General features: G+C 69.5%; 201 protein-coding genes, 3 tRNA genes and 2 pseudogenes (1 of these 206 running past the window's edge). 86 read left to right on the top strand and 120 right to left on the bottom strand.

The window, feature by feature from the left end:
• Window positions 1-472: the 5' end (the start) of a class I SAM-dependent RNA methyltransferase gene (locus ASG51_RS00980; protein ID WP_056378501.1), read on the bottom strand. It extends 797 nt beyond the left edge of the window; only the first 472 of its 1269 coding nucleotides appear in the window; its start codon is at window positions 470-472; its stop codon lies off the left edge, out of view.
• A complete protein-coding gene (locus ASG51_RS00975) occupies window positions 469-1215 on the bottom strand; it encodes a TlyA family RNA methyltransferase (protein ID WP_056378915.1) in 747 nt (248 codons plus the stop codon). Before ASG51_RS00975 ends, ASG51_RS00980 begins: the two co-directional genes overlap by 4 nt.
• 248 nt (window positions 1216-1463) lie before the next feature.
• Here ASG51_RS00975 and ASG51_RS00970 point away from each other — a divergent pair, with 248 nt between their 5' ends.
• Window positions 1464-3041: a CHAD domain-containing protein gene (locus ASG51_RS00970; RefSeq protein WP_056378500.1), complete on the top strand. Its 1578-nt coding sequence runs from the start codon at window positions 1464-1466 to the stop codon at window positions 3039-3041.
• 36 nt (window positions 3042-3077) lie between these two features.
• Here ASG51_RS00970 and rlmB read toward each other — a convergent pair whose 3' ends face one another.
• Window positions 3078-3905 (bottom strand): 23S rRNA (guanosine(2251)-2'-O)-methyltransferase RlmB, encoded by an 828-nt coding sequence (gene rlmB / locus ASG51_RS00965; RefSeq protein WP_082513815.1) that lies wholly within the window; start codon window positions 3903-3905, stop codon window positions 3078-3080.
• Window positions 3906-4057: 152 nt separating this feature from the next.
• Here rlmB and ASG51_RS00960 point away from each other — a divergent pair.
• A tRNA-Glu gene (locus tag ASG51_RS00960) sits at window positions 4058-4133 on the top strand.
• Window positions 4134-4363: 230 nt separating this feature from the next.
• Window positions 4364-5161 carry a TIGR04255 family protein gene (locus ASG51_RS23045; protein ID WP_162245222.1) on the top strand — a complete coding sequence of 266 codons (798 nt, stop codon included), beginning with the start codon at window positions 4364-4366 and terminating at the stop codon, window positions 5159-5161.
• A gap of 1156 nt (window positions 5162-6317) precedes the next feature.
• On the opposite strand, the gene ASG51_RS00955 is transcribed toward ASG51_RS23045, so the two are convergent.
• The 4 genes from ASG51_RS00955 to ASG51_RS00940 are packed head-to-tail and all read right to left on the bottom strand — an operon-like array spanning window position 6318 to window position 10727.
• Window positions 6318-8384 carry a hypothetical protein gene (locus tag ASG51_RS00955; protein ID WP_056378498.1) on the bottom strand — a complete coding sequence of 689 codons (2067 nt, stop codon included), beginning with the start codon at window positions 8382-8384 and terminating at the stop codon, window positions 6318-6320.
• The gene (locus ASG51_RS00950; RefSeq protein ID WP_056378495.1) at window positions 8377-9672 is read right to left on the bottom strand and encodes a hypothetical protein; all 1296 of its coding nucleotides are present in this window, start codon (window positions 9670-9672) and stop codon (window positions 8377-8379) included. Before ASG51_RS00950 ends, ASG51_RS00955 begins: the two co-directional genes overlap by 8 nt.
• Before the next feature lie 12 nt (window positions 9673-9684).
• Window positions 9685-10155 (bottom strand): hypothetical protein, encoded by a 471-nt coding sequence (locus ASG51_RS00945; RefSeq protein ID WP_210168753.1) that lies wholly within the window; start codon window positions 10153-10155, stop codon window positions 9685-9687.
• Window positions 10152-10727 (bottom strand): hypothetical protein, encoded by a 576-nt coding sequence (locus ASG51_RS00940; RefSeq protein ID WP_156389517.1) that lies wholly within the window; start codon window positions 10725-10727, stop codon window positions 10152-10154. Before ASG51_RS00940 ends, ASG51_RS00945 begins: the two co-directional genes overlap by 4 nt.
• Window positions 10728-11072: 345 nt before the next feature.
• Between ASG51_RS00940 and ASG51_RS00935 the strand changes: the two genes are divergently transcribed.
• Entirely contained in the window at window positions 11073-11342 is a 270-nt protein-coding gene (locus ASG51_RS00935; protein WP_056378490.1) for a hypothetical protein, read from the top strand.
• Window positions 11343-11348: 6 nt separating this feature from the next.
• On the opposite strand, the gene ASG51_RS00930 is transcribed toward ASG51_RS00935, so the two are convergent.
• The 11 genes from ASG51_RS00930 to queA form a co-directional block, all read right to left on the bottom strand.
• Entirely contained in the window at window positions 11349-12047 is a 699-nt protein-coding gene (locus ASG51_RS00930) for a recombinase family protein (RefSeq protein ID WP_056378488.1), read from the bottom strand.
• A 169-nt stretch (window positions 12048-12216) separates the two neighbouring features.
• On the bottom strand, window positions 12217-12591 hold the full coding sequence (locus ASG51_RS00925) for a hypothetical protein (RefSeq protein WP_056378486.1): 375 nt from the start codon (window positions 12589-12591) through the stop codon (window positions 12217-12219).
• Window positions 12592-12757: 166 nt separating this feature from the next.
• Window positions 12758-13069, bottom strand: coding sequence for a hypothetical protein (locus ASG51_RS00920; RefSeq protein WP_056378484.1), 312 nt, complete (start codon window positions 13067-13069; stop codon window positions 12758-12760).
• Entirely contained in the window at window positions 13066-13722 is a 657-nt protein-coding gene (locus ASG51_RS00915; RefSeq protein ID WP_056378482.1) for an HGGxSTG domain-containing protein, read from the bottom strand. Before ASG51_RS00915 ends, ASG51_RS00920 begins: the two co-directional genes overlap by 4 nt.
• 236 nt (window positions 13723-13958) lie before the next feature.
• Window positions 13959-16151 carry an AAA family ATPase gene (locus ASG51_RS00910; RefSeq protein ID WP_056378480.1) on the bottom strand — a complete coding sequence of 731 codons (2193 nt, stop codon included), beginning with the start codon at window positions 16149-16151 and terminating at the stop codon, window positions 13959-13961.
• Between the two features lie 261 nt (window positions 16152-16412).
• Entirely contained in the window at window positions 16413-16664 is a 252-nt protein-coding gene (locus ASG51_RS00905; protein ID WP_056378478.1) for a hypothetical protein, read from the bottom strand.
• A 239-nt stretch (window positions 16665-16903) separates the two neighbouring features.
• Window positions 16904-17230, bottom strand: coding sequence for a hypothetical protein (locus ASG51_RS23790; RefSeq protein WP_156389516.1), 327 nt, complete (start codon window positions 17228-17230; stop codon window positions 16904-16906).
• A 104-nt stretch (window positions 17231-17334) separates the two neighbouring features.
• Window positions 17335-18648: a site-specific integrase gene (locus ASG51_RS00900; RefSeq protein WP_056378477.1), complete on the bottom strand. Its 1314-nt coding sequence runs from the start codon at window positions 18646-18648 to the stop codon at window positions 17335-17337.
• A 426-nt stretch (window positions 18649-19074) separates the two neighbouring features.
• Window positions 19075-19150, bottom strand: a tRNA-Lys gene (locus ASG51_RS00895).
• A gap of 118 nt (window positions 19151-19268) precedes the next feature.
• Window positions 19269-20441: a tRNA guanosine(34) transglycosylase Tgt gene (gene tgt / locus ASG51_RS00890; RefSeq protein ID WP_056378474.1), complete on the bottom strand. Its 1173-nt coding sequence runs from the start codon at window positions 20439-20441 to the stop codon at window positions 19269-19271.
• A gap of 57 nt (window positions 20442-20498) precedes the next feature.
• Window positions 20499-21584, bottom strand: a complete 1086-nt coding sequence (gene queA / locus ASG51_RS00885) for a tRNA preQ1(34) S-adenosylmethionine ribosyltransferase-isomerase QueA (protein ID WP_056378472.1) — start codon at window positions 21582-21584, stop codon at window positions 20499-20501.
• A gap of 181 nt (window positions 21585-21765) precedes the next feature.
• On the opposite strand from queA, the gene ASG51_RS00880 reads away from it, so the two are divergent.
• Entirely contained in the window at window positions 21766-22014 is a 249-nt protein-coding gene (locus ASG51_RS00880) for a hypothetical protein (RefSeq protein ID WP_056353827.1), read from the top strand.
• 119 nt (window positions 22015-22133) lie between these two features.
• Window positions 22134-23021, top strand: coding sequence for a cation diffusion facilitator family transporter (locus ASG51_RS00875; RefSeq protein ID WP_056378470.1), 888 nt, complete (start codon window positions 22134-22136; stop codon window positions 23019-23021).
• Between the two features lie 60 nt (window positions 23022-23081).
• Here the strand turns inward: ASG51_RS00875 and lipB are convergent, their stop codons facing one another.
• Complete coding sequence (gene lipB, locus ASG51_RS00870) at window positions 23082-23747, bottom strand: lipoyl(octanoyl) transferase LipB (RefSeq protein ID WP_056378468.1); 666 nt, start codon at window positions 23745-23747, stop codon at window positions 23082-23084.
• A gap of 140 nt (window positions 23748-23887) precedes the next feature.
• On the opposite strand from lipB, the gene ASG51_RS00865 reads away from it, so the two are divergent.
• Together ASG51_RS00865 and ASG51_RS00860 are read left to right on the top strand one after the other, a co-directional pair.
• Window positions 23888-24193, top strand: a complete 306-nt coding sequence (locus tag ASG51_RS00865) for a FliM/FliN family flagellar motor switch protein (protein ID WP_056211093.1) — start codon at window positions 23888-23890, stop codon at window positions 24191-24193.
• Between the two features lie 135 nt (window positions 24194-24328).
• Window positions 24329-24413 (top strand) — tRNA-Leu (locus ASG51_RS00860).
• 80 nt (window positions 24414-24493) lie between these two features.
• Here the strand turns inward: ASG51_RS00860 and ASG51_RS00855 are convergent.
• A complete protein-coding gene (locus ASG51_RS00855; protein WP_056378466.1) occupies window positions 24494-25672 on the bottom strand; it encodes an FAD-dependent monooxygenase in 1179 nt (392 codons plus the stop codon).
• 371 nt (window positions 25673-26043) lie between these two features.
• Here ASG51_RS00855 and ASG51_RS00850 point away from each other — a divergent pair, with 371 nt between their 5' ends.
• The gene (locus tag ASG51_RS00850) at window positions 26044-26253 is read left to right on the top strand and encodes a hypothetical protein (RefSeq protein ID WP_056211089.1); all 210 of its coding nucleotides are present in this window, start codon (window positions 26044-26046) and stop codon (window positions 26251-26253) included.
• A gap of 66 nt (window positions 26254-26319) precedes the next feature.
• Here ASG51_RS00850 and ribB read toward each other — a convergent pair whose 3' ends face one another.
• The 3 genes from ribB to ASG51_RS00835 form a co-directional block, all read right to left on the bottom strand.
• Window positions 26320-27396, bottom strand: a complete 1077-nt coding sequence (gene ribB, locus ASG51_RS00845) for a 3,4-dihydroxy-2-butanone-4-phosphate synthase (protein ID WP_056211087.1) — start codon at window positions 27394-27396, stop codon at window positions 26320-26322.
• A gap of 51 nt (window positions 27397-27447) precedes the next feature.
• On the bottom strand, window positions 27448-28551 hold the full coding sequence (gene aroC / locus ASG51_RS00840) for a chorismate synthase (protein ID WP_056211085.1): 1104 nt from the start codon (window positions 28549-28551) through the stop codon (window positions 27448-27450).
• 94 nt (window positions 28552-28645) lie between these two features.
• Window positions 28646-29785 (bottom strand): anhydro-N-acetylmuramic acid kinase, encoded by a 1140-nt coding sequence (locus tag ASG51_RS00835; protein ID WP_200927200.1) that lies wholly within the window; start codon window positions 29783-29785, stop codon window positions 28646-28648.
• A 134-nt stretch (window positions 29786-29919) separates the two neighbouring features.
• Between ASG51_RS00835 and tyrS the strand changes: the two genes are divergently transcribed.
• Together tyrS and ASG51_RS00825 are read left to right on the top strand one after the other, a co-directional pair.
• A complete protein-coding gene (gene tyrS / locus ASG51_RS00830) occupies window positions 29920-31218 on the top strand; it encodes a tyrosine--tRNA ligase (protein ID WP_056378465.1) in 1299 nt (432 codons plus the stop codon).
• Between the two features lie 100 nt (window positions 31219-31318).
• A complete protein-coding gene (locus ASG51_RS00825) occupies window positions 31319-31543 on the top strand; it encodes a hypothetical protein (protein ID WP_156389515.1) in 225 nt (74 codons plus the stop codon).
• A gap of 566 nt (window positions 31544-32109) precedes the next feature.
• Here the strand turns inward: ASG51_RS00825 and ASG51_RS00820 are convergent.
• The 3 genes from ASG51_RS00820 to ASG51_RS00805 all read right to left on the bottom strand — a co-directional run bounded on the left by ASG51_RS00820 (window position 32110) and on the right by ASG51_RS00805 (window position 33978).
• Window positions 32110-32310, bottom strand: a complete 201-nt coding sequence (locus ASG51_RS00820; RefSeq protein WP_056378461.1) for a hypothetical protein — start codon at window positions 32308-32310, stop codon at window positions 32110-32112.
• A 10-nt stretch (window positions 32311-32320) separates the two neighbouring features.
• On the bottom strand, window positions 32321-32638 hold the full coding sequence (locus tag ASG51_RS00815) for a hypothetical protein (protein WP_210168752.1): 318 nt from the start codon (window positions 32636-32638) through the stop codon (window positions 32321-32323).
• A 371-nt stretch (window positions 32639-33009) separates the two neighbouring features.
• Window positions 33010-33978 (bottom strand): LysR family transcriptional regulator, encoded by a 969-nt coding sequence (locus ASG51_RS00805; RefSeq protein WP_082513812.1) that lies wholly within the window; start codon window positions 33976-33978, stop codon window positions 33010-33012.
• A gap of 92 nt (window positions 33979-34070) precedes the next feature.
• Between ASG51_RS00805 and ASG51_RS00800 the strand changes: the two genes are divergently transcribed.
• Complete coding sequence (locus tag ASG51_RS00800) at window positions 34071-34961, top strand: aldo/keto reductase family oxidoreductase (protein ID WP_056378457.1); 891 nt, start codon at window positions 34071-34073, stop codon at window positions 34959-34961.
• A 45-nt stretch (window positions 34962-35006) separates the two neighbouring features.
• On the opposite strand, the gene ASG51_RS00795 is transcribed toward ASG51_RS00800, so the two are convergent.
• Window positions 35007-38456, bottom strand: a complete 3450-nt coding sequence (locus tag ASG51_RS00795; RefSeq protein WP_056378455.1) for a DUF3971 domain-containing protein — start codon at window positions 38454-38456, stop codon at window positions 35007-35009.
• 173 nt (window positions 38457-38629) lie between these two features.
• Between ASG51_RS00795 and ASG51_RS00790 the strand changes: the two genes are divergently transcribed.
• Window positions 38630-39097: a peroxiredoxin gene (locus ASG51_RS00790; protein ID WP_056211439.1), complete on the top strand. Its 468-nt coding sequence runs from the start codon at window positions 38630-38632 to the stop codon at window positions 39095-39097.
• A 98-nt stretch (window positions 39098-39195) separates the two neighbouring features.
• Window positions 39196-40416, top strand: coding sequence for a peptidoglycan DD-metalloendopeptidase family protein (locus ASG51_RS00785; RefSeq protein WP_056378453.1), 1221 nt, complete (start codon window positions 39196-39198; stop codon window positions 40414-40416).
• Between the two features lie 112 nt (window positions 40417-40528).
• Here the strand turns inward: ASG51_RS00785 and prfB are convergent.
• The 5 genes from prfB to ASG51_RS00760 all read right to left on the bottom strand — a co-directional run bounded on the left by prfB (window position 40529) and on the right by ASG51_RS00760 (window position 44658).
• A protein-coding gene (gene prfB, locus ASG51_RS00780) for a peptide chain release factor 2 (RefSeq protein ID WP_156375915.1) occupies window positions 40529-41657 on the bottom strand; the annotation gives its coding sequence in 2 pieces (ribosomal slippage) (window positions 40529-41587 and window positions 41589-41657; 1128 coding nt in all).
• Window positions 41658-41895: 238 nt separating this feature from the next.
• Window positions 41896-42216, bottom strand: coding sequence for a hypothetical protein (locus tag ASG51_RS00775; protein ID WP_082487798.1), 321 nt, complete (start codon window positions 42214-42216; stop codon window positions 41896-41898).
• A 211-nt stretch (window positions 42217-42427) separates the two neighbouring features.
• A complete protein-coding gene (locus ASG51_RS00770) occupies window positions 42428-42655 on the bottom strand; it encodes a hypothetical protein (protein ID WP_056272751.1) in 228 nt (75 codons plus the stop codon).
• 202 nt (window positions 42656-42857) lie between these two features.
• Window positions 42858-44090: an LL-diaminopimelate aminotransferase gene (locus tag ASG51_RS00765; protein ID WP_056211437.1), complete on the bottom strand. Its 1233-nt coding sequence runs from the start codon at window positions 44088-44090 to the stop codon at window positions 42858-42860.
• A 241-nt stretch (window positions 44091-44331) separates the two neighbouring features.
• On the bottom strand, window positions 44332-44658 hold the full coding sequence (locus tag ASG51_RS00760) for a hypothetical protein (RefSeq protein ID WP_056211063.1): 327 nt from the start codon (window positions 44656-44658) through the stop codon (window positions 44332-44334).
• 143 nt (window positions 44659-44801) lie between these two features.
• On the opposite strand from ASG51_RS00760, the gene phaC reads away from it, so the two are divergent.
• On the top strand, window positions 44802-46607 hold the full coding sequence (phaC, locus tag ASG51_RS00755; protein ID WP_056378451.1) for a class I poly(R)-hydroxyalkanoic acid synthase: 1806 nt from the start codon (window positions 44802-44804) through the stop codon (window positions 46605-46607).
• Window positions 46604-47074, top strand: coding sequence for a GNAT family N-acetyltransferase (locus tag ASG51_RS00750; protein ID WP_244480033.1), 471 nt, complete (start codon window positions 46604-46606; stop codon window positions 47072-47074). The genes phaC and ASG51_RS00750 overlap by 4 nt, the downstream gene beginning before the upstream one ends.
• A 12-nt stretch (window positions 47075-47086) precedes the next feature.
• On the opposite strand, the gene ASG51_RS00745 is transcribed toward ASG51_RS00750, so the two are convergent.
• Window positions 47087-48421 (bottom strand): outer membrane protein transport protein, encoded by a 1335-nt coding sequence (locus tag ASG51_RS00745; RefSeq protein ID WP_056378909.1) that lies wholly within the window; start codon window positions 48419-48421, stop codon window positions 47087-47089.
• A gap of 438 nt (window positions 48422-48859) precedes the next feature.
• Between ASG51_RS00745 and ASG51_RS00740 the strand changes: the two genes are divergently transcribed.
• Both ASG51_RS00740 and bioB read left to right on the top strand, forming a co-directional pair.
• Window positions 48860-49744, top strand: coding sequence for a fumarylacetoacetate hydrolase family protein (locus ASG51_RS00740; RefSeq protein ID WP_056211059.1), 885 nt, complete (start codon window positions 48860-48862; stop codon window positions 49742-49744).
• A 50-nt stretch (window positions 49745-49794) separates the two neighbouring features.
• The gene (gene bioB / locus ASG51_RS00735) at window positions 49795-50817 is read left to right on the top strand and encodes a biotin synthase BioB (protein WP_056378449.1); all 1023 of its coding nucleotides are present in this window, start codon (window positions 49795-49797) and stop codon (window positions 50815-50817) included.
• A 37-nt stretch (window positions 50818-50854) separates the two neighbouring features.
• On the opposite strand, the gene ASG51_RS00730 is transcribed toward bioB, so the two are convergent.
• The 4 genes from ASG51_RS00730 to mnmA all read right to left on the bottom strand — a co-directional run bounded on the left by ASG51_RS00730 (window position 50855) and on the right by mnmA (window position 55195).
• Window positions 50855-52339: a HAMP domain-containing sensor histidine kinase gene (locus ASG51_RS00730; RefSeq protein ID WP_244480032.1), complete on the bottom strand. Its 1485-nt coding sequence runs from the start codon at window positions 52337-52339 to the stop codon at window positions 50855-50857.
• Window positions 52340-52531: 192 nt separating this feature from the next.
• Complete coding sequence (locus ASG51_RS00725) at window positions 52532-53341, bottom strand: VTT domain-containing protein (RefSeq protein ID WP_056378445.1); 810 nt, start codon at window positions 53339-53341, stop codon at window positions 52532-52534.
• A complete protein-coding gene (locus ASG51_RS00720; RefSeq protein WP_056378442.1) occupies window positions 53338-53991 on the bottom strand; it encodes a class I SAM-dependent methyltransferase in 654 nt (217 codons plus the stop codon). Before ASG51_RS00720 ends, ASG51_RS00725 begins: the two co-directional genes overlap by 4 nt.
• A gap of 52 nt (window positions 53992-54043) precedes the next feature.
• Window positions 54044-55195 carry a tRNA 2-thiouridine(34) synthase MnmA gene (gene mnmA, locus ASG51_RS00715; RefSeq protein WP_056378439.1) on the bottom strand — a complete coding sequence of 384 codons (1152 nt, stop codon included), beginning with the start codon at window positions 55193-55195 and terminating at the stop codon, window positions 54044-54046.
• Window positions 55196-55470: 275 nt separating this feature from the next.
• On the opposite strand from mnmA, the gene ASG51_RS00710 reads away from it, so the two are divergent.
• The 8 genes from ASG51_RS00710 to ASG51_RS00675 all read left to right on the top strand — a co-directional run bounded on the left by ASG51_RS00710 (window position 55471) and on the right by ASG51_RS00675 (window position 63301).
• A complete protein-coding gene (locus tag ASG51_RS00710; RefSeq protein WP_056378437.1) occupies window positions 55471-56889 on the top strand; it encodes a flagellar hook-length control protein FliK in 1419 nt (472 codons plus the stop codon).
• Between the two features lie 11 nt (window positions 56890-56900).
• Window positions 56901-57575 (top strand): flagellar hook capping FlgD N-terminal domain-containing protein, encoded by a 675-nt coding sequence (locus ASG51_RS00705; RefSeq protein WP_056211045.1) that lies wholly within the window; start codon window positions 56901-56903, stop codon window positions 57573-57575.
• 101 nt (window positions 57576-57676) lie between these two features.
• Window positions 57677-57952: a DUF1153 domain-containing protein gene (locus tag ASG51_RS00700; protein WP_018044452.1), complete on the top strand. Its 276-nt coding sequence runs from the start codon at window positions 57677-57679 to the stop codon at window positions 57950-57952.
• A 226-nt stretch (window positions 57953-58178) separates the two neighbouring features.
• Window positions 58179-59792 (top strand): flagellar basal-body MS-ring/collar protein FliF, encoded by a 1614-nt coding sequence (gene fliF / locus ASG51_RS00695; RefSeq protein WP_056378905.1) that lies wholly within the window; start codon window positions 58179-58181, stop codon window positions 59790-59792.
• Window positions 59793-59834: 42 nt separating this feature from the next.
• Window positions 59835-60887 carry a flagellar motor switch protein FliG gene (fliG, locus tag ASG51_RS00690; protein ID WP_056211044.1) on the top strand — a complete coding sequence of 351 codons (1053 nt, stop codon included), beginning with the start codon at window positions 59835-59837 and terminating at the stop codon, window positions 60885-60887.
• Window positions 60884-61483: a FliH/SctL family protein gene (locus ASG51_RS00685; RefSeq protein ID WP_056272775.1), complete on the top strand. Its 600-nt coding sequence runs from the start codon at window positions 60884-60886 to the stop codon at window positions 61481-61483. The genes fliG and ASG51_RS00685 overlap by 4 nt, the downstream gene beginning before the upstream one ends.
• A 40-nt stretch (window positions 61484-61523) precedes the next feature.
• A complete protein-coding gene (gene fliN, locus ASG51_RS00680; RefSeq protein ID WP_056211040.1) occupies window positions 61524-61868 on the top strand; it encodes a flagellar motor switch protein FliN in 345 nt (114 codons plus the stop codon).
• Between the two features lie 65 nt (window positions 61869-61933).
• Window positions 61934-63301 carry a sigma-54 dependent transcriptional regulator gene (locus tag ASG51_RS00675; RefSeq protein ID WP_056211038.1) on the top strand — a complete coding sequence of 456 codons (1368 nt, stop codon included), beginning with the start codon at window positions 61934-61936 and terminating at the stop codon, window positions 63299-63301.
• Window positions 63302-63343: 42 nt separating this feature from the next.
• Here ASG51_RS00675 and ASG51_RS00670 read toward each other — a convergent pair whose 3' ends face one another.
• Window positions 63344-63622 (bottom strand): hypothetical protein, encoded by a 279-nt coding sequence (locus tag ASG51_RS00670; protein WP_056211036.1) that lies wholly within the window; start codon window positions 63620-63622, stop codon window positions 63344-63346.
• 136 nt (window positions 63623-63758) lie between these two features.
• Entirely contained in the window at window positions 63759-65072 is a 1314-nt protein-coding gene (locus ASG51_RS00665; protein ID WP_056211034.1) for a hypothetical protein, read from the bottom strand.
• Window positions 65073-65330: 258 nt separating this feature from the next.
• Between ASG51_RS00665 and ASG51_RS00660 the strand changes: the two genes are divergently transcribed.
• The 3 genes from ASG51_RS00660 (at window position 65331) to ASG51_RS00650 (ending at window position 67840) form a co-directional block, all read left to right on the top strand.
• On the top strand, window positions 65331-65708 hold the full coding sequence (locus ASG51_RS00660) for a (2Fe-2S) ferredoxin domain-containing protein (RefSeq protein ID WP_056378435.1): 378 nt from the start codon (window positions 65331-65333) through the stop codon (window positions 65706-65708).
• Window positions 65709-65808: 100 nt separating this feature from the next.
• On the top strand, window positions 65809-66915 hold the full coding sequence (locus tag ASG51_RS00655) for a lysylphosphatidylglycerol synthase domain-containing protein (RefSeq protein WP_056378433.1): 1107 nt from the start codon (window positions 65809-65811) through the stop codon (window positions 66913-66915).
• 10 nt (window positions 66916-66925) lie between these two features.
• A complete protein-coding gene (locus ASG51_RS00650) occupies window positions 66926-67840 on the top strand; it encodes an EamA family transporter (protein WP_056378431.1) in 915 nt (304 codons plus the stop codon).
• Between the two features lie 21 nt (window positions 67841-67861).
• Here ASG51_RS00650 and ASG51_RS00645 read toward each other — a convergent pair whose 3' ends face one another.
• The 4 genes from ASG51_RS00645 to mltG all read right to left on the bottom strand — a co-directional run bounded on the left by ASG51_RS00645 (window position 67862) and on the right by mltG (window position 72653).
• Window positions 67862-69259 carry a dihydrolipoyl dehydrogenase gene (locus ASG51_RS00645; RefSeq protein ID WP_056378429.1) on the bottom strand — a complete coding sequence of 466 codons (1398 nt, stop codon included), beginning with the start codon at window positions 69257-69259 and terminating at the stop codon, window positions 67862-67864.
• A gap of 100 nt (window positions 69260-69359) precedes the next feature.
• Entirely contained in the window at window positions 69360-70022 is a 663-nt protein-coding gene (gene gmk / locus ASG51_RS00640; protein ID WP_056211024.1) for a guanylate kinase, read from the bottom strand.
• A 12-nt stretch (window positions 70023-70034) separates the two neighbouring features.
• On the bottom strand, window positions 70035-70913 hold the full coding sequence (locus tag ASG51_RS00635; protein WP_056272799.1) for a YicC/YloC family endoribonuclease: 879 nt from the start codon (window positions 70911-70913) through the stop codon (window positions 70035-70037).
• Window positions 70914-71291: 378 nt separating this feature from the next.
• Window positions 71292-72653 (bottom strand): endolytic transglycosylase MltG, encoded by a 1362-nt coding sequence (gene mltG, locus ASG51_RS00630; RefSeq protein WP_056378427.1) that lies wholly within the window; start codon window positions 72651-72653, stop codon window positions 71292-71294.
• Window positions 72654-72931: 278 nt separating this feature from the next.
• Between mltG and ASG51_RS23040 the strand changes: the two genes are divergently transcribed.
• Window positions 72932-73990, top strand: coding sequence for a GNAT family N-acetyltransferase (locus ASG51_RS23040; protein WP_082513810.1), 1059 nt, complete (start codon window positions 72932-72934; stop codon window positions 73988-73990).
• 765 nt (window positions 73991-74755) lie between these two features.
• Here the strand turns inward: ASG51_RS23040 and fabF are convergent.
• The 5 genes from fabF to ASG51_RS00600 form a co-directional block, all read right to left on the bottom strand.
• Window positions 74756-76018 carry a beta-ketoacyl-ACP synthase II gene (fabF, locus tag ASG51_RS00620; protein WP_056272804.1) on the bottom strand — a complete coding sequence of 421 codons (1263 nt, stop codon included), beginning with the start codon at window positions 76016-76018 and terminating at the stop codon, window positions 74756-74758.
• Between the two features lie 87 nt (window positions 76019-76105).
• Window positions 76106-76342, bottom strand: a complete 237-nt coding sequence (locus tag ASG51_RS00615; protein ID WP_018044468.1) for an acyl carrier protein — start codon at window positions 76340-76342, stop codon at window positions 76106-76108.
• Between the two features lie 374 nt (window positions 76343-76716).
• The gene (gene fabG / locus ASG51_RS00610; protein ID WP_056378423.1) at window positions 76717-77457 is read right to left on the bottom strand and encodes a 3-oxoacyl-[acyl-carrier-protein] reductase; all 741 of its coding nucleotides are present in this window, start codon (window positions 77455-77457) and stop codon (window positions 76717-76719) included.
• 16 nt (window positions 77458-77473) lie between these two features.
• Window positions 77474-78415, bottom strand: coding sequence for an ACP S-malonyltransferase (gene fabD / locus ASG51_RS00605; protein WP_056378903.1), 942 nt, complete (start codon window positions 78413-78415; stop codon window positions 77474-77476).
• Window positions 78416-78532: 117 nt separating this feature from the next.
• Window positions 78533-79255, bottom strand: coding sequence for a carbonic anhydrase (locus ASG51_RS00600; protein WP_056272808.1), 723 nt, complete (start codon window positions 79253-79255; stop codon window positions 78533-78535).
• Window positions 79256-79486: 231 nt separating this feature from the next.
• On the opposite strand from ASG51_RS00600, the gene rpoZ reads away from it, so the two are divergent.
• The 4 genes from rpoZ (at window position 79487) to ASG51_RS23785 (ending at window position 83849) form a co-directional block, all read left to right on the top strand.
• Window positions 79487-79897 carry a DNA-directed RNA polymerase subunit omega gene (gene rpoZ, locus ASG51_RS00595; protein WP_056211011.1) on the top strand — a complete coding sequence of 137 codons (411 nt, stop codon included), beginning with the start codon at window positions 79487-79489 and terminating at the stop codon, window positions 79895-79897.
• Window positions 79898-80081: 184 nt separating this feature from the next.
• Window positions 80082-82325 (top strand): bifunctional (p)ppGpp synthetase/guanosine-3',5'-bis(diphosphate) 3'-pyrophosphohydrolase, encoded by a 2244-nt coding sequence (locus ASG51_RS00590; RefSeq protein ID WP_056272811.1) that lies wholly within the window; start codon window positions 80082-80084, stop codon window positions 82323-82325.
• A gap of 385 nt (window positions 82326-82710) precedes the next feature.
• The gene (locus ASG51_RS00585; RefSeq protein WP_056378421.1) at window positions 82711-83385 is read left to right on the top strand and encodes an NYN domain-containing protein; all 675 of its coding nucleotides are present in this window, start codon (window positions 82711-82713) and stop codon (window positions 83383-83385) included.
• 38 nt (window positions 83386-83423) lie between these two features.
• Window positions 83424-83849, top strand: a complete 426-nt coding sequence (locus tag ASG51_RS23785) for a hypothetical protein (RefSeq protein WP_156389514.1) — start codon at window positions 83424-83426, stop codon at window positions 83847-83849.
• Window positions 83850-83939: 90 nt separating this feature from the next.
• Here ASG51_RS23785 and smpB read toward each other — a convergent pair whose 3' ends face one another.
• Window positions 83940-84413 carry an SsrA-binding protein SmpB gene (gene smpB, locus ASG51_RS00580; RefSeq protein WP_056189358.1) on the bottom strand — a complete coding sequence of 158 codons (474 nt, stop codon included), beginning with the start codon at window positions 84411-84413 and terminating at the stop codon, window positions 83940-83942.
• Between the two features lie 82 nt (window positions 84414-84495).
• Window positions 84496-85395, bottom strand: a complete 900-nt coding sequence (dapA, locus tag ASG51_RS00575) for a 4-hydroxy-tetrahydrodipicolinate synthase (protein ID WP_056211006.1) — start codon at window positions 85393-85395, stop codon at window positions 84496-84498.
• 187 nt (window positions 85396-85582) lie between these two features.
• Here dapA and ASG51_RS00570 point away from each other — a divergent pair, with 187 nt between their 5' ends.
• From ASG51_RS00570 to ASG51_RS23780, 3 genes are all read left to right on the top strand, one after another.
• Entirely contained in the window at window positions 85583-87850 is a 2268-nt protein-coding gene (locus tag ASG51_RS00570) for a transglycosylase SLT domain-containing protein (protein WP_056378419.1), read from the top strand.
• Between the two features lie 69 nt (window positions 87851-87919).
• Window positions 87920-88678 carry a molybdopterin-binding protein gene (locus ASG51_RS00565; protein ID WP_056378417.1) on the top strand — a complete coding sequence of 253 codons (759 nt, stop codon included), beginning with the start codon at window positions 87920-87922 and terminating at the stop codon, window positions 88676-88678.
• A gap of 28 nt (window positions 88679-88706) precedes the next feature.
• Window positions 88707-88877, top strand: a complete 171-nt coding sequence (locus tag ASG51_RS23780; RefSeq protein ID WP_200917636.1) for a hypothetical protein — start codon at window positions 88707-88709, stop codon at window positions 88875-88877.
• A gap of 7 nt (window positions 88878-88884) precedes the next feature.
• Here the strand turns inward: ASG51_RS23780 and ASG51_RS00560 are convergent, their stop codons facing one another.
• Both ASG51_RS00560 and ASG51_RS00555 read right to left on the bottom strand, forming a co-directional pair.
• Window positions 88885-89103, bottom strand: a complete 219-nt coding sequence (locus ASG51_RS00560; protein WP_056211000.1) for a hypothetical protein — start codon at window positions 89101-89103, stop codon at window positions 88885-88887.
• A 131-nt stretch (window positions 89104-89234) separates the two neighbouring features.
• On the bottom strand, window positions 89235-89414 hold the full coding sequence (locus tag ASG51_RS00555) for a hypothetical protein (protein ID WP_056189372.1): 180 nt from the start codon (window positions 89412-89414) through the stop codon (window positions 89235-89237).
• Window positions 89415-89645: 231 nt separating this feature from the next.
• Between ASG51_RS00555 and ASG51_RS00550 the strand changes: the two genes are divergently transcribed.
• A complete protein-coding gene (locus ASG51_RS00550; protein ID WP_056272825.1) occupies window positions 89646-90515 on the top strand; it encodes a hypothetical protein in 870 nt (289 codons plus the stop codon).
• A 109-nt stretch (window positions 90516-90624) separates the two neighbouring features.
• Here ASG51_RS00550 and ASG51_RS00545 read toward each other — a convergent pair whose 3' ends face one another.
• The 9 genes from ASG51_RS00545 to ASG51_RS00505 form a co-directional block, all read right to left on the bottom strand.
• Window positions 90625-91059 carry a heme-binding protein gene (locus tag ASG51_RS00545; RefSeq protein WP_056272827.1) on the bottom strand — a complete coding sequence of 145 codons (435 nt, stop codon included), beginning with the start codon at window positions 91057-91059 and terminating at the stop codon, window positions 90625-90627.
• 220 nt (window positions 91060-91279) lie between these two features.
• Window positions 91280-92254 carry a CoA ester lyase gene (locus ASG51_RS00540; RefSeq protein ID WP_056210994.1) on the bottom strand — a complete coding sequence of 325 codons (975 nt, stop codon included), beginning with the start codon at window positions 92252-92254 and terminating at the stop codon, window positions 91280-91282.
• 130 nt (window positions 92255-92384) lie between these two features.
• Entirely contained in the window at window positions 92385-95144 is a 2760-nt protein-coding gene (locus ASG51_RS00535) for a phosphoenolpyruvate carboxylase (protein ID WP_056210992.1), read from the bottom strand.
• A gap of 237 nt (window positions 95145-95381) precedes the next feature.
• Window positions 95382-96275 carry a succinate--CoA ligase subunit alpha gene (sucD, locus tag ASG51_RS00530; RefSeq protein WP_056353730.1) on the bottom strand — a complete coding sequence of 298 codons (894 nt, stop codon included), beginning with the start codon at window positions 96273-96275 and terminating at the stop codon, window positions 95382-95384.
• 18 nt (window positions 96276-96293) lie between these two features.
• A complete protein-coding gene (locus ASG51_RS00525) occupies window positions 96294-97472 on the bottom strand; it encodes a malate--CoA ligase subunit beta (RefSeq protein WP_056210987.1) in 1179 nt (392 codons plus the stop codon).
• 272 nt (window positions 97473-97744) lie between these two features.
• A complete protein-coding gene (gene fchA / locus ASG51_RS00520) occupies window positions 97745-98386 on the bottom strand; it encodes a methenyltetrahydrofolate cyclohydrolase (RefSeq protein ID WP_056353726.1) in 642 nt (213 codons plus the stop codon).
• Between the two features lie 5 nt (window positions 98387-98391).
• Window positions 98392-99252 carry an NADP-dependent methylenetetrahydromethanopterin/methylenetetrahydrofolate dehydrogenase gene (locus ASG51_RS00515; protein WP_056378415.1) on the bottom strand — a complete coding sequence of 287 codons (861 nt, stop codon included), beginning with the start codon at window positions 99250-99252 and terminating at the stop codon, window positions 98392-98394.
• Between the two features lie 116 nt (window positions 99253-99368).
• The gene (locus ASG51_RS00510) at window positions 99369-100307 is read right to left on the bottom strand and encodes a D-2-hydroxyacid dehydrogenase (protein ID WP_056378413.1); all 939 of its coding nucleotides are present in this window, start codon (window positions 100305-100307) and stop codon (window positions 99369-99371) included.
• Between the two features lie 130 nt (window positions 100308-100437).
• Window positions 100438-101646: an aminotransferase class V-fold PLP-dependent enzyme gene (locus ASG51_RS00505; protein WP_056210979.1), complete on the bottom strand. Its 1209-nt coding sequence runs from the start codon at window positions 101644-101646 to the stop codon at window positions 100438-100440.
• Between the two features lie 586 nt (window positions 101647-102232).
• On the opposite strand from ASG51_RS00505, the gene ASG51_RS00500 reads away from it, so the two are divergent.
• The 3 genes from ASG51_RS00500 (at window position 102233) to ASG51_RS00490 (ending at window position 104825) form a co-directional block, all read left to right on the top strand.
• Complete coding sequence (locus ASG51_RS00500) at window positions 102233-103054, top strand: UDP-2,3-diacylglucosamine diphosphatase (protein ID WP_056378411.1); 822 nt, start codon at window positions 102233-102235, stop codon at window positions 103052-103054.
• Window positions 103051-104130: a glycosyltransferase family 1 protein gene (locus ASG51_RS00495; protein ID WP_056378408.1), complete on the top strand. Its 1080-nt coding sequence runs from the start codon at window positions 103051-103053 to the stop codon at window positions 104128-104130. Before ASG51_RS00500 ends, ASG51_RS00495 begins: the two co-directional genes overlap by 4 nt.
• 65 nt (window positions 104131-104195) lie before the next feature.
• Window positions 104196-104825: a ribonuclease HII gene (locus ASG51_RS00490; RefSeq protein ID WP_156389513.1), complete on the top strand. Its 630-nt coding sequence runs from the start codon at window positions 104196-104198 to the stop codon at window positions 104823-104825.
• Here the strand turns inward: ASG51_RS00490 and ASG51_RS00485 are convergent.
• On the bottom strand, window positions 104791-105837 hold the full coding sequence (locus tag ASG51_RS00485; protein ID WP_244480042.1) for a PA0069 family radical SAM protein: 1047 nt from the start codon (window positions 105835-105837) through the stop codon (window positions 104791-104793). The two genes, ASG51_RS00490 and ASG51_RS00485, sit on opposite strands and share 35 nt — an antisense overlap.
• A 247-nt stretch (window positions 105838-106084) precedes the next feature.
• Here ASG51_RS00485 and ASG51_RS00480 point away from each other — a divergent pair, with 247 nt between their 5' ends.
• Entirely contained in the window at window positions 106085-106606 is a 522-nt protein-coding gene (locus tag ASG51_RS00480; RefSeq protein ID WP_056378401.1) for a hypothetical protein, read from the top strand.
• 30 nt (window positions 106607-106636) lie between these two features.
• Here ASG51_RS00480 and moaB read toward each other — a convergent pair whose 3' ends face one another.
• The 3 genes from moaB to ASG51_RS00465 all read right to left on the bottom strand — a co-directional run bounded on the left by moaB (window position 106637) and on the right by ASG51_RS00465 (window position 109188).
• Entirely contained in the window at window positions 106637-107194 is a 558-nt protein-coding gene (moaB, locus tag ASG51_RS00475; protein WP_056378399.1) for a molybdenum cofactor biosynthesis protein B, read from the bottom strand.
• Window positions 107195-107279: 85 nt separating this feature from the next.
• The gene (locus tag ASG51_RS00470; protein ID WP_056272852.1) at window positions 107280-108191 is read right to left on the bottom strand and encodes a neutral zinc metallopeptidase; all 912 of its coding nucleotides are present in this window, start codon (window positions 108189-108191) and stop codon (window positions 107280-107282) included.
• A 103-nt stretch (window positions 108192-108294) separates the two neighbouring features.
• Entirely contained in the window at window positions 108295-109188 is an 894-nt protein-coding gene (locus tag ASG51_RS00465; protein WP_056378397.1) for a uracil-DNA glycosylase, read from the bottom strand.
• A 238-nt stretch (window positions 109189-109426) separates the two neighbouring features.
• On the opposite strand from ASG51_RS00465, the gene ASG51_RS00460 reads away from it, so the two are divergent.
• From ASG51_RS00460 to ASG51_RS00445, 4 genes are all read left to right on the top strand, one after another.
• A complete protein-coding gene (locus ASG51_RS00460; protein WP_056210961.1) occupies window positions 109427-111088 on the top strand; it encodes an electron transfer flavoprotein-ubiquinone oxidoreductase in 1662 nt (553 codons plus the stop codon).
• A 164-nt stretch (window positions 111089-111252) separates the two neighbouring features.
• Window positions 111253-113106 carry a tetratricopeptide repeat protein gene (locus ASG51_RS00455; protein WP_056378395.1) on the top strand — a complete coding sequence of 618 codons (1854 nt, stop codon included), beginning with the start codon at window positions 111253-111255 and terminating at the stop codon, window positions 113104-113106.
• Window positions 113107-113187: 81 nt separating this feature from the next.
• The gene (locus tag ASG51_RS00450) at window positions 113188-114063 is read left to right on the top strand and encodes a 4-(cytidine 5'-diphospho)-2-C-methyl-D-erythritol kinase (RefSeq protein WP_056378901.1); all 876 of its coding nucleotides are present in this window, start codon (window positions 113188-113190) and stop codon (window positions 114061-114063) included.
• A 117-nt stretch (window positions 114064-114180) separates the two neighbouring features.
• A complete protein-coding gene (locus tag ASG51_RS00445) occupies window positions 114181-115833 on the top strand; it encodes an EAL domain-containing protein (RefSeq protein WP_082513809.1) in 1653 nt (550 codons plus the stop codon).
• 24 nt (window positions 115834-115857) lie between these two features.
• On the opposite strand, the gene ASG51_RS00440 is transcribed toward ASG51_RS00445, so the two are convergent.
• Window positions 115858-116877 carry a polyprenyl synthetase family protein gene (locus tag ASG51_RS00440; RefSeq protein ID WP_056210957.1) on the bottom strand — a complete coding sequence of 340 codons (1020 nt, stop codon included), beginning with the start codon at window positions 116875-116877 and terminating at the stop codon, window positions 115858-115860.
• A gap of 159 nt (window positions 116878-117036) precedes the next feature.
• Here ASG51_RS00440 and ASG51_RS00435 point away from each other — a divergent pair, with 159 nt between their 5' ends.
• Both ASG51_RS00435 and ASG51_RS00430 read left to right on the top strand, forming a co-directional pair.
• Window positions 117037-117261, top strand: coding sequence for a DUF2007 domain-containing protein (locus ASG51_RS00435; protein WP_056210955.1), 225 nt, complete (start codon window positions 117037-117039; stop codon window positions 117259-117261).
• Window positions 117254-118024, top strand: coding sequence for a methyltransferase (locus tag ASG51_RS00430; RefSeq protein ID WP_056378393.1), 771 nt, complete (start codon window positions 117254-117256; stop codon window positions 118022-118024). The genes ASG51_RS00435 and ASG51_RS00430 overlap by 8 nt, the downstream gene beginning before the upstream one ends.
• Before the next feature lie 9 nt (window positions 118025-118033).
• Here ASG51_RS00430 and ASG51_RS23035 read toward each other — a convergent pair whose 3' ends face one another.
• A complete protein-coding gene (locus tag ASG51_RS23035; RefSeq protein WP_200927201.1) occupies window positions 118034-118324 on the bottom strand; it encodes a twin-arginine translocation (Tat) in 291 nt (96 codons plus the stop codon).
• A gap of 191 nt (window positions 118325-118515) precedes the next feature.
• Here ASG51_RS23035 and ASG51_RS00425 point away from each other — a divergent pair, with 191 nt between their 5' ends.
• Window positions 118516-119370, top strand: coding sequence for a S49 family peptidase (locus ASG51_RS00425; protein ID WP_056378391.1), 855 nt, complete (start codon window positions 118516-118518; stop codon window positions 119368-119370).
• A 20-nt stretch (window positions 119371-119390) separates the two neighbouring features.
• On the opposite strand, the gene ASG51_RS00420 is transcribed toward ASG51_RS00425, so the two are convergent.
• On the bottom strand, window positions 119391-119630 hold the full coding sequence (locus ASG51_RS00420; protein WP_056378388.1) for a hypothetical protein: 240 nt from the start codon (window positions 119628-119630) through the stop codon (window positions 119391-119393).
• A 212-nt stretch (window positions 119631-119842) separates the two neighbouring features.
• Between ASG51_RS00420 and ASG51_RS00415 the strand changes: the two genes are divergently transcribed.
• Window positions 119843-120772: a glycine--tRNA ligase subunit alpha gene (locus ASG51_RS00415; RefSeq protein WP_056378387.1), complete on the top strand. Its 930-nt coding sequence runs from the start codon at window positions 119843-119845 to the stop codon at window positions 120770-120772.
• 60 nt (window positions 120773-120832) lie between these two features.
• Entirely contained in the window at window positions 120833-122971 is a 2139-nt protein-coding gene (gene glyS, locus ASG51_RS00410; RefSeq protein WP_056378385.1) for a glycine--tRNA ligase subunit beta, read from the top strand.
• Between the two features lie 18 nt (window positions 122972-122989).
• Here the strand turns inward: glyS and ASG51_RS00405 are convergent, their stop codons facing one another.
• Window positions 122990-123388 (bottom strand): helix-turn-helix domain-containing protein, encoded by a 399-nt coding sequence (locus tag ASG51_RS00405; protein ID WP_056210942.1) that lies wholly within the window; start codon window positions 123386-123388, stop codon window positions 122990-122992.
• 107 nt (window positions 123389-123495) lie between these two features.
• Between ASG51_RS00405 and ASG51_RS00400 the strand changes: the two genes are divergently transcribed.
• Together ASG51_RS00400 and ASG51_RS00395 are read left to right on the top strand one after the other, a co-directional pair.
• Window positions 123496-124374: an NAD(P)H-binding protein gene (locus tag ASG51_RS00400; protein ID WP_056378383.1), complete on the top strand. Its 879-nt coding sequence runs from the start codon at window positions 123496-123498 to the stop codon at window positions 124372-124374.
• 140 nt (window positions 124375-124514) lie between these two features.
• Window positions 124515-124754, top strand: a complete 240-nt coding sequence (locus ASG51_RS00395; protein WP_056211425.1) for a hypothetical protein — start codon at window positions 124515-124517, stop codon at window positions 124752-124754.
• Between the two features lie 66 nt (window positions 124755-124820).
• Here ASG51_RS00395 and ASG51_RS24825 read toward each other — a convergent pair whose 3' ends face one another.
• Both ASG51_RS24825 and ASG51_RS24820 read right to left on the bottom strand, forming a co-directional pair.
• Window positions 124821-125315, bottom strand: coding sequence for an N-acetyltransferase (locus tag ASG51_RS24825; RefSeq protein ID WP_056272881.1), 495 nt, complete (start codon window positions 125313-125315; stop codon window positions 124821-124823).
• Window positions 125312-126886, bottom strand: coding sequence for a glucan biosynthesis protein G (locus ASG51_RS24820; protein ID WP_056378380.1), 1575 nt, complete (start codon window positions 126884-126886; stop codon window positions 125312-125314). Before ASG51_RS24820 ends, ASG51_RS24825 begins: the two co-directional genes overlap by 4 nt.
• A gap of 675 nt (window positions 126887-127561) precedes the next feature.
• Here ASG51_RS24820 and ASG51_RS00380 point away from each other — a divergent pair.
• On the top strand, window positions 127562-128728 hold the full coding sequence (locus ASG51_RS00380) for a type III PLP-dependent enzyme (protein WP_056272887.1): 1167 nt from the start codon (window positions 127562-127564) through the stop codon (window positions 128726-128728).
• 155 nt (window positions 128729-128883) lie between these two features.
• Window positions 128884-129453, top strand: a complete 570-nt coding sequence (locus tag ASG51_RS00375; protein ID WP_056378379.1) for an N-acetyltransferase — start codon at window positions 128884-128886, stop codon at window positions 129451-129453.
• A 24-nt stretch (window positions 129454-129477) separates the two neighbouring features.
• Here ASG51_RS00375 and ASG51_RS24540 read toward each other — a convergent pair whose 3' ends face one another.
• Window positions 129478-129654: a hypothetical protein gene (locus ASG51_RS24540; RefSeq protein ID WP_200917634.1), complete on the bottom strand. Its 177-nt coding sequence runs from the start codon at window positions 129652-129654 to the stop codon at window positions 129478-129480.
• Between the two features lie 320 nt (window positions 129655-129974).
• On the opposite strand from ASG51_RS24540, the gene ASG51_RS00370 reads away from it, so the two are divergent.
• From ASG51_RS00370 to ASG51_RS00355, 4 genes are all read left to right on the top strand, one after another.
• Window positions 129975-131420 carry a homospermidine synthase gene (locus tag ASG51_RS00370; RefSeq protein ID WP_056378377.1) on the top strand — a complete coding sequence of 482 codons (1446 nt, stop codon included), beginning with the start codon at window positions 129975-129977 and terminating at the stop codon, window positions 131418-131420.
• Between the two features lie 152 nt (window positions 131421-131572).
• Window positions 131573-131917 (top strand): hypothetical protein, encoded by a 345-nt coding sequence (locus tag ASG51_RS00365; RefSeq protein WP_056210929.1) that lies wholly within the window; start codon window positions 131573-131575, stop codon window positions 131915-131917.
• 24 nt (window positions 131918-131941) lie between these two features.
• Window positions 131942-132784, top strand: a complete 843-nt coding sequence (locus ASG51_RS00360; protein WP_056210927.1) for a DUF1206 domain-containing protein — start codon at window positions 131942-131944, stop codon at window positions 132782-132784.
• A 110-nt stretch (window positions 132785-132894) separates the two neighbouring features.
• Entirely contained in the window at window positions 132895-133230 is a 336-nt protein-coding gene (locus ASG51_RS00355) for a hypothetical protein (protein WP_056378374.1), read from the top strand.
• A 61-nt stretch (window positions 133231-133291) separates the two neighbouring features.
• On the opposite strand, the gene ASG51_RS00350 is transcribed toward ASG51_RS00355, so the two are convergent.
• The 4 genes from ASG51_RS00350 to leuD form a co-directional block, all read right to left on the bottom strand.
• Window positions 133292-134215 carry an NAD-dependent epimerase/dehydratase family protein gene (locus ASG51_RS00350; RefSeq protein WP_056378372.1) on the bottom strand — a complete coding sequence of 308 codons (924 nt, stop codon included), beginning with the start codon at window positions 134213-134215 and terminating at the stop codon, window positions 133292-133294.
• 14 nt (window positions 134216-134229) lie between these two features.
• Window positions 134230-134616, bottom strand: a complete 387-nt coding sequence (locus tag ASG51_RS00345; protein ID WP_056378370.1) for a RidA family protein — start codon at window positions 134614-134616, stop codon at window positions 134230-134232.
• Complete coding sequence (locus tag ASG51_RS00340) at window positions 134613-135818, bottom strand: lytic murein transglycosylase (protein ID WP_082487790.1); 1206 nt, start codon at window positions 135816-135818, stop codon at window positions 134613-134615. Before ASG51_RS00340 ends, ASG51_RS00345 begins: the two co-directional genes overlap by 4 nt.
• 171 nt (window positions 135819-135989) lie before the next feature.
• Entirely contained in the window at window positions 135990-136592 is a 603-nt protein-coding gene (gene leuD, locus ASG51_RS00335; RefSeq protein ID WP_056378367.1) for a 3-isopropylmalate dehydratase small subunit, read from the bottom strand.
• Window positions 136593-136769: 177 nt separating this feature from the next.
• Between leuD and ASG51_RS24535 the strand changes: the two genes are divergently transcribed.
• Window positions 136770-136937 carry a hypothetical protein gene (locus tag ASG51_RS24535; RefSeq protein WP_200917632.1) on the top strand — a complete coding sequence of 56 codons (168 nt, stop codon included), beginning with the start codon at window positions 136770-136772 and terminating at the stop codon, window positions 136935-136937.
• Window positions 136938-136991: 54 nt separating this feature from the next.
• On the opposite strand, the gene ccrA is transcribed toward ASG51_RS24535, so the two are convergent.
• Window positions 136992-138269, bottom strand: coding sequence for a crotonyl-CoA carboxylase/reductase (gene ccrA / locus ASG51_RS00330; protein ID WP_056210916.1), 1278 nt, complete (start codon window positions 138267-138269; stop codon window positions 136992-136994).
• A 598-nt stretch (window positions 138270-138867) separates the two neighbouring features.
• Between ccrA and ASG51_RS00325 the strand changes: the two genes are divergently transcribed.
• Window positions 138868-140934 carry a protein meaA gene (locus tag ASG51_RS00325; protein ID WP_056353648.1) on the top strand — a complete coding sequence of 689 codons (2067 nt, stop codon included), beginning with the start codon at window positions 138868-138870 and terminating at the stop codon, window positions 140932-140934.
• Window positions 140935-141055: 121 nt separating this feature from the next.
• Here ASG51_RS00325 and ASG51_RS00320 read toward each other — a convergent pair whose 3' ends face one another.
• The 10 genes from ASG51_RS00320 to ASG51_RS00275 form a co-directional block, all read right to left on the bottom strand.
• Window positions 141056-142231, bottom strand: a complete 1176-nt coding sequence (locus tag ASG51_RS00320) for an MFS transporter (RefSeq protein WP_244480031.1) — start codon at window positions 142229-142231, stop codon at window positions 141056-141058.
• The gene (gene lnt, locus ASG51_RS00315; protein ID WP_056378365.1) at window positions 142228-143904 is read right to left on the bottom strand and encodes an apolipoprotein N-acyltransferase; all 1677 of its coding nucleotides are present in this window, start codon (window positions 143902-143904) and stop codon (window positions 142228-142230) included. The genes ASG51_RS00320 and lnt overlap by 4 nt, the downstream gene beginning before the upstream one ends.
• 10 nt (window positions 143905-143914) lie before the next feature.
• A complete protein-coding gene (locus ASG51_RS00310) occupies window positions 143915-145027 on the bottom strand; it encodes a hemolysin family protein (RefSeq protein WP_056353641.1) in 1113 nt (370 codons plus the stop codon).
• Window positions 145028-145063: 36 nt separating this feature from the next.
• Window positions 145064-145606 (bottom strand): rRNA maturation RNase YbeY, encoded by a 543-nt coding sequence (gene ybeY / locus ASG51_RS00305; RefSeq protein WP_056378363.1) that lies wholly within the window; start codon window positions 145604-145606, stop codon window positions 145064-145066.
• Window positions 145603-146712 (bottom strand): PhoH family protein, encoded by a 1110-nt coding sequence (locus tag ASG51_RS00300; protein ID WP_156389511.1) that lies wholly within the window; start codon window positions 146710-146712, stop codon window positions 145603-145605. The genes ybeY and ASG51_RS00300 overlap by 4 nt, the downstream gene beginning before the upstream one ends.
• A gap of 147 nt (window positions 146713-146859) precedes the next feature.
• Window positions 146860-148200: a tRNA (N6-isopentenyl adenosine(37)-C2)-methylthiotransferase MiaB gene (gene miaB / locus ASG51_RS00295; protein ID WP_056378361.1), complete on the bottom strand. Its 1341-nt coding sequence runs from the start codon at window positions 148198-148200 to the stop codon at window positions 146860-146862.
• Complete coding sequence (locus tag ASG51_RS00290; protein WP_082513808.1) at window positions 148197-149129, bottom strand: lysophospholipid acyltransferase family protein; 933 nt, start codon at window positions 149127-149129, stop codon at window positions 148197-148199. The genes miaB and ASG51_RS00290 overlap by 4 nt, the downstream gene beginning before the upstream one ends.
• Before the next feature lie 27 nt (window positions 149130-149156).
• Complete coding sequence (locus tag ASG51_RS00285) at window positions 149157-149678, bottom strand: GNAT family N-acetyltransferase (RefSeq protein ID WP_056272923.1); 522 nt, start codon at window positions 149676-149678, stop codon at window positions 149157-149159.
• The gene (tsaB, locus tag ASG51_RS00280) at window positions 149675-150352 is read right to left on the bottom strand and encodes a tRNA (adenosine(37)-N6)-threonylcarbamoyltransferase complex dimerization subunit type 1 TsaB (protein WP_056210900.1); all 678 of its coding nucleotides are present in this window, start codon (window positions 150350-150352) and stop codon (window positions 149675-149677) included. The genes ASG51_RS00285 and tsaB overlap by 4 nt, the downstream gene beginning before the upstream one ends.
• A 159-nt stretch (window positions 150353-150511) precedes the next feature.
• Complete coding sequence (locus tag ASG51_RS00275; protein WP_056353627.1) at window positions 150512-151078, bottom strand: NifU family protein; 567 nt, start codon at window positions 151076-151078, stop codon at window positions 150512-150514.
• 268 nt (window positions 151079-151346) lie between these two features.
• Here ASG51_RS00275 and rplS point away from each other — a divergent pair, with 268 nt between their 5' ends.
• Complete coding sequence (gene rplS / locus ASG51_RS00270; RefSeq protein ID WP_056210896.1) at window positions 151347-151802, top strand: 50S ribosomal protein L19; 456 nt, start codon at window positions 151347-151349, stop codon at window positions 151800-151802.
• A gap of 94 nt (window positions 151803-151896) precedes the next feature.
• Here the strand turns inward: rplS and ASG51_RS00265 are convergent, their stop codons facing one another.
• Window positions 151897-153849 (bottom strand): EAL domain-containing protein, encoded by a 1953-nt coding sequence (locus ASG51_RS00265; RefSeq protein ID WP_156389510.1) that lies wholly within the window; start codon window positions 153847-153849, stop codon window positions 151897-151899.
• 441 nt (window positions 153850-154290) lie between these two features.
• Window positions 154291-155880: a catalase gene (locus ASG51_RS00260; protein WP_056378356.1), complete on the bottom strand. Its 1590-nt coding sequence runs from the start codon at window positions 155878-155880 to the stop codon at window positions 154291-154293.
• A 150-nt stretch (window positions 155881-156030) separates the two neighbouring features.
• Between ASG51_RS00260 and ASG51_RS00255 the strand changes: the two genes are divergently transcribed.
• The 8 genes and pseudogenes from ASG51_RS00255 (at window position 156031) to ASG51_RS00220 (ending at window position 165867) form a co-directional block, all read left to right on the top strand.
• A complete protein-coding gene (locus tag ASG51_RS00255) occupies window positions 156031-157005 on the top strand; it encodes a LysR substrate-binding domain-containing protein (protein WP_056272934.1) in 975 nt (324 codons plus the stop codon).
• Between the two features lie 48 nt (window positions 157006-157053).
• Window positions 157054-158103 (top strand): AbrB family transcriptional regulator, encoded by a 1050-nt coding sequence (locus ASG51_RS00250; protein ID WP_056272936.1) that lies wholly within the window; start codon window positions 157054-157056, stop codon window positions 158101-158103.
• A 14-nt stretch (window positions 158104-158117) separates the two neighbouring features.
• Window positions 158118-158474 (top strand): diacylglycerol kinase, encoded by a 357-nt coding sequence (locus ASG51_RS00245; RefSeq protein WP_056378896.1) that lies wholly within the window; start codon window positions 158118-158120, stop codon window positions 158472-158474.
• 205 nt (window positions 158475-158679) lie between these two features.
• Window positions 158680-159678 (top strand): asparaginase, encoded by a 999-nt coding sequence (locus ASG51_RS00240; protein ID WP_056378354.1) that lies wholly within the window; start codon window positions 158680-158682, stop codon window positions 159676-159678.
• Between the two features lie 38 nt (window positions 159679-159716).
• A pseudogene (ilvA, locus tag ASG51_RS00235) lies at window positions 159717-161375 on the top strand (threonine ammonia-lyase, biosynthetic); the annotation flags it as partial.
• A 220-nt stretch (window positions 161376-161595) separates the two neighbouring features.
• Window positions 161596-163746 carry a methyl-accepting chemotaxis protein gene (locus ASG51_RS00230; RefSeq protein ID WP_056272941.1) on the top strand — a complete coding sequence of 717 codons (2151 nt, stop codon included), beginning with the start codon at window positions 161596-161598 and terminating at the stop codon, window positions 163744-163746.
• Window positions 163747-163891: 145 nt separating this feature from the next.
• Window positions 163892-164788, top strand: coding sequence for a prolipoprotein diacylglyceryl transferase (gene lgt / locus ASG51_RS00225; protein WP_056211418.1), 897 nt, complete (start codon window positions 163892-163894; stop codon window positions 164786-164788).
• On the top strand, window positions 164785-165867 hold the full coding sequence (locus ASG51_RS00220) for an SAM-dependent methyltransferase (RefSeq protein ID WP_056378351.1): 1083 nt from the start codon (window positions 164785-164787) through the stop codon (window positions 165865-165867). Before lgt ends, ASG51_RS00220 begins: the two co-directional genes overlap by 4 nt.
• 115 nt (window positions 165868-165982) lie before the next feature.
• On the opposite strand, the gene ASG51_RS23030 is transcribed toward ASG51_RS00220, so the two are convergent.
• Both ASG51_RS23030 and ASG51_RS00215 read right to left on the bottom strand, forming a co-directional pair.
• Complete coding sequence (locus tag ASG51_RS23030) at window positions 165983-166234, bottom strand: hypothetical protein (protein WP_082487694.1); 252 nt, start codon at window positions 166232-166234, stop codon at window positions 165983-165985.
• Window positions 166235-166254: 20 nt separating this feature from the next.
• Window positions 166255-166872: a GNAT family N-acetyltransferase gene (locus ASG51_RS00215; RefSeq protein ID WP_056378348.1), complete on the bottom strand. Its 618-nt coding sequence runs from the start codon at window positions 166870-166872 to the stop codon at window positions 166255-166257.
• Between the two features lie 298 nt (window positions 166873-167170).
• Between ASG51_RS00215 and ASG51_RS00210 the strand changes: the two genes are divergently transcribed.
• The 4 genes from ASG51_RS00210 (at window position 167171) to rimM (ending at window position 170160) form a co-directional block, all read left to right on the top strand.
• On the top strand, window positions 167171-167395 hold the full coding sequence (locus ASG51_RS00210; protein ID WP_056210880.1) for a hypothetical protein: 225 nt from the start codon (window positions 167171-167173) through the stop codon (window positions 167393-167395).
• Between the two features lie 38 nt (window positions 167396-167433).
• Window positions 167434-168996 (top strand): signal recognition particle protein, encoded by a 1563-nt coding sequence (gene ffh / locus ASG51_RS00205; protein WP_056378347.1) that lies wholly within the window; start codon window positions 167434-167436, stop codon window positions 168994-168996.
• A gap of 104 nt (window positions 168997-169100) precedes the next feature.
• Window positions 169101-169463 (top strand): 30S ribosomal protein S16, encoded by a 363-nt coding sequence (gene rpsP / locus ASG51_RS00200; protein WP_055957770.1) that lies wholly within the window; start codon window positions 169101-169103, stop codon window positions 169461-169463.
• Window positions 169464-169473: 10 nt separating this feature from the next.
• Window positions 169474-170160 (top strand): ribosome maturation factor RimM, encoded by a 687-nt coding sequence (gene rimM, locus ASG51_RS00195; RefSeq protein WP_056210876.1) that lies wholly within the window; start codon window positions 169474-169476, stop codon window positions 170158-170160.
• A gap of 118 nt (window positions 170161-170278) precedes the next feature.
• On the opposite strand, the gene ASG51_RS00190 is transcribed toward rimM, so the two are convergent.
• From ASG51_RS00190 to ASG51_RS00180, 3 genes are all read right to left on the bottom strand, one after another.
• Window positions 170279-171826, bottom strand: coding sequence for a sensor domain-containing diguanylate cyclase (locus ASG51_RS00190; RefSeq protein WP_056378345.1), 1548 nt, complete (start codon window positions 171824-171826; stop codon window positions 170279-170281).
• A 459-nt stretch (window positions 171827-172285) separates the two neighbouring features.
• The gene (locus ASG51_RS00185) at window positions 172286-173977 is read right to left on the bottom strand and encodes a methyl-accepting chemotaxis protein (protein ID WP_056378342.1); all 1692 of its coding nucleotides are present in this window, start codon (window positions 173975-173977) and stop codon (window positions 172286-172288) included.
• A 207-nt stretch (window positions 173978-174184) separates the two neighbouring features.
• Window positions 174185-175087, bottom strand: coding sequence for a LysR family transcriptional regulator (locus tag ASG51_RS00180; protein ID WP_056353587.1), 903 nt, complete (start codon window positions 175085-175087; stop codon window positions 174185-174187).
• Between the two features lie 125 nt (window positions 175088-175212).
• Here ASG51_RS00180 and ASG51_RS00175 point away from each other — a divergent pair, with 125 nt between their 5' ends.
• The 3 genes from ASG51_RS00175 to ASG51_RS00165 all read left to right on the top strand — a co-directional run bounded on the left by ASG51_RS00175 (window position 175213) and on the right by ASG51_RS00165 (window position 177463).
• On the top strand, window positions 175213-175614 hold the full coding sequence (locus tag ASG51_RS00175; RefSeq protein WP_056378340.1) for a DoxX family protein: 402 nt from the start codon (window positions 175213-175215) through the stop codon (window positions 175612-175614).
• Between the two features lie 67 nt (window positions 175615-175681).
• Window positions 175682-176716, top strand: coding sequence for an Atu2307/SP_0267 family LLM class monooxygenase (locus ASG51_RS00170; RefSeq protein WP_056210867.1), 1035 nt, complete (start codon window positions 175682-175684; stop codon window positions 176714-176716).
• 225 nt (window positions 176717-176941) lie between these two features.
• Complete coding sequence (locus tag ASG51_RS00165; protein ID WP_056378894.1) at window positions 176942-177463, top strand: hypothetical protein; 522 nt, start codon at window positions 176942-176944, stop codon at window positions 177461-177463.
• Between the two features lie 20 nt (window positions 177464-177483).
• Here ASG51_RS00165 and ASG51_RS00160 read toward each other — a convergent pair whose 3' ends face one another.
• The gene (locus ASG51_RS00160; RefSeq protein WP_082513804.1) at window positions 177484-178296 is read right to left on the bottom strand and encodes a methyltransferase domain-containing protein; all 813 of its coding nucleotides are present in this window, start codon (window positions 178294-178296) and stop codon (window positions 177484-177486) included.
• 71 nt (window positions 178297-178367) lie between these two features.
• Here ASG51_RS00160 and trmD point away from each other — a divergent pair, with 71 nt between their 5' ends.
• Together trmD and ASG51_RS00150 are read left to right on the top strand one after the other, a co-directional pair.
• The gene (gene trmD, locus ASG51_RS00155; RefSeq protein WP_056378339.1) at window positions 178368-179069 is read left to right on the top strand and encodes a tRNA (guanosine(37)-N1)-methyltransferase TrmD; all 702 of its coding nucleotides are present in this window, start codon (window positions 178368-178370) and stop codon (window positions 179067-179069) included.
• Between the two features lie 74 nt (window positions 179070-179143).
• Entirely contained in the window at window positions 179144-179899 is a 756-nt protein-coding gene (locus tag ASG51_RS00150) for a dienelactone hydrolase family protein (protein WP_056378337.1), read from the top strand.
• 54 nt (window positions 179900-179953) lie between these two features.
• On the opposite strand, the gene ASG51_RS00145 is transcribed toward ASG51_RS00150, so the two are convergent.
• A complete protein-coding gene (locus ASG51_RS00145) occupies window positions 179954-181117 on the bottom strand; it encodes a mandelate racemase/muconate lactonizing enzyme family protein (protein WP_056378335.1) in 1164 nt (387 codons plus the stop codon).
• 59 nt (window positions 181118-181176) lie between these two features.
• Complete coding sequence (dctA, locus tag ASG51_RS00140) at window positions 181177-182511, bottom strand: C4-dicarboxylate transporter DctA (protein WP_056353569.1); 1335 nt, start codon at window positions 182509-182511, stop codon at window positions 181177-181179.
• A 148-nt stretch (window positions 182512-182659) separates the two neighbouring features.
• Between dctA and ASG51_RS00135 the strand changes: the two genes are divergently transcribed.
• The 4 genes from ASG51_RS00135 to mtnA all read left to right on the top strand — a co-directional run bounded on the left by ASG51_RS00135 (window position 182660) and on the right by mtnA (window position 187796).
• Window positions 182660-183553: a LysR substrate-binding domain-containing protein gene (locus tag ASG51_RS00135; RefSeq protein WP_056378333.1), complete on the top strand. Its 894-nt coding sequence runs from the start codon at window positions 182660-182662 to the stop codon at window positions 183551-183553.
• A 157-nt stretch (window positions 183554-183710) separates the two neighbouring features.
• Window positions 183711-184880, top strand: a complete 1170-nt coding sequence (locus ASG51_RS00130; RefSeq protein ID WP_244472745.1) for a phosphoserine transaminase — start codon at window positions 183711-183713, stop codon at window positions 184878-184880.
• A 107-nt stretch (window positions 184881-184987) separates the two neighbouring features.
• Entirely contained in the window at window positions 184988-186580 is a 1593-nt protein-coding gene (gene serA / locus ASG51_RS00125) for a phosphoglycerate dehydrogenase (protein WP_056378331.1), read from the top strand.
• 118 nt (window positions 186581-186698) lie between these two features.
• Window positions 186699-187796, top strand: coding sequence for an S-methyl-5-thioribose-1-phosphate isomerase (mtnA, locus tag ASG51_RS00120; protein WP_056378329.1), 1098 nt, complete (start codon window positions 186699-186701; stop codon window positions 187794-187796).
• Between the two features lie 4 nt (window positions 187797-187800).
• Here the strand turns inward: mtnA and ASG51_RS00115 are convergent, their stop codons facing one another.
• The 5 genes from ASG51_RS00115 to ASG51_RS00095 form a co-directional block, all read right to left on the bottom strand.
• A complete protein-coding gene (locus ASG51_RS00115; protein WP_056378326.1) occupies window positions 187801-188796 on the bottom strand; it encodes a MaoC family dehydratase in 996 nt (331 codons plus the stop codon).
• Between the two features lie 84 nt (window positions 188797-188880).
• Window positions 188881-189978, bottom strand: coding sequence for a redox-regulated ATPase YchF (ychF, locus tag ASG51_RS00110; RefSeq protein WP_056378324.1), 1098 nt, complete (start codon window positions 189976-189978; stop codon window positions 188881-188883).
• Between the two features lie 67 nt (window positions 189979-190045).
• Window positions 190046-190654 carry an aminoacyl-tRNA hydrolase gene (pth, locus tag ASG51_RS00105; RefSeq protein WP_056378323.1) on the bottom strand — a complete coding sequence of 203 codons (609 nt, stop codon included), beginning with the start codon at window positions 190652-190654 and terminating at the stop codon, window positions 190046-190048.
• A 126-nt stretch (window positions 190655-190780) separates the two neighbouring features.
• Window positions 190781-191473, bottom strand: a complete 693-nt coding sequence (locus tag ASG51_RS00100) for a 50S ribosomal protein L25/general stress protein Ctc (RefSeq protein ID WP_056210838.1) — start codon at window positions 191471-191473, stop codon at window positions 190781-190783.
• Between the two features lie 445 nt (window positions 191474-191918).
• Window positions 191919-192146, bottom strand: coding sequence for a hypothetical protein (locus tag ASG51_RS00095; RefSeq protein WP_056378321.1), 228 nt, complete (start codon window positions 192144-192146; stop codon window positions 191919-191921).
• 714 nt (window positions 192147-192860) lie between these two features.
• Here ASG51_RS00095 and ASG51_RS00090 point away from each other — a divergent pair.
• Window positions 192861-193391: a TIGR02281 family clan AA aspartic protease gene (locus ASG51_RS00090; RefSeq protein ID WP_056211415.1), complete on the top strand. Its 531-nt coding sequence runs from the start codon at window positions 192861-192863 to the stop codon at window positions 193389-193391.
• A gap of 91 nt (window positions 193392-193482) precedes the next feature.
• On the opposite strand, the gene mutS is transcribed toward ASG51_RS00090, so the two are convergent.
• Entirely contained in the window at window positions 193483-196137 is a 2655-nt protein-coding gene (gene mutS / locus ASG51_RS00085) for a DNA mismatch repair protein MutS (RefSeq protein ID WP_244480041.1), read from the bottom strand.
• Window positions 196138-196396: 259 nt separating this feature from the next.
• Window positions 196397-196690 carry a hypothetical protein gene (locus ASG51_RS00080; RefSeq protein ID WP_056211411.1) on the bottom strand — a complete coding sequence of 98 codons (294 nt, stop codon included), beginning with the start codon at window positions 196688-196690 and terminating at the stop codon, window positions 196397-196399.
• A gap of 205 nt (window positions 196691-196895) precedes the next feature.
• Here ASG51_RS00080 and ASG51_RS25290 point away from each other — a divergent pair, with 205 nt between their 5' ends.
• Entirely contained in the window at window positions 196896-197024 is a 129-nt protein-coding gene (locus ASG51_RS25290; RefSeq protein WP_274534703.1) for a hypothetical protein, read from the top strand.
• Between the two features lie 40 nt (window positions 197025-197064).
• A complete protein-coding gene (locus tag ASG51_RS23770; protein WP_056210836.1) occupies window positions 197065-197289 on the top strand; it encodes a hypothetical protein in 225 nt (74 codons plus the stop codon).
• Between the two features lie 139 nt (window positions 197290-197428).
• On the opposite strand, the gene ASG51_RS24720 is transcribed toward ASG51_RS23770, so the two are convergent.
• The 16 genes and pseudogenes from ASG51_RS24720 to ASG51_RS24815 all read right to left on the bottom strand — a co-directional run.
• Entirely contained in the window at window positions 197429-197704 is a 276-nt protein-coding gene (locus ASG51_RS24720) for a sugar transferase (RefSeq protein ID WP_277996188.1), read from the bottom strand.
• A gap of 2 nt (window positions 197705-197706) precedes the next feature.
• Window positions 197707-198139 (bottom strand): annotated as a pseudogene (locus ASG51_RS23760) (sugar transferase); the annotation flags it as partial.
• 851 nt (window positions 198140-198990) lie between these two features.
• Window positions 198991-204936 carry a DUF3320 domain-containing protein gene (locus ASG51_RS00070; protein WP_082513802.1) on the bottom strand — a complete coding sequence of 1982 codons (5946 nt, stop codon included), beginning with the start codon at window positions 204934-204936 and terminating at the stop codon, window positions 198991-198993.
• Window positions 204937-205260: 324 nt separating this feature from the next.
• Window positions 205261-206256: a cellulose biosynthesis protein BcsN gene (gene bcsN, locus ASG51_RS00065; protein WP_056378319.1), complete on the bottom strand. Its 996-nt coding sequence runs from the start codon at window positions 206254-206256 to the stop codon at window positions 205261-205263.
• Window positions 206253-208250, bottom strand: a complete 1998-nt coding sequence (locus ASG51_RS00060; protein WP_056378317.1) for a hypothetical protein — start codon at window positions 208248-208250, stop codon at window positions 206253-206255. Before ASG51_RS00060 ends, bcsN begins: the two co-directional genes overlap by 4 nt.
• Complete coding sequence (locus ASG51_RS00055; protein WP_056378316.1) at window positions 208235-209509, bottom strand: glycosyl hydrolase family 8; 1275 nt, start codon at window positions 209507-209509, stop codon at window positions 208235-208237. Before ASG51_RS00055 ends, ASG51_RS00060 begins: the two co-directional genes overlap by 16 nt.
• Entirely contained in the window at window positions 209506-212040 is a 2535-nt protein-coding gene (locus ASG51_RS00050) for a cellulose biosynthesis cyclic di-GMP-binding regulatory protein BcsB (protein WP_082513801.1), read from the bottom strand. Before ASG51_RS00050 ends, ASG51_RS00055 begins: the two co-directional genes overlap by 4 nt.
• Before the next feature lie 11 nt (window positions 212041-212051).
• The gene (gene bcsA, locus ASG51_RS00045) at window positions 212052-214472 is read right to left on the bottom strand and encodes a UDP-forming cellulose synthase catalytic subunit (protein WP_056378314.1); all 2421 of its coding nucleotides are present in this window, start codon (window positions 214470-214472) and stop codon (window positions 212052-212054) included.
• Window positions 214473-214769: 297 nt separating this feature from the next.
• Window positions 214770-215513, bottom strand: coding sequence for a cellulose biosynthesis protein BcsS (gene bcsS / locus ASG51_RS00040; RefSeq protein ID WP_082487015.1), 744 nt, complete (start codon window positions 215511-215513; stop codon window positions 214770-214772).
• Between the two features lie 714 nt (window positions 215514-216227).
• Window positions 216228-218753 carry a response regulator gene (locus ASG51_RS00035; RefSeq protein ID WP_056378312.1) on the bottom strand — a complete coding sequence of 842 codons (2526 nt, stop codon included), beginning with the start codon at window positions 218751-218753 and terminating at the stop codon, window positions 216228-216230.
• 173 nt (window positions 218754-218926) lie between these two features.
• Complete coding sequence (locus ASG51_RS00030; protein ID WP_056378309.1) at window positions 218927-220585, bottom strand: FAD-dependent oxidoreductase; 1659 nt, start codon at window positions 220583-220585, stop codon at window positions 218927-218929.
• Between the two features lie 368 nt (window positions 220586-220953).
• Complete coding sequence (locus tag ASG51_RS00025) at window positions 220954-221790, bottom strand: alpha/beta hydrolase (protein WP_056271085.1); 837 nt, start codon at window positions 221788-221790, stop codon at window positions 220954-220956.
• A gap of 100 nt (window positions 221791-221890) precedes the next feature.
• Window positions 221891-222073, bottom strand: coding sequence for a hypothetical protein (locus ASG51_RS23755; RefSeq protein WP_056378308.1), 183 nt, complete (start codon window positions 222071-222073; stop codon window positions 221891-221893).
• Window positions 222074-222521: 448 nt separating this feature from the next.
• Window positions 222522-223142: a hypothetical protein gene (locus tag ASG51_RS00015; protein ID WP_056378306.1), complete on the bottom strand. Its 621-nt coding sequence runs from the start codon at window positions 223140-223142 to the stop codon at window positions 222522-222524.
• 225 nt (window positions 223143-223367) lie between these two features.
• Window positions 223368-223784 carry a hypothetical protein gene (locus tag ASG51_RS00010; protein WP_056217965.1) on the bottom strand — a complete coding sequence of 139 codons (417 nt, stop codon included), beginning with the start codon at window positions 223782-223784 and terminating at the stop codon, window positions 223368-223370.
• Window positions 223785-224701: 917 nt separating this feature from the next.
• Window positions 224702-225156: YidB family protein (locus ASG51_RS24815; RefSeq protein ID WP_347379725.1), on the bottom strand; the 455-nt coding region annotated here is incomplete at its 3' end.
• Window positions 225157-225179: the final 23 nt, after the last annotated feature.

The raw sequence follows: 225179 nt of genomic DNA, 5'->3' as shown, positions 1-225179 counted from the left end.
GCAGGGCCGCCACGGTGATCGGGCAATGGTCGATGGCGACGAGGTCGTGGCTGCGCGCCGCCATCAGCCCGGCCTGCGCCCGGCCCTCGATGGCCCGCACGTGCAGGGTGAGGCGCCGCCGCCCGGCCCCGCGGGCATCGACCAGCGGCTCCGGCGCGACGGCGAGCCCCGCATGGGACAGCGCCTGGACGAGGTGGTCCCGCTTCCAGGCGGCGTAGGGCCCGGGCGCGAGGTGCTGCACGGTGCAGCCGCCGCAGGTGCCGAAATACGGGCAGAACGGCGCGATGCGATCCGGCGAGGCGTGCAGAACATCGACGAGCGTCCCGCGCGTGCCCGCCCGCAGCACCGTGACGCGCTCCCCCGGCAGCGCCAGGGCGACGGCGGTGCCGTCCTCGGCCAGCCCGTCGCCGCGGGCGCCGAGGCGGCGGATCTCCAGGGTCTCGGGGGTCGGCTGGGTGTCCGGCTCGGTCATGGTCGTGGGTCCAGGCGCGCCCCGATCAGGAACTCGCGGTTGCCGTCGCCGCCGGCGACGGGTGACGGGATGAGGCCGAGGATCTGAAGCCCCAGAGCCTCGAGGGCGGCGCGGATCTCGGCGCAGACGGCGTCGTGGATGGCGGGATCGCGGACGATCCCGCCGCGCCCGACCCGGTCGCGCCCGGCCTCGAATTGCGGCTTGATCAGCGCCGCGAGGTCGGCGCCGGGGGCCAGCAGCGGCAGGAGGGCCGGCAGGATCAGCCGGAGGGAGATGAAGCTGACGTCGATGGCGCAGAGGTCCGGGGGGCGCGGGATCGCGGCGCGGTCGAGGCTGCGGGCATCGGTGCCCTCCAGGCTGGTGACGCGGGCGTCGTCCCGGAGGGAGACGTGGAGCTGGTCGCGTCCCACGTCGACGGCGTAGACGTGGGCGGCGCCCCGCGCCAGCAGCGCGTCGGTGAAGCCGCCGGTCGAGGCCCCGACATCGAGGCAGACGCGGCCCGCCGGGTCGAAGCCGAAGGCGTCGAGGGCGGCATCGAGCTTCAGCCCGCCGCGGGACACGAACGGATGGGGGGCGGACGCCACGAGGCGCGCGTCCCGGGCGAGGAGGTCGGAGGCCCGCGTCACCGGCTGGTCGTCCGCCCGGACGAGACCCGCCGCGATGGCGGCCTGGGCCCGGGCGCGGCTCTCGAAGAGGCCCCGTTCCACCAGCAGGCGGTCGGCCCTCAGCCGCTCCCGATTCATCACCACGCCCAACGAGTCTCGTTCCCGCCGGCCCCGGGCCGGTTCCTCCCGCTACACCACTCGGCGCCGGGGGCGAATGAAAATCGTCACGAATTCAGTCGCGCGTCCGGGTCGCCCTGCTCCATAACCGACGACGGTGGCTGGTGATTCCGCACGGAACGGTTGCCGCGGGCCGGGCTTGTCCCGATCGCTGGGGGCCCGCCGCCCCGTCGGGGACGACGGATCGGGGCCGAAACTTGGGACACATCATGGTCGCGCCGCGTGAGATCGAGTTGAAGCTGGAATGCGAGGGCAGCGACCTCGCGGAGCTGAGCCGCCATCCCTTCCTGCAGGCGGAAGGCTCGGAGGACTCCCGCCTCCTCACCTCCACCTACTTCGACACGGCCGCCGGCGACCTGCGTGCGGCCGGGCTGACCCTGCGGGTCCGCCGCGACGGCGAGACGTTCGTCCAGACCGTGAAGGCCGCCGCCACCGCCCCCGGCCTGTTCGACCGCTCGGAATGGGAGGCGCCCGTCGCGGGGAACGCGCCCGACCTGTCGCAGGTCTCCGAGACGCCGGTGCCGGAGGTGCTGGCGGACGCCGAGGCGCCGGAGCTGTCCCCCACCTTCGCCACCCTGGTGGAGCGGCGCAGCCGCTCGGTGCGCTACGGAGCCTCGCGGATCGAGGTCGCCTTCGACGAGGGTCGGATCGAGACCCCGAACGGCGACGCGCCCCTGTGGGAGCTCGAACTCGAACTCAAGGAGGGCCGGTCGGAGGACCTGTTCACCCTGGCCCAGGCCCTGGCCGAGACCGTGCCGCTCCGCCTCGGGGCACTGAGCAAGTCGGCCCGCGGCTTCAGCCTCCGCGACGGCACCCTGCGGCGCCCGAGCAAGGCGCGGCCGGTTTCGCTGGCGCCGGACGCCACGGCCGGCGAGGCCTTCCGCGCCATCGCCTTCGCCTGCCTGTCCCACCTGCGCCTCAACGAGGACGTCTTCCTGCACAACCGGGACGTGGAAGCGCTGCACCAGCTGCGGGTCGCCCTGCGCCGCCTGCGTTCGGCCCTCACCCTGTTCAAGCCGGTCCTGGCGCAGGACGCGACGGCCGCGACCCTGCGCGACGAGATCAAGCGCATCACCGAACCCTTCGGCCACGCCCGGAACCTCGACGTGTTCCTGGCCGAGACCCTGCCGGCCGAGATGGCCAGGCGCCCGGACGAGGCCGGTCTCGACGACCTGCGCCGGCGCCTCGAGGCGGAGCGGGACCGCGCCCATGACGGCGTCCTCGCCACCCTGGAATCGCAGGAATGGCGCGGCCTCGTCCTCGACGTCGCCGCCTGGCTGGAGACCGGCGCCTGGCGGACCGGACCGGCCGCCCCGGACCGCGATGTGCCGGACCGCGGAGTGCCGGCGCGCGACTTGCCGGCGCGCGACTTCGCCGCCGAGGTGCTCGACAAGGCCCTGCGCCGCATCCGCAAGCGTGGCCGCCACCTCGACCGCCAGGAGGCCGAGGAGCGCCACCGCGTCCGGATCGAGGCGAAGAAGCTTCGCTACGGCGCGGAGTTCTTCGCCAGCCTCTACACCGAGAAGAAGCTGCGCAAGCGCCACAAGGCCTTCGTCTCGGCCCTGTCCGACCTGCAGGACCATCTCGGCAGCCTCAACGACCAGGCCACCGCCCACACGGTGCTGGCCAGCCTCGTGGCGGTGCCCGACCCGCAGGAGATCCCCGGCGAAACGGCCTTCGCCGCGGGCCTTGCGGCCGGCGACAACGAGGCCGACGGCCGGAAGCTGCTGAAAGCGGCCGCCGAGGCCCACGGGGACCTCGTGGCGGTCAAGCCGTTCTGGCGCTGAGGCGCCAACGCTGAGGCGCCAACGCCCAGGTGTGACTCAGCCGCGGGGGCTGAGGGCGTAGAGCGTGATCGCGGCGGCGTTCGAGACGTTGATGCTGCGGATCTCGCCGCTGAAGGGGATGCGGGCCAGCACGTCGCAGTTGTCGCGGGTGCGCTGGCGCAGGCCCTTGCCCTCGGCCCCGAGCACGATCACGGCCGGGCGCTTCGGGCCGATGGTGTCCAGTACGGTCTCGGCGTCGGAATCGAGGCCGATCCGGGTGAAGCCGCGCTTGCCGAGGTCGACCAGGGCGTCCGATAGGTTGCGGACCACGATCAGGGGCACGTGCTCCAGGCCGCCCGAGGCGGATTTGGCCAGCACGCCCGTGGCGTTGGGCGAGTGCCGCGCGGTGGTGATGATGCCCGCCACCCCGAAGGCGGCGGCGGTGCGCACGATGGCGCCGACATTGTGCGGATCGGTGATCTGGTCGAGGGCGAGGAGCAGCACGTCGTCGCCCAGCTCGTCGAGATCCGGCCCCGGCAGGGGGTCGGCCTCCAGGTAGAGGCCCTGGTGCACGGCGTCGGGTCCGAGCAGCGCGTTGATCGCGCTCGGGCGCACCAGCTCGGGATCGATCCGCAGCGTCCCGATCTCCTCGGTGAGCCGGATCATGGCGTTCTCGGTGGCGAGCAGCCGGTGCAGCTTGCGCCCCTCGTTGGCCAGGGCCTGCGCCACCGGGTGCCAGCCGTAGAGGACGACGTGGTCGCCGGCAGCCGCCGCGACGCTCGCCGCGCCCCGCTGGTTCTGCTGCGGCCCGCGCCGGAAGGGACTGCGCGAAAAGCCGGGCTTGTTCGTCCTCGGCCCCGGCGGGCCGTCGCGTCGCGTGGTCATGCAGTCAGGTCCGCTCTCCGGCCGCCGGAAGGAGCGGTCCGCGTGTCCGCCCGACAAACCGGCCGGGGCCGCATTCGTCAAGCCGCAAACCCGCGGCGATTCCCCCGTTGCCCCCGCGCCCGAAGCCGCATATAGAACCGCTCACCGCAGCGGCGCCCTTCGTCTAGCGGTCCAGGACGTCGCCCTTTCACGGCGAAAACACGGGTTCGATTCCCGTAGGGCGCGCCAGCGATACCAGGCACTTAGCTCCGGCTTGCGCCCGCTTCTCACATATATGTCTCACACAGCGCTTGGGGTCGTCGGTTTCTCCGCCCTTGGCTCAGCCGTCCCGATGCTCGGCGACGGTATGGATTTAGTGAGGCCGTCAGTCTCTGAAGAGCTAGCGAGCGCATCAAAATCTAACGTCTCTTTCACGAGTCTGCGCTATCCCAGAGGCGCCGCAGGCGAGGATGCCGAAAATGGACTTCACCTACCAACAAGCGCCATTGGTCGAGGTGATCGCCGAAGCTTTTTGGCCGCTGATTCAGCTCTCAGCTATCCCTGGCGCGGCTGTAGACCCGTTTTTTCCGCGTGCGAGCGTTCAGTTCCGAGAAGAGGTCGCTGCGCTCGGTTTCAGCGTGGTCGAGTCTCTTGTGCCGCCCGGCGTCCCGATGGAGATGATGCCGAACCAGGTTGTGACCCGTTACCGGAGCCGGCCGGAAGGATGGCCGCTATTCCAGCTCGGGCCGGGCGTCTTCACCGCCAACATGGTCCCACCTTATGCTGGTTGGGGCGAGTTCCGCTCCACTCTCGCCGCAGGCTATGCCGCAGTGACCACCGCATATCAGAAGGCTGGCCGCGTAGACGCTGAGGTCGACAATCTGAGCCTCAGGTACGTGAATGCGTTCACGGCTACTCACGGGTTCGATGGAAGGCAAGCCACCTTTCTCCACGAGCATCTAGGGCTTCGTGTCGATGTTGAACGCGATCTTCCCGATGGGGTCCGAATTGATTGGGACATGCGCGAAATTCACCTGTCGCTTCATGCGCCGTCGACGGCCCCAGGGGGGTCGCGTTTCACGTTAATGGCCTCCGTAGGCTCACACGCCAATCAGCCCGCGTGCATTTTGGAGCTAGCTATCCGCGGAAAACCGGATGGAGATCCGGTCGCGTGGTTCGATCAAGCCCGGGAAGCTATCAGGAAGACGTTCGAAGCTCTCCTGAGTCCTGCGCTTCAAAAGCTTATCGGACCGAAAGTTGATCGAGCTGCGCGTTAAAGCCACTTCCTTTCGGCCCGTGAAAGCGCATATCAGAGTGTATGAGGAACGCTTGGACCGACTCGCGCGAAGCGCGTCCCCTGGGGCTGCATATCAACGTGCGACCCATGGGGAATACGAGTTCGAAGGTTAATTTAGGGCCAGACGTTCGACGCGCTGCGTCAGCGCTTGAAGGCGTTGGCCAGAAGGCGGAAGCCAAACGTATCTTGGGCCTTGTGGACGCAGTGAAATCTCTGTGGGGCACTGCGCCTTCGGACCCTGCGACCGGATCGATTTTCTGCGACGCCCTAGAGTTCGCAGGTAGCCTTCCGCCTGGCGTTCCCCTGCCGCGCGTATGGTTCGACGACGGCGAAGTTGGGTTCGAATGGATCAAGCACGGGCGACATGCTGTCGTCAGCATTGAGGGCGATGGCGTCCTAGGCTACGCTTACCGTGTAGACGGAACGTTTGTGCCGGGGGCGATCGCTGCCGCTGAGCCTCATTCGTTTCCTACCGACCTCCTTGCCTATCTTACTGTGGGTTGAGTATGCCCCGAGAGGGTTGCGGCTGCGAAGACACGCTGCAAAGCGAGCATTCGCCTGGATTAGTAAGCGATGACGAAGAAATAATTTATGCTTTAGTAGACCCTTATACCTGCATTGAGGGCAGCGTTAAGGAATTTTCGAACAGCAAGCTCAAGGCTAGAGTGCTCAGTGTTTGCAGGGCGCAATATTCTAGCGTCAAACTCATAACTGAAGCTGTGATCGAACCGCTTGCGAGAAGCGGCAACGTTTATCAGGGCGCTCTTTGGGCCTTCTCCAAAGAAATCCGAGAAATCGCGCTAGGCGACAGCGGCGTTGGTGCCTTCTGTGTCGCTGACGACGGGTTAGCGCATGATCGTGCGCACGCGGTGCTCGGTTTTTCAGAGGCTCAAATCGAACTGCGAAACCATCGCGTAGCTGCGCGGGGGAATCTCAAAGAACTGCTTCTCCGCCGGGGCAGAATGGAGCTGGAGGAGTGTCCGTTCCCGGCAGCACCTCCGAGCGTCGACGTAACTCCTCAGGCAGCAAGTTAGGCCGCAGCTGTAGGTTTTCTCGCCTATCAGCGCGGAGAAACGATCCGACGAACCCCGAATGCTTTTCGTCGAGACGTCCCACACTTAGGCAAAGCGTCGCCGTCATCGGCTGTTGATCGCCATCGGCGCCATGATGAGGGCCCGAAGCGCCGCGTCGGTGAACGGCGTCTCGGCCCCCCGCATGATGATCGCCTTCAGGCGCTCCACGCTGTCCGGGGCCGCGAAGGTCTCGGCCAGTCGTTCGTTGTTGCGCCCAAGGTAGGCCCGCCGCGTGGCGTCCCCGACGTTGGACAGGAGCGAACGCCCGCCGGTCCGCAGCGCCGTGCTTGCCTGCTGCGGCAAGGTCTCGGCCCCGATCTCGGCCCGGTACTGCGCGTTGAAGTCGGTTGGACTCCCCTGCGGCTTGCGCTGTCCGGTGGCGCGCAAGGTCTGCAGGAGATCCTCCATCGCCGCGCGGGCGCCCGGGCTGTTCGGCAGAGCGCTAAGAACGGCCTGCAGGTTGGCCGCTTGCTGGTCCGTGCCGGCGATATCCTTCGCGTAGCGGGCACCACCGCCCTGCGCCTCGCCACCGACAAGCCGCGTCATGCTGGTGTCGGCCTGGTTGGCGAGACGCTGGCGGATGAGTTGCGCCGTCAGGTCCGGATCGCGCGCGGCGAGACGGGTCACGGCGTCTGCAAGCTCCCCCTGGCCGCCGACGTTGAGGTGCGGACTGCCCGCGCCGGGGAGCACCGCCCGGCCGGCCGCGTCGGTGCTGGTCGCCTCGGCCACGCGCCCGAGTGGCCCTTGCTCCAGCGGGGCCAGGTTCTGCTGCCGCGCCTGCGCCTGCGCCGTGAGGGCGTCGTCATAGGCCTGGACGCCGCCCCGGGCCGGATCGCGGGCGATGGCGCGGGCCTCGGCTGCGCCGTTGCCGTAGAGGCCGGCGGTCTGCGAGCTGAAGCCCGGGTTCGCGGCGTTCCCGAGGGCCACGCCTCGGTCGCGCATGTCCTTCGTCACGGCGTCGATCACCCCCACCGCGTTGTCGGGCTGGTCCCGGTACGTCGGCCCGAGCACTTCGTCATTCCGCAGGCGCCGCAGCGATGCCTGGAACGCAGGATCCCGGGCAATGGGGTCGAAGTCGGCCGGGTCGAGCACATGCCGGCCGGCGGCGGCATAGGCCGGGCGCGTCGCGGCGTTGATGCCCTGGCGCACGTCATCGATCGCCGTCGTGGCCGTCTCGGCCGCGCGCGGCCCGAGCGTCGAAGGGAGGGCACTCTGCGGCGCGACGGTATCGAGGGCGTTGCCCACGGCCGCCCGCATCTGGTCCGGCCGGGCCGCCATCATCCCGGTCAGGGCGGCGCTCTGAGGCGAGCCCTCCACGAAGCGCTGAACGTCGGCCAGTTTGGTGGCCCCACCGGTGCCTTGCTGGACGGCCTCCGGCCCCGTTAGGTCGACGCCGATGCGCCGGCCGGTGTCGGCCACACCTTGCGATGCTTGCCACTCGGCTTCCGTCATGCCGCGGGGGATCGCAGCGCGGATGGTGCGGTCGTGCGCATCGGCTCGAGCACGCACGGCGGCTGTACCGGTGCCGCCCATGATGGCCCCTATCAACCGCGCCGCCGGTTCGGCGGCCGAGCCCTTGGTGGCCTGGCCGGCCGTCTCGGACGCGACGGCGGGGACCGCCGTTTCCATAATCTTGCGCACGAGACCGCCGGGGCCGATGACGGCGCTCGGCGCGAACTCGCCAACGGTCTGCGCATATGCGCCGGCCGTCGTCTGCGGCTTGTAGAACGGTCCGGTCGCGGTCTCGACGCCGCGCTGGATCGCGCCCGAAGTCGGCAGGCCGCCGCCCGAGCCTATGCCGGTATACATGCGGTCGAAGTCCGCGCGCTCGGGCGTGCCGGCCTGCGGGCCGTAGCCCGTCCAGTCCATGACCTTGTGCCCGACGCCGAGCATGATCCGATCCACGAGACTGCCGCCCATCTCCTGAACGTCGCCAGGTAGGCCGGCCAGGCCGATGGTCCCCTTCGCCACCCCGACCGGGGCGGCCTTGGCAACGTCGAGGGCCACGGACGGGGCCTCCGGCGCGGGCGCGGCGGGAGGCGAGACCACCCGGAAGCCGGCCGGCATGTCGTCGCCCGGAGGCGACTGCGGGGCCGAGACGACGCGGAATCCTTCGGGCAGGTCATCCATTGTAGGGCTCCCACTTGCCGCCGCGGCGGATCATCCGCACGCCCGCATCGTTCTCGATGACCGTGTTCTCGGCCGCGCCGGTCGAGGGCGTCGCCGCTGCAGGAGCTGCGGCGGGACGGACGCCCGCCGGACCGGCCAGGCGCTTGACGGCTTCGGCATAGGTCGCGAACTGGCGCCGCTTGGCTGCCGTGACGCCCGGCGCCTCGCCCGGAACCGGCACCAGCTCGGCCATCTTGCGTTCGTACTCGCGCTCGGTGACGCCCTGGCCCGACTGCGTCAGGAGCTGCATCGGCAGGGCCGTGCGCACGTTCTGAAAGAACACCTGGCCTTCGGGGGACATGTTCGTCGTGAGCTCGGGCGACAGGATGCTCGGAAGTGCCTCGGCCGCGCTGCGCAGCGCCGTGTCGGTGCGGGTCGGGAGCTTGCCGGTATCGAAGGCCGTCAGGATGTCCCGCGTCGCGCCTTCGACCATGTCGGATGCATAGGCGGCACGGCCCTGCGCCTCGGTCGTCTTGCCGAACTCGCCGGGAGTGCCCGTGGCCTGCCCATTGTAGACCGTCGATTGCGCCGGCACCTCGGCTCCGGTCTGCGTGTCGAACAGCTTGCCCCCCGGACCCGGCACCGCCGTGCCCTTGGCCCCGTTCGGCCCCGTGTAGTTCGTAACCTTGCCCGTAACGTCGGGCGGCGTCGGGGCTTGGCCGACCGAATCGGCCCGGAAGGCGATGCGCGGCCCCGCAGGCGTCTGCACCTGCTCCACCGGCACTTCGTGAAGCGCCGAGGCCCGTTGTTCGTTCTCGGGCAGGCGCCCGATGATCGCCGCCTTGAGCTGGTCGCTGCTCAGAACCGGAGCGTTGCCCTGCGCCGCGGCCATTGAGGGCAGGCCGATGGTGCTCGCCACCTCCTCCGGAACCATTGGCCGTACCTGTCCCGGATTCAGCGACCCATAGAGCGAAGCTATCGTGGAGCCTCGGGTCGTGTTTGCGTTGGTGGCGATGGTCCGCGCATTGTCGGCGGCGTTCGTGGCCCGCGCGGTGGCGTTGTTCATGCCGACCGCTTCGAGGCTTTGTGACCCCGTCTGGAGCCCTGCCGCCGTGGCGCGCCGGTCGAAGCTCGGGTCGTTCGGGTTGTCGAAAAGCCGCGCGATCCGTCCGGCCTTCTCCTTGATCTCCAGCGCCTTTTGCCCGGCGAGCTGATCGTCGGCGCTCGGCGGCGCCAGCGCGCCGGCGATGTTCTGAAAGCCTCGGCCGATGCCTTCGTCGTTGTAGAAGCGGCTCAGTCGAACGGGCATCGCGAATCCTCGTCAGTGCACGGAATGCGGCGCGGCCGCGGGGGCGTCGAAGTCTCGGCCGAGCCCGGCCGCAAGGCGCCGGTAGCGCGTCACCGCGTCCGCCTCGGCGACCAGGATCGCGGCCCAATCGGCCCAGATCGGCAACAGGTCCCGGTGCGTCTGCGGGAGGTCGGCCGGATCGGTGCCGAAGGTGCAAACGATGTTGCTGGCGCAGCTCAAGCCCATGTCGACGGTCTCGGGCTGCGGCCACCCGCCGAAGTGCTCGGTCGCGACCGGAGCGACGACGGCGAGCGCGATCTTCGCCCGTTCGATGGCCTCCGGGGAGGCGCGCGTCATGTCGAAATCCTTCGCCGCGGTGATGATCGTGCGCAGCGCCAGGTCGAGGTTGCCGGGAATGTCGTTGCCCTCGGCGGCCAGGCCGAGCCGGACCGTCACGGCGGCCAGTACGATTTCAGCGGGTGCAGGAGCCTCGCCCTCCATCACGCGACCTTCACGTCGACAATGTCGAGGATCTCGGTTTCCATGATCTCGCGGAAGACCGGATGGAGCCCTGCGATCGAGTCGTCCCGACGTTGGTCGGCCCGATCCTTGATCGCCCGGCGCAGGAGAACGTTGCGCAGGTCGTTCCGGAAGATCGCGGCCAAGTCCGCGAGGTCCGCGATGATATGTGGTGTGCGGGCGGCGCGCTCTTCTGGCGTCTCGGTCCAGTGGAATTTGAGACCGGTCAACGCATCCATGCCGAGCTGCATCTTGTCGTACGGATAGACCTTTTCCAGGGCCTCTCGGATCGGATTGCGGGCCTTGTTGCTGGCCGCCATCATCCGGTCGGACTGGTCGTACGAGGGCCTCGGCCCGTCGAACTTCGATCCGATGACGAGAAGGCAATCCAGCATTCGGATCAGCGCCGCAGGCGCCTCGTCGCCCCGCGCCTCGTCATAGCATCGGCACACCAGGGCGACCTGCGCCTCTGTTTCGAGCTCCTCCGGGGACGATGCTGCGGCCCCTGCATCGATGAGCGGATCGTTCTCGGGATTGTGCGGTTCTGAGGTAGCCATTCGATGCGCGGCCCCGTGCCGTAAGAGTTAGCGCAATATAGACGCCCCGCCTATTCAAAGCAAATCCCGGAACTGCGCTAGATCGTTGGCCTGTGGCCTTGCTGTCTGCTTCATAGGTGACATACAAAAACTGTCGGTAACGCGGCTTTGTATGTCTCGGATTTTTGAGGCGCGCAAAATTTACAGACAGGGGCGCCGCCGGTTTTAGCGGAGGCGTTTGGACTGCCCGGGCGGGGGTCGGCCCGGCCCCGGGGCGGCCCTTCGCCCCCTCAAGCGGCGGAGATGACGCTTGGCGCGTCGAGGTCGTCGGGCGCACAATGCCCGCCCGCCACAGGAGATCGCCCCATGTGCTTGCCCGCCGACATGCGCGCCCGCGTCCTGCGCTCCACACTCGACACGGTCGCGGACGAGATCCGCGGCGCCGATCTCACGCCCGCGCTGGCCGCGCGGCTCAATGGCATGTTGGCCGATGCTCGCCGGCACGCCGTGGACCTGGAGAAGACGCTACGGCCCGTCCCGGCCGCGATCCTGGCGCCGGTCTCGCCGAGGCCCTCACGGCGGTTCGTAGGCCACAGCGAACCCGGCTCGAACGTCATCGCCCTGCGGGCCGGCTAAGCTCTCTCACGCCGCCCGATCGAGGATGCGAGACACCTGGACGGCCGTCCACGTGCCGCCGCGCGCCGTCTTGACGTTGCGGTCGTTCAGCTCGGCCGCCACGGCCCGCATCGAGGCGCCCCGGGCCTGCATCTCCCGAATGACGGGCAGCACGTTCGCGGCGAAGTCGTCGGCCTTGGCGGCCAGGGTCTCGCGGCCCTTGGCTGATGCCTCGGCAAGGTTCGTGCGGTTGCCGAGCACACCGCGGCCGACCATCGGCGCCAGCGCGGCCCGGGTGCGGGCCGAGATCAGCGCGCGCTCCTTCTCGGCCAGGGCGGCATAGATGTGGAGCATGAAGGGGTCGGCATCGGCGCCGAGCTCGGCCACAATGAAGGGGACCCGCTGCGCCATCAGGCCGGCGATGAAGGCCACGTCGCGGGAGAGGCGGTCGAGCTTGGCGACGACGACAGGGCACTTCAACTTCTTCGCCCGGGCCAGCGCCTTGGCCAGCTGCGGCCGGCGCTCCAGCGCGTCCTCGCCCTTGCCCGAGGCGACGTCCGTGAACTCTTCCACGATCTCGAACCCGTGCGCCGCGGCGAAGGCCGTCAGGGCCGCCCGCTGCGCATCGAGCCCGAGGCCTGACTTGCCTTGCCGATCCGTCGAGACGCGGACGTAGGCGATGGCCGGCTTGGACAGGGGCAGCTCGGGGTGGTTCGTGCCGGTCATGAGGGTCTCGATCTCGTCTATAACAACCTTATACGTCCGTTTGAGAATGTTACGCAATCGGTTTCTGGCCGTTCGGCGCTGATTTTCGATCCTTCGCGCGAGTCCGATCCGGAACGCGAAAGGGGCGCCGGTCAGGGCGCCCCTCGGGTGGTTCGATGTTGGCAAGGACCTAGGCCGGGTACAGCACGCGCTTGCATCCGTGGCGCTGCGCCACCAGCATCAGCTCCAGAATGAGCGCGCGAGGGCCGACGATCTCGACAAGCCGCCAAAGGCCGCCCCCATGATCGGTGGCGACATCACACACGGGATGCGTGAGACCAGCGGTTTCCCCAATGGCGTTGGCCTCGTCCGTAAACGCCGGGGCCTGGTCCTGGTGGACGAGCACCTCAATCGAGGCGTTCGGGCTTGGATCCTCTCCGTCCACGACAGGGAAGCAGGGGACCATGTAGCCTGGGTGGAGGCCGTTCGACGTGAGAGGGTGCGTGAAAAGGTCGAGCGTGTTCGACTGCGCCGCTGAAGGCGGCACGATGCTCAAGTGCGACATGGTTGGAGACCCTGGCCGTATTCAACGGCCGGTGTTCGTCCGGAGGCTCCGGATAAACTTAAGAAAACTTCTTATCTGAAGCCTGTCAAGCGTATTAGTTGAAATATTATCTTGTCCATACTTGCATATAGTTCCGATGTACAGAATGGACAACGTTTTGAGACCTTTAGTCGAATATGTCTGTCGCTGTGTCGCTCGACTTGGCGGCGTGCTCCCGCTTCAGCTCCGCGAGCATCACTTCCGCCTCGGCGTAGGTCATCTCAGAAACGGGCTTGTCCCGGTCGGGCGCTGGCTTCCCATCGTGACCGGCGACGTAGAACAGCGCTTTGAGCGCCGACGCCTTGGCCGTCGCGGAGGCCTTAGGGTCGCGGCAAATCGAGACGGCCGTTTCGTAGGCGAGCACCGCTCCTTCGGTCTCCATGCGCTCCTGAAGATACCGACGCGCCTCGGCGGGGGTCATGCCGTGATAGTCACTCATTCGAAGATATCTCCGATGTGATGGGTTCCCGGTTGTTCGGCCGCGACGGCGTGCTGGCGCTTCAGCTCCGCGAGGATCGCGTCGATCTCGGCCAGCTCGGCGTCGTGGGCGCTCGGCGCGTCAGGCCGTGCGATGATCTCGCGGATGGCTCTGGCCTGGTCAGCCATGTACCGGGCGGCGGATCGCGCGCCGGGCGGACCCGGCCGGTGCGTGCGCTGCCAGGCATCGTAGCGGCCGCGCTGCTCCGGGGTCATCGCGGCAAGGCGCTTGGCCAGCTTCCGCGCGCGCTGGTTCACGTCGGCCAGCTTCCGTTCGAATTTGGCGGTATCAACCGGCGGGAGCTGGACGACGTGCCAGCCCTTTTTCCCGGCCGGAGTAGCGCCCCCATGAAGCCGACACCGGCCCGACCCGTTCGCCAGCGGCGGGTTCTGGCATGGCTGGCCGTCCGACCGTTTGATGGCCTCGCACTTCGGCCCGGTCCTGCGGAGGGCGTTGAAGCGCAGGCACGCGGCCCGGCCCATCGCCTTGAAGCGGGCCGAGCGCCGCCACGCGATTTGCCGCGACGACGCGGGCGCGTTCGTCCCGAACCCGCGCTTCACGTTGCGGCCCCGTGAACTATCCGCCAAGACGGCCGCACCGTTGGCCTGCCCCATGCTGTCGCTCCGGGAGCCGCCAACCCTCCGATTTCAGCTTTGTATGTCACGGCTCTCAGCTCATTCTCCTGCCTGGAAATCCGAACCACTACGGAACTCCGTAGTCCGTAGGGCCCTAAGGGTCCCTACGGGCTGCTACGGTTGGTCGCCGACGCTACGGATCGTCCTACGGTTCCCTACGGTTGGTCGTAAGTCATTGATATTGCACAGGCCGAAGAAACTACGGTTGTCCTGCACTACGCAAAAACTCCTCCGCTAGGGTCCAAAAGCGTAGTTTGCGGTCGGCTGTTTTGGGGGGCTTCCGTAGCAAGCGTTTTGCCGAGGTTTTTCGGTGTTTCCTCTGGAGGATCGATCGCTTCGAAGTAGGTCGCGGCGTGTATGTCACGTGGCAACCACAGACCTCGATCCAGCTTCACGAGGCGGTTTTTCGAGACCAGCTTGTTGAGATGGCCGCGGACCCGGTTCGCTCCATCGTCCCCCGCCTCGCCAAGCTCCGACGCGATGGCAGCGGACCGCACACCCTTGGCCGGAGCGACAGCCCGGGCCAGGACTACCGTAACGGCTCGCAGCACCTCGGCCTCTCGATCCGTTAGCTCTCCAGCCTCGACGCTGCCGCGAGCCAAGAGGCCGACCGTGCAAGAGGTGATATCCTTGCCGCGCGCGTTCTGCCCGAGCACGACCGTTTCGAGGCCGAACGCTGCCTCGGAAAACTTCTCCATGTCGCGCTGTTTCGTGACCCGGATTTTCCCCTCCGAAATCTCGATCTCGGTATCGGTGGCGGCTCGCAACAGCGAATGGCCGCGCGCGCCGCGCTCCAGCTTTTTGCCGGTGTGGTGGACTACCAAGAGGTGCGCATCGGTGGCCGCCCGGATCGCATCGAAGTGCCGGACCAACGCGCCCATATCGATGCTGCTGTTCTCGTCGCCTCCGGCGAGGACCCGAGACAGCGTATCGAGCACGATCAGGCCGAGACGGTCGACGCCCTTCAGGAGATCGATCAACGGCCCGAGATCGGCGTTCGGGTCCAACAGGTTCACGGGCGACAACAGGTACAGGAAGCCCGGGCAAGGCCCATACTTCGACCGGAGCGCCGCCGCACGCTTGCGAGCGCCAGCACCGCCCTCGGCCGCGATATAGACCACGGCGTGCTGTTCGGTGCGCATCCCGCCCCACGGGAGCCCGGACGCCACGTGGTACGCCAGATCCATCGCCACGAACGTCTTGCCCGTGTTGCTCTCGCCGTACAGCACCGTCATGGCGCGTTGGTCCAACAGATCGTCGACGAGCGGGTGGGACGAGATGGTCAGGGCAGTGGCGGCCACGTCATCGAAGGACTGGAGCTGGAGTTTCGGCCTGGCCGCTACCGACCCTCCCCCCTCTGGAAGGGAGGGGAACTCCGAAACGTCAGGATCGGCTTCGAACCACTGTTCTCCCTTCGAGAACTGGTCCGGCGCTGCGGCTGCAGCGAGATCGAACAACCACGAGGCACCGCGGCGAAACGGCGGCTTCATCCGGCGCCAGTCGCTCGCAACCACCTTCGGATCGTTCTCGCCGTCCTCCCATCGCTCGCACCAGTCCTCGAACAGGGCGAAGGCCGCCGGTTCGTCGTCCGGTAGTGCGGCCTTGATCGCGTAACCGAGGTCTCGGTAGGTGTCCCGTGTCGGGAAGCGCTCCGACGTGTTGGGAATCAGGGATACGGCCTTCCGCACGAGATCCGGATCGCCGCGCAAGCTCTCCTGGTTCACGACGGCCGACGAGCCTTCGCGCTTCACCTCGGACGCCGCCGGCAGCACGGCGCGCAGATCGTCCATGAACTGCGTCAGGCGCTGCGGCGTGACCACGGGCAGCTCGTGGAACGGCATCAGCTTGCGCGGCCAGTAGTACGGCTCTCCGGTGTCAGGGTGGATGCCACGCACCTTGCATTGCCGGCCCTCGGTCAGCACCTCGAACCGGTCCGACAGCTCGCCCTTGGCGTTGCGCTCGCCGAACTCGATGCGGCTGTAGCGGTACTCGCCCGACACCCGGATCGGGAAGGCCGCCTTGGGGGCCTGCCCGATGCGCTTCGGCAGCCCCGGGGCCATCGCCTCGACGTGCTGCTCGATGATGGCCGCCAGCTCGGGGTTCTTCGTGTCGGCATCCAGGAACAGGAACCAGGTGCCGTCCGGCATCTGGCCGCACTTGATGCCGATGTCGGCCTGCATCCGATGCCAGCGCTCCAGGTCGTCCTCATCGTTTTCGTATGTGACCCAGTCGTAGCTGAACCACAGGCCGTTGCTGCCGCGGATACCAACGGCCTTCCCGTGGGAGCCGGGCCGATTGAGCGTGGTGCGTTCGGTGACTGACACGCCCATCGGAAGAATCGGGACAAGGCGCGTGTAGCCGTAGTCATAGAGCGCACGGAAGTAATTGACGGGGGTCGAGGCGTTCATCGGCCATGCTCCTGAGGGGGAGAGGCCGGATTGCCAAAGTTAGCCGTGTCATCGGCCACGTTGTCCAACGGCACGGCGGCCGCTACATTGGTGCTGTCCAGCATCTCAATTCCTTGAACGCTTAAGCCAAACGGCCAGACGCCCTGCCACGGGGGTCCTGGCCGTTTCGGTTTTGAGGGTGCACGGGCTGCAGCGCTGGCCCGGAGCTTTGCTCGAGCGCGTCTTCGGGATCCTGTCGGAAGGTTTGCTGCGCTTGGGAGCTCACGGCCGCAACGCCGACCGCGCAACCTCAACACGGCGAGCACGAGCTGCGGCGCCGCGATCGGATGGCGTCCACGGCTGAGCACGATTCAGGAATGCGATCAGACTGCTGGTCTCGACGAGGGTTCGGCCGGCGAGCCGGACGAAAGTCAGAGCCCCTTCCTTCTCGGCTTTGTACAGCGCGGCTTCTGAGACCTGCGCGATCTCGCTCGCGGCCCCAAGCTGCTGGTATGGCCGCTCCTGCCAGGGCATCCGGACAGCGGCTTTCGAGATCCTCTTTGCCGTCGGCGGTACAGCTGCGGCCCCACCCTTTCGCGACGCGCTGTGCTGGTCGCGACCGATTCTTTTGCTCTGCATGTTCGCCACCTGTGTCCGTGATGACGGTAGGGAACCATGAGGCTTAAGCGGCCGGGAGCTACAGATAATACCTGCATCCCAAACAGCTGATGCGGCTTCGTTTTCGGTGGAAAGTCGAAAGCGCTGCGAGGGGTCTAAGGGGCTTTTTCGAGGCGCTCTCTCGCAGCTCTAATTGCAGCCCGCGTCTTGAGAAGCTTCCGTTTGACGCTTTCGACGTCGGCGGTCGGTCGGCCAGCCTCGTCGGCAATCTGTCTTGCTAGGTTCGCGGCGTAGCCCCGGCGACCGCGCCCCTCGAGGGCCCGCACGATCCAGAGCGTATCGTCGCTGGAAGTCTGGCCCCACCGCCCTGCCCCGTCTTCGCGCTCTTCGTAGATCGGGCGCGGCGGACCGTAGGCAGGCACGAAGGTGCCGTCCTTGAACACTGCGCGAATTGGCGCGAGACCGACGAGACGGCGCGTCATCGCGGGCCGCTCAACCTTCGCCTTCCCAGCCACCGCATCCCCTGGCGGCCGGCCCATGATCCGCCCGCTCTTCGTCAGCTTCGTTCGGGTCGGTGGCCTCTCCTTCACGCTGCCACCTCGGAAACAGGGCGCAGCGGCGTGGCCTCGGTCGGCGCCAACGGCGTGACGGCCCGGCGCGCGATTTCCTCGGTGGCGTCCACGATGTAGGCCGAATAGTGCGCTTCGATCATCCCGACGCTGGTGTCGTGAAGCGCGGCGACGAGGCGAACAGGCACGCCGGCGCTCAGTGCCCGCACGATCGAGCTATGCCGAAGGCACAGCATTACCGTGTCGGCTGGCGCCGCAGCGATGTCGCGCGCGGCGGCCCACTGACGAATTGCTGCCGACGCCGAGGCCCAAGGCCGCCGGTCGACGCGCTCCCATTCCGCCGGCCCGGTCTGCTTCTTGTACCAGTGAAGAAGCAGCGGTTCGTGCCCTCGCCGGCCGCATAGGACTGGCTGGAGCCGTCCCACCACGTCGGCACCGACCGGGACCGCGATCGGGGTAGGCCGTTTTCCCGCGCGACCCTTTTGCGATGGCGGCACCATGATCCGAGACCGCGCTACCTGGACGTCGGCAACAGTGATGCGCGCGACCTGCGAGAACCGGGCGCCCGTCGCGGCCATGACCAGCACAAGTCGGCCGAAGTCGCCTGACCCGTCGACGGCGAAGGAGGCATCCACAAGGCGTCTGATCTCGGCGTCGGGCAGCACCTGCTTTCGCGCGTCCGAGGCCGCAGAGATGGCCTTCGTACCCGACTTGATCTCTGCTGCGGTCGACGGTGGCAAACTGCGCCGATGTAGGTCTGTAGATGCGTTCAGAGCCGCCCGCAGGTCATTGAGGAGACGATTGACCGTCGTCGGCGCCAATTCCTTCGTCAGGCGTCGACGCCAAGCCTGGATTGCGGCCGCCGACAAGCGCGCCATCGGCGCCTCTGCGAACTCAGAATCGGACAGTACGTGCTTCGACAGACGGCTTCCGGCATCTCGACCAGCGGCTGCGGCACGGTCGGCCCGAGCGGCGATGTAGGTCTCCACGGCGGACCTGACCGTAGGAGCCCGAACCGCTGTGTCGTCTGCCTCGGCGTTCTCTATCGAAGCAAGGCGGGCCTTGGCCCATTGGATCGCTGCAGTGACGGCCGCGGGATAGGAGAGTGCGCCGGATCCAGCCCCCGGATCGTCGGCCAGCGTCAGACGCTCTTCGCTGCGCTTGCCGTCCAGAACGAGCTTCGCGACCCATGAGCCTGGTCCGCGCGCCGGTTTACGGTAGCCAAGCGAGACGCCCCCTCGCCCGCCCGAGATACCGTGCCAGTAGGGGTTCTTGTTCGGCGCCAGCTTCGCACGCTTCGCGGCGCTGTCGATCGTCGAAGGCTGAGCCATACTGCGTCTCACAGATCGTCTCACACTGAGGTGTGCACGAACTATGATGTGAATGACGGGATTTTGCCAGCGGCGCAGCGCGCTTAGCACCTCATGGTTCTCAGCTTTGGGCCCGGAACGGCCCTTTCACGGCGAAAACACGGGTTCGATTCCCGTAGGGCGCGCCAGCGATGTTTTCGCGGTCGATCTCCGATCGCCCCCGATCCGCTCGATCTTGCCAGCCCGCAATGATGCTCGAACGCCTCTTCGGGCATATCGGACCACTGGTTCCGCTTCTCTAACGACTCCCCCGGCGAGGGGTCCCGTACGGTCGCGGCCACGCAGTTTATCGGCTCGCTCATGCGCGGCGACGGGGCGTCACCATTCCTGCGGAGCCACGAGAAGCGGCGCCGCGCAGCGGATCACATTTCGAGATCTGGAAAGAGATGGTGAGCGCGCTGGGGCTCGAACCCAGGACCTACAGATTAAAAGTCCGTTGCTCTACCAACTGAGCTACGCGCTCGTGTGCGACGGGGCGTTGCGGCGCTCGGCGCCGCGCCGTGTCGAACAGCGTGGCTCGCAATAGGGGGTCGGCGGTATGGGGTCAACCGGCTTCGCGGTCGTCCCCCGGGGATGGTGCGTCAGGCCGCGGCGCGCTCGGCCTCGGCCCGGGTCCAGGCCGCGCGGGTCTCGTCGCTGAAGTCGGCGAGGCGGCCCTGCGCGATGGCGGTGCGCAGGCCCGCCATCAGGTCCTGGTAGTAGGACAGGTTGTTCCAGGTGAGCAGCATCATTCCCAGGATCTCGTCGCTGCGCACCAGGTGGTGGAGGTAGGCCCGGGAATAGTCGCGGGCCGCCGGGCAGGACGAGGCCTCGTCCAGGGGGCGGGTGTCCTCGGCGTGGCGGGCGTTGCGCAGGTTGATCCGGCCGTGTCGGGTATAGGCGAGGCCGTGGCGGCCGGCGCGGGTCGGCATCACGCAGTCGAACATGTCGATGCCCCGGGCCACCGAGCGCATCAGGTCGTCCGGAGTGCCGACGCCCATCAGGTAGCGCGGCTTGCCCGCGGGCAGGTGCGGCTCGACCGTCTCGATCATCGCCAGCATCACGGCCTGGGGCTCGCCCACCGCGAGGCCTCCGATGGCGTAGCCCTTGAGGTCGAGGTCCACGAGGGCGCGGGCGCTCTCCACCCGCAGGGCCGGCACGTCGCCGCCCTGGACGATCCCGAACATCGCCTTGCCGGGCTGGGTGCCGAAGGCCACGCGGCAGCGCTCGGCCCAGCGCAGGGACAGGTGCATCGCCTTCTCGATGGCCGCGTGCTCGGCCGGCAGGCGGACGCACTCGTCGAGCTGCATCTGGATGTCGGAGCCGAGCAGGCCCTGGATCTCGATGGAGCGCTCCGGGCTCATGTGGTGGGTCGAGCCATCCACATGGGAGCGGAAGGTCACGCCCTGCTCGTCCAGCTTGCGCAGGGCCGAGAGCGACATGACCTGGAAGCCGCCGGAATCGGTGAGGATCGGATGCGGCCAGTTCATGAAGCGATGCAGGCCCCCGAGGCGGGCCATGCGCTCGGGACCGGGGCGCAGCATCAGGTGGTAGGTGTTGCCCAGGACCACGTCGGCCCCGAGTTCGCGGACCTGGCCCGGATACATCGCCTTCACGGTGGCGGCCGTGCCCACCGGCATGAAGGCCGGCGTCCGGATGGTGCCGCGCGGCATCGTGATCGCGCCGGTGCGCGCCGCCCCGTCGGTGGCGTCGACGCGGAAGGTGAATTCGGCGGGCAGGCCGGCGGATGCGGCGGGAGAGGCGGGCTCGGACATGGGCGCCGTCTTAGAGCCTCCGGCGCTTTCGAGGCAAACCCCGCGCGGGCCGGCCCCTCAGCCGCGCGCCGGAAACAGCAGGCTGGAATCGCCGTAGGAATAGAAGCGATAGCCCCCCGCGATGGCGTGCGCGTAGGCCGCCCGCATGGTCTCCAGGCCCGAGAAGGCCGAGACCAGCATGAACAGGGTCGAGCGCGGCAGGTGGAAGTTGGTCATCAGGGCGTCCACCGCGCGGATGCGCGTGCCCGGGGTGATGAAGATCTCGGTCTGGCCGGCGAAGGGGTGGAGGCGCCCGTCCTCGTCGGCCGCGCTCTCGAGGAGGCGCAGGGCCGTGGTGCCCACGGCGACGATGCGCCCGCCCCGCGCCCGCACGCCGTTGAGGGCCTCGGCGGTGTCGGCGTCGAGGCGACCGATCTCGGCATGCATGCGATGGTCGGCGGTGTCGTCGGCCTTCACCGGCAGGAAGGTGCCGGCGCCCACGTGCAGGGTCACGGTGTGGCGGGCGATGCCGGCGGCATCGAGTTCGGCCAGCATCGCCTCGGAGAAGTGCAGGCCGGCGGTGGGGGCCGCCACCGCGCCGGGCTCGCGGGCATAGACGGTCTGGTAGTCGGTGGCGTCCTGCGCGTCGGTGGGGCGCTTGCCGGCGATGTAGGGCGGCAGCGGCAGGTCCCCGATGGCGGCGATGGCCTCGTCCAGGGCCGGTCCGGCGAGATCGAAGCGCAGGGTGATCTCGCCGCCCTCCCCCTTCGCCGCGATGGTGGCGTCGAGTCCACCGAGGGCGCAGGGCGCGCTGGCGCCGTGGCGGCCGAAGCTGACCCGCTCGCCGGCGGCGAGGCGCTTGCCCGGCCGGGCGAAGGCGCGCCAGGTGTCCGCCGCCTCGCGCAGGTGCAGCATCGCCTCCATCCGCAGGCCCGGCGAGCCCGGGCGATGGCGGACGCCGGCGAGCCGCGCCGGGATCACCCGGGTGTCGTTGAAAACCAGGGCGTCGCCCTGGCGCAGGAGCTGCGCGAGGTCGCGCACCCGCCGATCCTCCAGGCCGTCGTCGGGCCGGACCACGAGGAGGCGCCCGGCATCGCGGGGCACAGGCGGCCTGAGGGCGATGCTGTCTTCGGGCAGCTCGAAATCGAAGAGATCGACGCGCATGCCGCGCCACCTGCCCGGTTTGCCCGCGCGGATCAATGGTCCGGCGCGCGTGCCCGGAACCCGGGACGGTCCTGCCGGTTCGCTGAGGGGCCGGGCCACCGCCCGGCGCGCCTGGATTTTCGTACTTCCGGTTGCGATAGTCCGACCCCCTCACGGTGGGATCGAGTCAGGAGTTCGAGGCATGAGCGACGGGACCCCCCGGCCGGTGCGGCCGGGCCGCGTGACCCTGGACGGGCAGCTGGTGACGTACTGGGAGCGGGAGGCGCAGCGCCTCGAGACGCTGGCCGATGCCGCGCGCTGGAACTGGAGCGCCCGCAGCTTCCGGCGCAAGGCCGAGCGCGCCAGGGCTGAAGGCGCGCGCTTCGCTGCCCGCGAGCGGGCGCGCAAGCCCGTGGCGCCGGACACGCCGGAGACCTCCGAGTCGGCATAGCCCCGGCTCAATCGTTCAGCGGCGGGTTCAACCTTTGCCGTGGCCTTGGCGCCGGGACGGGCGCTATGGCCGCGCGACCGGGCGTCGCTGCTGCGCCCGGGCCGAGACCGGACGTCGCCATGGACCGTACCCAGAAAGCTGCCCTCCTGAGCGCCGGCCTCGGCGCCCTGGTGATGGGCCTCAAGTTCGCCGCCTACTGGGTCACCGGCAGCCTCGCGCTGTACTCGGATGCCCTGGAGAGCATCATCAACGTGGTGGCGGCGGTGTTCGCCCTCGTCGCCCTGCGGGTCGCCGCCCGTCCGGCCGACGACGACCACCCCTACGGCCACCACAAGGCCGAGTACTTCTCCGCCGTGATCGAGGGCGCGCTCATCGTCGTGGCGGCGATCCTGATCCTGCGCGAATCCTTCCACGGGCTTCTCGACCCGAAGCCCCTCGACGCGCCGCTGACCGGCCTCCTCGTCAACCTCATGGCCACCGCGATCAACGGCGCCTGGGCCGTGATCCTGCTGCGCCGCGGCCGGGAATGGCGCTCCCCCGCCCTGGTGGCGGATGCCCGGCACGTCATGGCCGACGTCGTCACCTCAGGCGGCGTGCTCGTCGGCGTCGCCCTGGTGGCGGTCACGGGCTACGCGATCCTCGATCCGCTCATCGCCGGGCTCGTCGCCCTCAACATCCTGTGGTCGGGCTGGGGCATGATCCGCGATTCGGTCAGCGGCCTCATGGACAAGGCGGCCCCCGGCGAGATGGTCGCGCAGATCCGCGCGCTCATCTCCCTCCACAGCACCGGCGCCCTGGAGGCGCACGACGTCCGCACCCGTCACGCAGGACAGGCCACCTTCATCGACTTCCACCTCGTGGTGCCGGGCACGATGACGGTGCAGGATTCGCACGCGATCTGCGACCGGCTGGAGGCCGCCATCGAGAACGCCATCGAGGGCTCCGTGGTGGTCATTCACGTCGAGCCGGGCGAGCACGCCAAGGGACGCGGCGTGCCGGTGATCTAGGGTCTGTCTCGCCGGTTTGCCTCCTCGGGAGAACCGGTTTCCCCCCATCCCGGGCAAACTCTAACCGAGGGACACCGTCTCGCCGAAGATCGCTTCGAAGGCGGCGCGCAGTTGCATGTCGACCTCGGGCATCGAGACGAGGTGGCCGAGATCGACGAGGCTGGTGACGCCGTGGCCGGCGATGCCGCAGGGGACGATGCCGGAGAAGTGCGACAGGTCCGGCTCCACGTTGAGGCTGATGCCGTGGAAGCTGACCCAGCGCCGGACCCGGATGCCGATGGCGGCGATCTTATCCTCGACCGCCGCCCCGCGCTCCGGTCGGCGGACCCAGACCCCGACCCGGTCCTCCCGCCGCTCGCCGCGCACGTTGAAGGCCTCCAGGGTTGTGATGATCCAGGCCTCCAGGGCGGCCACGTAGGCCCGCAGATCCCGGCGGCGCCGGTTGAGGTCGAGCATCACGTAGGCCACCCGCTGGCCGGGCCCGTGATAGGTATACTGCCCGCCCCGGCCCGTCCGGTGCACGGGGAAGCGCCTGGGGGCGACGAGGTCGGCGTCCTGCGCCGAGGTGCCGGCCGTGTAGAGCGGTGGGTGCTCCAGCAGCCAGACCAGTTCCGGCGCCTGCCCCGCCGCGATCGCCTCGGCGCGCGCCTCCATGGCGGCCACGGCCTCCCCGTAGGGCACGAGCGCGTCGCTGATCCGCCAGTCCACCGGCGCCGCGCCGGCCATGGGCCGGAAGTCCCTCGGCGGGAGCGCCAGCCGGGTGGCGTTTAGGGTTTCGTTTACCAAGACTTCACCATCGCGCGTGGAAGGTGGACGGAAGGGCGGACGCCGCATCGCGCGCCGCCCCGGAGCGGGGGACGGGGCGCGTGGCGGTTCTGGAAGACTTGAAGGTCGATCTTAAGGTGGTGCTCGGCCGCAGTCACATGCCGCTGCACATGCTGCTGCGCATGGGCCGGGGCGCCGTGATCGAACTCGAATCCACCGAGTCCGATATGGTCGAGATCCTCGCCAACGACCACCCGATCGCGCGGGGCCAGATCGTCGTGACGGGCAACCGCATCTCCGTGGAAATCACCGAGCTGATCCGCAAGGCCGAGGTGGTGCGCCTCGCCGGGGTGACCATCGGCGAGGGCGCGGTCCCGGTCCTCGAAGGCGGTGTCGATTTTCTCTGATCCCGCCCACGCGGCGCTTGTCGGACGGAAATCCCTCTGTTATTGGCTGCGCCGCGCCCCGAGAGATCGGCCGCCGCAGCCGAGTGAGACAGGATCTCCGGGCCCGGTGACCGACGCGAACGGTGTGTTGACGATGCGGCCATGGCGGAATTGGTAGACGCGCTAGCTTGAGGTGCTAGTCCTGCAAGGGGTGGAGGTTCGAGTCCTCTTGGCCGCACCAACTCAACAGAGTTGGTGTCCCCTCATGAACTGACGAGGTCGCTACCAGGCCTCCCCTTCTCCCTCCGACAATTCGTTCGATCAGGCGCCCTGCACAGACGCGCCTCTTCCATCGCCCGTCCGCTCCCACACCGAGACCGGCTCGCGGAGGGGCGCATAGGCGGCGCGGTAGCTGCGTGGGCCGATGACGGGCAGCAGCCGGTTTCGCGCCCAGTCCGGCAGCGCGGCGGTGCGCGACAGGCGATCGGTCATGGCCTGGACATGGGCCACGCGGGGGCGACGCCGCGCCTCGTAGGCGAGGCCGACCGTGTTCCAATCCGCTTCGCGCCCCAGGAGGTCCGCGAGCACCAGGGCATCCTCCAGGGCGAGGGCGGCGCCCTGTGCCCAGACCGGCGCGGTGGCATGGGCGGCATCGCCGGCCAGGAGAACCCGACCTTGGGTCCAGCGCGCGATCCGCACCTCCTCGAGCGGGGAATGATGGATCGCGTCGGGATGGACCAGGACTCGATCCAGGGTGTCCTGCACCAGGCGCGGGAAGGGGGCGAACACCCGGCGGACTTTCGCCAGATCCCGTTCGCCCGCCCCGGTCCGGCTGATCGAAACCCAGCCATAGACCGCATCGGTGTCGACCGGGATGAGCAGGAACAGGCCCCCCGCCCCCGCCCAGAGGGTCCACGCATCGATGCCGGGGTTTGGGGCCATGAAGCGCCAGCTGGCCTGTCCGAGCACGGCCGCGCGGGTCGCCTGTTCGCCGAACATGGAACGCCGGACCGTCGAGTGGACCCCATCCGCGCCGACGAGCAGGCCGCCCTGCTCCACCCCTCCTTCGCCAAGATCGACGCTCACGCCCGACGCGGTCGCCCGGACCGCGCGGATCGTGCCGCCACGCCGGATCGCCTCCGGCGGGAGGTCCTGCCCCAGGAGGCGCTGAAGGTCGGAGCGGCGCAGGCAGCGCGGGCAGGCCGCCTCCCCCCAGAACGCCGCCTCGTCCACGGCGAACAGGAGCTGGCCGCGATGGGTGCGATATTCGCGGCGCCGGACGGGCGACCCGACGCGCTCCAGGGCGTCGCCCAGCCCGAGTTGCCCGAGGGCCTGCACCGCGTTGCCCGGGAGGTTGATGGCGAGCCCGCCATCCTCCGGCGCCGTGCGCCGCTCCAGGGCGAGGACGGGCACCCCGCGCCGGTGCAGGGCCCGCGCCGCCGCCAGTCCCGCGATGCCGCCGCCGGCGACGAGGACGCGCCCGCGCGCATCATCGATCATGAAGCCTCTCCGTTCGCGTCCCGACCGGCGCTGCGCACTCTGCACGCGCGCCACTGTGGCAAGGATACGCGCGCGCGGGAACCGCCTGCCGCGTTGGACCTTCCCGGTATGGGTTCGCCCTGTGCGGCGGGTTCCCGCGCAGGTCTGCCCTGTGCCAGACCGCCTTGTCCGGGTCGGGCATGTGCGAGACCGATACGCGCGGCCCGGCGCTTGCAAGCGAATCGCAGCAAGTCGAACGCGGGTGTCGGCGACGACGCTCCTTGCTGGCGGTTCTCGCCGCCGGCCCGCGGCGATGACGGAAAATGGGTGCCATCGCGACCGAAACTACGTAGGTCTGACGGAGACGCTCGCCGAGCGCAGAGGGAAGCGGAATGCGGTTGATCGAGGACGTGGATGCGAGAGGGGGGCGACGGCTCCTGCGCGGTGCCTACATCTGGTATCGCTTCACCATCCTCGCCGTTCGCGAGATCCTGACGCGCCGCGACACCGAGCACCACCGGGGCGGGGCCCCGTCCTACCCAGGACCGCATGCGGGATCCCACCCGCGCCGGCTGTCCTGGTCGAGCGGCCCCAAGGCCTGAGAGCCGGCCGACCCGATCCTCGGTGGGGTCGAGAAGCAATTGGATGCTCTCGCCCCCCGCGTCGGCTCAGCTCTCCAGGCGCTCGTCGCCCAGGAACTCGATCCCGAATCCCGAGAGTCCGACATAGGCGCGCGACGAGGTCGCGAGGTTGCGGATCGACGAGACGCCGAGATCGCGCAGGATCTGGGCGCCGAGCCCGACTTCGCGCCACTGCGCCACGCGCTGCGCCTCCGAACCCTCCTCGACGAAGGGCTTCAGGGGCACGCCGGCCGTGCCGTCGCGGAGGTAGACGAGGATGCCGCGGCCTTCCTCGGCGAAGCGGCGCATCACCGCCTCGATCTGGCGCCCGCCCTCGATGACGTCGGCCACCACGTTCGACCGGTGCAAGCGCACCAGCACGTCCTCGCCGTCGCCGATGCGGCCGTGGACGAAGGCGAATTGCTGCACGGTCTCGAACGGCGTCGTGTAGGCGTAGCCCGTCATCTCGCCGAACTCGGTCTTCACCGGGAAGGTGCCGACCCGCTCCACCAGGGTCTCGCGGGCCTGCCGGTAGGCGATCAGATCGGCCACCGAGACGCGCTTGAGGTTGTGCAACTCGGCGAAGGCCGTGATCTGCGGACCCTTCATCACCGTGCCGTCGTCGTTGGCGAGTTCGCAGATCACGCCCACTGGGGGTAGGTTCGCGAGCTTGCACAGGTCCACCGCCGCCTCGGTGTGGCCGGAGCGCATGAGCACGCCGCCATCCTTGGCGATCAGCGGGAAGACATGGCCGGGACGGACGAAATCGTCCTCGCCCATGTTGCCGTTGGCCAGCGCCCGCACCGTGTTGCAGCGCTGCTCGGCCGAGATCCCGGTGGTCAGCCCGTGCTTGGTGTCCACCGTCACCGTGAAGGCGGTACCGAGCGGCGCGTCGTTCGAGGCCACCATCGGGTCGAGGCGCAGGCGCCGGGCCTCGGCCCGGGTCAGGGGCGCGCAGACGATGCCGCAGGTGTTGCGGATGATGAAGGCCATCTTCTCCGGCGTGCAGAGCGCGGCGGCGACGACGAGGTCGCCCTCGTTCTCGCGATCGTCGTCGTCGGTGACGACGACGATCTCGCCGCGAGCATAGGCCTCGATGGCCTCGGTGACGTGGGTGTGGGGCACGGGCTGTCTCTTGGCGTTTCGCGGATCGGACGACGGCGGGCGCGGGCAGGATCAGTCCCGCGCGCCGACCTGCCCCCGATGACGCAGATAGTGATCGGCGAGGACGCACGCCATCATGGCCTCGGCCACCGGTACGGCGCGAATGCCGACGCAGGGGTCGTGGCGCCCCTTGGTGACGAGGTCGACGTCGCGGTTGTCCCGGGAGACGCTCATGCGCGGCGTCAGGATCGAGGAGGTCGGCTTCACGGCGAAGCGGCAGACGATGGGCTGGCCGGTGGAGATGCCGCCCAGAACCCCGCCCGCATGGTTGGCGAGGAAGGTCGGGGCGCCGGCATTGCCCGAGCGCATCTCGTCGGCGTTCTCCTCGCCCCGCAGGGACGCGGCGGCGAAGCCGTCGCCGATCTCGACGCCCTTCACGGCGTTGATCGACATCATGGCGGCGGCGAGATCCGCGTCGAGCTTGCCGTAGATCGGCGCGCCGAGACCGGGGGGCACGCCCTCGGCCACCACCTCGATCACCGCGCCGACGGACGAGCCGTCCTTGCGGATGCCGTCGAGGTAATCGGCATAGAAGGTCGCGGTCTCGGGGTCCGGACAGAAGAACGGGTTGGCGTTCACCGCCTCCCAGTCCCAGCGCGACCGGTCGACGGCGTGGGGGCCCATCTGCACGAGGGCGGCCCGGATGGTGACGCCGGCGGGCAGGACCTTGCGGGCGACGGCGCCCGCCGCGACCCGCGCGGCGGTCTCGCGCGCCGAGGAGCGCCCGCCGCCGCGATAGTCGCGGATGCCGTACTTGGCCTCGTAGGCGTAGTCGGCATGGCCGGGCCGGTAGCTGTCCCGGATCTCGGAGTAATCCTTCGAGCGCTGATCGGTGTTCTCGATCTCCAGGGCGATCGGCGTGCCGGTGGTGAGCTGGACGCCGCCGGTGCGGTCGTCGGCGAAGACGCCCGAGAGGATGCGGACCTGGTCGGGCTCGCGCCGCTGGGTGGTGAAGCGCGACTGGCCGGGCTTGCGCCGGTCGAGTTCCGCCTGGATGTCCTCCGCCGACAGGGCGAGCCCGGGCGGACAGCCGTCGACCACGCAGCCGAGGGCGACCCCGTGGCTCTCGCCGAAGGTGGTGACGCGAAACAGGTGTCCGAACGTATTGTGCGACATGGCGCTCCCGCTCTAGCGCGGGTTTGGCCCGAGGGCCAGCGCGGGGCCATGCGCCGGTCCGGGGGCGACCCTGCGCCAGGACACGCGCTGCGCCTCAGGCATCCGGCCGCGCGAGCACGCCGCCGGTGGTCGGCTCGCGCACGCCGGTGGTGGACGGGAAGGTGATCGGCAGGCCCTTGAGCGAGCGCACCGCGAGATGCGCGAAGGCCTGTGCCTCGAGATAGGCCGAGGACCAGCCGATGGCGTCCGCCGTCGTGATCTCGGCGCGCAGGTGGTAGTTCAGCAGGCGCACGAGCTCGCCGTTGCGGGCGCCGCCGCCGGCCACGATCCAGCGGGCCGGGATCTCGGGGGCGTGGTCGAGGGCGCGGGCCACCGCGCGGGCGGTGAAGGCCGTAAGGGTCGCGGCGCCGTCCTCCGTCGAGAGCTGTCCCGCGAGCTTGTGCGAGAACCAGTTGCGGTCGAGGGATTTCGGCGGCCGCCGGGCGAAGAACGGGTGGATCAGCAGCCAGGCCAGCAGCGGCTCGTCGGGGCGTCCGCGGGCGGCGGTGCGACCGCCGTCGTCGAGGGGGCGGCCGGTGCGCTCCCGCATCCAGTCGTCGATCAGCGCGTTGCCGGGCCCCGTGTCGAACGCGATGACGTCGCCGTTCGCCGACAGGATGGTGGCGTTGGCGACCCCGCCGATGTTCAGGATGCCGAGGGCCCCCTCGAAGCCGGAGGCGCGGGCGAGGGCCTGGTGGAACACCGGGACCAGGGGGGCGCCCTGCCCGCCCGCCACCACGTCGGCGTGGCGCAGGTCCGACACCACGGCGATGCCCAGCCGCCGGCTCAGGGCCGCGCCGTCGCCGATCTGCACGCTCATGCGCTGGTCCGGCCGGTGCACCACGGTCTGGCCATGGAAGCCGATCACGTCGATGTCGGCCGGGGTGAGATGGTTGTCCGCCAGGAAGCTCTCCACCGCCTCGGCATGGGCGGCGGTGACGAAGGCCTCGGCCTCCGCCAGGCAGCCCGGCCGGTCCTCGCGGGCGGAGACCCCTTCCGAATCGATCAGCGCCTGGCGCAGCAGGGCCCGGTCCTCGTCCGAGTAGCCGCGATAGCCCGTCGGCCCGAGGGGCTCGAGGTAGCCGTTATGGCTCTGGACCACCCGCACGGTCTCGCCGTCGGTCTCGATCAGGGCGACGTCGACGCCGTCGAGGGACGTGCCGCTCATCAACCCGATCGCGCGCATCATCGTCATGGTGCCCTCCCCGGGCCTTGATGCCCGTGCCTTCCGTCCGCAGCCCTGCTAAGAGCCGCTCCACATCCCGTGCGGTGCTATCACGCGGCCTTCAACGCTGTCCCGCGCCGCGATTCTCGAAACCGGAACCTCGCATGTCCTCCGACGCCCCCCAGGCTGCCGCCGCAAACGCGCCCTTCCAGCCGCAATCCGATTTTCTGAAGGTCCTGACCGAGCGCGGCTACATCCACCAGGGGTCGGACCTCGCCGGCATCGATGCGGCCGCCCGCGAGGGCCGGCTGACGGCCTATGTCGGGTACGACTGCACTGCCGCCTCCCTGCATGTGGGCCACCTCCTCTCGATCATGATGCTGCACTGGCTCCAGGCCACCGGCGGCACGCCCATCACCCTGATGGGCGGCGGCACGACGCGGGTGGGCGACCCCTCGGGCCGGGACGAATCGCGAAAGATTCTCACCCTCGCGCAGATCGAGGAGAACAAGGCCGGCATCCAGAAGACCTTTTCACGGTTTCTCACGTTCGGTGACGGCGGCCAGGCTGCGACGATGGTCGACAATGCCGAGTGGCTGACCAAGCTGAACTACATCGAGATGCTGCGAGACATCGGGCGCCACTTCTCGGTCAACCGCATGATGTCGATGGACAGCGTGCGCATGCGCCTGGAGCGCGACCAGGAACTCTCGTTCCTGGAGTTCAACTACATGATCCTGCAGTCCTACGACTTCGTCGAGCTCAACCGTCGCTACGGCTGCGTGCTGCAGATGGGCGGCTCGGACCAGTGGGGCAACATCGTCAACGGCATCGATCTCGGTCGCCGCATGGGCACGCCGCAGCTCTACGGGCTCACCTGCCCGCTGCTGACCACCGCCTCGGGCGCCAAGATGGGCAAGACCGCCGCCGGGGCGGTCTGGCTCGATGCCGGGATGCTCAGCCCCTACGATTACTGGCAGTTCTGGCGCAACACCGAGGACGCCGATGTCGGCCGCTTCCTCAAGCTGTTCACCCTCCTGCCCATGGACGAGATCGCGCGCCTGGAAGCCTTGCCCGGCGCGGGCATCAACGAGGCCAAGAAGGTGCTGGCGACGGAGGCGACGGCCCTGATGCACGGCCGCGAGGCGGCGGACGCCGCCGCCGAGACGGCCCACAAGACCTTCGTCGAGGGCACGGTGGCGCAGGACCTCCCGAGCATCACCGTCTCGCCCGAGCTCCTGGACGCCGGCCTCGGCGTCCTCTCGGCCTTCGGCCCGGACTACGCCAAGCTCCTGCCCTCCACCAGCGAGGGCCGCCGCCAGATCAAGAGCGGGGGCCTGCGCGTCAACGACGTGCCGGTGACGGACGAGCGGGCGGTCCTGCGCACGGCGGACCTCACCGCGGACGGCGTCATCAAGCTCTCGTTCGGTCGCAAGAAGCACGTGCTCGTCCGCGTCGCCTGAGAGGTGATCCGCCGTATCGACCCGAGACCGTGGCCCGATCCTGGAAACCCCGGAAGTCCCCTGCCTTGGTCGGGACCGGGGGACGTGGCATGACGGGCCGATGCGCATTCCTTCGCTGCCAGACCATAGCGTGGCCGTCTCGGCCTGCCGGAGCGAGAAAGGTCGCTTTCGCTGGTCGGTCTGCACGACCGGCTATCACCCCTACCGGTCCCCGAGTTCCTACCCGTCCGCGGCCCTCGCGCTCGCGGCGGGGATCTCGCACGCGCGTGTCCTGGCTGAGCAGCATCCGATCCGCGCCCGGATCAACGACGGGAGCTGGCTCTAGGCGCACGTTCGCGCCCGGCAGTGTCCGGGCGGCGGGATCCGACCCAATCTACAATAAGTGTAGGTGATCGATCGATCGAGGCGCATACTGCCCGCTGGGTAGGAATCTCTATGACAATCAAAGAACTCGTGCGTCGGCGTCGATCTTCGGCAGGACAGGCGGCCGTCGTCGGTGTGACGCGTGCTTTGGAGATGGCGTTTCCCATCATCGAGAACGAAGCGGGGCTTAATCGCATCGGTCGGGCCCTGGCCGCCCTCGTCGCGTTGGACGCCGTCGCCGAGCGCGTGGTCGCCGTCGAGGCGGCCTGAGTGAGGGAAGTCTGATCGCGACGGACGTCGCCGGGGCGGACGCGATTGGCCACCGGGGCGGTGCGACGGCCGCTCGCCAGGCGTCTTCGCGCAACTTCAACAGATCACAGCCAAAACGCAGGCGATCCCCCGGACCGCATGCGTCCGTGCCCTGCGATCGGTCCGTTGGCGTCGTTCGCACCGAAGGTCGGCCCCGGAGCGCGCCTGTCGCTGAGCGCAGGGCCGAGGCGTGGCGGGGATTCGGATCTCAAACCGGTATCAGTGTCTGAGCGAGGTGGCGCCGATGCAGGTTTCGATGATGAAGATGAGCGCCGCGGCACAGAAGTGCAGCGCGGGAGATGGTGTCCGGGAGAGCGTTGGCTCGGAATTTCCGGCCTGAGCCCGGACCATCGTTGCGCCGATCGCCAGAGCGACCAGGGCGACCGCCACGTCGAGGGCCACTTCGAGGAATTCCTTCATCCAAGGTGCCCTAATCCCATTGCTGGCTGTCGAGGTTGCAAGCGCCGTTCGTCAGCTTGGCAATGGCCGACATGGCCTCATCGAGGCTCGGGTGCCGGAGCTTGATGGTCTGCAGGATCGTGCCCGGCTCCGGTTCGATGCTGACGGTATCCCCCGTCGCGCTTCTCCGGATCGTTCCCAGATCGCGACCCAGCCGATCCTTCAGCGACCAGACATCGACGTCCGATTTCATCGGCGTGAGGACGACATCCATCGGCGGTCCCTTAAAACAATGACCTGAGAGTAACGTCAGCCCTATCGTTGGCCGCTGACGCGCGAGATCCCTCATCAAAGATGCACTCGGGGTCGGTCTCTGGCAATCATGGAAGGCAAACTTATTTCTATTTAAACGCGTAGGAGCTTTCAGAAACTCGTGTATGTTCGCCTAAATCTTGAAAAGGGCGAAATATGTTCCGAATTATTCTCCGTCACGAGACGTCGGCGCTTGGCTCGAAGGCTTGGGCCAATGACCTGGACTCGGCGAAGTCTCATGTGAAGGCCCTGATCGACAAGCCGGGTACGGGCGTTCGACCCACATCCGCCGAGATCCGCGATGGCATCTCGCAGGCGATCGTCTACCGGTATCCCCCTCTCCCGTAGGGTCCGGTCGACCCCCGTGACGCTGGGGCACCGAGCCCACGCACCGCGATCCCCCGTCCGTCACGAAACATTCCGAAGCGGGGTGCCAGGCGACGTCGGGGGATGGTTCGCCGCGAGATCTCCCCTGCGTCCAGGGCGGGGGGCGATGAAGTCCACGAAGGCGCGCAACGGCGCCGGCAGGTAGCGGCGCCCGGGATAGTACAGGAACGGCCCGGAGAACCGCTGCCACCAGGGCTCCAGCACGGGCTCCAGGGCGCCGCTGTCGAAATGCGGCTGGAGCCAATCCTCGAACAGGTTCAACAGTCCGACGCCGACGATCGCCGCGTCGATGGCGAGTTCGGTCGCCGCCCCGACGCGCACGACCAGCGGCCCCGTCGGCTCCACCCGGACGATCTCGCCGGCGCGCTCGAACTCCCAGGCCGGCATGGCGCCGCTGGCGAAGCGGCCGCCGATGCAGGCATGGTCGAGGAGGTCGCGCGGGTGCTCCGGCCGGCCGTGCCGGTCGAGATAGGCCGGCGCCGCCGCCGTGGCGAAGCGCTGCTCCCGCGGGCCGATCGGGACCGCCACCATGTCCTGCTCCAGGCGCTCGTCGTAGCGGATGCCGGCATCGCAGCCGGCGGCCAGCACGTCGACGAAGCTGTCGTCGGCGATCACCTCCAGGCGGATGTCGGGATAGGCCGCCAGGAAGGGCGGGACGATCCGGGGCAGCACCAGCCGGGCCGCGCTCACCGGCACGTTGAGCTTCAGCGTGCCGGCCGGCCGATCGCGAAAGCCGTTGACCACGTCCACCGCCGCCGCGACCTCGCCGAGGGCCGGTTTCAGGCGCTCCAGAAGACGCAGGCCGGCCTCCGTCGGGACGACGCTGCGGGTGGTCCGGTTCAGGAGCCGGACCCCGAGGCGCGTCTCCAGGCGCCGCACCGCCTCGCTCAGTCCGGAGGCGCTGAGCCCGCTCGTGCGGGCACCGTCGCGAAAGCCGCCGGCTTCCGCCACGGCCACGAAGGCCGCGAGTTCCCCGAGATCGGTGCGCATCGTTCGTTTCCCCGCACGGCCCGTGCGCATTGTGCCGGATTATCGCGCGGGGCGGCAGGGGCTAGGTGGAGCTCAGCGCAAAGGAGTTTTCCATGAACGATCGCGACAGGGCGAAGGATCTCGACGGAGCCGGCACCTACCGGCTCGGCGACCGGACGGTGAAGCGGATGGGCTACGGTGCCATGCAGCTCGCCGGACCGCAGGTATTCGGCCCCCCGAAGGACCGGGCTCGTGCTGTGGCCGTGCTGCGGGAGGCGGTGGCCTCCGGTGTGAATCACATCGACACGAGCGATTTCTACGGCCCCCACGTCACGAACCAGATCATCCGCGAAGCGCTGCACCCCTACCCGGACGATCTCGTCCTCGTCACCAAGGTCGGGGCGCGGCGGGGACCGGACGCCTCCTGGAACCCGGCCGCCTCGGCCGAGGACCTGACGCACGCCGTCCACGACAACCTGAGAAACCTCGGCGTCGAGGCGCTGGATGTGGTGAACCTGCGGATCATGTTCGACGCGCACGGTCCCGCCGAGGGCTCCATCGCGGAGCCCCTGGGCGTCCTGGTCGACCTGCAGCGCCAGGGACTCGTGCGCCGGATCGGGCTCAGCAACGTGACGCCGCGCCAGGTGGCCGAGGGGCGCGCGATCACGCCCATCGTCTGCGTGCAGAACGCCTACAACCTCGCGCAGCGGGCGGACGACGCGCTGGTCGACGACCTTTCCGCCGCCGGCATCGCCTACGTGCCCTTCTTTCCGCTGGGCGGCTTCAGCCCGCTCCAGTCGACGACGCTGTCGGCCGTCGCCGCGCGCATCGGCGCGACCCCGATGCAGGTCGCCCTCGCCTGGCTCCTCGCCCGGGCGCCCAACATCCTGCTGATCCCCGGCACGTCGTCGCCGGAGCACCTGCGCGAGAACATGGCGGCCGCCGGTCTGTCCCTGCCGGCGGACGCGCTGGCGGAGCTCGACGGGATCGCGGGCGCGGGCTGACCATGGGGATCCCGGAGCGGGGTCGCGCGCAGGACGGCGAGCCCCTCAGCGCTCGGTCTCGCTCATCGGCGCGCCCGCAGCGAGGCCGTCATTGCCGCCGCCCGCGCTGAACAGCTTGCGCAGGATGCCGGGGGCGAGGGCCGAGAGCGGGTTCACGCTCACGTCCGGCTTGGCGAGGCGGCCGGACACCCGGAAGTTCAGGGCGAACAGGCCCTCGTTCCGGCCGCCACCGAGGAGCTGGCCGAGGATCGGCAGCTGGGAGACGACGTTGTTCAGGCCGTAGAGCGGCACGAAGGTGCCGTTGATGTCGGTGCGCTCCTTGGCGGTGTCGAGGAAGCCCGTCATGGTGAAGCCCATGGCGGGGTTCGAGATCGCCGCGTCGCTGATGTCGATCCGGCTGCCTGTGCGCGTGAAGATCGCCCGCAGGCGGTCGAACTCCACGTCGTTGCCGGCATTCTGCACGACGTATTTCCGGCCGCGGGAATCCACGACCTCGCTGGTGGCCGGCCCCTGCGCCATGATGCTGGACAGGGCCGGCTCGTTGCGCAGGATGAAGTTGCGGATCTGGACGGAGCCCGGCTGCGGCCCGTCGTTCAGGGCGCTCGTCATGATCAGCTTGCCGCCGTACATCCGCTTGTAGATGTCGGCGAAGCGCAGGGTCGAGCCGGCATCCAGCGTCTCGATGGTGACGCTCGAGGCGCCGCGATCGGTGTGGGTCACCTGCGCCGAGAAGGGCGCGCTGCTGAACTTGCCCTGGACGCGCCCGCTTCGCAGGTCGCGGCCGCGCAAGGAGAGCTTGGCGCTGGCATTGGTCAGGGATTCCCCGTTGAAGCCGCTGACGATGCCGAGGCTGAGATCGGCCTCGACATCCTTCGGGTTCGCATCCCGGGCCCCCTTGACGTCGGGCCCGCCGAGTCCGCGCAAGAACGGGCGCGCATCGGCCACGGCGCCCCGGACGGCGACCCGATAGGCATTGCCGCCGGTGCGGTCGACCTGGACGCGCATGTCGTCCCCGGGCGAGAGCTTCAGCGCCGTCAGATCCGCGCGCTCCAACCCCCCGTCGCCGTTGAGGCTGGCGCTGCCGCGCGCCATCAGCGGTCCCGCGTCGACGACGAGATCGCGCAGGTCCTGGTTGCCGTTCGCCCCCTCGCTCACGGTGAAGCTCGCGCGTCCGGCCTTGCCGACGGCCTTCGTCACGCCCGGCAGGAGCCCGTCGCTCCCCATCCGGGTGAGGTCGGCCTCCACGCGGATCGGGGGCTTGCCCAGTCCGGTCCGGCCGATCGGCAAGGTCAGGCGGACCGGGATGGTGCCGGTGATCTGGGGCGCCACCGGCAGGCCCTTGCGGGCCCGCAGGGCGTCGTCGATGGCCAGGCCGATATTCACCTCGCCGGGCGCGCCGGCCTTGGGCTGGCGCAGGTCCACCGTGATCGGCGTACCCATGACTCGGCCGTCGCCCTTGAGCGAGAAGGCGCCCCGCTCGCAGAGGACCGCGAAGCGTCCGCCCTCGAGCCGCTCCTTCCCGAACACCTTGTCGACCGCGATGTCCGACAGGGTCCCGGTGATGCTCACCGGCAGGTCGGGCAGGTCGGGGATGTGCTTCAGGTTGAGGGGGAAGTCGATGCGCAGGTCCGCGGCGCCCTTCACCGTCCCGGGATCGAGGTCGAGGCCCGTGAGGGTCTTGAACATGTTGGTCTGCAGCAGCGAGACCAGGGCGTCGGCGCCGCCGCTGAGGCGCAGCCCGATCTGCGCCGTCACCGTGTCGGGGGTGATCTTGGGGATCACGAAGGATCCATCCGAGATCGACAGGGTCCGGTTGTCCGCCATGCGGACATCGGCGGTGACGTTGCGGATCTTGGTCGTCTGTCCGGTGATCGTGCCGGTCACCCGCCCCCGCGTGAGCGGCGGCGAGTCGGGCACCACGATCAGGGTGGCGTCGGAGACCGCGAAATCGATATGGACCGCGTTGTCGGGCATCGGCTCGCCGCGGGTGGCGGCGGCGAGTTCCGAGCCGCTCATGTCCACGGTGATGTCGACCGCGTTGACCTTTCCGCCGCGCAGGTTGTCCACGAGGTAGTTGCGGGCGGGCGGCGCCACGTGCTCGGGCCAGAGGCGCAGCGCCATCCGCCCGTCGGTGTCGCCGGCGACGATGTGCAGGGTCAGCCCGTCATCGTCGGCCGAGGTCCCGATGGTCCCGGTGATCCGGCCGTTGGCGGCACCGGCCCGGACCGAGAAGTCGTCGATGACGATCCCGCCGGCCTTGCCGGTGAGATGGGCCGAGACCGTGTCGAGGCCGACGGGCTTGTCGGCCGCATTGGCCCCGCGCAGCACCGCGTCCCTGCCCGCCAGTTCCAGGGTCCAGGCGGAATCCGCGCCCGCGGGCGCCGCAGTCCAGGCGCCGGTGAGGTGCACCGCGTTGCCGGCCCCGCGATAATCGAGGGCGTCGAGCTTCATCGCCCGGCCGGCCTCGTCCCAGCTCACCGCGGCCGCGAGGCTGTCGATGGTGACCGGGTTGAAGTCCTTCTCCTCGATCAGGACGTTGCCGCCGCCGGTGCGGATCTCGGCCGTCATCGTCTCGATGCGCCCGGCATCGATCGCCACGTCGGCCTTGGCCGAGAGCTTGAGGTCGGTGTCCACCGGCAGCTTCGACTGGCCGGACAGGAGGAGGAGGTCGCTGATCGGCAGGTCGTCGAGGGTGATGATGCCGGTGCGCTTGGTGCCCCCGGCCTCGTGCAGGTCGCCGCCGAAGCGCCATTCCCCGTGCGGCCCGTCGATGCGCAGTTCGAAGACCCGGGCGTCGCGCACGGCATCGCGGCGGAACAGGCCGTTGACGTGCTCGAACACGGCGCGCTGGCGGGCATCGTCGTCGATGAGCGTGAGGCGTCCGTTGGTGATCCGCGCCCGGTCGAGGGCGCCGATCACGCCGGCGGAATCGAGCACCACCCCGAAGATCGAGGCGACGCTGGCGGAGATCGGCGAGACGTGGCCGGCCGCGGCATCGACGCTCGGCAGCGTGTGGGGCACCACCGCGCTGCCCGGGCTGCTGTCGGAGGCCGCGAAGGCGATGCTGCCGTTGCGGTGGACCAGGGCCGTCATCTGCAGGTCCCGGAACTCGATGGCCCGCGGCTGCACCGCAAGGCGCAGAAGGCTCCAGGTGTCGAGGCTGACCACGGCCAGGGGCGCCCGGACCACGAGGGCGCCCTCGGGATTGTGGATGTCGAGACCGGCGACGCGCAGGGCCAGGGACTGCTCCGCGTCGAGCTCCAGGGCGCTGTCGCTGAGAGCGACGCGCCAGCCGGGACCGATGCTGCCGGCGATGGCCGAGGCCACGCGCTCCGACATGCCGTCGATGCGCAGGGGACCCATCGACAGGCGGCCGATGACTCCGCCGACGGCGACCGTCAGGCCGACCACCAGGGCGGCCGCAATCCAAAGCAGCGGCCGCCGCCGTGCGGCGGGCCGCGCGGGCCGCGAACCTTTGGCCGTTTCCTGGTCCATCAATCCTTGTGCCGCTGGATCGGAACGTCCCCTCGGGCTATCGAGCGGCAGTCCTACGGGTTTCTGCTTGCGCGGGTCTTTGGCGTTCGTCGGTCCTGGTGCGCCGGGGCGTGGAACTCCCGTCGCGGTGCAACGCCAGAGGCACACCATCAATCGGCCGAAAGGAAGGCATGATGCCCCTCGATACCGGAGATCAGGCGCCCGACTTCACCCTGCCGGGCGCCGGCGACGAGACGATCAGCCTCGGGGACCTGTCGGGCCGCAAGGCGGTCCTGTACTTCTACCCCAAGGACGACACGAGCGGTTGTACCCTGGAGGCGCAGGGCTTCAACGCCCTCGGCCCCGACTTTGCCGCGGCTGACACCATCGTGATCGGGGTGTCGCCGGACTCGGTGAAGAGCCACGACAAGTTCCGCGCGAAGTACGCCCTCACCTTTCCGCTGGCCTCCGACGAGGGCAAGGCCATGCTCGAGGCCTATGGCGTGTGGGTCGAGAAGAGCATGTACGGCCGGAAATACATGGGCGTGGAGCGTACGACGATGCTCCTGGACCGCGCGGGTCGCATCGCCCGGATCTGGCCGAAGGTGAAGGTGCCGGGCCATGCCGAGGCGGTGCTGGCCGCCGCCCGCGACCTGGCCTGAGGACTGGATTTCGTATGATGAATCGTCGGGGCTGCGCCTTGGCGGTTCGTTAACCCTGATCCGGGCAGGGTGACGCGGTGGATCAGGTCACGCGTCCCATGCCATCGTCTTCCCGGAAATCCTCCTCGACGGCGAACCGCGTCGTCCCCGCCGGCCCGGCCTCAACGCTGCGGTCCCGCCTCCTCGCCGGAGCGCTGGCCGTCGCCGTCGCCTGGGCCGGCGGGGCGACGTACTACCTCGTCTTCCACGACGAGGTGCTGGCCCGCTTCGTCTCGCAGCAGAGCGCCCTCCAGTACGGCTACGAGGAGCGGATCGGCACCCTGCGCCTGCAGCTCGACCGGGTGACGATGGAGCAGGCGGCGTCGCGCGACGGCCTCGCCCAGCGCATGGCCGAGCTCGCGCGCCGGCAGGCCGCGCTTGAGGCCCGCCAGGCCGCCATCGCCACCCTCGCGGGCGATCCCGGCGCCGCGACGCTGGCCGCCCCCGTGAGCGAGGCGCCCGAGCCCGCGATCAAGGGCCCGTCCACTTTCCTGCCGGGCACCCTGTCAGGCGCCAAGCCGTTCCCGACCCCCGATGCGCTCCAGCTCCGGACCGCCGCCGACCCCGCCTCCGGGCGACAATCCGCCCGCGCGGTCGAGGGAAGGGTCGCGGCCCTGGAGCAGCGCCTGGACGGCCTCGCCGAGGCGCAGTCCCGCGTGCTCGCCACGATCGGGGCGCGGGCCGGCAAAGGCGCCCAGCGCCTGCGCGGCCTCGTCGCCCGCCTCGGTCTCGATCCCGCCCGCTACGAGCACGAGCGTCCGGCCGGGATCGGTGGGCCGCTGGTGCCCCTGAGCGGCGACGCGTTCGCCCTATCCCTGTCGGAGGTTCAGCGCTCCCTGGCCGAGGAGGCGCATCTGCGCCGGATCACGGCGGCCCTCCCCGTGCGCCGTCCGCTCTCCGGGGACCTCAGCCTGTCCAGCAATTTCGGCCCCCGCCTCGATCCGTTCACCCGCGGCTACGCCATGCATACCGGCATGGACATGCGGGCGGAGACCGGAGAGCCGGCCCGCGCCACGGCGGCGGGGCGCATCACGGTGGCCGAGTACAATGGCGGCTACGGCAACATGGTCGAGGTCGATCACGGCCACGGACTCGTCACCCGCTACGCGCACCTCTCGGCCTTCGACGTATCGCCGGGCCAATGGGTCGAGCCGGGCACGATCGTCGGACGCGTGGGCTCCACCGGCCGCTCCACCGGCAGCCACCTGCATTACGAGACCCGCATCGACGGCGAGCCGGTCGACCCGGTGCGCTTTCTCAGAGCCGCCGACGTGCTCTGACCGGCCCTCCGCCGGCCCCGCTTCGCGTCGAGATACCCCGACGAGGGAGCCGGCGCGGCGTTTTCCCGAAGCCGGGAAACGCCGTCCGACCACCCGGGAGCGGGCGCGCGCCCTACTCGATGTCCTCGACCACATCCGCCCCGCCATAGACGCGCTGGGCGAGGGACGCTTCCATGAACGGATCGAGGGAGCCGTCCAGCACCGCATCGGGATCGGTGGACTGGGTGCCGGTGCGCAGGTCCTTCACGAGCTGGTAGGGCTGCAGCACGTAGCTGCGGATCTGATGACCCCAGCCGATGTCGGTCTTCGCGGCGGCCTCGGCACTGGCCTTCTCCTCCCGCTTCTTCAGCTCGGCCTCGTACATGCGGGCGCGTAGCATGTTCCAGGCGGTGGCCCGGTTCTTGTGCTGCGAACGCTCCTGCTGGCACGCCACCACGATGCCCGTCGGAATGTGCGTGATGCGCACCGCCGAATCGGTGGTGTTGACGTGCTGGCCGCCCGCGCCCGACGACCGGTAGGTGTCGATGCGGCAGTCGGATTCCTTGATCTCGATCTCGATCCGGTCGTCGATGACCGGATAGACCCAGACGCTGGCGAAGCTGGTGTGGCGGCGCGCGCTCGAATCGTAGGGCGAGATCCGCACCAGCCGGTGCACGCCGGACTCGGTCTTGAGCCAGCCATAGGCGTTGTGGCCCTTGATCAGGAGCGTGGCGCCCTTGATCCCGGCCTCGTCGCCATCCGACCACTCGACGATCTCGACCTTGTACTTCCGGCGCTCGGCCCAGCGGCCATACATGCGCTGAAGCATGTTGGCCCAGTCCTGGCTCTCGGTGCCGCCGGCGCCGGAATGGACCTCTAGGTAGGTGTCGAAGCCGTCGGCCTCGCCGGAGAGCAGCGTCTCGATCTGGCGCCGCGCGGCCTCCTTCTCGACGGCGCGCACGCCCGCCTCGCCCTCCTGGATGGTGGCCTCGTCGCCCTCCATCTCGCCGAGTTCGATCAGCGTGTGGGCGTCCTCGAGGTCCTGGCTCAGCTTCTTGATCGCGTTGACCGCGTCATCGAGCTGGGTGCGCTCGCGCATGACCTTCTGGGCGGCCTCGGCGTCGTTCCAGAGCTCGGGATTCTCGGAAGCCGCGTTCAGCTCCGCGAGGCGTTTCTCGACGGTATCCCAGTCAAAGATGCCTCCTCAGCAGTCCGATCGACTGCTTGGCGGCATCCGAGAGTTGTTCGATCTCGGCGCGCATCTGGTGTTTCGGGCTCGTGTGTTCGGGGTGTGGGACCGGGTGATACCGGGCCGGCCGGATGGTGTAAACGCCGGGGAGCGAAACCGAGGACGCGTCGCGCCCCCGGTCGGCGCGCCGGCGCAAGGGGGGCGAGCCCACGCACGTGGCTGTGCCTGCCCTTCGGCACCGGTCGTGACGGAAGGCGGATCGGTCCCCGGGGACGCGATGACCCCAGGCAGTGCCGCCGGGCCGACCGGCGCTAGCGGAGGGCGGGGCGGACGTAGTCCGGCGGGCCGATGCGGGCCGGCGCCAGGACGAATTCGCGCGGGCGGTGGCGCTGGTTGAGCGGGCCCTCGCTGAGGCCGTCGCTGAAATACTCGGTTCCGGTCAGGCCGAATCCGCCGCCGTTCATCACGCTCGGCACCGGCACCGCCTCGGGAACGTCCGGGATCGGCCGGCCGGAGCTCGGGCTCGTCGGCAGCACCACGGGGCCGTTCGCGCCGAGATAGAGGGTCTGCGCGGAGGCACCAAGGGTGAACCCGAGACCGATCAGGCCAGCAGCGAGGAGGGTCCGCATCATCAGCACCACGATCAAACTCCGGCGGGCAACCTGAAGACCCGGAGGGACGCGCCCGGGGGCATCCTGCCCCAATCCCGCGTTCCTGTCCGTGTCCGTTCGGTCGCGGGAGCGCGACATTCGTCGCTGTCCTGTGGGAAAGCGGCCGCGACGCGCGGCCTCGAGACGTCGACGGCCGGACATCGGCCCGGCCCTGCGACGCGTTCCGGGGGGCTCAGCCCTTGGCGCGGACCACGACCGAACGCTCCTGGAGCGCCGGTTCGCAGGTGGAATAGAATCCGTTCAGCACGGTCGGCCGCGAGCTGCACTCGTAGCCGAGCGTCGGCTCGGGTGCCGGAACCGGGTCGCGGGCGACGATCGGCTTCGGCGCGCAGGCGCCCGCGGAGGCGCTCAGCACCAGGGCGACGGCAAGGGGCAGGCGACGAAGGGTCAGGCGACGCATACGATCCTCGGGCCTCGGCGAACGCACCGCGCGCAGACAGGAAACGCGGCGCGGTATCGCTGGGACCCTGCGGAGCGCGCCGCGCCGTGACAAGCGCATCGGTGCGTTTCGACAAGCTTTGCGGACGGCTGTCTCCCGGCCGCAACATCCGGGCTCTAGATCCCGTCCCTGGATCCGGGCCCGAGATCCAGACGAGGGAGCCTCAGCCGGCCTTCGACAGGGACGCCTCGGGCATCGGCACCACGTTGTGCAGCGTCTTGTCCGAGGTCTCGAAGAAGCGCCGGACGTTGCGCGCCGCCTGCCGGATGCGCTGCTCGTTCTCCACGAGCGCGATGCGGACGTAGTTGTCGCCGTGCTCGCCGAAGCCGATGCCGGGGGCCACCGCCACGTCGGACTTCTCGAGGAGGAGCTTCGAGAATTCGAGGCTGCCCAGCGCCTGGTACTTCTCGGGGATCGGCACCCAGGCGAACATCGAGGCCGACGGGGTCGGGATCTTCCAGCCGGTCTTGCCGAAGGACTCGACCAGCGCGTCGCGGCGCTTCTTGTAAATCCCGCGCATCTCGACGATGCAGTCCTCCGGCCCGTTCAGGGCGGCGGTGGCGGCGACCTGGATCGGCGTGAAGGCGCCGTAATCGAGGTAGGACTTCACGCGGGTGAGCGCGGCGAGCAGGCGCTCGTTGCCCACCGCGAAGCCCATGCGCCAGCCGGCCATGGAGAACGTCTTCGACAGGGACGAGAACTCCACCGTGCAGTCGATGGCGCCCGGGATCTCCAGCACGGAGGGCGGCGGATCGCCGTCGAAGTAGACCTCCGCATAGGCGAGGTCCGACAGGATGATGATCTCGTGGCGCTTCGCGAAGGCGACGAGGTCCCGATAGAAGTCGAGGCTCGCCACGTAGGCGGTGGGATTCGAGGGATAGCAGACCACGATCGCCACCGGCTTCGGGATCGAGTGCTGCATCGCCTTCTCCACCGCGGGGAAGAAGGCGGGCGTCGGCTCGGCCGGCACCGAGCGGATGACGCCGCCGGCCATGAGGAAGCCGAAGGCGTGGATCGGGTAGCTCGGGTTCGGCACCAGCACCACGTCGCCCGGCGCCGTGATCGCCTGCGCCATGTTGGCGAAGCCCTCCTTCGAACCCAGCGTCGCCACCACCTGGGTGTCGGGGTTCAGGCTCACGCCGAAGCGGCGCTTGTAATAGTTCGCCTGGGCGCGGCGCAGGCCGGCGATGCCCTTCGAGGCGGAGTAGCGGTCGGTACGCGGACGGCCGGCGGTTTCCACCAGCTTGGCGATGACGTGCTTCGGGGCGTCGAGGTCCGGGTTGCCCATGCCGAGGTCGATGATGTCGGCGCCGTTGGCGCGGGCCTGGGCCTTGATCCGGTTCACCTGCTCGAACACGTAGGGGGGCAGGCGCTTGATGCGGTGGAAGTCGGTCATGGCCTTCACGATGTCCGAGAAAACGAGCGAGAGATACGAATGGGGGCGCGGGGCGGCGAGCGTCACCCGGCGCGAAGCTGTCATCATCCCGAGATGGTGGCGTGGTCTTCTCCGGATGTCCCTCGGGTGGAATCCGGACGTCTTTTGACGGCCTCGCCTGGCGCAGGGCCGTCGCAGAATCCGCACGCTCGCTTCCCGTCTAGCAGTTTTGTGCCCCGACGCCGAACGATATCTGGGGGGCCTACGGCTTGGCGGCCTGGGCCGCGCCCTCGGCGGACCGGCCGCGCGCTTCGTTGCGCCCGCGCGCCGCGACGAGCTCCGCCTCCAGGGCCTTGGTGCCCTCGGGCGTCTTGGCCCGGATCGGCCGGGCCGGGGCGGAGACGCCCACCGGCATGAAGTCGTCGCCGCCGCGGCGGGACTGGGCCACGAAGTCCGGCGCCTTGGCGGGCGGCCCGGCCTCGCCGGTGCCGTAGGCGATCCGCATGGGATTCAGGTCGCCGGAACATCCCGCGAGCAGGAGGGCCACGGCGAGGACCGCGACAAACTGAGAGTTGTGAAGCCCGGACATGGGAGAAGTCGGCCGTTTTGGAGGCGTGCGCTCTGGCGGAACTCCGCGATGGCGCGTTAATTTGTCGGAAACGAGGCCCCCTCGACCGTGCGGCAGGCGTCGTGCGGCCAAAGGTTCGGCCACACTCGGGGAGAGATGCACGCGTGACGACCGAACGGACGACACCGCTGCCCGACATCGAGGCCCTGTCCCGCAACGCGAGCCTGCTGGTCGAGGAATTCGGCCGGGCCGCGTCGCGCTACATGAAGCCCGTGGGCACGCCGGACGCCCTGCCGGTCGAGGCGGTCGAGCCGCCCGAGGAGGTCAAGGACGTGGTCCGCACCCTCGGCAGCGTCGCCGAGACCTGGCTCGCCGACCCGAAGAAGACCGTCGAGGCACAGACGAAGCTGAGCGAGGCCTTCATCACCCTCTGGGGCTCGACCTGGCAGCGCCTGCAGGGCGAGAGCGCTCCGCCCGTGGCCGAGCCCGAGCCGAAGGACAACCGCTTCGCCCATGCGGAATGGTCCACCAACCCGATCTTCGACTTCATCAAGCAGAGCTATCTCATCACCTCCCGCTGGGCCGAGGGCCTCGTGGACGAGGCCGAGGGCATCGACGAGCACACCCGGCACAAGGCGCAGTTCTACCTGCGCCAGATCACCGGGGCGCTGTCGCCCTCGAACTTCGTGATGACCAACCCGGAGCTGATCCGGCACACCCTCCAAGAGAACGGCGCCAACCTGGTGCGCGGCATGAAGATGCTCGCCGAGGACATCGAGGCCGGCAAGGGGCAGCTCCGGGTGCGCCAGACCGATCCGGCGGCGGGTTTCGAGGTCGGCGTCAACGTCGCGGTGACGCCGGGCGAGGTCGTCTTCCGCAACGACCTGATGGAGCTGATCCAGTACGCGCCGACCACGGAGACGGTGCTCAAGCGGCCGTTCCTGATCGTGCCGCCCTGGATCAACAAGTTCTACATCCTCGACTTGAACCCCTCGAAGAGCCTGATCGCCTGGATGGTCGGCCAGGGCCTGACGGTGTTCTGCATCTCCTGGGTCAACCCGGATGCGCGCCACGCCGACAAGGATTTCGAGAGCTACATGCGGGAGGGCATCGAGACCGCGATCGATGCCATCGGGGTCGCCACCGGCGAGAACGAGGTCGCGGCGGCGGGCTACTGCGTCGGCGGCACCCTCCTGGCCGTGACCCTGGCGATGCAGGCCGCCACCGGCAACAAGCGCATCAAGAGCGCCACCTTCCTGACCACGCAGGTGGACTTCACCCATGCGGGCGACCTGAAGGTGTTCGCCGACGAGGATCAGATCCGCCTGATCGAGTCGCGGATGCAGAAGCGCGGTTACCTCGAAGGCACCGGCATGGCGACCGCCTTCAACATGCTGCGCCCCAACGACCTGATCTGGTCCTACGTGGTCAACAACTACGTCAAGGGCCAGACGCCGATGCCCTTCGACCTGCTGTACTGGAACGCCGATTCCACCCGGATGCCGGCGGCCAACCACTCGTTCTACCTGCGCAACTGCTACCTGAACAACACGCTCGCGCAGGGCAAGATGATCCTCGGCAACGTCCGGCTCGACCTGAAGAAGGTGAAGATCCCGATCTTCAACCTCGCCACCAAGGAGGACCACATCGCGCCCGCCCTGTCGGTGTTCGAGGGATCCGCGAAGTTCGGCGGACCGGTCGACTACGTGCTCGCCGGCTCGGGCCATATCGCCGGGGTGGTGAACCCGCCGGCCAAGCCGAAATACGGCTTCTGGACCGGAGGGCCGGCCAAGGGCCGGTTCGAGGACTGGATGGCGGCGGCCACCGAGACCAAGGGCTCCTGGTGGCCCTACTGGTTCGCGTGGCTGGAGCACCAGGCCCCCGCCCGCGTCCCGGCACGGGTGCCGGGCGAAGGCGGCCTCGCTTCGCTGGGCCCGGCGCCCGGCACCTATGTTCGCATGAAGGCGTGAGCGTCGCCGCGACGGGGTCCGATTGGACGATCCGCCTGGAGGCGGAGCCCGACCCGGGGATGCGGACCGCGATCCTGGCGCCCCTCGTCGCCTGTAACGAGGCGCAGGTGCCGGGCGGCGACTGGGGCCTCCTCGCCCTCACGGTGCGGGATGCGGACGGCGCCATCGTCGGCGGCCTCTGGGGCCGGCACGGCTACGGCATGCTCTTCGTGGAGTTGCTGGCCCTGGGGCCGGCGCGCGGGCAGGGCCTGGGACGGCGCCTGATGCGGCAGGCCGAGGCCGAGGCGCGCCGGCGCGGCCTGTCCGGGATCTGGCTCGACACCTGGACGTTCCAGGCCCCCGGCTTCTACGCGCGCCTCGGCTTCACCGAGTGCGGGCGGATCACCGATTATCCGCCCGGCCATGACCGGATCTTCTACGTGAAGCGCTTCGACGACGGCGGGACCGCAGCGGTTCCGCCGCCCTGAATACCCGGCGCCTCAGAACTTGCGCACCAGGGGGGCCGGCGCGGCGGCGACGGGCTCCCCGAAGACGTAGCGGAAGCCCACCGAGACGATGTCGGCGCTGCTGTCGGCCACGCCTGCGAAGACGACGTTCTGGACGTTGTAGTCGCGGCCGGGGCCGGCCAGGATCCGCCCCTTGTCCACGAAGAAGTGCGAGTAGGCGACGTTGAGGGTCAGCTTCTCGCTCCAGCGGTAGCTTCCGCCGACCGACACGTTCACCCGGTCGCCGTCGGGCAGGCGCACCGACCGGTTCGAGAAGTCGATGGGGGAGGATTCGTAGGCGACGCCGGCCCGGACCGTCAGGGCCGGGGACCAGTCGTACTCGCCGCCGATGGAGTAGGTGTAGCCGTCCTTGTAGTTCAGGGTCAGCGGCGGGGCCGCGGCGCGGGCGCCGGCCGAGACGATGTTGACCAGCCCGAGGCGGCTCCAGTTGTCCCACTCGAAGCCGAGATTGACGCGGGCCACCGGGGTGATCGCCTGGGTGAGGCCGACACTGAGCTTCTCGGGGGTGTTCAGCTTGGCCTTGATGTCGCCGCCCAGCGCCGCCAGGGCCCCGGGCAGGATGAGCTGGCCGCCGATGTCGTGATGGACCGACGAGCGGTAGCCGACGCCGATCGCGGTGCCCTCGAACGGCGTGATCAGCGCACCCGCGGTGAACCCGACGCCCCAGGAGTCGCCCTTCAGGCCGGAGCTCGGCAGGGCCGCCGGGTTGAAGACCGGGGACGGGATGAAGGCCTGGCGCAGGACGAGCTTGAAATACTCGATGTTCGGGCCGGCGGCGATGGAGAGCCACTCGTTGACCTTGAAGCCGATGACCGGGTTGAAGGCCAGGGAGAAGATGCGGCTCGACCGGCCGTAGAGCTCGCCCGACCAGGTCTGCCGCGGCTTGGTCACGAGGCCGAAGGGCGCGCCGGAGGTGATGCCGACCCAGAGGCGGTCGTTGATCTGGTAGGAGGTCGCCCCGGCCGGAACGATCGCGCCCTGGCCGAGCTCGCCGCTGTCGCCCAGGCGGCCGAAGGCCGGGTTCGTACCCACGTCGGGCGTGATCTTTGCCGACAGGTTGATGAAGGACAGGTTCTGCTCGGTGACCCAACCCGGCCGCATGGTCACGGTGGCGGGGTTCCAGAACATCGAGGAGACGCCGCCGGATCCCGAGGCGGCGCCCGCGAAGGCGAGGCCCTGGGCCTCGGTGCTCTGCTCGCGGATGCCGAAGGCGCCGGCCGAGGCGCCGGCCACGCCGGCGCAGAGGATGGCCGTGGAAACTCCCGATCGCGCGAGGCCGCGCAGAGAACGGCGCCGAATCGTGCCCATCATGACGTCAGACCCATCCCTATTGTTGGTGCTCGCTTGTCCTGTCCCGTTCGGGACGGCCTCGCACCTTGGGAGCGACAATGACGCGAGTGGCGCGACTTCGCAAATCAAAGATTTACAAATAAAACTGCTGAATAGTTCGAAAGCAATACTGAAATTTGCGCGATATTGCAGGCCTGGGCGCGCTCTGGCGAGGATGCCGGCAGAATGGTTCACATCTAAACTCTCGTCGACGTGAGTAAGCCGCGCGGGCGAAAAAATGCGCCCGGCGCATCTCCGGACGGAGGTGTGACCTTTCGGCGACAGACCGGTCATGGGCCCGGCGTCCCGGCACGATCGGCCGGTGAGACGGCAGGCCATCCGTCGCCGATTGCCCCTTGCCGCCCGTCCCGCTCCGATCGATGTCAGGCAGGGGACAGCCATGCGGAGGCACGAGCGATGAAACTGGTACGCCACGGCGCGAGCGGAGACGAGAAGCCGGGTCTCATCGATGCGCAGGGTGTCCTGCGCGACCTCTCGGCCCATGTGCGCGACATCGCCGGGCCTGCCCTGTCCCGCGAGACCCTGGAGCGCCTGCGCCGGCTCGATCCGGCGAGCCTGCCGGCCCTGCCGGCGGACACCCGCCTCGGCCCCTGCGTCGGCGGCACCCGCAACTTCGTCGCCATCGGGCTGAACTTCAGCGACCATGCCGCCGAGATCGGCGCCGACATTCCGCCGGAGCCGATCCTCTTCAACAAGGCGCCCTCGTGCCTCGCCGGGGCGAACGACCGGGTCATCCTGCCCAAGGGCTCGGCCAAGACCGACTGGGAGGTGGAACTCGCTTTGGTGATCGGCGCGCGCGCCTCCTACGTGCACGCCAACGAGGCCCTGTCCTACGTGGCGGGCGCCTGCATCTGCAACGACGTGTCCGAGCGCGCGTACCAGATGGAGCGCGGGGGCACCTGGACGAAGGGCAAGGGCTGCCCGACCTTCGGACCCCTCGGTCCCTGGCTCGTCACCCTCGACGAGATTCCCGACCTGAAGAATCTCGGCATGTGGCTCGACGTCAACGGCACCCGGATGCAGACGGGTTCGACGGCCACGATGATCTTCGACGCGGCGCAACTCGTCGCCTACGTCTCGCATTTCATGATGCTGGAGCCCGGGGACATCATCACCACGGGCACGCCCCCCGGCGTCGGAATGGCGCGCAAGCCGCCCCGCTTCCTGCGCAGCGGCGACGTGATGACCCTCGGCATCGCCGGGCTCGGCGAGCAGCGCCAGGAGATCATCGCCTTCGACGACTGGACCGCCAAGGTCGCGGCGGGCGAACCGACGCATTGAGGGCGTGCGGCCGGCTTGATTTTCCGGCCGAGATTCGCCTCATGGGGGCTATGACCGACACCCTGGCCCCCCTCGCCGCCCGCCCGGCTCCCGCCTCAGCCGCGATCCGTCACGACTGGACCGTGGCCGAGATCCAGGCGATCCACGACCTCCCGCTCCTCGACCTGGTGTTCCGGGCGGCGGAGGTCCATCGCGCCCACAACGATCCGGCCGACATCCAGCGAGCCAGCCTGCTGTCGATCAAGACCGGCGGCTGCCCCGAGGATTGCGCCTACTGCCCGCAATCCGCCCACCACAAGGGCACCGGCATGGCCCGCGAGCGCCTGATGCCGGTCGATGCCGTGCTGCGGGAGGCGGCCGAGGCCAAGGCGGCGGGCGCCCACCGCTTCTGCATGGGGGCGGCCTGGCGCCAGCCCAAGGACGGGCCGGAATTCGACGCCGTGCTGGCGATGGTGCGCGGCGTGCGCGGCCTCGGCATGGAGGCCTGCGTCACCCTCGGCATGCTCTCGCCTGCGCAGGCCGAGCGCCTCGCGGAGGCCGGGCTGACCTCCTACAACCACAACCTCGACACCGGCCCCGACTTCTACGGCGACATCATCTCGACCCGCACCTACGAGGACCGCCTCACCACGCTCCAGAACGTGCGCGATGCCGGTATCGGCGTCTGCTGCGGCGGCATCGTCGGCATGGGCGAGGGGGTGAAGGACCGGGCGAGCATGCTCCAGGTGCTGGCCAACCACGCGCCGCACCCCGAGAGCGTGCCGATCAACGCGCTCGTGGCGGTGGAGGGCACGCCCCTGGAGGACCGCCCCGCCGTCGACCCCCTCGACCTCGTGCGGATGTGCGCCACCGCCCGCATCGTGATGCCCCGCGCCCGCGTGCGCCTCAGCGCCGGCCGCAAGGGCCTTACCCGCGAGGCGCAGATCCTCTGCTTCCTCGCCGGGGCCAACTCGATCTTCTACGGCGAGCGGCTGCTGACCACGGCGAACAACGAGACCGATTCGGATGCCGAGCTCCTGCGCGACATCGGCATCACCGTGCCGGGCCTGACCCTGGCGGCGGCAGCGGAGTAGCGCCCGCCCCTTCGGTCCGCCATCCGGCGACGTCGGCTCAGGCGACGGCGGCGTCCGGGATGGTGATGCGGAAGCAGGTGCCGATCGCGGTGTCGTCGAGGCTGAGGCGTCCGCCGTTCAGCTCGATCAGCTCCGACGCGATGGCGAGGCCGAGGCCGGTGCCGCCGGAGCGCGACGAGCCCTTGAACGGGGAGAACAGGTGCTCGCGGGCCCGGGACGGCAGGCCGGGGCCGTTGTCGGCCACGAGGATCGTCGTCTCGCCGGCGCCGGGCTGGCCCTGGCGGCGGGCCCGGATGGTGATCTCGGGGTTCTCCTGGGACGGCGCCTCGTAGCCGGCCCCCTGCGGGCTCAGGGCCTGCACGGCGTTCCGGACGATGTTGGCGAGCGCGCGCGAGAATTGGTCCGGGTCGACGAAGATCCGGAGCTCGGTCGGACAGAGTTCGCGGATGACGATCTTCGAATCGCGCCCGCGCCCGGCCAGGTCCGCCTGCTCGGCGACGATCTGGGCGATGGGGACGAGGCGGCGGTTCGGGTTGCGCTCCGTCGCCCGCCCGTAGGCCAGGGTTTCCTCGCAGAACCGGATCGCCCGATCCAGCGTCGCGACGAGGCGGGGGGCCACCCGCTGGGCGACGGGATCGGCGACGCCGTCGAGGCGGTCGCTGAGGAGCTGGGCCGTCGTCAGCAGGTTGCGCAGTTCGTGGTTGATCTTGCTCACCGACAACCCGAGGCCGGCCAGCCGCCGCTTCTCGCGCAGCTCGCTCGCGAGCGCCGTCTCCATGCGGGCGAGCGCGATCTCGGCATGGCCGATCTCGTCCGTGCGCCGCGAGGGCACGATCACGCCGTCGATCGCTTCCGGATCGTCGGCGAACCCCGTGATGTTCTGGACGAGGCGCCGGACCGGCCGCACGATCACCCGCTGCAGGACGAGGAAGATCAGGCCCGCGACGGTCGCCGCGAGGGCCAGGGAGGACAAAGCCAGCCGGATCGAGAAATCCGCCACGGCCTCCCGCAGGGGGTGGGGATCCATCAGGATCTCCACGAGGTCGAAGCCGTCGCGGCCGTGCCCGATCACGCGGATCGGATCGCCCGATTCGGTCAGGAGCGTCCGGGCGACGCCGTTGATCGACCGGATCCAATGCTCCGACCGCAGGTCGATGGTGTCCGAGACCGTGTCCGGGACCGGCTCGTTGGCGAGGAGCCGGCGGGTCCCGTTGCCGCGCACCGCGATGGCCCGCGCGCCCGCACCCGCGAGCAGGCGCTGGGACAGCCCCTCCGAGACCTGCTGGTCGGGGGCCGCGTCGAGGACGAGGGCGGCCACCTGGGCGGCGGCGATCCGGTCCGACAGCCACATCCGGCGGTAATTCGCCACCGTCGGGACGTAGATCAGCACCTCGATCAGCGCCACGAACGCCACGGTGAGCAGGAAGAGCCGACCGGACAGGCCGAGATGCCGGCCGAGACCGCGGGCGGCCACGGGGTTCGTGGCGGTCGCCTCCTGCTGAATTTCGACGCGCGACGTCACACCCATCTCGGTACTTGGCGTTTCCGGTGTCCCAACGGCGCGGCGGGTGACGGCGTGAACCCGATCTGGAGCGTGATCCAGTGGCGTTTTCAGGGCGACGGCTCGGAGCGCGATTGCCCACCAACGCTCCGCACCGCATTAGGCTGCGTCCGGAGATACAACTTTTTAGATCAGGTGTCTGGCCAAATTCGATCAGGATTCTAGCCGGCGCCGCGCCTGGAGGCGACGTCGTAGGAATACCGAGATCAGGGCCAGGGCGGCCAGGGCGCCCAGGCCGAGCACCATCTTGGGGGTGATGAGCGCGCGCAAAGTCAGGGCGTTCTCGCAATCGAGGCCGTCGGCGGCGAGGCATGCCGCCTTGGCGGTCTCGTGCGCCAGCACCACGTCCTCGATCGCCGCGCCGGTGGCGGCGTACACGAAGGCCCCCGGCAGGAGGCCGATTAGGGTCGCCAGCACGAAGGTGCTGCGCCGCACCCCGAAGGCGGCCGGGGCGAGGTTGGTCATCCAGAACGGAAAGATCGGCAGCAGGCGCAGGAAGGCGATGTAGCCGAAGGCGTCCTCGCGAAAGCCCGCCGCGAGGCCCGCCAGGCGGGGACCGGCCCGCCGCAGGAGCAGGTCGGAGGCCGCCCCGCGCCCGATGGTGAAGACGATGGCGGCCCCCGTGGTGGCCGAGGCGACGGCGACGAGGGCGCCGGGCACGATCCCGAACAGGAATCCGCACAGCATCGTCAGGAAGAGCGAGGCCGGCACCGACACCACCACGGCCCCGACATAGACGAGGTAGGCGACCACCATCGCGCGGAAGCGATCCTCGGCCACCCAGGCGTTGAGCCAGGCCCGGGAGGCGAGCAGCCGGTCAAGGCTGAGGAGATGCGAGGCGCCGGAGGCCAGCACGGCCAGGGAGGCGCAGACGAGGAGCAGGAGCGGTCCCCAGCGGAGGAGGCGCTTCAGCCGGCTCGGCGCTCCGGCGGGTCCGGCGGGCGGAGGCGTCGGCGCGCTCACCCGCGCTTGCGCATCCGCAGGATCTTGAAGAACCCGCCCGGGAAGGTCGGCGCGACGCCGATGAACTCGACCCCATGGGCACGGGCCCAGGCCTCGATCCGGCTCGCCTTGAAGTCGGAGGACCAGCCGATCTTCGTGCAGAGCGGCGCCACGATCTCCTCGACTTTGGCCACGGGCCCGGTGTCCTGGCCGAAATGATTGGCCAGCACGATCTCGCCGCCCGGCCGGACCACGCGGAGGAACTCGGAGAGGGCGGCCTCGGGATCCGGCACCAGGGTGATGAGGAACTGCGCCACCACGGCGTCGAAGCTCGCATCGGCGTAGCCGAGGCGGCAGACGTCCATCACCTGGAGGCCGCGCACGTGGCGCAGGCCGCGGCGCAGAACCTTGGCGCGCGCGCGCTTCAGCATGTCCTCGGAGAGGTCGACGCCGCAGACGAAGCTCGTCGGGGGGTAGTAGCCCAGCGACAGGCCGGTGCCGACGCCGGCCTCAAGGATGCGCGGGCCGCAGGCGACGGCGGCGTTCACCGCGTCGCGGGCGGCCGGCTCCGTCAGCTTGTCGTAGACCACGTCGTAGACCGGCGCCCAGCGCGCATAGGCCTTGCGCATCAGGGCGGTGCTCGGACCGGCCTCCCGCGGCTCGCTCAGCATGTCGATCTCGTCGTCCTGTTGGGGGATGGGGTTCGTTCGGGCCGTGATCCGGTCAGGCCGCTTCGGCCGCGCCGGTCGCCAACGCGTCGATGCGCCGGATGGTGCCACCGCCGAGGACCCGGGCGCGCGGGCCGTCATCGGCGTAGAGCACGCAGGCCTGTCCGGGCGAGACGCCGTCCTCCGGGGTGGCGAGGACGATCTCGGCGCCGTCGCCCGACGCATCGCGGCTCAGGAGGGCCGGTCGCGGCTCCCGGGTCGAGCGCACGCGCACCGCCACCGGCAGGCTCTCCACCGGCCCCGCGTCGCCGAGCCAGTTCAGGTCGGTGATGCGGATGCGGCTGGTGGCGAGCGCCGCGCGCGGCCCGACCACGACCCGGGCGGTGTCGGGCTCGAGGCGGATGACGTAGAGGGGCTCGCCCACCGCGAGGCGCAGGCCCCGGCGCTGGCCGACGGTGTAGTGAATGATGCCCTCGTGCTGCCCGAGCACCCGGCCGCCGAGATCGACGATCTCACCGGCCCGGGCCGCGTCCGGCCGCAGCCGCGCGATCACGTCGGCGTAGCGCCCCTGGGGCACGAAGCAGATGTCCTGGCTGTCGGCCTTCTCGGCCACGGCGAGGCCGAGGTCGCGGGCGAGGCGCCGGGTCTCGTCCTTCGGGAGCTCGCCCAGGGGGAAGCGCAGGAAGTCGAGCTGTTCCGCCGTGGTGGCATAGAGGAAGTAGCTCTGGTCCCGGGCCGGATCGAGGGCGCGGTAGAGCCCGCGTCCGCCGGAGGCCTCGGGCCGGCTCGCCACGTAGTGCCCGGTGGCGAGGCAATCGGCCTCCAGGTCCCGGGCGGTGCGCAGCAGGTCGCGGAACTTGATCGAGCGGTTGCACTCGACGCAGGGGATCGGCGTCTCGCCGGCGAGGTAGCTCTCGGCGAAGCGGTCGATCACCGATTCCCGGAAGCGGTCCTCGTAATCGAGGACGTAATGGGGAATGCCGAGGGTCTCGGCCACCCGGCGCGCGTCGTGGATGTCCTGGCCGGCGCAGCAGGCCCCCTTGCGATGGGTGGCGGCGCGGTGATCGTAGAGCTGGAGCGTGATGCCGACGACGTCGTAGCCCTGCCGCTTCAGGAGCCCGGCCACGACGGAGGAATCGACGCCGCCCGACATGGCGACGACGACGCGCGTCTCGTGGGGAGCCTTGGGAAGATCGAGGGAATTCATCGCGCCAGACTGTGCCGGGAGGGACCGGTCCGGCCCCGCGCGTGAGTCTATAGCCATCCTCGGGCGCGAGTTCCAGGGAGGCCGGTGCGCCGGGTGTGTCCCCGCGCATGGCGGCGGCGGTCGGGCCAAAGCTGCCGGGCGCCCGGCAGGATTTGCCCCCTTGCACCGGCGCGGGACGGGGTCTCAGAGAAAAAGACTTTTCTGTACAGTGGCTTGCGTTCCGCGCGCGCTGGCCCGCACCTTGCGGAGGGATGCGGCGGAGAGGATTGTCGCCCATGGCCGTCTCATCGATCGATTGGAACGCACTATCCCGGCGCACGGCTTCGCCGGGCGCGGTTCCGTCGCGGGGATCGGCCGCCACCACCTTCCGGCTCGACGCGCCCGCGCCCGACCCTCGTCCGCGGGCCGCGGAGGCCCATGCCCGGGACGACCGTGCGGCGGCCGATGCCCGCAGCGACCGGATCGCCTCCCAACGGGCCAACGACGCGGCGGCGAACCGCGAGGCGGCGCAGGCCCGCGACACCGCGAAGGCCGCGGCCGAGGCGCGTCAGGTCGAGGCGCGCGCGCTCAAGGCGGACGGGGCCAAGGCGGAGGGGGTGAAGGCGGACGGGGCGAAGGCGGGCAGCAACAGGACGGGCGCGGCCGGCGCCGAGGCCCGCGGCGGACGCGATCCCGCCCGTCCCGGAGCATCGGACGCGGCGCGGGGCCCGCGCGACGCGACGAACGCATCACCCGGGGCGAGCGCGCGCCAGGACACGACCGCGCCGGCCGAGAGCGACGCAGCCACCGGCGCCACGACGGCTGGGGAAGCCGCCTCCGCCGACCCGTCGGAGAAGACCGAGGCCACCGCGCAGGCCGGAACCGCGACGCCGATCCTGCTTCTGCCGACTGCCCCACCGCCCACCGCCCTGGCTTCCGCCGCGCAGGGCGCCGCGGCGGCCGGCCCCGGCGGCGCGGTTCCCGCCGATGCGTCCGGGACCGCTGCGCCGGTCGTGGCCGTGGGCACGAACCACGACGGGAGCGCGGCCCGGGGGCTACCCGGCCTGCAGGTCCAGGCGCCCGCCGGCCGTGGCGACGGGTCCGAGAGCGGTGAGCCGGGCAACGGCAAGCCGCAGGGCGATCTCGCCGCCGCCCTCGCCCCGGCCTCGGACGCCGCCGCCCGCACCGACCTGACGCCCGCCGCCCCGGCGGCGCCCGCGCCGGCGCCCGCGAAGGCAGCGGAGGCGGTCGCCCCCGGCGCGCCGGGCGCGCCCGCACCGGCGCCGGTGCCCCTCGGCGCCGTGCCGATGACGATCGGCCTGCGCTCCCTCGCGGGCAGCAACCAGTTCGAGATTCGCCTCGATCCGAAGGATCTCGGCCGCATCGACGTCAACCTCGACATCGACAAGGAGACCGGCGCGGTCCAGGCGCGTCTGGTCGTCGACCGCCCCGAGACCCTGGCGCTGCTGCAGCGCGACGCCGGCAACCTGCAGCAGGCCCTGGCCCAGGCCGGCCTGAATCCCGGCGACGGCAGCATCAACCTCTCGCTCCGTGGAGACGGTCCGTCCGACGACCGACAGAGCGGCGCCGGTTCCGATGGGCAGCGGTCCGAGACGGGCCGGAGCGCCCGTGCCGACACACCCGATCCGACTTCCCTCGCCGCCGTTCCGATGCGCCGTTACGGCGCCCTCCTCGGCATCGACATCCGCATCTGAGGAACCCGATCATGGCTTCAGGCATCACCGGCGCTTCGAGTACCACCGCGTCGAGCGGAACGACCAAGACCTCGCAGCAGGAGCTCGCCGGGAATTTCACCCAGTTTCTGACGCTGCTGACCACGCAGCTGAAGAACCAGAATCCCCTCGACCCGATGGACACCAACCAGTTCACCCAGCAACTGGTGCAGTATGCCGGCGTGGAGCAGCAGCTGAAGTCCAACGACCGCCTGGACTCGATCCTGAGCAATGCGAAGTCGTCGAGCGCCGCCTCGGCCACGGGCTTCATCGGCCAGACGATCACGGCGGACGGCAAATCCACGGCCCTCAAGGACGGCGCCGCGAGCTGGACCCTGACGCCGGCGCGGGCGGCCAAGCAGGCGACGATGACGATCAGCGACGCCAAGGGCAACGTGGTGGCGACGCAGACCAAGGCCCTCACCGCGGGCGAACAGGCCTTCACCTGGGACGGCCGCTCGTCCAGCGGCTTCACCGCGCCCAACGGGACCTACGCGATCAAGGTCGATGCCGTGGACGCCACGGGGGCGAAGGTCACGGTCGACACCAAGGTGAGCGGGACCGTCGACAGCGTCGATCTCAGCGGCTCGGAGCCGGTGCTGATGGTCGGCAAATCACGGGTTCCGGTCTCCACCGTTCAGGACATCGGCGCCGGGTTGTCCACATGACGAACAGGGCGAATCCAATGCGAACGATCCGCTTCAAGATATCTTAAGTGGGCACAAGTAGCTTCCAATCTCGACAGGTCAGTCGAGTTGTAGAGCGTATCATGACCGAACCAAGCCGCCCGAGAGTTAAGTACGTCATCGGGCCTGATGGAAGTCCGTTAACCATCGCGGACCTTCCGCCGACCACGACCCGGCGATGGGTGATCCGTCGCAAGGCCGAAGTGGTCGCCGCCGTCAGAGGCGGATTGCTCAGCCTCGAAGAGGCCTGCCAGCGCTACACCCTCACCACCGAGGAGTTCCTGAGCTGGCAGTTCTCCATCGATCAGCACGGTCTGGCCGGCCTGCGCACCACGCGCATCCAGCACTACCGCCACTGAGCCGGGCGATGGCCGGGGTCTCCGTCGGACCCCGTCGCCGCCCCTCCCGAACCCGGAAGCCGCGTCCCCTCACCCGGGCGCGGCTTTCGCGTTTTGCGGTCTTCCCGGGTGGCGCCGACACCCCTTCGTTCAGGATCGTTAACTCGACGCTAACCACGACCCAGGCAAATTTTGCCGAGCGGGTGCCGGCAGTCCGGCGCCGCGTCTCGGGTGGGTGCGTCGCGTCGTGAAACCGGTCCTCGACCTCGTGACCAAGTTGGGCCCGGCGCGCCTGGCCGCAATGGCCGCCGTCACGATGACGCTGATCGGCTTCTTCGCCTTCGTGATCCTGCGTGTCTCGAAGCCCGACATGGGCGTGCTCTTCGCGGACCTGTCGATGTCGGATTCCTCGGCCGTGATCCGTGACCTCGACGCGCGCGGCATCAAGTACGAGACCAAGGGCGACGCGGGCCAGACCATCCTCGCCCCCCGGGCCGACCTGCCCCGCCTGCGCATGGACCTCGCCGGCAAGGGCCTGCCGAGCGCCGCCGGCGTCGGCTACGAGATCTTCGACAAGGGCGACGCCTTCTCGTCCACCAACTTCGTCCAGAACGTGAACCACCTGCGCGCCCTGGAGGGCGAACTGTCCCGCTCCATCCGCGCCATCGGGCGGGTCCAGGCGGCGCGCGTCCACCTCGTGATCCCCGAGCGACGGCTGTTCGAGCGCGACCGGGAGATGCCGAGCGCCGCCATCGTGCTCAAGCTGATGGGCGACCTCGACCCCTCCCAGGTGCGCGCCATCCGCCACCTCGCGGCCTCCGCCGTCGAGGGCCTGAAGCCGGAGCGGGTCTCCATCGTCGACGAGCGCGGGCGCCTGCTCGCGGATGGCGCCCGCGGGGCCGAGGCCGAGACCGGCGCCGGCATGGAGGAGAAGCAGGTCGGCATCGAGCGCCGCCTGCGCGCGCAGATCGAGGAGATCGTCGCCGGCATCGTCGGCGCCGGGCGCGCCCGCATCCAGGTCAGCGCCGAGCTCGACCTGAACCGCATCGAGAGCCGGTCCGAGAGCTTCGACCCCGAGAGCCGGGTGGTGCGCTCGACCCAGACCCGCACCGAGAATTCGCTGACGGGCGGTGCCGAGGGCGCGGTCAGCGTCGGCAACGAGCTCCCGGGCGCCAATCAGCCCGGCCAGACACCGACCCAGAAGGATTCCACGAACAAGAACGAGGAGACCACGAATTACGAGATCTCCCGGGTGACCAAGACCGAGGTCGCCGAAGGCGGCCGGATCAAGCGCCTCTCCGTGGCGGTGGTGGTGGACGGCGCCTACGTGCCCGGCCCGGACGGCAAGCCCGTCTACCAGGCCCGCCCGGTCGCCGAGGTCGACCGCATCGCCGCCCTGGTGCGCTCGGCCATCGGCTTCGACAAGGCGCGCGGCGATCAGGTCGAGGTGGTGAACCTCCGCTTCGCCGAGACGCCCGTCCCGGCCGAATTCGCCGAGCCGTCCCTGGTCCAGTCGCTGCTCTCTCCCTCCAAGGAGGAGATCATGCGGATCGTCGAACTCGGCGTGCTGACGATGCTGACCCTGATCGTCCTGATGGCGGTGGTGCGCCCGCTCCTGAAGAAGGTGCTGGCCTCGGAGCCGATCCAGATCGCCCTGGTCTCGGGCGCCGGAGCGGCCGGAGCGGTGGCGGGCGGCGAGGCGCTGATGGTGGCGCCCGACAACCCGACCGCCCGCCTCGTGGATTTCGCCCAGCTCAACGGCAAGGTCCAGGCCGAGACCGTCCAGCGCGTGGTCGACATGGTCCGCGCCAGCCCGAGCGAGACCGTGGAAGTGCTCCGCAACTGGATTCACGAGAGCTGATGCGCGTCCTGTCCCCCCTCCCCACCGTGAGGCGTTGAGACCATGTCCTCGGGATTGAACCTCCAGGCGGAACTCGCCAAGGGCGGCAACGGCGCCTTCGGCGCCATGACCGGGGCCCAGCGCGCCGCCGCGCTCCTGCTCCTCCTCGGGGAGAGCGAGGGCGCGCCGATCTGGCAGATGCTCGACGAGGACGAGGTGAAGCTCGTCTCGCACGCCATGGTGCAGCTGGGCTCCCTCGAGGCCGAGACGGTCGAGAAGCTCATCGTCGACTTCGTGTCCCGCCTGTCCTCCGGCGGCGGTATCACCTCGAACTTCGAGCGGACGGAATCCCTGCTCCTCAAGATCTTCCCGTCCGAGCAGGTCTCCTCGATCATGGCGGAGATCAAGGGCGCCTCGGGCAAGCGCGTCTGGGCGAGCCTGACCCAGATCGATCCCGAGATCCTCGCCTCCTTCCTGCGCAACGAGTACCCGCAGACCGTCGCGGTGGTGCTCTCCAAGGTGCGCTCGGATTACGCGGCCCGGGTGCTCACCATCCTCCCCGAGGACTTCGCCATCGACGTCCTGAACCGGATGCTGCGGATGGAGACGGTGCAGAAGGAGGCCCTGCGCCACATCGAGGAGACCCTGCGGGTCGAGTTCGTGTCGACCATCGCGCAGACCACGCGGCGCGACGCCCACGAGCTGATGGCCGACGTCTTCAACGCCTTCGACCGGCAGACGGAAGGCCGCTTCCTCACCGCCCTCGACCAGGCCAATCGCGGCTCGGCCAAGAAGATCCGCCAGCTGATGTTCACCTTCGAGGACCTGCTGAAGCTCGATGCCGGCAGCGTCCAGACCCTCCTGCGCAAGGTCGACAACGAGACCCTGTGCCGGGCCCTGAAGGGCGCCGACGACCGGGTGCGCAACTTCTTCCTGAAGAACATGTCCACCCGCGCGGCCAAGAACATCACCGACGAGATGGGCTCCCTCGGCCCGATCCGCCTGAAGGACGTCGACGAGGCGCAGGCCAAGATGACCGAGCTGGCCAAGGAACTCGCCGAGAAGGGCGAGATCATGATCGCCAAGTCGAGCGGCGAGGAGGAGCTGGTCTATTGAACGCGCGCCGCTTCCTCTTCGACACCGACTTCCGGCCCCGGCCCGACAATCCGGTCGCCGCCAAGGAGGCGGCCGCCCTGGCGGAGACCGTGGCGCGCGCCGAGGCCGAGGGCTACGCGCGCGGCCTGCGCGAGGGCCAGGCCCTGGCCGAGCAGCAGATCCAGGCGCGCCTGTCCGACGCCCTCACCCGGGTGGGCCTCGCGGCGGCGGGCCTGATCGGGCAATCGGACGCCCGGGACCAGGCGCGCGAGGACGAGGCCCTCGACTTCGCCATCCTGCTCGCCCGCAAGATCGCCGGCGAGGCCCTGGACGCGCAGCCCCTGGCGGCGATCGGCGACGCGGCCCGCGCCGCGCTCCAGCACCTGCGCGGCGTCCCCCACCTCGTCGTCCGGGTGCACGAGAGCCTGGTCGACGACTCCGAGGCCCTGGTGAAGCGGCTCGCCCGCGAGCGCGGCTTCGAGGGCCGCCTCGTGGTCCTCGGCGAGCCCGATCTCGCGCCGGGCGATGCCCGCATGGAATGGGCCGATGGCGGCGTCGTCCGGGACCGGGCCCAGATCGAAGCCGCGGTGCTCTCCGCCCTCGGACTTCCAGCCTGAACCGACCGCCCGACCCGAACTCAGCCCGAGAAACCTCCGCATGTCCGACGATTTCAGCCTGCCCCAGCTCAACGGCTTGGATGCCTCCTTCGACGGCCTCGGCACCGAGTCGATCCGCGAGACGCCCACCACGCCCAAGAGCGCCGCCGACCTGGAGCAGGTCTTCGACGTGCCGGTGGTGGTCTCGGCGGTGCTCGGCTCCTCGCGCATGCCGATCGGCGACCTGCTCCGGCTTCAGCCCGGCGCCGTGCTCGAGCTCGACCGCAAGGTCGGCGAGGCCATCGACATCTTCGTGAACAACCGCCTCGTGGCGCGCGGCGAGGTGGTGCTCGTCGAGGATCGCCTCGGCGTCACGATGACCGAGATCATCAAGAGCGACCACTGACCCCCCTCGCCTTCCCGGCTGCCGCGCCCCCCGCGCGAAGCCGACCCTGACGGAGACCCTGAGCCATGCGGCTTCTCATCATCGGACGGCTCAACGGCGAGCTGATCACCGCCTCCAAGATCGCCATGAACCGGGGCGCGGCCGTCACCAATGCCGAGAGCCTCGCCCAGGGCCTCGCGGTGCTGCGGGCCAAGGGCGCCGACCTCATCATGATCGACGTGGCCCTGGCGATCCGCGATCTGGTCACGGCCCTGGCCGAGGAGCGCATCCGCACCCCCGTCATCGCCTGCGGCGTCGCCACGGACGCCAAGGCGGCGGTGGCCGCGATCCAGGCCGGCGCGCGGGAATACATCCCCCTGCCCCCCGATCCCGAGCTGATCGCGGCGGTGCTGCAGGCGGTCTCCGAGGACGGGCGCGCCTTCGTCTGGCGCGACGCCTCCATGGAGAAGGTGGTCAAGCTCGCCGAGCAGGTGGCCCGCTCGGAGGCGTCCGTGCTCATCACCGGCGAGAGCGGAACGGGCAAGGAGGTCCTGGCCCGCCATCTCCACGGCAAGTCGAACCGGGCCAACCGGCCCTTCGTCTCGGTGAACTGTGCGGCGATTCCCGAAGCGCTGCTGGAATCCGAGCTGTTCGGCCACGAGAAGGGCGCCTTCACGGGCGCCGTGGCGCGCCGCATCGGCCGCTTCGAGGAGGCCCATGGCGGCACGCTCCTCCTCGACGAGATCTCCGAGATGGACGTGCGGCTGCAGTCGAAGCTCCTGCGCGCCCTGCAGGAGCGGGTGATCGACCGGGTCGGCGGGACCGCGCCGGTCAAGGTCGACATCCGCGTGCTCGCCACCTCCAACCGCAACCTGGTGGAGGAGGTCCGCAAGGGCACCTTCCGCGAGGATCTCTACTACCGGCTGAACGTCGTGCACCTGCGCCTGCCGCCCCTGCGCGAGCGCCCCGCCGACATCCTCGAACTGGCGGCGCATTTCGCCCGGAAGTACGCCGAGGTGAACGGCGTGCCGGTGCGGCCCCTCAGCGCCGAGGCCCAGGGCCTGATGCGCGCCAATCCCTGGCGCGGCAACGTCCGCGAACTCGAGAACACCCTGCACCGCGCGGTGCTCCTGGCCGCGGGACCCGAGATCGGACCCGACGCGATCCTGACCCCGGAGGGCGACAGCATCGCACCGGTCTCGGCCGGGCCGGCCGAGCGCGCCGCCCGGGTGGCGGAGGCCGCCACGCGCGGTCTCGTGGGGCAGACGGTGGCGCAGGTCGAGTGCGACCTCATCCTCGACACCCTGGACCATTGCCTCGGCAACCGGACGCATGCCGCCAGGATCCTCGGCATCTCGATCCGCACCCTGCGCAACAAGCTCAACGAGTACGTCGAGGCCGGCCTGTCGGTGGCCGAGCCCGGCAGCGTCCGGGCCGTGGCCGCCTATGGCTGATCGCGGGAGCTGAAAAGCCCGGGTCGCCCCGACGGGCCGACCTCAGCGGCCGTTGTTGGCGCGCTCGGCGGCCATCTGGGCCTCGTGGGCGCGCTCGAGCTTCTCCATCGAATGGAACCGGGCGATGTCGGCTTCGACGTCGCGGATCGTCTCCTCGACGAGATGCTGCTGCAGCGCGCTGCGCGGATCGTTCGCCTCCAGGCCGTCGCGGGCCTGCAAGCGCTCGACCGCCTGCTTGACGACGCTGTAGACCGCTTCCCGCTCCGTGCGGGACATGGCGGGATTGACCGCGCGGGCGATGAGATCGGTGAATTCGGACATGCGTGCTGGCGGGAACGACCGGGGCGTGGGACGGGCTGGAGTCCGTCGGGTTCATCCTGAACCCGGCAGACGCTCGATGTCTCTTCTGTCGTTTGTCTTCTCAGGATAGCAGGTTTCCACCGATCCCTGACAAACTCTAGAGGCGCTGATCGTTGACGCCCGCGAGGATGAGGGCGATCGAGCTCCAGACCACCAGGCACCCGAAGAAGACGACCATGATGCTGTAGCCGCGCTGCGGGAAGATCGAATCGTCGGGCAGGGCCGGTTCGACGAACGTTGCCAGGTAGATCTGCTGCTTGTTGGCAGCGATGCGGGCCCGGTCCACCATCAGGTTCGCGGATTCGTTGAGCTTGGTGGCGATGACGCGCTCGACCTGCAGGCCCTCGTATTCGAGGAGCGCGCGGGTCATGTTGTTCGCGGCGTTCGAGCCCGACAGGCCGTCGCTGGTGAGCTGGTCGGTCAGCTTCTGGATCTGCTGATCGAGGGCCGCGACGGTGGACGCCAGGTTCTGGATGCTGCGGGACTTCTCGTCGAGATTGGAGCCGCGCAGGACCGCGAGGTCGGACTCGGCCTTGAGCCGGTCCTTCCGCAGCGTGCCGATCGTCGTCAGGGTGGACTCGGCGGCCTTGGCCGGATCGATGATGCCCCAGCGATTCCGGAAGACCTGGAGCGCCATGTGGGCGTTGCGCAGGCGCTCCTGCGCCTTCGTCGCCTCGGCCTCCGCATGCTTGACCATGTCGGCCTGGGCTCGGCGGGAGATGTCGTTGATGAGCGCTTCGCTTCGCGCCACGACCCCGCGATTGATCGCCAGGGCATCCTCCGGCGTGAAGGCGCGCACGCTCAGCGTGATGATGCCGGAGAGCACCTCGATCCGCGTCCCGACATGCTTGTTCCAGTACTTGACCAGTTCCTCCATGGACTGATCGACCCGGTAGCGCGTCCAGAAATCCGCTTCCGGCCGCGAGAACATCTGCGAGATGTGGAGGCTCTCTTCCATCTTGGCGACGATGGCGCGGCTCTCGACGAAGTCCCGGATGATGAAGCTGTCCTGGCTGTTGTGCTTCATGATCAGGTCGGAGAACTGCCCGCCCGAGCTTTCTTCCATCGGCTCGACATTACCGCGCACGGCGAATTGCGACACGGCCACGTACTGATCGGCCGCGAAGGCGTAGAAATAGATCCCCGCCAGGACCGTCGGCAGCAGGACGAAGACGCCGAACTGGCGCAAAAGACTGCCGACCAGATTCTTCGGCTTGCTCGGCGGCGGCCGCAGGCCCGGGAGCTGGCGCCAGTCCAGCCGCTCCTGCGCCCGGCGCAGGAGGGCCGGGACGCGGCTCCGCGAAACGGGATCGACCGTTTCGGCGTTGCGGCGCAGATCCGGCAGGGAACGCAGGGCGATATCGATCACCCCCCGCACGCGGTCGGTCTGCTTGACCTCGTCGGCCTTCATGATTTCCGGTTCCCGAGGCTCGGCGCGATCAGGGCTGATGGCGGACGCAGCATCATGGGCGGCGAGTTTGCCCGAGCCTGATGACGTTGCATATGGTCACGCCTGGGGAGCCCTCTCGCCGTCCTCGTGTTGAACCCGACGAGTCCTTCATTTTTCGGCCCTTTTTAAGGCGCGTCGCCCTGGTGGTGGGGCCTGGGTGGAGGGGGTCGGCGCAGGGGGCTTTCGGCGCATGGGGCCGCAGGGGACATCGGGGACGGCATGGATGACACGGACAGGGAGGCGGCCCGCCCGGCGCGGATCCGCATGGCGCGGGCCGGGTTCACGGAACTCGTGCTGGTCTGCAGCAAGTGCGTCAAGCGCCAGGGCCTGAAGAAGGGCTCGGTGCGGCGGCAGCTCAAGAGCGAACTCAAGCGGCGCCTCACGGCGCGCAAGCCGCGCGTGGTCGAGGTCGGGTGCCTTGGCCCCTGTCCCAAGCGTGCTCTCGCGGTGATCACGGCGGACAGCCTCGCCAAGCAGCGCATTCACCTGCTTGACCCGCAGGCCACGCCGGCCCAATCCGTGGAGGCGCTGTTCCCCGATTTCGGCCCCAAAGGCCGCCTAGACCTGCCGGACGCTGCGGAATTGCCGCACCGCTAGGTCGGAGCCGCGCGCCGGAACGGGAAGCCGGGATCGTCGTCCCGGTGCGACGGATGCGGGAGCGGGGAATCCTTGAAACGGACGATTCGGGACGGGTCCGATGCCTGACGAGCCGCGCTTCGCGACGACCCGGGTCGCCGAACGTCCAGCGGGCGAGCGGATCGGGTCCGGTCGTCTCGGGCGCCTCGTCCTGCGCCGGCTTCCCCTGGTCGGAACCCTCCTGGGCCTCGGTCTCGCTGTCTGGCTCATCGCCACCAACGATCTGGCCGCCGTCACCGACGCCTTCGGCCGGGTCGGTGCCGGCGGCCTCGCGGCCATCGTGCTGGTGCGGCTGTCGGTGATCCTTCTGTGCGGCCTCGGCTGGGGCTGCGTCATCCAGGGGCTCGCGGGGCTGGGTCAGGCCCGCACCGGAGCCTTCGTGCTGCTGCGCCTCGTCCGCGAGGGCATCAACGTGCTGCTTCCGGTGGCCTCCGTCGGCGGCGACGTGGTGGGCGGCCGCCTGCTGACCTTCTGGGGAACCACCGGAACCCTGGCGGCCGCCTCGATCCTCGTGGACATGCTGTTCCAGGCTGGGACCCAGGCCGTCTTCGCCCTGGCGGGGGTGGGCCTCCTGCTTCAGGTCGGCGGCGAGGCGGCGCAGGCGCTGGCCACCTGGGTCCTGCGCGCCCTGGCGGTCACCGCCCTGCTGCTGGGGGCTTTCCTGGCCGTCCAGCGCAGCGCCGCGGCGCGCGCGATCGGGCGCAGGGCCGTCGATGGCGTGCGCCGCGTCTTTCGGGGTGACCCCGTCGCTCCGTCGCCGTCGGGCGGCAGCGTCTACGACGCCCTCGATGCCGTCTGGGCACCGGGTCGGCGCGGACGGCTCGCGGCGTCCGTCCTTCTGCACCTCGCCGCCTGGGGACTGGGCGCCCTGGAGATCTGGATCGCGCTCACCTGCATCGGCGTCGATTCGGTGAGCTTCACCGAGGTCGTGGTGATCGAGGCCCTGAGCCAGGCCATCAAGTCGGCGGCCTTCCCGGTGCCGAGCGGCCTCGGCGTCCAGGAGGGCGGCTTCGTCCTGCTCGGCAGCCTCTTCGGCATCGATGCGGGCACCGCCCTCGCCCTGTCGCTGATCAAGCGCGTGCCCGACGTCGTCCTCGGCCTTCCGGCCCTGCTGCTCTGGCAGGCCCTGGAAGCCCGGCGCGCGCTGATCCTGCCCCCGGCGGCCTGACGCCCGCGCCATGGCTCCCGCTTCGCACGGATCTTCGGCCCCCGGCGGCTTGGTCGCCACGCTGCTGCCCGTCGCGGCCCTCCTGGGCAGCATCGTCTCCCTCAGCGTCGGCACCTCCTACGCCAAGCAGCTGTTCCCGATCCTGGGCGCGGAGGGCACGACCGCGCTGCGGGTCGGCCTCTCGGCGCTGATGCTCGTCGCGATCTGGCGGCCCTGGCGCCTGCGTCCCGGCCGCGCCGACCGGCGGGCCCTGCTGCGCTACGGGGCCGTGCTGGGCGCCATGAATCTGCTGTTCTACCTGTCCCTGCGCACGATCCCCCTCGGCCTCGCCATCGCGATCGAATTCTCCGGGCCCCTGGCGCTCGCCCTCGCGGTCTCCCGCCGGGGGATCGATTTCGCCTGGATCGGCTGCGCGATCCTCGGCCTGTCGCTGCTGCTGCCCCTCGGCGACCTGTCCACCGGGCTCGATCCCGTCGGCGTCGCCTGCGCCCTCGGCGCCGCCCTGTGCTGGGCGCTCTACATCGTCTTCGGCCAGCGCGTCGGTCATCTGCACGGCGGACGGGCGGTGGCCATCGGCATGTCGGTGGCGGCCCTGGTGGTGCTGCCGTTCGGCATCGCGAAGGCGGGGACGCTGCTCCTGCAGCCGGCCATGCTCGGAATCGGCCTGGCGGTGGCGGCCCTGTCGAGCGCCCTGCCCTACACGCTGGAGATGGTCGCCCTGAAGCGGTTGTCGAAGCAGAGCTTCGGCGTCCTGCTCAGCCTTGAGCCGGCCGTGGGCTCGCTGGCCGGCCTCGCGATCCTGGGCGAGCACCTCACCCCCACCGAGTGGCTGGCCATCGCCTGCATCGTGGTGGCCTCGGTGGGCAACACAGTGACGAGCCATCGCGGCCGGGTGGCCGCCGCGGCCGCGCTGACGCCGGTCTGACGGTCGCGCGCCGGATCCGGCTCAGCGGTCCAGGGCGGCGACGATCGCCTCCAGGGCGGTCTTCAGCCCCTCCTCCACCGTCGGGTGATAGAACGGCCGGTCGAGAAGAGCCTCGGCGGTCAGCCCGTCCGCGATGGCAAGGGCGAGGAACTGGGCGAGGTGCTCGCAGGCCGGTCCGAGCATCTCGGCCCCCCGGAGGGTGCCGCTGCGGTCGGCGTGGAGGTGCAGCGCCCCGGCATTCTCGGCCATGATCCGGGCCCGGCCCTGGTCGCCGAAATCGACGCTGCCGCGGACGAGGGTCGCGTCCGCGGGATCGTAGGGCGCGCCGACGCTCGCCGCCTGCGGCTCGGTGAACACCATGGCGAGGTTGGTCCAGCGCCGGGGCGCTTCGACGGCGTGGCGGCCGGAGGCGACGAGACGGGCCGCGTTGGCGCCGGCGATCCGGCCCTGGCGGGCGGCCTCGTGCAGCACCGGCCGGTCGGCGTTGGCGTCGCCCGCGAGGAAGACCGGGCCGCCGGCGCAGAGCAGGCTGCGGGCGTCGAACGCCGGCATCCCGTGTTCGTCGAGGGAGAGGCCGGCGGCCTCCAACCCGAGATGCCGGACGTTGGGGGGCCGCCCGGCCGCCGCCAGGACCCGCGCGAAGGTGCCGGTCCCGGTCGCCCCGGCCGCGTCGGTCCAGGTCAGGCGCACGCCCTCGGGCGCGCGGTCGCCCTCCGTGACCCTGCAGCCGAGGCATAGCGTCATCTCGGCCCCGAAGAGTCGGCGGGCCGTCTCGGCGAGGCCGTCGTCGCGCAGGGAGGCGAGGTGCGTGCCGGGGTCGAACAGGGTCACGGCGACGCCGAGGCGGGCCATGGCCTGCGCCAGCTCGAGGCCGACGGCGCCGCCGCCGAGCACCGCCAGGGACTCGGGCAGGTCGGGGATCTCGAACACCGTGTCGCTGGTGAGGAGCCGGTCGCCGAGGTCGCGCAGGGGCTCGGGGACGGCCGGGCTGGAGCCGGTGGCGACGATCGCGGCGCGGAAGCGCAAGGCGGTGTGGTCGTCCACCGTCAGGGTGTCGGGGCCGGTGAAGCGGGCGCGGCCGGCGATGCGGATTTCGGCGGGCAGTTCGTCGACGCCCGCGCGGACGCCGGCCACGAAGCGGTCGCGCTCGCGCCGGACGCGCGCCATCACGCGGGGGCCATCCACCCGAACGGAGACGGCATCGATGCCGAACACGTCGGCGTGGCGGGCCGCATGGGCGGCATTGGCGGCGGTGATCAGCAGCTTCGAGGGCATGCAGCCCACGCGGGCGCAGGTGGTGCCGCCCGGCCCGGCCTCGATCAGGACGGCATCGGCGCCGCGATCGCGGGCGGCGCGGAGAGCGGCGAGACCGGCGGTGCCGGCGCCGATCACGGCGATGTCACAGGATCTCTCGCGCATCGCGACGGCTCTCGGGTTCGCGCCTCTCGACCCCGACCGTCGGAATCGCGGGCCAACCCCCGTCGCCCGACGAACGTTCCTGTCTGCGGCAACCCGCCCGTCAGTCGGGCTCGGCGAGCAGGCCCTCCACGAAGCTGGTCAGGCCGGTGCGGCGGGCGCGCTTCAGGCGCTCGGCGATGAGGATGCCCTCCAGGGAGCGGAAGGCGTCGTCGAGGTCGTCGTTGACGATGACGTAGTCGTACTCGGTCCAGCGCTGGATCTCCATCCGGGCGTTGGCGAGGCGCTTCTCGATGGTGTCCGGCGAATCCTCGGCCCGACGCTCCAGGCGGTGGCGCAGCTCGGCCAGCGAGGGCGGCAGGATGAATACCGTGACGACGTCGTCGGCGAGCTTGGCGCGCACCTGCCGGGTGCCCTGGTAGTCGATGTCGAAGATCATGTCCCGGCCGGCGCCCAGCACCTTCTCCACCGGGCGACGCGGGGTGCCGTAGAAATTGCCGTGCACCTCGGCCCATTCGAGCAGGTTGTCGGCGCTGCGCAGGGCGTCGAAGGCCTCGCGGTCGATGAAGGTGTAGTGCTTGCCGTCGATCTCGGACGGGCGGCGCTGCCGGGTCGTTACCGAGATCGAGAGGTCGAGGCCCCATTTCGGGTCGGCGGCGACGGCCCGGGTCAGGGTCGTCTTGCCCGCGCCCGAGGGGGAGGACAGGATGAGGATGAACCCGCGCCGCGCGATCACCCCGGCCTCCATCGTCAAAGCGTCCCGCATCGCTGAAAAAACCTACTCGACGTTCTGAACCTGCTCCCGGAATTGCTCCACCACGGCCTTCAAGTCGAGTCCGATCCGCGACAGCGCGATGTCATTCGCCTTGGCGCACAGGGTATTGGCCTCGCGCCCGAGCTCTTGGGCCAGGAAGTCGAGCTTGCGCCCGATGGCGCCCCCGGCGGCCAGGAGCTCGGCCGCGCTTGCGAGGTGGGCCTGGAGGCGGTCGAGCTCTTCGCGAACGTCGGCCTTGGCGGCGAGCAGCACGGCCTCCTGGTGCAGGCGGTCGGGATCGAGGTGGCCCGCCTCCAGCAGCGTCGCGACGGTGGCGGCGAGGCGCGCCTTCACGGCCTCGGGCGTGCGGGCCGGGCAGGCCTCGGCGGCGGCGGTGAGCCGGGCCATCGCGGCGAGCTGGCCCTCGATGACCCCGCGCAGCGCCCGCCCCTCGGCACGGCGCGCCTCCACGAGGTCGGCGACGAGGCGGACCACGCCCTCGGCGAGGTCCCGGGCCAGGGCCTCCGCGTCGGCCCCTGGCTCCTCGTCGGCCTCGACGACGCCCCGGATGCCGAGCAGCCCGTCGAGGGTGGCGGGCGCCACGCCCTCGGGCCGGGGCACCCGCGCGATGGCGGCGGCGAGCTGGCCGAGCAGCGCCTCGTTGATCCGGACGCGGGGCGCCGCCTCCGGCCGGGTGAGGGTCAGGGAGAGCTGGCACTGGCCCCGCGCCAGGCTCTTCTGCAGGGCGGTGCGGGCGACCTCGCCCACGGCGTCGTAGCCGTTGGGAACGCGCAGGCGCACGTCGAGCCCACGCCCGTTCACGCTGCGGACCTCCCAGGCCCATTGGACCGGCCCGGTGGAGCCGGCGGCGCGGGCGAAGCCCGTCATGCTGGAGAGGATCATGGCTGTCTTCGCGTTCGTCCCGGCCCCTGTGGGGAGAGGCTGGGGGTGGTCGGGGGACCCTGCCGGTTGCGGAGGCGGGTCGGTTGCAGGGCATGATACGGGTTCCGCTTGATTCAAGCGGGGTCCGTATCGCTCAGCCCGCGCGGCGCTTGAGCGAAGCCGAACTCCGCCATCCCGAAGGGATCAAACGGAGTTCGTATGACACCCCGTCATTCCGGGGCGCCGCAGGCGAGCCCGGACCCGCAGGGGCGCGCCGGAGGCGTGCAATCCAGAGCCGCCGACGGCGCAAGGCCTTGCCCCACCTGTGTGTCTGGATCCCGGGCTCCGCTGCGCGGCTCCGGGATGACGGGGTGGATCATCCGGTTGCGTGGGCGGACGCTACGGCTGCTTGAGCACCGGCACGGTCTTGGGCGAGTTCAGGTCGAAGGTCTTGTTGCGCAGGGGGTCGAGGCGCGTGCCCTCTGAGGCGTCGAAGGCCTTCGCGCGGTTGCCGGCGCCGTCGGGGCTGGCGGCCATGTTGGTGCCGTCGGGGGCGTAGGCCGAGGCGGTGCCGGGGACGGTGGGGGCGCCCGGCGGGTCGGCCTTGTCGACCACCGCGTCCGGCGTCGGCGTCTGGCGGGCGCGCTCGACCTGGCGCCAGCGGGCGACGTTGCGGGAATGGCCTTCCAGGGTCTCGGCGAAGGCGTGGCCGCCGGTGCCGTCGGCCACGAAGAACAGGTCCTTGGTGCGCGAGGGGTTGGCCACGGCCTCCAGGGCGGCGCGGCCCGGATTGGCGATGGGGCCCGGGGGCAGGCCCTCGATCACGTAGGTGTTGTAGGGAGTGGCGCGCTCGATCTCGGCGCGCTGGATGCCGCGCCCGAGGGTGCCGCGCCCGCCCACCAGCCCGTACACGATGGTGGGGTCCGATTGCAGCTTCATGCGCTTGTTCAGGCGATTGACGAACACCCCGGCGACGCGGGGCCGCTCGTCGGCCCGGCCGGTCTCCTTCTCCACGATGGAGGCCAGGGTCACCATTTCGGCCGGCGTCTTCACCGGGATCTCGGCCGAGCGGCGCAGCCAGATCTGGTTCAGCACCTCGCGCTGCTTGGCGCGCATCAGGTTGACGATCTGCTGCCGGGTGGCGCCGCGCTCGAACTTGTAGGTGTCGGGCAGGAGCGAGCCCTCGGGCGGGATCTCGTTGACGTCGCCGGTGAGCACGTCGTTGTCGTTCAGGCGCATCACGATCTGCTCGGAGGTCAGCCCCTCCGGGAAGGTGATGGCGTGCTGCACCTGGCGGCCGGAGGACAGGGTGTCGATGGCCTCCCCGATGCTCGCATGGGCCTTGAAGGTGTACTCGCCGGCCTTGAGGGCCTTGCCCGAGAAACGGGCGGCCCATTCGAACAGGGCGGTGTGGGTGATGACGCCCTCGCGGCTGAGCGCCTCGGCGATCTCGGTGGTGCCGCTGCGGGGCGGGATGACCACGACCTTGTCGGCGGGCAGCGGACCCGGCTCCTTGGTCTGGCGCTCGAACAGGGTCACGCCGATCATCACCGCGATGGCCAGCACCACGGAGGCGGTGAGCAGGCCGGAGATGCGGGCCAGCAGGCCGCCGCGCTCACGGACCGGACGGTCGGGCGGCGGCGGCGCGGCCGTGGGCTTGATCGCCTCGCTGGGGCTTCGCGGCGAGAGCCGGTTGGGCAGGGCCGGCTCGTCGGAGGGCACCGGCGTCTGCGCCGGATCTGGGCGTTTGCGGAAGAACATGGACATCCTGTTCGGGCCTCAGGTCCCCGCCCCGGCCGCCGCCGGATTTTTTAGGGGAGTCCGTACGCCCGAGTCGAGGGGGGCGCACGGGACGCGCAGTTTGGCGCGCGAACTTGGTGGGTTTTGTGGCGAAGGCGGGGGATGAGGTTGAGGGAACCCACCCAAATTTTTCAGCACTTCCTATCGCTTAGGTGGATAAATCTGGATCAACGCCACTTGCAGATGTAAAAATTTTCGCTAAGTTGATTTGAAGGTTTACCCTGAATGCCGAGGTAGAGATGCCAGGTTCTTTGCGACTGACCACCTTCGGAGATGTAAACCTAGCAGACCCTTTTTTTGATAGCTTGAAAGCGCAATACAACGAATTTTCGGATTGGTTCGCGCGTAAGGCTGCGGAACCAGTATACGTCGTAGACGACGATATGACGGGACAACTACGAGGATTTATTTATTTAAAAATTGAAGAAGACGTAATTGAAGACATTGAGCCTGCTTTGCCAGCACTCAAACGCGTTAAAGTTGGAACTCTGAAAATTCTCGCCCATGGCACAAAGCTGGGTGAGAGAGTGATCAAGAAGATATTTGATCATGCAGTAGCTTCTGAGGCCGAGGAAATTTACGTTACAGTCTTTGAGGAGCATGCTGGGCTCATTAGACTGTTCGAACGTTATGGATTTATACTACATGGATATAAAACGACAGATAATGGTAGAGAAGCAGTCTTTGTTCGATCTCTAGTCGATCACGCGCGTGATGGCTTAGATTTATATCCACTTATACGACGCAATCCAAGCCGGATTTACCTGCTGGCTATCTACCCTGATTATCATACCAATTTATTTCCAGACTCAATTTTGAGAACGGAAGTGGGTCATATTGTAGAAGATGTTTCTCATACTAATACTATTCATAAAGTATATATCGCTAAGATGGTTCTCACGCGCCTTCGACGCGGTGACATAGTTGTTATATACAGAACTACTGATATACCAGGTCGAGCGCGCTTTAGGTCTGTAGCAACTTCAATCTGCGTTGTTGAAGAGTCCCACTCCCGCGCAGATTTCGCGAATGAACAGGACTTCGTAGATTTTGCTCTTCCGCACAGCGTCTTTCCTGAAGCTGAGCTTCGCGACTGGTATCGAGATAGAGCTAAGAGGCTTTACGCCGTGAAAATGACTTATAACGCAGCCTTACCTCGGCGGCCCAATCGGGAAGTATTATTGGACGACGTAGGCATTTCCGAGTCCCCGCGGTGGGATTTCCGCAAGATCTCTGAGCACGAATTTGATCGCATCGTTGAATTAAGCGAACTCGATCCGCGGCTCATAGTGGAGTGATCAATCTCCGTCATCTTTCAGGAATTATTTCTTGGGACTTCTATGTTAATTTACTCGTACAAATGAGCGTTTTCAAAGGAGGCATGCGTTCACAAATAAAATTTTGATGAAAAGTATTCTGAAAGTGGACTTAATTCCCGGTCCGCACAGGCCCAAACTGCTTTGTTGTGGATCAGCAAAAAGCTTCAGAGAGTCATATTGAGAATCGAATGAGATTCGATCTAAGCAGGAGATGCGAACAGGAAACTATATCGTGCCTCAGGCTTGCAGATCATCGGCGTTTTTCACTGCGCGAGATGCATCGAATCCAGCTGCTCTTCGGGCTCGTCTAGTAGAGCTCTATCCAGACTTGGAGGTCCGCTCCAGAGACCGCTTCCGGCTCGCCGAAGAATTTTTGGAGGGCGTGAGGCTCGGCCAGAAAAAATCTACTGTACGGTATACCCCAAAGTGCGTTGAGTATCCCTCGTCAACTCAACTGCCAATCTACACAGCTGACAAAGATATCAATGACAGCTTAGCCTTCGCTGGCTGTGTTGGGGTGTCTGGAATGCGCTATAAGACTTTTGGTGCTTTAAATATAGACGACGCGGAATTGGATGGGTTTAGATCGGTCTCAGAGTTGAAAGAAACTCTAACTGAGTTTTACGGATATATTCACGAATTTGAAGTTTTATCTATATTTATGATAGCATGCGATCGATGACAATTTTGCGGTAGCGATCTAGAGCTTTTGATAGTTCAAGCGCGAGGCCAAATATTTGAGCTTCAATCCACCCGCCGCATCACCAAGCTCGCATTCGTCCCACCAAATCCAAAGGAATTCGACAGCACCGTATCCACCCGCTTGCGCTTGGCCTCGTGCGGCACGAGGTCGATCGCGGTCTCGACGGAGGGGGTGTCGAGGTTGAGGGTCGGGGGCAGGATGCCGTCGCGGATGGCCAGGATCGAGAAGATCGCTTCCACGGAGCCGGCGGCGCCGAGGAGGTGGCCGATGGAGGACTTGGTGGAGGACATCGAGGCCTTGGCGGCGTGGTCGCCCAGGAGGCGCTCCACGGCCTTCAGCTCCAGCTCGTCGCCCATGGGCGTCGAGGTGCCGTGGGCGTTGATGTAGTCGAGGTCGCTGGCCTGGATGCCGGCGCGCTTCACGGCGGCGCTCATGCAGCGGAAGGCGCCGTCGCCGTCCGGGGCCGGCGAGGTGATGTGGTAGGCGTCGCCCGTAAGGCCGTAGCCGATCACCTCGGCGTAGATCTTGGCGCCGCGGGCCTTGGCGTGCTCGTATTCCTCGAGCACGACGACGCCGGCGCCCTCGCCCATGACGAAGCCGTCGCGGTCGCGGTCGTAGGGGCGCGAGGCCTTGGTGGGCGCGTCGTTGAAGCCGGTGGAGAGGGCGCGGCAGGCGGCGAAGCCAGCGAGCGCGAGGCGGTTCACCGGCGATTCGGCGCCGCCCGCCACCATGACGTCGGCATCGCCGAACTGGATCAGCCGGGCCGCGTCGCCGATGGCGTGGGCGCCGGTGGAGCAGGCCGTCACCACCGCGTGGTTCGGGCCCTTCAGGCCGTGCGCGATCGAGATCTGGCCCGAAGCCAGATTGATGATGCGGCCGGGAATGAAGAAGGGGGAGATCCGGCGCGGGCCCTTGTCGTGCAGGGTCACCGAGGCGTCGTAGATGCCGCCGATGCCGCCGATGCCGGAGCCGACCATGACGCCGGTGGCGCACTGGTCTTCGTAGGAGGTCGGGTGCCAGTCGGCGTCGTTCAGGGCCTCGCCGGCGGCCGCCATCGCGTAGACGATGAACGGATCGACCTTGCGCTGCTCCTTCACCTCCATGAAGGCGTCGGGATTGAAGCTGCCGTCGCTGCCGTCGCCGAAGGGCACGGAACAGGCGATGCGGCAGGCGAGATCGTCGACGGGGAACGCCGTCACGACCTTGGCCGCCGATTCGCCGGCGATCAACCGGCTCCAGGTGGCTTCGACCCCGCTGGCCAGCGGCGTCACCATCCCCAAGCCCGTCACCACTACCCGACGCATCGCGCTATCCCGAACCGGTCCTGTCATCACAACGAATGGCGCGCGGGGTCCGTTTCAGGGGACCCCGCGGACGCACGACCCGTGGCCTTAAGCGGAGTTCTTCTCGAGGAACTTCACCGCATCGCCGACCGTCTGGATGGTCTCGGCGGCGTCGTCGGGGATCTCGACGTTGAACTCTTCCTCGAACGCCATCACGAGCTCGACGGTGTCGAGGCTGTCGGCGCCGAGATCATCGATGAAGTTCGCGCCCTCGACCACCTTCTCCGGCTCCACGCCGAGGTGCTCGACAACGATCTTCTTCACGCGCTCAGCGATATCGCTCATCGGTCTTGGTCCTTAGCTCTTCAAGGTCGTGATGGTGCAAGGATCTTGTGGGTGAAGAGACTTGCTGGTGGAAGGTCGGTGAAGGTGCCGTGGCCGCCGTCCCGTCCCGGGACGACCTGTTCGGATGGAGCGGCCGGTGTGTTCGATCGCGCGTTTCGGGCAAGTCACCGGACTTGTCCAGTCAGTGACCCACGTTTTTCAAACCTCCGCAACACGCTGAATCGGCACCCCCCTCGCACGGCAGCCGGGGTGTTAACACAGGGTTCCGACGCTGGCGAGAGGCTGTTCACAACCCGTTCATCGGTGTGGCCTTTTCGAGCCAATCGCCTGTTTTTTGGTCTGTGCGCCGCAGCGAAACCGGGGGTCAGAACCCCTCAATACATGGCCATGCCGCCATTCACGTGCAGGGTCTGGCCGGTGACGTAGGCGGCCTCGTCGGAGGCGAGGTAGATCGCGGCGGCGGCGATGTCGGTGCCGGTGCCCAGCCGCCCCATGGGAACGCGGCCGAGGATGCCCTCGCGCTGCTTCTCGTTCAGCGCGTCGGTCATCGGCGAGGTGATGAAGCCCGGCGCGATGCAGTTGACCGTGAGGTTGCGGGTGGCGACCTCGGCCGCCAGGGCCTTGGTCATGCCCACCAGGCCCGCCTTGGCGGCGGCGTAGTTGACCTGGCCCGGATTGCCGGTGGCGCCCACCACCGAGCCGATGTTCACGATGCGGCCATGGCGGCGCTTCATCATGCCCTTCACGGCCGCCCGCGACAGCCGGAACGCCGCCGAGAGGTTGACGGCGATCACCGCGTCCCACTCCTCGTCCTTCATGCGCAGCACGAGGTTGTCGCGGGTGATGCCGGCATTGTTCACCAGGATGTCGAGGCCGCCCAGCGCCGCCTCCGCCGCCGGCACGAGGGCCTCCACCGAGGCCTTGTCGGAGAGGTCGCCCGGCACGACGTGGATTCGCTCACCCCCGAGCTCGGCCGCGAAGGCCTCCAGGGCCGCCTGGCGCGTGCCCGAGATGGCGAGGGTTGCGCCCTGCGCGTGCAGCCCCCGGGCGATGGCGCCGCCGAGGCCGCCGGTGGCGCCGGTGACGAGGGCCTTGCGGCCGGTCAGGTCGAACATGGGCTTTCCTCGAGGTTCAGCCGAAGGCAGGGAACGCGGCGATGTCGTCGGGGGTGCCGACCGCGCTCGCCGACGCGCCGGCGGCGATCCGCTTGACGAGTCCGGTGAGCACCTTGCCGGTGCCGATCTCGGTGAACTGGTCGATTCCGGCGGCCGCCATGGCGGCGACGCAGTCGCGCCAGCGCACGGTTCCGGTGACCTGGGCGACCAGGGCCTCGCGAATCGCGACCGGATCGGTGAGGGGCGCGGCCAGCACGTTGGCGTAGACCGGCACCACGGGGCTGTGCATCGCGACCTCGACAAGTGCTCTCTGCATACGAGCGGCGGCCGGCGCCATCAGCGAGCAGTGAAACGGGGCCGAGACGTTGAGCAGGACCGCGCGCTTGATCCCCCGCCCCGGGGCCAGGGCCACGGCCCGCTCGACCGCCGCCTTGTCGCCGGAAAGCACCACCTGGCCGCCGCCGTTGTCGTTGGCCACCTCGCAGACCGCGCCCTCGGCGGCCTCCGCGGCGATCGCCTGCGCGGTCTCGGCATCGGCCCCGATCAAGGCCGCCATGGCGCCGGCCCCGGGCGCCACCGCGTCCTGCATGGCGGTGCCGCGGATGCGCAGCAACCGGGCGGCGTCCGCGATGGAGAAGGTGCCGGCGGCGCACAAGGCCGTATACTCGCCCAGGGAATGGCCGGCCACGCAGGCGACGTCCCGCTTCAGGTCGAGGCCGCGCTCGGCCTCCAGCACCCGCAGGGTCGCGAGGCTCGCAGCCATCAAGGCGGGCTGGGCGTTGGCGGTGAGGGTCAGCTCCTCCACCGGGCCCTCGAACATCAGGCGGGAGAGCGGCTGGCCCAGGGCCTCGTCGACCTCCGCGAACACGTCGCGGGCCTGATGGAAGTGTTCGGCCAGCGCCCGTCCCATGCCGACGGCCTGACTGCCCTGGCCGGGGAAGATGCAAGCGCGCGCCATGGTGAAGTCCTCGTCGTGCCGGGTCGCCCCGAGAGGCTCGGCCCGGGACAGGAAGGGCGGCGCAGTCGCACCGCCCGCCACCTGTGTCAACATGGCACCGCAGCGAGGCCGGGCGCCCTACCCCTCGTTGAAGAAGTCGACCGTGCCGGAATCGAGGCTGTAAGAGGCTCCGACGATCCGAAGCTTGCCGGCCTTCAGGGGATCGAGGAGCGACGGCTCCGAAGCGCTGCGCAGGCGCTCCACCACCCGGTTGACGTTGGCGCGCACGCAGTTCTCGGTGAAGTCGCCGGGCTTGTCGCGCTGCGACAGTACCGCGGGCACGATCGGCTCGATCATCCGGCCGATCGAACCCGGAAAGACGGTGTTGTTCTGGACGACGTCGATCGCCGCTTCCACCGCGCCGCAGCGGCTGTGGCCCATCACCAGCACCAGGGGCACGCCGAGCTGCGAGACGCCGTACTCGATGGAGCCCAAAGCGGCGGTGTCGACGCAATTGCCGGCGTTGCGCACAATGAACAGCTCGCCGAGGCCGCGCCCGAACAGGATCTCCGGCGACACGCGCGAATCTGAGCAGCTCACCAGCACCACGAACGGGGTCTGGCCCAGCGCGATCTCGATCCGGCGCTCGCGACCCTGGACCGCGCGGACAGGGCTGTCGGTCTGGTAGAGGCGGTTGCCTTCCTTCAGGGCCTCCAGCGCCTGGTCGGCGGTCAGGGTCGTCTTCTTGGTCGATGGCGCCGCGGCGAAGGCGAGGGTCGGCAACGCCGTGGCCGCGAAGCATCCGGCCCCGAGCCGGCATCCACAGCCGAGCAGGCTGCGACGACTGAGTATCGTGGTCATTGTGGAATATCCCCCCTCGCCCGGCCGATGCACCGCCGCGCCCGGATCTTCTAAACCGTGCCGCAGCACCGCGTCGCTGAGGCGTTATGCGGGACCGCAGAAGGGGATTGCCGGAGGATCGCCGAACGTGCGCAACGGGATAGACCCGCCGCAGCGCTTGTTGCCCGGCGTCAAGGGGTGTATGAGGCGGGCTCAGCCCAGAAATTCCGTCCGAGGAAGGAGCCGTCCGCCATGGCTCGCGTCACCGTTGAAGACTGCATCGACAAGGTCGAGAACCGCTTCGAGCTGGTTCTGCTGGCCAGCCACCGCGCTCGCCTGCTCGCCGCCGGCGCGCCGCTGACGATCGATCGCGACCGCGACAAGAACCCCGTCTGCGCCCTGCGCGAGATCGGCGACGAGACGATCACCGCGGACGACCTGAAAGAGCAGCTCATCCACTCGATGCAGAAGTACGTCGAGGTCGACGAGCCGGAGGCCGAGACCGTGCCGCTGCTGTCGAGCTCGCCGGCCGCTGCCGCCGTCGCCCCCCCCTCCTCCAGCGACGACAGCGCCGTCCAGTTCGATCGCATGAGCGAAGAAGACTTGCTACGCGGCCTCGAGAACCTGGCGCCGCCCACCGAGACGGACGACGAGGCCGAGTAGGCCATCGTCGATCCCCCAGATCCGATGAAGGACCCGGCCGCTGCGCCGGGTTTTTTCGTCTCGGGACCCCGGAATCGCGGCCGATGCGACGCCGTGGGGCTGGCGTGCCCGCGTGCGATGCGGGACACATCATGGGAACGGATCCGGCACCGGGGCCGTCGCGCGTGAAAGGGTCTTCCGGCGGATGATGCGCCAATACGAACTTGTCGAGCGGGTGAAGCGCTACAATCCCGCCGCGAACGAGGCCCTGCTGAACCGCGCCTACGTCTACGCCATGCGCGCCCACGGCACGCAGAAACGGGCCTCCGGGGACCCTTTCTTCGCCCACCCCCTCGAAGTCGCCGCGATCCTCACCGACCTCCGGCTCGACGATGCCACGATCGTGGCGGCCGTTCTGCACGACACCGTGGAGGATACGGCGGCTACCCTGGACGAGATCCGCGAGCTTTTCAGCCCGGAGATCGGTGCCCTGGTGGACGGCCTGACCAAGCTGAAGCGCCTCGACCTCGTGTCCAAGCGGGCGGCGCAGGGGGAGAATTTCCGCAAGCTGCTCCTGGCGGTGGCGGCCGATGTCCGGGTGCTGCTCGTCAAGCTCGCCGACCGCTTGCACAACATGCGCACACTCCACCACATGCGGGCGGACAAGCGCGAGCGGATCGCACAGGAGACCCTCGACATCTATGCGCCGCTCGCCGGGCGGATGGGCATGCAGGAGTTGCGCGAGGAACTCGAGGATCTCGCGCTCCGCAACCTCAAGCCGGAGATCTACGCCACCATCGCCCAGCGGCTGTCCGACCTCTCCGCCAAGTCGGAACGCCTCGTCGAGAGCATCGAGCATGACCTGACCGCCAAGCTCGCGGCCCAGGACATCAAAGCCGTCGTCACGGGGCGGCAGAAGCGGCCTTACTCCATCTCGGCCAAGATGGAGCGCAAGTCGGTCGCCTTCGAGCAGTTGTCCGACATTTTCGGCTTCCGTGTCGTGGTCGAGACCCTGGCCGATTGCTACGGCGCTCTCGGTGTCGTGCACACGAGCTGGCCGATGGTCCCAGGCCGGTACAAGGACTACATCTCGACGCCGAAGCAGAACGACTACCGTTCGATCCACACCACGGTGATCGGCCCGAAGAGCCAGCGCGTCGAGCTGCAGATCCGCACGGCGGCCATGGACGAGATCGCCGAGTACGGCATCGCGGCGCACGCCCACTACAAGGAGAGCGGCGGCAAGGACGAGATCGGCGGTGGACACCCGCGTCTCGCGACCGAGAGCGGCGCCTACCAATGGCTGCGTCGAACCATCGAACTCCTGGCCGAGGGCGACAGCCCCGAAGAATTCCTGGAGCACACCAAGCTCGAACTCTTCCAGGACCAGGTGTTCTGTTTCACACCGAAGGGTCGCCTGATCGCCCTCCCCCGCGGGGCGACCCCGATCGATTTCGCCTACGCCGTCCATACCGACGTTGGGAACTCGGCGGTGGGTGCCAAGATCAACGGCCGCATGGCACCGCTGCTGCACGAACTCGTCAATGGCGACGAGGTCGAGATCGCCCGGTCGGACGGCGCTTCGCCGCCTGCTGCGTGGGAATCCCTGGTGGTGACCGGCAAGGCGCGTTCGGCGATCCGGCGCGCGACCCGCTCGGCCGTCCGGCGCCAATATGCGGGCCTCGGGCGCCAGATCCTCGATCGTGCCTTCGAGCGGGCGGCCAAGAGCTTTTCGGAGGATAAGCTCCGCGGGGCGCTGCCCCGTCTCGCTCGTCAGAGTACCGAAGATGTCTTCGCCGCCGTCGGACGGGGCGAGATGTTCTCGGGCGATGTCGTGCGGGCGGTCTATCCGGACTACAAGGACGAGCGCCGCGGTGCCCCGGCACCCCTGCCGCAGCCGACCTCGACCGACGGAGCCGGGCGCCTCAGCCTGTCCAAGGATCAGACCATGCGGCTGACCTTCCCGGAGGGGCGAAGCGCGGAGCATGGCCGCTCGGACGGGATTCCGATCCGCGGTCTCGACAGCGACCTGCCGGTCAGCTTTGCGCCCAACGGTGGTGCTGTTCCGGGCGACCGCATCGTCGGTATCCTGACGTCGGGCGTCGGCGTCACGATCTACCCGATCCAGTCGGCTGCCCTCGCCGATTTCGACAACGAGCCCGATCGCTGGCTCGATGTGCGCTGGGACGTCGAGGCCGGGACGAGCGAGCGCTTTCCGGCACGTCTCGCCCTGCAATCGATCAACGAGCCCGGCGTCCTCGCACAGATTGCTCAGGTGATCGCCGATCATGACGGCAATATCGACAATGTTTCGATGAAGCGGAAGACGCAGGATTTCACCCAGATCGTCATCGATCTCTCGGTCTGGGACCTGAAGCACCTGAACGCCATCATCTCTGAGCTTCGCGGAAAGCGGACCGTGAACAAGGTCGAACGCGTCAACGGCTGAGGCGAAGGCGCGCTTAACAAACCCGAAGCGTCTATTTGGCCGCCTGCCGCTCCCCTTTCGTCCATCCGCTCGCGTGAGGACGAGAACGCGAAGGACCCGATGCGGCACGCAGCGGCGGTTGTATTTCTGGCGTGAACTTCTGCAGATTGCTGTCTGCCCGAATTCATATCCGACGAAATTTGACTTCTGACGTGATACGGCTTTAAACAATCAGAAGGTATTTCAGTCGACAAAGCTTCGTTGCGTGATCAATCCGTTCTTTTTTGCTTCGAGTGCATTCTGAGCATCTGCAACCAGGGCTGAGGAGCAAGCATAAAGTTCGGGGTCGCCCACCATTTTTCACAAAGATATTCGTTTTTTGTCTTCCTCTTAAGCGGGTCAACCCATGAGCGCACAACAGCGCAGCGCCATATTTATTGATGGCGCGAATCTTTACGCAGCGACAAAGGCACTCGGGTTCGACATCGATTACCGACGTCTTCTCCGAGAGTTCCAGTCAAGAGATTCGCTTCTTCGCGCCTTTTATTATACGGCAATCGTTGAAGACCAAGAATATTCGTCCATTCGTCCGCTGATCGATTGGCTCGATTACAATGGCTTTCGTGTCGTCACCAAGCCTGCGAAGGAATTCGTCGATTCGATGGGTCGGCGGAAGGTGAAGGGCAATATGGATATCGAGCTGGCGATCGACGCGCTCGAACTGGCCCCCCATATCGACCATATGGTGCTCTTCTCCGGCGATGGGGATTTTCGGTCCCTGGTCGAGGCGATGCAGCGCCGCGGTGTTCGGGTCACGGTCGTCAGCACGATCCAGACGCAACCCGCGATGATCGCGGACGATCTGCGCCGGCAGGCCGACGAGTTCGTGGATCTCGCGCAACTGATCGCACGGATCGGCCGCGATCCCGGCGAGCGAAGCCCGCGCGCCCCGGACAGCCGAAATTCCGCCGATACGGGAACCCGCTTCCGCGGCGAGACGCCGGAGCGCTCGGCGCGGCCGAGCCCCGCTCTGGAAAGCCGTTACGGCATTCGCCAGAGCGATGAGGCGGTCGAGCCCTGAAACGTCGGAAGACTGGCGCTTGCCGCAGAGACTGAAGGATGAGGCCGGGCGATCCCGTCGCCCGGTCGAACGTCATGCCGGCCGACGGGTATCGAGCCGTCCTGGCAGAAGTCATCGGCACCTCGGTCGAGGCACAAGAGCAACGTTTGGGCGACAGCCTCTCCCGTCGCATAAGCTTCGTTCCAGCGTTTGTAGCGACGCGTGCCGGCGATGCCGGAATGGCGCAACCTGCTCCGCGACGTCTCCAGCTCCAATTGGAGGCGGCGATCACGGTGCAGACCATCCTGTCCCGCGCGACCGATGCGCCGTCTAAGCCGATGTTCGGCACGAACCGTTCCTACGGCTGGCCGGCGGGGACCCGATGTCGATGCTCGGTGTGGCCCGCCGGCGGACGCGGATGGCGTTATGGGTTCTCGGCCGCCTTCGGAAAACAGGGCGAGCGCGCAACGTCTGACGACCCGTAGGCGCCTGGACAGCGGACGCGCTGCCGCATGTCGTCTGACCCCGATCTTAAGGGCCGCGGCATTGCCCGGGCCCGCGAACCACTCGTGGCCTCAGCCTTTGTCACGCATGATGCGGGCGCGGTCGCGCTGCCAATCCCGCTCCTTCGAGGCCTCGCGCTTGTCGTGCAGCTTCTTGCCCCGACCGAGGCCGAGCTCGATCTTGGCGCGTCCCTGCTCGTTGAAGTAGATCTTCAGCGGCACCACGGTGAAGCCCTCACGCTGGGTGGCGCCGATCAGCTTGTTGATCTGCTTACGATGGAGCAGGAGCCGGCGGGGCCGCTTGGTCTCGTGGTTGAAGCGGTTCGCCTCGACGTATTCCGGGATGTAGGCGTTGAACAGCATCAGGTCGGTGCCGGACGGGCCGGCATAGGCCTCCCCGATCGTCGCCTTGCCCTTGCGCAGGGATTTGACCTCGGTCCCCGTCAGGGCGAGTCCGGCCTCCAGCGTATCGGTGATCTCGTAGTGGTAGCGGGCGGCGCGGTTATCAGCGACCACGCGGCGGTTCGATTCGGGTTTGGGAGCCATCACAACGTCGGGTCAGGCCGGTCGCGCCATCGCGACCGGGCCGAGGAATATGGTTCTGCGCGGACCGCTTTGCTAGTCGGGCTCAGGCGTCGAGCAGGCCCGCGTGACGCAGGGCTGCGTCGACCAAGGTTTTCGTCTCTGCACTGACGGTGAGGAGCGGCAGCCGGACCTCGTCGGTCATCAGACCGAGCCGCGCGAGCGCGTACTTCGCCGGTGACGGGTTCGGCTCCACGAACATGCTGGCGTGCAGCGGCATCAGCCGGTCCTGGATCTGCAGCGCTTTGGCATAGTCGCCACCGAGGCTCGCCTCCTGGAGATCGGCACAGAGCCGTGGCGCGACATTCGAGACCACCGAGATGCAGCCGTGGCCGCCATGAGCGTTGAAGCCGAGCGCCGTCGCATCTTCGCCCGAAAGCTGGATGAAGTCTTCGCCCATGGCTTGGCGCTGCAGGCTGACCCGGTCGAGCTTGGCCGTTGCGTCCTTCACGCCGGCGATGTTCTTCAGTTCGTACAGGCGCGCCATCGTCTCGACGCTCATATCGACGATGGAGCGCCCGGGAATGTTGTAGAGGATGATCGGAATACCGATGGCGTCGTTCACGGCCTTGAAATGCGCGTAGAGGCCGGCCTGGGTCGGCTTGTTGTAGTACGGCGTGACCACGAGTACGGCATCCGCTCCCGCCTTCTCGGCGTGGCGGGCGCGCTCCACCGCCTCGGCAGTGGAATTGGAGCCGGCGCCAGCGATCACGGGAACGCGGCCGGCGGCCTCCTCAATGCAGATCTCCACCACCCGGTCGTGCTCGGCATGGCTCAGGGTCGGGCTCTCGCCGGTGGTACCGGTAGGAACGAGCCCGTGGATGCCCTCGGCGATCTGCCAATTCACGAATTTGCGAAAGGCCGCCTCGTCGAAGGCGCCGTCCTTGAACGGAGTCACGAGGGCGGACATCGCGCCCCTGAGGCGTCGTGTGGAGGTCTCGGTCATCCTGGCGTTCCCAGACGTCGGTCTCGTCATGCGCCGGTTGTCCGGCAGCGGCACCGCTTCGCGCGGACGGGGAGACATAGGCCGTCGCCCGCACCGGCGCAAACGCTGCTTTCATGGGGTTAATGCCTTCTTAATGCCCTTCGGGTGAGCTTGAAGGTCTGTCCACGGTGATGGGACTGGAAGAACCATGGTGTTCTCGACGCAACGCGCGGCCCTGATACTGGCCTTCAGCCTGGCTTCGGCCGGCGCTCTCGCGGCCTCGGCGGGCCCGGACGGGGAGCCGAGCCTGCGGCCGGCGAGCGACGCGGTGGCGCCCTCCGCGGCACTGCCCGAAGCCAAGATCCCCGACCCGGTCGCGGCGGACGCGCTCAAGATCGACGCGAAAGCACCGGAGGCCGCCCCGAGCCAGGTTCTTCCCGCCGCCGCCAAGGCCTATGCCTCCGCCGACCCTGAGGCCGGCATCGCGTTTCCGCTTCCCGACGCGGCGGTTTCGCCCGCAGCTCCGATTCCCGATGTGCCGGACCCGGCCCGGGCGGCACAGGTGGCGCCTGACGTGGACCTGCCGGCCCTGCGCCAAGCCATCGACGCCTATCGCAAGGGGCGCGTCTCCGAGGGCGACCGTCTGCGCGACGGGGTCAAGGACCCGGCCGCGCGCGCGCTCCTCGAATGGGTGGCGATCCGGGCCGGTGCCGGCATCGGCTTCGAACGCACCGTCGCCTTCACGCGCAGCAATCCCGACTGGCCGGCCGGCCCCCTCCTGCGCCGCCGCGCCGAGGAGGCCTTGCTGACCGAGCGCAGGAATTCTGCCACGGTGCGGGCCTTCTTCGCCGCCTCGCGGCCGGCGAGTGCGCCGGGCAAGTTCGCCCTGGCGCTGGCCTTCAAGGCCGACGGCCTCGACGGGGACGCCGCCGCTCTGGTGCGCGACCTGTGGCGCTCGGAAACCTTCGGCCGGAATCTCGAGACGAAGGTGCTGGATGCCTTTCCGACGGTTCTGACCCGGATCGATCACCGCTACCGCATGGAGCGGGCCCTTCTGAAGGAGGATTACGACACGGCCGGTCGCGCCGCGACCCTGGCCGGCGGCAGCTACGCGACCCTGGTCCGTGCCCGCCGAGCCGTGGAGGACAAGAGTTCGGCCGCGCCTGCCGCCCTCAACGCGGTCCCGCCGTCGCTGCGCAGCGATTCCTCCTACATCCTGTCCCGGGCGCAGTACCTGCGCCGCCACGACAAGGTCGTGGAGGCGGCCGCGATCCTGGCCACCGCGCCGACCAACGCGGACGTTTTGGTCGACGGCGACGAATGGTGGGTCGAGCGCCGGATCGTCGCCCGCAAGCTCATCGACGCCAACGACCCCGCCGCCGCCTATGCGGTGGCCCGCGCCCCCTGCGCCCGCACGGTGGAGAAGCGCATCGAGGCCGAGTTTCACGCCGGTTGGATCGCCCTTCGCTTCCAGGACGATGCCGCGAAGGCGGCGCAGCACTTCGACGAGGCCGCCCGGATCGCCGAGACGCCGATCTCGCTCGCCCGCACCGCGTATTGGCAGGGCCGGGCCGCCGAGGCGATGGGCCAGGCCGGGTCCGCCAAGACCTTCTACGAGCGCGCCGCTCTCCAGCCCATCGCGTATTACGGACAACTGGCGCGGACCAAACTCGGACGTTCCAGCCTGTCCCTGCGCAGCATCCCCAGCCTCGACGCGACCCAGCAGGCCGCCTTCGACCAGCGCCTCTACGTCCGTGCCCTGAAGATGCTGGAGGCTGCCGCGATCCGCGACCTCGCGCTACCGCTCTACATCGATACGGCGAACCGCCTCACGGATGCGGCCGAACTCGAAGCGCTCGGCAACGTCGCCGCCGAGCAGCGCAACTCCCGCGCCCTCGTCGCCATCGGCAAGATCGCGGTGCAGCGCGGGCTACCGCTCGACGCCCACGCCTACCCGACCATCGGCATCCCGAACTACGAGGCTTCGGCCGCCGTTCCCCTGGTGGAGAAGGCGATGGTCTTCGCCATCGCTCGGCAGGAAAGTCAATTCGACCCGCAGGCGCAATCCAGCGTGGGCGCCCGCGGCTTGATGCAGATGATGCCGGCCACCGCCCAGCGCACGGCGCGCCGGGTCAGCGCCAGCTTCGACCCGGACCGCCTGACCAGCGACCCCGCCTACAATGCCCGCCTTGGTCAGGCCCATCTCGGCGAACTGATGGAGGATTGGCGCGGCTCCTACATCCTTGCCTTCGCTTCCTACAATGCCGGCGGCGGGAACGTGAAGAAATGGATCGACGCCTACGGCGATCCCCGCAAGGGCGGTGTCGACCCCATCGACTGGGTCGAGCGCATCCCGTTCACCGAGACGCGCAACTACGTTCAGCGGGTGATGGAGAACCTGCAGGTCTACCGCAATCGCCTGGACGGCAAGAGCGCCCTCCTCATCGACGGCGACCTTCAGCGCGGGGCGCGCTGAAGGTCGCGTGGTCAGGCGGGTCCAGCCGCGCTACTTGGCAGGGTCTCCCCCGCTTGCCCCGGATCCGCCGTGCCCGAACCCGCCGAAACCGCCGCCGTCACCGCCGCCGTCCTGGTCATCGGTGACGAAATCCTGTCCGGGCGCACCAAGGACAAGAACATCGGTACGATCGCGGACTATTGCACCGCCATCGGCATCGACCTGAAGGAAGTGCGGATCGTTCCCGACGAGGCCGACCGCATCGTCCCTGCCATCAATGCCCTGCGCGTTTCCTACACCTACCTGTTCACCACCGGGGGCATCGGCCCGACCCACGACGACATCACCGCCGACTGCGTGGCTGCCGCCTTCGGCGTCGCGATTGACGTGGATCCGCGGGCGAAGGCGATGCTGCTGGAGCGCCACAAGCCCGAGGACCTCAACGAGGCCCGCCTTCGCATGGCACGCATCCCCGCCGGGGCCGATCTCATCGCCAACCCGATCTCCAAGGCGCCGGGCTTCCGCATCGACAACGTCATCGTCATGGCGGGTGTGCCGGGGATCATGCAGGCCATGCTCGACAATGTCGGGCCGACGCTGGTGACCGGCGCCAAGGTCCTGTCGGAAACGATCGAGGCCGGCAATCTACCCGAAGGCAATTATGCCGGCGGTCTCGCGGCCATCGCCAAGGCTCATCCCACGGTCTCGATCGGCTCCTATCCGTCGATGACGCCGAACGGTTTTGCCAATCGCATCGTGGTGCGCGGCCGGGAAGCCACGTCTCTGGACGCCGCCCGGGCCGAGGTGGACGCGCTCCTCGCGAGATTGCGCAGCGGCACGCCCGCCTGAAGAATCCCAGAACCGGCCCGCTCCCATCGTGATCGCCCTCTTCGTCTGGCTCGGCTCGATAAGCGACGATGCCGGGCGCCTCTTCCCGCCGGCCCTGATCGGAAACATCTTCAGTGACACCGCCCTGGTGGCGGTTCTGAACTTCGGTCGGGTCGCGCCGGAGGTCGAGGCGCAAAGAGCCTCCGACGGTGCGGTGTGAGCCCTCCCTAATCGTTCTGGTCGGGCCGACCCCGGACGTAGCCGTGCGAGATGAGGCGATCCCGGCGCAGGGTCCGGCGCTCGGCCTCGCACAGGTCCGTGAGGGCATCGGCCACCGCGCGATGGAGCGCGAGAACCGCATCGCCGCCGGCCTCTTCCAGGTAGGCGGCCACGATCGCCGCCGCAGGCGAAGTCCAGGCAGGCGTGGAGGTGGACCGTGGCTGCATAAGCGATCCTGAGTAAGAACATATCAGGAACATGCGGCCGAAGGTCAGGAATGGTCAACCGATCTGTCGAGCTTTTCCTCGCCCTCCCGACATCTCGGGAGCCGGCACACGCAAATGTGCCGGCGCCGACGTCAGGCTCGGACCAGGCCCTTGCCTTTCACGGCAGCCGCGAGGGCCTTCAGGTTACGGTTGAGATCAGCGATCTCATTCAGGGCGATCGTCTTGTGGCCGTCCTTGACCGCGCGCTCGATGTCACTGACCTGGTCGGTGGCGATGCGCTTCAGTTCGGCGGCGAGCTGGTCCCGTGTCATCGTCGCTCCTGTCACGGCTGGAGGGGTGCCGGACCGGGATAGCGCGACGTGCTTAACCGGCCGTTGTCGGCCCCCGCAGTGCATCGCGGCTCGCATGCCGACGGGGCCGTCCGCCGGAATTTCTTACGCCGTCTGACGCTTCCGAGGGGGGTGTGGCTTGCGGGGCATAGTCGGCTTGGACAACCGCGAGTAGCTTGGCGGCAACTCTCCGACCCTGGGACAGACACCCCGATGATTGCAAAGACTTTCCTGGCTGGCCTCGCTTCGCTCGCCGCCATCGGCGCAGCAAATGCCGCCGACCTTCCGCGCCGTCAGGCGCCCCCGCCGGTCTTCGTGCCGGTGCCGGTCTTCACCTGGACCGGTTTCTACGTGGGAACGCACAGCTCCTACACCTTCAGCGACAGCCAGACCATTCGCACGGTCGGCAACAACGCCAACACCGCCACGAACGTCGCTCTCGGCCGCCGCGCTCCCAGCTTCAAGGCCGAGCAGGATGGCATCGGCAACATCGGTGGCGGCATCGGCTATAACTACCAGTTCACCCCGGGCTCCGGCTTCGTCGTCGGCGCCGAGGCCGACGTCACCTGGACCGACATCGGCAAGCGCCGCGACTATTTCGGCCCGGCCATCGCCCAGAACAACTTCATCCCGGATCCGAGCAGCTACCGGAACCGTCTGAACTATCTCGGCACCGTCCAGGGTCGCCTGGGCTACGCTTTCGATCGGTTCCTCGTGTACGGGACCGGTGGTTTCGCCTACGGCGAGGTCAAGTACCAGGCCGACTTCTTCAACACCGCCAACCAGCTGGCCTATTTCGGTCGCTACAAGGGCATGGAGACGGGCTACGTCTACGGCGGCGGAATCGAGTACGCGATCCCCACCGACAGCTTCCTGAACCGCTTCAACTTCATCGGCGGCCTCCTCGGCGCCAGCGCCATCACGCTGAAGGCCGAGTATCTCCGCTACGACCTCGGCAGCCGCAACGTTCTGGTGAACAACACCGGTCTCGGCGCTCCGGCGACCGGCTCGTACACCTCGCGCTTCAACACCGAGGGCAACCTGATCAAGGCTGGCTTCAACTACAAGTTCGGCTCGATGTAAGCTTCGATCCGGCGGCCCCGCGGGGCCGTCGCGTTCGTGGCACGCAAGGAAAAGCCCCGCTCTCGCGAGCGGGGCTTTTCGCTGTTCGAAGGGGGGGGGCGCGCGCAGATCAGGTCCGCCAGGGGTGCGCGGGCAGCTCCGTCGACCCGATGCAGCTTGCGCCGGCCAGCGCCACCGCATGGTCGTTCTCGACCGTTGATCCGCTGACGCCGATGGCGCCGGACATCTCGCCGTCCTTGTCGACGATCGGGATGCCGCCCGGGAAGGTGATCAGGCCGTCGTTCGAATGCTCGATCCCGTAAAGCGGTCCGCCGGGCTGCGAGAGCTGACCGATCTGCCCGGTCATCATGCCGAAGAAGACAGAGGTCTTGGCCTTCTTCTGCGAAATGTCGATGGAGCCGACCCAGGCGCCGTCCATCCGGTAGAAGGCCTTCAGGTTTCCGCCGGAATCCACGACGGCGATGCACATCTGTGTGCCGAGCTCCACGGCCTTCGCGCGGGCGGCCTCGATGGCCTTGTGCGCGTCTTCGATGGTCACGTGCATGATGGGATCTCCCTGAATACCTGGTGAGGGTCTTATGTCATGCGCCCGTCAGTCGGCTCGCTCTTGCAGGTTTGCCGCAACGCTTGGCCATGGCGGGCGTGGATTAACGAATGACGGGCGGTCTTGGTGCCGGCCAGGCTGCGGACCGGTCACCAAACAAAAGGGCCGCCCCCAGAGGGGCGGCCGAGTTGCGGGTTTCGTCAGGCGTCGGGCCGAGCCCTCAGCTCGCCGACATCGCGTTGGCCTTCTCGATCAGCGCCTCGGCCATGCGGATGGAGGCGATGTCGATGAGGCGGCCGTCGAGGGACACGGCGCCCTTGCCGGCCTTGGCGGCATCTTCCATGGCCGCCAGGATGCGGCGAGCCTTGTCGACCTCGGCAGCGGACGGGGTGAACACCTCGTTGGCGAGGTCGATCTGCGAGGGGTGGATCGCCCACTTGCCTTCGAAGCCGAGCGCGGCGCAGCGGCGGGCGGCGGAGGTGTAGCCGTCCGGATCGGAGAAGTCGCCGAAGGGACCGTCGATCGGGCGCAGGCCATAGGCGCGGCAGGCGACCATCATGCGGGCCTGGGCGAACAGCCACGGGTCCTGCCAATGGGTCTCGCGGTTGCCGGCCTCGTCCTTGTCGGTCAGGACCGAATAGTCCTTGTTCACGCCGCCGATGACGGTGGAGCGGGCGCGGGTCGAAGCGGCGTAGTCGGCGACGCCGAAGGACATGGCCTCCAGGCGCTTCGACGAGGTGGCGATCGCCTCGACGTTGGCCATGCCGAGAGCGGTTTCGATCAGGACCTCGAAGCCGATCTTCTTCTCGCGCTTTTTGGCCTGCTCGATCTGCGTCACCATCACGTCGATGGCGTAGACGTCGGCCGGCACGCCGACCTTGGGGATCAGGATCATGTCGAGGCGCGGACACGCTTCAACGATGTCGACCACGTCGCGGTACATGTAGTGGGTGTCGAGACCGTTGATGCGGATCATCATGGTCTTGTTGCCCCAGTCGATCTCGTTGAGCGCCTGGATGATGTTCTTGCGGGCCTGCTCCTTGTCGTCGGGAGCGACCGCGTCCTCAAGATCGAGGAAGATCACGTCGGCCTTCGAGGTGGCCGACTTCTCCATGAAGGTCGGGTTGGAGCCCGGGACGGCGAGTTCCGAGCGGTGGAGGCGCGGCGTGGCCTGTTGGATCAGGGTAAAGCTCATAGGGATTCCTTCCTGTTGCGAATGATTGGGTCGTTCAGGAGACCCGACGGTCGGGCCACCATACCCGTCCGGGTGCGGCTGCGCGCAAGACCGAGGGCCGGTGGCGGTCTTCGGTCTTGGGACAAATGGACTACCCCGTCGCGCCGAAGCCGACGGCGATGCAATTGATCGAGAGCAGCAGGGCGGACTTCACCGCCTCGCGTCGATCCTCGTCCTCCTCCGAGCGGAAGCGGCGCAGGAGCTCGACCTGCTCGCGGCTGACCTGGTTGATGGTCGGCAGGCGCCCGTTGAGGCGGTCGCGGAACAGGGGGAAGCGCTCGGCGAGCTCGCGGCCGCCGCTGACCCGCAGGGCCATCTCGCGGGTCAGGGCGTACTCGGCCTCGATCATCGGGAAGATGCTGTTGCGCGCGTTCTCGTCGGGGACGAGGCTCGCGTAGTCGCGCGCGATCTCCAGATCCACCATCAGCAGCGTCTTCTCGACCTCGTCGAGGATGAGCCGGAACGGCTTCGATTCAGCGAACAGCCGCCGCAGCTGGGCCTCGCCCTGCTGACCGCGCACGTCGAGGAAGCTCTTGAGGCCCGAACCGACACCATACCAGCCCGTGATGACGTGGCGGTTCTGCGACCAGGCGAACACCCACGGGATGGCGCGCAGGTCGGAGAGCGAGCGGGCCCCGAAGCGACGGGCCGGGCGGGAGCCGATGTTGAGGAGCGCGATCTCGTCGAGGGGGCTCGCGGCGCCGAAATACGTCACCAGATCGGGGTGCTGGATCAGGTTGACGTAGGCCGCGCGCGAGGCGCCCGACAGCGCCTCCAGGCAATCGTCGAACTCGTTACGGGGGATCTTGGCGGCCTCGCGCTCCGATTTCAGGGCGTGCTCGAAGACCGAGGAGGCCAGAAGCTCCATCTGGTAGGCGGCGGTACCCCGGTTGGCATACTTGAACGAGACGACTTCGCCCTGCTCGGTGGTGCGGAAGCGTCCGTTGATCGAGCCCGGTGGCTGGGCCGCGATGGCCCGGGCGGTCGGAGCGCCGCCGCGGCTGACCGAACCGCCGCGGCCGTGGAAGAACGCGATCGGCACGCCGGAGGCCTTGCCGAGCTGGGTCAGCTTGTCCTGCGCCTTGTAGAGTTCCCAGTTCGAGGCGACGAAGCCGCCGTCCTTGTTCGAATCCGAGTACCCGATCATCACCTCCTGGACGCCCCCCTGCCAGCGGGTCGAGCGGCGCACCACCGGGATCGAGAACAGCTCCTTCATGATCGCGGGCGCGGCGCGGAGATCGTCGATGGTCTCGAACAGCGGCACGATCGGCAGGCAGCAGATTTCGGTGCCGGTGGCGTCGAGGAAGTTGCCGGCCTCCTTGGCCAGCAGGTAGGCGCCGAGGATGTCCTGCACCGAGCGGGTCATCGACAGGATGAAGGCGCCGAAGGCTTCGCGGTCGAGCTGCTCACGCATCTCGCCCACCAGCGCGAAGGTCTCCAGGGTCTCGCGGGCGTCGTCCGGCAGGTCGTCGAAGCTGCGCTCCCCGGTCCGGGGTTTGGCCAGTTCCTCGATCAGCCACTTCTTCCACTCGGGTGAATCGACGTCGGGCGGGGTGCGGTTCTGCCCATGGGACTGGATCCACAGGGCTTGCAGGGTCTTGGTGGTGCGGGTGGTGTTCTCGCGCAGGTCGAGGCGGACGGTGGAGAAGCGGAAGATCTCCACCATGCGCCGCACCGGGCGCACCAAGTCGATCGCCAGCGAGGCGCATTTCGCGTCGGCGAGCCCCTGTTCCAGGGTCCGCAGGTCGTTGATGAGGCCGTCGGCACTCGGGTAGTCGGGTCCGGTCGAGCGCTGACCCTTGTTACGCAGGATCGTCGCCTCGAGCTTGCGCAGGATGCAGGTGAGGAACTGCCGATAGGCCTCGCCCGGGTTGCGGTTGGCGATGGCGCGGCCGTCGCCGCTCTCGGCCAGCATCTGCGCCAATTCGGCCTTGAAGGTCGCCGGCACCGGCAGCGAGCGTTCGGTGAGGGAGAGCGTGCGCCCGAGGGACGTCACGCCGTCGCGGTAGCGCCGCAGGGAGGCGAGCGCGTTGCGCTGCAGGGTGGTGCGGGTGACGGACGAGGTGACGTAGGGGTTGCCGTCGCGGTCGCCGCCGATCCAGGAGCCGAACTGGAAAAACGCCGGCACCTCGAACTTTTCGTCCGGGTAGTACTGCGCCAGGCTCTCCTCCAGGGAATAGAGCACCTCGGGCAGCATCTCGAACAGCGTCTCGTCGAAGAAGTGCAGGCCCCAGGCGACCTCGCGCTCGACGGTGGCCTTCTCCAGGTGGAGTTCGCCCGTCATCCAGACGAGCTCAATCTGGTCGCGCAGCTCGTTCATCAGGCCGTTGCGCTCGCGCTCGGTCCAGCGCGGCAGTTCCAGCTCGCGCAGCACGAGGTAGATGCGGCGGAACTTCTCCAGCACGGTGACGCGCTTGCCCTCGGTGGGATGCGCGGTGATCGTCGGGCGGATTCGGAGATCCTTGAGCAGCGCGTGGATTTCCGGCGCCTTGATGCCATTCGCCGCCGCATCGGCCAGCACGGCGCTGAAGCTGCCGCTCAGCGCCTCGCGGCCCTTCGTGCGCTCGACCTGACGGCGCCGGCGCATGGCGGCGTTCTGCTCGGCGATCGAGAGGAGCTGGAACCAGATGCCCTGCACCTGCAGCGCGCGGGCCAGCAGCTCAGGCGAGAATTCCGAGATGTTGGCGCGGCCGTGCAGTACGTCCTCGAGCTCGGGCTCGTGCCGGCGGGCTACGTCCAGGAGGGCATGGAACAGGATGTCGAGCGCTTCCTTCGACGAGGTGCCCGTGATGACGGGCGGCGCGAAGGCGTGGTCGACGGCTCCGACCGGGGCGTGAAGGGTATCCGTCATCGAAGGCCACCTCGAGGGAAGTATTAGCCGATTGACCGCGACGGAGGCAGCCAATGGATTGGTCTGTTGCGCCCCGCCGGCATGGGATCGGCGCCAGCCGTCGGGTTTTCAGTCGCGTCGCCCCTCCCCACAAGCGCGATCGATTTCGGCGAGGCCGGCGATCCGCCGGGGGGGGAGCGGTCAGTCGAGGTTCGAATGTCGGCGCGTGGCCGATCCGCAGGACGGATCGGCGTCGGCTCACGCCGCCAGCTTGCGCATCACCTGCGCCACCGTCGTGCCGAACTCACCGGGGCTCGGAGCGACCGTAAGACCGTAGGAGCGCATGATCTCGGCCTTCTCGGCGGCGGAATCGCCGGTCGCCGAGATGATCGCACCGGCATGGCCCATGCGGCGGCCCTTCGGGGCGGTGAGGCCGGCCACGAAGCCGATGACCGGCTTCGTCATGTTCTCCTTGATCCAGGCGGAGGCCTCGGCCTCCTGCGGACCGCCGATTTCGCCGATCATCAGGACGGCCTTGGTCTCCGGGTCCTGCTCGAACAGGGCAAGATGATCGAGGAACGACGATCCGTTGATCGGGTCGCCGCCGATGCCCACCGAGGTGGTGATGCCGATACCCTCGTCCTTCATCTGCGCGGCGGCCTCGTACCCGAGGGTGCCGGAGCGCGAGATCACGCCGACATTGCCCTTCAGGTAGATGTGACCGGGCATGATGCCGAGCATCGACTTTCCGGGCGAGATGATGCCGGCGCAGTTCGGGCCCACCACCATGGTGCGCTTGTCCTTGGGGTAGCGGCGCAGATAGCGCTTCACCCGCATCATGTCCTGGGCCGGGATGCCGTCGGTGATCGAGCAGATCAGCGCGAGGCCGGCATCGGCCCCTTCCATGATGGCGTCGGCCGCGAAGGGAGGCGCCACGAAGGTGATGGAGGTGGTGGCGCCGGTGGCTTCCACGGCCTCCCTGACGGTGTTGAACACCGGCACGCCGAGATGAGTCTTGCCGCCCTTGCCGGGGGTGACGCCGCCCACGACGTTGGAGCCGTACTCCATCATCTCCTTGGCGTGGAAAGTGCCCTTGTCGCCCGTGATGCCCTGGATGATGATCGGGGTCTTCTCGTCGATCAGAATGCTCATGACGTATCCTCCCCGTTCTTAGTTGGCGCGCTTGGTCGCGGCGCAGGCCTCGACGGCCTTGGCGGCGGCGTCGGACAGGCTGTTGGCGGTGATGAGGTCGAGGCCGCTCTCGGCCAGGATCTTCTGGCCCGCCTCGACGTTCGTGCCGGCGAGCCGCACGATCAGCGGCACGTCGATCTTCACCTCGCGCGCCGCCTGAATGACGCCCTGCGCGACCCAGTCGCAGCGGTTGATGCCAGCGAAGATGTTGACGAGGATCGCCTTCACGTTGCGATCCGACAGGACGAGGCGGAAGGCCGTGGCGACCCGGTCCGGCGAGGCGCCGCCACCGACATCGAGGAAGTTCGCGGGCTCGCCGCCGGCATGCTTGATCATGTCCATGGTGGCCATGGCGAGGCCGGCGCCGTTCACGATGCAGCCGATCTCACCCTCGAGGCCGATATACGAGAGGTTGTGCTCAGCGGCCTGGGCCTCGCGCGGGTCGCCCTGCGAGGGGTCGTGCATGTCGGCGATGTTGCGCCGGCGGAACATGGCGTTGTCGTCGAAGGACATCTTGGCGTCGAGCGCCAGGACCCGGTCGTCCTTGGTGACGACCAGGGGGTTAATCTCCAGCATGGTGCCGTCGCAATCGCGGAACGCCCGGTAGGCGTTCATGATCGTCTTCACGGCGGCCGACACCTGCTTGATGTTGAGGCCGAGCTGGAACGCGATCTCGCGGGCCTGGAACTGCTGCAGGCCGACGGCGGGTTCGACGACCACCTGGATCAACGCCTCCGGCTCATTGGCGGCGATCTCCTCGATGTCCATGCCGCCGCGCTGGGAGGCGATGACCCGCACGCGCTCGGCCTTCCGGTCGAGGACGTAGCCGAGGTAGAGTTCGCGCTCGAACGGATCCGCGGTCTCGACGTAGACCCGCTGGACCGGCTTGCCCTCGGGCCCCGTTTGGAGGGTCACGAGGCGCTTGCCGAGGAGGTCCTTGGCGGCGTCGCGCACCTCGTTGTAGGTCCGGCACAGCTTGATCCCGCCGGCCTTGCCGCGGGCGCCGGCGTGGATCTGCGCCTTCACGGCCCAGAACGATCCGCCGAGCTCGGTCGCGGCGTAGACCGCCTGGTCGGCGCTGAAGGCCACGGCTCCCTTGGGAACGGCGACACCGAAGCCGGCAAGCAGTTCCTTGGCTTGGTACTCGTGCACGTCCATCAGCGTTCTCCTCGGCGTTTCTTTCTTGGGGCGACTGTCTCGTAAATTTCACTTCACGGAAAGTGCTTCGCCATTTATATTTTTTTAAATTACCGTTCACTCTGCCTTGAGGGACGGTGAACTGTATTCATTTTGCACAAGAGCTGCCCCGATGGCGTCGTGAGCAGCTCTTGTTACCTCTGATCGTCCGGTTTGTCTTGAGCCGATGCCTCGCGGAACCGCCCGGACGTTCCCGAGGCCGATTCACCTCGGGTCCCGGGTCGGATCGCGCCTCAGTTCACCTTGGCCTTGACGACCTCATAGATGGACTCGTTCAGCGGACCGGCCGAGCCCAGGAGGGTTTCGAGTTCGCGCAGGCGCTCGTCGGCGAAGGCGCGGTCGTCGAGGCCCTTGGCGTTGACGTAAACGTTCAGGGCCGCGCTGCGCAGGCCCGCATGCGCGGAGAGCACCGCAACACCGGCATCAGAGATCACGTTCAGGTTGCCCTTGTCGGCGACCGTCTGGGCGAGGTCGATGACCTTGCGGCAGGCGCGGCAGCAGGCGAGCGGCACGTCGGTGGCGACCTTGAGGGCGGCCTGGATCCGGTCCGCCCGCGCGGCCTTCTCCTCGTCGGTGGTCTTGGGAAGCCCGTAGGCGCCCATGACCGCGTCGAAGGCCTCGACGTCGTCGGCGATCATGCCGGTGAGTTCGGCGCGCAGGGCCTCGGACTGTCCGAGGATCTCCTTGAGCTCGCCCTCGACCTCGACGTACTTCTTCTTCCCGATGGTGAGGTTGCACACCATGCTGAGGAGGGCGGCACCCATGGCGCCCGAGATGGCGGCGGCACCGCCGCCGCCGGGCGTGGGCGCTGAACTCGCCAGACCATCCAGGAAGGTCTGGATCGTCTCGTGCGCGGGATTCTCTTTCTCCGCCATGGCGATCAGGCCATCTTCTTGGCGAGCGCGTAGATCGCCTCGGCGTCGAGCACCTGCTCGGTGTTGTCGAAGAGCTGGCCGACGCAGGCGCGGTGCAGCTTGAGCTTCAGGCCGCCGATGCCGAGCGCGCCGAACACTTTCTTGCCGTGCCGATCCTTGCCCTTGTCCATGGCCTCGATGCCGCCGAAGCCGAGGGGCGGCTGAGCGTTGTAATCGGCCATGAACTCGATGCTGGCCTCGTCCTTCCAGGCGTCCTCGGGCAGGAGCTCGAGGCCGATGGCGCCGGCCGAGAACACGAGGTTCTGGCCCTTGACGATCTGTGCGCGCGAGGCGGCGTCGGGCGTCTCGGCGGCCTTGATGTTCACCTTGAAGCGGGTGTTGATCTGGTCGGCGGCGGCCTGGGCCTTGTCGAGCGAGCGACCGCACAGGATGACGTCGGCGCCTTCCTGTGCGAGGAGCGCGGCCGAGCGCATGCCGACCGGGCCGGTGCCCGCGAGCACGACGGCCTTCTTGCCCTGCAGCGACCCGGCCGCCTTTTGCACCAGCGCGACGCCGGCGGCGGCGGTGGTGTTGGAGCCGTTGGAATCGAGCATGATCGAGACGCGGAACGGGCCGAAGAAGCGCTTCTTCACCGCCTCGAACACGGCCTCGCCGGCCGCCATGCTGCCGCCGCCGACGAAGATCGCCGTCGACTTCTTCTCGGAGCCGCCGCGGGTGTAGATCGTGCCGTCGACCAGTGCGCCGACATTGTCCGGAGTGACGTTGCCGTAGCCGGTGATGTGATCCGCGCCGCCATCGTAACCGACGACCACGTCGAACACGCTCGGGACGGCGTCGGTGTCGAATTGGAACAGCAGCTTCTTCATGTCTTCAGGATCCCTGTCGGTTCCGCGCTCGGCGCGGCTGGCGTTTGGTTTCGATTTGGTCGATCGCTTCGGCGATCACGATGCGCCCCCGCGCGAGTGCGGAGCGCGGGCCCGCGTCACACTACGTTCTGCGGCTTGCCGGCGACGAAGGCCTCAACATTGTCGACGAGCTGGTCGGCGAGAATCTGCATGGCCTCCTTGCTGGCCCAGGCCACGTGCGGCGTGACGATGAGGTTGGGCAGGTCGAGCTCGCACAGGATGTTGCCGTTCTTGGGCGGCTCGGTCATCACCACGTCGAAGCCGGCGCCGCCGATGGTGCCCGCCTTCAGGGCTTCGGCCAGAGCCTCCTCGTCGACGAGGCCGCCGCGCGCGGTGTTGATGAGGAGCGCGTGCTTCTTCATCTTCGCGAGTTGTTCGCGCCCGATCATGTTGCGGGTTTCGGGCGTCAGCGGCGCGTGCAGCGTGATGACGTCGGACTCGCGCAGGATCGTCTCGAAGTCGACGAGGCCCTCCTGGGGGAACACGTCGTAGGCGATGACCGTCATGCCGAGGGCTTCCGCCCGCTTGGCGATGGACTTGCCGAGCGCGCCGTAGCCGACGATGCCCAGCGTCGAGCCGGCGATGTCGTGGATCGGGTAATCGAAGTAGCAGAATTGGGTCGACTTCGCCCAATCGCCCCGGCGCACGGAGTTGGCGTAGGGCACGATGGCCCGGCGCAGGGCGAACATCAGGCCGATCACGTGCTCGGGCACGGTGTTGAAGGCGTAGCCGCGGATGTTGACGACGGTGATGCCCTGGGCCTTGGCGGCATCCTTGTCGACCACGTCGGTGCCGGTGGCGGCCACCGCGATCAGCTTGAGGTCGGGGAGCTGCTTCAGGGTTTCGGCCCGCATCGGGACCTTGTTGATCAGCGCGATCTCGGCACCCTTCAGGCGCTCGACGATCTCCTCCGGCGTCCAGGTCGACTCGTACTCGACGTACTCGTGGGGGAAGTTGAACTCACGGACGTTGGCGTCCAGGGACTCGCGGTCGAGGAACACGATCTTCTTCGTCATGGAATCCTCTGGCCGATCCGGCCAAGTCTCGGATAGGGCACGTCACGGGTGGGGTCGAGGTCGTGGCCGGGATGGGCGAACCCATCCCGGCCGAACGTCTGGCTTCGAAAGATCCGGAACCCGGGGAGGCTCAGGACTTCGAGAGCGGGTTCTCGCGCAGGTAGCTCGAGGCGGCGGCGACGCCGGAGCCGGGCTGGACCTTCACGCCGTGGTCGAGCATCGACATCTCGGCACCCGCGATGGCGCCCAGCAGCGACAGTTCGTTCATGTCACCGACGTGACCGATGCGGAACACCTTGCCGGCCACCTGGCTCAGACCGGCGCCGAGCGCCAGGTTGTAGCGCACGTAGGCGTGCTTGATGATCGCGGCGGCGTCGACGCCCTCCGGCACCAGGATGGCCGTGACCGTGTCGGAGTTCCACTTGGGCTCCTTGGCACAGGTCTTCAGGCCCCAGGCGGCCACGGCCTGGCGGGTCGCCTCGCCGAGGACGTGATGGCGGTGGTAGACGTTCTCAAGGCCTTCCTCGTTGAGGCAGGCCAGGGCCTCGCGAAGGCCGTAGAGCAGCGGCAGCGACGGGGTGTAGGGGAAATAGCCGGCCGGGTTCTGCTTCTGGTGGTCGGCCCAGTCGAAGTACACGTGTGCGAGGCGGTCGTTCTGGCCCGACGAGGTGTCGGCGGCCTTGAGCGCCTTCTGGCTGACGCAGATCACGCCGAGGCCGGCGGGGAGCATCAGGCCCTTCTGCGAGCCGGCGATGGCGCAATCGACCTTCCACTCGTCCATCTTGAAGGGGAGCGAGCCGATCGAGGAGACGCCGTCGACGAACAGCAGGGCCGGGTGGCCGGCGGCGTCGATCGCCTTGCGCACGGCACCGACATCGCTGGTGACGCCGGTGGCGGTCTCGTTATGGACGACCATGACGGCCTTGATCTCGTGGTTCTTGTCGGCGCGCAGGGCCTCGCCGATCCGCTCCGGGTTCGCACCCGTGCCCCACTCCTCGTCCTGGACGATGACTTCCAGGCCGAGGCGCTGGGCCATGTCGATCCAGAGGTGGCTGAACTGGCCGAAGCGGGCGGCCAGGACCTTGTCACCGCGCGACAGGGTGTTGGACAGGGCGGATTCCCAGATGCCGGTGCCGGAGGCCGGGAACAGGAAGATGGTGCCCTCGGTCGAACCGTAGACGGCCTTCGTGTCCTGGAAGAGCGGCTTGGTCAGCGTGGGGAAGTCCACCGAACGGTGATCCTCGGACTGCACCATCATCGCGCGCATCACGCGATCCGGGATGTTCGTCGGGCCCGGGACGAACAGGTGGTTCCGGCCGGGACGTCGCGTTGCCGCCATGATGTTTTCTCCGTTTCTCACGTTAGTCACCACACGCGCCCTGGCGTGCGGCGACAATGATGCGCCGAGGGTTGAAGCGGATCGCACGGGGCGTCCCGGGACGATCCCGAGTGCTCGTAGCGGCCGCTGGTTAGATGAATCGCGGGACGAACTCGTACGTGCGCGACCTGTGGACGGATACAGGACCCAGGTCCGCCCGCGTCGAAGAAAGCCCTTCGACGCCCGTCGCCGCGCGCGCCACCGAATACCACAAGCCTCTTCTCCATGGGCCGGGTCGCGCGACACGCGCTGACCGCTGGGCCGTTTCAGCGTCGTCGTCCCCGGGGACGGCACCCTTAGTTCGCCTCGATGGGCTCCGGTCATGCGTTCTCGAACGCCGCCCGGTGGGGCACCTTGAGCGGGACTATGCCCGGCTTCCCGCCGAAAGGAAAACCCGAAATACTTGGTCTCAAATCAAAATTTTTTTTGTGGAAGAAGAGCTTACGTCGCGGCGCCGAAGGCGGCCGGTCTGACAAGGCCGACGTCATCAAACTGATACGGGAATCCGGTTTGGCTCCAGGGATCGGAGGCTGTCCCGGAGGCGAACGTGGGCGAAGACACCGAGACGACCCGCGTCCGGACCCTGTTCCTGTCCGACATGCATCTGGGGACCAAGGGTTGCCAAGCCGATCTGCTGCTGGAATTCCTGCGTGATTACGATGCGGACGAGATCTACCTCGTCGGCGATATCGTGGATGGCTGGCAACTCAAGTCCGGCTGGTACTGGCCGCAGAGCCACAACGACGTCGTGCAGAAGCTCATGCGCAAGGTTCGCAAGGGCTCGACGCTAGTCTACGTCCCGGGCAACCACGACGAGTTCCTGCGCGACTATATCGGCATGACCTTCGGTGGCATCGAAATCGCCGATCAGCGGGTGCATGAGGCCGCCGACGGCAAGCGCTACCTCGTCATCCACGGCGACCAATTCGACATGGTGGTCCGCCATGCCCGGTGGCTCGCGTTCCTGGGCGACGGCGCCTACACCTTCGCCCTCTTCGTGAACACCTACGTCAACACCGTGCGCCGCCGCCTCGGCCTCGCCTACTGGTCGCTCTCCGCCTGGGCCAAGCTGAAGGTCAAGAACGCCGTCAACTTCATCGGCAAGTTCGAGGAATTGCTCAGCGCCGAGGCCAAGCGCGTCGGGGCCGACGGGGTGATCTGCGGCCACATCCACCACGCGGCCAACCGGCAGATCAATGGTCTCACCTACCTGAACACCGGCGACTGGGTGGAATCCTGCACCGCCATCGTCGAGCACTACGACGGCACCATGGAGGTGTTGCACTATCCGAGCCTGCTGAGGGCCCGCGCCGGGCTGACCGATCTCGTCGGCCGCACGCGGCCCGACGGAGCCCGGGCGGTCGCGTGAGGCTGCTCATCGCGACGGATGCTTGGCATCCGCAAGTCAACGGCGTGGTCCGCTCCCTGGAGAACATGGCCGCGGCGGGGGCTGCCTACGGCTTCGACCCGGTGTTCCTGACCCACCAGGACTTCGCCTCCCTGCCCCTGCCGGGCTATCCCGAGATTCGGGTCGCTTACGCCACCAAGCGGCACGTAGCGCGCCTCTGGGACGATCTGCAGCCCACCCACGTCCACATCTCCACGGAAGGGACCGTGGGCTATGCCACGCGGCGATACTGCCTCGCCCATGGCCGTCCGTTCACCACGAGCTATCACACCCGCTTCCCGGAATACCTCTCCGCCCGGGCCCCCGTGCCCGAAACCTGGAGCTATGCTTGGCTGCGCCGGTTCCATGGCGCCGCCAACGGCACCATGGTCTCGACCCCCTCCCTGGAGCGCGACCTCCACGCGCGCGGCTTCACCAACCTGATGCGCTGGACGCGCGGCGTCGACACCGAGCTGTTCCGGCCTCGCCCGCCGGATGCGCCGGATGCGCCGGACCTTGCCGGGCTGCCGCGGCCGATCTTCCTCTCGGTGGGACGGCTCGCGGTGGAGAAGAACCTCGAGGCGTTCCTGCGCCTCGATCTGCCCGGAACGAAGGTCGTCGTCGGCGACGGCCCGGATCGGGCGCGCCTCGCGGGGATTGCGCCGGCGGCCCGCTTTCTCGGCATCCGCACCGGCGCCGCCCTCGCCGCCCTCTACGCCGCTGCCGACGTCTTCGTGTTTCCGAGCCTGACCGACACCTTCGGAATCGTGCTTCTCGAAGCCCTCGCCTGTGGCGTCCCAGTGGCCGCCTATCCCGTCACCGGGCCCCTCGACGTCATCGGCCGGACCGGTGCCGGCGTCCTCGATCACGACTTGCGTGCGGCCGCCCTGGCCGCCTTGGCAATTCCGCGGGAGCGTTGCCGCAGCGAAGCCCTGCGGTACACCTGGGCCGAGAGCGCGCGGCAGTTCTACGACAACATCGCTCAAGCCCATGGCAGCACGTCCGTCCGGGTTCGGGCCGCGGGCACGCCATCGCGGGGCATCGTCGAACTCGGCTGACGCGTGGACCCGTCTGACCGCGCACGCTAGGGAAAGGGATCAGCCCCCTGCCCGGACCCTGCCCGATGCCGCCCTTCGACCCGCGCCTGGCGGAGACCTACCCGGCCGTGATCGGCTGCGACGAGGTTGGGCGGGGGGCCCTCTGCGGCCCGGTGATCGTCGCGGCGGTGTGGTTTGCGCCGGCTGCATTCCCGCCCAAGCTTCTGGCGCGTCTCGACGACAGCAAGCGCCTGAAGGCGGCCGAGCGCGAGGCGTTGACTCCACTCATCCGGGCGTGGGCCCGCGTCGCGGTGGCGGCCGGATCGCGCGCGCTGGTGGACCGGATCAACGTCCGCGCCGCCACCCTCGACGCCATGCGGCGCGCGGTCCTCGGCCTGCATCTCGATGCACCGGTCTGGGTCGACGGCCGCGACACGATTCCGGGACTCGCCCTCCCCGGCCGCGCCGTGGTGGGCGGCGACCGGCTGGTGCCGCAGATCGCCGCCGCCTCCATCGTGGCCAAGACCCTGCGCGACGCATTGATGCGTCGGCTGGCCGGGCGCTACCCGGACTACGGGTGGGCGAGCAACGTCGGCTACGGCACGCGCACCCATCTCGCCGGCCTTGCACACCGCGGCCGCTCGCCCCATCATCGGCTCAGCTTCACGCGCGCCTACGACCTCAGAACAGGCTCAACTGGTCGCGCGGAACCCTGAACAGGTCGACGCGGAGGCGACGACGGACTTCGGGATAGCCGAGGCGCTGCCGGGCGAGCCGCATGCGCTGGCGGATCAGGTCGGCATAGGCGCCGGTGCCGGTCATCCGCGTGCCGAAAGCGGCGTCATAGGCCTTACCGCCCCGCGCGGCGCGGACCAGCGACATGACGTGGCGCTGGCGACCTGGGTAATGCTCGGCGAACCAGTCGTTCACCAGATCATCGAGTTCGAGCGGCAGGCGCAGGAGTACGTGGCTCGCCTCCACGGCGCCGAGCCCCCGGGCCCGGGCGAGGATCGCCTCGAGCTCGTGATCGTTCAAAGAAGGGATGATCGGCGCGGCGATGACCATCACGGGAATGCCCGCGGCGCTCAGGCGGGCGATCGCGTCCAGGCGCTTTTGCGGATGCGGCGCGCGGGGCTCAAGCCGGCGTGCCAGGACGGGATCGAGGGTGGTCACCGAGATCGCGACCTTCACGAGACCGTCGCGCGCGAGGTCGGTGAGGAGGTCAAGATCGCGCACGACGAGATTCGATTTCGTCACGATGCCGACCGGGTGGCGGAACCGCGCCAGGACCTCCAGCACCGCGCGGGTGACGCGATGCTCCCGTTCGATCGGCTGGTAGGGATCGGTGACGGTGCCCAGGGCGATGGTGGCGGGACGGTAGCCCGGTGCCGACAACTCCGCTTGGAGCAGAGCGCCGGCACCCACCTTCCGGAACAGCTTGGTCTCGAAGTCGAGGCCCGGTGACAGGCCGACATAGGCGTGGTTCGGACGGGCGAAGCAGTAGACGCAGCCGTGCTCGCAGCCGCGGTAGGGATTGATCGAGCGATCGAACGAGATGTCGGGCGAGGTGTTGCGGGTGATCAGCGTGCGGGCATGCTCCGGCCGCACCTCGGTCCGGACGGGGACCGCCTCCTCGTTGCCGGACCAGCCGTCGTCGAAGGTTTCCCGTCGGGCCGCCTCGTACCGTCCGCTCGGATTGGCTGTGGCACCCCTGCCCCGCCGCCCCATCGGCTGCGGTGTGGTCTCGCCGAGGCGTCGCGCAGCTGTGGGGCCGGCGGACGATGGGCGAGTGGCGTCTGCTGGCATGGGCGAGGCTCATCCGTTGGGATCGGACGAGAACGTATCATGAACAAACGTTCGGGGCGCTGCAAAAATTTCAGGCAGAACGCGTGTCGTGTTGCGTTTCTACCCATTTGCGTCCTCTGCGTCGCCGCGAGGTGGCTTGGCGCTACGCGAAAATACGGTATGCGCGCGCATGCTTTCGGCTCTCATCTCCGTGGCGCGGCCTGCCGACCCCGATTCCGTCGATCACCTCGCCGATACGCTAGGCGCGCTGGTCGCCGGAGTTGCGGCAGGACTCGTCGGTGACGCGGTGATCGTCGTGCCGGTCGCGAATGCGATGATCGAGGCCGTGGCCGAGGCGACCGGCGCGACGGTCGTTCTGCGTGGTCGTGGGTCGTCGCCCTGGTCGGCCGGTGCGAAGATCGCGCGTCGGGACTGGGTCTTGTGTCTCGAGGCCGGCGATGTTCCCGCCGAGGGTTGGATCCGTCTTCTGGACCGCTTCATCGGGACGGCCCGCCCGGAGGTGTCTTTGGCCCGCTTGCGCCGCCCCCATACCGGCCTGCCGACACGCCTGGCCGCCGGAGGGGAGCGCGTCATCGGCGTAAACGCTCCACGCCCAGGCGATCTGGTGCGCCGCGAACGCCTGCTGGCGGGCCCGAAATTCATCCGTCGTTTGAAGGCCCGCCCGCTCGCGGCGCGCCTCGACCGGGCGTAATCGCCGCGGATCGCGGGTCGACCGTCCCGCCTACACCGAGATCGAAGCGCCGCGACGCAGGTGCTCGTCCAGGCGGGGCATGATCTCGACGAAGTTGCAGGGCCGATGGCGGTAGTCGAGCTGCGCGGCTAGGATGCCGTCCCAAGCGTCGCGGCAGGCGCCGGGCGAGCCGGGCAGAACGAAGATGTAGGTCGCGTTCGCGACGCCCGCCGTGGCGCGCGACTGCAAGGTCGAGGTTCCGATCTTGTCGTAGGAAATGCGGTGGAAGACGGCTGAGAAACCATCCATGCGCTTCTCGAACAGGGGCTCGATGGCCTCGGGCGTCACGTCGCGACCCGTGAAACCGGTGCCGCCCGTGGTGATGACCACGTCGACGGCTAGGTCACGGCTCCAGCGCTCGACCTGTCCGCGGATCGCCTCGACCTCGTCGGGAACGATGGCGCGGGCGGCCAGGGTGTGCCCCGCTGCCGTGAGGCGCTCGACAAGGGTGTCGCCGGAGCGGTCGTCCCCCTCGCTGCGGGTATCCGATACCGTGAGGACCGCGATGGCCAGCGGGATGAAGCTGCGGGTCTTGTCGGATGCGACCATCTTGGAATGCCTTCAACCGAACGCGAGCGGGACGGGACTGATCCTACGCGAAAGTCCCGCCCCCAGACAGCGCGCCGGCTGCAGCTCAGTTCCGCGCGGCCCGGAACGTGTCGCAGGATTTCGTCTGTCCGCTGCGATAGCCGGTCATGAACCAGCGCATCCGCTGCTCGGATGAGCCGTGCGTGAAGGAATCCGGCACGGCATACCCCTGCGACTGCTTCTGAAGCTTGTCGTCACCGATGGCGCTCGCCGCCTGCATCGCCTCTTCGATGTCGCCCTGCTCCAGAGCGTTATACTTGTCGTTGGAATTCTTGGCCCAGACGCCCGCGAGGCAGTCGGCCATGAGCTCGGTGCGCACGGACAGCTGGTTCGCCTCGGTCTTGCTCGACGCGTTCTGCTGGCGGCCCTGGACCTTGCCAAGAATGCCGAGTTCGTCCTGCACGTGATGGCCGACCTCGTGGGCGATGACGTAGGCGTAGGCAAAGTCGCCCTTCACGCCGAACTTCTGCTCCATCTCCTTGAAGAACGAAGTGTCGAGATAGACCTTCTTGTCGATCGGACAGTAGAACGGCCCCATGGCGGCCTGGGCCGAGCCGCAGCCGCTGCGGGTGCCGCCGGTGTAGAGCACCATCGCGGTCGGGCGGTACTGGCGGCCCGTCTGGTTCGGCAGGACCTCCTTCCACACGTCCTCGGTGTTGCCGAGGATCGCGGCGGCGAAGCGCCCGCTCTCGTCCGTCGGCTTGGTCTTGCGCTGGGCCTGGGTCTGGGGGTCGACCTGCTCCTGGCGCGGGCGTCCGCCGCCGGACATCTGCTCAGCACCGCCGATCAGGACCGCCGGGTTGATGCCCGTGACCCAGCCGATGATGCACAGGATCACGATGGTGCCGATGCCAAGGCCACCGGCTCCGCCGCCGGGAAAGCCGAACCCACCACCGCCACCACCTTCGCCGCGCCGATCCTCGACATTGTCCGACGAGCGGAAATCTTCCCAGCGCATGATCTCGTTACACCCTGTCCGGCCACGCGGCGTCACACACGACCGCGTGAAGTAAGTCGCAGCTACGGGATACGGTTCCGCTTGGGCGCCGGCCCGAGCGGGCTCAGGCCTTCCCGTCGAGGGCGGCGCGCAAGGTCCGGAAGTCCCGCCAGGCGAGGCGCTTCTGCAGCGGTTGGCGCAGGAGATAGGCCGGATGCAGCGTCGCCAGGGCACGGATCTCGCGGCTCCCGACGCGGTAGGGGTAGAAGCGACCGCGCGCCTTCAAGATGCCGTCCTTGGTGCCGGTGATCGCCTGCGTCGCCGGGCTGCCGAGGCAAACGATTAGGTCCGGATCGGCGAGTTCGATCTGCCGTTCGATGAACGGCCTGCAGATCGAGACCTCCTGCGGGGTCGGGTTGCGGTTCCCCGGCGGCCGCCACGGGACGATGTTGGTGACGTAAGCGTTCGTCCGGTCGAGGCCGATGGCCGCCATCATGCGGTCGAGAAGCTTGCCCGAACGGCCCATGAAGGGTTTGCCGACGCGGTCCTCGTCGGCCCCCGGGGCCTCGCCGATGAACATCAGCTTCGCCGCCGGATTGCCGTCGGCGAAGACGAGGTTCTTGGCGGTGAATTTCAGCGGGCAACCATCGAAGCCGGCGAGCAGCGCCTCCAGCTCGTCGAGGCTCTGCACGTCGCGGGCCCGCGCACGGGCATCGCCTGCCGCCTCCCCAGGCTTGGACGCGGCCGACTGGCCGAAGGTCCGGGCCGGCGGCGGGGCCGCGCCGCGCTGGGGCAAATCGGCCAGGACCATGCCGGCGCCGGGCAAGGGTGGGCGCGGCGGGGCCGGCGCGTCGCGCAAAGGCATGGGCCGTGCGGGGGGCGCCGTCATCGGCTCGGGCGCCTCGGCCTCCGAGAAGCGGTCGTGGGGCGCCTCGTCGAGGAAGAGGTCGAGTCCGGCCTCGACGTGAAAATCGAGGCTGGCGATGAGATCCCGCTGTCGGTCGTCGCTTTGGCTCATGATCCCGATGTGGCGCCTCACGCAGTTGTGGACAACCGGGCGTGCGGCGCTGCGCACTGCCTTTTGACCCGCGCGACATCGTCACCCGCTGCCCCCGAGACCTTGGCGCCGCTTGCGTTCTCAGGTTGGAATGGGTTGAGAGTGATCGCCGGACACGGGATCGTCGGTCCATAGACGGACGATCGGGACGAATGACGAGGGCCCCGCGGCAGAGCAGGGCCTCACAGGAGGATGACGGATGGCGCTGCCCGAACGCGAGGCGATGGAATTCGACGTGGTCATCGTGGGGGCCGGGCCGGCCGGGCTCGCGACCGCCATCCGCCTCAAGCAGTTATCCGCCGATGCCAGCATCGTCGTGGTGGAGAAGGGCTCAGAGGTCGGTGCCCACATCCTGTCGGGCGCGGTGATCGATCCCTCGGGCCTCGACGGCCTGCTGCCCGGCTGGCGCCAGGACGAGGCGCGCCCGCTCAAGACGGCGGTCGCGCGCGACGAGTTCATGTTCCTGACCAAGAACAGCGGCCTCACCATGCCAAACCTGTTCTTCCCCAAGCTGATGTCGAACCACGGCAACTTCGTCGGCTCGCTCTCGAACGTGACGAAGTATCTCGGCGCCAAGGCCGAGGAGCTCGGCGTCGAGATCTACCCGGGCTTCCCGGCATCCGAGGTGCTTTACGACGAATCCGGCGTCGTCGTGGGCGTCGCCACGGGCGACCTCGGCATCGGCAAGTCCGGTGAGCCGCGCGACGACTACACCCGCGGCATGGAGTTGCGGGCCAAGTACACGGTCTTCGGTGAGGGCGCGCGCGGATCGCTGACCAAGACGGTGATCGATCGCTTCAAGCTCAACGCTTACAGCGACCACCAGAAGTACGGCCTCGGCGTCAAGGAACTCTGGCAGCTCGCCCCTGACAAGTTCCAGGCCGGCCTCGTGCAGCACACCATGGGCTGGCCCCTGCCGAACAAGGCCGGCGGCGGCTCCTGGCTCTACCATTTCGACGACGGCCTGCTCTCGGTCGGCTTCGTCACGCACCTGAACTACGAGAATCCGACCCTTTCGCCGTTCGAGGAGTTCCAGCGCTTCAAGACCCACCCGATGATCGCCGAGACCTTCGACGGGGCCAAGCGCATCGGCTACGGCGCGCGCGCCATCATGGAGGGCGGCTGGCAGTCGGTGCCGAAGCTCGTGTTCCCGGGCGGCTGCCTCGTGGGCGACTCCGCCGGCTTCGTGAACGTGCCCCGCATCAAGGGCTCGCACAATGCGGTCCTCTCCGGCATGCAGGCGGCCGAGGCCCTGGCGCAGGCACTCGAATCCGGCCGGCAGGGCGACGAGCTCGAGACCTACGAGAACGGCTGGCGCGACAGCGCCATCGGCCAGGATCTGAAGCGCGTGCGCAACGTCAAGCCGCTCTGGTCGAAGTACGGCACGCTCGTCGGCGTCGGGCTCGGCGGGCTCGACATGTGGTCGAACACCATCCTGGACGCCTCGCCCTTCGGAACGCTGCGCCACGGGAAGCCGGACCACGCGACGCTGAAGCCGCTGAGCGAGGTGAAGCCGATCGTCTATCCCAAGCCCGACGGCAAGCTGACCTTCGACCGACTCTCCTCGGTCTACCTGTCGAACACCAACCACGAGGAGGACCAGCCGGCCCACCTCAAGGTGCGGAACATGGAGCTGCAGAAGGCCTCCGAGCACGACGTCTACGGTGGCCCGTCTGCCCGCTACTGTCCGGCCGGCGTCTACGAATGGGTGGAGGATGCCGGCGCCAGCGACGGCGTACGCTACCAGATCAACGCCCAGAACTGCGTCCACTGCAAGACCTGCGACATCAAGGATCCGAACCAGAACATCAACTGGGAGACCCCGGAAGGACCGGGCGGGCCGAACTACCCGAACATGTGAGGGGGCCGGTCCGCCGCCCGGATCACGGTCGAATGAGGGGGGATGGCGGGCGCAGGGGCCGCCATCCTTATGCCTTGCGAGGATGGCGGTAAGAGTCCAGTGTCCCGCCCCGAACGAGCCCGGCCACCGAGATGGCCGGTGCGCAGGAGCCGTGATCGGTGCCCATGAACGGAACAGCCAAAACCAGCCGGACCGGCCGCCGGGTCCTCTCGGCCCTCGCCGTCTGCCTCGCGAACTCGCCGGCGGCCTACGCGGCTCAGCCGCGGGAATCCGCTCCGATCTCCGAATACGAGCCCGCGGAGTCGCTGGAGGGCAACTTCCTCTCGGCCTACATCGCCGGTGCCTCCAAGGACACCGCAGCCGCAGCGAGCTACTACCGCGAGGCCGTGAAGGCCGATCCCCGCAACGCCGAGCTGCTGGAGCGGGCCTTCGTGTCGCTGCTCGCCGACGGCTCCCTGCCGGACGCCTTCCGGGCCGCCGAACGCCTGACCAGCCGCGACGGATCGAACGGCCTCGCCCAGCTCGCCCTCGGCGTGCGCCAGATCAAGGCGGGACAGTTCGCCCAGGCCCGCCAGAACTTCGCGCGCAGCGGCCGGGGGGCCGCCGCCGACCTGACCGGGACGCTGCTCACCGCCTGGGCCTTCGCCGGGGCCAACGACGGCAAGCGCGCGCTGGAGACCATCAACAAGCTTAAGGGCGAACGCTACTACAACACCTTCCGCGACTTCCATGCCGGGCTGATCGCCAGCCTCGTCGGCGATCAGGCGGAAGCCGAGCGCCGCCTCAAGGCCGCCTACGACGCCGACCGCAACACCCTGCGCATCGTCGACGCCTATGCGCGCTTCGAGGCCCAGGCCGGCCGCACCGACCTCGCGATCCAGGCCTATACCGAGTTCGACAAGCTGCTGCCGCGCCACCCCATCGTGCGCGATGCCCTGACCAAGCTGAAGGAGGGCAAACCCCTCAGCCGCCTCGTCAACTCAGCGCAGGAGGGCGCGGGCGAGGTGCTGTACGGTCTCGGCTCGGCCGGCTCGACCCAGGGCGACGAACTGCCGGCGGTGGTCTACCTGCGCCTCGCCCTCTACCTCGCCCCCGAGCACGCCCTCGCGCGGCTCACCCTTGCCGACATCCTCGACCGGATGAAGCAGACCGAGCGGGCCAACGAGGCCTATTCGCAGATCCCCACCACCTCGCCCCTGCGCCTCAATGCCGACGTTCAGGTCGGACTGAACCTGGAGCAGATGGGCAAGGGCGACGAGGCCATCGCCCATCTCGATGCCGCGATGAAGGCGCATCCGGACGACATCGACGTCGTCACGGCGCTCGGCAACGTCCAGCGTTCGCGCAAGAAGTACGAGGAGGCGGCGGAGACCTACAGCCGTGCCATCGCGCTGATCGGCGACAAGCCGGCCGCGAACTATTGGACGACGTTCTACTTCCGGGGGACCGCCTACGAGCGCGCCAAGCAGTGGCCGAAGGCCGAGGCCGACCTGAAGAAGGCCCTTGAGCTGGTGCCCGCGAGCCAGCCCGGTGCACGGGCCCAGGTGCTGAACTACCTGGCCTATTCCTGGGTCGACCAGAACATGAACATTGACGAGGCCTTCACAATGCTGAAGCAGGCCGTCGATGCGGCTCCGCGCGACGGCATGATCATCGACAGCCTGGGTTGGGCCTATTTCCGCCTCGGCCGCTGGGACGACGCGGTGCGCGAGCTGGAAAAGGCGATCGAGCTCAAGCCCGGCGATCCGACCATCAACGACCACCTGGGCGACGCCTACTGGCGCGCCGGGCGTCGCCTGGAGGGCAAGTTCCAATGGCAGCACGCCAAGGACCTGAACCCAGAGCCGGACGACCTTGAGAAGATCAATGCCAAGCTCAAGGACGGCTTGCCGGAACTCGAGAAGCCCGCCGCCACCGCCGAGAATCCGCCCGAGAACAAGGTGAACCCCGAGCTGCCGAAGGGCGCCCCGGCCCCGAACGAGCCCCCGGGCGCGGCCGATAAGAAGAGCGGCGGTTGATCGGCCCGAAGGCTTGACGGAACGCGCGTCGCGGGGCCAGACCAGCCCCGCGATTGCCCGACCCGTGAGCCCCGAGTGTCCGTGCCCCTCCTCGTCACCCGCGCTCCGGCGAAGATCAACCTCACCCTTCACGTCCTCGGCCGCCGGGCCGGCGACGGCTATCACGAGCTCGAAAGTCTCGTGGTCTTCACCGGCGCCGGCGACACACTCAGCCTGGAGCCGGGTCCCGACCTGGCGCTGACCGTTTCGGGGCCGACGGCCGGCCCGGCCGGCCCCCTCGACGACAACCTCGTCATCCGCGCGGTGCGTCACCTCGCCCGCCTTCGGCCCGGTCTTCGCCAGGGCACCTTCCATCTTGTGAAGCGCCTGCCCGTCGCCGCAGGCATCGGCGGCGGCTCCTCCGACGCCGCGGCGGCCCTGCGCCTTCTGGGCCGCCTGAACGACATCGCCCCCGACGATCCGGACCTGGTCGCGGCCGCCCGTGCCACCGGCGCCGATGTCCCGGTCTGTCTTGTCCCACGCGCGCGCATGATGGCGGGCGCCGGCGAAGCCGTCGGACCCGCCCTGGATATGCCCCCGCTGCCGGCGGTCCTCATCAATCCGGGCGTCCCGGTCGAGACTGCGCCGGTGTTCCGCGCGCTCGGGCTCGCGGTCGGCGATCGCCACGGCACCGGCGCGCATCCCGTCATCGCCCCCGGTCTCGGGGCGGAGGCCCTCCTGCGCGCGATCACCCCTGCCCGCAACGACCTCGAAACCCCGGCGCGGAGCCTCGCCCCGGTGATCGACGTGGCGCTCGGGGCCCTGCGGGCCGCCCCCGGATGCCGCTTGGCGCGGATGTCGGGGTCCGGCGCGACGGTGTTCGGAATTTTCGGGCATCGGTCCGAGGCGGCCCGCGCCGCACGCAGCATCGCGGCAGTTCATCCAGGCTGGTGGGTCACGGCAGCAATGCTGCGCTAAGCATTCGCCCTCTTGGTGGGATAGCAACTTTCCGTGCAACGGCGCCGACTTCAGACGTCAGCTTTACGCTCGCTCAAGGTTTGAGGCTGCAGGATCGGCGCGCGCAAGGAGCGGTGCATGCCCGACCAAAAAAACAACTCGTGGGGAGAGGGCGAGCTCCGAGAACTCCTGTGCCTGATGATGATCGGCTCCTGCATCTGGATCGTCGGCACCCAGCTGGGGTTCTTCACGGTTCTCATCGACGCGACCCGGACGCATCAGCTTCAGGATCTGCTGATGCTGTCCCTTTGCATGAGCCTGGGCGTGGTCGTGGCGGCCGTCCGCAAGTCGTTCAAGCTGCGCAAGGCGATGCAGGATCGGGACGGGGCCGAGGCGCATGCCGAAGCCGTCGCACGCCACGATGCGATGACGGGTCTCGCCAATCGCCGGCTGTTCGGCGAAACCCTCGCGGCGCGCATCCGCGTGGCCACCGGTCTCCCGCGGGTCGCCGTGATGCTGATCGATCTCGACCGCTTCAAGCCGGTGAACGACGTCCATGGTCATGCCGCGGGCGACGCCGTCCTCTGCGTCATCGCCGATCGCCTGCGGGCCCTCGCGCCGCCCCAGAGCCTCGTCGCGCGCCTCGGGGGCGATGAGTTCGCTCTTCTTCTCGACACCGACAGCGATCCGGAAGCTCTGGCGCGGCTCGCGCAGGGCGTCATCGCCTCGCTCTCTCAGCCGATCGCCTGGACCCAGAGCCGTCTCGAGATCGGCGCCACCATCGGAATCGCGACGGCGACGGAAGAGAGCCGCACCGCCGAGGCGCTGCTGCACGCCGCCGATGTCGCCATGTACCAGGGCAAGCGGGATGGGCGCGGGACCTACCGGTTCTTCCATCTCGACATGGGTCAGGCCCTGAAGGCACGCGCCCGGCTTGAAGGGGAATTGCGGGTCGGCATCGAGCAGGGCGAGATCGAGCCGTTCTACCAGCCGGTGGTGTCGCTGCCCGGCCGCGATCTCATCGGGTTCGAGGTGCTGGCCCGCTGGAATCATCCCCGGCTGGGCGTCCTGACCCCGGCCGATTTCATCAGCCTGGCCGAGGAGACCGGTCTGATCGCCGAGCTCACCTGGTCGCTGATGCGCCGGGCCTGCCGGGACGCTCGGCTCTGGCCGGCCCATCTCCAGCTGGCGATCAACATCTCGCCGCTGCAGCTGCGCGATCCGCACCTGCCCGAGCAGATCCTCGGCATCCTGACGGAGACCGGGTTCGCACCGGGTCGCCTGGAGATCGAGATCACCGAGACGGCCCTGGTCAACGATCTCGAAGCGGCGCGGACCGCCCTGAAGTCGCTCCAGAGCTTTGGCGTCCGCATCGCCCTCGACGATTTCGGGACTGGATATTCCAGCCTCTACCATCTGCGCGAACTGCAGTTCGACAAGCTGAAGATCGATCGCAGCTACGTGGAATCGATGCGGCTGAGCAGCGAGCGCGCCAAGCTCGTGGATGCGATCATCGCCCTGGGCTCCAGCCTCGGCCTTCTCACCACGGCCGAGGGCATCGAGAGCGGGACCAGCGTCGATTGGCTTGCCGGCCAGGGGTGCACCTACGGCCAGGGCTACCTCTTCGGGCGGCCCATGGACAAGGCCACCACCGACGGTCTTCTCACGCAATGGTCCGACGACGCGGGCCGGATCGTGATCGCGCCGTCCCCGGCCGAAATGACCGAGGTCACCGATTGCGAGCACGTGGACATCGCTCCGCCGCCGGTCATGCGCCAGGCGGCAGCCTGACGATCCGACGCTGCGCCGGGACGCTCAGTGCGCCCGGGCGATGCAGAAGTCGACGACCTGCAGCAGGGCGTGCTTCATCGGGCTCGGCGGGAACGTCTTCAGGGCATCCCGGGCCCGGTCGCCGTACAGGCGGGCGCGCGCCATCGTTTCCTCCAGGGCGCCGTGACGCCGCAGGATGGCGCGCGCGGTTTCGAGATCGTTGTCCGTGACCTCGCCGAGTTCGAGCGTCCGCTTCCAGAAGCCGCGCTCGCTACCCGTGGCACGACGCACCGCCAGGACGATGGGCAGCGTGATCTTGCCCTCGCGAAAATCGTCGCCGACATTCTTGCCCAGGGTATCGCTGGTGCCGCCGTAATCGAGGACGTCGTCGATGAGCTGGAAGGCGATGCCGAGGTTCATGCCGTAGGCGCGGCAGGCTGCCTGCTCGGCGGCGTCGCGCTCAGCCAGGACCGGACCGACCTCGCAGGCAGCGGCGAACAACTCCGCCGTCTTGGCGCTGATCACCGCGAGATACTCGGCCTCGCTCGTTTCTGTGTTCTTCGCCGCGGTGAGCTGCATCACCTCGCCCTCGGCGATGATGGTGGCCGCCGCGGACAGGATGTCGAGGGCCTTCAGCGATCCGACCTCCACCATCATCCGGAAGGCTTGGCCGAGGAGGAAATCGCCCACCAGGACGCTGGCCTCGTTCCCCCACTTGATGCGGGCCGCCACCTTGCCGCGACGCATGTCGCTGCCGTCGACCACATCGTCGTGCAGGAGGGTCGCGGTGTGCATGAACTCGACGCTGGCGGCGAGCTTCACCGCGCCGTCGCCGACATAGTGGCAGAGATCGGCGGTCGCGAGCGTGAGGATCGGCCGAAGGCGCTTGCCGCCCGAGGAGATCAGGTGGTTGGCGACTTCGGGAATCATCTGGACGTCGGATCCGGTGCGGGACAGGATCGTCGCGTTGACGCGCTCCATCCCACCGGACACCAGGGCGACGAGGTCGGCCAGGCTCGCCTCGGGATCGGGACTTCTCTCATCGATCGGAACTACGACGCCCAAGACCTTGAGGCCTCCCGCTTCCCTACGCCAACGCGGCGCGATCCAATCGACCGCGTCCGTGACACCCCATCGCATGCGCCCGGAGGCGCTGCAACACGCACCATGCCGCAAGCTATACATCCGTAGGCGGTGCCCGGGATGGCGCCGGGGAGAGCGTGTATGACCGAACTCATTCGCAGCAACGACGTGGTCCTTATCGGGTTCGCCCAGTCGATCCTGGAGGCCGCAGCCATTCCGGCCCTCGTCGCCGACCAGCACATGAGCCTTCTTGAAGGCTCCATCGGCGCCTTCGCGCGGCGTCTCCTGGTGCCGCGGGATCAGGCGATGCAGGCGCGCCGCCTGCTCACGGATGCGGGCCTCGCCCACGAGTTGCGGGATGCCTGAGCCCGGGGCCGATCTCTGGCTCGGCGGACGGCTTCGCCTGATCCAGCCGCCGCGCGGCGCGCATCGGGCCGGCACGGACGCGGTCCTTCTGGCGGGGCTCCTGGCACCCGAGTCCGGTGCGGTCGTCTGCGACGTGGGGGCGGCGAGCGGTGCGGTGGGCCTCGCGGTCGCCCTGCGGAGCCCCGACTGCCGCGTGGTGCTGGTGGAACGCGACCCGGACCTGGCGGCTTACGCCCGGTGCAACGCAGAGGCGAATGGCCTGGTAAACCGCACGACGGTCATCGAGGCGGACGTGCTGGCGCCCGGACTGCGTCGGCAAGCCGATGGCCTGACGCCCGGCCTCGCCGACCTCCTCCTGACGAACCCGCCCTACTTCGAGCCCGGACGACACCGGCCCTCCCCCGTGACCGGCAAAGCCAGCGCGCATACCTTTTCGGGCGGCGGGATCGAGGCCTGGATGCGCAGCTGCGTCGATCTGCTCCGCCCACAAGGTCGGCTCGGCCTGATCCACCGGGCGGATCACCTCCCCGCCTGCCTCGACGCCGCCCGCGGCCGCTTCGGCGCGCTGGCGATCCGGCCGGTCCACGCCAAGCGGAATCAGCCGGCGATCCGCATCCTCGTGAGCGGCGTGAAGGGAAGCCGGGCTCCGCTGCGGCTCCTGCCGCCCGTCGTCCTTCATGACGACGAGGGCCGCTTCACCCCGCACGCCGCGGCCCTTCACGAGGGTCGCGGGTGGGTCGATGCCGGCGTCGAGGTCCCCTGAGGGGCGCGCTCAGTAGAACGTCCGGACCCGATAAGGCCGATGCCAGCCGTGATGGCGGTGGCCCCAGCCGTGGTGCCGGCGCCAATGGTGGCGGCGATACCCGTGGTGGCGATGGTGCCAGTGCCGGCGGTGATGCCAATGACGCCGATGTCCGTGCCACCGGGCCTGCGCCACCAGGGGGGCCTGCGCACCGGCCTCGATACCCGCCACGGGCATCGGCGCGGCGGTCGCCGTCGCTCCAAATCCCATCGCACCGGCCAGCATGCCGAGTGCCAGGGCCATCCAACGCATCATGCGCATGGTCGCGTCTCCTTCGCTGCTGCGCGGGCCTCCCCGGGAGGCGCGCGGGCCGCCACGATGCGGCGGCGTGAGGCGACAACGGCGACGCTGGCAAAAGGGTTCGCCCCGCCCCACCTCACCGCTCGAGCGACCCTGCCCTCCGTGGCCGACGCGCAACACCCTTCTGCTCCTCCGATCCGAGTCGAGGCCGCATGCCCGTTTCCCTGCCTGGTCCCCTGCGCGCGCTGCTTCCCCGACGCTGGCGCCGTGCGGAGCCGCGCGTCGCCGTCCTGCGGCTCAGCGGGGCGATCGGCGCCGTGTCGCCGTTCCGCGCCGGACTGTCGATCGGCAGTCTCGCGAGCAGCCTCGATCGCGCCTTCGCGACGCCCGGCATCGCCGCCGTCGCGCTGGTCATCAACTCTCCCGGCGGCGCTCCGGCGCAATCGCACCTGATCCACCAACGCATCCGCGCCTTGGCGGCCGAGAAGAAGCTCCCGGTCCTGGCCTTCGTGGAGGATGTGGCGGCGTCCGGCGGCTACATGATCGCCTGCGCGGCCGACGAGATCATCGCCGATCCGATGTCGCTGGTCGGATCGATCGGCGTCGTCTCGGCCGGGTTCGGATTCGACCGGCTGATCGAGCGCATCGGCATCGATCGCCGGGTGCACACCCAGGGTGAGGCCAAGGGGATGCTCGACCCGTTCCGTCCGGAGGATCCGGCCGACGTGGCGCGTCTCAAGGCCATCCAGACGGACGTGCAGGCCCTGTTCACGGCCCTCGTCGGCGCCCGCCGCCCGAAGCTCGCGCCTAATGGCGAAAATCTGTTCACGGGGGCTGTCTGGACCGGCCAGCAGGCGCTACCGCTGGGTCTCGTCGACGGCCTGGGGGATGCCCGCTCGACCCTACGGGCACGCTACGGCGACAAGGTTGACCTCGTCTTCATCGCCGAGAAGAAGGGCTCGCTCGTCGCTCGACTGTTGCGGCGCTCGGCGCCCGGCAGCAGCGTCGCGGGCGAAGTCCTGGCAGCGATCGAGGATCGCGCGGCCTTCGCCCGCTACGGCTTGTAGGATCTCAGCGTTTGCAGATTTCAGCGCTTGCAGCTCTCGGTGCCGTAACCGGCATAGACCACCCGGACCTTCCGGGCGCAGGTCTCGGCAACGGCGGGGGCCGGCACGGCCGCAACATCGATCGGCGTCACGGCGGCGGGCATCGTGACCGTATCCGAATACTCCGCCGTGGCGAGCGCGTTCGACGCCGTGATCACCAGCGGGGTGGCCACCAGGGATGCTGCGACGAGGGCGGCGAAGACTGTGAAGGACGAGCGCATGGCGCGATGTTCCAAATTGTCGACCGCCCTTGAGGACGGTGAGAACCCCTTGATTGCCTAATAAACTTGGCAGCAAGCGAGACCGTTCCACCGCTAAGGCGGATCGTGGCCGAATTGTGTGTGGCGACGCACGCCCATGGTGCGGTGCCGTCGCTTGACACGACCGGGCCGCCTCTTAAACGCTGGCCGCCCCTCCACGGACCGGAAAACCCATGTCGAGCGCCGTCGATCTAGCGCCCAAAACCTCGTTCCAGGGCCTGATCCTGACCCTGCAGCGATTCTGGGCGGCGCAGGGCTGCGTGATCCTGCAGCCCTACGACATGGAAGTCGGTGCCGGTACCTTCCACCCGGCGACGACCCTGCGGGCGCTCGGCCCGAAGCCTTGGAAGGCCGCCTATGTCCAGCCCTCGCGGCGGCCGAAAGATGGCCGCTACGGCGAGAACCCGAACCGGCTGCAGCACTATTACCAGTTCCAAGTGATCCTGAAGCCGAACCCGCCCAACCTGCAGGAGCTCTACCTCGCTTCCCTCGACGCCATCGGGGTCGACTTGAAGCTGCACGACATCCGCTTCGTCGAGGACGACTGGGAGAGCCCAACCCTCGGGGCCTGGGGCCTCGGCTGGGAGTGCTGGTGCGACGGCATGGAGGTGAGCCAGTTCACTTATTTCCAGCAGGTCGCCGGCTTCGAGTGCGCCCCCGTGGCGGGCGAACTCACCTACGGGCTTGAGCGGCTAGCAATGTACGTCCAGGGCGTCGAGAACGTCTACGACCTGAATTTCAATGGTGGGACGGGCGAGGATCGGGTGTCGTACGGCGACGTCTTTCTCCAGTCCGAGCAGGAATATTCCCGCCACAACTTCGAGGCGGCGGACACCGCCATGCTGTTTCGCCAGTTCACCGACGCGGAAAAGGCCTGCCGGACCTATCTCGACGCCGGTGCGCCGGAGGACGAGACCAGCCGGCACCGGATGGCGCAGCCGGCCTACGACCAGTGCATCAAGGCGAGCCACGTCTTCAACCTGCTTGACGCCCGGGGCGTCATCTCGGTGACCGAGCGCCAGAGCTACATCCTGCGGGTGCGCGAACTCGCGAAGGCCTGCGGGGCGGCGTACCTGCGCACGGCGGGTGGTGGCGCGGCGTGATCCGCAACGCCGACCGCGCCCGTCACCCCGAACACCATTACCTGGACGCCGCCTGATCCCATGCCCGACCTCCTTCTCGAACTGCGCTCCGAAGAGATTCCCGCCCGCATGCAGCGGCGGGCGGCCGACGACCTGAAGAAGCTCGTCACCGACGCCCTCGTGGAGCGCGGCTTCCTCTACGAGGGCGCCAAGGCCTTCGCCACGCCGCGCCGGCTGGCGCTGCACGTGGCCGGCCTGCCGCCGCGCGGCCAGGACGTGCGCGAGGAGCGCAAAGGGCCCCGGGTCGGGGCACCGGAGGGCGCGGTCCTGGGCTTCCTGAAGAGCGCTGGGCTGGCGAGCCTCGATCAGGCGACCATCGTCACCGACCCGAAGAAGGGCGAATTCTACGTCGCGGTGATCGAGCGGCCCGGGCGCGAGACCCTCGACGTCCTCGCCGAGATCCTGCCGCAGATCATCCGCGGCTTCCCGTGGCCGAAATCGATGCGCTGGGGCAAGGCCTCGGCACAACCGGGCGCCCTCCGTTGGGTGCGTCCGCTCCAGTCCATCGTGGCCACCTTCGGACCGGAGACCGAGACGCCGGACGTGGTGCCGTTCGCAGTGGACGGCATCGTTGCCGGAACCACGACCTACGGCCACCGATTCCTGGCGCCGGAGGCCATCGAGGTCCGGCGCTTCGACGATTACGTCCAGGCCCTGGAGCGCGCGAAGGTCGTGCTCGACGTGGAGCGGCGCAAGGACATCATCCTGCACGACGCCCGCGACCTCGCCTTCGCGCGGGGCCTCGAACTGGTGGAGGACGAGGGGCTGCTGGAGGAGGTCGCCGGCCTCGTCGAATGGCCCGTGGTGCTGGTGGGCTCCTTCGACGAGGCCTTCCTCGACATCCCTGCCGAGGCCATCCGCGCCACCATCCGGGCCAACCAGAAGTGCTTCGTCCTGCGCCAAGCCGGCACCGACACCCTCGCGCCGGCCTTCGTCCTGACCTCGAATCTGGTCGCCAGTGACGGTGGCCTCGCCATCACTGCCGGCAACGAGCGGGTGGTGCGCGCCCGGCTGTCGGACGCCAAGTTCTTCTGGGAGACCGACAAGGCGATCCACCTCGAGGACCGGCTGCCGAAGCTCGACAGCATCGTGTTCCACGAGAAGCTCGGCACGCAGGGCGCGCGCGTTCAGCGCATCGCGGCCCTGGCCCGCGAGCTGGCACCCCTGGTCGGCGCCGACCCGGACCAGGCCGAGCGTGCCGCGACGCTCGCCAAAGCCGACCTCGTCACCGAGATGGTCGGCGAGTTTCCCGAGCTTCAGGGTCTGATGGGGCGCAAGTATGCGGCACTGCAGGGCGAACCTTCGAGCGTCGCAGCGGCGATCGAGGACCACTACAAGCCGGTCGGTCCTTCCGACCGGGTCCCCACCGATGCCGTCGCCGTGGCCGTGGCGCTCGCCGACAAGCTCGACACCCTGGTAGGGTTCTGGTCCATCGACGAGAAGCCGACGGGCAGCAAGGACCCCTACGCCCTGCGCCGCGCGGCGCTCGGAGTGATCCGGTTGCTCATCGAGAACACCGTCAAGCTGTCGCTGCTTCGCGACGGCTATCAAGCCGCCGCCGACGGCCATGCGAACTATGGCAACCCGGCGAAGCACGACGCGCCAGCGAGCGCCGCTGACGCGGATGCCGCGAGCCTCCTCACCTTCTTCGCCGATCGCCTGAAGGTCTACCTGCGCGACAAGGGCGCCCGGCACGACCTCATCGACGCCGTCTTCGCCCTGCCGGGCCAGGACGATCTGCTGATGGTGGTCCGCCGTGTCGAGGCCCTCGGCACCTTCCTCGAGACCGACGACGGCCGGAATCTGCTGGCCGGCTACAAGCGCGCCGCCAACATCCTGCGCATCGAGGAGAAGAAGGACGGTCGCGCCCACGACGCTGCCCCCGACACGGCCCTGGCCGCCCGTGGCGAGCCGGAAGAGCGGGCCCTCGCCGAAGCCCTGGCGGCGGCGCGCGAGACTGCGTCGGCGGCCGTTGCGGCGGAGGATTTCGCCGTGGCCATGCAGGCTCTCTCCACGCTGCGCGCTCCGGTGGATGCGTTCTTTGAGCGGGTCACGGTGAATGCCGATGATCCGGCCCTGCGCGAGAACCGTCTCGCCCTGCTCAACGCCTTGCGGGCGGCGACCCGCGAGGTCGCGGACTTCTCGCGCATCGAGGGCTGAGCGGCCGGATTCAGCCCCTCACGGCTCGGCTTGGAACCGTGTCCGAGCCGCGCGGATGGCGGGGTGATTCCGCTCTGCCCAATCCACCAACCCGGCGAGGGGCCGGAGCAACGAACCGCCCAGGGGCGTCAGGCTGTATTCGACGCTGGGTGGGCTCGTGGGAAACACGCGCCGTGTGACGAGGCCGTCGCGCTCCAGGTCGCGCAGGGTCTGCGTCAGCATCCGCTTCGAGATGTCGGGGATCACCCGGTGGATGGCGCCGAACCGGCGGGTGCCGCCGGCAAGGGACGCGATGATGAGGGTCGTCCACTTGTCCCCGAGGTGACTCAGCACGTCGCGGACCGGGCAGTGATGCGGGTCGAAGCCGAGATCCTGCCAAGCCGCGAACCGCTCCGCGAGATCAGGGCCATCGGTCATGGGCGGTTCCCTCCGGGTAACCAGGGTTCGAAAACCTGCCGCCTTACGGGGCCTGTCGGTCTCTTTTATAGACCTTGTGAAGAGTCAGAACCACAAGGCAGCCCGACATGTCCCAGATTCCGTCATCGAGACTGTTCGTCACTGGAGCCACCGGCCAACTCGGACGGCTCGTGATCGCGGCCCTTCTGCGGCGGGTCCCCGCCGCCCGGATCGTCGCCGGCGTCCGGCAGGGCGAAGGCCCGGCGGCGCAGGACCTTCGCGCACAGGGTGTCGCGGTGCGCGTGGCCGACTACGCCCGCCCGGAAACCCTCGCGGAGGCCTTCGCGGAAATCGAACGGCTGCTGCTGATCTCCTCCAGCGAGATCGGTCAGCGCGTGACCCAGCACCGGAACGTCATCGCGGCCGCCGCCCGGGCGCGCGTTGGTCTGATCGCCTATACCAGCCTGCTGCACGCAGACACCTCGCCGCTCGGACTTGCCGAGGAGCATCGCGCCACCGAGGCGATCCTTACGGAGTCCGGCCTGCCCGCCATCATCCTGCGCAATGGCTGGTACACCGAGAACCATACGGCGTCCCTGCCGTCGGCCCTCGCGCACGGCGTCCTGCTCGGAAGCGCCGGGACGGGACGGATCTCCAGCGCCGCCCGTGCCGACTACGCCGAGGCCGCCGCCGCGGTGCTCACCGGTGACCAAGCAGCCGGGCGCATCTACGAATTGGCGGGAGACGAGGCCTACACCCTGCCCGACTTCGCGGCGGAAGCCGCGCGGGCCTCCGGCCGGCCGCTCCGCTACCAGGATCTGCCGCCCGCGGATCACGCGGCGGCCCTCCTCGCGGCGGGCCTACCGGAAGGGGTCGCGCGCCTCCTCGCGGATTCCGATGCCGGCGCAGCCCAAGGTGCCCTGTTCGACGACGGCCACGCCCTGCGCGACCTGATCGGCCGGCCGACGACGCCCTACGCCAGCGTCGTCGCCGGGGCCCTCGCGTAAGGTCTCGGACGAAGTCGGCAGGGCATCGTTCACCGAGGGGACGAGATCCAGAAGATTTCGGCTGGTCCGCCAGCCAACAAGCGGAACGGTTTCTGGATGAACGCCGTTGGGGCTGCAGATTTTCCTGAAGGGAGATGTTCATGCGCAACCCCATCATCGCCGCCCTCACCCTGGCAACGCTGTTTGGCGCTTCGGCCGTGCAGGCGGAGACCACGGTCATCCGCCGCGATGCGCCCGACACCGTCGTTGTCGACCGTCCGTCCACCGAGAGCCGCACGGTCGAGCGCCGGGAATCCAGCGACGGGTGCTCCTCGAAGACTGTGACCAAGGAGAACGATCTCGGCGACCGCAAGACGGTCACCAAGGAGAGCTGCGACTGAACCCAGCGTCCGAGTTCGGATGGCTGCAACGCCCGCTCCGGTCCAACCGGGGCGGGCTTACGCGTTTCAGAGGATCTTTTCGTAGCGCCAGGCTTCCATGCCATCCTCGTAGTAATCCGGGATGGCGGCGAAGCGCGTGTAGCCCCGCCGTTCGTAGAGCCGGATTCCGGCACCGTTGTCGGCTCGGACCTCGAGGCGCAGGCGTGCGCAGCCATGAGAGCGCGCATCCGCTTCGGCGGCATCGAGGACGAGGCTGCCGAGCCCGAGACCGGCCCGCGCCGGGGACACGGCGATGGAGGAGAGGCGAGCGCTGCGGCTGCCGCGTCGGCGCTCCAGGGTGGCGGAGCCCACCAGGGTCGCCTGCCCCGCCGCGTCGTGGGTGAGCGCGACGAGAAGCGACATGCTGGCCGAGCGAATCGCGTGGCGGATCGCCCGCCGCTCGGCACGGTCGCTGGCGAAGGCGGCGTGTTCGAGGGCCACCAGGGCGTCGAGGTCGGCCAGGGTCGCGGGGCGGATCTCCACCACCGGCGCCGGATCGGGCTGGATCGAGGGCGCCCTCACCGGGCCGTCCAGGGATAGACCCAGGTTTCCGACAGGGCACGGCCGGAGGCCCGCAGGAAGACGCGCAGGTCCGTCGCCTGGCCCGGCGCCTCCAGGGTCACGTCGAAAGCGGCCCGCAGGCCGCGGATATGCGGGTTCGGCGTCACCGAACTGTGCGTGATGTGGCCGGTGGAGGTGCTGGCCACCACCTCCACCCGGCTCGGATCGGCGCGATAGTAGTCGAGGTCGCCGCCGGCGAAATCCACGAGGAAGCGCCGCGTCAGGCCGCCCTTGGTCTCCTCGGCCTTGGCGGTGCCGCTGGCCATTGGGGCGACGCTGAACGTGTTGATCACGCGCCCCCCCGGATGGAGGGGGGCGCCGCCGACGGCGCGAACCCGGTAGGACAGTGGGACCGGCGTGCCCGCCGGATAGGGGTTCGCCGGCCGCCAGCACGCGACGACGTTGTCGTTGGTCTCGGTGTCGGTGGGAAGCTCCATCAACATCACCGCGCCCTCCCCCCAGGGGCCGTCCGGTTCCACGAAATAGCCGGGCCGGCGGTCGTAGGAGGCTTCGAGGTCCTGGTAGGTCTCGAAGGTCCGATCGCGCTGCATCAGCCCGAAGCCCTTCGGGTCGCGGTCGATGAAGCTGGAGATGCGCCGGTCGCGCGGATTGTGCAGCGGGCGCCACAGCCATTCCCCGCTGCCCGCCGCGATCTGAAGCCCGTCGGAGTCGTGAAGTTCCGGCCGGTAATCGTCGGCGTGGCGGCGGTCGTTCTCGCCGATGAAGAACATCGAGGTGAGCGGTGCCAGGCCCACCGTCGCGAGGTCGACCCGCGGGATCAGGGTGGCGCGCACCGCCACGCTGGTCTCGTCACCCGGCGTCACGGTGAACTGGTAGGCGCCGGTGAGCGACGGGCTGTCGAGGAGCGCGTAGAGCGTCAGGGCATCGTCGGCTTTCTCCGGCGCGCCCACCCAGAACTCGCGGAACACCGGAAACTCCTCCGGACCGCCCTGCCCCTCGACGTTGACCGCCAGCCCCCGGGCCGAAAGCCCGTAGAGCTGATCGCGTCCGAGGAAGCGATAGTAGCTGGCCCCGAGGAAGACGACGAGCTCGTCGAGCAGGTTCGGCTTGTTCAGCGGCGCATGGATGCGCAGACCGGCGAAGCCGAGATCGACCGGCAACGCCTTGTCGAGCTTGGTGCGCCCCATGTCGTAGAGGCTCGACTGGTAGGGGATCGGCGTCGCCACGCCACCGCGCACGAGGTTCACCGTCACCGGACGGGTGTAGAGGAAGCCGAGATGGAAGAGCTGGAGCCGGAACGGGCTCCCCTCCCCGAGGAAGGCCTTGTCGGGCTTGAAGCGGATGTCGCGCCAGGCGTCGTAGTCGAGCTTGGCGATCGGTGCCGGCAGGGCCGGGACGCGCGGATCATGGGCGACCTTGGCCAGGTCCTGCGCCCGGCGCTCCACGTCGGCGAAGCCGAACGGGATCTCCGGGCGCCCCTCGCGGCGTTGGGCCCGCGCCTCCCCGGTTGCTGCCAGGAGAGTCGTGGCCGCGAGTCCCTGCACGATTCTGCGCCGGTTGGGTTTTGACATCGTCCTGCGATCCGGTGCGCCTGTGGGAAAACCGTGCGCTTGATGGCCCGTCCGCACGGGCTTGGGAAGGGCCCATCGTCGGCCGGACGGCGGTGTCCGCGGCGTTTCTGCAACAGCCCAGGAAGACAACCCGGTTTCGGGTGAAAGATCGCGGTTTTCCCTTGTGGGGAGAACACCCTGACCGTATATGCGCCTTGCCCAATTTCGCACGTGCCTGTGGCCGCGTGTCGGTTGGTGGGCATCCGGCCAACTGCCGGACAGCCGCCAGGGGTCTTAAAGGATCGATGGTCGACAGGGTGGATTCCCTCCGGCCGGCATCCAGGTGGCAACACCGGACCCCGACAACAACCGGCAGCCGGAGGCGAAACCGGCGAACCCCGCTCTCCACGGGGGACGCAGCTTAAAGCAACGACGAACGGGCTTTTTTGGTCTCGTCGGCCCTCCAAAGGCCGGCACCGAAGAGGCTTGTTTCTCTTTGCCCGGCGTGCGGTGGGGGTCCTCCCTTCCAATCCAAGGCAGCTTCCGGGTGCTCTCGCGCCCGCTGCGCTTCGCGTGTCTCCAAAGCACGCGGTGCGTCGCGACGCAGCGCCCCCAGACGCCGGACGGCTCACGTCGTCCTGACATTCGACAGCGCGCCCCTTGAGGGCGGCCGCGAACCTGTGGGTTGGAACGACCATGACCGATCGTATCCGCGATTTCCTCCGCGCACGCCGCGACATGGGCCAGGACGAGGGCCCGGTGATGGTGCTCGACCTCGAGGTCGTGCGCGACAACTACACCGCGTTCGCCCGTGCCCTGCCGGACACCCGGGTATTCTACGCCGTGAAGGCGAACCCGGCCCCCGAGGTCCTGCGCCTCCTCGCCGAGATGGGCTCCTGCTTCGACACGGCCTCGGTGGTCGAGGTGGAGATGGCGCTCGCCGCCGGTGCCACCGCCGACCGCGTCTCCTTCGGCAACACCATCAAGAAGGAGCGCTGCATCACCCGCGCGCTCAAGCTCGGCGTGCGCCTCTTCGCCGTCGATTGCCAGGCCGAGGTCGAGAAGATCGCCCGGGCCGCCGAGGCCGCGGGCGTCGCGGCTGCCGATGTGCAGGTGTTCTGCCGCATCCTCTGCGACGGGGCCGGGGCCGAATGGCCGCTGTCGCGCAAGTTCGGCTGCGTGCCGGAGATGGCCGTCGACGTGCTGGAGCACGCCCACCGCCAGGGTCTCACGGCCTATGGCGTCTCGTTTCACGTCGGCTCGCAGCAGGGCAACACCGATGCCTGGGACGGCGCGCTCGCCTCCGCCGCCGCGATCTTCGAGGAGTGTGCCCTGCGCGGCATCAGCCTGTCGATGGTCAATCTCGGTGGCGGCTTCCCGACCAAGTACCTCAAGGCGGTCCCGGGCGTGGAATCGTACGGCGACGCGATCTTCCGCGCCCTGACCAAGCATTTCGGCAACCACATGCCGGAGACCATCATCGAGCCGGGTCGCGGCATGGTCGGCAATGCCGGCGTGATCGAAGCCGAGGTGGTGCTGGTCTCGAAGAAGTCCGACGCCGAGGACGAGGTGCGCTGGGTCTACCTCGACATCGGCAAGTTCGGCGGCCTGGCCGAGACCATGGACGAGTCGATCCGCTACGCGATCCGCACCGAGCATGACGAGGACCGCATGGCGCCCTGCGTACTCGCCGGCCCGACCTGCGACTCGGCGGACGTTCTCTACGAGAAGGTGCCCTACCCGCTGCCGGTGTCGCTCTCCATTGGCGACAAGGTGCTGATCGAGGGGGCCGGCGCCTACACCACGACCTACGCGGCGGTCGCCTTCAACGGTTTCCCGCCCCTTCAGCAATACGTCATCTAAACGCCTTCACGGTCACGACGCGAATGCCGGGCATTCCCCATGGGGACGCCCGGCGTTGAAACTCTCCACGCCCGTCCCGTTCAGGCTGGCGGCCCCGGCCGCAGCCCGAACGGATTCGTCCTGTCGCCTGCCCAACGTTCGGGAGGGGTGCGGCCTTGGTCCAGATCCGTGATGAAGTGGAAGGCGACGTCGTCGCCCGCGAGCACCTCCTCGACGCCTGCTTCGGCGAGGCACGCCGTCTGAAGACGTCCGAGCGCCTGCGTGAGGGTCGGCTTCCTGCGGAGGGCCTCGCCCTTGCCGCCGAGCAGGACGGTCGCGTCGTCGGCACCTGCCGTCTCTGGCATGTCGAGGCGGGTTTCCGGCGTCCGGCCCTGCTGCTCGGGCCGTTGGCGGTCGACCCGGCGATCCAGGGGCTCGGCCTCGGATCGATCCTTATGCGGGCAGCCCTGCGTCGCGCGGAGCGTCTCGGGCACGGCGCGGTGCTGCTGATGGGGGACGCGCCCTACTATGCGCGCTTCGGCTTCTCGGCGGAGCGTGCGGAGGGGCTGTTCATGCCCGGTCCGTTCGCGCGCGAGCGCTTCCTCGGCCTGGAACTGCGTCCCGGCGCGCTGGCCGGCGCACGGGGCATCCTGCGGGCTTCGGGCGCCTGGGATCAGGCGGCGCCCATCCCCCTGGGGCCGGCGGTGACCGAGATCGGCGCGGAGTCCCGACGACGGGTCGCCTGACGGCCGTTCCGGCGCAGCCGCCGGTTAGATCGCAGTGTGATAGTCGGTCTTGGCAGCGAGGTCGCAGCGGCGCTGAAAGGCGGCCTCGTGGCGACGCGTCACCGCGCGAAGCAGCGAGGCGGCGAGCGTGATGATGCCGGGATCGCGGTCGATGGGCTCGTCGACCGGAGCGGCGAGGCGCGAGGCGATGAGTGCGAGCATGGCAGATGTCCGTGGCGTCGAAGGGGCGGACGCTTCCTCGTCTAGGGTCGCTCTTGTTCTGTTGCAGTGCAATATCGGTTGGTGGAACCGCGCTCGCAATGCGCCGAGATGGGATGTCGCCCTGCGTGCAGGGCATGCGCCACTTCAATCTTCCGTAAGACTTGGTGCATGGCGCATGACGCGGTCGCGTCCTGGCGGTTGACCGCCGGAGCCGCAAACGTCACTGAGCCCGTCGCTTGTTCGTCATTTGCGCCGCCTAAGGCATGCGGTCGCCGTGCGACGACTGAAAACGACACGTCTCTGAGAAGGACATCACGCCCATGACCGAAGCCGCCACCACCTGGCCCGTCCACGGCCGCATCACCGGCCCCATCGTGATGATCGGCTTCGGCTCCATCGGACGCGGCACGCTCCCGCTGATCGAGCGACACTTCGCCTACGACAAGGCCCGCTTCACGGTCATCGAGCCGTCCGACGCGCACAAGGCCCTGGCCGATCAGCACGGCCTGCGCTTCGAGCAGGTCGCGCTGACCAAGGAAAACTACCGCGAGATCCTGACGCCCCTGCTCACCGAGGGCGGCGGCCAGGGCTTCTGTGTGAACCTCTCGGTCGACACCTCGTCGCGGGCGATCATGGAGCTGTGCCGCGAACTCGGCGCCTTCTACATCGACACCGTGGCGGAGCCCTGGCCGGGCTTCTACTTCGACAAGACCAAGAGCCAGGGCGACCGCACCAACTACGCTCTGCGCCAGGAGATCCTGGACGCCCGCACCGCGAACCCCGGCGGCATCACCGCCGTGTCGTGCTGCGGCGCCAATCCCGGCATGGTGTCGTGGTTCGTGAAGCAGGCCCTCCTCAACGTCGCCGGCGATCTCGGGCTGAAGATCTCCGAGCCGAAGGACCGCGCCGGTTGGGCCGCGCTCATGCGCGAGGTCGGCGTCAAGGGCGTCCACATCGCCGAACGCGACACCCAGCGCGCCAAGTCGGCCAAGCCCATGGGCGTCTTCGTCAACACCTGGTCGGTGGAGGGCTTCGTCTCCGAGGGCAACCAGCCGGCCGAGCTCGGTTGGGGCACCCACGAGACCTGGAAGCCGGAGAACGCCCGTGAGCAGGAGAAGGGGTCGCGCTGCGCGATCTACCTGCTCCAGCCCGGCGCCGACACCCGCGTGCGCTCCTGGACGCCGACCGCCCAGTCGCAGTTCGGCTTCCTCGTGACCCACAACGAGGCCGTCTCGATCTCCGACTACTACACGGTGCTGGAGGGCGAGCGCGCCGCCTACCGCCCGACCTGCCACTACGCCTATCACCCGGCCAACGACGCGGTCCTGTCGCTTCACGAGATGTTCGGGAACGGCGGCAAGGTGCAGGAGCAGCACCACATCCTCGACGAGACCGAGATCGTGGACGGCATCGACGAGCTCGGCGTCCTCCTCTACGGCCACGCCAAGAACGCCTACTGGTACGGCTCGCAGCTCTCCATCGAGGAGACCCGGCGCATCGCCCCCTACCAGAACGCCACGGGCCTGCAGGTCACCTCGGCGGTGCTCGCCGGCATGGTCTGGGCCCTGGAGAACCCGGAGGCCGGCATCGTCGAGGCCGACGAGATGGACTTCCGGCGCTGCCTCGAGGTGCAGACGCCGTATCTCGGCCCTGTCGTCGGGGTCTACACCGACTGGACCCCGCTGACCGGCCGCCCGGGCTTGTTCCCCGAGGACATCGACACCAGCGATCCCTGGCAGTTCCGCAACGTGCTCGTGCACGGCTGAGCCACCCTGTCGTCGCGTCCCCGGCACGGCTTCCGCGCCGGGGACGCGAGCGATGCATCGAAGCCCGTTGTGCCCGGGACTGACGGACGGCTACGATGGCGTTGCGCTGCGAGGCGCACCATCTTCGTCTCCAGCCAGGACTGAGCCGCCCGGTGCCCCACTTCGAAGATTTCTACGCCAACAAGCTGCGCGGTTCGCTCGGGGTGACCGATGCGGAATCGGTCCTCGACCTGCGCGAGACCAATCGTCCGACCGCGGAGGCCTCCCTCGCGGACATGCTGGAACGCAGTCGCTTCGGGAAGGGCAAGACGGTGGCGATCCGCCTGGCTCCACCGCCGGAGGGCGGGGGCGAAACCCTGTTCCAGCCGATCGGGCGCCTGCTCCTCGACGCGAAGCGCAAGGGCCTCGTCGATCGCCTGCAGACCCTCCCGGCCGGCGACGGTCTCGGGTTCTACGTGGCACTATCCGGCAAGGCTGTGCGTTCCTCCGACGGATAACGTCGCGCGACCCCGGGAAACCCCTTGCTCACCCTCGGACACAACACCATCGAGCGCGTCGCTCGATTCGGCTACGGCGCCCGCGGCATCGTCTACTGCATCGTCGGGGGGCTGGCCGTGCTGGCCGCCATCGGCCAGGGCGGCCGTGCCGGCGACAGCGAGAGTGCGCTCCGCTGGGTCCTCGCCGGACCGTTCGGCGTGGTGCTCGTCGGTTTGATCGCGGCCGGGCTGCTGGGATTCGCCGTCTGGCGCTTCATCGAGGGCCTCACCGATGCCGACCGGCGCGGGACCTCGCTGAAGGGCCTGACCGTCCGGCTCGCCCATCTCCTGAGCGCCGCGATCTATACCGGCCTCGCCATCACAGCCGCGAGCCTCGCCCTCGGCCTCGGGCGCGGGGGCGGCGACGCCGCCCAGGATTGGACGGCCTGGCTTCTGGCCAAGCCCTTCGGCCTGTGGCTCGTGGGCCTGATCGGCCTCGGGGTGATGGGGGGCGGTGTCGCCTTCCTGGTCAAGGCGTTCAAGGGCGACGTCACCGATCGCCTGAAGCTCGATGCCGACCATTGCCGCTGGGCCAAGCCCGTGGGCCAGTTCGGGTACGCCGCCCGGGGCGTCGCCTTCCTGATCATCGGCGGGTTCTTCATCGCGGCGGCCTGGTATCAGGCTTCTTCGGAGGTCAAGGGTCTGGCCGGCGCCTTCGCGGCTTTGCGCGCGCAACCCTATGGCTGGGTGCTGCTCGCCATCGTGGCCGCGGGCCACTTCGCCTTCGGCGCTTTCGGCCTCATCCAGGCGCGCTTCCGCCACATCGACGCGCCGGACATCGACCAGACCGACGACGCCGTGGCCGCAGCGATTCGCGCGGTACGCTGATGCTGCTCAGGAACAAATTCAGACCCGCGTCGATTGAGGCCCCAAACTGAAGGATGCGCAGCGCCGGCAATGGATCGAGGCGGCGCGCCTGTCAGAGAGGGGAAGACATCATGCGAATTTGTTCGACGCGCCTGGTTGGCAGCCTCGTGGCCCTGGGCCTTGGCCTGTCCGCCGCTCCCGCTTTCGCCCAGGGCATCTCCATCGGTCCCGGCGGCGTCCAGGTCGATCCGGGCTACCGCCGCGGCTACGACGATCGCGGCCCGCCGCGCAGCGAGCTGACGCGCGGTGAGGCCGCCCGCATCGCCCGCCGCGAGGGTCTGGTGGATGTCGACGGCGTCGACCGCCGCGGCCCGCGCCTGATCGTCCGCGGTTCGGACCGCCGGGGCGACGACATCTCCGTCGTTCTCGACAGCCGGTCCGGCGACGTGCTCGACGTCCGCCGCTGAGCCGGCAGACCGCGAAAAATTTCGCATCGGTCGAGGCCCGGCAGGCGATGCCGGGCCTTCGTCATGTCTGGCTGCGGGCGAAGCGTTCCAGACCGTCCCGCGCCGTGCCCTCCGGCCTCCATCCCAGCGAGGCCAATCCATCCGCGCGCGCGACGAGGCTGGTCGAGAGGCGGGCATAGGCCGCCTCCTGTCCGGCCATCCGACAGGCGAGCCCCAGCAACACGGACGGCGTCGGCAGAAGGCCGGCGCTTCGTCCGAAGCCGGCCCGCAACGCCGTGACCATCTCGCCCGGCGTCAGCGGGTCGGGCTCGGCCACGATGAGCGGGCGACGCAAGGGACCGGGCGCTTCGAGCGCCACGGCAACCGCCTGCGCCAGCGATTCCACCGAGACGAGGGAGCGGCGGCCCCTGAGGCTGGCGAGGGGCAGCGGCATGGCGGAGCGCGCCAGTTGCAGAAGGGTCGCGACGTTGCCCTTCACGCCGGCGCCATAGACCAGCACGGGGCGCAGGGCGACCCAGTCGAGCCCCGTCTCGGCCAGGGCCGCCTCGGCCGCGAGCTTCGAGCGCCCGTAGGCGTCGGTCGGGGCGGCCAGATCGGACTCCGTCACGATCCCGGCCGCTGAGATCCCGGTCTGCGCCCGGATCGAGGACAGGAAGACGAAGCGTTGGACCCGGGCGCGAACCGCGGCCTCGGCGAGCCGCAGGGTCGCTTCGGTATTGGACGACCGGAAATCGTCCTCGGGCGTGCCCGACATGGTCAGCGACAATCCGGCGGAATGCACCACCGCGTCGACCCCTGCGAGGGCCGCGGCCATGTTCATCGGCCGGGTCAGGTCGCCGACGACGGCGCTGCTCGCGCCCTCCGCGACCTCGACCGGCCGACGGAGCAGGACGCGCACCCGAAAGCCGCGCTGCGACAGGCTTCGCAGCAGGTGCCGCCCGATGAAGCCCGTGGCGCCGGTGAGTGCGATCAGCGGCCCACCCATGGGACGAACCCCTCCTACGGCAGCAGCGCCGTGACCTCGATCTCGACCTTCATCTCGGGACGCAACAGGCCGGCGACGATCACGATCGTGGCGGCGGGCCGGATCTCAGCCAGGTTCCGGCCGCAGACCCCGAGTACCGCCTCGGCCTCCGTTCGATCCGTCACGTAGTAGGTTGCCCGCACGATGTCCGCGAGCCCGGCCCCGGCCTGCCCCAGGACGTCGCCGATGGTGCGCCAGCAGGCCTCGGCCTGGTCGGCCGCCGAGACCGGCATCGTCATCGTGGCATAGTCGTAGCCGGTGGTGCCGGCCACGAAGACGAAGCCGCCTTGCACCACGGCGCGGGAATAGCCGTAGGCCGACTCGAAGGGCGAGCCGGAGTCGATCAGGCGGCGTGTGCTCATCCGCGTCGCAGCGCCTCCAGAACCTTGGCCCCGGGCCGGCCGGTGGGCGGCATGCCGAGGCTGCGCTCGACCTCCTTAATGGCGTCGCGGGTCTTGGACCCGACCTTACCGTCCGGCTCGCCGACGTCGAAGCCTCGCTTGGTCAGGCGGGCCTGCAGGTCGCGGCGCTCGGCCCGCGACAGCGGCGGATCGTCGGTGGGCCAGTCGGCCTGGATGCCGCCGCGACCGCGGAGGCGGTCGGACAGCACCGCGATGGCGAGACCGTAGGATTCGGCGGCGTTGTAGGAATAGAGCGCGTCGAAGTTCTTCGTCACCAGGAAGGCCGGTCCGTCGATGCCGGCCGGAAGCAGGATACCGGCAGGTCCCTCGCCCGAGAGTGGACGGCCGTCGATGCGGGTGACGCCGAGGGAGGCCCAGTGGGCGATCGCCTTCTTGTTCTTGCGCCCCGCCGCGCCGGCATTGAAGCCGCGCGGCACCTTCACCTCGTAACCCCAGGGCTGGCCGTTGTTCCACTTGGCCACGCGCAGGAAGTTCGCCGTGGAGGCAACCGCGTCCGGCACCGAATCGACGAGGTCGCGGCGCCCGTCGCCGTCCCCGTCGACGGCGAGGCGCTGATAGGTCGTGGGCATGAACTGGGTCTGCCCGAAGGCGCCGGCCCAGGAGCCGTTCAAGCGGGAGGGATCGATATCGCCGCGCTCGATGATCTTCAGGGTCGCCATCAGCTCGCCCTTGAAGAACTCCTTCCGGCGATGATTGGCGCAGATCAGGGTGGCAAAGGACTGCACCAGCGGCATCTTGCCGAGGTTCTTCCCGAAGTTCGACTCGACGCCCCAGACCGCCGCGATGGTGTGCCGGTCGACGCCGTAGCGAGCCTCCGCATTGGCCAGGGCCTGCGCGTGCTGGCGCATGGCGGCCTTGCCATCGTCGACGCGCTCCTCGTCCACGAGGGCGGCCATGTAGTCCCAGATCGGCGTCTTGAACTCGGGCTGAGCCTGAGAGAGTTCCAGCACCTTCTCGTCGTAGGTGATCCCGGCCGTCGCCGCACGGAAGGTCTGGGCCGAGATGCCCTGCGCGGCGGCCTGCGCCTGCAGGCTGCCGAGGCAATCCTGGAAGTCGGCCCGGGCCGGGGCGCAGATCGCCAGGAGGGCCGCGGCCGCTCCGCAGGAGAGGGTCGCCGTCTTACCCGATCGGCCGAATGCCATCGTGTTCTCCGCCAATGCGTTCGTCGAAACTGTGATCGCCGATTCAGGCGATACCAGGGTTAACGAACGGTTGAGGCCGGAGCGGAATGCTCCGGGGCGGTCGCCCTCCGGACCCGGCCACCCCGAGCCCAACCGCGCTGCGATCGGGCGGAGGGCCGGGTTCGCCCGAATTCAGGCCAAGCCGCGCGCGGCGAGCTTCTCTTCGTAGGCGTCGATGGCGGGCGCCCGCTTCAGGGTCAGGCCGATCTCGTCGAGGCCGTTCAGGAGGCTCTCCTTGCGGCCGGGATCGATGTCGAAGTGCAGGGTGCCGCCGTCGGGCCCCTTGATGGTCTGGGCCTCGAGATCCACCGACAGGGTCGCGTTGGAGCCACGCTCCGCATCCTCGAACAGCTTCTCCAGGTCTTCCGGCGAGACCGTGATCGCCAGGATGCCGTTCTTGGCGCAGTTGTTGAAGAAGATGTCGGCGAAGCTCGTGGAGATGACGCAGCGGATGCCGAAATCGGTCAGAGCCCAGGGCGCGTGCTCGCGCGACGAGCCGCAGCCGAAATTGTCGCCGACCACGAGGATCCTGGCGTTGCGGTAGGCCGGCTTGTTCAGGACGAAATCCGGGTTCTCGGAGCCGTCGTCGTGGTAGCGCATTTCCGAGAACAGGCCCTTGCCGAGGCCGGTGCGCTTGATGGTCTTGAGATACTGCTTCGGGATGATCCGGTCGGTGTCGACGTTGATGATCCGCATGGGCGCCGCGACGCCCTCCAGGGTGATGAATTTTTCCATGATGCCGGTAGCCGTGGTCTCGCGATGCGCGGCGGCCTCTCCCAGGAACGGTCGGGGCGTCGCGCTTGGGCGATATCTAACAGCCAGGGGGCGCCCCTGAAAGACGGGGTCCGCGCGTCTCGCGATCGTCGCGCATCGAGCGTATGCTCCCTGTTCGGCACGACACGAGGGGCGGCGATGACCGAGACCACCAACCAGTTCAAGAAAGCGCCCAAGCGCAAGAAGGAGAAAGCGCGCTCGGTGACAGTGTCGCCCGAGATGCGCCAAGCCTACGCGGACCTGATCAAGCAGAAGGAAGAGCGTGAGGAATACGCAAAACACCTGCCCTCCGAGAAGGGCAGGTGAGGGTCGCTCCGAGCCCGCCCGCCGAAACGGGCGGGCCGTGATGGCTTCAGTCGCCTAGCGCTTTCCGGCCTCGATCACGTCCTCGACCGTGCGCAGGCCGGCGCGGGGGGCGTTGACGAGGCAGGCCATGTTGCCCGGGGCGTGCTGGTTCTTCCACATCTTGGTGTGGGCCTGGGGGATCTTCTCCCAGGGGAAGACCTCGCTCATGCACGGGTCGATGCGCTGGTCGAGGACGAACTGGTTGGCGGCCGAGGCTTGCTTCAGGTGGGCGAAGTGAGAGCCCTGGATGCGCTTCTGGCGCATCCAGACGTAGCGGGCGTCGAAGGTGATGTTGAAGCCCGTGGTGCCGGCACAGAACACGATCATGCCGCCGCGCTTGGCCACCAGGGTCGAGACCGGGAAGGTCGACTCGCCCGGATGCTCGAACACGATGTCGACGTCATTGCCCTTGCCGGTGATGTCCCAGATCGCCTTGCCGAACTTGCGGGCTTCCTTGAGCCAGGTGTTGTACTCAGGCGAGTTCACCTTCGGCAGCTGGCCCCAGCAGTCGAATTCCTTGCGGTTGATCACGCCCTTGGCGCCCAGGCTCATGACGTAGTCGCGCTTGGAATCGTCGGAGATCACCGCGATGGCGTTGGCGCCCGAGGCGGCGCAGAGCTGCACGGCGAACACGCCGAGACCGCCCGAGGCGCCCCAGACCAGGACGTTCTGGCCCGGGCGCACGGTGTGCGGGGCGTGACCGAACAGCATGCGGTAGGCGGTAGCGAGGGTCAGCGTGTAGCAGGCCGCCTCCTCCCAGGTCAGGTGCTTGGGGCGCACCATGAGCTGGCGCGACTGCACCCGGCAGAACTGGGCGAAGGAGCCGTCGCCGGTCTCGTAACCCCAGATGCGCTGGGAGGGGGAGAACATCGGGTCGCCGCCGTTGCACTCCTCGTCGTCGCCGTCGTCGCGGTTGCAGTGGACGATGACCTCGTCGCCGACCTTCCAGCGCTTCACCTTGGCGCCGACCTTCCAGACGATGCCGGAGGCGTCCGAGCCGGCAATATGGTACTCGCCCTTGTGCACGTCGAAGGGCGAGATCGGCTCGCCGAGGCCCGCCCAGACGCCGTTGTAGTTCACGCCGGCGGCCATGACGTAGACCAGCACCTCGTCGTCGCCGATTTCCCAGACGGGCAGAACCTCGAGCTGGTGCGACTGCTCGGGCGGCCCGTGCCGCTCGCGCCGGATCGCCCAGGCGTACATCTTCGCCGGCACGTGCCCGAGGGGCGGCACTTCGCCCATCTCGTACAGGTCCTTCAGTTCCGTCGTGCTCGACGCAGCGCTCGCGGCCATCTTGGCTCTCCCCGTCACTTCTTGTGCTGCTCGCTATATCGGCGAACCGAGAGCCGTCCAAGAGCCCGAACCGCCCAAGAATCTTTTCGGCTGAGGCCAAGAAACCTTCACGCCCACAAGAAGAGGCCACTTCTTGAGCCGACGGCATCCTGTATTCAATATTCTCGTGATGCACCGGGCCTTTAGCGCCCTTCGTACATAGGCTTATCTGCCCGTGGCCCACCTCCCGACGATCTGCCGCCCGCGGCAGCGCCGCGATACGGCCCGACGCCGCCTTGTACCAATGTCCAATTCGCGGATGTGCGACGGGGCTACCCGACCCACCCAGCTTTGCGGAAGTTGTCCACAGGTCGCTGGGATCGCCCCCGGAAGGCCGGGCTGCGGCACCAGGGTTGGACCGCACGGTCCCCCCGATGGGCGGCACGTTTCCGTGAGTTCAAGGGCGTCGACGAGACCGCGCGGACCTGGGCTGCCGCGGATGGTCTTTGGTGCTGATGACGTGGCGAACGCGCTTCGCTAGGGTGCGCCGCAAGTGATCGACAGCAGTCAAATGCAATTTGAGATCACATCAAATTCAGTCTTGAGGGAGTGTTCCGGGATGAGCGGACAGGCAGCGGTCGCCGAGACCAAGCGCGACAAGCCGTGGATCATCCGCACCTATGCGGGTCATTCCAATGCCAAGGAGTCGAACGCGCTCTATCGCGGCAACCTGGCCAAGGGACAGACCGGCCTCTCGGTGGCCTTCGATCTGCCGACCCAGACCGGCTACGACCCTGACCACGAGCTCGCCCGGGGGGAAGTCGGCAAGGTCGGCGTGTCGATCGCGCATCTCGGCGACATGCGGACCCTGTTCGACCAGATTCCGCTGCAGCAGATGAACACCTCAATGACGATCAACGCCACGGCGCCGTGGCTGCTGTCGCTCTATCTCGCGGTGGCCGAGGAGCAGGGCGCGCCGTTCGCAGGGCTTCAGGGCACCACCCAGAACGACATCATCAAGGAATACCTCTCGCGGGGCACCTACGTGTTCCCGCCCGCGCCGTCCCTCCGGCTGACCAAGGACGTGATCCTGTTCACGACCAAGGAAGTGCCGAAGTGGAACCCGATGAACGTCTGCTCCTACCACCTGCAGGAGGCCGGGGCGACGCCGGTGCAGGAGCTGTCCTACGCGCTTGCCATCGCCATCGCGGTGCTCGACACCGTGCGCGACGACCCCGATTTCGACGAGGCCAGCTTCGCCGACGTGTTCAGCCGGATCTCGTTCTTCGTGAACGCGGGCATGCGGTTCGTCACCGAGATCTGCAAGATGCGGGCGTTCTCCGAGCTTTGGGATGAGATCGCCCAGGAGCGCTACGGCATCACCGATCCGAAGAAGCGGATCTTCCGCTACGGCGTTCAGGTGAACTCGCTCGGACTGACCGAGCAGCAGCCCGAGAACAACGTCCACCGCATCCTCATCGAGATGCTCGCCGTGACCCTGTCGAAGCGGGCGCGCGCCCGCGCCGTGCAGCTGCCGGCCTGGAACGAGGCCCTCGGCCTGCCGCGCCCCTGGGACCAGCAATGGTCGATGCGCATGCAGCAGATCCTCGCCTTCGAGACCGACCTCCTGGAATACGACGACATCTTCGACGGCTCGAAGGTCATCGACGCCAAGGTCGAGGCCCTGAAGGCCGAGACCCGTCAGGCTCTCGAAGAGATCGGCGGCATCGGTGGCGCCGTGGCGGCGGTTGAGACCGGCGCCCTCAAGCGCGCCCTGGTGGAATCCAACGCCCGGCGCATCTCGGCCATCGAGGCCGGCGATCAGGTCGTGGTCGGCGTGAACAAGTTCCAGGCCGGCGAACCCTCGCCCCTCACCGCCGGCGAGGGCGCGATCTTCACCGTCTCCGAGACGGTGGAGATGGAGGCCGAGCAGCGCATCCGCGAGTGGCGGTCCAAGCGCGACGGCAAGGCGGTGGAGACCGCCCTCGACGCGCTCGAGGCTGCGGCGCGCTCGGGCGCCAACATCATGCCGGTCTCGATCGCGGCGGCGAAGGCCGGCGTCACCACCGGCGAGTGGGGCGGGCGCCTGCGCCAGGTCTTCGGCGAGTACCGCGCCCCCACCGGCGTCACCCTGGAGACCATCTCCTCGGGGGCGGCCCAGGACGCCAAGCTCCTGATCGCCGATCTCGGCGAGCGTCTCGGCGAGACCCCGAAGCTGGTGGTCGGCAAGCCCGGCCTCGACGGCCATTCCAACGGCGCCGAGCAGATCGCGCTGCGCGCCCGCGACGTCGGCTTCGACGTGACCTACGACGGCATCCGCCAGACCCCGGCCGAAATCGTCGCCAAGGCCAAGTCGACCGGCGCCCACGTGGTCGGCCTGTCCATCCTCTCGGGCAGCCACGTACCGCTGGTGCGGGACGTCCGGGCCAAGATGCGCGAGGCCGGCCTCGACCACATCCCGCTGGTGGTCGGCGGCATCATCTCGCCCGACGACGAACTGGTGCTCAAGAACATGGGCGTCACGGCGGTCTACACCCCGAAGGACTACGTCCTCGACACCATCATGGTGGGCATCGCCAAGGTGGTGGAGCGCGCCCTCGACAAGCGCGCCGCCGAGCAGGCCGATGCCAAGGCCGGCATCGCGGGCGCGACCCCGCGCGGCGACACGTCTGAAAAGGTGTTCTGACGAACCACGCTCACGCGTCGCCCTCCTGCATGACGCAGAGGGCGCCGCGCTCCGGGCGCGCCCGGACGGGAGCGTGATCGCTCCCGGCGCCGCGGGGCGACGGCGGTCGGCCCTCCGCCCGTCAGGCCTTGCCCACGTAGCGGTCGCGCCCCGCGCCCAGGCTGCACAGGAAGGCGCCGGCCGCGATGGTGCAGAACAGGGCCGTCGAGGCGGCCCAGGTGCCCGTCAAGTCGTGCGCCAGCCCGAAGCTCAAGGGCCCGAGGGACGCCACCGTATATCCGACGCTCTGGGACATCGCCGCGAGGCTGCCGGCGGTGGCCGGATCGCGGGCGCGCAGGACGATGATCGTGAGGCCGAGGCCGAACAGGCCGCCGAGGCCGGCTCCGAGCAGCATCCCGATCGGCAGGGCCCAGGCGAGCGGGCCGTAGACCAGGGCGACGAGGGCCAGCACGCAGAGGGCGAGCAGGCCCGCCGCGAAGCCCCGCTGATCGCGGACCCGGGCCGCGAAGGACGGCACCAGGAGCGCGGCCGGCGCCTGCCCGATGCTCATCAGCGAGGACACGAAGCCCGCTTCCACCGCGCTGAGCCCCCGATCGTGCAGCACCAGGGGCAGCCAGCCGAACATGATGTAGGCCAGCGACGATTGCAGGCCCATGAAGCCGGTGACCTGCCACGCGAGACGATCGCGCCATAGGGAGATCCGCCGCGCCGCGCCGGGGGCGGTCTCAGGTGCCCGGGCGAAGGGGGCCCAGGCGAGGGTGGCCGCCAGGGCAGGCACGGCCCAGAGGGCGAGCGCGGCGGGCCAGCCGCCGAGCCCGTCGGCGAGGGGCACCGACAGGCCTGCGCCCGCCGCGGCGCCGAGGCAGAGCACCATGGTGTAGAGACCGGTGACGACGCCCGTCAGGCCCGGGAAGTCGCGCTTGACCAGGCCCGGCAGCAGCACGCCCGAGAGACCGATCCCAAGGGCGGCGAGGCAGGCGCCAACGAAGAGCGGTCCCAGCCCCCCGAGGCCGCGCAGGCCGGAGCCGAGGGCGACCACCGCCACGGCGAGGAGCACGCCGCGATCGGAGCCGAGGCGCCGCATCACCCAGGGGCCGAGGGTGCAGGCGAGGCCGATGCAGAGCACCGGGAGCGTGGTGAGCAGCGCCGCCCCGGCCGCACTCAGGGCCGTTTCGGCCCGGATGCGCTCGAGGAGCGGGCCGACGGTCGTCAGGGCCGGACGCATGTTGAAGGCGACCAGCATGATGCCGAGACCGAGAAGGATCGGGCGGGCCGTGATCCGCAGGGTGGTCTTCAAGCGCTTCGCCGCCGTGCCGCCAGGAGGGTCAGGAAGGATCCGACCCAGACCAGACCGAAGGGCAGGTCGCCGAGGCGGGCATAGAGGGTCCGGCCCGGCAGGCGCGCCGGAAGATCGGCGTCGAGGACGCCCTCGACGCCCAGCGGCAGGCTGGCGGTGATCCGGCCATGGGCGTCGATCACGGCCGAGATGCCGGTATTGGCGTCGCGGACCAGGGGGAGCCCTTCCTCCACGGCGCGCAGGCGCGCCTGGGCGAGGTGCTGGCGCGGCCCCGGCGTGTCGCCGAACCAGGCGTCATTGGTGAGGTTGAGGATCAGCCCCGGCACCGGCGGCGGACCGTTCGGCGTCGCGCCGGGCACGATCGCCCCCGGAAAGATCGCCTCGTAGCAGATCGTCGCCGCCACCGGCGGCAGGCCCGGCACGGTCATGATCCGCTGGGTCGCCCGGTCACCCGCCGTGAAGCCCCCCGGAATCGAGACGAACTGCCGGATGTGCAGGGCGCGCAGGGTCGCGTCGAGGGGGCCCGGCAGGTACTCGCCGAAGGGGACCAGATGAACCTTGTCGTAGATATCGCCGAATTTGGGTCCGGCGGAGAGCGTCAGGATGCTGTTGAAGAAGCGCGGTCGCTCGTCGCCCACCGGCACCTCGGCCCGGGCCGCGCCGGTGATGAGCTGCTTGCCCGGCGGGAACGCGGCGGCGATCCGGGCCAGGGCCTCGGGGTCGCGCTGGATCAGGAACGGGAAGGCGGATTCCGGCCAGATCACGTGGGTGACGTCGGCGATGCCGGTGCGGTCGGGCGCGGCGGCGCGGTCGCTGAGTTCGAGGTAGCGGTCGAGGATGTCCTGGCGGTTCTCGGGCCGGAACTTGGCGTCCTGGTTCAGGTTCGGCTGGACGAGGCGCAGGCGCACGCCCTGGACCACCGGATCCGCGATAGCCGGCACCCGCCGGGCGCCGAAGCCCGCGAGCCCCGCGAGGGCGAGAGCGGCGAGGCCGAGGGGAACGAAGCGGCCGCGCCACGTCTCGGCGACCGCCAGGGTCGCGGGCGCGGCCGCGACGAGGATCGCCAGGACGGTCAGGCCGTAGAGGCCGACCACGGCCGCGCCCTGCATCAGCCAGAGGTTCTGGCCGAGCGCCATGCCCAGGGTGTTCCAGGGGAAGCCGGTGAAGAGATGCCCGCGCAGCCACTCGCAGGCGGAGAGGCCGAGCGCGAGGCTGACGAGGCGCAGCGCCCCCCGCGACCAGAGCAGGCGGGCCAGCGCGAAGCCGAAGGCGTAGAACAGGGCGAGCACCGCCGGCAGGCCGACGACGCCGAGGGGCAGGGCCCAGAGGAATTCCTCGGCCTCCACCAGGAACGCGGAGCCGAGCCACCACAGGCCGGCGGTGAGGTAGCCGAAGCCCCAGGCCCAGCCGATCACCGCGCTCGCGAGAACCGCGCCGCGGGTGGCCCGGCGCCCCGTGGCAGCTCCGTCGACGAGCCAGACGGCGACGCTCAGGGAGACCACGAGGGCGGGGAACAGCCCGAAGGGCGGCATGGCGAGGGCGCCCAGCGCGCCGGAGGCCATCGCGACGGCGAGGCGGCGCCAGCCGGCGGTCAGCATGACCCACTGGGCCAGGGCGGCGAGCGGTCCCGTCGCCGGACCGCGCCCGGCGCGGTCCGCGAGGATCGAGGTCATGCCGACTCCGTCACGCGGCCGGCGATTCGGGCGCGGGCTTCGGGGCGGGCAGCGCCAGAGGCACCACCGCGGTGATGCGGGCGTCGCCGCGCTGCAGGCGCAGGCGCTTCACCCGGCGCGGATCGGCGTCGAGCACCTCGAATTCGAGATCGCCCGGTCCGCTGATGAGCTCGCCCCGGGAGGGCACCCGCCCCGCGAGGGTCACGATCAGACCGCCGATGGTGTCGATCTCCTCGGCCATCTCCCCGACGGCCGCTACGAGGTCGACACCGCTCGCGGCCGAGACCTCGGCGAGGCCGGCCCGGGCATCGGCCACGAAGACGTCGCCCTCCCCGTCGACGCGCTGGACGAGGTGTCCCTCGGCGACGTCGTGCTCGTCCTCGATGTCGCCCACCACCACCTCGATCAGATCCTCGATCGAGATCAGGCCGTCGGTGCCGCCGTACTCGTCGATGACGAGGGCCATGTGGGTGCGGGTCGCCTGCATCCGCACCAGAAGGTCGATGGCCGGCATCGAGGGCGGCACGAACAGCACGGGGCGCTGGATGCGGGTGGCGGCCAGGGTGGCCGAGAGGTCGACATTGGCGAGGTTGAGGGTGCGCAGGGCCCGCGCGCCCCGCCGCGCCCGGGGCGGCAGCACGGGGGCGGCCTCGCCCTCGGTCGCCGGGGCCGCGGGCGGCGTGCGACGGCTGCCGGCCTCAGCCCGGGCCGCGATGTGGTCGACGAAGTCGCGGATGTGGACCATGCCGCGGGGGTCGTCGAGGGTCTCGCCGTAGACCGGCAGGCGCGAATGCCCGGCCGTGCGGAACAGCTTCAGGAGATCGCCGAGGCTGGTCTCCATCGACACCGCGACGATGTCGGCCCGGGGGATCATCACGTCGTCGACCCGCACCTTGTGCAGGCCGAGGACGTTCTTGAGCATGGCGCGTTCGAGGGGCGAGAACGCGTTCTCGCCGGTGTCGGGCTCGGCCAGCGCGTCCTCGATGTCGTCGCGCAGCGAATCGCGTGGACGAAGGTGGAAGACGTGCAGGAGGCGGTCGTACCAGGGCTCGCGGGCCTGGCTCTCACCGTCGCCGGAACTGGGCGCGGCCTGGGCCGCGCCGCGACTTCGATCGTTTGTCATGTCTCTCTGATCTGGAGTGTCAGGCGGGATCGCCGCTCACGGGGCCGCTCGCTCGGCAGGCGGTTCTGCCGAAGAGGGGCCGGGCGCATAGGGATCGGGCACGCCGAGGGTACGGAGGGCCGCGACCTCGAGGGCTTCCATCGCGTCGGCATCCGCCTCGCCGGTCTCGTGGTCCTGACCAAGGAGGTGAAGGGTGCCATGGACGAGGAGATGGGCCAGATGATCGCTGAGCGGCTTCGACTGCTCCGCACTTTCGCGCAGCATCGTGTCATACGCAAGAACCACGTCGCCCAGGGGCACCGGCATGCCCGCATGGGCGGGTTGCGCCGGCGCCGGGAAGGACAGCACGTTGGTGGGCTTGTCCTTGCCGCGCCAGGTTCGATTCAGGTCCTGAACCACCGCGTCGGTGGCCAGCAGGATGCTGATCTCGACCGGCCCCTCGGGCGGCGCGGGGGCCACGGCGAGGCCGGCCTCGACGGCCCGAATCACGAAGGCTTCGAGGTCGGGCGCGACGCTCTCCCAGCGCGGGTCCTCGATCGCGACGTCGATCTCCGCCTCGCCGGCGCGGCCGGCGCTCACGACAGCGGCCTCCGGCGCGAGACCGTCTGGCGGTCGGCGTCGCCCTCCCCGTGGGCCGCGGCCTCGTAGGCGGTGACGATGCGGCGCACGAGGTCGTGGCGCACCACGTCGACGTCCCGGAAGGTGATGCGGCCGATGCCCTCGACGCCGTCGAGGACGCGCACCGCCTCGACGAGGCCGGATTTCTGGCCCGGCGGCAGGTCGATCTGGCTGGGATCACCGGTGATGATCATGCGGGAATTCTCACCGAGGCGGGTGAGGAACATCTTCATCTGCATGGACGTGGTGTTCTGCGCCTCGTCGAGGAGCACCACGGCGTTGGTCAGGGTGCGGCCGCGCATGAAGGCGAGGGGCGCGATCTCGATGACGCCGGTCTGCAGGCCGCGGTCGACGTGGCGGGCCTCCATGAAGTCGTAGAGGGCGTCGTAGATCGGCCGCAGGTAGGGGTCGACCTTCTCGCGCATGTCGCCGGGGAGAAAGCCGAGACGCTCGCCGGCCTCCACGGCGGGGCGCGACAGGATCAGGCGCTCCACGTGCCCCTGTTCCAGCAGCGACACGGCGTAGCCCACGGCGAGCCAGGTCTTGCCGGTGCCGGCCGGCCCTTCGGCGAAGACGAGCTCGTGGCTGCGCAGGGCCTTGATGTAGGCGTCCTGCGCCGCGTTGCGGGCACGCACCGCGCCGCGCTTGCGGGTGGCGAGCTGGTCGAACACGGCCCGGTCGGGCTCGGCGCTGACCTCCGCCGCCGGGAACAGGTTGCCCTGCTGCGTCGTCTCGTGGATCGCCCCGTCCACGTCGCCGAGGGTCAGGGGCAGGCCGCTCGCCTTCACCCGGGCATAAAGCCGCTCGAACACCTTGCGGGCCTTCTCGGCCGCCTCGACGCCGCCCTTGACCACGAGGTGGTTGCCGAGCGCGGTGGCGGTCACGGCTAGGCGCCGTTCGATATGCGCGACGTTCTGGTCGTACTGGCCGAAGACCAGGCTCGCGAGTCGATTGTCGTCGAAGGTCAGGGAGACCTCCTCGGTCTCGACCAGGCCCTCGATCCGCGCCGCCGGGCCGCGCCCGCGCAACGCGCCACCGCGTCCACTCGACCCTTCAGATCCCGGCACGCCGTCGTCCTTCATTCATTACAGGGGGTCCGCGCCAACCGTCCGAGGCCGCATCGCAGCGCAGATGATTCCGAGATGGTCGCCCGGGGCGCGCCGGACAGGGGCGGATCGGCGCGGCGTATCGACCGACGGGGCCGGAACGCGCCCTCAAGCCGCCGCCGCCGTGCCGCCGAGGGCCTCGCCGAACAGGCTGTTCGAGCCGGCGCGGATCACCCGCACCGGAACGACGGTGCCGATGGTGGAGGCCGGCGCGTCGAACTGGACCGGCAGGAGATGGGGCGTCTTGCCGGCGACCTGGCCGGGATGGCGGCCGGCCTTCTCCACCAGCACCTCGACCACGTGCCCCACCGCGGCCGCATTGAAGGCGTGGCGCTGCGCGTCGAGGAGGGCCTGGAGCGCGGCGAGGCGCTCGGACTTCACGGCTTCCGGCACGGCATCGGCGCTGTCGGCCGCCGGGGTACCGGGGCGCGGGCTGTACTTGAAGGAGAAGGCGCTGGCGAAGCCGATCTCGCGCACCAGCCGCATTGTGTCCTCGAACTCGGCGTCCGTCTCACCGGGGAAGCCGACGATGAAGTCGGAGGACAGGGCGATGTCGGGCCGGGCCGCGCGCACGCGCTCGATGATTCGGCGATAGGCGTCGCCGGTATGCTTGCGGTTCATCGCCTTGAGCACCCGGTCGGAGCCCGACTGCACCGGCAGGTGCAGGTAGGGCATCAGGGCCGGCAGGGTGCCGTGGGCGGCGATGAGGTCGTCGTTCATGTCGTTGGGATGGCTGGTGGTGTAGCGCAGGCGCAGGAGGCCCGGGAGGCGCTCCAGGGCGCGCATCAGCGCCGGCAGGGTCGCGCTCCCGCCGTCCTGGCCCAGGCCATGATAGGCGTTCACGTTCTGACCGATGAGGGTGATCTCGCGGACGCCGCCGCGCACCAGCTTCTCGGCCTCGGCCAGGATCGCGTCCACGGAGCGCGAGACCTCGGCGCCGCGGGTATAGGGCACGACGCAGAAGGCGCAGAACTTGTCGCAGCCCTCCTGCACGGTGAGGAAGGCCGTGACCCCGTGGGTGCGGCGGGCCGGCAGGTGGTCGAACTTGTCCTCGACCGGAAACTCGGTGTCGACCACGCGCTTCGTGGCCGAGCGCGCCAGCAGGTCCGGCAGGCGGTGATAGTTCTGCGGGCCGACCACCACGTCGACGGTGGGGGCGCGGGCCAGGATCTCGGCCCCTTCCGCCTGGGCGACGCAGCCGGCGACGACGATCCGGGTCTCGTGCCCGGCCTGGGCCCGCTCACCCTTGAGCACCCGCAGCCGGCCGAGCTCGGAATAGACCTTGTCGGCGGCCTTTTCGCGGATGTGGCAGGTGTTCAGGATGACGACGTCCGCCTCCTCCACCGCGTCGGTCGCCGCATAGCCCTCGGCACCCAGCACGTCCGCCATCCGGGCGGCGTCGTAGGCGTTCATCTGGCAGCCGTAGGATTTGACGTAGGCTTTCTTCAACGGTCCGATTCCGGTGACAGCACTTCCGCGCCGCGCATAGCACGGTTCGTCTGCGGCGTCGCGATCCCTCGCCCCGGCGATGCGCCATCCTTGATGCCGGGGCGTATCCGCGGACCCGACCAGACCGGCCCCAGGGGTGGCCGGCCGGTGACGCCGCGCTGGAGTGCGGCGCGCACCGAGGCCTCCGCCAGGGCGGTGGCGCGCTTGCGATCCGTGCCGGCCTCGACGGTGATCGGCGCGCCCCAGACCACGTGGACGTCGATGGGGCCGCCGTCGAAGAAGGCGGCGAGATGGGGCGCCAGTTCCATGTCCCCGTACCAGGCCACCTCCGGGCGCTGATGGCGGACGAGCGGCAGGCCGTTGCGGCGGGGATAGGTGATGGCGAGCGGCTGGAGCCGGATGCGGGCGGGCCCCTCCCCGGAGACCGCCGCGCGGGCGGCGCCGACCAGCGAGGAGCGGAACGGCAGCAGCCGGGTGCCGTCCCCGGTGGTGCCCTCCGCGAAGAGCACGATGAGGTCGCCGCGGCCGAGGCGCTGCGCCACCGTGGCGTTGACGGCGGCGGTGTCGGCCCGGCGCGCCCGGTCGATGAACACCGTGCGCTGCAGCCGCGCCAGGGTGCCGATGACGGGCCAGCCGGCGATCTCGGACTTCGCCACGAAGGACAGCGGCCGCAGGGAGCCGAGGACGATGATGTCGAGCCAGGAGACGTGGTTCGCCAGCACGAGCGCCGGTTCATCCGCCGCCGGCGGCGAGCCGCTCTGGGTCACCCGCAGGCCGAACAAGGCGACGAACACCTGGTGGAACAGCACCGGCATCCAGGCCGCGATCCGGCCGCGTCCGAAGCGCAGGCTGAGGAGGTGAGGCCCCACGATGGCGAGGAAGACCACGGCGCAGAGCGCCAGGCGGCAATACGCGCCGAGGCGGGACATCGGCTGGCTAGCGTGCGCCGGGTGGCGTCACGCCAGCACCGCCGTCATGGTCAGGGCCGTCGCGCGGGTTCCGTCGGCCCGGGTGTAGTACCCCGTCCGCTCGCCCACCTGCCGGAAGCCGTGGCGCGCGTAGAGCTTCAGGGCCGGCGCGTTGCCCTCGTCGACCTCGAGGTGGACCGTCCGGACGCCGGACTGGACGAGGTGCTCGAGATGGGCGGCGACGAGCTTGTGCGAGAGGCCGCCGCCGCGGGCGGCGGGCGCCAGCACGACGGTGAGGATCTCGGCCTCGTCGGCCACCCGGCGCGACAGGACGAAGCCCTGGATCGCACCGTTCTTCCACAGGGCATGCGCCTCGGTCGAGCGCTCGCACAGCATGCGCTCGAACTCGTACGCGTCCCAGGGCCGCGCGAAGGCGGTGGCGTGGATGCGCGCCAGGGCCCGCGCCTGGCCGGAATCCCGCAGCAGCGTGACGTAGGGCGCCGTGCCCCAGGCTTCCCACCAGGCGGACCAGATCTCGAAGGGCCAGAACGGCGTCAGCGAACGGGTCATCGGCGGGCGAGCCTCGCGTGGTCTTGCGGCTGGGCGTCGGGACCGCGGAGGTAGAGGGGACGCGCCAGCGCCTGGGCGGGGTCCGCCAGCATGCCGAGCGAGGCGACCCAGGCGATCTCGGCCGCGCCGGTGCCGGCGACCGCCACGTCGAGGCCCCGGGCCTTCGCCGCCTGGGCGACCAGGGGCGCGCCGGAGCCGACGAGGGTGACGACGCCGTCGAGCATCGCCGCCGCCTCGGTCACCGGGAGGTGGCTCGGCGGCACGACGATCCCGTCCGTCATGCTCATCGCCTGAAGGTAGACCGATCCGTGCCGGGCATCGATCGCGGCCACGATCAGGCCCTCGCCGTTCTGGGCGAGCAGGGGCGCCAGCAGGGCCGACAGGGTCGTGACGCCGACCACGGGGATGCCGGTGGCCAGCCCCACGGCCCGGGCGGCCGAGAGCCCCACCCGCAGGCCCGTGTAGCTGCCCGGCCCGACCGTCACGGCGACGCGGTCCAGGGCCTCGAAGCCGCCCTCGGCCCGGGCGACGACCCGCTCGATCATCGGCAGCAGCGCCTCCGCATGGCCGCGGCCGAGGACCATCGACTCGTGCGCGAGGAGATCGTCGGTCGAATCCGAGGCGATGCAGACGGAACAGGCGTCGAGCGCCGTGTCGATGGCGAGGATACGCAAACTCACTCCCGATCGTGCCACACTCCCGGACCGCGCGAAGGCGTCCGGGGCCACGACTTTAAGACAAAAACGGCCGCTCCGTCAGGGCGGAGCGGCCATCGTGGAGAAATTCGGGCGAACCTGTTGCGGCTTTGCGTCGGCCCGCCGGAATGTCGGGCCTCAGATCGCCTGGACTTCGCGGATCTCCGGCAGGAAGTGGCGGAACAGGTTCTGCACGCCGTTGCGCAGGGTCGCGGTGGAAGACGGGCAGCCCGAGCAGGCGCCCTTCATCTCCAGGTAGACCACGCCTTCCTTGTAGCCCCGGAAGGTGATGTCGCCGCCATCGCTGGCCACGGCGGGGCGCACGCGGGTCTCGAGCAGGTCCTTGATCGTCTCGACGGTCTCGAGGTCGGCCGGGTCGAAGAACTCCTCGGCGTCGTCGCTGCCGGCGACGTGGCCCTCGGCCAGGGGCGGGGCGCCGGACTGGAAGTGCTCCATGATGGCCCCGAGAACGGCCGGTTTCACCTGCGGCCACAGGTTGTCGTCCTCGGCCTTGGTGACCGAGATGAAGTCGTGACCGAGATAGACGCCCGAGACGCCGGGCACGTCGAAGAGCCGGCTCGCCAGGGGCGAGCGGGCGGCGGCCTCGGAATCGCGCGCCTCGAAGGTGCCCTCGGGCAGGACGACCCGGCCGGGCAGGAACTTCAGGGTGGCGGGGTTCGGAGTGGCTTCGGTCTGGATGAACATGGTGGACAGGATCCTCGTCCGCTGCGCCGGTTCAAGGCCGGCCGGGAATGGCGGCGGACGTCCCCGCCGCACCCTCCATGTGGACCGCGCGCGGGATTTTCTCAACCGCGTCCGCGCCACGCCGCCCGCGCGGGGGGACGTTCACCGGCCATTGGACAAGGGGCCGCACCTCGTGTAAGGCCCGCCTCAACTCAAAACAGGATGCCGAAATCCTGACGCACGCGGTCCCATCCGGGGGCCTCGGGCGCGCACCGGCAGGAACTTGACCATGAACATCATCCAGCAGCTGGAGCAGGAGCAGATCGCTTCGCTCGGCAAGACCATCCCCGATTTCCAGCCCGGCGACACGGTGACCGTGAATGTCAAGGTGAAGGAAGGCGAGCGCACCCGCGTGCAGGCCTACGAGGGCGTGTGCATCGGCCGCTCCGGCGGCGGCCTCAACGAGAGCTTCACCGTCCGCAAGATCTCCTACGGCGAGGGCGTCGAGCGCGTGTTTCCGCTCTACTCGCCGCTGATCGATTCGATTGCCGTCGTCCGTCGCGGCAAGGTGCGTCGCGCCAAGCTGTACTACCTGCGCGACCGTCGCGGGAAGTCCGCCCGCATCGTCGAGCGCGCCGACCGCCCCGCCGAGAAGGCCGCCAAGGCCGATGCCTCGAAGGCGAACAAGGACGCCCGCAAGGCCGAGAAGGCCGCCAAGAGCGCCGCGAAGACCGCCGCCGAGTAAGATTTGGGGTGAGACCCGGGCGGCGCACCGCGCCCCCGCCCCCGCCATCAGGCCCGCTCGAGCGATCGAGCGGGCCTTTTTTCGGTTTCGGCGATCAGGCCTGCGCGACCGCGGGGTGCGCCGCGATCGTCCAACCGCTGGCCGCCCAGCCCTGCCGGGCGATGCGCGTGGTGAGATCGTTCTCGGTGATCCAGGCCAGGGTCTGCGTCGACGGCATGGCCCGGGCGAAGTGGTAGCCCTGTACGGCCGGGCATCCGAGCTGGCGCAGCAGCTGGAACTGCGCGTTCGTCTCCACCCCCTCCGCCAGGACCGTCACCCCGAGGGTGCGGGCGAAGGCCAGGATGGCCTCCAGGAGCACGCGGTCCCGGGGACTGTCGACGATCCCCTGGATAAAGCTCCGGTCGACCTTCAGGCCGTCGAAGCGCAGGTCGCGCAGCGACCCGACCGACGAGTAGGCCACCCCGAAATCGTCCACGATGATGCCCACCCCCATGTCGATCAGGGCGTCGACGTCCTTGCCGCCGCGCTCGTTCGAGTAGACCGCCTCCTCGGTGATCTCGAGGGCGATCCGGGCGGCGGACAGGCCGTGCCCGGTCAGTTCGGCCGCCACCATGTCGGCGATCGGATAGGCCCCGAACTCGTTGGGCGAGACGTTGACCGAGACCACGACGGACTCGTGCCCGTTCGCGTCGAGAACCTGCGCCATGCGGCAGGCCTGCCGCAGGATGGTTCGGGTCAGGGCCTGCGATCGACGGGTGGCGGCGGCGGCGGCGATCGCGTCCGGGGGAGAGATCCAGCCCAGCGCCGGATGCTTCCAGCGCAGGAGCGCCTCGACGCCCATGACGAGCCCGGTTTCGCAGTCGAGCTGCGGCTGGAACCAGGCCTGGACTGCTCCGCTCTCCAGCGCCTCGGGGAGATCCCGCTCGATGACGTGGCGGGCCTTCAGCTGCGCGCCCATGCTCGCGTGGAAGGGGCGCCAGGTGCCGCGTCCCGCCGTCTTGGCGGCATAAAGGGCAAGATCGGCCTGGCACTGCAGGTCGGTAAGGGTGTGGGCGTCACCCGGATACCGGGCGATGCCGACGCTGGCCCCGGCCTGCAGGGTCCGGCCGGATCCCGTGACGAGGACGGCGAGCTGCGCCACGATCTCCCCCGCCAGCCTCGGCCCGTCCTCCTTGCCGGACCGGTTGGAAATCAGGGCTGCGAACTCGTCGCCGCCGAGGCGGGCCACCACGGCATCCTCTCCGAGAATCCGCCTCAGGCGTGCGCCCGCCTCCACCAGGACCTCGTCGCCCACGGCATGCCCGAAGGTGTCGTTGATGACCTTGAAGCGGTCGAGATCGATCAGCAGAACCGAAAATCCCCTCCCATGCGCCGCCCCGTCCCTCAACCACGCCTCGAAGGCTGTCTGGTAGGCGGCCCGGTTGAGCAGGCCGGTCAGGTGATCGTGGGTCGCCGCGTATTCCACCCGGCGCAGGGCCTGTTCCGCCGCGATGTTGGCGGCCTTCAGCGATGCGGCCAGCTCCGTGGCTTCCAGCTTCAGGCGGCTCGACCGCAGGTAATGCATCTCCTGATCGGTCGCGTTGCGGATCATCAGCACCGCGAGGACGATCAGGTTCGCGGCGATGAACGGCGAGCTCGGCGCGTCCTCGACGAGGAACAGGACCGTCAGGATCGTGAGGCTCGGAAGCATGAAGGCGATGGCGGGCGCGCGGGACACCTTGCTCTGGATGACCCCGACGTTCAGGCTCCAGAAGGCCAGGGCGATCGCGACGGACTGGGTCTGTCCGTTCCAGGCGAGGCCGATCAGGGCCACCGCCCAGCACAGGCCCGAGAACAGGGCCCCGATCCACGCAAAGGCCAGGATCCGGCCCGGGTGCCGGGTGGCGTGGTCCCGCTTCAGCCATCGGGCGGCGATCAGAGCGCGGGCGAGATTGAGCAGACCGTTGAGGCCGACGAAGGCGAGGATGAGCCCACGCGGCACGAGGTCCCACATCATTCCGCCGAGGGACACCGAGACCAGAACGTTCGCGATCAGCGTCGCGGGCATGCCCCGCAGAACCGCGCGCGCCCGATCGCGCTCGATGATCGTTTCGACGGAGTTTTTCTGGTTCGCGATCAATGCCGATCTCTAGTCCCGCGCCGCAATAGCCTGAAACTTCCTCATGCCTGGCATTTAGCGACCCGATCTGTAAACATATCGTGCTCAGTTCTGGAAACACCTTCGCTCATCACAATAAGAGCCGCCGAATAGACTGCCCGACAAGCGTCAGTGCTCAGCGTTCCCAGAAGACGAATCCCGAGGTTCGCGACCGTCGCGCGATCTATTCGCCTCGCGTCCCGATGGATGTCGTCGCGTCGACCCCTCCGTTGAGGGCTCCTTCCGATCCGCCCTGGACCTGCCGTGCACCGGGGACCGACCAACGAAAAAGTCCCGCAGGGTCGCTTGACCCTGCGGGACTCGATCAGTCTCCGTTATGGGAAGGGCGGTCTATTCGGCGGCGATGCTGTGGGCCTGGCTGCCGTCGGTATAGGTCTCGGCCTGGAGGCGCTGGCCCGGAGCCGCGCGGCCCGGCAGCGGCGGCAGGGCACGGGCCTTCTCCAGGTCGATGCCCGCACCCTCGGCGACGCGGCGGCCGTAATCCTCATCGGCATGGAGGAAATGCCAGACCATCCGCAGCTGGATCGGCTCCGGGCACTGCTTCATGTCGCCGACGAGGTTGGCGATCAGGTCGTCGCGCTCCCAATCCTGGAACGAGCGGTAGCGCACGCCGGCCTGGGTGTAGTCGTCCTCGGTGCGCGAGGTCTGGTAGCGGCCGAGGTTGCCCTGGACCGGCTGGTGGTAGTCCTTGGCGGGCTTGGGAGCCTCCCGCAGACCCTCGGCCAGGGTCGAAGGCTCGTAGTTGATGTGGCGGTTCGGACCCGTGCCGTCGACGCCGTAGGTCATCTGGCCGTCGCGCTGGTTCGAATAGACCTTCACGCCCGGCTGCGGGGCGTTGATCGGCAGCTGCAGGTAGTTGGCGCCGACGCGGTAGCGCTGCGTGTCCGAGTAGGACAGCGTGCGCCCCTGGAGCATCTTGTCGTCCGAGAAGTCGATGCCGTCCACGAGGACGCCCGTGCCGAAGGCCGATTGCTCGACTTCCGCGAAGAAGTTGTCCGGCACGCGATCCAGCACCATGCGGCCCACCGGCAACAGGGGGAAGTTCTCTACCGGCCAGAGCTTGGTGTCGTCGAGGGGATCGAACGACAGGTGGTCGTTCGGGCCGTCGGGCATGATCTGCACGCAGAACTCCCACTCGGGGAAGTTGCCGGCCTTGATGTTGTCGTAGAGGTCACGGGTGGCGTGGCCGACATCCTTGGCCTGGATCTCGGACGCCTGGGCCGAGGTCAGGTTGCGGATGCCCTGCTTGGGCTCCCAGTGGAACTTGCACAGCACCGCTTCGCCCTGGTCGTTGACCAGCTTGTAGGTGTTGACGCCCGAGCCCTCCATCTCGCGATAGTTGGCGGGGATGCCCCAGGGCGACTTCAGGTGCGTCACCATGTGGATGGCTTCGGGGTGCTGCGCCACGAAGTCGAAGAAGCGCCACGCCTCCTGGCGGTTGGTCACCGGGTCCGGCTTGAACGCGTGGATCATGTCGGGGAACTTGATCGCGTCGCGGATGAAGAAGACCTTGAGGTTGTTGCCCACCAGGTCCCAGTTGCCGTCGACGGTCTTGAACTTCACCGCGAAGCCGCGCGGGTCGCGCTCGGTCTCGGGCGACTCCTTGGCGCCGGCGACGGTGGAGAAGCGCACGAACATCGGGGTCTTCACGCCGGTCTCGTTCAGGACGCGGGCGCGGGTGTACTTGGAGGCGGGCTCGTTGCCGATCTTGCCATACGCCTCGAAGTAGCCGTGGGCGCCGGCGCCGCGGGCGTGGACCACGCGCTCCGGAATCCGCTCCCGGTCGAAATGGGTGATCTTCTCGATGAACTGGTAGTTCTCGAGGGTCGCCGGGCCGCGCTCGCCCACCGTCCGGGTGCTCTGGTTGTCGCGAACCGGGTGGCCTTGGCGGGTGGTGAGAATCGGGCGCTGATCGCTCATGCGGTGCTCTCTCGTTCGGAACAGATCGACGCGGCGGTGGCCGCATCCAGACCTTGGCTGAAAACCTGGAATGGTTCTGAGACAGCGTTATGGCCCGCCGCGAGCGATTTGGCTAATGCATCGTGGCGAACGCGATGATAGTCACAGCCTATGAATATGTCCGGCCTGTCCCTGCGGGATCTCGAATACGTCGTCGCCGTGGCGGAGGAGATGCATTTCGGCCGGGCTGCCGAGCGCTGCAACGTCAGCCAGCCGACCCTCAGCGTCCAGGTCCGCAAGCTGGAGGACCTCCTCGGCCTCGCCCTGTTCGAGCGCGGCAACCGCCGGGTGATGCTGACACCGGCCGGGCAGACCATCGTGCGGCAGGCCCGTATCGTCATGGCGGAGGCCCAGCGCCTCCTCGTGCTGGCGAGCGAGGGGCGCGGCGCGCCGCTCACCGGCCGCCTCGTCCTGGCGGCGATCCAGACCCTCGGGCCCTACCTGTTTCCCCTGATCCTGCGGACCCTGCGCCAGGACTTCCCGCTCCTCGCCCTCGCCCTGAGCGAGGCGCGCACGGCCGAGATCCTCGAAGGGCTGCACAACGGGCGCATCGACGCCGCCCTGATCTCCCTGCCGGTGCCGGCATCCGGGCTCACGGTGTCGCCCCTCTTCGTCGAACCGTTCCAGCTCGCCTGCCCGGCCGAGCATCCCCTCGCCCGCGGCGGCGCCCTGCGCGCCACCGACATCGCCGGCCCCGACCTGCTCCTCCTCGACGAGGGCAACTGCCTGCGCGACCAGACCGTGGCGGCCTGCGGGGCCGGCTCGGCCGCCGGGCGCCACGCCACCAGCCTGGAGACCCTGCGCTCGATGGTGGCGGCGGGGGCGGGCTACACCCTGCTCCCGGCCCTGGCGGTGCCCTCCGGTCCCGATCCCAGCGGCCTCACGGTGACGCGCAGCTTCGACGTGGACGGGCCGGGGCGCACCGTCGCCCTGGCCTGGCGCACCAGCGATCCGCGGGCCGACGGGCTCGCGCACCTGGCGGCGTTCTTCCGGGCCCACGCGCCGGCGGGCACCACGGCCTGCCGGGACGACGGCATGCCCCGTCCGCGCGCCGGGCGCCGTGACAGCGTGAGCGATCCGGTGTAGCGCCCGGCGCGACGGGCGTTCCCTGCCCGGCCCATTCCCGGCATCACCGTGCTCTCACTGCGCTTCATCGGCCGTTGGGCGGCCCTCCTCGGCGCCTCCGGCCTGCTGGCCTACGGCCTCGACCGCGCGCATTTCCCGGCGGCCCTCCTGCTCGGGCCGATGGTGGCGGCGATCGCCTTCGGGGTCGGGGGCGCGAACCTGTCGGTGCCGAAATCCGGCTTCCAGGCCGCCCAGGCGATGATCGGCTGCCTCGTCGCCCACACGGTGACGGCCGAGATCGTCGGCACCGTGGTGGATGACGGCTTCCTCATCCTCGCGGTGGTGCTCGTCACCGTCCTGGTCGGCGGGGCGGTCGGCTGGGCCCTGACCCGCCTGCGCATCCTGCCGGGGTCGACCGCCGCCTGGGGCTCGTCGCCCGGCGGCGCCGCCGCCATGGTGGCGATGTCGGAGGAATACGGCGCCGATCCGCGCCTCGTCGCCTTCATGCAGTACGTGCGCGTGGTCGCCGTGGTGCTCTCGGCCTCCGTCATGGCGCGCCTGCTCACCAACGTCTCCGACGTGGTCCCGGCCTCCGATCCCGTCACGGTGGCCCCGCTCGCCCTCCTGGCGACCCTGGCGGTCGCCGCCTGCGGCGCCGGCCTCGCCAAGCTCCTGCACCTTCCGGCCTTCGCCTTGACCGGGCCGATGCTGCTCGGCGCCGCCCTGCACGCCTGCGGCCTGGTCTCCATGGCCCTGCCGATGCCGATCCTCGACCTCGCCTACGCCACCATCGGCTGGTATGTCGGCCTGCGCTTCCGGCGCGAGACCCTGCGCGAGACGCTCAGCGCCATGCCGGGCATCGTCGTGGCCACCCTCGGCGTGATCGCCCTGTGCGGCGGCTGGGCCTACGGCCTGACCTTTCTGCTGCCCGTCGACTTCCTCACCGCCTACCTCGCCACCAGCCCGGGCGGTCTCGATTCGGTGGCCATCATCGCGGTCGGCTCGAAGGTCGACGTCTCCTTCGTGCTGGCGGTGCAGACCCTCCGGCTGTTCGTGGTGCTGGTGACGGGGCCGATCGTGGCGAAGTGGATCGCCCGCGGCGCTCCGGCGGCGCCCTGAGACAGCGCCCGGACATGCACGCCCTCTACCTCGCCTTCCTGAATTCCTGGCACGGCCTCGTGCACGGCGCCCGGACCGAGCGGGCGGTGCGCCTGGAACTCGCGCTCCTCGCCCTCGGGGTTCCCCTGGCCCTCCTCCTCGGGTCGGGCCTCTGGGTCCGGGTCGCCCTGGTGGCGAGCCTGCTCCTGATGCTCGCCGCCGAGTTCCTGAACACCGCGGTGGAGAAGCTCTGCGACCACCTCCACCCGGCCCGGCACCCGAAGATCGGCATCGTCAAGGATCTCGCCTCGGCCGGGACCTTCTCCGCCCAGGGGATCGCGGCCCTGGTCTGGATCGCGGCCCTGATCGAGCGACTGTCGGGTCAGCCCTGAAGCCCGGGGAATTTCTCCGAGAAGATCCGCCGGTTTCGTAAAGCCGCGGGGGCCGGTCCGATCTGGACAGGACCGGCACGGTCCTTCAACGCTGACCGCTCGGTCGATCCCTGATGGAACGACCGGAGTCAACTGAGGTGCGTTCATGGCCGTTGTTACAATCCTGAGACGAACACTGTTCGGCCTCAGCGGTCTACTTCTTCTCATGCCTCCAGCGAGCGCGGCGGACCTGCCGAAGATTGCGGTCATCGCCACCGGCGGCACGATCGCGATGAAGCTCGACCCCACCACCCACGCGCCGGTGCCGGCGCTCTCCGGCGAGGACCTCGTCGCGGCGGTCCCGAAGCTCAAGGACATCGCCGCGATCGCCGTGACGGAGTTCAGCAACGTCCCCAGCGACTACATGGGACCGGACCGCTGGCCCGGCCTGGCCCGCAAGGTCGACGAGATCCTGGCCGATCCCACGATCCGCGGCGCCATCGTCCTGCACGGCACCGACACGCTCGACCAGACCGCCTACTTCCTCGACCTCACCGTGAAGAGCGACAAGCCGATCGTGCTGGTGGGCGCCCAGCGCAACGCCTCCGACTGGGATTCGGACGGGTCGCGCAACCTGCTCAACGCCGCCCGGCAGATCCTCGCCGACGGTTCGACCGGCATGGGCGTGACCGTGACGCTCAACCACCACATCAACGCCGCCCGCGAGGTGCGCAAGACCCACACGAGCAACGTCGAGACCTTCAATTCCGGCGATGCGGGCTTCCTCGGCTACGTCGACGAGGATCGAGTCGTGTTCAGCCGCAAGTCCCTACGCCGGCAGACCCTGCCCCTGCCCGACCGCATGCCGCGGGTCGATCTGGTGGCAATGTATGCGGGGGCCGACGGCAGCCAGGTGCGTCATGCGGCCGAGACCGGCGCCGAGGCCATCGTGGTCGAGGCCTATGGCTGGGGCAACATGAACGCCGAGATGCACAACGCGATCGCGGAGGTCATCGCCAAGGGCGTGCCGGTCGTCGTGGCCACCAAGGTCTATGACGGCCGCGCCCTGCCGGTGTACGGCTTCAAGGGCGGCGGCAACACGCTGCTGAAGGCCGGCGCCGTCTTCGCCGACGACCTGACGCCGGACAAGGCGCGCATCCTCACCCTGATCGCGCTGCCGAAGACCAAGGACCGCGCGGCCCTGCAGGCCCTGTTCGACCGGTAGCCCCTGCCGCCCCGCGACGGCGGCCACGCCGCCGTTGCGGGGCGGGAACCGGGCCGGCGCCCCGCGACAGCGCCTCGCTCGCTTCTGGCGCGCCGAGCGCCTATGTGCGGGCACACGTCCCATCGCACCGCAGCACCGCCGGAGCCCGTGTCTCCTTGACCGACTACATCCGCAAGATCCTCACCGCCCGCGTCTACGACGTCGCCATCGAGAGCCCGCTGGACCCGATGCCGCGCATGTCGGCGCGTCTGGCCCGTCCGGTGCTCCTGAAGCGCGAGGACCTGCAGCCGGTCTTCTCGTTCAAGCTGCGGGGCGCCTACAACAAGATGTCGGGCCTGGCCCCCGAGCTGCTGGCCAAGGGCGTCGTCTGCGCCTCGGCCGGCAACCATGCGCAGGGCGTGGCCCTGGCGGCCGCCCGCCTGAATGTCCGCGCCGTGATCGTGATGCCGCGCACCACCCCGGCGATCAAGGTCGACGCCTGCCGGGCGCGCGGGGCCGAGGTCATCCTGTTCGGCGATGCCTTCGACGAGGCCCTGGGCCATGCCCGGGAGCTGGAGGCGCGCGACGGCCTGACCTTCCTGCATCCCTTCGACGATCCCGACGTGATCGCCGGCCAGGGCACCATCGGGATGGAGATCCTGACCCAGCATTCCGGGCCGATCGAGGCGATCTTCGTGCCCGTCGGGGGCGGCGGCCTCGCGGCAGGCGTCGCCACCTTCGTGAAATACCTGCGGCCCGAGACCAAGGTCATCGGCGTCGAGCCGGACGATGCCGCCTGCATGGCCGCGGCGCTGGCCGCCGGGAAACGCGTGGTGCTGCCCACGGTCGGCCTGTTCGCGGACGGCGTCGCCGTGCGCGAGGCCGGCGCCGAAACCTTCCGGCTCTGCCGCGAGTACCTCGACGAGGTCATCACCGTCGACACCGACGCCATGTGCGCGGCGGTGAAGGACATCTTCGACGACACCCGCGCCATCTCGGAGCCCTCCGGCGCCCTGGCCTTGGCCGGCGCCAAGGCCTACGCCGCCCGGCAGGAGGGCGGCACCGGCACCCTGGTGGCGATCTCCAGCGGGGCGAACCTCAACTTCGACCGCCTGCGCCACATCGCCGAGCGCGCCGAGCTCGGCGAGCAGCGCGAGGTCCTGCTCGGCGTCACCATCCCCGAGCGGCCCGGCGCCTATCGCGCCTTCATCCAGACCCTCGGCCCCCGGGCGATCACCGAATTCAACTACCGCTACGCCGCCGGCGCCGACGCGCAGATCTTCGTGGGCATCAACCTCGCCGGCGGCCTGCGGGAGAAGCATGCCCTCATCGATTCGCTGAAGGCCGCCGGCTACCGCACCGTCGACATGAGCGACAACGAGATGGCCAAGGTCCACATCCGCTACATGGTGGGCGGACGCGCCACGGGCCTCGCCGACGAGCGGCTCTACCGCTTCCAGTTTCCCGAGCGGCCGGGGGCGCTGATGAAGTTCCTCGACGCCCTGGGCGACGGCTTCGCCATCACGCTGTTCCACTACCGCAACCATGGCGCCGATTACGGCCGGGTCCTCGCCGGCATCGACGTACCGCCGGCCGAGCGCGCCCGCTTCGATGCGGCGATCGAGGCCCTGCACTACCCGTGCGTCGACGAGACCGACAACCCGGCCTACCGGATGTTCCTGGACGACGGCCAGGGCATGGCCGGCGCTGCGGCCTGAAGCAGGCCGGCGGCATCGCCGGATCAGGGGCAGTGGTGAACGAGGTGTCGATCGCCCGCACGTCCCTTCGTCCGCGCAGCCACAAGACTTGACAAGCGCCGGGCGGTTGTCGCGCACGGACTGGAATTCTGGATACGCTGCCAGATTGTCCCGAACGAAAGTTTTAATTCAACATTTCTCCGTAGCAACGACGTCCGCACTTCCTCTTCGGGCGTATCCCATGGCACGTTTGACCAGCCTCAACTTTCGTCTGCCCGCGATCACCGTCGGTCTGGCCCTCGTCAGCGCCACGGTGATGGGCGGGCTGAGCTGGTACAGCGCCCGCTCCGGCCTGGTCGACGCGGCCCGGGAGCGCCTCCAGTTCGCCGCCTCGGCCCGGAAGGCGGGGATCGAGCTGATCGCCGAACGGATCGGCGGAGACCTCGTCACGGTGGCGGGCAATCCGCAGGTCGGCGGCAACTTCGGTGATCTGGCCGAAGCTCTCGACCCCGCCAAGCCCGACTTCGCCGGGCTCGTCCGGACTTATACGGGTGGCGCGAACCTCGAGGCGCGCCTCGGGGCGGAGGCTTCGGGCACGATGTACGGGCGCCGCCACGCCAAGGTGCAGGAGGTCGCCCGCAAGCTCCTCGAGCGCCCGGGCTACGCCGATCTCGTCTTCGTGTCGGAGGACGGGCGCGTCGTCTACACCACCACCAAGGGCGCCGATTTCGGCCAGGCCCTATCCGAGCCCGCGCTGGCATCGACCGGCCTCGCCCGCCTGGTGGCGCGCCTGAAGAGCGCCGATTCTGACGCGACGCTGTACGAGGACTACGCCGCCTATCCGGCGGAGGCCGTCCCGTCGGCCTTCATCGGCCGGGCCATCGCCCGCCGCGCCAACGTCGCCATGGGCACCGGCCAGGAGGCCGCGCGCATCGGCTTCGTCCTCCTGCGCCTGACCCCCGCCCTGTTCGATCGCACCCTCGCGGACCGCGCCGGCCTCGGCGAGACCGGCCAGATCCTGGCGGTGGGCGCAGACGGTGCCCTGCGGTCCAACCCGCCCCTGTCCCCAGCCGTCACGGCCGGCAAGCCCGCGACCGACCTCGGCCTCGACAAAGCGGAGCTCGCCAGCGAGCACCCCTTCACCTACGCCAACGGGAGCGACCGTCGGATGGTGGCGACCGCCAAGGTCTCGGTGCTCGGCGCCCCCTGGACGATCCTGGCCGAGCAGGCCGAGGACGAGACCCTCACGGCGGTGGGCACCCTCACCCGGGCCCTGGCGGTCACGGCCCTCGCCGTCCTCGCCGCCACGGCGATCCTCGGCCTCCTCTTCGCCCGCACCATCGTGGGTCCCCTCGGCGCGCTGACCCGGGCCCTGCAGGCGCTCGCCCGGCGCGAATCCCTGGCCGAGGTGCCGGGCAGCCGGCGTGCCGACGAGATCGGCGACATCGCCCGAGCCGTCGTCACCATCCGCGACATCTCCCTGGAGGAGGCCGCGCAGCAGCTGAAGACCACCGAGGCGGCGCGCCTGCGGGAGGAGACCGAGCGGCGGACCCTGCTCCGCGACCTCGCGGACCGCTTCGAGCGCTCCGTGGGCGGCATCGTCGGCACGGTTTCGCAGGCCTCCGGCGACCTGCAGGGCGCCGCCACCGGCATGACCGAGGCGGTGGCCGGCACGGCCCGGCGCTCGACTTCCGTGGCGGCCACCGCGCAGGAGACCGCGGGCAACGTCAACGCCGTGGCGGTGGCGGCCGAGGAGCTCGGCGCCACGGTCGGCGAGATCGGCCGCCAGGTCGAACAGGCCGCGACCATGTCGGCCCAGGCCGTGGACGAGGCCGGCCGCACCGCCGCCACCATGCAGACCCTGTCCGAGGCCGCGACCCGGATCGGCGACGTGGTCGGCCTCGTCTCGCAGATCGCCAGCCAGACCAACCTGCTGGCCCTGAACGCCACCATCGAGGCGGCGCGGGCCGGCGAGGCAGGCCGCGGCTTCGCCGTCGTCGCCGCGGAGGTGAAGAACCTCGCCGAGCAGACCAGCCGCGCCACCACGGAGATCGCCGAGCAGGTCGATGCCATCCGCTCGGCCACCACCGGCGCCACCGGGGCGATCCGCAGCATCGTCACGCGAATCGAGGGCATGAGCTTCGTCACCAGCAGCATCGCCGCCGCGGTGGAGGAGCAGGGGGTGACGACCCAGGAGATCGTGCGCAACATGGGCCAGGCCTCCTCGGGCACCGGTGCCATGAGCCAGGACATCGAGGCGGTGGCCCGCTCGGCCGCCGAGGCGGGCGCGACGGCGGACCAGGTGCAGCGGGCCTCCGCGGACCTCTCGCGGCAGTCCGAGCAGCTGCGCACGGAAGTGGCGAGCTTCCTCGCCACCGTCCGGGCCGCCTGATCGCGGCGGCCGGCCGCGGACCGCCGGGAGGTGATCGGGGAGGCTTGGTTACAGGGCGGGCGGCGGGGCCGGCCATGTCCGCGGCGGGGTTGACCCCCGGGCGGGCTCGGGCCCAATGCCCCGGCTCAACCGGGACACCGCCTCGATGCCGCCGCTCTTCGCCCTGCCCTTCCCCGCCATCGATCCGGTGGCGGTGGCGATCGGGCCGATCACCATCAAGTGGTACGCCCTCGCCTACATCGTCGGCCTGCTGGGCGGCTGGTACTATGCCCGCCGGCTGGTGGCGGCGGACCGCTACTGGGGCGTGGTGCGGCGCCCGAGCCTGAACGACATCGACGACCTCATCGTCTGGGTGGCGCTGGGCGTCGTGCTGGGCGGCCGCATCGGCTACGTGCTGTTCTACAACCTGCCGCTCTACATCGCCGACCCCATCGAGATCCTGGCCATCCGCAACGGCGGCATGTCGTTCCACGGCGGCTTCCTCGGCGCCGTGCTGGCCATGGTGCTGTTCGCCCGCTCCCGGAAGCTTCAGGCCCTCACCCTCCTCGACCTCGCCGCCGTCGTGGTGCCGATCGGGCTGTTCTTCGGGCGGATCGCCAACTTCGTGAACGGCGAACTCTGGGGCCGCATCGCCCCGGACTTTCCCTACGCCATCGTGTTTCCCACCGGCGGCCCCCTGCCCCGGCACCCGAGCCAGCTCTACGAGGCGGCCACCGAGGGCGCTCTCCTGTTCGTGGTGATGATGATCGCGGTGCGGGCCCGCGGCTTCCGCAGGCCCGGCCTCATGGGCGGCATCTTCGTCCTCGGCTACGCCGTCGCGCGCACGTTCTGCGAGTTCTTCCGCGAGCCCGACCGCCAGCTCGGCTACCTGTTCGGCACCGAGACCTGGTCCACCGGCGGCATCACCATGGGCATGGTGCTCTGCGTGCCGATGGCGCTCGTCGGCCTCGCCGCCATCGTCCTGGCCCTGCGCGGCACCACCCGCCCGCGCGTGGCGATCGAGGACGGGGCGGCGTCGCCCGCGAAGGTCGATCCGGCGTGACGAGCCCGCTCTTCGCCGCGATCCGCGACGAGATCCTGGCCTCGGGTCCGATCGGACTCGACCGCTACATGACCCTCTGCCTCGGCCATCCGGTGCATGGCTACTACCGCACCCGCGACCCCCTCGGGGCGCGGGGCGATTTCGTCACCGCCCCCGAGATCAGCCAGATGTTCGGCGAGCTGATCGGGATCTGGATCGCGGCGACCTGGGAGGCGATGGGCGCTCCCCCCGACCTCGCCCTGGTGGAGCTCGGCCCCGGTCGCGGCACCCTGATGCAGGACGCCCTGCGGGCGCTGTCCCGCGCCGCGCCGGCCCTGCGCCCGGCCCTGCACCTCGTGGAGACGAGCCCGGTGCTCCGGGGCGAGCAGGAATCCCGCCTGTCGGGGGCGGCCCCGACCTGGCACGAATCCGTCGACACCCTGCCGCACGGCCCGACCATCGTGATCGCCAACGAGTTCTTCGACGCCCTCCCCGTCCGCCAGTTCCAGCGGGCCGAGCGCGGCTGGTTCGAGCGCCTCGTCGGCCTCTTGCCGGACGGCAGCGCCCTCGCCTTCGGCCTGGCGGCGGAGCCCGACACGCGCATCGCCGCGAGCGGCCCCACCGGCGTCTTGATGACCCTGCCGAGCACCGCCCTGGACGCCGTGCGCGGCCTCGCCCGCCGCGTGGTCGCCCACCGGGGCGCCGTCCTCCTCGTGGATTACGGCCACGTCCGGCCGGGCTTCGGCGATTCGCTCCAGGCCGTGCGCGGCCACGCCTTCGTTCCGCCGCTGGCCGCCCCCGGCGAGGCCGACCTCACCACCCACGTGGATTTCAGCGCCCTCGGCCGGGCCGCCACCGGCGAAGGGGCGATCCTGCACGGCCCCGTGGACCAGCGCGACTTTCTTCTGGCGCTGGGCCTGCGCGAGCGCGCCGAGGGGCTGGGCCGGACCGCGAGCGAGCCGCAGCGCGAGGCCATCACGGCGGCGGCGACCCGCCTGACCGACCCGTCCCGGCGCGGCATGGGCAGCCTGTTCAAGGCGATGGCGTTCTCGGACGCGACGCTCGCGGCGCTGCCGGGGCTTCCGCCGGCGGGGCGCTGATCGGACAGGTCGGCGGGCGCGATTCAATGCGCCCGGCGGGCGAACCACAGGGTTCCGAGACCGAGCGCCAGGGCGCCGAGTGGGAACAGCAGCAGGGTCAGGGTATGGGCGTCCATTACCGGAGTTCCCGCAGAAAACCTCTTGCCGCCCAATGTAGGGCTCCGCTGACGCAGATGCAAAGCAGCGACAGCACGGGCGTCAGCCAGGGCCTGTCCGGTGCCGCCGCCCCTGCGCCGCGCTGGGAAAAGAGTGGTGCCAAACCACCGACCGCGAGAACGGCGATGGCCACGCCATTCACGTAGGTGGCCGTCAGCTTCGCGCGTTCATTTGCGATCAATTGCGTCCTGGAATCGTGCGGCTCGCCCATGGCGTCTCAGCAAGGTTGGTTCAGGTTGGCGTCGCGATACGCGGGTTGGCGACATGCGTCGTGAGGGAGTGATCCGCCGACACCGAGCTCGTGGCTTTTGCCAGCCTGGACAGATCGCGCCAGCCATACGCCACCTCTACCAGGGCCACGTCGCCGCTCGGGTCGATCGCTTCCCCCACAATCTCCCCACCCAGCCGCTCGTAGAACGCGCGCGCGCCGACGTTCTCGCGCAGCACCCAGACGCTCGCGGTGGACAAGCCGCGGTCCATCAGGGCCGCCCCCATCCGCCGCATCAGGCGACGGCCCAATCCCCGGCGCTGATGAGCCTGACGTAGATAGAGCGCGCTGATCTCGCCATCAAATCCGGCCGTCCGCAGCGTAGCGTCCCGCTGGCTGCCACAGGACGCGAGGCCGACGAGACCGCCGCCCTCATCGGCTACAAGGACGGCGACCACCCCCCGCGCCGCAGGAGCGTCGAGGATCGTTTGCCATCGTGCGACCCGCGCCGCGACGGAGAGGTCCGCCAGCAGGGTCTCGGGCAACAGCCCGGCATAGGATTCGTGCCAGGATGCGACATGCAGATGCCCCATGGCCGACGCGTCGTCCGGGGCGGCGTCACGGATCTGAACGGAACGCACGAGGCCTCCTGGCGAATCGACGCTTCGCCGCATTTTCGCACGCGACTGAAAGGAAGCGATCCCTTCCTTCGATCCGACAGAGGTCAACGAAGGAATGGCGCGGCACCCGCAAAACTTGACTCAGGCCCGCCGTCGGACTAACCGCCTCCCTATTCATTCGACGGTCTGATCGTCACCACGAACGCCGACCGGCCCTGCGAGGCCGGAGGTCAACGCCCGACAGCGCGATGCGCCCTCGGGCGGGTTTCGCGTTGGGGACAGGGCGTCGGCCCCGGCCACACCGTCGTCGCGAGTCCCGATGCCCAACGCTGCCGCGAACACGACCCTGCGCATCGAGGATGCGGTGAACGACACCTGCCCGTGGTCGGGCAAGCCGATCGCGGCCGATTCGCTCACCCTCTACAACGGCGCGGTGGTGGGCTTCTGCGACCCGGGCTGCCGGGACAAGTTCGCCCAGGCGATCCGCGGCTTCGAGGACGCGCTCCAGGCGCGCCGGGCCGAGAGCGCGGGCGTCAACCAGTGACCGGTCCGACGACGATGCCGGTCCAGGGAGCCTGACGCATGTTCGAAGGCCTGTCCGATCGCCTCTCCGGAATCCTCTCTGGCCTCACGCGCCGCGGCGCCCTCACCGAGGCCGACGTCACCGCCGCCCTGCGCGAGGTCCGGCGCGCCCTGCTGGAGGCCGACGTCGCCCTCGAGGTGGTGCGTAGCTTCACCGAGAAGGTGCGCGAGAAGGCCGTCGGCGCCGTCGTCCTCAAGTCGGTCACCCCCGGCCAGATGGTCGTCAAGATCGTCAACGACGAACTCGTGGCGATGCTGGGCTCGGAAGCCGGCATCATCGATCTCAACGCCCCGGCCCCCGTCGCCATCCTGATGGTCGGCCTGCAGGGCTCGGGCAAGACCACCACCACCGCCAAGATCGCCCGCCGGCTGGTCGCCCGCGACAAGCGCCGGGTGCTGCTGGCCTCCCTCGACACCCGCCGCCCGGCCGCCATGGAGCAGCTCGCGATCCTGGCCAAGCAGGTCGAGGTCGAGAGCCTGCCGATCGTCGCCGGCCAGTCGGCGGTTCAGATCGCCCGGCGCGCCATGGACGCGGCCCGCCTCGGCGGCTTCGACGTGGTCATGCTCGACACCGCCGGCCGCATCACCCTCGACGAGGCGCTGATGGCGGAGGCGGCCGAGGTCAAGGCCGCCACCAACCCGCACGAGGTGCTCCTCGTCGCCGACGCCCTCACCGGCCAGGACGCGGTCAACACCGCCCGCGCCTTCGACGAGCGTCTCGGCGTCACCGGCATCGTCCTGACCCGCATGGACGGCGATTCCCGCGGCGGCGCGGCCCTGTCGATGCGTGCCGTCACCGGCAAGCCGATCAAGCTCGTCGGCACCGGCGAGAAGGTCGACGCCCTGGAGGAGTTCCACCCCTCCCGCGTCGCCAACCGCATCCTCGGCATGGGCGACATCGTCTCCCTCGTCGAAAAAGCGGCCGAGACCATCGACCACGAGCAGGCGCTCCGCACGGCGGAGAAGATGCGCAAGGGCAAGTTCGACCTCGACGACCTGTCGATGCAGCTCGCCCAGATGGAGAAGATGGGCGGCATTGGCGGCCTGATGGGCATGCTTCCCGGCATGGGCCAGATGAAGAAGCAGGTCGAGAACGCCAACCTCGACGAGAAGATGTTCAAGCGCCAGCGGGCCATCATCTCGTCGATGACCGCCCAGGAGCGGAAGAATCCCGACATCCTCAAGAATTCCCGCAAGAAGCGCATCGCGGCGGGCTCGGGGACGAAGGTGGAGGAGCTCAACAAGCTCCTCAAGATGCACCGGACCATGGCCGACATGATGAAGGCGATGGGCTCGGGCAAGCGCGGCATCGGCCAGGCCCTCGGCTCGATGTTCGGCATGGGGGGTGGTGGAATGCCGGGCGGCATGCCCGGCCTGCCCCCCGGCATGCCGGAGCCGACGCCGGAAATGATCGCCGACATGCAGAAGCAGCTCGGCGGCAAGCTCCCCCCGATGCCTCCGGGCCTCGGGGGCAAGATGCCGGGCCTGCCCGGGCTCGGGGGTCCCAAGGGCCCCGGCGGCCTGCCGGGTCTCGGCGGATTCCCCTTCGGGAAGAAGAAGTAGCGACGGGGGCGTAGCGCATAGCGAGTCGGGTTCGCGCCCACGGACTCGCCATTCGCTACGCGCGCCTCGCCCTCACACGACACACTGACCTTTGGAGTCAAACCATGTCCCTCAAGATCCGTCTCACCCGTGGCGGCGCCAAGAAGCGCCCGTACTACCGCATCGTCGTCGCCGACGCCCGCGCCCCCCGCGACGGCCGCTTCATCGACAAGGTCGGCGTCTACGACCCGATGAAGGCCAAGGACGATCCGGCCCGCATCGTGCTCGAGGCCGACAAGATCCAGGCCTGGCTCGCCAAGGGCGCCCAGCCCACCGACCGCGTCCTGCGCTTCCTCGACGCCGCCGGCCTCGCCAAGCGCCCCGCGCGCAACAACCCGCAGAAGGCCGAGCCGGGCGAGAAGGCCAAGGAGCGCGCCGCCAAGCGTGCCGAGAAGGCCGCCGCCCCGGCCGAAGACGCCGCGGCCTGAGGTCCCCCGCATGGCCCGTCGTCCCGGAGGCACATCGACCCACGGTGACGGCGGGCGCCGTGCGCGGCCCGGCCGCATCGGCAGCGCGGCGGCCACCTCGGCCCACCGGCCGCGGCCCGAGGCCGACGCGCCCCTGCCGCCCACCGACCCGAGCCTCGTCCAGATGGGCGAGTTCGGGCGGGCGCACGGGCTCAACGGCGAGGTCCGGCTGAAATCCTACACCGGCGACCCGCAGGCGATCGCGTCCTACGGGCCGCTGATCGGCGCCGACGGCCGCCGCGTCGAACTCACGGACGTCCGGCAGGCCGGCGGCGCCTCCCCCGACCTGCTGGTCGTGCGGGTGAAGGGCGTCGGCGACCGCACCGGCGCGGAAGGCCTCAACCGCCTCGCCCTGTACCTGCCGCGCGAGCGCCTCGGCACCGTGTCGGACGCGGACGAATTCTTCACCGCCGACCTCGTCGGCCTCGCGGTGGTCGACACGCAGGGCACGGTCCTGGGCACCGTCGCGGACGTGCCGAACTACGGCGGCGGCGATCTCCTGGAGATTAAGCCGGCCCTGGGCGGCGCCACCGCACTCCTGCCCTTCACCAAAATCTTCGTGCCCGAGCTCGACATCGCCGGCGGCCGCGTCGTGGTCGATCCGCCGGAGGACCTGTTCGCCCCGGCCCAGCCGCGCCCCCCGGACGAGCCCGCCTGAGGGGAAGGCGGCCGCGCGATCGCGCCGACGCCGCCGATCGCCGAAATCCCTCCTCCCCGGACGGGAAAGAGTCCTCCGCCTGCGATCTCCGCACCCGGCCGCGCGACGCACCCGGCTCTCAGGCGGCGTCGGCCTGCGCGCCCGGTGCCCCCTCGCCCGGTGCGCACGCGCTCCGCGGCGGACCGATGCAGGTCCGGTTGCGACCACTCCCCTTCGCGGCGTAGAGCGCCGCGTCGGCGACGCGGTAGAGCTCTCTGGCCCCTCTCGCCCCCGCGCGGACCGACGCGGTGCTGGCCAGGCCGATGCTCACCGTCAGGGCGCCCGCCGGGATGCCGGCGGCGGGTAGCCCGAGGCGGCGGACTTCGGCATGGACGGCGTCGGCCACCCGCTGGGCGCCCGCCCCGTCCGTTCCGGCGAGCAGCATCACGAACTCCTCGCCGCCCACCCGGCAGACGAGATCGCCCGGGTGGCGCGCACTCGCCAGGAGGCAGCGCGCCAATCCCTGCAGGACCTCGTCCCCGACGGCGTGTCCGTGGCGGTCGTTCACGGCCTTGAAGTGATCGGCGTCGATGACCAGCAGGGAGAACGGCGCGCCGCCGGAGCGACCCGACCGTTCGACATCCGCCAGGGCCTCCTCGAAGCGGCGCCGGTTCGGCAGGCCGGTCAGCGGATCGGTGAGGGAGAGGCGCGCCAGTTCCACCTGCATCCGTCCCCTGTGCCGGAGCTCGCGCCCGAAGAGCAGCGAGAGGCCGGCGCAGAGCCCGCACAGGATCGACACGATGCTGCCGATCACCAGCGCCTTGGCGCGCCACTCGGCATCGATCTCGTCGGGCGCCAGGGTCACGGCGAGGATCAGGGGGAGGTCGCCGATCCGCGTGAAGGTGTGGTGGCGCGGCTCGGTGCTGCGGACGGCGCTGCCGAGGAAGCTGCCGCTGCCCTCCCGAACGAAGCGCTGGAAGGACGGCGAGGCCGCGACGCTGTCCCCGATCGCGCCTTCGAAGAAGGGGTGCCGCATGATGCGCCGCCCGTCGCGGGCGTAGAGGTTGATCGCGCCCTTTGCGCCGAGGGCGAGATTGGCGAACAGGCGGCTGAAATAGGTGAGCTTCAGGGAGGCCTGGACCACGCCGCCGAAGCTGCCGTCCGGCTTGTTGATCCGGCGACTGAGCACGATGATGGGGACGCCGAGCATCCGCGAGGTCATGGGCTCGCTGATGAACAGGCCGAGGTCGGGCCGGTCGCGATGGGCGCGGAAATAGCTGCGGTCGGCGTTGTTCAGGGGCCGGGCCGGGACCGCGTTCGCGTCGTAGACGGTGTCGCCGTTCTCGTCGACCACGAGGAAGACCCCCATGTCCCGTGCCGTGACGGCCCGGTCGAAGAGGATCAGCTGGCGCAGGGCCGGACTCACGGCCGAGAAGCCCGGCGCCGCGAGATTGTCGACGGCGCCGCGCAGGGAGAGGTCGACGATCTCGACGTTGCGCGCGATGTCGCGTTCGATGACCTGAAGCAGGTTGCGGGACGTCTGCGCGGCCTTGTCCCAGGCATCGTTGCGCAGATCGACCAGCATCAGGCCGGACACCACGAGGAGGCCGAGAGGCGCCAGGACGCCGAGTCCGATCCAGGCTCGCGCCGCGCTCAGGCGGCTCGTGAGATCCGGCAGCATCCGCATCGGCGACTCCGAAACCTCCGGTTGTGCATTCGAGACTCAGATGCCACGGAAAGTCCTAAGCAGAGCTTGTCCGTCCCCAAGCCGGAAACCGACGCGGTGACGCCGGAGCCCATTTGTCTCAGCAAACCACTTCGGGACGCCGAGGCCGGGAGCCGCCGGGCGGTTCCGCGGCCTGGGGGCCCCGGTGGGGCACCTTTTCGGGTCACATGGCGCGGCGATCCGACTCGGAGGAAGGGCATGGCCCCGGCCGAATCAGGCCCCGCCTGGGCTGCCGCATGCCCGCTCCGGTCGAGTCCGACAGCACCTGTCACGCGCGGGTCCCCTCTCCAGGACGGAGAGGGACGGGGTGGAGTGTGGAACCGCGTCGGATGGGGCATGCCCCTCACCCCGGCCCTCGCCCGCTCGGAAGAGGGGTCCTGATCCGACCGAGCCACCCGAGGCCATCCATCGGACGGGGTCTCAGGCGGCGCGGACGCCCGAGAGGAACCGGCTCACCTCGGCGCTGAGATGCTCGGACTGGCGCGACAGCTCGGAGGCCGAGGCGAGCACCTGCGTGGCCGCCGCACCGGTCTCCTCCGAGGCCCTGGCCACGCCCGAGATGTTGCCGGTGACCTCGCTCGTGCCCTGGGCCGCCTGGGCGACGTTGCGCACGATCTCCTGGGTGGCGGCCCCCTGCTGCTCGACCGCCGCGGCGATGCCGCTCGCCATTCCGTCGATCTCGCGGATCCGGCCGGTGATGCCCCCGATCGCGGAGACCGCCTGGTCGGTGACGCCCTGGATCTCGCCGATCTGGCGCGCGATCTCCTCCGTCGCCCGGGCGGTCTGCCCGGCCAGCTCCTTGACCTCCGTGGCAACCACCGCGAAACCCCGCCCCGCTTCGCCCGCCCGCGCCGCCTCGATGGTGGCGTTCAGTGCCAGCAGGTTGGTCTGCCCGGCGATGTTCGAGATCAGCCCGACCATGTCGCCGATCCGGGCCGAGGTGGTCCGCAGGGCCTGGACGAGCTGGCCCGTCTGATCCGCCTCGCCGACGGCCGCCTGCGCGAGCCCCGCCGAGCCCTGAACCTGTCGGCCGATCTCCTGGATCGAGGAGCCGAGTTCCTCGGCGGCGGCCGCCACGGTGCCGACGTTCGACGCGGCCTCCTCGGCCGCCGCTGCGACCTGGCTGGACTGGGCCGCCGTCTCCTGGGCCGTCGCAGTCATCTGCTGGGCCGTCGCCTGCAACTCCGTCGCCGAGGACGAGACGAGACCGACGATGCCGCCCACGGCGCGCTCGAAGCCGTCCGCAAGCTCGATCATCGTGCGCCTGCGTTCCGTCACCGCGGCCGCGTCGGCGATGCGGCGGATCTCGGCCTGCTCGGCCGCCTTCTGCGCCACCATCGTCTTGATGCCCTCAACCGCGCGGGCGACCGCGCCGACCTCGTCGCCGCGGCGCGCCTCCGGGATCGTCGCCTCGAAGGAGCCCTGCGCCATGCGCTCGAGAACGCCGACCAGGCTGGCCAGCGGCCGGGTGATCCCCAGGATGCCCACGAAGGCGGCGGTCAGGAGGCCGGCGAGCATGCCGAGGGTGCTGAACAGGATCAGGCTGTGGCGGGTGGCATTGGTCTGGGCGGTCAAATCGGCCGAGCCCTTCTCCATCGACGCGGCGATGTCCTCGCCGAGCTGGCTGCCTTCCTGGACCATGAGGGCGAAGGTCGGGTCGATGGCGCGGTGCACCAGAACGATGGCCTCCGCGTTCCGGTTCGCCGTCCCAAGCCGGCGGACCTCGGACACGTCTTGCACGAACCGCTCGACGCGCGCGGTCTGCGCCTCGACGCGGGTGCCGAAGGACGGGGCCTGCAGACGCAGGTCGGCGAGGGCCTGGCGCATCGGCGCGAGCGTGGCCTCGAATCCGTCATTGGCCGCCTTCATCTGGGCGTCCTCGGTTTCCGCGATGACCCGGTAGACCCAGTAATTCATCTCGAAAACGAGCCGGTTCACCCGGCGGGCGGTCGCCGCACCCTTGGCATCCCGTGAGATGAACAGACTATAGGCATTGTCGATCTCCATCATACGCCCCTGAGCGAACCAGACACAGACGCCGACCATTATTGCGATGAGTGCTACGATGGCTCCCAGCTTCGGTAAAATCTTGACCCTGGATAAAAACGACATGGGAGCACCCCGAATTTTCCGGCCAAGATCCAGCACGCCGATTAAAGTTTAATGGAGATTGCGGAGGATTTCTTCTTCTAGATGAACTGAGACCCGTCATTTCGAGAAGTTCGGTGGTGCGGATCGATCCGAGACCGCTCGAAGCCGCGGATCATCCCCGATCCAGCTCGGCGCGAGCGCGGCCGAGGCCCACCCGCCTTCCCCGGATCAGGCGCCCGGGGAGACGTCGCGGAGCTGGCCGATGAGCCAGCGGCCGGCCGGGCCCGGCGGACGCTCCATCGGGTAGACGGCCCACATCGGCAGGAACAGACCGCCCTTCGGCAGGGCGGCGACGTCGAGGCGCACGAGCTGACCGTTGGCGAGATCCTCGGCCACCACGTCCAGGGGCATGCCGCCCCAACCGAGGCCGGAGCGCAGGAAGGCGTGCTTCGATCCGAGGTCGGCGAGCCGCCAAGTGCGCGGCGAGAACACGCCGAATTCCCGCCCCTTGGTCAGGTCGCTGCGGTCGGTCAGAACGAGCTGGACCTGTTCGGCGAGGTCGGCGGTGGCGATCGGGCCGGTCCGGCGGGCGAGCGGGTGAGCGGGCGCCGCGACCATCACGAGTTCGATCTGCCGCAGGGGCTCGCGGGCAAGTTCGGGAGGCAACAGGGGCGTCGCCCCCGCCACCGCGAAGGCGCAGCGTCCGTCGAGGACCGGCGCGATCACCGCCCCCAGGGTCTCGACCTGAATGCGCAGGGGCGTCTCGGGGAAGGCCGGCTGGAAGGCCGCGACCGCCTGCGTCACCACCTGGATCGGAAACAGCACGTCGAGGACGATGCTCACCTCCGGCTCCAGGCCGCCGGCGAGGTCGCGGGCCTGCGCCTTGAAGGTCTCGGCGGCCGCCACCGTGGCGCGCGCATGGGCCAGGAGCACGCGCCCGGCCTCCGTCAGCACCGGGTACCGGCTGGTGCGGTCGAACAGCTTCACCCCCGACTGGGCTTCCAGGTTGGCCAGGGACTGGCTCACCAGGGACTGCGCGCGTCCGAGCTTGCGTCCGGCGGCCGAGAAGCTGCCGGTGTCCACGGCGGCCACGAAGGTGCGGAGCTGATCGAGCGTGAGCGGGTCGAGCATCCATCTGCCTGGGTGATGGGATGCATCGAATGATAGAGGCTTCGCTGAGAGAGGGCCACCACCTAGATCGGGACTCACAGCCGAGCCGCTCCGGCCCCGGCGATCGCAGACCCGGATGATCCCCCATGTCCCTCGCCCTCACCGCCTCTCCCGCTCCCACGCGCGCCCGCACCGTCTCGGCCTGGGCGCTGCAGGGTCTCCTCGCCCTCGTCTTCCTTTCGGCGGGCGGCGCCAAGCTCGCCGGCGCGCCGATGATGGTGCAGGTCTACGACCTCATCGGCGTCGGCCAGTGGTTCCGGATCGTCACCGGCCTCGTGGAGGTCGCCGGCGCCGTCGCCCTGCTGATCCCCGGCTTCGCGGGCCTCGCCGCCCTCTGGCTCGCCGCCACCATGGTGGGCGCCGTGATCGCCCACCTGGTCGTCCTGCCCACGCCCGCCGCCCCGGCCGCCGTGCTCCTCGTCCTGACCGCGACCCTGGCCTGGCTGCGCCGGGACCAGACCCGCTCGGTCCTGGGCCTGCGGCGCTGATCGGCGGAAACCCTTCGCTGCCCGTCGCCCCCGCGTCACGTCGCCCCCGCCCGCGAGAGACCCCACCATGGACATCGGCATCGACAGCTTCGCCGTCACCCTCCCCGATCCGAAGACGGGCCGGACCCTCTCGGCGGCCGAGCGCATGGAACGCCTGCTCGACGAGGTCGAAGCCGCCGACCGCTCCGGCCTCGACGTGTTCGGCATCGGCGAACATCACCGGGCGGAGTTCCTCGACGCCGCCCCCGCCGTCATCCTGGCGGCCGCGGCCGCCCGCACCCGTCGCATCCGCCTGACCAGCGCCGTGACCGTGCTGAGCGCGGCCGATCCGGTGCGGGTCTTCCAGGACTTCGCCACCCTCGACCTGATCGCCCGGGGCCGCGCCGAGATGGTGGTCGGACGGGGCTCCTTCGGCGAGGCCTACCCGCTGTTCGGCTTCGCGGCCGAGGACTACGACGCCCTGTTCGCGGAGAAGCTTGAGCTGCTGCTCGCCCTGCGCGCGCAGACCCACGTCACCTGGCGGGGCCGCTTCCGCCCCCCGCTCACCGGACAGGGCGTCTACCCGCGCCCGTACCAGGAGCGCCTCCCGATCTGGGTCGGCGTGGGCGGGACGCCGGCCTCCTTCGCCCGCGCCGGCACCCTCGGCCTGCCCCTGATGGTGGCGATCATCGGCGGCCGCTTCGAGCGCTTCCGGCCCCTGGTGGAGCTCTACCGCGAGGCCGGCCGCCGGGCCGGGCACGCCCCCGAGACCCTGAAGGTCGGCGTCCACGCCATCGGCTTCGTCGCCGACACCGACCGCGCGGCCCGGGAGGCGTTCTATCCGGGCTGGGCCGCGATGTTCGGCAAGATCGGGGCCGAACGCGGCTGGCCGAGTTCCGGCCTTGAGGAGCAGTTCGCCGCCATGTGCGCGCCCGGCGGGTCCTACCTCATCGGCGCCCCGGAGACGGTCGCCGCGAAGGTGCGGGCCGCCGACGCCGTCCTCGGCGGCCTGTCCCGCCTCACCTTCCAGATGAGCTCGGCGATGCAGGAGCCGGAGGCCATGCAGCGCTCCATCGCCCTGCTGGGCACCGAGGTGAAGCCGCGGGTGAGGGCGGCCGCGTGACGGGCTCCCCCCGCCCCGCCGGCACGCGCGACCACCGCGACGGATCCCGAATCCCGGATAACCGGCCGTTAAGAACATCGTGGGTAAATTTCCCACGAATTGACGGCCGGGCGATCCCGGTATCCCGAACACGCATGCGCCCCCATGAGCACCATCGCCTCCGCGGCCTCCCCGGTTTTCGCCCCGCGGCCGCCACCGCGCCCTCACGGGGCGATGAAGGAGCAGATGGCGTCGACCATCTCCAGCGAACTGTCCGCCGGCGCCCTGAGCGGCACGGACGCCACCGCCCTCACCTCGGCCCTCACCGCGATCGACACGGGTTTGTCCGCGTCGTCGAGCGGAAAGGCCGCCGGGGGAGCGGCGACAGCGCGCGATCCGGCCTCCCTGACGGACCGGATCGACGGACTGATCGCGGATCAGGTCAGCGCCGGCACCCTCACGGACGATCAGGCGGGCGCGCTGAAATCCCTCTTCGCCAGCGGCGGGCAGAGCACGCGCGCGTCGCAGGCCGACGGTGCGCGCGAGGCGGGCGGCCCGCCCCCAGGTCCGCCGCCGGACGGCGCGGCGTCCGGTTCGGATGACGGCACGACGAACGGCTCCGCCACGCGCGCCTCGGTCAGCGACCTCCTGAGCAGCTTCATCAAGCAACTGCAGAGCGTCCAGGCCACCGGGTCCGCCTACGGCGCCAACGGAACGAACCGCACCAGCAGCGCGTCCTCGGCCCTGGTCCTCGACACCAGCGCCTGAAGGCGGAGTCGCCCACCCGCTCACCGCGCGCGCTTGGACGCCCCATCCTTGGCGCCCCGGGTGGTCTCGTCCTGGCAGGGGCGGATGGAACCCGGATTCGGCCGGTCGGCGGCGGCGGGTGCCGCGAAGATCGCGAGGTAGCCGACGCCGCCCTCCAGCACCGAGAAGCCGGTCTGACGGTATCCGACGGCCGTCAACTCGCAGGCGAGCAGCGCTGGCGGCGTGCCGTGCCGCGAGGGCACGTCGTCGGCGTCGACGATCCCGACCCGGCCGCCCGGCTTCATCATCGGCGCGAGGTTGTGGAGCAGGCCGAAGGGCTGGGCGATCTCGTGGTACATGTGGACCAGCACAGCGGCGTCGAGGGAGGCCGGCGGCAGGCGTGGATCGTGCGGCTCGCCACGCACCACCGTGACGTTGGTGAGCGCGCTCTTGGCGATGCGCCCCTCCAGCCCTACCAGGTAGCGCGGCGTCACGTCCTCGGCGTAGACGTGTCCCTGGGGACCGACCCGCTCGGCCATCCGCACCGTGTAGTAGCCGCTGCCCGCGCCGATATCGGCGACACTCTGGCCGGCCGCGATGCCCATGAGCCGCATCACCTGCCCGACCTCGTCGACGGAATCGCGCTGCGCCTCCGAGGCCCAGAGCGGGGCGACGATCTCGGCCACCGGCCGGTCGGGCTTCGGGAAGGCCGCGGCGGGCGTACCCGCCGGGGCCAGAGGCTCGGCCGCCCGGACGGGCCGCAACAGGCCGAACCCCGTCAGGGCCAGCGCCAGGGTGACGGTCCGGACGAGGGCAACGAGGATCCGGGGGCGGAGCACGGGGGAAGCGGCCATGCAGGCTTAACCCGCCGCCGCCGGATCGGTGCCACGTTGACCCGGCGCGCCTCCGCGCGCCAGTAAGCACCATGACCGCCAGTCCCTGGAACGCCACCGTCCTCACCCTCTATCCGGAGATGTTTCCGGGGCCGCTCGGGGTGTCCCTGTCCGGGGATGCGCTGGCGCGGGGCACCTGGAGCCTGGAGGCCCGCGACATCCGCGAGCACGGCCTCGGCCGGCACCGGGCGGTGGACGACACCCCCGCCGGGGGCGGCGCCGGCATGGTGCTGCGCTGCGACGTCCTCGCCGCCGCCATCGACGCCGCGGGCGCGCCCGACGATCCCCGGCCCCGGCTCTTCATGAGCCCACGGGGCCGGCCTCTCACGCAGGCGCGCGTCCGGTCCTTGAGCGCGGGGCCCGGCGTGCTCGTCGTCTGCGGCCGCTTCGAGGGCGTGGACGAGCGCGTGATCGCCGGGCGCGGCCTCGAGGAGGTCTCCATCGGCGACTACATCCTCTCCGGCGGCGAGATCGCCGCCCTTGTGGTGCTCGACGCCTGCGTGCGCCTCCTGCCCGGCGTGATGGGCAAGCTCGCCTCCGGCGAGGAGGAGAGCTTCGAGACGGGCCATCTCGAGTACCCGCACTACACCCGCCCCCGGGACTGGGAGGGCCGGGCGATCCCGGACGTCCTCACCGGCGGCAACCACGGCGCCATCGCGCGATGGCGCCGGGGCGAGGCTCTGCGCCTCACCCAGGAGCGCCGACCCGACCTGCTGCGCTCCCGCGAGGACTGACGCGTCGCCTCCGGCCGGGTTGCCCCGCCACCCGCACCGGGCATAGTCGCCGGGATCCGAACCGGGAGAGGCCGATGCCGAACGAGCGCGTAACGATCCGGACGCCCGACGGGGATTGCCCGATGGACGTCCTGGTGCCCCCCGGCCACGGGCCGTGGCCGGGGGTGATCCTCTACATGGATGCCGGGGGAATCCGGCCGGCGATGCGCGAGATGGCCCGGCACCTGTCCGAGGCCGGCTACGTCGTCGCCCTGCCGGATCTCTTCTACCGCTACGGGCCCTACGGCCCCTTCGTGCCGCGGGAGGTCTTCGCCGGCGACTTCCGCGCAACCCTCGGCCCGCTGATGGCCACCACCGATCCTCAGAAGGCGGCGGGGGATACGGACGCGATCCTGGCCTATCTCGATACGCGCGCCGACGTCGCGGGCGCGACCGTCGGTGCCGTGGGCTTCTGCATGGGTGGCGGCATGGCGCTGGCCGCGGCGGGGCGGAACCCGGATCGCTTCGCGGCGGTGGCCAGCTTCCACGGCGGCAACCTCGCCACCGACGCACCGACGAGCCCGCACCGGTTCGTCGCGAAGCTGCGGGCGGAGGTCACCATCGCGGCAGCCGAGAACGATGGCAGCTACCCGCCCGCGATGGCCGAGCGCCTGGAGGAGGCCCTGACGCAGGCGGGCGTCCGGTACACTGCCCGGATCTACCCGGCCGCCCACGGCTGGATGATGCCGGACTTCCCCGTCTATGACGCCGACGCCGCCGCGCAGGGATGGGACGCGCTGCTTGCCCTGTTCCGCCGAACCCTGCCGGGCGGCCCCCGCGCGGGCGCATGAGGCGTGCGCGGACCGCGCGGGACACCGCCGTCCCGCACGGCCCACGAGACCGTTTCAGGCGGCGAGGTCGCGCATCACCGCGATGAGGTCCGACTTGCCCTCGAAGCCGATGCCGGGAAGCTCGGGCATGATGATGTGCCCGGCCTCGACCCGCACCCCGTCCGGGAAGCCGCCATAGGGCTGGAACAGGTCCGGATAGCTCTCGTTTCCGCCGAGGCCGAGGCCCGCCGCGATGTTCAGTGACATCTGGTGCCCACCATGCGGGATGCAGCGCTTCGGCGACCAGCCGAACTGCTCCAGCACGTCGAGGGTGCGCAGGTACTCCACCAGGCCGTAGGACAGGGCGCAGTCGAACTGCAGCCAGTCGCGGTCCGGGCGCATGCCGCCGTAGCGCAGGAGGTTGCGGGCGTCCTGATGCGAGAACAGGTTCTCGCCCGTGGCCATCGGACCCGGATAGAACTCCGACATCGCCGCTTGCAGGGCGTAGTCGAGGGGATCGCCGATCTCCTCGTACCAGAACAGCGGGTACTGGCGGAGCATCTTGGCGTAGGCGATGGCGGTCTCGAGGTCGAAGCGCCCGTTGACGTCGACGGCGAGCTGCGCGGCCGAGCCGATCTCCGCGAGCACCGCCTCGATGCGGCGCTGGTCCTCCGCGATCGGAACGCCGCCGATCTTCATCTTCACCACGGTGTAGCCGCGGTCGAGGTAGCTGCGCATCTCGGCGCGCAGCTGGGTGTCGTCCTTGCCCGGATAGTAGTAGCCGCCCGCCGCGTAGACGAAGACGCGCGGGTCGGCCTCGATGCCCTTCTGCTCGGCGAGCATCCGGAACAGCGGCTTGCCGGCGATCTTGGCGGTCGCGTCCCAGATCGCCATGTCGAGGGTGCCCACCGCCACCGAGCGCTCGCCGTGGCCGCCGGGCTTCTCGTTGGTCATCATCGCCGCCCAGAGCTTGTGCGGGTCGAGGTTGTCGCCGGCCGCGTTCAGCACGCTCTTGGGGTCGGCTTCCAGGAGGCGGTTGCGGAAGCGCTCGCGGATGAGGCCGCCCTGGCCGTAGCGGCCGTTCGAGTTGAAGCCGTAGCCCACCACCCGGCGGCCGTCGCGCTCGACGTCGGTGACGACGGCGACGAGGCTGGCGGTCATCTTCGAGAAGTCGATGTAGGCGTTGCGGATGGGCGAGGCGATCGGCTTGGTGACCTCGCAGACGTCGACGATGCGCATGGGGATTCTCCTGGGTTCACTGGGCGGAGGGAAATGGGTGGGGTGACGGGGGCGCGGCCTCAGGAGGCGAGCGCGGCGGGCAATGCCCGATCGGCTCCCGGCCGGGTCTCGGCCGGAACGACGTCGGCGGCGGCGATGGCGGCCCGGTTGCGGTAGGCCTCCTCGGCCCTGCCGCGATCGAAGGCGCCCTCCCACTGGGCGATCGCGATGGTGGCCACCGCGTTGCCGATGAGGTTGGTGACCGCCCGCGCCTCGTTCATGAAGCGGTCGACGCCGAGCAGGAGCACGAGGCCGGCGACCGGGACGGTGTGGAGGCTCGACAGGGTGGCGGCGAGGGTGACGAACCCGGCCCCGGCCACGCCCGCGGAGCCTTTCGAGGTCAGGAGCAGCACCCCGAGGACGACGAGCTGGTCGCCGAGGCCCAGCGGCGTGTTGGTGGCCTGCGCCACGAAGATCGCCGCCATGGTCAGGTAGATGCAGGTGCCGTCCGCGTTGAAGGTGTAGCCCGTGGGCAGCACCAGGCCGACGACGGATTTCTCGCAGCCCAGCCGTTCCAGCTTGGCCATCATGCGCGGCATGACGGCCTCGGTGGAGCAGGTCCCGAAGGTGATGAGGATCTCGTCCTTGAAGTAGCTCAGCACCTTGGCGAGGGAGAACCCGGTCCAGGCGCAGACCGAGCCGAGCACCAGCACCACGAACAGGATCGACGTGGCGTAGACGCCGAGCATCAGGTAGGCGAGCGACCAGACGGTGCCGAACCCGTACTTGCCGATGGTGAAGGCGACCCCCGCCCCGGCCCCGATGGGGGCCAGCCGCATCACCATGGCGACGACGCGGAACAGCGCGTCGAGCAGGCTGTCGATGACGGCGACCACCGGCTTGCCGCGCTCGCCGGCCTGGACCAGGGCGAGGCCGAGTAGCAGCGAGATCAGGATGATCTGCAACATGGCGCCCTTGGCGAAGGCATCCACGATGGTGGTGGGGATGATGTCCATCAGGAAGCCGACGAAGCCCGGCTGCGCCTCGGCCCGCTTGGCGTAGGCGGCGATGGCGCTGCCGTCGATGTGGCTGGCGTCGATGTTCATGCCCACGCCCGGCTGCATCAGGTTGACCACGACGAGGCCGATGACGAGGGCGAGCGTCGAGACGACCTCGAAGTAGACGAGCGCCCGCACGCCGATGCGCCCGACCTCCTTCATGTTGCCCATCTTGGCGATGCCGACGACGATGGTGCCGAAGATGACCGGCGCGAGCAGCATCTTGATCAGCTTGATGAAGCCGTCGGCCAGTGGCTGGAGCGTCACGGCGACCTCCGGCAGCAAGACGCCGACAACACCACCCAAGACGATCGCAATGAAGACCTGAACATAGAGCCTGCCGAGCCATGACTTCATGCTCTGTTTCCTCCCATCTGCCACGTTCTGGGCAGTTTCCTCGGTGATCCCTCTTGTGGGGCTTGGCGTTGTGCTTACGCCTGGACAGCTGCGCTCGGCCAATGCCATGTTCGGTTCGCGCTATGCAGGGACGGCATCGGACGGGCGGATGGACCTGGACTGGCTGAAGGACTTCCTCGCGCTGGCCGAGCAGAAGACGTTCTCGCGCGCGGCCGAGGCGCGGAGCGTGACGCAGCCGGCCTTCAGCCGCCGCATCCGGGCCCTGGAGGACTGGGTCGGTACGCCCCTGTTCCTGCGCGGGGCGCAGGGGGCGACGCTGACGCCGGCCGGACTCCACTTCCAGCCGGCGGCCCAGGACCTGCTGCGGAGCCTCGAGCGGGCGCGGCGGGAGGCGCAGGGGGTCGGCGCCCAGGACACCGCGACGCTGTCGATCGCGGCGACGCACGCCCTGTCCTTCACGTTCTTCCCGGGCTGGGTCCGGCAGGTCATGCAGTCCCGGATGCTCGGGACCCTGAACCTCGTCTCGGACAGCATGGAAGCCTGCGAGCAGATCATGCTGTCGGGCGAGGTGCACTTCCTGCTCTGCCACTTCCACGCGGATGCGCCGACGCGCTTCGAGTCCGATCGCTTCGAGAGCGTGCGGGTCGGGCACGACCGGCTGGTCCCGCTTTGCGCACCCGCTCCGGACGGCACGGGCCTCTGGGCGCTGCCCGGCACGCCCGCCGACCCCATCCCCTACCTCGCCTACTCCCAGCCCTCGGGCCTCGGGCGCATCCTCGCCAGCTGCCGGAAGAGCGAAGCCCACCACCTCGCGACCCGCTTCACCTCGCATCTCGCCGCCACGCTGACGACCATGGCGCGCGAGGGCCACGGCGTCGCCTGGCTCCCGCAGACCGTGGCGGCCGAGGACCAGGCCCGCGGCCAGCTCGTCCGGGCCGGGCCCGAACCCTTCGACGTGCCCATCGAGATCCGGCTGTTCCGCTCGCCGGAGTGCCGCAACCACGCCGCCGACGCGCTCTGGGCCTATCTCCGCGACACGTGACCCGCGCCGTCATCGGGAGACCCGTTTCGCCCCGGCTCGCGTGCGGTCCGATCCCGGCCGGGCGGACGACCGCTTGCGTCCCGTGCGGCGCGGGTCCATTGGCGTCGGCGGGCCACTCCTCCCCAACGAGGAGCTCTCATCTGGAAGGATGACGCACGTGACCAACCGACCCGCCACGCGCCCCCGCGTGCCGAATTTCTCCTCCGGCCCCTGCACCAAGCGTCCGGGCTGGAGCCTGGAGGCCCTGGCCGACGCGCCGCTGGGCCGCTCGCACCGCTCGGCCATCGGCAAGGCCAAGCTCAAGGAGGCCATCGACCTCACCCGCAGCGTCCTGCAGGTGCCGGCCGATTACCGGATCGGCATCGTGCCGGCCTCCGACACCGGCGCCGTCGAGATGGCGATGTGGTCGATGCTGGGCCCGAAGACCGTCGAGGTCGTCGCCTGGGAGGCCTTCGGCCTCGAATGGGTCACCGACGCCCTGAAGGAACTGAAGATCGCGCCGCGGGTGCATGTCGGCGATTACGGCGTCCTGCCCGACCTGTCGGCCGTCGACACCCGACGCAACGACGTCATCTTCACCTGGAACGGCACCGCCGCCGGCGTCCGCGTGCCCAACGGCGACTGGATCGCCGCCGACCGCGAGGGCGTCACCATCTGCGACGCCACCTCGGCGGCCTTCGCGATGCCACTGGACTGGGCCAAGCTCGATGTCGTCACCTTCTCCTGGCAGAAGGTCATGGGCGGCGAGGCCGCGCACGGCATGATCGTGCTCTCGCCCCGCGCCGTCGCCCGCATCGAATCGAACGTCCCGGCCTGGCCAGTCCCGAAGGTCTTCCGCCTGGCCAAGGACGGCAAGCTGATCGAGGGCATCTTCAAGGGCGACACCATCAACACGCCCTCGATGCTGGCGGTCGAGGATTACCTCGACACCCTGAAATGGGCCGCGCGCATCGGCGGCCTGCCGGCGCTGCACGCCCGGGCCGACGCCAACGCCCGGGTCATCCACGACTGGGTGGCGCGGACGCCCTGGATCGGCCACCTCGCCGCCGATCCCGGCACCTACAGCAACACCGGGATCTGCCTCGTCCTCACCGACCCGGACATCCTCGCCATGGGCGACGCCGTCGTCGGTGCGGTCGCCAAGGGCATCGCCGACACCCTGGACCGCGAGGGCATCGCCTTCGACATCGGCGCCTACCGGGATGCTCCGGCCGGCCTCAGGATCTGGTGCGGCGGCACGGTCGAGTCCGCGGACCTCGAGGCCCTGACCCCGTGGCTCGACTGGGCCTTCGCGTCTGAGAAGGCGAAGCTCGCCCGGGCCGCCTGACGCCCGCGCGACCTCGACGTCACCCGCGTCGTATACCGTGCGCGCGACGGAGCCGCTGTCCGGCCCCGTCGCGCGTCGGTTTTCCCCCGCCCGAGCCGGACACCGCCATGCCCGCGCCCAAGGTGCTCATCTCCGACGCCCTCTCCGAAGCCGCCGTGCAGCGCCTGCGCGACCGCGGCCTCGACGTCGACTTCCGGCCCGAGCTCGGCCGGGATCGCGACGCCTGCGCCGCCCTGATCGGTGCCTATGACGGTCTCGCGATCCGCTCCACCACCAGGGTCACGGCCAAGCTGCTGGCGCGGGCCGACCGTCTGAAGGTGGTCGGTCGCGCCGGAATCGGGGTCGACAACGTCGACGTGGCGGCGGCCACCGCCCGCGGCGTCATCGTGATGAACACCCCCTTCGGCAACGCGATCACCACCGCCGAGCACGCCATCGCGATGATGTTCGCCCTCGCCCGGCAGATCCCGCAGGCCGACGCCTCGACTCAGGCCGGCCGCTGGGAGAAGGCCCGCTTCATGGGCACGGAGCTGACGGGCAAGACCCTGGGGATCATCGGCTGCGGCAACATCGGCGCCGTCGTCGCCGACCGGGCGATCGGTCTCAAGCTCAAGGTGATCGCCTACGATCCCTACCTCACGCCGGAGCGCGCCGCCGAGATCGGCGTCGAGAAGCGCGAACTCGACGCGCTTCTCATGCGGGCCGAACTGATCAGCCTGCACGTCCCCCTGACCGAGCGGACCCGGAACATCCTCTCGGCCGACGCACTGGCGCGGACGAAGCCGGGCGTCCGCATCATCAACTGTGCCCGCGGTGGCCTGGTCGACGAGGTCGCACTGCGCGCTGCCCTCGAGTCCGGCCGGGTCGGGGGCGCCGCCTTCGACGTGTTCGCGACCGAGCCGGCTTACGAGAACCCGCTCTTCGGGCATCCGAACGTGGTCTGCACGCCCCATCTCGGCGCCGCGACGAAGGAGGCGCAGGAGAACGTCGCCTTGCAGATCGCGGAGCAGATGGCGGACTACCTCCTGCAGGGCGCCGTCGTGAACGCCGTCAACACGCCGTCGATCTCGGCCGACGAGGCGCCGCGCCTGAGACCCTTCGTGGAGCTGGCCGAGAACCTCGGCTCGTTCCTAGGCCAGCTCACCGACGCGCCGATCCATGGCATCCGGGTGACGTATGAAGGCGCGGTGGCGGCGATGAACACCCGCGCACTCACGGCGGCCGCCGTCACCGGCGTGCTCCGCCCCGTCCTGTCGGGCATCAACATGATCTCCGCCCCGGCGGTGGCGCGCGAGCGCGGCATCCGGGTCGAGGAGGTCACCCGCGCCGGCGGGGCACCCGATTTCGGATCGGTGATCCGCATCACCGTCGAGGCCGAGGACATGCCCCGCGATGCCGCCGGCACGGTCTTCCACGACGGCAAGCCGCGCATGATCGAGATCCGCTCCATTCCGATCGATTCCGCCTTCGCAGAGCACATGCTGTACGTGCGCAATCACGACCAGCCGGGCTTCATCGGACGCTTCGGCAGCGCGCTCGGCGCAGCCGGCGTCAACGTGGCGACGTTCGCCCTCGGACGCGATGGGATGGGCGGCAATGCCATCTGTTTCTGCGCCGTCGATGCGCCGGTCTCGAAGGACGTTCTGGCTAGCATCGCCGCGATCCCACAGGTGAAGCGGGTGCGGCCGCTGCGGTTCTGAGAATTTTGCGGTCTCGACAGATCGGGCCGCAAGCTGGCCCCCCGACCGCATTCTGACGTAAACGCCGTCCAACGACGAGGCTTCTCGGCCTCGAAACCGCCAGCATCCGGATCCCCCCATGAAGATCGACGGCAAGCCCTACCGCACCATCTTCCCCGCAGAGGACGGCGCCTCCGTGGCAGTGATCGACCAGACCCGCCTGCCCTTCGCCTTCGAGCTGAAGACGCTGTCCACCCTGGACGAGGCCGCGGTGGCGATCCGCACCATGGTCGTGCGCGGCGCCCCGCTGATCGGTGTCACGGCCGCCTATGGGCTCGCGCTCGGCCTGCGCGCGGATGCCTCCGAAGCCGGGCTCGACCGGGCCGTGGCGATCCTCGCCGCCACGCGGCCGACCGCGATCAACCTGCGCTGGGCCCTCGACCGTGTCGCCGCCAAGCTTCGCACGGTGCCGGCGGTCGAGCGCGCAGCCTTCGCCTACGCGGAGGCCGGCCGTATCGCCGAGGAGGACGTGGAGAGCTGCCACGCCATCGGCGTCCATGGTGCACAGATCCTGAGCGACCTGCACCGTCAAAAGAATCGCACCATCAACGTGCTGACCCACTGCAACGCCGGCTGGCTCGCGACGGTGGATTGGGGAACGGCCCTGGCACCCATCTACGTGGCGCACGATGCCGGCGTGCCGGTCCACGTTTTTGTGGACGAGACCCGCCCTCGGAACCAGGGCGCGGCCCTGACGGCGTTCGAGCTCAACGCCCACGGCGTCCCGCACACCGTCATCGCCGACAATGCCGGCGGCCACCTCATGCAGCACGGTGCCGTCGACGTCTGCATCGTCGGCTCGGATCGTACCACGGCCTCGGGTGACGTCTGCAACAAGATCGGCACCTACCTGAAGGCGCTGGCCGCCAGCGACAACCAGGTGCCGTTCTACGCCGCCCTGCCCTTCTCGACGATCGATTGGACCCTGGACGACGGCGTGCGCGAGATCCCCATCGAGGAGCGCGACGGACGCGAGGTCACGCATCTCACCGGGCGTCTGGCCGATGGCGGCTTCGCCACCGTCGAAGTCGTCTCGCCGGGAAGCCCTGTGGCGAACCCCGCCTTCGACGTGACGCCGGCACGCCTCGTCACCGGTCTCATCACGGAGCGCGGCGTCGCCGCGGCCGATGCCGAGGGGCTTCTCGGCCTTTACCCGGAACGGCGCAAGGCCGCCTGACGCCTCAGGCGTCGGATGCCCATTGCCAGAACACAGAGCCAGTGAAGGCGAAGACTTTCTCGCCGCGCTGGTTCACACCAGTGTTCTGGTGGGAGGCGAGGCCCCAGCCGGGGCGCGACGCGGTCTCGCGCTTGTCGATCAGGGTACAGCTGTATCGGATCGTGTCGCCGGCATAGACCGGCGCCAGCCAGCGCATGTCGCGAAAGCCCGGTGAGGGACCAAGTTGCGGGACCGGACCGGTCTTCGCCGTATGGGCGATGTCGCGGCCGCGGGTGATGTGGAGACGTTTCATCCAAGCGGCAGCGGTATGCCAACCGGAGGCGCAGAGCGCGCCGAAATGGGTGTGCTGGGCGGCCTCCGGGTCGAGGTGGAACGCCTGCGGGTCGTAGGCTTGCGCGAAGGCCATGACCGCCTCCGGCGTGAAGTGGTGGCCGCCGAGATCCCGCACGGCACCGATGGGTGTCGCTTCGAGGAAGTGGAGCTGTTCGGCATCGTCGGGCTCTGCGGACGGCACAGCGTCCGCAGGCGATGCGGCCCGCGGCGGCAAGGGGGCCACGCCGCGCCGCGGAAACATCACCGTGAAGATCTGTGTCATCACGCGCTCGCCATCCCCGTTCAGGACGGTCATCGCGAAACCGACGAAGCCGCGGTCCGGCTTCGAGTTCGAGGCCCGGCAGGTGTCGACCCGGACCGAGATGCTCAGGCAGTCGCCCGGCAGCACCGGCCGGAGCCAGCGCAGCTCGTTGATCCCGGGCGAGCCCATCGAGGTAGCGCCGCGGAAGACATGCTTCTGCAGGAGACGCATCCCGAAGCCGGCGGTCTGCCAGCCGGAGCCGATCAGCTGACCGACGAAGGTTTCCTTGGCGGCCTCCGGGTCGAGGTGGAACGGTTGCGGGTCGAATTCCTGAGCGAAGGCAATGATCTCGGCTTGCGTCACCGTCAGCGGACCACCCTCGATCACCGTACCGGGCGTGAAGTCCTCGAAGGTGATGCCGGTCATGCGGATCCTTTCAGGCGCTGGAACTCGACGGGCCGAGGGACGGCCCGCCGATGCGGGAGCGAGGCCGCCCTCGCTCGTGTCAGATCAGTTGGCGAAGCGGAAATGCAGCACGTCGCCGTCCTGCACCACGTATTCCTTGCCTTCGAGGCGGAACTTGCCGGCTTCCTTGGCGCCGGCCTCACCCTTCAAGCTCGTATAGTCGTGGAAGGCGATAGCCTCGGCGCGGATGAAGCCCTTCTCGAAGTCCGTATGGATCACGCCGGCGGCGGCGGGAGCCCGGGTGCCCTTTTCGATGGTCCAGGCGCGCGCTTCCTTGGGCCCCACCGTGAAGTAGGTGATGAGGCCAAGGAGCTCGTAGCCGGCGCGGATGACACGGTTCAGGCCGGGCTCGGCGAGACCGACAGCCTCCAGGAAATCGCCCTGGTCGCCGAGCGGCATCACGGCGATCTCGCTCTCGATCTTGGCGGAGACCACGACCGCCTTGGCGTCTTCCGCCTTGGCGCGGGCCATCACGGCATCCGAGTAGGCGTTGCCCTTGTCGGCATCGCCTTCATCGACGTTGCAGACATAGAGGACGGGTTTCGCCGTCATTAAGCCGAGGCTCTGGAACAGGTGCTCCTCCTCGGGCTTACGCTGCACAAGGCGCGCAGGCTTGCCTTCGCGCAGCAGCGGCAGGGCACGCTGGACGAGATCGAGGGTCTCCTTGGCCTCCTTGTCGGCGCCCTTGGCCTTCTTCTCGAGGGCGATGATGCGCTTCTCAAGGCTGTCGAGGTCGGCGAGCATCAGCTCGGTCTCGATCGTCTCGATGTCGGCCGCTGGGTCGACCTTGCCCTCGACATGCGTCACGTCACCGTCGGTGAAGCAGCGAACCACATGCGCGATGGCATCGACCTCGCGGATGTTGGCGAGGAACTGGTTCCCCAGGCCTTCGCCCTTCGAGGCGCCGCGCACGAGGCCGGCGATATCCACGAACGTGAGCCGGGTCGGAATGATTTCCTTCGAGGCTGCGATCCTGGCGAGATCGTCGAGACGCGGATCCGGCACCGCCACCTCGCCGACATTCGGCTCGATCGTGCAGAAGGGATAGTTCGCCGCCTGCGCCGCCGCCGTCTGCGTCAGCGCATTGAAAAGGGTCGACTTGCCGACGTTCGGCAGGCCGACGATGCCGCATTTGAAGCCCATGGGTCACCTGTCCGTTCGCGGGTCCGCTGAAAAGCTGCCCGCGTGAAATCCGATGTCACCGCTGCGGTCAATCGCGCGCGTTGACCTGTTTGACGTCGTCCCAGCCGCGCCCCGCCATGGCGAGGTGGACCTTGTTCTGAAAGCTCGCATCCTCGCCACCGGCCAGCAGGGGCGCATGGTCGGCGATGGCCCGGCGGAGGTCGTCGACCCAGGCCTCCTCCGCCTTGCCGAAGTTGTTCAGCACGTAGGCGTGCACCAGGGCCTTGTCCCCTGGATGTCCGATACCGAGGCGGACCCGGCGGTAATCGTTGCCGCATTGCGCCGTGATCGAGCGCAGCCCATTGTGGCCGGCATTGCCCCCCCCCGTCTTCACCCGCAGCTTGGCCGGGGCGAGATCCAGTTCGTCGTGCAAGACGATGACGTCGGAGAGGGCGATCTTGTAGAAGCGCTGCGCTTCCTGCACGGCACGCCCGGATTCGTTCATGAAGGTCTGCGGCTTCAGCAGGATCGCCCGCTCGGACCCGAGGGCCACTTCGGCGATCTCCCCCTGGAACTTATGGCGCCACGGTCCGGCGCGGTGCACGCGCGCGATCTCGTCCACGGCGAGGAAGCCGATATTGTGGCGGTTCCTGGCGTAGCGTGGGCCGGGATTGCCGAGGCCGACGATCAGGCGCATTGCGCGAATCGATCCAGACAGGTTTTCGCATCGGAACGCCGCGGGCGTCCCCGGAAACGGAGATGCCCCGGCCTGATGGCCGGGGCACCCGCAGGGATGGGGTGAGACAGGGCTTGCGCCCCAGGCTCAATCCTCCTTCTTCTCGTCCTCGCCGGCCTCCTCGGTGGCCTCTTCTTCGGCCTTCTCCTCGGCGGCCTCGGCGGACTGCGCCTCAGCGATCGCGGCCTCTTCGGCCTCGACCTCGGCGCCAAGCACGGTCGGCGGCACGATGTTGGCGACGGTGGCGTCGGGCTCACCGGTGAAGGTGGCGCCGGACGGCAGCTTCACGTCGGTGATGTGGATGGCATCACCGATATCACGGCCGGTTAGATCGATCTCGATGGCATCCGGGATCGCGTCGGGCGCAACCTCGAGCGCAAGCGTGTGAAGCACGACGTTGAGCGTGCCGCCCTTCTGCTTGATGCCGGGGGCCGCGTCCTCGTTCAGGAAGTGGACCGGGACCTCAACCGTGATCGACTGGCCGGCAACGACGCGCAGAAAATCGACGTGGATCGGCACGCCGGACACCGGATCCAGGTGGAAGTCGCGCGGGATTGCGCGAGTCTTCTTGCCGCCCGCATTGATCTCGAACAGGGTGGTCTTGAAGCCACCAGCGTAGATCAGCGTGCGGACGCGGACCAGGTCGACGGCGATGGACTGCGGAGCCTGACCGCCACCATAGATGACGGCGGGAACTTGACCCTGGCGACGAACGGCCCGGGCGGCCCCCTTGCCGACCCGGTCGCGTGCCACGGCCTCAAGCGTCTTGACTGCGCTCATGGCGTGATCCTTTTGAAAATGAAAATCTCGGGAAAACGCGAAAGGCCGCCCGAAACGGACGGCCATGCCCCGATCCCCGAAGCGCCCGTGCCTCCAAGGGTGTCTGGCGGGCGCTGGCGCGGCCTATACCCGCAAGTAACGCGCGGCGCAACCGAGGCGTCGTCCGGACGCGGTCATTTCAGCGCGAGCCGATCGCCCCAAGGCGATCCATCCGACCCGGATCCGCATCGTGGACCGAAGCCTGGCTGACGATATCTCGGCGTGCAACTAGGCGAGCCCGGCCCGAGACACGAACGCGCTATCTTACTAATCGAATCTATAGATCGGATAATTTGAGAGATCTTTCGCTTTCGGCCACGAGGCATTGACGAAAACGCTCCAATGGGAAACGTCCCACTGGAGCGCGGATCGGAGAGATACTGCCCTGACGCACGGGGCGGTCGTCTTAACGAACGGACACGTCAGCGGTCTCGGCAATGACCCGCCGGGTGGCAGGCACGCGTGGGGTCAGGGAAGGCGTCGTCGTCAACTCGGAAGCGGGACGCACGGTGGCCGTTGCGCGGACCTGCTCGCGATACAGCGGCGGCATAAGGAATGTACGGTCGTCCGCCATCGCAGTATTGGCAAGGCTGGCCGTTGCGAGGGTCGCGAGAATCAAGATACGGCTGGTCATGACAGGTGTCCTTCTTTTCACCGGAGGTCCATGCCTCGTCCGGTGATCGCAATGTATTTGCACCGCACCATCATTCAAACAGATGATTTCAATAATTGATATCGATGAAATCAATGAGAGGGTAATGCGTATGGCTGGCCGCGTCCCCTTCAGTCTGCGCCACCTGCGTCAAGCCGTGCACCCGAGCCTTTGAGGGGTGTGGTTCGCTTGACCGCAGACGGAGCCAGCAGGCTTCCTCACGCTGACAATCCCGCCCGGGGAGAACGATAGTACCCGGGCACCCGTCGTGCGGGCAGCGACGCGCTCCATCGCGGGGAAGGTCTCGGCCGCGCCCCGATTCCACGTTTCGAAGGTTTGGCTCCAGGCTTCATCGGTGTGCAGTTCGGCAGCATCAGCCCAAGCGACGCGTTCACCCCAATTAAGCCCCGCCATCGCCGCGACACTAGAGTAGGCGTGTTTGAACTTCGCGGCCCAGCAGGCGGCCTGCGCCGAGCAACTTGCTAACGTTGGGTAGGACACCTTTCTATCCGAGGTTGCCGACCTCCAGGGCCAGCAATTGCGGTGCCGCAGCGCGATCTCATCAATCGATCCCGTCAGCGACTCTGAAACCATAAGCCTTGGTCACAGCGAATCACGAGAAGATTCCCGCCCCAAACCGACAGCTCGTTCACCCTGGCGGATCTATTCTTCCGCATCGAGGAAGGAATGGATGCTATGACACGACCGATCGTATGGGCGCTCGGAGTGACGGCAGCCGCCGCAATGTGGGCCGTCGGGCTAGCAGAGCGATTCCAACGTCCGCTGGCCCCGGAGACTGCCATCATTGCCACGCCGCTGGGCGAGCGCGCCATGGGCGCATCGGTGCGAGGCGGCCCGAGCACCCTGACGCTCTTCTCCGATGCGCAAGGACACTTCTCGACCGATGCGGTGATCGACGGGAAGCGTCTACGCATGTTGGTCGATACCGGTGCAACAGCCTGCGCCTTCACTTACGAGGATGCAGAGCGCGCGGGCTTGCGGGTCGGCGAACACGAATTCCGCGTACCGGTCCAGACTGCCAACGGTACCATCCTGGCGGCGCCGGTGCGTATTCCTGAAATACGGATCGGCACCATCACCGTTCAAGGGGTCAACGGCATGGTCATGCCTCGCGGGCGCCTGTCCACCAGCCTCCTCGGCATGTCCTTTCTGAAGCGCTTGAACGAGTTCAGTATGAATGGAGGCCGCCTCACCCTGCGGGGGTGACCCTGTCGACGTCCTATCGGGTCCAAGGTGTCAACGATCAGGCCCCGCCCGTGGGCCCAGTCGTCGGCACCTGAGACCATCCGAGACGTCCTCAATGGCCCTGGCTGACCACAGCTTTGAGCCTGTACAGGGCCTCCAGGGCCTCGCGTGGCGTTAGCGCGTCCGGATCGATGGCTTCGAGAGCGAGGCGCAGGGTGTCGTCGGGCGCTTCGGAGACCGGCTCCGGCATCGGCGGCGGCGCCAGATTGGCAAAGAGCGGCAAGTCGTCGATGCGGGGCCTTGAGGGTCGGTCGCGCTCGGCTTTCTCGAGATGCTTCAGGATCGAACCCGCGCGGGCGATCACGCCGGCCGGAAGGCCTGCCAGCCGTGCCACCTGCAACCCGTAGGAGCGCTCGGCCACGCCCGGCACCACTTCATGCAGGAAGACGACTTCGCCCTTGTGCTCGGCCACCCGGAGAGTCGCGTTGTCGAGGTGGGAAAGGCGCTGTCCAAGGGCGGTAAGCTCGTGGAAGTGGGTCGCGAACAGGGCGCGACCGCCATTCTGCTCGTGCAGGTGCTCAAGGCAGGCCCAGGCGATGGAGAGGCCATCGAAGGTCGCGGTGCCGCGACCGATCTCGTCCAAGATCACGAGGGAGCGACGGGTCGCCTGATTCAGGATCGCAGCGGTCTCGACCATCTCGACCATGAAGGTCGATTGCCCTCGGGCGAGGTCGTCAGCGGCACCAACGCGGGAGAACAGCCGATCGACGACGCCGAGGCGAACGCGCGCCGCCGGCACGAACGCGCCGATCTGCGCCAGGACGGCAATCAGCGCGTTCTGACGCAGGAAAGTCGACTTGCCGCCCATATTGGGACCCGTCACCAGGCGGATGCGCCCGCGCCCCTCCCCCGACAGATCGCAATCGTTGGCGATGAAGGGAGCCCCGGAGCGGTGGAGCGCCGCCTCCACCACGGGATGGCGTCCTCCTTTCACCACGAAGGCGTAGCTTTCATCGACAAGAGGGCGGCGCCAGTCGCGCTCGACCGCGAGTTCGGCGTGCGACGCGGCCACATCGAGCCGCGCGAGGGCCTCGGCCACTTCAGCAATAGCGGTTGCCTGCGTCAGGACTCGTCCGGCGAGGGCATCGAACACGGCGTTTTCCAAGGCCAGGGCCCGGTCGGATGCACCCGAGATCCGGCTTTCGAGCTGGCCGAGTTCGATACTGGTGAAGCGCATCGCATCGACCATGGTCTGGCGATGGATGAAGGTCTCGCGCATCACACCTTTGAGGCAGGCCTCGCCCACCCCCTGCGGCACCTCGATGTAGTAGCCGAGCATGTTGTTGTGTTTGATCCGAAGGGTACGACAGCCAGTCTCCTCGGCGTAACGCGCCTGCAGGGCAGCGATGACCTTTCGTGAATCCTGGCCGAGCAGTCGGCTTTCGTCGATCTCCGAATCGTAGCCGGGGCGTACGAACCCCCCATCTTGACGCTTCAGGGGGAGGTCGTCGGCCAGCGCCGCACGAAGTTCCGACACCAGGGCGCGGTCCACGGCAGCAAGGCAGGTCGCGACCGCCAAGAGATCCTCCGGCAGGCGCACAAGGCTCCCACATCGATCGGCGAGATCCTGCGCCGCGTCGAGACCATCACGGAGAGCCGCGAGGTCACGTGGGCCGCCCCGTCCTAAGGCAAGACGCGAGAGGGCTCGGGCGAGATCCGGCGCTCTTGCGAGGCTGTCGCGGAAGGCGGCGCGGGTAGGCGCATCATCGACCAGGAACTCCACAGCTGCGTGGCGGTGCCGGATCGCCTCGAGATCAGTCAGGGGGCCGGCGAGGTGCTCCGCAAGGAGGCGGGCCCCACCCGCGGAGACAGTCCGGTCGATGGCGTCCAGCAGGCTTCCCTTACGCTCACCGGATAGGGTTCGGGTCAGTTCGAGATTGGCACGGGTGGATGCATCGATGGAGAGGGTCGCGGCGGAACTCTCTCGAGTCGGCGGTGACAGGGTCGGACGCGCACCGACCTGTGTACGCTCGATGTAAAGCAGTGCCGCCCCTGCGGCGGCGATCTCGGCCCGCCCGAACTGGCCGAAGCCCTCCAGAGTCGAAACCCCGAATTGCGCCTTGAGCCGCCGTTCTGCCGCGGAGAGTTCGAGTTCAGCCTGGGCCAACGGCGTTACGGGGGCCGAGCATTCGCGCCACAACCGGGCGAGCGCCGGATCGGCGTGAATGGTTTCCGACAGCACGATCTCGCGCGGATCGTGCCGGGCGATCGCGGAGTCGAGTTCGCCGGACGGCACCTCGCTCAGGGAGAAGCGCCCCGTCGAGATGTCCACGGCTGCAAGACCATAGACGGAGGCCGTTTCCCCCGCCTTACGACGGGCGATCGCGAGCAGGATATTCGCACGAGCCGGATCGAGGAGGTGATCTTCGGTGATGGTCCCGGGCGTGACAAGTCGGACCACTTCGCGCCGGACGACGGATTTTGGACCCCGCTTCTTCGCTTCGGCTGGATCTTCCGTCTGCGCACAGACCGCAACACGATGGCCGAGCGCGATGAGGCGGCTGAGGTAGTCGTCGGCGCGATCCACCGGCACGCCGCACATGGGGATGTCGGTCCCGCCGTGCTTCCCCCGTTTGGTGAGCACGATCCCCAAGGCGCGGGATGCGATTTCCGCATCCTCGAAGAACAGTTCGTAGAAATCGCCCATCCGATAAAACAGAAGGCAATCGGTGTTAGCGGCCTTGATCTCGATATACTGCGCCATCATCGGGGTGGCGCCAGCCGTCTCGAGGACGGCCGTACTGGTCGCGTAATCCGAGGGAGCGGAACCGGACTTGGCAACGGAGCGGGCGATGCGCTGTGACATGGGCTCAGCATAGCAGAGCGGCCGTCGGAGAATCAGCGCGAGGATGCGTCTCGCCTGGGGAGAAGCAAAAAAGCGCCAGCGCTGGGGAATGTGAAAAGGGCCGACGTGCTCTGCACGTCGGCCCTACGATCAACCGGACTGCTGTGACCGACGCCGATGATCAGTAGCGCGGGCCGCCTGAGGTGTTGCCCTTCTGCTGCTGATAGCCGGGCTGCGACGGATTGCGGGAATTCGGATCGCTCATCATCCGCGATCGCGGCATGCGGTGCATGCGGCGGTGATGACGGTGATAGCGCATGCCGCGGTGGTGACGGCGATAAGCGACCTGGTCGACCACTTGATCACCGGCGACGGCAAGGGCAGGCGTTGGCATCACGGGAGCGGCCGACGCAGACGTCAGTCCGATGGCGCCGAGCAGAGTGCTGGCGGCCAGAGCGATCGCAAGTTTCGTCATGAGTTCCATCTTCCGTCGACGCGCCCGTTGCGCATCCAGCGAACAAGTCCTTCCAAGTGAATCCGTTCCCATTCGTGGGCATCGAAGATGCCACTCTTTGCGAAGATTTGTTGGGATGAAAGAGACAATGGAAGCCCGCGTGCGGGGCAGCTCAGCGAGCAGTCTTCAGATGCATTGCTCTTCGACGGCAGATTCGGACGGGTTCATGGAAAAGAACGCTGTCCGGGACCCACCGGCGATTGGCGCCTTCATTGCGCGCGTGCCGGTGCTGCGTGATGCCGACTGGCTGTTGAAGCAACGCCACCGTCGACGTTTCGCCGATCCCCCCGCTTGAACGTTCAGCTGGAGAATTGGGCTTGTTTCAGGAGTAGGCGATGTCCTGGACCGTCCATTGGAGCGAATCGGTCAAAGCAGGCTTATCCGAGGAGGATGTTGTGTCGCATGTCTATCTCGCCATACGAGGCGAAGAGGAGGCGTTACGCGTCGCGTGCGAATTCTTGAATCAAGGGTTGATCGTCTGGTCGATCCGGCGGGATCATGGAATCCTGGAGATGGACCGACATCGCATCTTTCATCACTTCAATCCGCTCACCTCGTAGGTCGCCAGATCGGATCTCTGGATCTTCGCTCTGTCCTACCCCCGGGACGGGCCGGCACGCTCGTTGGATGAAGCGAGGGATCGGTATCGGGCGAGCACGAAGATTTATCGCGCTAGACTACGGGCAGAGGAAGTGAGCTTCAGAAGGCGTTGGTGCGGCGGGTGATTTCGGCGAGGACGGTGCGCAGGAGGATCTGGAGGTCGAGGCGCAGGCTCTGGTTCTCAATGTACCAGAGGTCGAGGGCGGCGCGGCGCTGCATGTCGGCCAGGGTGGGGGTGGGCCCSCGCGAACCGTTGATCTGGGCCCAGCCGGTRATGCCGGGCTTGACGGCGAAGCGGTGGCGGTAGGTCGGGATCTCGGCGCCGTAGTAGAGGTCGTGGGCCAGGGCATGGGGGCGCGGGCCGACCAGGGCCATGNATGCCGGGCTTGACGGCGAAGCGGTGGCGGTAGGTCGGGATCTCGGCGCCGTAGTAGAGGTCGTGGGCCAGGGCATGGGGGCGCGGGCCGACCAGGGCCATGTCGCCCTGCAGCACGTTGAGGAGCTGGGGCAGCTCGTCGATGCTGGTCCGGCGCAGCAGGGCGCCGACGCGGGTCACCCGGGCGTCGCCCCGGGTGGCCTGGTGCACGACCGCCCCGTCATCCAGCACGCGCATGGTGCGGAACTTGTAGATCTGGAACGGGTGCCCGTCCTTGCCGGTGCGGGTCTGGCGGAACAGGACCGGGCCCTTGCTGTCGAGGCGCACCAGGAGGGCGACCAGGACCAGGAGCGGGGCGACCAGGAACAGGGCCAGGGCGGCCAGGGTCTGGTCCAGGGCGGGGCGGAGGGCCGCCAGGCTGGGACGGGCGAGGCNCGACCAGGACCAGGAGCGGGGCGACCAGGAACAGGGCCAGGGCGGCCAGGGTCTGGTCCAGGGCGGGGCGGAGGGCCGCCAGGCTGGGACGGGCGAGGCCGGGACGGGATGGGGTCAGCGCGGTCGTGGTGGTGCCGACGGGAAGGCCCTTCCGAGCAGAAGTGGTGTCCATCGTGACAGTGCCCTCAGGATAAGCAGACATTGATTCCCATCAGCCCGTGGCGCTGAAGCGAAACGGGACAAATCCGTCCTATTTCGATCCGGTGCACGTCTATCTCTCCTAATGAAGCAGAAACCAAGCCAATTATTCGCGAGCCGGACAATCGACGTTTTCTCCGCGGCGACCGGCGTTGCTCACCCTTCGGCATTGCTGTTCGCGCGACAATTAACGGTTGTCTCGGGGTCATAAAGCGGAGTTAGATAAATATAGGATCGCAGGTTAGGCTCAATTCGGCTGTTGCTTCATTGCAGAAAGGAACCTGCTTTCGGATCGCGGCAGGGTCCTTTTGTTGCGATGCGACATAAACCACGGGACATCGGAGCGGCAAGAGGTTTGATCCACGCCCACAATCTGTCGCCGGGACAGGTGGACGGAGGTCGAACATTGATGGAGTCGCGTTTCGAGCGTGTGCTGGCGCGATGTCGTGATCCTGGCGCAGGGTCCGGGGTGATTCCTCCGGTCGTCGGGCGGCGCTCCGGCTGACGCCCCCGTTCGGCCGCCTCCGCGCCCGCCGATTCGGCAGGATGCGCACGCCCGAGGCCCCGAGCTCCCGTTGCAGGGACCTGAGCCGCGATCTTTGTGAACGGCGCGGGCCAGGCCAGGCCGATGGCGTTCGCGGCGGCAGCCCCGTCAGGTTCCGGACGGCCCGCCACGGCGCGCGCCCGCCGCCGCGGCGCGTTCGCATGCGCGCGCGAACCGGACCCGTGTCGCCGCCTCCACTCGCGACAGACCGACCGCCTGGGCCATCAGTCGCGCGCGCTCGACCTCGGACGTGCCCGGCGCCACCGATTCGGCGAGACCGACGAGTTCCGGCATCGGCGTTTCCGCATGGCTGCGCAGGCCGGCGGGCGCCACCCGGTAGGGATGCCGCGCCCGCGGTTCGTCGTGGGGTGGCCACAGCACGGCGCGACCGTCATCGTCGCTGCGGGCCACCGAGGCGGGGACCTGTTCGAGGATCCTCTCGCGGATGAGGGGGCCCACCCGCTGCAGGCCGTGGGCGCGGGCCACGCGCCGGAGCAGCACGTCTTCGTAGATCGGCCCCTCCACGGTAAGCACGTGCGCCACAAGGGCCGCCAGGATCGGGCGGTAGGCGGCGTCATGGAAGCGCGTGGGCTCCGGGACGAGGCCGAGATCGGCCGGGTCCGCGAGACGGTACGTCGGATCGCGCGCCACCGTGGGAATCGGCGGCGGCCCAGGCGTGGGGGGAAGCCCGGCGTCGAGCCGGTGGGCCGGCATCGCGTCGTCCGCCTCCGGAACGGGAGTCGGGCTCGGAGCACCCGTCGTCGCCGCAGCGGTCGTGTAATCCGCAGGGTCCGTCAGGATCGGGGCGTCGGGCACGGGTGCCGCGATCGGATCGCTCTCCGCCGTGGCTTCGACGGCATCGAGGCGGTCGGCCTCGAGGTCCTCCCGCAGGCGCCGGTCGAGCTGCGCGAGTGCGCCGGCTGCGTCGCTCCACCAGGCGGTGCTCCAGACCCGCCGGATGCGCCAGCCGAGATCGGTCAGCACATGCTCGCGCAGACGGTCGCGGTCGCGGGCCGTCGCGGACCGATGATAGGTGGCGCCGTCGCACTCGATGCCGGCGAGGTAGCGCCCCGGCGCGTCGGGGTGGACGATGCCGAGATCGATCCGGAAGCCCGAGACGCCGATCTGCGCGTGCACGGTCCAGCCCTTGGCCCGCAGCGCCGCCATGACGGCGGCCTCGAACGGCGACTCGACCTCTCCGCCGGTGGGTGCGAAGGCCTCGGCGAGCGCCCGCGACCCGCGGTCGGCGAATTCGAGGAAGTGCTTGAAGTCGCGCACCCCGCGGGTCCGGGTGCGGCCGAGGTCGATCTGCTCGGGCCGGATCGAGGCGAAGACCACGAGCTCCTGCCTGGCCCGCGTGATGGCGACGTTCAGGCGGCGATGGCCACCCTCCTTGTTGAGGGAGGACACCGTGCTCACCGTTCGGCCGCCCGGGTCGGGACCGACTGCGACCGAGAACAGGATGACGTCGCGCTCGTCGCCCTGCACGGTCTCGAGGTTCTTCACGAAGACGGGCTCGTGCCAGCGGTCGCGATCGAAGTACGGCTCCAGCTCCGGATCGGATCGCCGTTGCGCGTCGAGCAGGTTCTCGATCAGCCGCTGCTGCTCGCCGTTGAAGGTGACGATGCCGAGGGAGCGCCGCGCCCGCGCGAAATCCGGATCGCGCAGGCGGCGCACGATGTCGGCGACGACGGCGCGGGCCTCGGGCCGGTTCACGCGGCCGGCTCCACGCTCGTAGACGCCGTCCGGCACGAAGGTCAGGCGCACCGCCCGGTCCTGGGTCACCGGCGAGGGAAACGTGATGAGGCGGCCGCCGTAGTAACGGGCGTTCGAGAAGGCGATCAGGCTCTCGTGGCGGCTGCGGTAATGCCAGTCGAGGGCCCGCCGCGGGAGGTTGGCCGCGAGGCACGCATCGAGGATCGATTCCTGGTCCGCGATGTCGCCACCGTCCTCGGTGTCGTCGCCGGCGCGGTCGCCGACGCTGGTCGGCGGAAGCTGCTCGGGATCGCCGACGACGACCACCTGCCGGCCTCGCGCCATCGCCCCGATGGCGTCCCAGGGGGCGATCTGCGAGGCCTCGTCGAAGATGACGATGTCGAACGGCGTCCCATCGGGGGGCAGGTACTGGGCGATCGACAGCGGGCTCATCATCACGCAGGGAGTGAGCCGCGCGAGGGCGTTCGGCATCGTGCCGAACAGCTTGCGCAGGGGCATCTGTGCCCGCTTCTTGGTCAGTTCGTGCGAGAGCGTGCCCCATTCGGGGTCGTTCCCGAAGGTCGTCGGACCCGGGATACCGCTCCCCAGGCGGGCGCGGACGACCTGCCGGGCGAGGTCGCCGACCCGGGCATCCGCGGCGCGGAACCGGGCGATCGCGTCCTCGTGGCGCTCCGGCAGGAAGCCGCGCAGGACCGGGTCGTCGCCGACGACGCGGTCGATCCACCAGCGGGCATAGGCGATCTCGAACGCCGCCTCGGCGGCGTCGGGGTCGATCCGGCCCGCCTCCAGGCCCTCGATCAAGGGGCCGAGGCCGAGGCCGCGCGCCGCTTGGGCCGCGCCCTGCCAGGCACACCAGCCCTGGGCGCGTCCGAGCCCGGCGGCCCAGCGCCGGGCGCGGGCGAGGCCGGCGCCGATCCAGTCCGCCTCCGCGGCCGGCGGCGTCTCGGAATCGCCCCGCCCGGCTCGGCGGGCCAACGCCGTCGTCGCGTCGCGCGTCCGGGCGTGATCCTGCGCGAAGGCGGCGTAGGCCTCCGCACGGGAGCCACCCGCCTCCCAGCCCTGGGACGGATGGGTGACGAGCCGGACGACGTGGTCGCGCAGGCGCTCGGGGCCGAGACTCGACGGCCCGAGGCGGGGCAGGAGCCGCGCCACCGTCTCGGCCCAGGCGATGGCCGGCGCGAAGTCGGCGGCGGGCCCCTCCGGGTCGCTCCAGGGCGGGCCCAGCCGGGCGAGGGCCGCCTCCTCGGGCCGGCCGGCCTGCCCGTGCCGGGCGAGTTCGATCAGGCCGGCGAGGTCCGGCCCGAGATCCTCCGGTAATGCGCCCTCCGCATAGGGCTGAACCTGCAGCAGGACCTTCCTCAGGCGCCCGCCCCGGACGAGGAAGTTCGCGCCGCGCGCCGCGACCCACTCGGCGAGGAGCCCGGGCAGGTCCTGGTCGAGGAGGCCGGGCCGGTACGCGCCGGTGAGCCGGCCGCGGAGTGCGGCCCGGGTCGCCTGGAAGTGGTCGCGCGCGACCACCGCCCGGCGCAGGTCGCCGGCGGCATCCGCCAGGAAGGCGCCTCCGCAGGCGGCCTCGGGACGGATCAGCGCGCTGCCGAGATCCAGGAGGCCGCGGATCCCCGCCTCGGTCGCCGGCAGGGCCGGGAGCCCGATCGCCGCGGCGAAGGCCTGTCCGCTCGCGCGCAGGGCCGTCAGGGACTCGATGACGGCGGCGATCCCCGCGCCCAGGCCGTCGCGCCAGACCGGCGACCATTCGGTGGCGACGATACCTTGCAGCGGATGGTCGGCCAGGGGACCCACCGAGGCCAGGACGGGGCGCAAGTCCCGGCAGGCCGCCCGCAGGGCCGCGAGGGTGTCCGGTTCGTGGGCCCGGTGGTCGGGCCAGGCGAGGACGAGGCTCTCCGCGTCAGGGCCCGCCGCGATCACGCGTCCGAAGGCCTCGTAGGCCGTGAGCCCGTTCTCCCGCCGCCGATGCAGGGCCTGCACGAGGCCGTTCAGCTCGGCGCGCAGGCTCGCGAGGGTGCGCGTGGCGCCCGGCCATTCTGTCTGCGCAGGCGCGGCGCGCGCGTGCCACGCCCGGCGCAACTGCCCGAGCACCGCCGATTTCTGGGCCTTGGTGGCATGCACCTCCAGGCAGGAATCGCCGAGACCGACCTCCTGCAGGCGCCGCTGCACCACCTCGAGGGCGGCCGTCTTCTGCGAGACGAACAGCACCGTGCGTCCCTGCGCCAGGCACTGGGCGATCATGTTGGCGATGGTCTGGCTCTTCCCGGTGCCGGGCGGCCCGAACAGGACGAAGTCCTTGCCGCCGGCGGCCGCCAGGACGGCGGAGAGCTGCGAGGAATCCGCCGAGAGAGGTGCGAAGACCGTCTCGGGCGGATGGTCCCGATCGAGTTGCGACGGATCGGGGAAGGGCGTCCCGTCGCCGTAGGCGTGCTTGGGCGTCTCGATGAGGTGGCGCACCACCGGGTTGCGCGTGAGGCGGTCGCCTTGGTCGACGAGATCCTTCCACATCAGGTGCTTGGTGAAGGAGAAGGTCGCCAGCACCATGTCGGGCACCACCTCCCAGCCGCGCAGGTCGCGCGTGTGGCCGCGGACGCTCCGGACGATCGCGTCCACGTCGATGCCGGATGCGTCGCGGGGCAGGTCGCCCTCCAGATCCGGCATCCGCAGCCGGAAGTCCTGGCGCAGCATCTCGAGGAGGGTCGGGTTGATGCGGACCTCGTCGTCGTGCAGCGCCAGGCGGAAGCCGGCGCGGACGCTGGCACGCCGGAGGGTGACCGGGACCAGCAGCAGCGGCGCCCGGTGGGCGGCCTCGTCCGCCTTGCGGGTCCAGGACAGGAACCCGATGGCCAGGAACAGGATGTTGGCCCCGCCCTCCTCGAACCCGCTGCGGGCGAGGCGATAGAGATCGAGCAGGCGACCGTCGAGATCGGCCTCCGTCGCGGTGGTGGGGATCTCGTTCCGGGCCAGGGCGCCTTCGGACCCGGCCGGCCCGTCGGAGACCGGCGTCAGCCGGAACGCGTGCCCGGCCGCCAGGCCGTCTTCCAGGGCGCCGGGATCGATGCCCGCGAGGGCGATGGCGCCCTTGCCGGGCTTGAAGTTCAGGAGCTTGTTGCGCAGCGACAGGTCAAGGAGCTTCCGTTTCCAGCGCTCCAGGCGACCGACCGGCGTCTCGGGCGCCGCGTCGAGGCGCGGGCGCTCCGCCTCGTCGAAGGCGGGGGCTTCCGAGAGGGGCTGGTCCAGCGGTTCGACCGGACCGGGGGCCGCCTCCCTGCCCCGGCCGCCGAGATCCATGGGGCGGATGCCGCGCCGGCGGCAGCCGCGGATGTCGATGGCGATGTCGAGGGCCGCCGGAGCGCCGTCCTCCACCAGCCCGGCGCCGTGATCGACCGCGGCCCGGAAGGTCGTCGGTGGATCCTGCGTCAGCAGCGTCGTGTCGACGAGGATCAGGTCCTGCAGATCGCGCCGCTTGCGCAGGTGCTGCCGGTCGTCGATCGTCGCGCTCGCGAAGCCCTCGTCCTGGAGCCACACGCCGACGAAGGCGTGGCCGACGGTCAGTACCAGTACCGGGTTCAGGCCGGCCTGCTCCAGGCAGGCGGCGTAGAGCAGGGAGAGGTCGAGGCAGGTCCCGACCCGGTCCTCGATCACCTCGCCCGGACCGCGCACCGTCTGTCCGGCCTGCTCGAAGCGCGCCGGGGGGAGGACGGAGGCGAGGCGATGGTCGGCCAGGGCGGCCCAGATCGCCCCGGCGAGGTCCCAGGCCCGGACCTTGCCGCCGCGCCCGTAGCCATCCAGCGTGGTCGCGCGGCCCGCCGCGCCGAGCTTCCTGGCGGCCGTGCGCAGGACGGCGTCGACGGCCGGATCGTCGGGTCGGACGAAGGCGGCGAGGAGGTGGGGCGCGCTCGGGGCGCCACCCCAGTGCGCCGGCGGCAGCAGGCGCATCTCGGCGACCGTCCGCCCCCGCTCGCCCTCCGCATCCTCCAGGATCACCGTCAGGGCGAGGCGGCCGACCTCGGTGCAGGCGGCGAGGAGGCCGGCATCGAGGGGCAGGGACGGGGTCTCGACCCGATAATTCGAACCCGCGGCCATGCGGTCGATGCGCAGCGTCAGTGGGCCCGCCACCGGTGGCCGGCTCTCGATGCGCAGCCGGAGGTCGACGAGATCGGCCTCCGTGGCGTTGGCGATCGCGATCTCCTGGATGACCGGAATCGCGCTCGCCGAATAGGCGAGGCTGACGTGGTCCGTGGCGGTGCAGGCGAGGCGAAGACCGGATGCGGGGCGAAGACCGGACGGCACCGCTGCCTCGGCGCCGGGCGCATCCGCCGCGCGGCTCATGCGGCGATCCCGCGGCCGGCAGGCCCACGGTTCGAGGCGGGGCCCACCGGGCCCGAAGGAATACCGCACGCGTCGACCCGGGCCATATCCGTAACCCACCACCCCTGCTGACCGCTTCTTCGCGCGCCGGGCATGGGTATTCAAGGTTGCAGGTGTGCAGGATCGGGAAAATCACAGATCGCATGGGCCGTCGCCGCCGGGCGGGACCCGACGGAGGGGGGGAATCGCACAGGCTCGGGCGCGGCTCCCCTCCCCGGCGGACGCTCCGACGCTCCCGTGCAGCCCGGGTAGAAATCGCGGCGGTGGGCCGATCCGGGATCCGCCTCAGGGCGGCGGCCGAAGGGCCCGTGCCGGGAGTTCGCGGGCCATGAGATCCTCGACCTCGGCCCGGTTCGGCGCCGGTCTGGGGACCATGATCGCGGCGGCGCCCTCCGCCGGCGCGGCGTCCGTGATGTAGCGCGGGGCCTGACCTTCGCCCGGGGGGACCGGAACCGGCACCGCGGGCGCCGCCGCACTGGGCCCCGGCACGAGGTAGCGCTGCGTCTCGCCGGACTGCTCGGAGGCCATGCGGCGCGTCGAGGCCTCCGGGCGCTTCTCCGAGCCGGGCCGTTCCATCGGGCCGGGCGGACGGAGCGCGGTCGCCGATCCCGGCGCGGTCTCGCGGGGCGTCCCCGTCGACCGGGTGACCGCCTCGCGCCGGCGCGCTGGCGCAGGCCGGCGGGCGAGCGTCTCCGGCTGAAGGCGGGGCGCATCGGCGGGATTCGCCGAGAGCCGCATCGATTCCACCGCGCGGGTCAGGTCGGCGAGGGTCGCCGTCACCGTGCGGCAGAGCTTGATCCGCACCGAGGCGGCCGGCGCGCCAGGATCGCTGCCGAACAGGGAGGACGGCCGCCTCCGCGCCGCATCGCCGCCGAGGTCGATCCATTGCCAGGCGTAGAGGCAGTCGATGCCCAGGGCGAGGCCGACCGGTCCGTGGGCGTTGCGGTGCGCCTGGGTCACCACCCGCATGGTCTCGCCGGGAAAGCGCGCCCGCAACTCGGCCGCGATCCCGGTACGGCTCGGCTTGGCCATGGCGAGGGCGGGACCGGAGCCCCCCTCCCCGCTGCGCACGCTCACCTCGGCGAGCCCGCGCGGATCGTCCCGGAAGGTGATCCGCTGGGAAAAGCCGTCGCGGAACGAATTCTGCGCCACGTCCGACACGGGGCCGGCGCCCGGCAGCTCGAGGGCCGCGCGGCCGGGCCGGGCGGCGGCGGGGGGCGAGGGCAGGACCACCAGCGCCGCCAGCGCCGCCGCGGTTGCGGAATGCCGTATCCGACTCATGGCTGCTGTCCGGCGGTGGGGCCGGCCTCGATGAAGGTGGCGCGTTGCGATCCCGGGATGCCGAAGCGGTCGGATTCCCGGCTCGAGCGGGTCTGGCCGTTGGCGCCGGCGGCCTGCTGGTCCTGCCACTGGGTGCCGGCGGGCGGATCGGTCAGGGTGGAGGCCTGGGTCATGCCGTTGTAGCCCGGCAGCAGGGCGAAGCCGTAGCGCTCGTAGGGCATCGTCCCGGCGCCCGGCACCCGGCGGGCGACCAGGGGTGGCGCACCCGTCGCGGGTTCGGCCAGGACGCCGCCGGCACTCCGCTCGGGCACCTGCCGGGCCAGGGCGGCCGGCAGGTAGCGGAACGGGTTCTCGGCGGCGACGGAGAGCGGGAATTCGCTGCGCAGGACCGGCAGGGGACGCACCGCGCCGTTGGCCGAGATGTCGGGCTTCGGCACGCGGCCGTAGGCGGCGGGGGCGCGGGCGGTGTTCGCGAGCACGGCCGTCGCGGCGGGCGCCGCGGGCTGGCGTGCGCCGGCCGGGGGCGCCGCCGCGACGCTGCAGGCGAGTGGCGGACCCTCCGGCCCCTCGCGGAACAGCAGGTCCACCACCTTCGGGAACAGCCCGTCGTAGCGGTTGACGATCTCGAGGTACTCGCGCGTGCGCTTCAGGCGCTGCAGCGCCAGGGCGTAGCCGAGCACCGTCGACTCGCTCGGCAGCCAGGCGATGCCGTGCTGGAACCACTCCAGGGCGGCGTCGAACTGGCAGGAATTGTAGGCGTACCAGCCCAGCGCCTGCGCGCCTTCCCCGGAGCTCGAGGCCAGGGTCACCTTTGCGTAGCGGTTGATCCGGTCCAGGTCGATGAAGACGGGATTGGCCTGGGTGAGCTTCCGCTCCAGGAGCTCGATGAAGAGGATGCTGTTGCCGACGTACTTGTCGCGCCAGGCATAGGCCACCTCCTCGGCCTCGCGCGTCATGCCGACCGCGCGCAGCGAATGGGCGAGCCCGTGGGCGATCATCGCGTCGCCGCCGCGGCTGATCGCGAGCTTGAACCAGTCCAGCGCCTCGCGGAACTGCTGGCGCTTGTAGGCGTACCAGCCGAGGAGACCGGTCTCCCGCGGGTCGCCGGTCTTGCGGGCCTGGGCCTGGAACACGGCGATATCCGTGGTGGTGGGCTCGTGCGCGGCCTCGTCGTGCAGGAAGGCGACGATCCGCGCGCGCGTGATGTCGATGGCGATGCGCCGGAACTCGGAATTGCCGTCGGAATCCGTCCGGCCGAGGGCGATGAGCTGCTCGGCCGCGGCCATCGGCAGGTTCGACATCGCCTTCTGGATGGTGGCCAGGCGGGCGCCCGTGTCGTTGCTGGTATCCAAGACGGACTTGTAGAGGTTGTAGGCCTGTGGCGTGGCCTCCTCGGCCGCCAGCGCGTCGGCGACGATCCAGAGGCTCTCGACGTCGCTGGGGTCGAGGGCGCTGGGATCGGCGCGGTAGAGGGCGACGACGTCGAGGTTGCGCCTGGCGCCGGCGAGCCCCTTGAGGCGGCTGCGGAACCCGGCGCGGCGCAGCTTGCGCGCCAGCTCGTCCGAGGGCTGCCAGGTCCCGTCCAGCGTGCGCCGCGCCGCGATGGCCGCGTAGAGGTCGTCGAAGCGGCCCGCGGTGAAGAGATCCCAGAGGGGGGCCTCCTCGGGGGGGCTCGGCTGCAGGGTGTCGAGGTCGGTGGGCTCGGTCCAGCCCGGGTAGAGCTGCTTCAGCCGCGCGGCCTCCGCCTTCATCCGGGCGGTCTGCTTCTGCGCCGCGTAGTAGCGCAGGGCGCTCTCGTCGACCATGCCGTTGGCCGCCGATCCCGTCGGGTCGACGACGATGGCGGGCGCGCGGCTGGCATCCTCGCCGCCGGGGCCCTGGGCCAGGGTCGGGAGGGTGAGCGCCGGGAGGGTGAGCGCCGCGAGGGCGAGGCCCATCGGGAGGCCGAGGGGCGCGGGGCCACGGCGCCGCCGGCGCGCTAACGCTTCAAGCATGAGGGTCCCCTCATCTGCGCGGCCACCATGGCCAGGAGATGCAGCGTGGTCGGATAGTAGTTCTCGGTGCCTTGCACCTGGCCGAAGCCCTCGGGGAGCGGCGTTCCCTTCACGGTACAGAGCAGCAGGCTGGAGAGAGCCGCGTAGCCGCTCTCGCCGAGCCACTCGACCGTGCGCCCGTCGCTGGTATCCACGATGGGCAGGCGCTCGCGGTCCGGCCCGGACCAGAGGGCGACGAAGGGGGCGTAATCCTCCTGCCGTCCCACGTCGGCCCAGGCCATGTAGAGGGGAATCCGGATCGCGTTGTAGGAGAAGAGCGGCGGGAAGCCGTCCGCGGGACGGGGCTGGTCCCCCTTCAGGGAGATCCATTCGGTGGGCAGGTTGGCGCTGCCGAAGCGGGCGCGGCGCAGGAGCCGCAAGCCGCTGCGGGTCAGGGCGTCCCAGTCGTATTCCGGAGCCACCAGGGGCAGGCGCGCGAAGGCCGGGAAGACCCAGTAGGACAGGTTGATCAGGGGACCGTCGGCGCGTTCCCCCGCCGAGAAGCCCGTGACCGCCGGCAGCAGCAGCGCCCCGTTCCGGTCCTTGAACAGGATGGTCCGGCGGCCGATCTCGACGGCGATCCGCCGGGCCGCCACGCGGTAGCCGGCATCGTCCCAGGCCTCGGCGGCCTCCGTCAGCGCCCAGGCGACCAGGATGTCGCCGTCGGTGGCGTCGTTCATGTCCGCCACCGCCGGGCGCTTGGCCGGCTCCCAGCGCCAGGCCAGGAGGGAATCCGGACGCACCATCAGGTTGGCGCGGGTCCAGCCCCAGAGCCGCTCGAAGGTGGGCCGGTCGTTGGCCGCCACGGCGAGCAGCATGCCGTAGCCCTGCCCCTCGCTGTGGCTGATCCCGCCATTGGCGGTGTCGACCACCCGCCCGGCCTCGGTGACGAAGCGGGACCGGTAGAGGCGCCAGCCGTCCTGGTCCTTCAGGCTCCCGACGAGGGGCTGGGCCGCACGGGCGGACTCGTCCTTGACCTGCGGCGCGGCCGGCAGGGCGATGGCGGGGGGAACGGAGCGCGGCTGGTCCGGCATGGCGGGATCACGGGGCTGGGGATCGCGGAGCGAGCCGGCGGGCATCAGCGCGGGTCGGCCATCGACCCGGGCCTCCGGCCCGCCCTGGGCCCGGGCCTCCGGCCCGGCGGCGAAGCCGGTCGCGAGGCCCGTGGTCAGGGCGGCCGCGAGGGCCGCGCCGCGGACGGTCCGGAGGGGGCGTCTCATGCATTCCTCCGGCCGACGTTGCGGACCATGAGCGCGGTGGTCAGCCCGAGGCAGAGCGCCAGGACCAGGGCCAGCGTCGCGTAGACGGCGGGGTTCATCGAGAGCCAGCCCGCCAGCACGAGCCGGAGGTTCCAGACCGAGGGCGGCCGGGTCTCGACGATGCGGACGGTCTCGGGCTCGACCGTGTCCAGGCGGCCGTCGGCGGCGTCCAGGAAGGCGAAGCGCCCGCCGATCCGCGACCAGACCCCGGGATCGATGAGGCAGGCCACGGAGGCCTTGAGCAGGAGCGGGTTCGGCGCCGTGATCAGGGTGGTGGTGTCATCGACGCCGATCCCGCCGCTGGACAGGGCCTGGGCCAGGATCAGCGAGGCGCGGGGCGGCACGGCGGAGGCCCGCTCCGAGGCCTCCGCGTCGATCCAGGTCCGCGTCTCGCCGAGCAGGCCCCGCACCGTGGTCGAGGCCCTCGTGACGAGGCCGTCGGCGGCCTCGATCAGGGGATGGCGGGCGCGCAGGGTCTCGTCCCACTTCGTCACGAGGTCGCCGTCGCTGGCGGGGACCCGGGCCGCGCGGGCCCCGGCGGAGGCGTCCGGTCCGGCGCCGCGGGGCGTCGCCGGGCCGGCGACGCGGAAGCTGAGATCCGGCAGGCTGCAGCGTGCCGGCACGTTGCGGCGCAGGCGATCGAGGGTCGGCGCCGGCACCGAGCCGGACTGGCCCGCCGGACGGGCCGTCTCGGCGCGGGCTTCCCAGATCCGCCGGATCTGCTCCGGATCGAGGCCGAGCCCGGTCAGGGTCGCGGGCGCCACGGCGCGGACGGGCGCGACCATCAGGGTCGGTCCCGTCCCGCTCTGCGCCTCGGTGGCCAGCTCGAAATCGATCACCCGCCCGGCCGCGCTCGCCAGCCGCGCGGCGATCATGGCGCCCGCCGCCACCGTGTCGCGATCGAGAACGGGCAGCACGAGGCGCGGCCGCTTGCCATCCTCCAGGAAGGGGGCGCCGCCGCTGGTGGTGGCGGCGAGATCCGGGATCCGGGCGGCACGGGCCAGGTTCGGAACGCTGACGGTGGTCCGGTCGAGGAACAGGAAACGCTCGCGCTTCGCGTCCGCCGTGCTCGCCGCGCAGGTGGCATCGCCGGGCGTCGGCACCTGCGCGGAGATCTCGACCCGATTCAGGCCCGGCCGCCACAGGCCCAGGGGCAGCGGGATGGTGTTGTTCTCGAAGACCTCGCCCCGCGTCTGCGGCAGGGGCACGCTGGCGGCGTTGCGGCCGTTGAGGTCGACGAGGATCCGCGCCTCGGAGGAGAGGCCGGACGCGTAGGCCCCCGAGAGGTTCAGGAGCATCTTGCCGTAATCGGCGGGCAGGAAGTCCGGCGGCAGCTGGACGTCGAAGCGGGTGGTCAGGAGGCGTCCGGAGAATTCCCGGGTCGCCACGCCGAGGGCTTGCAGCGTGATCCGGTCGCCGCTCTCCAGGGGCGCACCCCGCAGCAGCGCCGCGGCCTTCAGGCCGCGCGGCGTGCCGTAGGGCTCGGTGCCGCGGGCCAGGGTCGCGATCGCCGCCTCGATCTCGTCGTAGCTGGTGCCGCTGACGACGAGGGCGGGGGCCCGGTCCTCCCGCGGCGGCAGCATCGCGAGCTTCGGTCCGGTGATCGGGCCGACGGTCTCGAGGTCCGGCGTGCCGCGCAGTTCCGCCGCGGTGCCGACGATGAGGTTGATCCCGGCCCGGCCGGTCATCACCGAGCCGAACTCCACCACCGGGCGGGCGATGCGCCCGACGAGGCCGATCGCCTCGATGGCGTGGAACATCCGCTCCAGGCGGGGCAGGCTCGGCTTGTCGTTGATCACGACGCGGACCGGCAGGGCACCGCCGTCGTCGGGTTCCAGCGCGGCGAGATCCTTCAGCTCGATCCCGGCGGCCGCCACGGGGGCCACCACGAGGCCGGAGCGCGAGGGATCGATCTGCGTCCAGAGTTCGTAGGTCGCGTTGAGGGAGCAATCGACCCGGTGGCGCTGGCTCGCCGAGAGATCAATGGCGTTGTAGCCGAGCTTCAGGCTGCCCTCGGGCAGCTCGAACTCCACCACCTTGACGGCGCCGGGCGCCTGGATGCGGGTTCGGCCGACCACGACGCCGTTGACGCTGGCGACGAGTTCCGACGTCTCGGGCGCCACCGAGATGGCGGAGAGGTAGGACACCCGCAGGCGGGGACGCCCGCGGCTCTGCGCTTCCGTGACGTAGACGGGGAAGCGCAGGACGTCCTCCTCGCCCTCCAGGCGGAACCCGCCGGTGGTGGCCGGCAGGCGCCGGGCGGGCCCGATGGTCGCCAGGGTGCCCTCCCGGACCGCCGGAGCCAGCGCCGGGGCGACGGCGGCCGCCGGGCCGCGCCCGGGCTCGCCCGCGCGGCGCAGGGCGTCGCCCGCGGGGGGGACCGAGAAGCGCTCGGCGGGGCCCGCGCCGATGAAGCTCTGGGGCCGGGCCTCCGTGGCCCCGCCCACCAGGGCCAGCGCGAGAAGCCCGCGGGTGATCGTCGTGACACGCATGCGAGCCTCCCTCACGACCGGGCGTGCAGGTCGGCGCCGCGCCCGCCGCCCGCCGCCCCGCCGAGCAGGCGATCGTTCTCGAATTCCAGCATCAGGCGGACCCAGTCGGTGCCCGGCTCGCCGTCGTTGCTGCGTGCGAAGCTCGGCCGGGCCGGCAGGGGGTTCTCGGCCGGGCGCGGCCGGGCGGCCTCCGCCCCGCCGGGGCTTCCGCCGGGCAGGAGCGGCGCCCGCTGCGGGGTGCGCGGAAGGGCCGTGTCGGTGGTGGGGGCGGGCGCCGCCTGCGGGCGCGGCTTGAACAGGTAGCTGAAGGCGCGGAACGGCTCGACGAGGCCCCACCAGATCAGCTGGAGGGTGCCCGAGACGATGTTCTTGTGCCGGCGCCGGCTCTGCTGGAAGCGCAGCAGCGCGCCCGCATCGCCGTACATCAGGTTCGCGAGGCCGGCATAGCCCTGCGCGTCGAGGGGCTGGAAGCGCAGGGTCACCACCACGTCGTCGCCCGCATGGGCGATCGTCCCGACCTCGAACGGCAGCACGCCGCCGGCGGGGGCGCCGTCGAGGGGCTGCACCGAGAGCTGGCCGGTGCGGTAGGTGCTGCCGGTGCCGAACGGCAGGACGTCGGCCCCGAACCGGACGGTGCAGCCGACGGCCGAGGCGCGGTCCACCGCGACGTCGAGGGCGCGGCCGGCCAGCATCATCCGGCCCTGCCGGTTGATCGCCAGGGACGGGCTCGCCTCCGTGACCCGGCGCTCGGCCACGACGCCGAGGGCGGCGCCGGCCATGAGCAGGTTGAAGAAGTTCCACAGGCCGACCACGAGCATCAGGTTGGTGACGCCGGGCTCGAACAGGTAGCGGTAGAGGGCCGTGGCGCAGCCGAGCAGCAGCAGGCCGTAGACGGCGAAGAACGGCCAGGCCAGGGCGGAGAGGTGGTCCTGCTCCAGGGTCGTGCCCTTGGCGGTGACGTTGAAGGTCGGGCGCCGGGGCGAGACGATGACCGAGGCGATGGCGCGGAACAGGAACAGGCCCTGGACGTACTCGTACAGCTCGGAGACGAAGGGCCAGCGGAACTTCCCGTAGACGTAGTTCTGCATCATCAGGTTGATGACGACGTAGGTCGCCGTATAGGCGATGGATTCATCCACGCTGGCGACGAAGATCTTCAGGTCGAAGAAGATGTGCAGCAGCGGCGAGAACATGAAGATCAGCCGCGGCACGGGGAAGAACCAGAACGTCATGCTCGACAGGTAGGCGACCTTCTGGATGGCGTGCAGGCCGCCCTTGAACAGCGGGTTCTTCAGCAGAAGGATCTGGAACATGCCCTGGCACCAGCGCGAGCGCTGGCCGATGAAGGCCTCCAGGGTCTCCGGCTGCAGGCCGGCGATCAGGGGCTTGTCGACGTAGATGCTGTTCCAGCCGCGGGCATGCAGCTCGAAGGCGGTCTCGCAATCCTCCGTGATGGTGACGCCCGAGAAGCCGCCCGCCTCGTCGAGGGCGCGCCGGCGCAGGAGCGCGGCCGAGCCGCAGAAGAACGAGCCGTTCCACTTGTCGAGACCGCGCTGCGTCACCGCGTAGAACATCTCGTTCTCGGAGGGCATGCGCTCGAAGGTGCGCAGGTTGCGCTCGATCGGGTCGGGATTCAGGAAGGCGTGCGGCGTCTGCACCAGGAACAGGCGCGGGTCCTGGGCGAAGTACCCGATCGTGTCGCGCAGGAAGGAGCGGAACGGGACGTGGTCGGCGTCGAGCACCACGATGATCTCGCCCTGCGAGTGCTTGAGCCCGTTGTTGAGGTTGCCCGCCTTGGCGTGCTGGTTGCGGGCGCGGGTGCGGTACTCGACGCCGAGGGAGGCGGCCAGGGCCTGGAGCTCCATGCGCCGCCGCATCGCGGCCTGCGCCTTCGCCGGATCGGGATCGGCGCATTTCTGGTCGGTGCCGCCATCGTCGAGCAGCCAGACCGTCAGCTTGTGGGCGGGGTAGTCGATGAGGCGGGCCGCCGCGAGGGTGACCGAGAGGATGCCGGCATCCTCGTTGTAGCTCGGCACGAAGATGTCGACGGTGGGCAGCGCGTCGAGGGCCTCCGGATCATCGGCGGCGGCCATCGGCGGGGGCGCGCGCCGGAGCGGGTCGGCGTTGATGGTCAGGCTGACGAACAGGATGAAGACGCAGTAGAGCTCGCCCAGGAGGAGCAGGAGTCCGAACCCGAAGCTGACCGGGTCGCCGACGGAGGGCAGCGTGTTCGTCACGCGCCAGAACATGTAGCGCAGCACGACGAGGCTTCCCAGGGCGAGGAAGACGAAGCGCGCCGGCTGGTTGTCGAAGAACACCCACAGCACCACCATCGCCGCCATGGCGCAGAGGCTCATGATCAGCTGGTCCTGCGTGCTGACGGGCTGGCTCAGCAGGACGAGGACGGCAGCGGCCGACGCGATCCAGGCCATCCAACGTAATGCACTTGCCACGAGCCTGCCCTTCCGCAATCCGCCTCGCCCGCGTTCCTCCGGGACCGACCTGGGCCCAGCGGGCCTTCAGGGTCGCAACCTGTGCGGGAACGGGACGGCGCAATACCTGTGAAACACCTGAGCGATTTGCCTGCCAACAGAAGTCCGGCCACACGTCGCAGGACTTGTGCATGTCCGGGATTGAACGCGCTCAACTGTTGTAAGATGGAACATATGAAAAAACGTGACTGGCGGTCACGCGCACGCAATCGAACCTAACAAAGCCTGAACAGGCGGCTAAAAAGCAGTTCTCGCTTCGACGGTCGAGTAGTATCCGCTGCCCTGGATGCGGTCTTTCACGTAGCCGACTCCGACGGCCATCTTGATCGGGCCGAAGGAAAATCCCGTCAGGTGTCCGCCGATGCGGTACTGATTGAAGAAGTTGTCGCCGAGGAACATGGCTTCGGGGCCGATATAGACCCCGTCGGCGACCATGTACCCGACGCGGAAGCGCGAGTAGTAGGCGTTGAACTGGGTCGAGTACGAGCCGTAGGCCGAGACCATCGTGTTCTCGGTCGGCCGCGCATAGAAGTTGGCCGCGAACTTGGCGCCCACGCCGGTTCCGACGACCGGGTTGCCCGGATCGAGGATCGACAGCTGGTTGCTGCGCACGTTGAAGCCGACGAAGCCGGCCAGGGCCGCATCGCGCCAGATCCACTCGTAGCCGCCCGACAGGGCCCCCTCCTGCTGGTAGCCCGTCACCCGCTGGCCCACCTTCTGCCCGGGATAGCTGTAGGTGCCGGCGACGCCCTCGACGCGCAGGCGGGGGCCGCTCTCGAGGAGCGTGCCCTCCGTGGCGATCGTGCCCGTCGCCGAGCCGAAGGCGGAACTGTTGGAGGTGACCGCGACCGAGGCGTCGACGGCCACCGTCCAGTTCTCGTCCAGGATCACCGGCTCCGCACCGGTGTACCAGTCCGCGGCGACGGCGGCGTGCGAGGGGCCCAGGACCAGGGGCAAGGCGAGGAAGGCGAGGCGCGACATCGAGGCGGATGATCCGTTCCGTTGAGGCATTCGCGCGCGATGGATGGAGATCGACGGCGTCCGCTCGCGGTAATTCATCGACCTTCGGGGTTAATTGAATCTTAACGCGACCGCGAAAGCTGGATCTCGCAAGTCACCAATGCCGAGGATGTGCTTTCAGGCAACATATGTTGTTCTTGGCGATGATGTATTGTTGAAGAATTTCTGATCACAATGGTCATGTAATGAGCGGGCGCACAAAGAAGCGTCGGGTGATCTCCGTCGGTTTGAGGCTGTTCCAACAACATTCGGGCAAGTCGAGGCTGCGAATTTTTCAAGATTATGCAACCGATGCGCGTGGTCGGGCGGGTCCGTCGCGGGTTTCCGTCTCCGGAGCGCCGCCGAGACGGAGTTGCCGATCCTTGGAACGGCGGTCTCGTGCGCTGCGAGGGCTGCCGATGCGGGCCCGAATTTTTCTGAGGATGGCCCTGTGGATTGTCCCCTCGCGGCCGCCCTCGGCGCCGCCATCGCGTCGGGAGCCGCTGCGCGCGGCCCGAGGAGCCTGTGGGACCGAGGGGCTTCGGTTCGCAGGGCGAGCGCGGCGACGTCCGGGCCCCCCCCCGGCGTCGCGCCCCCTGCCCCCTGGGGCGGGGAGCGGGCCGGCCACGGGGGGGCATTCCGTGCGGGCGGTCCCGGGGTCGGCCGACGACGTGGGTGGCGGCCTTCAGGCTGCCTTCAGGCTGCCTTGGCGGCCGGGTCGCGGGCCGCCCGGCGCATCACGGCGGCGAGATCGCCGTAGCGGAACGGCTTCTCGATCTGCAGGAAGGCCCGGGCGCTTTCCGGCAGGTGGCCCTGGGGGCCGGCGAGGACGATGCGGATCCCGGGATGGTGCTGGACCACCGTGGCGGCGAGCTGCAGGCCGCTCATCACCGGCATGCGCTGGTCGGCGATCATGACGTCGAAGCCCTCCGGCGCATCGAGGAGCGTCAGCGCATGTTCGGCGGAGCCGGCCTGGGTGACGCGGTGACCGAGATCGGTGAGCGCCTCGGCGAAGCTCTCGCGGACCAGGGTGTCGCTGTCGACGAGGAGGACGCGCAGGCGCGGCTGGACCGTGGCCGTCTCCTCATGGCCGGCCTCGGCCGGGGCCTCGCTGGCGGGGATCCAGATCTCGGCCAGGAAGGCGGAGTCGCCGCGTCCGTCGGCCACGAGGCGGAAGCCGCCGCCGATGCCGCTGAGCAGGCTCGCCACGGCGGCCGTGGAGCGCTCTTCTCCGGCCGGCTTCGCCGGGGCGGGGAGCCGCGCCGGCGTTCCGCTGGCCAGGACCAGGCGCACGTAGCGACCCGGGCGCAGGGCGATCCCATCCTCCTCGGACAGCACCCGCTCGTCGGCGCCGATCGCGAAGCCTTCGGAGCCGAGATCGCGCACGTGGAAGGCGAGGTTCAGCAGCACGGCCTCCAGCACGGACTCGCTGCACTGGGCGCGCGCGAGCCCGGAGCGGACCCGGAGCTTGATCGGAGCCTGGTTCAGGACGTTGGCGCTGAGGAACGGCACGAAGGCCGTCAGGGCGGTCCCGATCTCCGTCTCCTGGAGGGTGGCGTCGTCGCGGCGCACGAACCGGACCAGGCGGCGGGTCAGGCTGGAGCCGCGCTGCGCGCCCGCGAGGGCGGCCTCGACCAGGCGCACCTGATCCGGGTTGAGGCCATACCGGCGCTTGAGCGTGCCGAGATTGCCGCTGATCACGGTGAGCAGGTTGTTGAAGTCGTCGACCACGCCGTCGATGACCTGGCGCAGCATGCCCTCGCCGCGCCGTTCGGTGGCCTGTGCCCTGCCGTCGGAGGGGGCCGTGCCGTCCTGCGCGCCCGTCTCCCCACCGGCCAGGCCGGCGGGAATCTCGCGGCTCAGGGCGTGAAGGCGGGCCGCGCCGGGGGCGGAGACCTCCGCGCTGCCGCGGATGAAGCGGACGAGGAGGCGACGCGTCTCCTGGCTGTCCGTCGTGTCGGCGCGGCGCAGAACCACGTCGTGCGGGCCCTCCCCGTCCAGGGCGGCCTGCATGGTGAACCGCATCAGGTCGCGATCCTGCGGCTTGATGCCGTCCGTCAGGTCGGTCAGCGCGACGGCCCGGTCGGTGGTGGCCGCGACGCCCGGGGTGGTGGAATCAACCCAGGTGACGTTGCCGGCGTCGGTGTCGATCTCCCAGTAGGTCCAGCCCGACATCGCCTCGAAGGTGCGCAGGCGCTCGCGCACCCGCGCCAGGGCGGTGCGGGCCTCCTGGAGAGCGCGGGCACGGCTGCGCTCGCGGGCCGTCAGGTGCTCGGCGCTCGCCCGGAACTCGGCGATCCGCGATGGCACGATCGCCTCGCCGTCCGCCTCCGTGATCCGGGCCAGGCGCCGCGTCAGGCGCCCGGTGAGGGCGTAGGCCAGGCCCGCCGCGAGCAGGGCGGCGGCGAGCCAGAGCGCACAGAGGCGCGGATCCGGCAGGCCGAGACCGGCGCCGCGGGATTCCGTCGTGCGGGCGACCGCGAGCCAGCCCGAGGGGCCGAGGTCGCCGTAGCCGGCGCTCGGGGTGGCGTGCTCGACGGTGCGGGCGCCCCCGTCGGCGCTCGGCCGCGCGGCGCCGCTCACGAGCGCCCGGCCGTCGGGCGCCAGGACCGTGAGGGCGAGGGGGGAATCCGGGGCGGGCTGCGCGCGCAGGATTCCGCTGCGGAGATCGGCAAGCCAGGTGTCGGCGAGGCGGGCGACGAGGTACTCGGCGTTGCGGGCGCCCGATCCGGCGACCGGGATCGCGACCTCGAAGGGGACGGGATCCCGGGGCGTCGCGGAGGCCGTGACGAGGGCCGTGGAGGCATTCCGTGCCCCGGCGAACCAGGGCTGTCCCGAGACGTCGCGGCCGATCATCTCCTCGTGGCCGGCGGCCCGGACGCGTCCGTTGGCACTGACCAGGAGGATCTCGGCATAGGCCGGGCGCAGGTCGGCCCAGGCACGCAGCACGGCCTGAGGATCGGCATCCATCAGGCCGGTGCCGGTCTGGCGAAGGGCCACGGCCGCGGTGCGCAGGTCCTGCGACACCTCGAAGAGGCTGCGGTCGAGGGCGCCGGCGAACGCCGCGGAGGTGCGACGGACCTGAGCGGCATCCGGCCCGGCGCCGCGCGGCGGGCTGGTCAGCGCGAGGCTGCTCCAGACCATGACGGCGCTGAGCACCACGACCGTGCCGGCCTGGAAGGCGGCCACGGACTTGAGAGAAACGCGATCCAATCCCAACATGCCGCTGATCGCTCCGCTGCCTTCACTTCCCGATACGCGACACCAGACGGACGGGCCCCACAACCTGTGGGGATAGGATGGTTAATTTTCCCTTAAATTCAGTTGGCGCCCCGCGCTGATCAAATGTTCGGCCGGCGATACTTGTCGGGCCAATCGGCCGGCGGCCGGACCGATCAGGGCTCCGGCTGCAGGAAGCCGTGAACCGCCTGCACGACCACCGAGCCTTCGCCCACCCCGGAGGCCACCCGCTTGACCGAGCCCGCGCGCACGTCCCCGACGGCGTAGAGGCCCGGCACGGTGGTGGCGTAGGGCGACGCGGCGGGCATCCCGTCGGGTCGCAACCCCGTCGGCACGAAGCCCTTCGGGTCGAGGGTGAGGCAGTCGGCGAGCCATCCGGTGTTCGGCACGGCCCCGATCATCAGGAAGACGTTCCCGACGGCCCGGGTCACGCTCAAATCGCGCGACCGGTCGGTCCAGGTCACCGCCGTCAGCGTGTCGTCGCCGTGGAACGCGCTGATCTCGGTCCGCGTGTGCAGCGTGATCCGCGCGGACGCGGCGATCCGGCGGACGAGGTAGTCGGACATGGTCGCGGCGAGTCCCTCGGCCCGCACCAGGAGATGGACACGGGCCACGGTGCGGGACAGGAACATCGCCGCCTGCCCGGCCGAATTCCCGCCGCCGACCACGATCACCTCCGCGCCGGTGCAGAGCTGCGCCTCCATGGCGGTGGCCGCGTAGTGGATGCCCTGCCCTTCGAAATGCGCGTAGCGCGGCAGGTCGAGCCGCCGGTAGCGGGCGCCGGTGGCGGCGATGACCGCGCGGGCGGGAATGGCCGTGCCATCCTCCAGGAGCACCCGGAAGGCCGGCCCGTGGCAGTCGAGACCGGCCGCCATGCGGGAGATCGCGAGCCGCGCCCCGAACTTCTGGGCCTGGACCTGTGCCCGGCCGGCCAGGGCCTGACCCGAGATGCCGGTCGGAAAGCCCAGATAGTTCTCGATCTTCGAGGACGTGCCCGCCTGACCGCCCGGCGCCAAGCCCTCGACCACGATGGTGTCGAGCCCTTCGGAGGCGGCGTAGACCGCTGCGGCGAGGCCCGCCGGCCCGGCGCCGATCACCGCGACGTCGTAGACGCGGTCCGGATCGATCGTCTCCGTCAGCCCGAGGATATCGGCCAGCACGGCGTTGCTCGGGTTGCGCAGGACCGCCGTGCCCGGCGCGAGGACCACCGGCAGGTCGGCCTCCGTCAGGCCGAAGCCGTCGAGCGCTTCGCGCGCCGCCCCGTCGAGGGCGACGTCGAGGATGCGGTGCGGATAGGCGTTGCGAACGAGGAATCGCTCCAGGCGCAGGGTCTCGCGCTGGTGGCCGAGGCCGATCAGGACGACGCCGCCGCGCCCGTGTCGGATCAGCCCGACCCGGCGCAGGATGAAGGCCCGCATGATGATCTCGCCGATATCGGGCTCCGCGGTGACCAGCCGGCGGAAGGCCGCGCGGTCGATCCGCACCACCCGCGCGTCGCTCACCGTGCGGCCCGAGACGAGGATCTCGCGATCGTTGAAGAGGTCGAGCTCGCCCGTGAACTGGCCCTCGGTATGCACGGTGAACACGGTCGTCTGGCCGGCGTGGTCGGTCTCGAACATCTCGATCCGTCCGGACCGGACGAGGAAGAAATCCACCCGCCGCTGACCGCGCGCGAAGATCACCGTGCCCGCCGGCAGGGTTTCCTCCCGTCCGTAACCGGCGACGCGCTGCGCCATCTCGTCGTCGAGGCGCGGGAAGGTCTGTGCGGCGCGCTCGTCGCCGTCGATCCCCGTCGTCAGGGCCGTGTCGCTCATGTCGGAGCACTCCATCACGCCGTACGGGCCGACACGGCCGAAGCGGCAGGGGGCAATCCGCCCCGAAGGCATCGGATCGGGCGCTGTCTTGGACGAACCCTCTGGGCGCCTGTGCCTCGAGCTGGGACTGATGCACGACGATGCTGGTCGCGTGAAGCGAAGGGGCCCGCGGTGCGCGCCGAAGACCGCCGCCCCGAAGACCGCCGAACCACGGGCCGCGCCCCGGCGGGACGGAGGCGGGCGGGCGTCCCGGGGCAGCCTCCGATCCCGGTGGGGGGAACCGCTTCCGCCCCGCCCTCCCCCGCCGTGGCGCGGTCGTGGACCGCGTGGCGCACAGGGCGGCGGCTCTCGGAGAGGACGTTCGGGGGTCAGCCCTTCACGAATGCGAGGAGGTCGGCGTTCAGGACCTCCGCATGCACCGTGAGCATGCCGTGCGCGTAGCCCGGATAGGTCTTGATCGTCCCGTTCCGGAGGAGCTTGATCGACTTCAGCGCCGCGTCGGCGATCGGCACGATCTGGTCGTCCTCGCCGTGCAGCACCAATGTGGGGACGCCGATGGCCTTGAGATCCTCGGTCTGATCGGTCTCCGAGAAGGCCTTGATCCCGTCGTAATGGGCCTTCGCGCTGCCCATCATGCCCTGTCGCCACCAGTTCCGAACCACCCCGGGAAGCACCGTCGCGCCATCGCGGTTGAAACCGTAGAAGGGGCCGCCCGCGACATCGAGGAAGAACTGCGCGCGGTTCCCGGCGGTCGCGGCCCGGAAGCCGTCGAAGACGTCGCGCGGCAGGCCCTCGGGGTTGGCGTCGGTCCTCAGCATCAGGGGCGGCACCGCCGAGACCAGCACCGCCTTGGCGACGCGCCCGGCCGGTTCGCCGTGCCGCGCGACGTAGCGGGCGACCTCGCCGCCCCCGGTGGAATGGCCGATATGGACGGCGTTGCGCAGGTCGAGCGCCTCGACCACCGCGAAGGCGTCGGCGGCGTAGTGATCCATGTCGTGGCCGCGGTCGACCTGCGTTGAGCGGCCGTGGCCGCGCCGGTCGTGGGCCACGACCCGGTAGCCCTGATGCAGGAAGTACAGCATCTGGGCGTCCCAGTCGTCGGACGAGAGGGGCCAGCCGTGATGGAACATGATCGGCTGGGCGTCCTTGGGACCCCAATCCTTGAAGAAGATTTCGACGCCGTCCTGGGTGGTGACGTAGGTCATGGCGATGGCCCCGGTCTCAGAGAGAAAGATCGTCGCGGTGAATGGCGGTCTGGCTCCACGCGCGTCGGGAATCCCGTCGCGTGGTCGCGGGCCGGCCGCCTCAGCGGGTTCCCGAAGGGGTGAGCATCAGCCGCGTGGCCATGAGACCGGGACCGTCGGCGCGGCCGGCCTCGCAACGACGGCCGGGGGCTGCGCGGGTCGACAGCGTGGAGACGCCGATCCGGCGCCCGGTGGAGTCGGCCGCCGGGCCGGTGCCGGGCAGAGGCGTTGCGGGTAGCAGCATCGGTCGCGGCTCTCGATCATCGTGACCCGAGGGCGCGCCGAAGGACCAGCGACCGCGTCGGGGATGCCATGAGCTATGGCGCCCGGTGGTCGACCGGGCTTGACGATTTGCGGCGCGATTTGGACGAATGCGTCATGGTGCCGGGACCCGGACGGCGCGCCGTACCGGCGGACCGCGTGCGGCTCCGCTCCGGCTCGTTCGATCGGTGGCTCCGGTCTTGGGCAGGACGTCTTGGGCAGGACGTCTTGGGCAGGACGTCTTGGGCAGGACGTCTTGGGCAGGACGTCTTGGGCAGGACGTCTTGGGCAGGACGTCTTGGGCAGGACGTCTTGGGCAGGAGGATCGTCCACGCGGCGATGGCGCGAACCGGGGACCGGAACGCGCCATCGGGGAACGCTTGAACGGGGAGACACCGGTGCGGGCACCGGGTCTCGTTCGGTTCCGACCCTCAGCGACCCTGCTGCGGCATCAGCGCCCGAGCCTGCTGGACCGCGTCGCGGCAGGAGGTATCGCCCTTGGCATTGAGATCGGTCGCGCGCTGCAACGCGGTCTTGGCCTGCGAAACCTTGTCCTCGGATGAGAGGCTGGCGGAGGCAGACGCCTCGCCGCCCTTCGATGCCTCGGCCGCGGCGGTCGGCTTGTTCTCGGATTGCGCGCGGACATCGGCCGGCGACGTGGCGATCTGGCCGTTCGCCACCGAATTCGCCGGACCCTTCCCGGCCGCCGCGGCGACCGGTCCGGCGACACCCCCTACCGTGCCCGGGGAGCCGCCGCTCTCGCGGGAGGCGCCGCCCTGCTGCGTCCGATCCGTCTCCGCGGTTCCAGGCTTGGCGGTGCTTCCCGTGGTGCCGGCGGTCTTCTGATCGGCCGACGCGGCGCTGGGGCCCTTCTGCTGTCCGGTGTCCGGCTGGGATACGGGGGCGCCCATGCCCACCTGAGTGCCGAGTTCACGCTTGAGCTTGGCGATGTCGTCGCTGCAGGGACCTCCCTCCTGGGCAAAGGCCGCCGTGCTGACGAAGCCGAGGAGGGAGAATGCGGCGGCACCGCCGATCATCTTGAAACGTTGCATGGGATTCCTCAATGAAATGCTCCCACCAACGTCAATATAATGTACAAGTTCAATAAAAAAACGTATTTACCCGTCAATATTCGCTTCAAGTCAAAACAAAGAACGTTTTGTACAGCATTGCAGCTTCTAAGAACGCGAATTCCGATGCGCCCGGAGACAAATCCGGACGCATCGATCTGTCAGTCTGTTATCTCACCGGCGAACGTCCGGCGCGACCAACTCGGATCAGTAGCCGTAACCATAGGCCGGGTAGCCGTAGCCACCGCCGTAGCCGTAGGCGGGTGCGTAGCCGTAACCGCCGCCGTAGTAACCGACCGGACGGCCATAGCCGTAACCGTAGCCGCCGTAGCTGTTCGCCACGATGGCGCCGGCCGCGAGGCCCGCGATGCCGAGGCCGATGGCTGCGCCGGGGCCGATGCCGCGACGGTAGCCGTAGCCGCGACCGTAGCCGCCGCCATAGCCCCGGTACCCGCCGTAGCCGCCCCGGAAGCCGACGCCACGATAGCCGTAGCCCCCGTGGCCGTAACCGTAGCCGCCGTGGCCGTAGCCGCCACCGTAGCCCCAGCCGCGGGCCTCGGCAGGGGCCGATGCCAGGAGGCCGAGTCCGAGCAGGGCCGTCGATGCCAGTGCGAGCTTGCGCATGCGATCTCTCCTATCGTGTGGAATGTGGGCTCATAACAGCCCCGAGCTTGGCGCGTTCCAATGCCGACCATGGTTCAACACGTCACAGGGGCAGTAGCCGTTCCCACCCAGATAGGTATCGTAGCCTATAGCGGGTCCAAAGCCGTGGGAAACCGCGGAAGGACCGCCCCGGGTCTAGCTCTGGCCGACCACATAAAGCGTACCTCTGTTCTGCACTGGCCGAACAAGGCTATGCGGGGATCGCGATCCTTTGATCGGCGCAGCCTGAAGTCTGAGATTCGTCCTGAGAAGCGAAGCAGCACATGCCAAGATGCGCATGAGAGTTCCGGGTTCCGACTTGGGAGCCGAGACCCGGATCAGGACAGGACCGTTCCTTCACCCGCGCGTCAGGCGGCACGCCATGGTGTGAATGCCCTGGCGTGATCTTCGATGATCGGGCGAGGTCCGGCGCGCCGTCCGACCGGGAACGCCTCGCGGATCCGACGCTTGCGCCGGTCCGGACCGAGGGGCTCTCGGGTCTCTCGGAACGCTGTCCCCACAGAGCGAGGAACAGGTCTCAGGAGCCCGCCAGCATGCTCGTGGATTGGAATACGACGAAGATCAGCGTGACCAGGGCTGCGGCCGCGGCGAGATAAGTCACCGCCTTCATGAACTTGGACATGGTTTCGAAGGCTCCATCTGAAAACGCGTTCGGGCGCGCGGGGCATGCCGCGCGCCGTCACCCAAAGGTCGAGGGGCGTGGGCCCGTCGCCCGTGGCCGGGGCTCGGAAGGACCGGCCGCGTGCAACGGGATCTCGAGCCGGGTCAGGCCGGGCGACGGCCGTCGGCGGCGTAGCGGTCGATGGCCGAGGGCAGCTCGCGCGAGAGCCGGGAGAGGAGCGCGCCGCGGCTCAGGCCGGTCTGCTGGGTGAGGTGGNCGGCCGTCGGCGGCGTAGCGGTCGATGGCCGAGGGCAGCTCGCGCGAGAGCCGGGAGAGGAGCGCGCCGCGGCTCAGGCCGGTCTGCTGGGTGAGGTGGTCGAGGGTGTCCGAGCCGATGGCCCGCTCGAGATCCCCCTCGGGGATGTCGCGGTTGGGGCCATGGCTGACCCAGGAGTTCGCGGTCTCGCCGTGGCCGCCCTTGGTGAAGTGGTCGACGAGCTCGCTCAGGCCGCTGGCGATCAGGCCGCCGACCCCGGCGGTGCCGACGCCGCCCAGAAGCCCGGCCAGATTGCCGAGGCCGCCGCTGCCGGTGGCCGTGCCGGTGGAGGCTGTGTTCGGGATCGGTGGGACGGTGCGTTGGGGTGCGGTGGGCTCGTGGCCCTTCAGCAGCTCGGCGAGCTTGTCGCGGTTCTGGTAGCCGGCCACGGCCAGAAGGCCCAGCAGCGCGGTCATCGAGGGGTAGCCCTTGCTCATCG

This window comes from Methylobacterium sp. Leaf465 (assembly GCF_001424705.1).
Classification (GTDB): domain Bacteria; phylum Pseudomonadota; class Alphaproteobacteria; order Rhizobiales; family Beijerinckiaceae; genus Methylobacterium.
Note: the sequence above shows the minus strand (reverse complement) of the source record. Positions and strands in the feature narration are given on the sequence as shown.

Excerpts from the sequence above, each read along its gene's own strand:
- ASG51_RS00975 (WP_056378915.1), bottom strand. The coding sequence starts at position 1,215 with ATGAATCGGGAGCGGCTGAGGGCCGACCGCCTGCTGGTGGAACGGGGC.
- ASG51_RS00970 (WP_056378500.1), top strand. The coding sequence starts at position 1,464 with ATGGTCGCGCCGCGTGAGATCGAGTTGAAGCTGGAATGCGAGGGCAGC.
- rlmB (WP_082513815.1), bottom strand. The coding sequence starts at position 3,905 with ATGACCACGCGACGCGACGGCCCGCCGGGGCCGAGGACGAACAAGCCC.
- ASG51_RS23045 (WP_162245222.1), top strand. The coding sequence starts at position 4,364 with ATGGACTTCACCTACCAACAAGCGCCATTGGTCGAGGTGATCGCCGAA.
- ASG51_RS00955 (WP_056378498.1), bottom strand. The coding sequence starts at position 8,384 with ATGGATGACCTGCCCGAAGGATTCCGCGTCGTCTCGGCCCCGCAGTCG.
- ASG51_RS00950 (WP_056378495.1), bottom strand. The coding sequence starts at position 9,672 with ATGCCCGTTCGACTGAGCCGCTTCTACAACGACGAAGGCATCGGCCGA.
- ASG51_RS00940 (WP_156389517.1), bottom strand. The coding sequence starts at position 10,727 with ATGGCTACCTCAGAACCGCACAATCCCGAGAACGATCCGCTCATCGAT.
- ASG51_RS00935 (WP_056378490.1), top strand. The coding sequence starts at position 11,073 with ATGTGCTTGCCCGCCGACATGCGCGCCCGCGTCCTGCGCTCCACACTC.
- ASG51_RS00930 (WP_056378488.1), bottom strand. The coding sequence starts at position 12,047 with ATGACCGGCACGAACCACCCCGAGCTGCCCCTGTCCAAGCCGGCCATC.
- ASG51_RS00925 (WP_056378486.1), bottom strand. The coding sequence starts at position 12,591 with ATGTCGCACTTGAGCATCGTGCCGCCTTCAGCGGCGCAGTCGAACACG.
- ASG51_RS00920 (WP_056378484.1), bottom strand. The coding sequence starts at position 13,069 with ATGAGTGACTATCACGGCATGACCCCCGCCGAGGCGCGTCGGTATCTT.
- ASG51_RS00915 (WP_056378482.1), bottom strand. The coding sequence starts at position 13,722 with ATGGGGCAGGCCAACGGTGCGGCCGTCTTGGCGGATAGTTCACGGGGC.
- ASG51_RS00910 (WP_056378480.1), bottom strand. The coding sequence starts at position 16,151 with ATGAACGCCTCGACCCCCGTCAATTACTTCCGTGCGCTCTATGACTAC.
- ASG51_RS00905 (WP_056378478.1), bottom strand. The coding sequence starts at position 16,664 with ATGCCCTGGCAGGAGCGGCCATACCAGCAGCTTGGGGCCGCGAGCGAG.
- ASG51_RS23790 (WP_156389516.1), bottom strand. The coding sequence starts at position 17,230 with ATGACGCGCCGTCTCGTCGGTCTCGCGCCAATTCGCGCAGTGTTCAAG.
- ASG51_RS00900 (WP_056378477.1), bottom strand. The coding sequence starts at position 18,648 with ATGGCTCAGCCTTCGACGATCGACAGCGCCGCGAAGCGTGCGAAGCTG.
- tgt (WP_056378474.1), bottom strand. The coding sequence starts at position 20,441 with ATGTCCGAGCCCGCCTCTCCCGCCGCATCCGCCGGCCTGCCCGCCGAA.
- queA (WP_056378472.1), bottom strand. The coding sequence starts at position 21,584 with ATGCGCGTCGATCTCTTCGATTTCGAGCTGCCCGAAGACAGCATCGCC.
- ASG51_RS00880 (WP_056353827.1), top strand. The coding sequence starts at position 21,766 with ATGAGCGACGGGACCCCCCGGCCGGTGCGGCCGGGCCGCGTGACCCTG.
- ASG51_RS00875 (WP_056378470.1), top strand. The coding sequence starts at position 22,134 with ATGGACCGTACCCAGAAAGCTGCCCTCCTGAGCGCCGGCCTCGGCGCC.
- lipB (WP_056378468.1), bottom strand. The coding sequence starts at position 23,747 with ATGGCCGGCGCGGCGCCGGTGGACTGGCGGATCAGCGACGCGCTCGTG.
- ASG51_RS00855 (WP_056378466.1), bottom strand. The coding sequence starts at position 25,672 with ATGATCGATGATGCGCGCGGGCGCGTCCTCGTCGCCGGCGGCGGCATC.
- ASG51_RS00850 (WP_056211089.1), top strand. The coding sequence starts at position 26,044 with ATGCGGTTGATCGAGGACGTGGATGCGAGAGGGGGGCGACGGCTCCTG.
- aroC (WP_056211085.1), bottom strand. The coding sequence starts at position 28,551 with ATGTCGCACAATACGTTCGGACACCTGTTTCGCGTCACCACCTTCGGC.
- ASG51_RS00835 (WP_200927200.1), bottom strand. The coding sequence starts at position 29,785 with ATGACGATGATGCGCGCGATCGGGTTGATGAGCGGCACGTCCCTCGAC.
- tyrS (WP_056378465.1), top strand. The coding sequence starts at position 29,920 with ATGTCCTCCGACGCCCCCCAGGCTGCCGCCGCAAACGCGCCCTTCCAG.
- ASG51_RS00825 (WP_156389515.1), top strand. The coding sequence starts at position 31,319 with ATGCGCATTCCTTCGCTGCCAGACCATAGCGTGGCCGTCTCGGCCTGC.
- ASG51_RS00820 (WP_056378461.1), bottom strand. The coding sequence starts at position 32,310 with ATGAAGGAATTCCTCGAAGTGGCCCTCGACGTGGCGGTCGCCCTGGTC.
- ASG51_RS00815 (WP_210168752.1), bottom strand. The coding sequence starts at position 32,638 with ATGAGGGATCTCGCGCGTCAGCGGCCAACGATAGGGCTGACGTTACTC.
- ASG51_RS00805 (WP_082513812.1), bottom strand. The coding sequence starts at position 33,978 with ATGCGCACCGATCTCGGGGAACTCGCGGCCTTCGTGGCCGTGGCGGAA.
- ASG51_RS00800 (WP_056378457.1), top strand. The coding sequence starts at position 34,071 with ATGAACGATCGCGACAGGGCGAAGGATCTCGACGGAGCCGGCACCTAC.
- ASG51_RS00795 (WP_056378455.1), bottom strand. The coding sequence starts at position 38,456 with ATGGACCAGGAAACGGCCAAAGGTTCGCGGCCCGCGCGGCCCGCCGCA.
- ASG51_RS00790 (WP_056211439.1), top strand. The coding sequence starts at position 38,630 with ATGCCCCTCGATACCGGAGATCAGGCGCCCGACTTCACCCTGCCGGGC.
- ASG51_RS00785 (WP_056378453.1), top strand. The coding sequence starts at position 39,196 with ATGCCATCGTCTTCCCGGAAATCCTCCTCGACGGCGAACCGCGTCGTC.
- ASG51_RS00775 (WP_082487798.1), bottom strand. The coding sequence starts at position 42,216 with ATGATGCGGACCCTCCTCGCTGCTGGCCTGATCGGTCTCGGGTTCACC.
- ASG51_RS00770 (WP_056272751.1), bottom strand. The coding sequence starts at position 42,655 with ATGCGTCGCCTGACCCTTCGTCGCCTGCCCCTTGCCGTCGCCCTGGTG.
- ASG51_RS00765 (WP_056211437.1), bottom strand. The coding sequence starts at position 44,090 with ATGACCGACTTCCACCGCATCAAGCGCCTGCCCCCCTACGTGTTCGAG.
- ASG51_RS00760 (WP_056211063.1), bottom strand. The coding sequence starts at position 44,658 with ATGTCCGGGCTTCACAACTCTCAGTTTGTCGCGGTCCTCGCCGTGGCC.
- ASG51_RS00745 (WP_056378909.1), bottom strand. The coding sequence starts at position 48,421 with ATGGGCACGATTCGGCGCCGTTCTCTGCGCGGCCTCGCGCGATCGGGA.
- ASG51_RS00740 (WP_056211059.1), top strand. The coding sequence starts at position 48,860 with ATGAAACTGGTACGCCACGGCGCGAGCGGAGACGAGAAGCCGGGTCTC.
- bioB (WP_056378449.1), top strand. The coding sequence starts at position 49,795 with ATGACCGACACCCTGGCCCCCCTCGCCGCCCGCCCGGCTCCCGCCTCA.
- ASG51_RS00720 (WP_056378442.1), bottom strand. The coding sequence starts at position 53,991 with ATGCTGAGCGAGCCGCGGGAGGCCGGTCCGAGCACCGCCCTGATGCGC.
- mnmA (WP_056378439.1), bottom strand. The coding sequence starts at position 55,195 with ATGAATTCCCTCGATCTTCCCAAGGCTCCCCACGAGACGCGCGTCGTC.
- ASG51_RS00710 (WP_056378437.1), top strand. The coding sequence starts at position 55,471 with ATGGCCGTCTCATCGATCGATTGGAACGCACTATCCCGGCGCACGGCT.
- ASG51_RS00705 (WP_056211045.1), top strand. The coding sequence starts at position 56,901 with ATGGCTTCAGGCATCACCGGCGCTTCGAGTACCACCGCGTCGAGCGGA.
- ASG51_RS00700 (WP_018044452.1), top strand. The coding sequence starts at position 57,677 with ATGACCGAACCAAGCCGCCCGAGAGTTAAGTACGTCATCGGGCCTGAT.
- fliG (WP_056211044.1), top strand. The coding sequence starts at position 59,835 with ATGTCCTCGGGATTGAACCTCCAGGCGGAACTCGCCAAGGGCGGCAAC.
- fliN (WP_056211040.1), top strand. The coding sequence starts at position 61,524 with ATGTCCGACGATTTCAGCCTGCCCCAGCTCAACGGCTTGGATGCCTCC.
- ASG51_RS00675 (WP_056211038.1), top strand. The coding sequence starts at position 61,934 with ATGCGGCTTCTCATCATCGGACGGCTCAACGGCGAGCTGATCACCGCC.
- ASG51_RS00670 (WP_056211036.1), bottom strand. The coding sequence starts at position 63,622 with ATGTCCGAATTCACCGATCTCATCGCCCGCGCGGTCAATCCCGCCATG.
- ASG51_RS00665 (WP_056211034.1), bottom strand. The coding sequence starts at position 65,072 with ATGAAGGCCGACGAGGTCAAGCAGACCGACCGCGTGCGGGGGGTGATC.
- ASG51_RS00660 (WP_056378435.1), top strand. The coding sequence starts at position 65,331 with ATGGATGACACGGACAGGGAGGCGGCCCGCCCGGCGCGGATCCGCATG.
- ASG51_RS00655 (WP_056378433.1), top strand. The coding sequence starts at position 65,809 with ATGCCTGACGAGCCGCGCTTCGCGACGACCCGGGTCGCCGAACGTCCA.
- ASG51_RS00650 (WP_056378431.1), top strand. The coding sequence starts at position 66,926 with ATGGCTCCCGCTTCGCACGGATCTTCGGCCCCCGGCGGCTTGGTCGCC.
- ASG51_RS00645 (WP_056378429.1), bottom strand. The coding sequence starts at position 69,259 with ATGCGCGAGAGATCCTGTGACATCGCCGTGATCGGCGCCGGCACCGCC.
- gmk (WP_056211024.1), bottom strand. The coding sequence starts at position 70,022 with ATGCGGGACGCTTTGACGATGGAGGCCGGGGTGATCGCGCGGCGCGGG.
- ASG51_RS00635 (WP_056272799.1), bottom strand. The coding sequence starts at position 70,913 with ATGATCCTCTCCAGCATGACGGGCTTCGCCCGCGCCGCCGGCTCCACC.
- mltG (WP_056378427.1), bottom strand. The coding sequence starts at position 72,653 with ATGTTCTTCCGCAAACGCCCAGATCCGGCGCAGACGCCGGTGCCCTCC.
- ASG51_RS23040 (WP_082513810.1), top strand. The coding sequence starts at position 72,932 with ATGCCAGGTTCTTTGCGACTGACCACCTTCGGAGATGTAAACCTAGCA.
- fabF (WP_056272804.1), bottom strand. The coding sequence starts at position 76,018 with ATGCGTCGGGTAGTGGTGACGGGCTTGGGGATGGTGACGCCGCTGGCC.
- ASG51_RS00615 (WP_018044468.1), bottom strand. The coding sequence starts at position 76,342 with ATGAGCGATATCGCTGAGCGCGTGAAGAAGATCGTTGTCGAGCACCTC.
- fabG (WP_056378423.1), bottom strand. The coding sequence starts at position 77,457 with ATGTTCGACCTGACCGGCCGCAAGGCCCTCGTCACCGGCGCCACCGGC.
- fabD (WP_056378903.1), bottom strand. The coding sequence starts at position 78,415 with ATGGCGCGCGCTTGCATCTTCCCCGGCCAGGGCAGTCAGGCCGTCGGC.
- ASG51_RS00600 (WP_056272808.1), bottom strand. The coding sequence starts at position 79,255 with ATGACCACGATACTCAGTCGTCGCAGCCTGCTCGGCTGTGGATGCCGG.
- rpoZ (WP_056211011.1), top strand. The coding sequence starts at position 79,487 with ATGGCTCGCGTCACCGTTGAAGACTGCATCGACAAGGTCGAGAACCGC.
- ASG51_RS00590 (WP_056272811.1), top strand. The coding sequence starts at position 80,082 with ATGATGCGCCAATACGAACTTGTCGAGCGGGTGAAGCGCTACAATCCC.
- ASG51_RS00585 (WP_056378421.1), top strand. The coding sequence starts at position 82,711 with ATGAGCGCACAACAGCGCAGCGCCATATTTATTGATGGCGCGAATCTT.
- ASG51_RS23785 (WP_156389514.1), top strand. The coding sequence starts at position 83,424 with ATGAGGCCGGGCGATCCCGTCGCCCGGTCGAACGTCATGCCGGCCGAC.
- smpB (WP_056189358.1), bottom strand. The coding sequence starts at position 84,413 with ATGGCTCCCAAACCCGAATCGAACCGCCGCGTGGTCGCTGATAACCGC.
- dapA (WP_056211006.1), bottom strand. The coding sequence starts at position 85,395 with ATGACCGAGACCTCCACACGACGCCTCAGGGGCGCGATGTCCGCCCTC.
- ASG51_RS00570 (WP_056378419.1), top strand. The coding sequence starts at position 85,583 with ATGGTGTTCTCGACGCAACGCGCGGCCCTGATACTGGCCTTCAGCCTG.
- ASG51_RS00560 (WP_056211000.1), bottom strand. The coding sequence starts at position 89,103 with ATGCAGCCACGGTCCACCTCCACGCCTGCCTGGACTTCGCCTGCGGCG.
- ASG51_RS00555 (WP_056189372.1), bottom strand. The coding sequence starts at position 89,414 with ATGACACGGGACCAGCTCGCCGCCGAACTGAAGCGCATCGCCACCGAC.
- ASG51_RS00550 (WP_056272825.1), top strand. The coding sequence starts at position 89,646 with ATGATTGCAAAGACTTTCCTGGCTGGCCTCGCTTCGCTCGCCGCCATC.
- ASG51_RS00545 (WP_056272827.1), bottom strand. The coding sequence starts at position 91,059 with ATGCACGTGACCATCGAAGACGCGCACAAGGCCATCGAGGCCGCCCGC.
- ASG51_RS00540 (WP_056210994.1), bottom strand. The coding sequence starts at position 92,254 with ATGAGCTTTACCCTGATCCAACAGGCCACGCCGCGCCTCCACCGCTCG.
- ASG51_RS00535 (WP_056210992.1), bottom strand. The coding sequence starts at position 95,144 with ATGACGGATACCCTTCACGCCCCGGTCGGAGCCGTCGACCACGCCTTC.
- sucD (WP_056353730.1), bottom strand. The coding sequence starts at position 96,275 with ATGAGCATTCTGATCGACGAGAAGACCCCGATCATCATCCAGGGCATC.
- ASG51_RS00525 (WP_056210987.1), bottom strand. The coding sequence starts at position 97,472 with ATGGACGTGCACGAGTACCAAGCCAAGGAACTGCTTGCCGGCTTCGGT.
- fchA (WP_056353726.1), bottom strand. The coding sequence starts at position 98,386 with ATGGCGGAGAAAGAGAATCCCGCGCACGAGACGATCCAGACCTTCCTG.
- ASG51_RS00515 (WP_056378415.1), bottom strand. The coding sequence starts at position 99,252 with ATGAAGAAGCTGCTGTTCCAATTCGACACCGACGCCGTCCCGAGCGTG.
- ASG51_RS00510 (WP_056378413.1), bottom strand. The coding sequence starts at position 100,307 with ATGACGAAGAAGATCGTGTTCCTCGACCGCGAGTCCCTGGACGCCAAC.
- ASG51_RS00505 (WP_056210979.1), bottom strand. The coding sequence starts at position 101,646 with ATGGCGGCAACGCGACGTCCCGGCCGGAACCACCTGTTCGTCCCGGGC.
- ASG51_RS00490 (WP_156389513.1), top strand. The coding sequence starts at position 104,196 with ATGCCGCCCTTCGACCCGCGCCTGGCGGAGACCTACCCGGCCGTGATC.
- ASG51_RS00485 (WP_244480042.1), bottom strand. The coding sequence starts at position 105,837 with ATGGGGCGGCGGGGCAGGGGTGCCACAGCCAATCCGAGCGGACGGTAC.
- ASG51_RS00480 (WP_056378401.1), top strand. The coding sequence starts at position 106,085 with ATGCTTTCGGCTCTCATCTCCGTGGCGCGGCCTGCCGACCCCGATTCC.
- moaB (WP_056378399.1), bottom strand. The coding sequence starts at position 107,194 with ATGGTCGCATCCGACAAGACCCGCAGCTTCATCCCGCTGGCCATCGCG.
- ASG51_RS00470 (WP_056272852.1), bottom strand. The coding sequence starts at position 108,191 with ATGCGCTGGGAAGATTTCCGCTCGTCGGACAATGTCGAGGATCGGCGC.
- ASG51_RS00465 (WP_056378397.1), bottom strand. The coding sequence starts at position 109,188 with ATGAGCCAAAGCGACGACCGACAGCGGGATCTCATCGCCAGCCTCGAT.
- ASG51_RS00460 (WP_056210961.1), top strand. The coding sequence starts at position 109,427 with ATGGCGCTGCCCGAACGCGAGGCGATGGAATTCGACGTGGTCATCGTG.
- ASG51_RS00455 (WP_056378395.1), top strand. The coding sequence starts at position 111,253 with ATGAACGGAACAGCCAAAACCAGCCGGACCGGCCGCCGGGTCCTCTCG.
- ASG51_RS00445 (WP_082513809.1), top strand. The coding sequence starts at position 114,181 with ATGCCCGACCAAAAAAACAACTCGTGGGGAGAGGGCGAGCTCCGAGAA.
- ASG51_RS00435 (WP_056210955.1), top strand. The coding sequence starts at position 117,037 with ATGACCGAACTCATTCGCAGCAACGACGTGGTCCTTATCGGGTTCGCC.
- ASG51_RS00430 (WP_056378393.1), top strand. The coding sequence starts at position 117,254 with ATGCCTGAGCCCGGGGCCGATCTCTGGCTCGGCGGACGGCTTCGCCTG.
- ASG51_RS23035 (WP_200927201.1), bottom strand. The coding sequence starts at position 118,324 with ATGCGCATGATGCGTTGGATGGCCCTGGCACTCGGCATGCTGGCCGGT.
- ASG51_RS00425 (WP_056378391.1), top strand. The coding sequence starts at position 118,516 with ATGCCCGTTTCCCTGCCTGGTCCCCTGCGCGCGCTGCTTCCCCGACGC.
- ASG51_RS00420 (WP_056378388.1), bottom strand. The coding sequence starts at position 119,630 with ATGCGCTCGTCCTTCACAGTCTTCGCCGCCCTCGTCGCAGCATCCCTG.
- ASG51_RS00415 (WP_056378387.1), top strand. The coding sequence starts at position 119,843 with ATGTCGAGCGCCGTCGATCTAGCGCCCAAAACCTCGTTCCAGGGCCTG.
- glyS (WP_056378385.1), top strand. The coding sequence starts at position 120,833 with ATGCCCGACCTCCTTCTCGAACTGCGCTCCGAAGAGATTCCCGCCCGC.
- ASG51_RS00405 (WP_056210942.1), bottom strand. The coding sequence starts at position 123,388 with ATGACCGATGGCCCTGATCTCGCGGAGCGGTTCGCGGCTTGGCAGGAT.
- ASG51_RS00400 (WP_056378383.1), top strand. The coding sequence starts at position 123,496 with ATGTCCCAGATTCCGTCATCGAGACTGTTCGTCACTGGAGCCACCGGC.
- ASG51_RS00395 (WP_056211425.1), top strand. The coding sequence starts at position 124,515 with ATGCGCAACCCCATCATCGCCGCCCTCACCCTGGCAACGCTGTTTGGC.
- ASG51_RS24820 (WP_056378380.1), bottom strand. The coding sequence starts at position 126,886 with ATGTCAAAACCCAACCGGCGCAGAATCGTGCAGGGACTCGCGGCCACG.
- ASG51_RS00380 (WP_056272887.1), top strand. The coding sequence starts at position 127,562 with ATGACCGATCGTATCCGCGATTTCCTCCGCGCACGCCGCGACATGGGC.
- ASG51_RS24540 (WP_200917634.1), bottom strand. The coding sequence starts at position 129,654 with ATGCTCGCACTCATCGCCTCGCGCCTCGCCGCTCCGGTCGACGAGCCC.
- ASG51_RS00370 (WP_056378377.1), top strand. The coding sequence starts at position 129,975 with ATGACCGAAGCCGCCACCACCTGGCCCGTCCACGGCCGCATCACCGGC.
- ASG51_RS00355 (WP_056378374.1), top strand. The coding sequence starts at position 132,895 with ATGCGAATTTGTTCGACGCGCCTGGTTGGCAGCCTCGTGGCCCTGGGC.
- ASG51_RS00350 (WP_056378372.1), bottom strand. The coding sequence starts at position 134,215 with ATGGGTGGGCCGCTGATCGCACTCACCGGCGCCACGGGCTTCATCGGG.
- ASG51_RS00345 (WP_056378370.1), bottom strand. The coding sequence starts at position 134,616 with ATGAGCACACGCCGCCTGATCGACTCCGGCTCGCCCTTCGAGTCGGCC.
- ASG51_RS00340 (WP_082487790.1), bottom strand. The coding sequence starts at position 135,818 with ATGGCATTCGGCCGATCGGGTAAGACGGCGACCCTCTCCTGCGGAGCG.
- leuD (WP_056378367.1), bottom strand. The coding sequence starts at position 136,592 with ATGGAAAAATTCATCACCCTGGAGGGCGTCGCGGCGCCCATGCGGATC.
- ASG51_RS24535 (WP_200917632.1), top strand. The coding sequence starts at position 136,770 with ATGACCGAGACCACCAACCAGTTCAAGAAAGCGCCCAAGCGCAAGAAG.
- ccrA (WP_056210916.1), bottom strand. The coding sequence starts at position 138,269 with ATGGCCGCGAGCGCTGCGTCGAGCACGACGGAACTGAAGGACCTGTAC.
- ASG51_RS00325 (WP_056353648.1), top strand. The coding sequence starts at position 138,868 with ATGAGCGGACAGGCAGCGGTCGCCGAGACCAAGCGCGACAAGCCGTGG.
- lnt (WP_056378365.1), bottom strand. The coding sequence starts at position 143,904 with ATGACCTCGATCCTCGCGGACCGCGCCGGGCGCGGTCCGGCGACGGGA.
- ASG51_RS00310 (WP_056353641.1), bottom strand. The coding sequence starts at position 145,027 with ATGACAAACGATCGAAGTCGCGGCGCGGCCCAGGCCGCGCCCAGTTCC.
- ASG51_RS00290 (WP_082513808.1), bottom strand. The coding sequence starts at position 149,129 with ATGTCCCGCCTCGGCGCGTATTGCCGCCTGGCGCTCTGCGCCGTGGTC.
- ASG51_RS00285 (WP_056272923.1), bottom strand. The coding sequence starts at position 149,678 with ATGACCCGTTCGCTGACGCCGTTCTGGCCCTTCGAGATCTGGTCCGCC.
- ASG51_RS00275 (WP_056353627.1), bottom strand. The coding sequence starts at position 151,078 with ATGTTCATCCAGACCGAAGCCACTCCGAACCCCGCCACCCTGAAGTTC.
- rplS (WP_056210896.1), top strand. The coding sequence starts at position 151,347 with ATGAACATCATCCAGCAGCTGGAGCAGGAGCAGATCGCTTCGCTCGGC.
- ASG51_RS00265 (WP_156389510.1), bottom strand. The coding sequence starts at position 153,849 with ATGCCCGCGACGCTGATCGCGAACGTTCTGGTCTCGGTGTCCCTCGGC.
- ASG51_RS00260 (WP_056378356.1), bottom strand. The coding sequence starts at position 155,880 with ATGAGCGATCAGCGCCCGATTCTCACCACCCGCCAAGGCCACCCGGTT.
- ASG51_RS00255 (WP_056272934.1), top strand. The coding sequence starts at position 156,031 with ATGAATATGTCCGGCCTGTCCCTGCGGGATCTCGAATACGTCGTCGCC.
- ASG51_RS00245 (WP_056378896.1), top strand. The coding sequence starts at position 158,118 with ATGCACGCCCTCTACCTCGCCTTCCTGAATTCCTGGCACGGCCTCGTG.
- ASG51_RS00240 (WP_056378354.1), top strand. The coding sequence starts at position 158,680 with ATGCCTCCAGCGAGCGCGGCGGACCTGCCGAAGATTGCGGTCATCGCC.
- ASG51_RS00230 (WP_056272941.1), top strand. The coding sequence starts at position 161,596 with ATGGCACGTTTGACCAGCCTCAACTTTCGTCTGCCCGCGATCACCGTC.
- lgt (WP_056211418.1), top strand. The coding sequence starts at position 163,892 with ATGCCGCCGCTCTTCGCCCTGCCCTTCCCCGCCATCGATCCGGTGGCG.
- ASG51_RS23030 (WP_082487694.1), bottom strand. The coding sequence starts at position 166,234 with ATGGGCGAGCCGCACGATTCCAGGACGCAATTGATCGCAAATGAACGC.
- ASG51_RS00210 (WP_056210880.1), top strand. The coding sequence starts at position 167,171 with ATGCCCAACGCTGCCGCGAACACGACCCTGCGCATCGAGGATGCGGTG.
- ffh (WP_056378347.1), top strand. The coding sequence starts at position 167,434 with ATGTTCGAAGGCCTGTCCGATCGCCTCTCCGGAATCCTCTCTGGCCTC.
- rpsP (WP_055957770.1), top strand. The coding sequence starts at position 169,101 with ATGTCCCTCAAGATCCGTCTCACCCGTGGCGGCGCCAAGAAGCGCCCG.
- rimM (WP_056210876.1), top strand. The coding sequence starts at position 169,474 with ATGGCCCGTCGTCCCGGAGGCACATCGACCCACGGTGACGGCGGGCGC.
- ASG51_RS00190 (WP_056378345.1), bottom strand. The coding sequence starts at position 171,826 with ATGCGGATGCTGCCGGATCTCACGAGCCGCCTGAGCGCGGCGCGAGCC.
- ASG51_RS00185 (WP_056378342.1), bottom strand. The coding sequence starts at position 173,977 with ATGTCGTTTTTATCCAGGGTCAAGATTTTACCGAAGCTGGGAGCCATC.
- ASG51_RS00180 (WP_056353587.1), bottom strand. The coding sequence starts at position 175,087 with ATGCTCGACCCGCTCACGCTCGATCAGCTCCGCACCTTCGTGGCCGCC.
- ASG51_RS00175 (WP_056378340.1), top strand. The coding sequence starts at position 175,213 with ATGTCCCTCGCCCTCACCGCCTCTCCCGCTCCCACGCGCGCCCGCACC.
- ASG51_RS00170 (WP_056210867.1), top strand. The coding sequence starts at position 175,682 with ATGGACATCGGCATCGACAGCTTCGCCGTCACCCTCCCCGATCCGAAG.
- ASG51_RS00165 (WP_056378894.1), top strand. The coding sequence starts at position 176,942 with ATGGCGTCGACCATCTCCAGCGAACTGTCCGCCGGCGCCCTGAGCGGC.
- ASG51_RS00160 (WP_082513804.1), bottom strand. The coding sequence starts at position 178,296 with ATGGCCGCTTCCCCCGTGCTCCGCCCCCGGATCCTCGTTGCCCTCGTC.
- trmD (WP_056378339.1), top strand. The coding sequence starts at position 178,368 with ATGACCGCCAGTCCCTGGAACGCCACCGTCCTCACCCTCTATCCGGAG.
- ASG51_RS00150 (WP_056378337.1), top strand. The coding sequence starts at position 179,144 with ATGCCGAACGAGCGCGTAACGATCCGGACGCCCGACGGGGATTGCCCG.
- ASG51_RS00145 (WP_056378335.1), bottom strand. The coding sequence starts at position 181,117 with ATGCGCATCGTCGACGTCTGCGAGGTCACCAAGCCGATCGCCTCGCCC.
- dctA (WP_056353569.1), bottom strand. The coding sequence starts at position 182,511 with ATGAAGTCATGGCTCGGCAGGCTCTATGTTCAGGTCTTCATTGCGATC.
- ASG51_RS00135 (WP_056378333.1), top strand. The coding sequence starts at position 182,660 with ATGGACCTGGACTGGCTGAAGGACTTCCTCGCGCTGGCCGAGCAGAAG.
- serA (WP_056378331.1), top strand. The coding sequence starts at position 184,988 with ATGCCCGCGCCCAAGGTGCTCATCTCCGACGCCCTCTCCGAAGCCGCC.
- mtnA (WP_056378329.1), top strand. The coding sequence starts at position 186,699 with ATGAAGATCGACGGCAAGCCCTACCGCACCATCTTCCCCGCAGAGGAC.
- ASG51_RS00115 (WP_056378326.1), bottom strand. The coding sequence starts at position 188,796 with ATGACCGGCATCACCTTCGAGGACTTCACGCCCGGTACGGTGATCGAG.
- ychF (WP_056378324.1), bottom strand. The coding sequence starts at position 189,978 with ATGGGCTTCAAATGCGGCATCGTCGGCCTGCCGAACGTCGGCAAGTCG.
- pth (WP_056378323.1), bottom strand. The coding sequence starts at position 190,654 with ATGCGCCTGATCGTCGGCCTCGGCAATCCCGGCCCACGCTACGCCAGG.
- ASG51_RS00100 (WP_056210838.1), bottom strand. The coding sequence starts at position 191,473 with ATGAGCGCAGTCAAGACGCTTGAGGCCGTGGCACGCGACCGGGTCGGC.
- ASG51_RS00095 (WP_056378321.1), bottom strand. The coding sequence starts at position 192,146 with ATGACCAGCCGTATCTTGATTCTCGCGACCCTCGCAACGGCCAGCCTT.
- ASG51_RS00090 (WP_056211415.1), top strand. The coding sequence starts at position 192,861 with ATGACACGACCGATCGTATGGGCGCTCGGAGTGACGGCAGCCGCCGCA.
- mutS (WP_244480041.1), bottom strand. The coding sequence starts at position 196,137 with ATGATGGCGCAGTATATCGAGATCAAGGCCGCTAACACCGATTGCCTT.
- ASG51_RS00080 (WP_056211411.1), bottom strand. The coding sequence starts at position 196,690 with ATGACGAAACTTGCGATCGCTCTGGCCGCCAGCACTCTGCTCGGCGCC.
- ASG51_RS25290 (WP_274534703.1), top strand. The coding sequence starts at position 196,896 with ATGGAAAAGAACGCTGTCCGGGACCCACCGGCGATTGGCGCCTTCATT.
- ASG51_RS23770 (WP_056210836.1), top strand. The coding sequence starts at position 197,065 with ATGTCCTGGACCGTCCATTGGAGCGAATCGGTCAAAGCAGGCTTATCC.
- ASG51_RS00070 (WP_082513802.1), bottom strand. The coding sequence starts at position 204,936 with ATGAGCCGCGCGGCGGATGCGCCCGGCGCCGAGGCAGCGGTGCCGTCC.
- bcsN (WP_056378319.1), bottom strand. The coding sequence starts at position 206,256 with ATGAGTCGGATACGGCATTCCGCAACCGCGGCGGCGCTGGCGGCGCTG.
- ASG51_RS00060 (WP_056378317.1), bottom strand. The coding sequence starts at position 208,250 with ATGCTTGAAGCGTTAGCGCGCCGGCGGCGCCGTGGCCCCGCGCCCCTC.
- ASG51_RS00055 (WP_056378316.1), bottom strand. The coding sequence starts at position 209,509 with ATGAGACGCCCCCTCCGGACCGTCCGCGGCGCGGCCCTCGCGGCCGCC.
- ASG51_RS00050 (WP_082513801.1), bottom strand. The coding sequence starts at position 212,040 with ATGCGTGTCACGACGATCACCCGCGGGCTTCTCGCGCTGGCCCTGGTG.
- bcsA (WP_056378314.1), bottom strand. The coding sequence starts at position 214,472 with ATGGCCTGGATCGCGTCGGCCGCTGCCGTCCTCGTCCTGCTGAGCCAG.
- bcsS (WP_082487015.1), bottom strand. The coding sequence starts at position 215,513 with ATGTCGCGCCTCGCCTTCCTCGCCTTGCCCCTGGTCCTGGGCCCCTCG.
- ASG51_RS00035 (WP_056378312.1), bottom strand. The coding sequence starts at position 218,753 with ATGTTGGGATTGGATCGCGTTTCTCTCAAGTCCGTGGCCGCCTTCCAG.
- ASG51_RS00030 (WP_056378309.1), bottom strand. The coding sequence starts at position 220,585 with ATGAGCGACACGGCCCTGACGACGGGGATCGACGGCGACGAGCGCGCC.
- ASG51_RS00025 (WP_056271085.1), bottom strand. The coding sequence starts at position 221,790 with ATGACCTACGTCACCACCCAGGACGGCGTCGAAATCTTCTTCAAGGAT.
- ASG51_RS23755 (WP_056378308.1), bottom strand. The coding sequence starts at position 222,073 with ATGCTGCTACCCGCAACGCCTCTGCCCGGCACCGGCCCGGCGGCCGAC.
- ASG51_RS00015 (WP_056378306.1), bottom strand. The coding sequence starts at position 223,142 with ATGCAACGTTTCAAGATGATCGGCGGTGCCGCCGCATTCTCCCTCCTC.
- ASG51_RS00010 (WP_056217965.1), bottom strand. The coding sequence starts at position 223,784 with ATGCGCAAGCTCGCACTGGCATCGACGGCCCTGCTCGGACTCGGCCTC.